Genomic DNA, 228,525 nt, shown 5'->3' on the forward strand with positions numbered 1-228,525 from the left:
CGCTTGGTGTGGTAACGTCGAACCGAACCGGCGCCAGGGTTGCGCAGCACGAGGGCAGTGAAACCGGCGAAGAGTAACCGCTACTGCACCCGAGGTGTCACGATTTGCCAGTTGCCATTGCTGCGCACCACGCAGGAGTTCTGCGAAAGGGCGGGCAGGCGCTGTGTCTGTCCTTCGGGAACCTGACGCGCGATGGCCGGATCACAGGCGGGCAGTTTGATGTGTTGATAGCCCTTACTGCGCATGCAGAGATCGACGGCCTTGGCACGTAACGACACATTCGCATCAACGCGCTCATAGCGCGGTGGGATAAAGACCGGAGGCTTCGTGTGACAGACGTTGGCACTGTTGCACACCTGACGTGGTGGTAGGTGACGCCCGGGGATAACATTGGTGATGATCCGCGGTGGCACGTCTCTCGCGGCCTGCACCTCGCAGCGTGTTTCTGCGTCTCTTGCGTTTTGCACCGGAACACCGGCTTTGTAGTAAAGGCTTAACGGCGTGCAGGCTGTGGCCAACAGAAGCAGGCTAAGAGCTATGGATTTATGGTTCATGATACCCTCAAAACTGATCATTTGATAAAAGTGGATGAAACGGCAAGGAAAGTCATCTACTTATAAACACACACGAGGCCGCTGGCCAGAATTTGCGTAGGCCTTCGCGACATTGCAATTGACGCTGGATTCTCCATCTGGCACCACAAGCGACCAGAACAACAGGGAAAACCCGATGAAAGTTATTATCTGTGGTGCAGGGCAGGTCGGTTGGCAGATCGCGCGGCATTTGTCGGGAGAGGCCAATGACGTAACAGTTATCGACAGCAACCCAGACCTTGTGCGCCGCGCTATGGACACGCTGGATGTGCAGGGAATTGCCGGTTTTGCCAGCTACCCTGATATCCTTGACCGAGCCGGCGCGCGTGACGCTGACATGGTGATCGCAGCGACATATTCTGACGAAGTGAACATGGTAATTTGTCAGATTGCTCACTCGATTTTTGCAGTGCCACGCAAGATCGCCCGTTTGCGCTCGCAAAGCTATTTGACAGCGATCTACTCTGACCTTTACCGGCGCGACCACCTGCCGATTGACGTTGTGATCAGCCCCGAGCGCGAAGTGGCAGAGGCGGCCTTGCGCCGTTTGTCAGCCCCTTCAGCATTTGACATCGAAACATTTATGGGCGGTAAAGTGCAAGCGCTCGGCATACGTATCGACGAAGACTGCCCGGTGATCAACACGCCCCTTAGGCAGCTCACCGACTTGTTCTCGACGCTCAAGGTTATCGTGATCGGCATCCGTCGCAAAGGGCGGTTGTTTGCGCCGGATGCTGGTGACCAGATTTTTGTTGATGATGATTGCTACCTCGCGATCGCCAGCGAAGATGTGCCGCGTACGCTTGAGGTGTTTGGCAAGAAGAGCCAAACGCAAGAACGCGTTGTTTTGATCGGTGGGGGGAATGTCGGACTTGCGGTTGCAAAAGCGATGGAAGCCAACGAGCGGCGGATTCGCGCCAAAGTGATCGAACGCGACCGCGTCACAGCCGAGATCGCTGCTGACGCGCTGGAGCGCACGATCGTGCTCAATGGTGACGGGCTGGACAGCGCTTTGTTGGCAGAGGCCAATATTGAACGCGCTGATGCGGTGCTGTGCGTCACCGATGATGACAAAACCAACCTGCTTGCAGCGGTGCGCGCGAAGTCGGAAGGGTGTCCGATGGCGATCGCTTTGATCAACGATCCGACATTGATACCGTTGATGGCACCGATGGGGATTGATGCCTACATCAACCCGCGAGCCACGACTGTCAGCTCGATTCTGCGGCATATCCGGCACGGGCGCGTCAAGGCCGTCTACTCGATCGGAGACGCAGAGGCCGAGATTATCGAAGCCGAAGTGCTGTCAACGTCGCCAATCGCTGGACAGGCGATCAGGGATATCGCCTTTCCCGAAGGTGTGCTGCTTGGTGCTATTCAGAAGGGCGACAAAGTGCTCAAGCCCACAGGCGGCACACGGGTAGAGGAGGGCGACGTGATTATGCTGTTTTGCATGACCGCCGATGTACCTGAAGTCGAGAGGCTTTTGCAGGTCTCGATCGACTTCTTTTAAGGCCGCGTGAATGCTGCGTTTTCATGAAATCCCACTGTTTTTGCAACTTACATTGTTGGCCTCGCTTTCGATGTTTGTTCCGGCGGTTCACGCCAGTATTTGGGACAACCACCATGAAGCGCGGGTTTTTCTATACGGGGGAACACTCGGGGTGTTTGTTAGCACGCTTGTTGCCATCACGATGCAGGGCAATGGCGCGCGTCGACGTGGTGGGCTGGGTAGCCTCGCGGCTGTAGTTGCGGCATATTTTGTGTTGCCTGTCTTGCTGGCGTTTCCGTTCTACGAAGCGGTGCAGACCACCAGTTTTCTCAATGCCTACTTCGAGATGGTTTCGGCTTTTACCACCACAGGCGCGCCGTTGTTTGAACCAGGACGCCTGTCAGGCACGATGCACCTATGGCGGGCGCAAGTGGCATGGCTGGGCGGGTTGTTTGTTTGGGTGAGCGCGGCGGCGGTGCTGGCGCCCTTGGCCCTTGGCGGCTTTGAAGTTACGGCCTCGGCCGAACCGGGCAGCAGTGACACGCCACTCGGCCGCTTTGAGCCGGCCCGCGATGCGCACCGTCTGGCACGGGTGGTCGTTCAGCTTGCGCCGCTTTACGTCGGGCTGACGTTTTTGCTCGGCTTTTGCCTTGTGGTCAGCGGGGATTCTCCACTGGTAGCGGCGGTTCATGCAATGTCGACGATGTCTACCAGCGGCATTTCGGCGACAGGCGGTTTGGAAGGCAGCTCATCGGGCGTGCGCGGCGAGTTTGTGGTGTTTCTCTTCTTGTTGTTTGCCTTGTCACGGCTCACCTTTTCGACAGATACGATCACCTCGCGCCGGCAGGGGTTGCACAATGATCCCGAGTTCCGGATGGCGGTGCTCATTCTTTTCGCGGTGACGCTGCTTCTGTTTATGAGGCACTGGTTCGCCGCGCGGGAAGTTAACGCCGATGAAAACGCTGTTCATGCGCTGCGCGCGCTTTGGGGCAGCATCTTTACCGTGCTGTCATTTCTTACGACAGCAGGTTTTGAAAGCGCCGATTGGGACGCCTCGCGCGGCTGGTCAGGTCTTGGTGCGCCGGGGCTGATACTGCTCGGGCTGGCGCTTACTGGCGGTGGTGTTGCGACGACGGCTGGCGGGGTGAAATTGCTACGGGTTTATGCGCTTTACCTCAACGGTGTGCGCGAAATGGAACGCTTGGTGCATCCGTCCTCTGTGGGGCGGTCCTCTAACCAGAGTCGCCGTATCCGGCGCAACGGGGCTTTCATTGCGTGGATCTTCTTCATGCTCTTTGCGCTCTCGTTGGCGTTTGTGACATTGGTGCTCGCGGCCAACGGCGTTAACCTTGAAGAGGCGCTAATCCTGTCGATCGCAGCGCTGTCAACCACTGGCCCGCTTGTTCATGTTGCTTCTGACTTGCCGATCACATTGGCCGATATCGACGGATTGGGTAAGTTGATCCTCTGTGCCGCGATGGTTGTCGGTCGGCTTGAAACTCTGGCGATTATTGCGTTGATGAACCCCGTGCTTTGGCGCGATTGACCAAAGCTGCGCTGACATGAAAAACGCCTAAGTGAAGCTGCTTTGCAACAGGCAAGGCCTAGCAGCACGTAAGAGGGCTAGAATATTGCAAACTCACAAGACATAATTGCTGGAACACGCGGCCGAACCACGGCCTGACACTTAAAAAGGCATTAGAACCATGGCTTCCGACCGTCAAAACCTTCAGGATGCATTCCTGAACCATGTCCGCAAAACCAAGACACCTGTCACGATCTTCCTGATAAACGGAGTGAAGTTGCAGGGCGTTATCACTTGGTTTGACAACTTTTGCGTGCTTTTGCGCCGCGATGGTCAGAGCCAGCTTGTTTACAAACATGCGATCTCGACAATCATGCCAGCGCAACCGATCAGCCTATATGAGGGTGAAGACGCGCAGTGACACTTGAGCCTGTGAGCTTGCTATGAGTGATGCACAGCACGAAACCGAAGACACGCTAACGCGGGCTTGGGTTCTGCACCCTGACATTCGCAAAGATGACACGACCCGCGCACCAGATAATGCGCTGGAAGAGGCTGTGGCCTTGGCCGAAGCCATGCCATACCTTGAGGTTTGCGGCGCGACTGTGGTGAAGCTTCAGCGCCCGCATCCTGGCATGTTGTTTGGCAAGGGTAAGCTCGACGAGCTAGAGGCTGAGTTCAAAGCTGCCGAGATTGAATTGGTGCTCATCGATGGCCCGGTGAGCCCTGTGCAGCAACGCAATCTTGAGAAAAAGTGGGGCGTGAAGATCCTTGATCGCACTGGTCTGATCCTGGAAATCTTCTCCGATCGTGCGCGCACGCGCGAGGGTGTGCTGCAAGTCGAGATGGCGGCCCTGAGCTACCAGCGCACGCGGCTTGTGCGGGCTTGGACACACCTTGAGCGCCAGCGTGGCGGGCTTGGCTTTGTTGGTGGCCCGGGTGAGACGCAGATCGAATCTGACAGACGGGCGATTGACGAACAACTTGTGCGCCTGCGTCGCCAGCTTTCAAAGGTGATCAAAACCCGTGAGCTTCACCGCTCGGCGCGCGCCAAAGTACCGTTTCCGATTGTGGCGCTTGTAGGTTACACCAATGCGGGGAAATCAACGCTTTTCAACCACCTGACAGGCGCCAATGTGATGGCCAAAGACATGCTCTTTGCCACGCTAGACCCGACAATGCGCCGTGTTGAACTGCCGCCAACTGGGCTTGAAGTGATCATGTCCGACACGGTTGGTTTTATCTCGAACCTGCCGACTGAACTTGTTGCCGCCTTCCGTGCGACGCTGGAAGAGGTGCTGAGTGCTGATCTGGTTTTGCATGTGCGAGACATTGCCCATTCCGAAACAGAAGCACAAGCTGAGGACGTTAAGACCATTCTGGAAGGCCTTGGAATTGATAATAAAACACCGAAAATTGAGGTTCTCAACAAGAGCGATTTGCTGGATGCCGAAGCTTTAGGTGCAATCCAGGCGATTGCTGATCGTTCCGAGAGTGTGTTCGCTGTTTCTGCGATCACCGGCGCAGGGCTCGACGAGTTGTTGCAGGCTGTCTGCGACGCTTTGGCCGGTGCGCGCAAACATGAAGCCTTGATGCTCAGTTTTGCCGAAGGACGGCAACGCGCCTGGCTATTTGAGCATGGCGTTGTCGAGGACGAGCGCCAGACGGACGAAGGCTATGCCCTCAAGGTGCATTGGACGCGCAAGCAGGCGGATCAGTTCAAGGCACTTTAAGATTTGCCGCGTGCAGTGAACCAAGCAATCACTCGCGGCTTCAACCAGTCCCATAGCCAAGGCGCGCCGTGATTGATTTTGCGGCCAACACGCTCTTCGAGTTGCTCAAAACGGGTGTCGTATTCGTCCCATGAGCCGCCTCCAGCTGCGAGGTTCTGGTTCGGCGGCTGAAAACGGTCAAGCGACTTGGCAAATCGTGCATCTGGGCTTTCGGCTGCTTCAAATTCATTCCAAAGTTCGTGGAACTCTTGTGCTTGGTCAGCAGGAAGTAAGCCGAAAATTCGGGCTGCAGCAGCTTGCTCTTTGGCTTCCATGTCTGCAACGTCGAAATCGCCAAAGATCGGGGCGTCACCGGCGTCGATTTCGACCAAATCATGCAGCAACAGCATTTTGATTACCCGCGATGTGTCGACTCCTTGAGGCGCGTCACCTCCGAGCACCATTGCATATAGAGCAATATGCCAGCTGTGTTCGCCAGAGTTCTCATAGCGGGAATTGTCGCCAAGTTTTGTTGCGCGGATGATCTGCTTGAGCTTGTCGGCCTCCCAGAGGAAGGCCATCTGCCGGTCAAGCCGATCTTGCGTCATGGTTTGGGAGTTTCGGTCTTGTTTGTGGCAACAAGTTCTTCAGCTTTGCCGCGCAGAAACTCTCTTGCAGCCTTACCCGCGAGGCGAACACGCACTTCTGTTAAGTAGGCTTCTTCAAGCGTCTGCGATGACTTTCCCAAAAGATCGGCCACAGCATAGTGCAGCCGGTCTTCGCCGGATTTTTCCATGATCAGGATGGTGTCATCGGCAAGGGCTGCGGCGGTATCAATAAGCGAGGACATTAGCGTGTGTTCTCCGTCAGGCGACGTTTGACATAGTCTTGCGTGTGACCAACCAGCGTTTCCATGTGATCGTTCTCAAAGAAGTGGCCAGCGCCTTCAACTTCGGTGTGCGTCACTGTGATGCCTTTTTGCTCATGCAGCTTTTCAACCAATCCATGTGTGTCAGCCGGAGGCGCGACGCGGTCGGCGGTGCCGTTGATGATCAGGCCAGATGCAGGGCAGGGCGCCAGGAAGGAAAAGTCATACATGTTGGCGGGCGGTGATACCGAGATAAAACCGGTGATCTCGGGACGGCGCATAAGAAGCTGCATGCCGATCCAAGCGCCAAAAGAGAAGCCCGCAACCCAGCAATGCTTGGAGTTGTTGTTCATCGACTGCAAGTAGTCGAGCGCCGAGGCGGCATCGGACAATTCACCAACGCCTTGGTCATATTCGCCCTGCGAGCGGCCAACCCCGCGGAAGTTAAACCGCAGAACTGTGAAACCCATTTTGTAGAAGGCATAATGTAGGTTGTAGACAACCTTGTTGTTCATTGTGCCGCCAAACTGCGGGTGCGGATGCAGCACAATCGCGATCGGCGCGTCGCGCTCTGGTTGCGGATGGTAGCGGCCTTCAAGACGGCCTTCTGGGCCAGGAAAAATAACCTCGGGCATGTGTCTGCAATATCTCCGTCGGGGGCGCCGCTAATTCTTGACAAAATCAGTCGTGCACATTAGAACAATTCTAAATCCAAGCGAGAGCTCGGAAGTCTTACGCGAGATAGTCTTTGTCTTGCCTAAGGTCAATCAATTCGCACTCGGAGGCGGTGATGAAGCTAAGCACTAAGGGGCGTTACGCCATGGTTGCCCTCGCCGATATTGCACTGCAAAGCGGTGAAACTTTGGTGACATTGGGTGACATTTCAAAGCGGCAGGATATCTCGCTGCCTTATCTTGAGCAGTTGTTTGTCAAATTGCGCCGTGCGGGGCTTGTTGAGTCGGTGCGCGGGCCAGGCGGCGGTTATAAGCTTGCGAAGTCCACGTCTGACATCCGAGTGGTTGATGTGCTTGAGGCCGTGGATGAAAGCGTTGATGCCTTGAAAAAGGGGGCTGGCGCCAGTGGTGCGGCGTCGGGTTCTAAAGCGCAGTCGGTGACCAACCGTCTTTGGGAGGGGCTCTCTGCGCATGTCTATGTTTACCTGCACACCGCAAGGTTGGCTGATGTTATCAGCAACGAACTTGCGCCCTGTCCGGCTGTGCCGACTTTGTTTGACGTTGTGGATGAAGAGTGATGCCGCGGGTCTTTCTAGATCATAATGCAACCGCGCCTTTGAGGGCTGAAGCCCGTGAGGCGATGTTGGCGGCTATGGAGGTTGTCGGCAACCCTTCCTCTGTTCACGCAGAGGGGCGCGCGGCCAAAGCACTGCTTGAGCGGTGCCGCGCTGATGTTGCCGAGGCTTTTGGAGCCGAGGGCGCCGAGATTGTGTTTACCGGCTCGGCAACCGAGGCCGCGGCGATGGCACTGGCAGGGCGTGGCATTGCCTGTTCCGCTGTCGAACATGACGCCGTAGCAGCTTGGTGTGAGCCTACGCTAGGAAGCGACAAGAACGGTTACGTGACTGTTACTGATGCAGGGTTTGCCACACTGCAACTGGCCAACTCGGAAACCGGCGTAATGCAAGACTTGCCTGAAGGCCTTTGGATGAGCGACTTCACACAGGCTTTCGGCAAGGCTGCGGTGAATTTCCTCAAATCCGGCCCGCTCATGGCGGCGATTTCGGCGCATAAGCTTGGTGGGCCAAAGGGCATCGGCGCTTTGGTCATGCGACGCGGGATTGATCTTACACCTGTGCTCAAAGGCGGTGGCCAAGAGATGGGCCGGCGTGCTGGCACCGAAAATATCATTGGTGCGGCAGGGTTTGCCGCCGCGGCGAAGGCCTCTGCGCAAGACGTAGCGTTAGGTCGATGGCAGGAAGTTGAAGAAATCCGCGATATGCTTGAAGAAGCCCTTGCGGCTGCGCTAAACGCGCCTATTTTCGTCGGCAAGCGCGCGACACGACTCCCCAATACCTCCTGTATCCTGTCATCCGGCTGGAAAGGCGAGACACAGGTGATGCAACTGGACTTGGCCGGCTTTGCTGTTTCGGCAGGCTCGGCCTGTTCGAGCGGCAAAGTCAAAACCAGCCCAGTGCTGCGCGCGATGGGATATGACGAACAAGCCGCAGGCTGCGCGATCCGCGTGTCTCTCGGGCTTGAAACAAAGAGAGACGATGTGCTGCGATTTGCTGACAAGTTCATAGCACTTGCCAAGAAACATGAAGCCCGCGCGGCTTAAGCGAACGAGACGAGAAGGAAACAATATGACTGAAGTGATTGTCAAAGATGGCGTTGAAGAAGAGACTGTCGAGGCCGTTCGCTCGCTTGGTGAGAAGTATAAGTACGGTTGGGAAACCGAGATCGAGATGGAATATGCTCCGCTCGGTCTGAATGAAGATATCGTCAAGCTGATCTCAGAAAAGAACGGCGAACCGCAGTGGATGCTTGACTGGCGTCTTGAGGCATTTGCGCGCTGGAAGACACTTGAAGAGCCTGACTGGGCGATGGTCGACTATCCCGAGATCGACTTTCAAGACCAGTACTATTATGCGCGGCCCAAGAGCATGGAGGAAAAGCCAAAGTCACTCGATGAGGTCGACCCGAAGCTACTGGCCACTTACGAAAAGCTCGGAATTCCGCTCAAGGAGCAGATGATCCTCGCAGGTGTCGAAGGCGCCGAGGACGCGCCTGCCGAAGGCCGTAAAGTTGCGGTTGATGCGGTGTTTGACAGCGTATCAGTCGGCACCACCTTCCAGAATGAACTCAAAGCAGCGGGGGTGATCTTCTGTTCAATCTCCGAAGCGATCCGCGATCATCCTGAATTGGTGAAGAAATACATCGGCTCGGTTGTGCCCGTGTCTGACAACTTCTACGCGACACTCAATAGCGCGGTTTTCTCTGACGGCTCATTTGTCTACATCCCGCCGGGTGTTCGCTGCCCGATGGAACTCAGCACCTATTTTCGCATCAACGCCGAGAACACGGGCCAGTTTGAACGCACGCTGATCATTGCCGATAAAGGCAGCTATGTGAGCTATCTTGAAGGCTGCACGGCGCCACAACGGGATATTGCCCAGCTGCACGCCGCTGTTGTTGAAATCGTCATCGAAGAAGATGCCGAAGTTAAGTACTCAACCGTTCAAAACTGGTATCCTGGTGACGAGAACGGCGTTGGCGGGATCTATAATTTTGTCACCAAACGCGCTGATTGCCGCGGTGACCGTGCCAAGGTGATGTGGACGCAGGTTGAAACCGGCTCGGCTGTAACTTGGAAGTATCCAAGCTGCATCCTGCGCGGCGATGACAGCCAAGGCGAGTTCTACTCGATCGCGATCACCAACAACCACCAGCAGGCTGACACCGGCACCAAGATGATCCACCTCGGCAAGAACACCAAGTCGCGGATTGTCAGCAAAGGTATCTCGGCTGGCGTGGCGCAGAACACCTATCGCGGGTTGGTGAGCATGCACCCGAAAGCCCAGAACTCGCGCAACTACACACAATGCGACAGCTTGCTGATCGGGGATAAATGTGGCGCGCATACAGTGCCTTACATTGAAGTAAAGAACAACTCGTCGCGGGTTGAACACGAAGCAACCACTTCTAAGGTTGATGATGAGCAGATGTTCTATTGCCGTCAGCGCGGCATGGACGAAGAGGCCGCCGTGGCATTGATCGTTAACGGCTTCGCCAAAGAAGTTCTGCAAGCTCTGCCAATGGAGTTTGCCATGGAAGCACAAGCACTGGTGGCGATCTCGCTGGAAGGGTCTGTGGGTTAATGCAGCCAGTAAGGCATCATAACCAAGTTTCAAATGGGTCAAAGGGGCGCGAAATCGCACCTCTTTCGCCACATTTGCGCCTGAGTGTTTTGCCAAGTTCTGAGCAATCTCAACTTATGAGGGTGCCAGATGCGAAACCAGAACCTAGATGCGTTCGAAAAGCGGATGAAGCGGATTGCCAAAAACGAGGGCGGTCAGCGCAACATGCTTGCGGGCGAGGGCGATGTGAAGTCAACGCGCTTCACAGCCGAGGATTTGCGCCGCGCAACCAAGCCCAAAAAGAGCGCGGGCCCGAAGACAACTTTCAAAGACCTGCCAAAAGCGGTTATCGGCTTTGGCATCGGGTTGTTGGCGATGTTGGTTGCGCGCCTCGCAGGCTTTCATGTGATCGCTTCTTACGTGTTCGGCGATGCGCTGACATCTTTGCTGATGCTGCGTGGGGCGGAGATAGCACTTGCGATCGTGGTGATGTTCATTCTGGGAATGATCCTCAAGATCAACTCCGGCTTGGGCAAAATGGCGATGACTGCTGGCATGGCGCTCATGCTGATCGGCGAGCCGGAAGTGGCGCGTTACGCGCCAAGCATTTGGCAAGAGATGTTCTCTCCACAATACGCGGCGGGCGTTCTGGCGCCGCAAGCCGGCATCGAAAACAACCTGCGCTCGATCGCCGACGTGGTTTTGGCACGCCTTTAACCGGCGCTAGCAACATTACAAATCTCAAAATGAACCGCGGTGCATCTAATGCGCCGCGCCAGTTTGCGTTCGTGACGTCAGATAATACATGAAGTTTAAGGGGTATTAATATGGAATTCATTGAAAAAAATAAAACCATTCTGGTGCAGGTCGTGGCCGGTGTTCTGCTTGCGACGGCCCTCAACTGGATTGATCTTCCAGTGTGGTTGATCGGCGGCATCATCGCGGCAGTTGTCTCGCTTTGGACTGGCAAGATGGTCGAAGTCTATGATCGCCAGATTGCGCCACGTCTTAAAGACATTAACGACAAAGACAACGACTGATGAACCAGACGCCGCTCAAACTTTACTGGTGGAACGCGAAACCGAATTTCGGCGATGCGCTGAGCCAGCTTGTAACGGCGCATGCGTCGGGGCGGGCGGTTGTGCACGCCGAACCGCGCGACGCAGAGGTGTTTGCGGTTGGTTCGATTCTGCAGTTTGCGCGCCGGGTTTGGGGCAAAGAAGGGCGGCCTTCGCACCGTCCGACCATTTGGGGAACCGGCATGCTTGGTGCCTTGCGCACCGATTTTGTCGAGCATGTTGACGTTGCAATGTTGCGTGGGCCTATCACGGCTTCGCTGCTTGGCCTGAAGGTTGAAAGCTACGGCGACCCTGGTGTTCTGACATCAGAGGCGCTTGGGAAAAAACCTGAACAGCACGACAGGATCGGGTTGGTTCTGCATCATGGTCAGCTAGGGCATCCGAGTGTCAAAGCGTTGCTTAAGTCCGAGCCGTCAGTTGAATACATTGACGTTCAAGGAACACCAGAAGAGGTTTGCCCTAAGATCGGCGCTTGCAAGCATGTTATTAGCTCGTCTTTGCACGGGTTGATCGTTGCTGACAGCTATGGCGTGCCAAACACCTGGCTCGACCCGCTCAAGCAACCACGAATGAAATACTACGATTATGCTGCCGGCATCGGGCGGGTTCTGCCTCTGCCGCTTAAGCATGACGACATCAAAGCGGCATTGCCAGCCATGCATGAGGGCGCTTTGCCCTATGCGGCGAGCCTTGCTGAAGCGAAACAGAGATTGATATCAGATTTCCCCGCTCACCTGCGAGCCGGGGCATAAAACACACCTAAGAAAGGCGCGAACATGTTGGAAATCAAAGGCTTGAAAGTCAAACTTGAAGAAGAGGACAAGCAAATCCTCAAAGGCGTTGACCTCAAGGTTGAAGCTGGAAAAGTGCACGCGATCATGGGGCCGAACGGCTCTGGAAAGTCGACGCTTTCTTATGTGCTTTCGGGCAAGGACGGCTATGAAGTGACTGGCGGCGAAGCCACACTTGAGGGCGCAAATTTGCTTGACATGGACCCAGAAGAGCGCGCGGCAGCTGGCTTGTTCCTTGCGTTTCAGTATCCTGTCGAGATCCCAGGTGTCGGCAACATGACATTCCTGCGCACCGCCGTAAACTCGCAACGCAAAGCGCGCGGTGAGGAGGAACTGTCTGCTGCCGACTTCCTCAAGGAAATTCGTGCCAAAGCCAAGGACTTGAAGATTGATGCCGAGATGCTCAAGCGTCCGGTCAATGTTGGCTTCTCGGGTGGCGAGAAAAAACGCAACGAAGTGCTGCAAATGGCGATGCTCACACCGAAGATGTGTATCTTGGACGAAACAGACTCAGGCCTTGATGTGGATGCGATGAAGCTGGTGGCTGAAGGTGTTAATGCTTTGCGCAGCGAGGGCCGTGGTTTTCTTGTGATCACGCACTACCAACGCCTGCTTGATCACATCAAACCAGATGTTGTGCATATCATGGCGGATGGTCGTATCGTGAAGACCGGCGGGCCGGAACTGGCGCTGGAAGTCGAGAACAACGGCTACGCTGGTATTTTGGAAGAGGTGGCGTAATGAACGCTATTCTCAAATCAAAACAAGATCTTGCGGCGTCTCGTCTTGATGCCTTTCAGGTTCCTGTTACGGCTGGATGGTCATCCTTGGCCCGCAAAGACGCTTTGGCGCGCGTGCAGGCAACCGGCCTGCCGTCGCGACGTGACGAATATTGGAAATATACCCGTCCCGAGCGCCTGACAGATGCCACCGCCGCATCTGCTGCGGTATTTCAACATGACGAAGCCCCGGTGTTTGACGGGCTTGAGCGCCTCAAGATCGTTTTCGTTGACGGTGTCTATGATGCCGCGGCTTCTGATGATCTATCGCTTGAAGGTGTCGAGATCAGCCGTTTGGCTGATAGCGGCGATATTTCTTGGGCTTCCGAGTTGTATGGCAAGCTTGAAACTGCCGGGCAAGACCCGGTCGAGCGCCCATTGGCAGCTCTGAATACCGCGGTCGCGACAGACGGTGTGCTCATCCGTGTGCTCAAAACGCCGTCAAAGCCGGTGAGCTTGATCTATCTTCATGACAGCGACAGTTCGGATGTTGTGATGCATCATGTGATCAAAGTTGAGAGCGGCGCAGCGCTGACCTTGCTTGAAAATGGCCCCGCTGCTGCGCGCTTTAACTGCGTGCTTGAGGCCGATATTGCAGACAAGGCAGAGTTGCACCATGTGCGGGCGCAAGGCCGCGACCACGAGCGCACCGCCGTGACACACATGTTTGCCCGTTTGGGCACCGAAAGCACCTTCAAGAGCTTCACACTTACGGTGAACGGCGTGCTAACGCGCAACGAGTGCATTATCGAGCTAACGGGCGATGATGCCTTTGCTCATGTTGCAGGTGCGGCTTTGGGCGACGGTGACTTCGTGCACGACGACACGGTTTTTGTCACCCATGATGCTGTCAATTGCGAGAGCCGTCAGGTGTTCAAGAAAGTGCTGCGTAACGGTGCGACTGGTGTGTTTCAGGGCAAAATTCTGGTGAAGGCCGGTGCTCAGAAAACCGATGGTTACCAGAAATCGCAGTCGCTTTTGCTAGATGGAGACAGCCAGTTTCTCGCCAAGCCAGAACTTGAGATATACGCTGATGATGTGGCGTGTTCGCATGGCTCAACCTCGGGCGCGATTGACGAAGAGGCGCTGTTCTACCTTCGCGCGCGCGGCATTCCAGCGCCGATCGCCACTGATTTTCTCACGCTGGCTTTCCTTGCGGAAGCTGTTGAAGAGATCGAAGATGAAGCGCTTGCAGATGAGATCAATAGTCGCCTTGAAGGCTGGCTGATCCGTCGTCGCAGCTGAGGTAAGGGCAGGCACATGTCAGTCGTGATGGACATATTGGCCACGTACAAAGGCCCGGCTAAAGTGATGCGCAAGCTTACCAGCATCGGCCAGCGTGATGACCGTGCCATTGCGTTGCTGTTGGCGGGGTGTGTGATCTTGTTTGTGTCGCAATGGCCGCCGATGGCACGGCAGGCACATGTCAACAACGAGGAACTCGAACCCTTGCTTGGCGCGGCTTTGTTCAACTCGATGATAATCATGCCGCTGGTGCTTTATGCGTTGGCTTTACTCGTGCATTTTGGTTTTCGAGTGTTCGGCAGTCAGGGCAAGGCCTGGGGGCAGCGGCTTGCGCTCTTTTGGGCCATGTTGGCAGCATCACCTCTGCTGCTGCTGTTTGGCCTGATGCGCGGGTTTCTCGGAGAGGGCTGGCCCAAAACGCTTATCGGCGCTCTGTGGCTTCTTGCATTTACATGCTTTTGGTTTGTCGGCAGCTACACCGCCGCAAAGGAGACTGCCGGCAATGCTCAATGAGTTGGTGAGAAATATGTTTTTGCGTCCGGTTTTGGCCGGTCAACAAATGATGGCGATGGGTCTTAAACGTGAAGTGCTCTGGATGGCGCTTGTGCTGGTCGCGTTGCTGAGCGCAATTCAGATGTCAGTGACGTTTCAGTTCGCAGAGTTTCATATTCCGCCGGACTTGTCGGCCGAAGAGCGCGCGCTGATGGAGTTTGTCATTTCGATCGCTAGCCGCCCGTTTATCCTGACGATGCTGATCGCCGGTTCACTGATCATCTCGGTGTTCTTCCTACATTGGGTCGGGCGGATGATCGGCGGTCAGGGCACGCTTTCGGAGGTGCTGGCCGTCGTCACACTCTGGCAGCTTGTCAGTTTCGTCGCCGGTCTGGGGATATTCTTGCTAAGCATATTCATGCTGCCCGTTGCCAGTCTGGTCAACATGGTGCTCAACATCTGGCTGCTTTACTCTCTCAGCGGGTTGCTGGCGGCGGCGCACCGGTTCAAAACTCCGCTGGCTGGGCTTGCGACTGTCGTGTTAACCATCTTTGCCGTGGCCTTCGGGCTGCTCGTAGCCTTCATCATCCTTGGCGTTGGCAGTGGAATTGGAGCCACAAATGTATGATCTCAATGCGATCCGCGCAGAATTTCCCATTCTTTCGCGCGAGGTGAACGGCAAGCCGCTGGTTTATCTCGACAACGGAGCCTCGGCGCAAAAACCGCAAGTGGTGATTGATGCGGTGACGCGTGGCTATGCCGAAGAATACGCTAACGTGCACCGTGGACTTCACTACTTGAGCAACCTTGCGACAGACAAGTACGAGGCTGTGCGCGGCATTGTTGCACGCTTCTTGGGTGCGCCAAGTGAGGACGAGATCATCTTTAACTCGGGAACAACCGAGGGTATCAACATGGTCGCCTATTCATGGGCCGGGCCGCGGATGCAGGCCGGTGACGAGATCATCCTTTCTGTTATGGAACACCACGCCAACATCGTGCCCTGGCACTTTCTGCGCGAGCGTCAGGGTGTTGTACTCAAGTGGGTTGATACAGATGCAACAGGGGCTTTGGATGCGGACAAGGTGATCGCTGCGATCGGGCCGAAAACCAAGCTGATTGCAATTACTCAACTTTCGAATGTGCTCGGCACGCAAGTTGATGTGAAACGCATTTGCGCAGCCGCGCGCGAGAAGGGTGTTGCAGTGTTGGTTGATGGCTCACAAGGAGCGGTGCATGCACCGGTGAATGTCAGTGACATAGGCTGTGATTTCTATGCTATCACCGGCCATAAGCTTTATGGCCCTTCAGGCTCGGGCGCGATCTATGTGACGCGTGAACGTATGGAAGAGATGCGCCCCTTTATGGGGGGGGGTGATATGATCCGCGAGGTCAGCAAAGACGCTGTCAGCTACAATGACCCGCCAATGAAGTTTGAAGCCGGCACGCCGGGGATTGTGCAAACCATCGGGCTTGGAGCGGCACTGGAATATCTCATGGAGCTGGGCATGGACAATGTCGCCGCACACGAAGCTGATCTGGCGAGTTACGCTAGCGCGCGGCTCACAGGCCTCAACTGGCTTGGGTTGCAGGGCACCACCGCTGACAAGGCGGCGATTTTCAGTTTCACGATGCAGGGTGCCGCGCATGCGCATGATATCTCGACTATTCTTGATAAGAAGGGCGTGGCCGTGAGGGCAGGGCACCACTGTGCGCAGCCGCTCATGCAGCATTTAGGTGTGAACGCCACCTGCCGTGCCAGCTTTGGGCTTTATAACACGCGTGAAGAAGTCGATAAACTGGTCGAGGCGTTGGAACTGGCGCATAACTTACTGGGTTGATTTCGCGATTGCGAGCCGCCGCGAGGGCGGCTATAGAAACCCAACGCACCCGTAGCTCAGCTGGATAGAGCGCTGCCCTCCGAAGGCAGAGGCCATAGGTTCGAATCCTATCGGGTGCACCATTTCCCTTGATTGAATGCCTACGGCATACAGGTTTTGCGCGGCCTACGGCCACGCCTGTTTTGGGGGACTAGTCCCCCAAACCCCCTAGGATACTTCCGCCAAGAATAAGGAGCCTCCGGAATGGAAGCCCCTTATTGGTCGTATGGTTTGGATTACGCTTTGGCGAGGTCGCGCAGCACGTAATGCAGCACGCCTCCGTGCTCGATGTATTCGATCTCAATTGCGGTATCGATGCGGCACTTGAGGGTGACCGGTTTCACCTTTCCGTCGGCCATAGTGATGGTGCAGTGCACTTCTTGCAGTGGTTGAATCGCATCGAGGCCTGAGATGCTAACGCTTTCTTCACCTGTGAGACCGAGTGATGACCGGCTGTCGCCGTTGGTAAACTCAAACGGAATAACCCCCATACCCACGAGGTTTGAGCGGTGAATGCGCTCAAAGCTTTCCGCGATCACGGCTTTGACGCCCAAGAGAGCGGTGCCTTTTGCTGCCCAGTCGCGCGATGAGCCTGCGCCATATTGCGCGCCTCCGAAAATGACCAGCGGGGTGCCCAGCTTTTGATAGGCCATAGCCGCATCATAGATCGACGCTTGCTTGCCGTCGGGGCCTTTGGTGTAGCCGCCTTCGACGCCATCAAGCATTTCATTTTTGATGCGGATATTGGCGAAGGTGCCGCGCATCATGACTTCGTGATTTCCGCGGCGGGAGCCGTACGAGTTGAACTCGCGCACCGGAACTTGGTGATCTTTCAAGTAGCGGCCCGCAGGCGTGTCTTCCTTGAAGGAGCCAGCGGGTGAAATGTGGTCGGTGGTTACAAAGTCACCCAAGACGGCCAAAACACCTGCGTTTTCAATATTGCTGATCTTGCCGGGGTTTTTGTCCATCCCCTGAAAATAGGGAGGGTTCTGAATGTAGGTCGAGGCCGGGGGCCAGTCGTAAGTTTCGGCAGCCGGAACTTCAACAGCCTGCCATTTGTCGTCGCCCTTAAATACGTCGGCATACTTTGATTGGAACGCCTCGCGGGTGACCGTTTTTTCAACCAGTTCTGCGATCTCTTGCGATGTTGGCCAAATGTCTTTGAGGTAAACGTCCTTTCCGGTTTTGTCTTGGCCGAGAGGGTCCTTGGCCAGGTCAATATTCATGTCGCCCGCAAGCGCATAGGCTACAACCAGCGGAGGTGAGGCCAGATAGTTGGCACGCACATCCGGTGAGATGCGCCCCTCGAAGTTGCGGTTGCCCGACAAAACCGAGGTTGCAATGATGTCATTGGTGTTGATGGCTTCGCTGAGTTCGGATTGAAGCGGGCCGGAGTTGCCGATGCATGTCGTGCAGCCGTAGCCGACAAGGTTAAAGCCGATGGCGTCGAGGTCATCCTGCAAGTCAGCCGCTTCAAGATAAGCCGTAACAACCTGCGAGCCAGGCGCGAGTGACGTTTTCACCCAAGGCTTGCGGTTGAGGCCAAGCTCGCGGGCTTTTCGGGCCACGAGGCCAGCGCCGATCATCACATAAGGGTTAGAGGTGTTGGTGCAGGAAGTGATCGAGGCGATGACAATCGTTCCGTCGTGGATGGTGTAGTCTTCGCCTTTCACACGGGCGCGTTTGTGCTTTCCAATGTCGCCAGGGATGCTGCGTGGTGCAATTGCGCCGCCTTCATCTGCCCACTCGGCTTTGTCTTCTTGTTCGGCCGACCACTCGAGCCGCTCGCCGCTGATGTATTTGCCAAATGTCTCGGCAGCGGCATCAAGTGGGACAAAGTCTTGCGGGCGCTTTGGCCCTGAGATCGCTGGGACGATGGTGTTCATATCCAAGCTCAGAGTGCTTGAGTAAATCGGCGCATAGTCGTCGCCGCGCCACAAGCCGTTCTCTTTGGCGTAGGCTTCAACCAGCGCTATGCGGTCTTCATCACGGCCGGTGGTGCGCATGTAGCGAAGAGTTTCGCCGTCGATCGGAAAGAAGCCGCAAGTTGCACCATACTCTGGCGCCATGTTGGCGATAGTGGCGCGGTCTGCCAGTGGAAGGCGGTTGAGCCCTTCGCCGAAGAACTCGACAAACTTGCCGACAACGCCGTGTGCGCGCAACATTTCTACGACTTTCAGAACCAAATCAGTGCCGGTGGTGCCTTCCATCATGTCACCGGTCAGCTCAAAACCGACGACTTCGGGTATCAGCATCGAAATTGGCTGACCAAGCATCGCTGCTTCGGCTTCGATGCCGCCAACACCCCAACCGAGCACAGCGACACCATTCACCATTGTTGTGTGGCTGTCGGTGCCGACAAGCGTGTCAGGGTAAGCGACATTCACGCCGTTCTGGTCTTCGTCCGTCCAGACGGTTTGCGCCAGATACTCAAGGTTCACTTGGTGGCAAATGCCGGTTCCCGGAGGCACGACGCGAAAGTTGTTAAACGCTGATTGCCCCCACTTGAGGAACTGGTAGCGCTCCATGTTGCGCTCGTATTCACGATCAACGTTCATCTGGAAAGCACGTGGGTTGCCGAACTCGTCGATCATTACCGAGTGATCGATCACAAGATCAACAGGGGCCAGCGGGTTGATTTTTTGAGCATCACCGCCGAGGGCTACAATCCCGTCACGCATGGCGGCCAAGTCAACCACAGCTGGAACGCCGGTGAAGTCTTGCATCAAAACGCGAGCAGGGCGGTAGGCTATCTCCCTCGGGTTTTTGCCGCCATTGGCCCCCCACTCGGCGAAAGCCTTGATGTCGTCAACCGTGACAGTCTTACCATCTTCATAGCGGAGCATGTTTTCCAGAACCACTTTAAGAGCTGCCGGCAGGCGCGAGAAATCACCTAGGCCAGCGGCCTCGGCGGCCTTGACTGAATAGTAGTCAATTGACTGCGTGCCGACCTTGAGTGTTCTGCGTGTTTTGGTGCTGTCTTGTCCTACGGCGATGGTCATGGATGGCCTCCAGTGTGTTGGGTTACACAAAAAATGTAGCGCGTATCTTGGGAAAGTGAAGGGGCAAGGGCGACAACTGCATTTTCCAGCGCATTTTTGTTTGTTTGTTTTAGCAAACCCGTCAAAACACCCTATAGGTTCGGTGGTCAGAGCCTTGCAGTTATAGCCTTATTGGTATACCGCTGCATACAAATCACATCGACATCTATTTACCCACGAGGTTAGCATGAGCTTGTATACAGATTATCTGAACGAAATCGAAGCCCGCAAAGAGCAGGGCCTACACCCAAAGCCTATAGATGATAGCGCGCTTGTGGAAGAGTTGATCGCTCAGATTAAAGATTCGGGAAATGAGAACCGCGAGGCCTCGCTGAACTTTCTGACATATAACACTTTGCCTGGCACCACGAGTGCGGCTGGTGTCAAAGCGCGCTTCCTCAAAGAGGTTATCCTTGGCCAAGCTGTCGTCCCCGAGATCACCCCTGAGTTTGCCTTCGAGCTGCTTTCGCACATGAAAGGCGGACCATCAGTTAAAGTGCTGCTCGACATCGCGCTTGGTGAGGACGCTGCGCTGGCCGCTCAGGCCGCTGAGGTTTTGAAAACGCAGGTCTTCCTCTATGAGGCCGATACAGACGCGATTGAAGCCGCTTTTAAAGCTGGCAACACGATTGCCAAAGACTTGCTTGAAAGCTACGCCAAAGCCGAATTTTTCACCAAGCTGCCGGATGTTGCCGAGAAAATCCAGGTCGTGACTTATGTCGCGGGAGAGGGAGATATCTCGACCGACTTACTCTCACCGGGCAACCAGGCGCACTCGCGCGCCGACCGTGAGCTGCACGGCCAGTGCTTTATCTCGCCAACCGCGCAACAAGAAATCGAAGCGCTCAAGGCGCAACACCCTGACAAACAGGTGATGATCATCGCCGAAAAAGGCACGATGGGTGTTGGCTCCTCGCGGATGTCTGGCATCAACAACGTCGCTCTTTGGGCGGGCAAGCAAGCCAGCCCCTATGTGCCCTTCGTTAACTACGCACCGATCGTCGCCGGAACCAACGGCATTTCGCCGATCTTCCTCACGACAGTTGGCGTGACAGGCGGCATCGGGCTTGACCTTAAGAACTGGGTCAAGAAGCTTGATGCGAACGGAGACCCCGTGCTGAACGATGCAGGCGATGCGGTGCTCGAGCAGGTCTACTCTGTCGATACCGGCACCGTGCTGACCATCAACAGCAAAACCAAAGCGCTCTACAATGAAGCGGGCGACAAAGAGCTTGTCTCGCTCGAAAAATCATTCACGCCGCAAAAAATGGAGTTCATGAAAGCTGGCAGTTCCTACGCCATCGTCTTTGGCAAAAAGCTGCAAACTTTCGCCGCTGAGGCCCTTGGTGTTAAGCTTGAGTCAGCATATGCTCCGGCAAAAGAGATCAACGTCGAAGGCCAGGGCTTCACCGCTGTTGAAAAGATCTTCAACCGCAATGCTGTCGGTGTTAAAACCGACAAGCCTCTGCACGCGGGCTCGGATGTGCGCGTTAAAGTCAACATTGTTGGCAGCCAGGACACCACCGGTCTGATGACCAGCCAAGAGCTTGAAGCTATGGCCGCAACCGTTCTGTCACCGTCAGTTGACGGCGCTTACCAGTCAGGTTGCCACACCGCCTCGGTATGGGACCTCAAAGCACAAGCCAACACGCCGCGGCTGATGAAATTCATGAATGATTTCGGCCTTGTCACCGCGCGTGATCCTAAAGGCGTCTACCACGCAATGACCGACGTTATTCACAAAGTCCTCAATGACATCACGGTTGACGACCGCGCGATCATCATCGGCGGCGATAGCCACACGCGCATGTCAAAAGGCGTGGCGTTTGGGGCTGACTCAGGCACTGTGGCTCTGGCTCTGGCAACGGGCGAGGCGACAATGCCAATTCCTGAATCTGTCAAAGTGACGTTCAAAGGCAAAATGCAACCTCACATGGATTTCCGTGATGTTGTGCATGCGACACAATCACAGATGCTCGCCCAACACGGCGACAACGTCTTCCAAGGCCGTATCATCGAGGTGCATATCGGCACATTGCTGGCCGACCAAGCCTTCACCTTCACCGACTGGACAGCCGAGATGAAGGCCAAAGCCTCGATCTGTATCTCAAACGACGAAACTCTGGTTGCCTCGCTAGAGATAGCCAAAAGCCGCATCAAGGTGATGATAGAGAAGGGCATGGAGCACGAAAGCGGCATGCTGCAAAACCTTGTTGATATCGCTGACAAGCGTATTGCCGAGATCAAATCAGGTGAGGTGCCGGCGCTTACGCCAGACGACAACGCCAAGTATTTTGCCGAAGTTGTGGTTGATCTGAGCGTGATCGACGAACCTATGATCGCGGATCCTGACGTCAACAACGCCGACGTTTCCAAGCGCTACACCCACGACACTATCCGGCCGATCTCTTTCTATAAGGCCGAGAAGAAGGTTGATCTTGGCTTCGTCGGATCTTGCATGGTTCACAAGGGTGATATCAAGATCGTCGCGCAAATGCTGCGTAACCTTGAGGCCCAGAGCGGTAAGGTCGAGTTCAAAGCGCCGCTGGTTGTTGCCGCGCCAACTTACAACATCATCGACGAACTCAAAGAAGAGGGCGACTGGGAAATTCTCCAGCGTTATTCGGATTTTGAGTTTGATGACTTTGCGCCCAAAGGCAAAGCGCGCACCGAGTATGAGAATGTTCTCTATCTCGAGCGCCCCGGTTGTAACCTCTGTATGGGCAACCAGGAGAAAGCCGCCAAGGGCGACACTGTTCTGGCAACATCAACCCGCCTGTTCCAAGGCCGCGTTGTTGAAGACAGCACCGAGAAGAAGGGCGAAAGCCTCCTGGCCTCGACACCTGTAGTGGTTCTCGCCGCTATCTTGGGGCGCACACCTACGGTTGAGGAATATAAAGCCGCAGTTGAGGGCATTGATTTGACCAAGTTTGCCCCGCCAAACCAAGTGCCTTTGGCGGCCAACTCGGCGCACTTCTAAACTCAACGACGACAAAACAATTTGCCCCTTCCTGTCACAACGTGGCGGGGAGGGGTTTTGCATTGGCGCACAAACCCTATATGAAGACGCAACGCAAGCGGACATGAACCATGACAAACGACACCACGATAACACCTGACATGCTGACAGTACCCCGCAAGGTTCCTGACTATGGCGGGAAAACCAACATCGTCGGGCTCACACGCGACGCGCTCAAAGCTGCGCTGGTCGAGATGGGCACGCCTGAAAAGCAAGTAAAGATGCGGTTAGGGCAAATCTGGCAGTGGGTCTATCAGTGGGGCGTGCGCGACTTTCACTTGATGACCAACCTCTCCAAAGCTTACCGCGCCGAGCTTGACGAAGCCTTCGTGATCGCTATTCCCGAGCTTGTCAGCAAGCAAGTCTCTGAGGACGGAACCCGCAAATACCTTGTGCGGATCGCGGGTGGCCATGAAGTCGAGATCGTTTATATCCCAGAAGAAACCCGTGGCACCCTGTGCATTTCCTCGCAGGTTGGTTGCACATTGACTTGCTCGTTCTGTCACACAGGCACGCAAAAGCTGGTGCGCAATCTGACCGCTGGCGAAATCATCGGCCAAGTCATGTTGGCGCGTGATGATCTCGACGAATGGCCAGCACCGGGCGTGAGCACGGCCGACAACGGCCCGCGCTTGCTGTCTAACGTCGTGCTGATGGGCATGGGCGAGCCACTATACAACTTCAACAATGTGCGTGATGCGATGAAGATCGCAATGGACGGGGAGGGAATCGCTCTCTCTCGCCGCCGCATCACATTGAGCACTTCTGGAATCGTGCCAGAGATCGCCAAAGCCGCTGACGAGATCGGCTGTTTGCTTGCGGTCAGCTTTCACGCCACGACCGATGAAGTGCGCAACACACTGGTGCCGATCAACAAGAAATACAACATCGAGACGCTGCTTGCCGCACTGCGCGAGTATCCGCGCCTCAGCAATTCCGAGCGCATAACCTTTGAATATGTGATGATCAAAGGCGTTAACGACTCAGAAGAAGACGCGCGCCGCCTTGTTTCGCTTATCAAAGGCATTCCCGCCAAGATCAACCTTATCCCCTTCAACGAGTGGCCCGGATCGGGGTATGAACGCTCGCATTGGAAGCAAATCAAAAAGTTCGCCGACATTGTGTTTGACGCAGGGTATGCCTCGCCAATCCGCAAACCCCGCGGCGAAGACATCATGGCTGCTTGTGGCCAACTCAAGTCTGCAACCGAGCGTGAGCGCAAGTCAAAGCGCCAGATAGAGGCAGAAGTGGGGCTGGGTAGTTAAGCTGCCTTAAAAAGACCTCAAGATTCACGAAGTTTCCATTTTTGCGCTAAATCATCGCCACAGGCATTAACCATCCTGAATTCGTAAACAGTTAATTCTTACGAATGAAACGATGGAGACGAAAATGAACATGGATATCGAAACAATCCGCGATGTAGTAATGCGTGAGCGCCGTTTGGCTGTCTCGGAGCGCGAATGGAAACACCGCCTGCGCGGCTATGGATATGCGATCCGTGATTCTGAGACAGGGTCATACGTGACCTCGGTTCTCAAAGGCGAAGATCTCTGCGCTTGCCCCGTTTGAGGCAAGTCATGATTCACAAATGCGACGCGGCCACTTTGGCCCAGATCAAAACACTGCTCGCGCCCATCTTGACGCTGCGCGGTCAGGCCCGACAAGACAAGCTTGCAAGCCTCGGCTTTGCAATACGCGATAGCGGCAACCGCAAAGTGCTGACAACATGGCCGCATGGTTTGCCGATATGTGAACTAGGTTAATACTTTAAGAGTGCCATTTATAGTATTGCTTTAACGTGTTAAAATGCCTCCGCAGCTTAACAGCTTTGCTTGCTGGTCTGCCCAGCCGTCTGCCTGTTCAAGTTGGCTTGAAAGGGCCATCAACTCGGCATCTTCCCCCATGGCCATTGCCAGATGCACGCCAATCGGTAACATTTCATCAGTCCAGAACAGTGGCAGCGAGATAGCAGGTTGCCCCGAAGCATTGAATGCTGCCGCGAAGGGCGAATACTCAAAGCAGCCGTTCGGCCCCGTCCGGTAAGCGACGAAATCTTCAATATCCGGTTTCAGGTGTGCGGTTTTACAGGGCGGCTCGGCTAATGTCGTGGTGAGCAACACGTCGTAGCCCATGAAAACAGCGGCCAAGCGTCGCCCGAATGCGTGAATTTCGTTGACGGCGTTCAGGTAATCCATCCCCCCGAGTGTGTCAGCGTAGACAAGTGCGCCGCGGGTAATGCCTTCGATCAGGCTCTCGTCAAGTTCGCCGCCAGCAACACGTTTGCGCACCGAAAGTGCTGTGCCGCAAGCTACAGTGATGGTCCAGGCCTCCATCATCGCCGTCACATCAAGGTTGGCATCCGGTGTATACTGTTCAACGTCATGGCCTAGTTCCTCCAGCAAGCGGGCCGTTTTCATAACCGCAGCATTGCAATCCGGATGGGTAGGCAATCCCTCTAGCGTTCCAATAACATAGCCGACTTTCAGCTTGCGCGGCGGGCGCGACATTGCGGCGCTGAAACTTTCGTTCATATACGGTGCCGCGTAGGGCGCGCCCAGGTCGGGTCCCGCACAGGCATCCATCAGCGTTGCCGTGTCACGCAGGCTGCGAGTGAGAAACCCGTCGACAGCCATTCCTGCCCAGCCTTCACCTGATGCGGGGCCAGCGGGCAGGCGCGCGCGGCTGGGCTTGAGGCCAACAAGCCCGCAGGATGCCGCAGGAATGCGCACCGATCCACCGCCATCAGAGCCATGTGCCGCCGGAACAATGCCCGCCGCGACAGCTGCGCCCGAACCACCTGATGAGCCGCCAGAGGTGCGTGTCAGATCCCAAGGGTTGCATGTCGGGCCACCATAAACCTGCGCGTTTGTGACCGGTCCAACGCCGAGCTCCGGCGATGTCGTGCGTGCAAAGGGCACAATACCTGTGCGACGCATGCGGGTGAACATCTCGCTGTCATAGGTCCAATCGTGGTTGGCAAACAGTTTCGAGCCGCTGTTTGTGGGAAACCCGCGAGCTTCGCACTTCAGGTCTTTCATCAAAAAAGGCACGCCTTTGAACGGCCCGTCAGGCAATCCGGCATCAATCATGGCGCGGGCAGTGTCTTCCCGTTGCATGACAACCGCATTGAGTGAGGGGTTCAGCTTGGCCGTTTGGGCCAGCGCACAGTCAAGCAACTCATGCGGACTCGCTTGGCCCGTCGCGACAAGCTCCGCCAACCCCGTGGCATCATAGTCTGTATAGTCATCATGCATGGCTGTCTCCTTTGATGAACAAAAAAGGTTAGACTGCTTTAGGCGTCAGACAAAGAAAAACCCGCCGAGGAGGGCGGGTTCTTAGAAGCGTAAGAAGCGTAATCGCTCTTACCTGCCCCAAGAGCGAACAGGGCCGCAATCCATATGCACAAAGTTTGAGCCCGAATAACGGCCAACGCCGCCACCGTGACATGAAACAGCGGCGCGTGACACCTGGCTTACCGAACGTGACGAAAGGCGCAAATCGGCGGCTTGGCCTTTCATGTGCAACGAGTTCTTGGCAACACCGCTTGAGCGGGCGCGCAGCATAGCGTTGGTCTTCGGGCTGCGATAGCCGGACAGCAACATATAAGGTTCGTTCACATCAAGAATGTTGTGAGAAGCGGCCATGATGTCGATGGTGCGCAGGTCGATGTATTTCACATCATTGGTGCGCCAGTCGCGCATGAAGTGGTGAACTTCTTTGACCGCATCTTTGATATAATCGCCCTCAACCCAGTAGATCATGTCGATCTTTTCACCGGTGCGAGCGGAATACATTTTGAGGCGGCGGATATCGCCGGAGCCTCGCAAATAACCTGCGGCTTTTGAATACGTGGGGGCTGCGACCAGTGCTGTTGAGGCAAATGCCCCAAGCAATGCACGCCTGGTCAGGCTCGAAGTGCTCGTTTTTTCAATCATCGTTAGCGTCGTCCCGTCGCTTTACCTGTTTGCACGAGGTCCCAGTTTGGCTCTCGTATGCTGCCTTCATCTCCCCAGATGTGCATCTTCTATGGCACATAACGATTCGGAGACCAAGACTTTGCTGCTCAAATTCATATCTCGCCCTCATTTTAGGCAGAAATTTGCTGAAAAAGTGCTAATTCCAGATCAAACCCTCAATATTGCGTCTTTTCACCCACGGATGGGCTACATCTTGCGATTTCGACGTGAAAGTGAGTGGACAGCGTAGTTTTCCTGACGCACTACCATTGTCGAACGTCTGTAAACAATATTCTTCGAGTGGGGGCTTCATGACCTTTTCCAATTTCCAACCGCGACGCCAGACGAGCCTGCGGGTAAAATCTTCATTACTTTGCATCGCCATGCTGATGGCAGCCTTCATGGTGTCATTTACACCTGCGCCTGCCAGCGCTCAGGTAACGGCCTTCAAACAAGCCGTGGCCGAAGCCGCATCGCGTGATAAAGATATCTCGGCATTTTATAAAGCCAACAACTTCAAAGCGATCTGGACAGGCTCCTTCGGAAAAGACGCCTCGCGCCGCAAAGCCCTGTTCAAAGCGATCGCTCAAGCTGATGCTCACGGCCTGCCGAGTGCGCGTTATGATGCTGCCGGCCTTATGGCCAAGCTCAAAGCCGCTAAAAATCCTCGGGCCCGTGGCCTCGTTGAAGTTGAGATGAGCAAAGCCTTTCTCGAATTGTCCCAGAACATGCAAACCGGCGCTTTGAAGCCGCGCAGCATTGACAGAAACATTGTGCGGGCGGTGCCTTACCGCGAGCGTTCAAGTTATCTGGTCAACTTTGCCAAGAGCAACCCGAACTCGTTCTTTAAGGCTCTTGCGCCCAAAACACCTGAATATGCGCGTCTGATGAAAGAGAAAATGCGCTTTGAAAAGATCGTCGCACGCGGCGGCTTTGGCGCAGTTGTACCTGCCAAATCTCTTAAGCCGGGCCAATCGGGCAACGCTGTTGTTGCTCTGCGGAACCGCCTTGGCGCTATGGGTTATATGGGGCGCTCATCTGCGCAAGCCTATGACGGAAATCTCCAAAAAGCCGTCCAGCAGTTTCAAATCGCTCATGGACTCGCCGCAGACGGTGTTGCCGGTGCCGGAACGATCAACGAAATCAACAAGCCAGCCACAGCGCGCTTGCAGTCCATCATCGTTGCACTTGAGCGCGAACGCTGGGTCAACCAACCACGTGGCAAGCGTCACGTTTTGGTTAACATCACCGACTATACAGCCAAAATCGTCGACAACGGCAAAGTTACTTTCAGTACCCGCTCGGTTGTTGGCGCTACGGCGTCTGACCGTGCCACACCCGAGTTCTCGGATGTGATGGAATTCATGGTGATCAACCCGACGTGGAACGTTCCGCGCTCGATAGCCACCAAAGAATATCTGCCAATGATGAAGCGCAACCCGAACGCAGCCGGCCACCTCAAGCTCTATGACAGCCGCGGTCGTCAGGTGTCACGCGGCAACATCAATTTTGCTAAGTATAACGCCAGCAACTTCCCTTACGCGATCAAGCAGCCGCCATCACGCCGCAACGCGCTTGGGCTGGTGAAGTTTATGTTCCCGAACAAATACAACATCTACCTGCATGACACGCCCTCTAAGAGCCTCTTCGCGCGCGAAACACGCGCGTTCAGCCACGGTTGCGTGCGGCTCGGTGATCCGTTTGACTTTGCCTACGCGCTTCTCGCCAAGCAGAGCAATGATCCTAAGGGGCTGTTCCACTCGCACCTCAAGACAAACCGCGAGTCTGTTGTGAAGCTTAAGGAAGAAGTGCCGGTGCACATCGTCTACCGCACGGCCTTCACGCAAGCCAAAGGCCCGATCAACTTCCGCCGTGACGTTTACGGCCGCGATGCGCGCATCTGGAATGCTCTTGCTAAGGCAGGGGTGGTGCTCCGCGCCGTTCAGGGCTAATCATTGGCCCAAATGTAAGGGCACTCTGATGAGCTACACAATTGAAGAGATCGCCAAGTCGCTCGGAGCACAAGCTCTGGGCGATTTGTCACTTGAGATAGACGCCGTGAGCGAGCCGCAAGACGCTGGCCCACGTGACCTCGCCTTGGCGATGAAGCCAGATTATGCCGAGGCCTTGCCAAAAGGTGGCGCACTGGCGGCGGTGCTTTGGGACGGTGCCGACTTTGAAAGTTTCGGCCTCAAAGCCGCGATCATTCCTGCACGCCCTCGCTACGCCATGTCCGGCCTGTCAAAACAGTTCGATCCGGGGGAAGGGTTTGCCGGCGGCGTTCATCCGTCAGCCGTGATCGACGAGGGTGCCAGCATCGGCAAGAACGTCAGCATCGGGCCACTCGCTATTGTCGCCAAAGGCGCACGCATCGGCGACAACACGGTGATCGGGCCACAGGCCTATGTCGGCACAAACGCGACACTGGGGCAGGGGTGCTTCATTCGGGAAGGTGTGCGCATATGCGCCCGCACAACCCTTGGCGATCGGGTCATTGTGCAGCCCGGTGCCGTCATCGGCGGTGACGGTTTCAGCTTTGTAACGCCACAAGAAAGCGCTGTTGAGCGCACGCGCTCAACGCTCGGTGATCAAGGCGAAAGCGAGAGCCAGCATTGGGAGCGCATTCACTCCATTGGTTCGGTTGTTATCGGTGACGATTGTGAGATCGGCTCAAACACGGCCATCGACCGTGGCACCATCCGCAACACCGAAATCGGCAACCGCACCAAGCTCGATAATCTCGTGCACATCGGCCACAATGTTCAGATCGGCGAAGATTGCCTGATATGTGGTCAAGTTGGCATGGCTGGCAGCACCCGCATAGGCAACAATTGCGTCTTTGCCGGACAAGTCGGCATCAACGACAACATCTTTATCGGCGACAACGTTATTGCTGGTGGCGCCACGAAAATCTTCACAAATGTGCCACAAGGGCGGGTTATCCTTGGGTATCCGGCGGTAAAAATGGAGCAACACGTCGAGGGCTACAAAGCCATCCGCCGTCTGCCCCGTTTGATGAAACAAGTCGCCGAGCTGCAAAAAGCTGTTTTCAAAGGCGGCGATACTGACTAGATCAATCACAGCGAGGCTTGGGGGGAGCAAATGGATATTCAAAACAAAGTGATCGAGATTGTCGCCGAACAGGCGGTGCTTGAGCCTTCGGATGTGACACTTGAAAGCACGCTGGAAAGCCTCGGAATTGACAGCCTCGGCCTTGTCGAGAGCATCTTCTCCATTGAAGAAGCCTTTGATATCTCTGTGCCGTTTAATGCCAACGAGCCCGATAAAAGCGAGTTTGACATCTCCACTGTTGCTTCGATCATCAAGGGTATCGAAGGACTGATTGCGGATCAGAAAGCCTAGATGAAACGCGTTGTCATCACCGGAGCTGGAACGATCAACGCGCTCGGACACGACGTTGACAGCACGCTTGAGGCCATGCGCGAAGGCCGGTGCGGAATAAGGCAACTGGAGTTTCGTGACGTCGAGCGCCTCGCCGTGCAGATCGGTGCTCAGGTCAAAGGTTTCTCCCCCGACACGCTGTTCAACCGCCAGCAAATGTCGCTCTATGACCGCTTCACCCAGTTCACACTTATCGCCGCGCGCGAAGCGATAGCGCAGTCTGGCCTGGAGTTCTCGGGCAATATGGCGGCACGCTCCGGTGTGATCCTTGGCAATTCCGGCGGTGGCATGACAACCCTCGATGAGAATTACCGCTCGGTCTATGAAGAGGGCAAAAACCGCGTGCATCCTTTCGTGGTGCCCAAACTGATGAACAATGCTGCCGCAAGCCACGTCAGCATGGAGTTTAACCTCAAAGGCCCGAGCTTCACTGTTGCTTCGGCCTGTGCAAGCTCAAATCACGCCATGGCGCAGGCGTTTCAGATGGTGCATGGCGGTGCATCTCCGGTGATGATCACAGGCGGCTCCGAAAGCATGCTCTGCTTTGGCGGGGTCAAAGCTTGGGAAGGGCTGCGCGTCATGTCTAAAGACGCTTGCCGCCCGTTCTCCGCCAACCGCAATGGCATGGTTCAAGGCGAGGGCGCAGGGATATTTGTGTTTGAGGAATATGAGCACGCCAAAGCCCGCGGTGCGACGATCCTCGCGGAAGTTGCAGGCTTTGCAATGTCTTCAGACGCCGCCGACATTGTTATGCCCTCCAAGCAAGGCGCTGCACGGGCAATCAAAGGCGCGTTGGATGACGCCAAGATCAACGCCGATCAAGTCGGCTATATCAACGCTCACGGAACCGGCACGGCAGCGAACGACAAAACAGAATGCGCGGCTGTTGCAGACGTTTTTGGCACTCACGCTGACAGGCTGATGATCTCGTCCACCAAATCAATGCATGGGCATTTGATCGGTGGCACCGGAGCTGTCGAACTTCTGGCTTGCATCATGGCATTGCGCGACGGCATCATCGCCCCGACGATCGGCTACCAAGAGCCCGACCCCGAATGCGCCCTCGATGTTGTGCCAAACGAAGCCCGCGAGGCGCGAGTTGATGTCGCGCTCAGCAATGCCTTCGCCTTTGGCGGGCTTAACGCTGTGCTGGCCCTCAAGCGCGCGCCCTAACCGTAAAAAGAAAAAGGCCGCCCCGAAAGGCGACCTTTGGAAATCAGCAGAAACTGTGTCTCTTACTGCGAAACTTCAGTTGCTTTGTCAAAACCCGACGTAAAACCAGAGAGTGACATCGTCAGGACAACCTTTTGATCAGGTGCAGGAGCTGGTACCAAAGTGATCTTGGCGTTTGCGCCCTTTTTGAAATTTGCAATGTCTTCAGCTGTGAAGCCGATCCGCGCAAAGCAACCGATCGGGCTGCAAAAGCTGTATGGGTAACGCTTGGCTTTGGCCCCGTCGACGCTCATTGAAAGCTGCGCTGAAAGCAAGGTTTCAAGAGGCACAAGAACGTTTGCTCCAGCAACTGCACGTCCGCCATTCTTGAGCTTGAAAATCGTAACTTCTGCAACATTGGTGCCTTGATCATCTTTGAGTTGCTGCAGCATCTGGCAAGGCTCTTCTTCGCCGTCAACACGCAGGCACTGGATTTGCCAATCGCCGGATGTCTCTCTGACGTAGGGCTCGGGAACAGCTTCCTCGCCAAGGCTCAACTGGCCTTCCTGCGAAGGCTCTGCTTCTGCTTCGGTCTCTGTCGCAGGCTCTGCATCAGTGGCTGCTGGCTGCGTTGCTGTTTGGGTTTCTTCGCTTGTTGTCGTGTCTTGTGCCAGAGCAGGTTGCCCGAGGGCAAAAAGAGCAAGAACAAGCGCTGTGCTGGTATTTTTAAGCATGGATATCCCGTTGCATTGATTACGTTACCAGCGCTTTAGCATGGGTGCACGGGCGTGTCAGGCGCAAAACGATGTCGGGTAAGCAGGTTTCTGCACAAAAAAAGAGAAGCTCGAAAGCTCCTCTCTTCAAAATCGTCTCCCTGCCGGACTGGGCCGGCTTATTATAGGATAAATTGTTAGGCCAGCTATTGGCCATCGTCAACAGCTAGTCTTTGTCGATACCGAAAAGTGAACGTCAAAGAAAAAAAGCCGCACCCGAAGGCGCGGCCAGTCTGACAGGGAGGAAGTCAGCTTCGCGCCAAGAGGACATGAGGCACGAAGCAGGTTTGATACTGGCAGATAAGTGTTAAAAGAGTATTTGCAGGGCGCAAGATTCTCGAAAAAAGGGGCAAAGGCTTGTCAGATACTAACATTACAGACATTTTTATGGGCGGTGGCGGTGAAGGCTACGGCGAGAAACAACATCTTGGCCTCAAATATGCCAACCGCCACGGGCTGATTGCGGGTGCAACAGGCACAGGTAAAACCGTGACACTGCAAATCATGGCCGAGAGCTTTTCAAACGCCGGTGTGCCGGTGTTCATGTCAGATGTGAAAGGTGATCTTTCCGGCCTCGCCAATGCGGGCTCAGAGGGGGCCAAACTGCATGAACCCTTCATGAGCCGCGCACATACCATCGGTTTTGACGACTATATCTACGAGAGCTTCCCTGTCACTTTCTGGGATCTGTTCGGTGAGCAGGGGCATCCGATCCGCACCACGCTCGCCGAAATGGGCCCGCTGCTGATCTCACGCTTGCTGGAACTCACCGAGGCACAAGAAGGCATCGTCAATATCGCCTTTCGGGTTGCCGACGAAGAAGGCATGCCGCTGCTTGATCTAAAAGATTTTCAAGCCTTGCTGGTGTGGCTTGGTGAGAACCGCGACAAATTGAGCCTGCGGTATGGCAACGTTTCTGTGTCCTCGATAGGCGCCATTCAGCGCCGCCTGTTGGTGCTTGAGAATCAAGGTGGCGACCAGATGTTTGGCGAGCCGGCCTTGTCACTGTCTGACATGATCTCGATTGACGAAACCGGTCGCGGGCGGGTGAATATCCTGGCGTCCGATACGCTGATGGGCGCGCCACGGCTTTACTCGACATTCCTGCTTTGGCTGCTCAGCGAGTTGTTTGAAGAGCTGCCCGAAGTTGGCAACCCAGACAAACCTGTCATGGTGTTTTTCTTTGATGAAGCGCACTTGTTGTTTGACGGAGCACCCAAAGTTCTGGTCGACAAAGTCGAGCAAGTTGCGCGACTTATCCGCTCCAAGGGCGTTGGTGTGTATTTCATCACCCAGAACCCTGACGACGTGCCAGAAGACATCCTCGGTCAACTTGGCAACCGCGTGCAACACGCGCTGCGGGCTTTCACCGCGCGTGACAAGAAGGCGCTCAAGTTGGCGGCTGAAACCTACCGCGAGAACCCGCGTTTTGATATCGAGGAAGCGATCCGTGAAGTCGGCGTTGGTGAGGCCGTAACCTCGTTTCTGGAAAAGAAAGGCGTGCCCGGTGTCGCCGAACGCACGCTCATTCGCCCACCAAGCTCACAGTTGGGGCCGATCACCAAAGCCGAGCGCGCCGCAGTGATTGCCGCTTCGCATATTGCTGGGAAATACGAGGCCAAGCTTGATCGCCACTCGGCGTTTGAGATCCTGACCGAACGCGCTGCAACTGCTGCCAAAGAGGCTGAAGACGCCGAGCGCCTTGAGGAGGAAGCCGAAGCTGCTGAAGCCGAATACAAAGCGGCACGACGCTATTCTGGCAAGCGTGTGTCCCGCTCGACCTCCCGCAGCAGCCGCAAGACAGAAAGCTTCGGCGATGCCTTGACCAAAAGCGTGATCAAAGAACTTAAAGGCACCACAGGCCGTCGTATCATCCGCGGCATTCTAGGCGGCTTCTTCAAGGGCCGTTGAAGATATTGTCGGGGCAGAGCTGTGCTATTTGCCCCGACACGACGTTTGTGCGGATCAGTTGCTAAGGGCCTGCACGAGAAGTGAAGTGGCAAGCACCAAGAACAGATCACCGTTTTGTTCGACATAAACATGTCCTTGAGCAGGGCGGCGCAATCCGCGCTTGTTCCAGTCTTTGACAACCGCAGCATTGTGCCTGTTAGCGTGGACATGGGTATGCTTCACAACCGTTCTTGTTGTGGTGCGCTGTGGGGTCTTTGTGACGGTTCGCTGGGTTGAGTGAACCTTTGTTCTTTGTTTTGTCGATGTCTTGCGAGTTTCCCGTTGGGCTTGCTCTGCAACTGCACTGTGCTTCAGTTGCTTGTCTGACTTTGCGAAAGCGGGCGCTGCGAAGCTTGTCATTGCAAGCGAGGCGATCAAGGCAATAGAAATGCGGTTCATTGTTTTTTCCTTTTGTCTGTTTCACTGGTTACTGGCGAGTGATACGCGGCATCCCCGGTTTTCCGTCGCCGTTAAGAAAACAGACAGGATGCGTTCGGAACCAATTTGAAGGCCCAAACAAAAATCGCGCCCCGAAAGGCGCGATCATTTGGGCAAACTATGAGGCTTGGCAAACCTATTTTTCAGGGATCAACCCGCGCGGACTGAACCTGAGCACCAGAAGCAAGATAAGCCCCATCGTCAGCAAACGCATATGCGCAACACTGCCCATAAGGTGTTCTTTCAACGCGCTGCCTTCAGCCATGCCCGAGGTAAGAACGCTGAGCAAACCGTGACCAAGTGGCTCGACCTGCACCCAGAAGAACCAGATCACAAATCCACCAAGCACGGCTCCAAGGTTGTTGCCCGACCCGCCGACAATCACCATCACCCAGACCAGGAACGTGAAGCGCAGCGGCTGGTAGCTTGTCGGCGTCAACTGCCCGTCAAGTGTGGTGATCATCGCGCCGGCAATGCCGCATATCGCCGAGCCAAGGATAAACACCTGCAAATGCCGCGCAGTGACATGCTTGCCCATAGCTTCTGATGAAACTTCATTGTCGCGAATGGCGCGCATCATCCGCCCCCAAGGACTTTTGAGCGCGGCTTGAACCATTAAGAACAGGATGATCAGCACGACTGCAAACAACCCCGCATAGAGCAGTTTCACCCAAAGCGTAGAGGCCGTCACAACGTCAAAGCCGAAGCCCTCGGCTTTCTCGATGAAGCTCGCAGAGTTTTGCAAGTCGATCTCATAGGGTACAGGGCGCGGCAGGCCGATCACGTTTTTAACACCACGCGCCATCCAGTCCTCGTTTTTCATCACTGCGATGATGATCTCGGCAATGCCCAGTGTCGCAATCGCAAGGTAATCAGAGCGCAAGCCCAGTGCTGTTTTACCGATGATCCAAGCTGCACCTGCCGCCAGGAGCCCGCCCACAGGCCAAGCCAGCAAGATAGGCAGGTTGAGCCCACCAATGTTGCCGGACGTGGCTGGGTTGATCGCCTCAACCGCGTCAACGCCGCCGTCAAAAACTGCGCGGAATGCAAAGAAACCAACCGCGAGCACGGCAAAGATAGCCACGCCGCGAAGCCGACTCGCGCTCATGCGACGGTAAATCATCACTGCCGACAGAATGCTCATGATCGCAAGCACAAGCCCTGCAAGGATACGCATCCCGCCTGCATCCCATGCACCGGGAACCGCAGGTGTGGCGACAAGCACAGTTGCCAAACCGCCAAGCGCCACAAAGCCCATGATACCGACGTTAAACAAGCCCGCAAAGCCCCACTGCAGGTTCACGCCCAATGCCATGATCGCCGAAACCAGCCCCATGTTGAGTATGAACAAAGCCGAGTTCCAGGATTGCACAAAACCGGTGCCGAGGATCAGCGCCGCAACAATGGCAAAGTAGAGAGTGTTTCTAGCTGTATCGCTCATACCGATTGCCCCTTGAACAGTCCTGTGGGTTTGAAAAGCAGCACGATCAGCAAGATCACAAAGCTCACCGCAAATTTGTAGTCTGTGCTCATAAGTTGCACGAGCCCACTTGGTTCAAGCCCCTCTGGCAGAGCGTAAACAAGCACCTTTTTCCACGCATAAGTGATCGTCACCTCCGAGAAGGCGATGACAAAACCACCGGCAATCGCCCCGACAGGGTTGCCAAGGCCGCCGACAATCGCCGAGGCAAAAATGGGCAGCAAGAGCTGGAAGTAGATGAAGGGCTTGAACGTTTTATCAAGCCCGTAAAGCACGCCCGCAATTGTGGCCAGTGTCGCGACAATAATCCATGTTACCAACACAACCCGCTCGGGGTTGATGCCCGACAAAAGCGCCAGATCTTCATTGTCGGAATAGGCGCGCATCGACTTGCCCGTGCGTGTGCGGTTGAGGAACCAAAACAGCAGCACAACAACAACAAATGCTGTCACCAGCGTTAGCCCCTGCGTGGTCTTGAACGCGAGCCCTTCCTTGAGGCCGGTCATATCCTTGAACTCGCGCACCGAGATGATGAAGCGCTCACCATCAGCAAAGCGCTGGTCATCAGGGCCAATGATAAACCGCACCAAGCCGTTGATGATGAACATCACCCCCATCGACACGATCACGAAGATCACCGGCTTGGCCTTTTGCTCGCGATAGAATTTGTAAACAACCTTATCGGTGAAAAGCACCAGCGCGACGCAGCCCAAAATGCCAAAGGGCAGGGCGAGCAGTGCCGTCGGCAAGGGGCCAAATCCGATGCCCGCGCTTTGCATCCACCACGTCACCAAAACAGTGACCATCGAGCCGAAGGCCATCGTGTCACCGTGGGCAAAGTTGGAAAACCGCAAGATGCCGTAAATCAACGTCACCCCGAGCGCACCAAGCGCAAGTTGTGCGCCGTAAGCCGCCGCGGGGATGAAGACAAAGTTCGCAAACGCGACCAGCGCATTGAGCAGGTCCATTAAAACGCTCCTTCACATGAGCCGAGGTAGGATATCACCAGCGGCCCTTCGTTAGCATGGGTTGTCAGACGCGCACCTTGTGGCGTGATCGACAGTAAATACTCCGCGCCGTCACCCGTCGCGAACATGGTTTTGAGGGCAGGGCGCTCCTTCACAGCAACAATGCTGAGGTCGCCAAACTCGGTCTCGAGCTTCTCGCCTTTGATATCGACTTCGGCTGTAAACGTGGTTTCGCCGCAGGCCTCGGCCTCGAAGCACTCGGTCACAAAGCTGCACCCAAACGCCTCTGCTGTTGTTGGTGAAGCAATGGCAAAGCTTATCAGCGGGATGAAAACCATAGGCAAAGTGGAGTTGCGCATCAATCTGCCTCCCGATGGCAAGTGCCCGTCAGATACGAGGTTTCTTCACCTTGTGAATTGAGCGCCGAGAGCCGCGAGACACCCGGCGTCGAGAGCATCAGACGCCTGCGTGTTCCATCATTGCTATAGTCAACGGTCAAAACATCGTCTTGTTGGCTAATCTGGGCTGGCCAAATGGCGGAGTGCTCAAGACCGTCAACACCGTTTTCACTCAGGCGCAGACTGTCTTGCTGAACATCAAAGGTAAGCCCGCCCGAAACGGCCTCACACGGCTGTTTGGCGCGGCATGATATGTCAAAGTCGCAGCCAAACACTCCAGTTGCCGCCAATGCCACTCCTACGGTCGAGATCCCTGTGATCATCTCATCCTCCCAAGAAGCTCTGGCGCACTTCGGGGTTGGCAAGCAGTTCCTTGCCGGTGCCCGTGTGGCCGTTTGCGCCTTGCACCAGGACATAGCCTTTGTCAGCGATTTCAAGAGCTTGCCGGGCGTTCTGTTCGACCATCAAGATAGGAATTCCCGTGCGTGCCACGTCGATGATGCGGTCAAACAACTCGTCCATAACGATAGGTGAAACTCCGGCAGTCGGCTCATCAAGCATCAGCACTTTCGGCTGGGTCATCAATGCACGGCCTACAGCAACCTGTTGGCGCTGACCACCTGACAACTCTCCCGCTGCCTGATAGCGCTTGTCCTTTAGAATCGGAAACAGATCATAAATCTGCGTCATCGTGTCTGCGAAATCATCGGTGCGAATGAAAGCACCCATTTCAAGGTTTTCTTCGACCGTCATCGAGGTGAATATGTTGTTGGTCTGCGGCACAAAGCCCATGCCCTTCACAACGCGGTCTTGGGGGCTGAGCGCAGTGATGTCTTCCCCGTCAAGCATCACCGAACCGCTGCGCATATCAAGCATGCCAAACAGCGCCTTCATTCCGGTTGATTTACCCGCGCCGTTCGGCCCGACGATCACCGCAATCTCGCCCTTCTCAGCGGCAATCGTGCAGTCGTGCAGGATGTCGGGGCCCTTGCCATAGCCCGCTGTCATGTTCTCACCGATCAGAAACGGCGTGCCATCGCGCCCGGGTTTTGCCGCGCCACCCTTGCGATAGGGTATCTCGCCAGCACCCTTCGGGTTTCCAATCGAGCGGTCTTTGTTGCCGCGATTATCTTGATAGGGGTTGGAAGTCATGCGCCCACCTTGTCTTTGTTCTTGAGCCCCGTGCCGAGGTAAGCTTCGATCACTTGCTCGTTGGCCTTAATCTCGGCCAAAGTGCCTTCCGCAAGCACGTGCCCCTCGGCCATGCAGATCACCGGATCACAAAGCCGTTCGATAAAGTCCATGTCGTGCTCGATGACAACGAAAGTATAGCCGCGCTCTTCATTGAGGCGTTTGATGGTGTCGGAAATCGTATAAAGCAGGGTGCGGTTCACACCAGCGCCGACTTCGTCCAGGAAAACGATCTTGGCATCCACCATCATCGTGCGACCAAGCTCCAGCAGCTTCTTTTGCCCGCCAGAAACCTGCCCGGCTTTGTGGTCGGCAAGGTGTTCAATGGTCAAAAACTCCAGCACTTCGTCGGCTTTGGCCTTCAACGCGCGCTCTTCATCGGCAATGCGCTTGCGGCCGAACCACGTGTTCCAAAGCACTTCGCCGGATTGCGCTGGCGGAACCATCATCAGGTTCTCACGGCACGACATGGAGCTAAACTCATGAGCAATCTGGAAGGTGCGTAGCAAGCCTTTGTGAAACAGCTCATGCGGCGGCAGTCCGGTGATATCTTCACCATCCATGATAACGCGGCCCGACGTGGGCGGCAGCACACCGGCAATGGCGTTAAACAGCGTGGTTTTGCCTGCACCATTGGGGCCAATCAGCCCCGTGATAGAGCCGGTCTCGATGCGCATTGTTGCCCCGTCAACAGCCCGAAAGCCGCCAAAGTGCTTATGCAGATCATGCACCTCAATCATGCATGTCTCCCCCAAATAACGTTTAGATAAGCAAAACAGCCCGAAGCGCGAACTTCGAGCTGTTTCTATCTTAAGTCAAAGACTTAGCGATAACCAATTGTCGAATACTTGCCATCGGCAAATTCGATTTCTTGGTAGTTGCCTGCTGACTCGCCTGCGCCGATCAGCTCAACCGCTGTCGCACCAACATAGTCAACGTCACCGCCAGCAGCGATGATATCAAGCGCTTTACCAAGTTCACCCGGGAAGATCTTTTCGCCCGGTGCGTTGGCAACATTCATGATCTGGTCTTTGTAGTCAGCTGAAGCTGTTGATTTGGCAGCCTGCATGGCCATCATCATCAAAGCAGCGGCGTCGTAGCTTTCTGAAGCAAACGCGCTTGTGCCGTCAAAGCCAGCGGCTTTTGCCATGTCTGCATACTTTGCAGCACCCGGGCTGTCTGTGCCAGGGTAAGCACCGAACGAGCCGTTCAGCTCTTCGCCGAAGTTCTCATTCAGCTTCGCGCCGACCATGCCGTCAGGGAAGTAGAAGGTTTCAAACGCACCCGAGTCGATAGACGCGCGCACGATGCCCGAGCCACCTTGGTCAACATAGCCTGCGACAACAAGAACATCGCCGCCTGCTGATGCAAGTGCACCAACTTCAGCCGAGTAGTCGGCTTTGCCGTCTTCGTGTGCTGATACGATGGTGACAGTGCCACCAGCCGCTTCAAATTCGGTTTTGATCGCGTCCGCCAAGCCCTTACCATAGTCGTTGTTGGTATAGGTGATGGCGATCGACTTGTGACCGCGGTCTTGCAGGATGTTGGTCACGATCACGCCTTGGCGCGCATCCGAAGGTGCCGTGCGGAAAAAGAGGCCATCGTCTTCAGCCGTTGAAAGGCCCGGTGATGTTGCCGATGGTGAAACCATCACAACGCCGTTCGGGCGGGCCACGTTTTGCAAGATCGCGCCAGTTACACCCGAGCAGTCAGCGCCCATGATGCCGACAACGCCGTCTGACGTTACCAGACGTTCTGCAGCAGCCGTCGCAGCCGCCGCATCGATGCATGTTGAGTCACCGCGCACAGAGACAACTGTTGAGCCGTCCATGAACTTGCCGCTGTCGGACACTTCTTTCATCGCCAACTCGGCACCAGCACCCATAGCAGGTGTGATTGATTCAAGCGGGCCGGTGAAACCGAGGATAACCCCGATTTTGACTTCATCAGCAGAAACTGTGCCGGCCATAAGCGCCGTGGCAGCTGTCGCCATAAGAAACTTTTTCATTTGTATTCTCCCATATTGGAACATTTGGTCCGCTGCGGAGCCTATTGTGAGGAAATTGAAAAGAAAAGCCTGAATTTCTCTTTACCAATGGGAAACTGAAGACCGCCGGCCTCGGCCATGAGTTTAGTCTGGCAAAATCTGATAGCTGCTGAAACTCACAATTGTTTCGCTCATAGGGCCCAGTCTTGCTTTGACACTGCGCAGATGAGCAAGGCTTAAGCTAACAACTTGCGGTAGCTCAACGATCTCTTTGGTCATCCGTTCAAATGAAAGATGGTTAACACCAGCCCCGTTGGGAATGCTTTTCGAAAGCTCCTCAGCGCTCAGATCCTCACAATAGGCTATCGCTTCAGGTGAACAGGAAAACACTACAGAGCTTTGCTGTATCTCTACGTTGTCCAGCTTGTAGGTAGAATTCCCATCTGTGAAAAAAACCGCATTACCCCCGTCCTTAGTGCGTATACTCAAGCTCCTTGACAAGTGATGCGTCGAAACTCCGTAAGGCAGGGGCAGCGCGTCCAGTTGCTTTTCCAGTTTCCGCGAGACGGCGTATATATCGGTCGTCGAGCGGTCAACTGGCGGCAAAAAAAGCTCACGTTTGTAAGGCTGCGGATCAACCGATTGGCCAATCGGGCCGACCAAATAGGACGCATCTTTCGCCGCCATTGCACGCTGCTCAAGATAGGTTGACTGCGCGACATCCCACCAGACCCGTCGCGCCACAGGCTGCGCTGCTTCGATGACACCGTTAATATCCATCTTGCCGCGCGAACAGGTCGAACGACCAACAAAATTGCTATTCTGGCGTTCCGGCTCATGCAATATTATTGCTTTGGCAGGCTGATTGGTCTGCCCACAGTTCTTCGGGCCTGTCTGAAAAATTTTAGGCACAACGACGTCAAGCTCGCCACGTAGCGCAAAGGGTAGTGGTTTCGCAGCGAGGGCTTTGGGGGTGAGCACAAACCAACCCGACTTCCCACGCCGTTGATACCAGACATCGCGCAACAAAATGTGCGGTTCGGCTTCTTTCCCGAGATCAAGGATATCTTGCGTCGTGTATTCAGTCAGACCGTCCCGAACAGCATGTGGCCGTAGACCCATCATTGTCGGGTCAAACGCAGCGACAATCATCATAAAGCAGGCCAGCAGAACGACAGCAAAAACACCAAATATGCTTAGCGCGACTTTCCAGCCCCGCGACATCAGATCGTGAGTCGTGTCGCCTGTGATCCGCGCTCGCGGTAAGGCGTTGTGTTATAGTGGCTGCGGTAGCACTTCGAGAAATGCGAAGGTGAGGCAAAGCCACAGGCCAGCGCTACGTTGATCACGCTCATATCGGTTTGCATCAATAAGTTACGGGCCTTTTGAAGCCGCAACTCCATATAATAGCGCTTCGGTGAGCGGTTCAGATAGCGCCTGAACAAACGCTCGAGCTGGCGCGTCGACATCCCGACATCTTTCGCCAGTATCGCCGGGCTGATCGGCTCTTCAATGTTGTTTTCCATCATCTGAATAACCAAACTTAGCTTCGGATGCCGCACGCCAATGCGCGTGGGAACAGACAAACGTTGCGTGTCTTGGTCGGTTCTGATCGACGAATAAATCAGCTGGTCCGCGACCGAATTGGCAAGCTCTTCATCGTGTTCATCAGCAATCAGTTTGAGCATCAGATCAATCGAGCTGGTGCCGCCAGCCGTCGTAAGCCGCGTCTTGTCGACCACAAAAACCGACTTTGTAAGGTCAACCTCATCGAACTCCTCGGAAAAGCTGTCTTGGTTCTCCCAATGGATTGTTGCGCGCTTGCCATCAAGCAAGCCAGCCAGCGCAAGCGAGTAGGCGGCTGTGCATAGCCCGCCGAACGTAGCGCCTTTGCGGGCTTCACGCCGCAGCCACGAGATAAGCTTCTTGCTGGTCGCGGCTTGAATATCAACACCGCCGCAAAGCAGTACTGTGTCGTCGCGTGTCACTTCGCCCAAGTCGCGGTTGAGCGCAAACTGCGTTCCCGCCGAGCAAGTGACGCTCTCGCCGCCTTCACCCATCAACTCCCACTCATACAGCGTTTTGTTCGACATCCGGTTGGCGATCCTGAGCGCTTCGATCGCCGAGGAAAAACTTAACAACGAGAAATCAGGCAGCAAAACAAAGATAAACCGACGTGGCTTATCTTGCGTGCTATCAACTCTAACAGTGGGACGTTGTTGGCTCATTGTGCGGGCTACTCGTTCAAGTTGCGACAGAATATGTCTCATTTGGCTTATCTCACTTGGCCCTAGCTTTTCGGTTAGGTCAAGTCACGAAGTTTTTGAACTGTCCGCGCCCGACGGGCAATCCGGCATATCCGGCAACAACGCAAAAGAGATATGGCCCTTCGCCATACGTCTCGTTATAAGGCGGTCTTGCACGTAAGATACCGGAGTAAATACAATGACGGAATGGCTCAAAACTGGCTGGCGCTCAAAACCCCGCGTCCAGATGCCCACATATACGGACACCGCGGCACTGGAGGCTGTTGAAGCCAAGCTTGCGAAGTATCCGCCGCTTGTTTTTGCTGGCGAGGCGCGCCGCTTGAAAGACGAGCTGGCCGCTGCCGCGCGTGGAGAAGCGTTTTTGTTGCAGGGTGGCGATTGCGCCGAGAGCTTTGATCAGTTCTCTGCCGACGGCATCCGCGATACCTTTAAAGTCATGCTGCAAATGGCGATGGTGCTGACTTACGGCGCCAAAGTGCCGGTTGTAAAACTTGGCCGTATGGCGGGCCAGTTTGCCAAGCCGCGTTCAGCTGACACCGAAACGGTTGATGGCGTTGAACTGCCGAGTTTCCGTGGCGATATTATCAACGAGCTTGATTTCACAGCTGACGCGCGCATTCCGAACCCGGAAAAGATGCTGCAAGCCTATATGCAATCGGCGGCAACGCTCAACTTGCTGCGCGCTTTCTCGACAGGCGGTTTCGCTGACATGCACCGCGTTCACTCTTGGACGCTGGGCTTCGCTGAAGGGCAGGGCACCGCTAAGTATCAGGACATTGCCACACGCATTCAGGACAGCATTGATTTCATGGCCGCGGCCGGCATCACTGGCGGCACCACGCATGAGTTCAGCACAGTTGATTTTTATACCAGCCACGAGTCGCTTTTGCTTGAATATGAAGAGGCGCTCACACGTCTCGACAGCACATCAGGCAACTGGCTCGCAGGGTCAGGACACATGGTCTGGATCGGTGACCGCACGCGTCAGCCTGACGGCGCGCATGTCGAGTTCGCAAGCGGTGTTCTCAACCCGATCGGCCTTAAGTGCGGCCCGACAACGACAGCGGAAGACCTCAAAGAGCTGATTGCCAAGCTCAACCCCGAGAACGAAGAAGGCCGTCTGACACTTATCGCCCGCTTCGGAGCCGGAAACGTCTCTGAGCACCTGCCGCGTCTGATCAAAGCCGTTAAGGAAGTTGGCGCCAATGTGCTTTGGGTCTGCGACCCGATGCATGGCAACACAATCAAGTCGGACTCGGGCTATAAGACCCGTCCGTTCGAGAAGGTTCTGGGCGAAGTGCGCGAGTTCTTTGCGGTTCATGCCGATGAGGGCACAGTGCCCGGCGGTGTGCATTTCGAAATGACAGGTCAGGATGTGACAGAATGCACAGGTGGTGTTCGTGCGGTCTCCGATGAAGACCTTTCAAGCCGGTATCACACGGCCTGCGATCCACGATTGAACGCATCACAGTCTCTTGAGTTGGCCTTCCTTGTGGCCGAAGAGTTGACTAAGTTGAGGTCTGAAAACCGTTCAAAAGCTGCGGGTTAAATCTCGTAAGTTGATGTGAAAAGGCGCGCCGGGTTCTCCTCGACGCGCCTTTTTCTAAAGCATCTGCCGTGTCAACAGAGGCTTCAGTCTTTTGACCGGATCAGTTTCAAATACGACGGGCGCGGTTTGCGTCTTAAAGCCGCGTTCCCAACCGGCGCGTTGTTCGTAAACGGCGCTAGATGTTCGGCAAAACCCGCTTCCCGAACAGGATCAACCACCGGCTCAGTTGGGCGCGCCGTATCAACACCTTCGCGTTGGGCCCGATGTTCAAGTTTGCGCGTTTCCATGTTCATCAACTCAAAACGCCGCGGGGCACGGCCTATGGTGCCCAGAGTTTCAAGACAGCCCAGAATGCGGTTCACTTGCCCTGCATCATCATGCAAAGGCAGCAGCAGCATCTTCGCATCAAGCACCGGTTGGCCCCATTTCCCTTCTCCACGCAGCGTCAAACGCAAGACGGCTGGGCTATGGAGCACGGTTGTCAGTGCTTTGGCAAATCCGTCGCGCGCTTTGGGCACAAACAAGCTGCTCGCAGGCATTCCGCGCACTTCCATGCCCATCACGTCACAGAGAAGGGTGCCTGCAATCCGAAAGCGCCCATGACCGGCACCGATCGCTTCCAGAATGAAGGCATTGCTTAACGCACCTTCAATGCCGCGGGGGTCAATCTGCGAGCGGCCTGGTAACGTCTGTCCAGACCTGAGGCTTTCCCAATAAGCTTCGACCTGATTACACGCCGTATAGCTTCCAGAGCCTTGTTTCTTATACATATCAATCACTTGCCCAAATGTGTTTATGTCGCTCATAGCACTCTCCATACTGTAATCGAGGCATAAGGCTCGTTTTTGCGACACGGCAATCTGTTAACATTTACCAACACAAACCTTATCGCTTCCTTAACATCGCATAAATTGTCTAAAATTCTGAACGAATTTGGTTAGATTGGTTAACGCAATAGTGCAAACCCTTGCGGGGCAGGCAGGTTCACGGGTAGGACGACTGATAAGACCACGCAAAGTATCAAGAGGGGATCAGCGGTGATTGCATCAATGACAGGGTTTGCTTCGGGCAAAGGCAGCCTCGCTCCACACAGTTGGAGTTGGGAGTTGCGCTCCGTCAACGGCAAAGGGCAGGACATCCGCGTGCGAGTTCCTGACTGGGTCACCGGATTGGAAGCCTCTCTGCGCAAGGATGTCGCCGCAGCAACCGCGCGGGGCAACATCACCATCGGCCTGCGTCTGATACGTGAAGACGCAACAGCAGCGTTGTGCCTCAATCAAGCCCAGCTTGAGGGCGTTCTCGCTGCCATGCACCAGATCGAAGAGCAAGCCATGAGCGAAGGGCTGTCACTTGCGCCCAGCACCGCCGCCGACATCGTCGCCCTGCGCGGCGTTATGGACAGCGCCCAAACCGAAGATGACCCAGCGCCACTGCTCAAGGCGCTGCAAGCTGATTTCAAGCCCGTGCTCAAGGCATACCTCGAGATGCGCAACAACGAGGGTGCGGCCCTGAACGCGCTGCTTCAAGAGCAACTCTCAACCATCGAGCGACTTACCGCCGAGGCCATGGCAGCGGCCAAAGCCCGCCAAGCCGAAAGCGATACGGCCTTTCGTGAGAACGTGAAGCGCATCACCGAAAACAGCGAGCTTGATGAGGCCCGTATCGCTCAGGAACTGGCAATGCTGGCAGTCAAAGCCGACATCACTGAAGAGATCGACCGTCTCGGCACGCATGCGCAAGCGGCGCGTGAATTGCTCGAAACCGGCGGGCCCGTGGGCCGCAAACTCGACTTTCTCAGCCAGGAGTTCAACCGCGAGGCCAACACGCTTTGCTCCAAGTCGCAAAACGCCGCGCTCACCCGTATTGGCCTTGACCTGAAAGCGACGATTGACCAGATGCGCGAGCAAATCCAGAACGTGGAGTAAGCCAATGCCAGAGCTACAAGACAGACGCGGCCTTCTGATCATCCTCAGCTCACCCTCGGGCGCGGGCAAATCAACGCTGTCAAAGCGGCTGATCGCTTGGGATCCGAGCATCACATTTTCCGTCTCGGCCACAACCCGCGCGCCACGCGACGGCGAAGTTGACGGCGCTGATTATCACTTCCTGTCCGAAGAGGTCTTCAAAAAGGCTGTGAGCGAGCGCGGTATGCTTGAGCACGCGCATGTGTTTGGCAACTTCTACGGCAGCCCGAGTGAGCCGGTTGAAGAGGCCATAGGGCAGGGCAAGGACGTGCTGTTTGATATCGACTGGCAAGGGGCGCAGCAGATCAGGCAGTCAGGCCTCGGGGCCCACACGCTCAGCATCTTTATCCTGCCGCCGTCCATTAAAGAACTGCACCGCCGTTTGGTGAGCCGTGGCCAAGACAGCCAAGAGACGATCGAAAAGCGCATGCGCAAAAGCTGGGATGAAATCTCGCGTTGGGATGCCTATGATTACGTGCTGATCAACGACGATCTCAACATCACGCTAGGCCGCTTGCAAACCATCATCACATCCCGCCGCCTGCGCCGGTTGCAGCAGCCACATCTGGTTGACCACGTGCGCAAGTTGCAGGCCGAATTCGAGGACATGTCATGACACTTTATGCATTGGGCGACAAAGCCCCGCAACTCGCTGACGACACATGGGTCGCCCCCGATGCCAACCTGATCGGTGACATCGTGCTAGAGGAGGGCGCCTCTGTCTGGTTTGGTAGCACATTGCGCGGCGACAACGAGCGCATCACCATAGGTGCTGGCTCAAACGTGCAGGAAAACTCTGTTATGCATACCGATGCAGGCTACCCGCTGACTGTCGGCGCGAACTGTACCATTGGCCATAAAGTCATGCTGCACGGTTGCACTGTTGGTAACAATACCCTCGTCGGCATGGGGGCAATTGTGCTCAACGGCGCAAAGATCGGCAATAATTGCCTGATCGGCGCTGGCGCGCTGATCACTGAAGGCAAAGTGATCCCCGATGGCAGCTTGGTCATGGGCAGTCCGGGCAAAGTCGTGAAAACACTTGATGTCTCGGCCCACGCGATGCTGACTGCGAGTGCATTGCACTACCAGCAAAACATGCGCCGCTTTCGTAACGAATTGCGGGCTCTCTAGCGCCAGCGTGCCAGACAGTTTGAAAACTGTCTGAGCCAGTGACGTCATCGAGGTTGCCGAGCGCCCATGTTAGCTGCGTCACGGCGCGTGTTTAAGGTAGGCCACGCGTGGCCATTTGCGGCGCGGTGCCTCTATGCAAGTTCGAGGGCGATAGTGTCGTGATAGGCCTTCGCCGTTTGCCCGATCGTGTTGTTGCAACAAATGTCAAAACGCAGCAATGGAAAGCGTTGTGCTACTTCGCGACAGATCATGGCTTTGTTCGGCAAAGGTTCGCTAAGCGCGATAAGTTGCCCGGCATAGTTTGCGTCAGTCAGTATTTGAGCAACATCGAAGATATCGTAATCCGGACAAAACAACCACGCCATGACAGCATCTGGGGCCAGCACGTTCACACGGGCGGCGTTCAGATCAGCAATGCTGGTCGGCGAGTATTGGTTTCGTGTACTCGTTTGTGGGCCACGATCAGTTGTCTCCTTTCGGCTGCAAACACTTAACACATGGCGTTTCTTTGGTGTCGAAATAAAGCTCATTAACCATCCCCCCCCGGTTTTGGGCAATAATACTGGGCCGGACTTTGTGCATGAAAGCACGAAAAACCGCACAGAATAGGGTTAGATTAGCGTAGGCCGAGGGCTTATCAATTGCTGATATTGCGGAGTTGCCAAGCCGAAATGTTTGGCTACAATGCACGCGCTTATTGCAGGCTGTTTCGCAACTGGCCTCAGGCTCTGCTGTGTGGTGGCAATCAACTGGTTGCGAAAAAGAAACGGACCAGATGCCCTTTAAAGTATATCAGCCTTTGCTAGATGCCATGTCGAACCCCGCTGTTCTGATCGGACAGGATGCTCGCATCTCCGCTGCGAATGCGCCTGCACAGACTTTGTTCGGCGCCCCCTTGGTGGGTGCACATTATGTTACCGTTATGCGTCAACCCGAGTTGGTTGAAGCCCTTGGAGCTTGCTTTGAAGGGAAGCCCGCGTGCTCGGTGCAGGTGCGTCAGAGCAGGGCGGAAGGCGACAGCATCTTCCAAGCCAACTGCGCTATCGTTGCCGGAGAAAACCCGCCTTTGGTGTTGCTCACCTTTGAAGACATTTCGCAACTTGAGAGCGCCGGAGCGCAGCGCCGTGACTTCGTCGCCAATGTCAGCCACGAGTTGCGCACGCCTCTGACAGCACTGATGGGGTTTATCGAAACTCTGCGCGGCCCCGCCCGTGACGATGCCGCTGCCAGAAAGCGCTTTCTGGACATCATGGCGGGGGAAGCTGCCCGCATGGAAGGGCTTGTTGCCGATCTTTTGTCTCTCAGCCGCGTTGAAGGCCAAGAACGCCAGCGTCCGCGTGATAAAGTTGATCTAGGTGCCGTGATCGCCGCCGCGGTGAGCACGCTTGCAGGCGCCACAAAGGCCGCGAATGTCACCGTTACCTGCAATCTACCGAGCACCGGCTTAACGCTCACGGGGGACGGCGAGCAATTGCGACAACTCGTTACAAACCTGATCGAGAACGCCATCAAATATGGCGGGCAGGGCAAGACCGTGACGATCAGTGCAAGCCAAAGCGAGCACATTGCTGCCTTACGTGGGCCAGCGATCACCCTTTCAGTGCAAGACCAAGGCACCGGCATCGACGCTCTGCATATCCCGCGGCTAACCGAGCGCTTCTACCGTGTCGATGATCACCGCTCGCGCGAAGTTGGCGGCACGGGCCTCGGCCTGGCGATTGTAAAACACATCGTCAACCGTCACCGTGGCCGCCTTGAGATCAGCTCAAAGGAAGGCCAGGGCAGCCTTTTCACAGTTACTTTGCCGCTCTGACTGCGCAAAATCGCCAACCTTCATAAAACTGTTACACAACTGTCACAAAAGCATAGCAAGCGGGGCCTAGACCCGCGCTTAAGGCCCTCATCTGCGAGGGTCAGACACATAAACAGGAATTTGCTATGTCTCTTATGAAGCTCACAGTCTCAGTCGCCGCATTGGCCGTCGCGACAAGCGCACAGGCCCGCGACAACGTTCAGGTTGCCGGTTCGTCAACCGTTCTGCCATATGCCTCAATCGTTGCTGAAGCCTTCGGTGAAAACACCGACTTTCCAACACCGGTTGTCGAATCAGGCGGCTCATCAGCAGGCCTCAAACGCTTCTGTGAGGGTCTCGGCGAAAACACAGTCGATATTGCCAACTCTTCGCGCAAGATCCGCGATAAAGAAGTTAAAGCCTGCGCCGAAGCTGGCGTGACCGACATCATCGAAGTGCGCTTTGGTTATGACGGCATCGTTTTTGCCAGCCAGAAAACCGGCCCAGATTACACCGCATTCGAGCCCGCCGACATCTTCAACGGCCTTGGCGCAAAAGTGATGGTCGACGGCAAGCTCGTTGACAACACCTACACCAAGTGGAGCGACTTCAACGCAGCCCTGCCTGCTGAAGAGATCGCAGGTTACATTCCGGGCACCAAGCACGGCACACGTGAAGTGTTCGAAATCAAGGTGCTCGAAGTGGGCTGCAAAGCCACAGGCGCATATGACGCCTACTTGGCCGAAAACGGCGGCGACAAGAAAGCTGCCTCAAAGTCATGCTACGGCGTGCGTTCAGATGGCCGCTCGGTTGACATCGACGGTGACTATACAGAAACCCTCGCGCGCATCGCTTCGAATGCCGCTGGTGTTGGCGTCTTTGGTCTGTCGTTCTACGAAAACAACACCGACAAGCTCAAAGTTGCGACGGTTTCAGGCGTTGAACCAACAACCGATACCATCGCAACAGGCGAATATCCTGTGTCGCGCCCGCTCTACTTCTACGTGAAGAAAGCCCATATCGGCGTGATCCCGGGCCTCAAGGAATACGCGCAGTTCTTCATCGCTGAAGAGATCGCTGGCGCAGAAGGCCCACTCGCTGAATACGGCCTCGTCGCCGACCCAGAGCTTGAAAAAACACAAGCTCTCGTTGCTGACGAAGCCACGCTCGGCTCAAACATGTAAATGATTGGGGGCGGCCGGCTGATCGGCCGCCTTCACTCTTTCGCTGGGGGCGATATGTCTGCATCTACGCTTATTCTCGTGCTTATTGCACTGGCCGCTTTAGGCTTTTTTCTGGGGCGCAGCCGTGCATTGGCCTCGGCGTCCGGAAACGCGCAAGCCTTGCACTCGCGCCCGCATTTTTACGGCGCGAATGCGGCACTCATGGTGCTCATACCATCACTGGCTTTGTTCGCGGTCTGGACAGTTGTTGCTCCGCTCTCAATCAAAGCCGACATCGCACAATCCGTGCCATCAGGATTGGTTGATGAGGGCAAATCGCTTGATCTGTTGATGACAGATGTGCGCAATGTCGCCGAAGGGCTTGACCGCGCCGTTGTCGCAGGGGCGCTGACATCAGACGCCGCTTTGAGCATCGACACCGAAACAACGGATGTCCGCGCGCTGCTCGGTGGTGTCGGGGTTGCTCTCGGAGCGAATGTCGGCCCCGAGGTTTTGAAGCTCGCCAAAACCTATCGCGCTAAAAGCGCCAGCTCGTCCAACATCATGACAGGTTTGGTGCTCGCCGCGGCAATGGCTGGGCTTGCTTTTGCCTTCCTGCGCACCAACAAAGATTTCCGCGCCCGAAACACCGTTGAGGCCACCGTGCGCGCCACTCTGATCTTTGCCGCGATGGTCGCCATTCTCACGACTGTCGGCATTTTCTTTGCGCTGATCTTCAACACGCTTGAGTTCTTTCAGCTCTACAACTGGAAAGACTATCTCTTTGGCACCACATGGCACCCGCATTCCGGTGGTGGCTCTGATCAGCCTTTGGGTCTCATCCCGCTCCTTTGGGGCACGATCTACATCTCGCTCATCGCCCTTGCAGTTGCGGTTCCAATCGGGCTCTTCGCGGCGATCTACCTCGCAGAATATGCCAGCCCGCGCGTGCGTGGCACGATAAAGCCGCTACTTGAGGTGCTCGCTGGCATTCCGTCCATCGTCTATGGCCTGTTTGCGCTGCTCACGGTCGGGCCGCTTCTTCTCAAGGTGTTTGGCAATGAAGGCCTCGGCTGGATGCAGGGCGCATCTTCGGTGATGACGGCGGGCTTGGTCATGGGCATCATGCTCATCCCTTTCGTGTCCTCGCTTTCCGATGACATCATTACCGCTGTGCCACAGGCGCTGCGCGACGGCTCACTCGGCCTGGGTGCCACACCCTCAGAAACCATCCGGCAGGTCGTGTTGCCCGCCGCCTTACCAGGCATCGTCGGCGCGATCATTCTCGCGACCTCACGCGCCATTGGCGAGACAATGTTGGTGGTGTTCGGGGCAGGGGCCGCAGGCAAGCTGTCGCTCAACCCCTTTGAAGCCATGACAACCGTGACGGCAAAGATTGTCTCGCAACTTACAGGCGATGCCGACTTTACCGCCCCGGAGGTGTTGGTCGCTTATGCGCTTGGCACGACATTGTTTGTGGTCACGCTTTGTCTGAACGTCATCGCCCAGATCATCGTCTCCAAATATCAGGAGCAGTATTCATGAGCCTCTACCTTGAGTCCCCGCGCACCAAGAAGCGCAATGCCGCCGAGCGCCGTTTTCAAAGCTACGGTTTGGCCGCGATCGCAGCCGCGTTGTTCTTTCTGGTTGTCCTTCTGGGCCAGATCATCGGCAACGGATCCGGCGCGTTCATTCAGACCCGCCTGACAGTTCCGGTCACGCTAGATGCCGCCGCGATAGAGAAGGCCGAAGGCTCGATGATGAAAACATCGGGCTACCGCAAGCTGATCGTCGCCTCTTTGAGCGCCGAAATGCAAGCCAAAGGCATCGAGGCCGAGCTTGACAGCAAAGCCGCCAAAGCGCTGCTCTCGTCGGGCGCGCCCAACACGCTGCGCCAGCATGTGCTCGCGAATCCAGCTGATATCGGCTCGACCGTCACTCTCAAACTCGCGGGCTCCTCGCGCCTAGACGGTTACATGAAGGGCCGCGTGACGCGCGAAAGTATCTCTGATGACAAGGCCATAACGCCTGCGCATCTTGACCTTGCCGACGAGTTGATCGGCGTAGGGTTACTCAGCAAAGGCTTCAACTGGGGATTTGTCACAGGCAATGACGCCTCTGACCTGCGCCCCGAGCAATCCGGCATGGGCCAGTCAGTGCTCGGCTCACTGGCGATGATGCTGGTGGTGCTCGCTGTTTGCCTGCCAATATCAGTCGCGGCCTCGATCTACCTTGAAGAGTTTGCCCCCAAGAACAAGCTCACCCAGTTCATCGAGGTCAATATCTCAAACCTCGCGGCCGTGCCGTCCATCGTCTTTGGTATCCTCGCGCTGGCCGCCTTTATCCAGTTCGGCGGCGGCACCATCGGTATCGAAGCCTTCCGCGCCTCGGCGCCGCTTGTGGGGGGGCTCGCTCTGTCGCTCATGACATTGCCGACAATCATCATCGCCACCCGCGCCGCACTCAAAGCCGTGCCGCAAAGCATGCGCGACGCAGCCCTCGGAGTAGGGGCCTCAAAAATGCAGGCGGTGTTCCACCACGTCCTGCCGCTCGCCATGCCCGGCATCATGACCGGAACAATCATCGGCCTCGCCGCTGCCCTCGGTGAAACCGCGCCACTGCTGCTGATCGGCATGGTCGCCTTCGTGCAAACCGACATCTCCGGCGCAACAAGCTTCTTCACCGATCCAAACGTCGGCATGCCCGCCCAGATCTACATCTGGGCCACCCGCGCTGACGGTGCTTGGTATGAGCGCGCATGGGGCGGCATCATCTTGCTGCTGATCTTTCTGGCCTGCATGAACATCGTCGCAATCCTTTTGCGCCGCAAATTCGAACGCCGCTGGTAGGAGCTTACCGATGTTTGACCAACCTTCCAATCTGGCCCCACAAGTGGAGACACCCGTGACCACAGACCATAAAATCACTGCTGAAAACGTCAACGTTCACTACGGCGATACCCATGCCATCAAAGACGTCAACGTGAAGATCGACGACAAAACCGTCACCGCTTTCATCGGCCCCTCGGGCTGTGGCAAGTCAACCTTCCTGCGCTGCCTCAACCGGATGAACGACACCATCGACATCTGCCGCGTTTCCGGCCTGATCGAGCTTGACGGCGAAGACATCAACCATGCCAAAGTTGACCCTGTTCAACTTCGCGCCAAAGTGGGGATGGTTTTTCAAAAGCCAAACCCATTCCCAAAGTCGATCTTTGATAACGTCGCCTATGGCCCGCGCATTCACGGCCAAGCGGCAAACAAAGCCGAACTTGACGAGATCGTCGAGAAATCCCTGCGCAGTGCCGCTCTCTGGAAAGAAGTGAAAGACCGCCTGCATGCGCCCGGAACCGGCCTCTCGGGCGGGCAACAGCAACGCCTATGTATTGCACGCGCTGTCGCCACAGCCCCCGAAGTGCTGCTGATGGATGAGCCATGCTCGGCGCTTGACCCGATTGCGACCGCCCAGGTTGAAGAGCTGATCGACGAGCTGCGTGAGAACTTCTCGGTTGTCATCGTCACCCACTCAATGCAGCAAGCCGCGCGCGTCAGCCAGAAAACCGCCTTCTTTCACCTCGGCGAGCTTGTAGAATTCGGCGAAACAGGCCAGATTTTCACCAATCCACACGACAGCCGCACCGAAAGCTACATCACAGGCCGGATCGGCTAAGGAGATAGACCATGCCAGAGAACCACATCGCCTCCGCATTTGACCGCGATCTTGAAGACATTCAGGCCCAGATCATGAAAATGGGCGGGCTTGTCGAGCGTGCAATCATCGACGCCGCCGACAGCCTCGCCGCTCGTGACGAGGAAAAAGCTGAAGAAATCAGGCTCAAAGACAAAGAGATCGACGCACTTGAAGAGAAGATCAACGAAGAGAGCGCAACCCTAATTGCCCTGCGCGCCCCCACGGCGATCGATCTGCGCCTCATCCTCTCGGTGCTCAAGATATCGGGCAACCTCGAGCGTATCGGCGACTACGCCAAGAACATGGCCAAGCGCACCTCAGTTCTGGTGCAGCTCACCGAAATCGACGAGGCACATGTCTCGCTCAAACGTATGGCGCGGGATGTCTCCTTGATGCTCAAAGACGCGCTCGACGCCTACATTCGCCGCGACGCCGAGCTCGCACACGACGTGATCCGCCGCGACCGCGAGATTGACCAGCTCTACAACGCACTGTTCCGTGAGTTTCTCACCTTCATGATGGAAGACCCGCGCAACATAACCGCGTGTATGCACTTGCATTTCATCGCCAAGAACACCGAGCGTATGGGCGATCATGTCACCTCGATTGCCGAGCAAACTGTCTATCTCGTGACCGGTGAAAGGCCTGACGAAGCGCGCCAGAAAGAAGACAGAACGTCAGTTGACGCCCGCGTGAGCGAGGTCTGAAACTATGGCGACACGTAGCTCTCAGCCAACGGTTCTTCTGGTCGAAGACGAGCCTGCCCAGCGTGAGGTTCTGGCCTATAATCTTGAGGCCGAGGGCTTTGCTGTCGCGCGCGCTTCGGATGGTGAAGAGGCGTTGCTCTCCGTTAAAGAAGCGCTGCCAGACGTCATCGTGCTCGACTGGATGATGCCCGGCGTTTCGGGAATCGAAGTCTGCCGACGTCTTAAGACTCGTGCTGAAACCCGCGATATTCCGATCATCATGCTCTCGGCACGTTCCGAGGAAGTCGACAAGGTCCGCGGGCTTGAAACCGGCGCAGATGATTACATCGTCAAGCCGTATTCTGTCGCCGAGTTTATGGCGCGGGTGCGCAAAGAGCTCCGCCGCACGCGGCCCTCAACCGTCGGTGAAGAGTTGCGCCATGAGGATATTATGCTCGACGCTCAAACGCACCGCGTTACCCGTGATGGCGCCGAGGTCAAACTCGGCCCAACGGAGTTCCGCCTGCTGGCAACCTTCCTTGAGCGCCCCGGTCGTGTTTACAGCCGCGAGCAACTGCTCGACCGTGTTTGGGGCCGCGACATCTATGTCGACACCCGCACAGTTGATGTTCACATCGGCCGTCTGCGCAAAGCCTTGACGCAATTCGGCGGCGATGATCCTTTGCGCACGGTGCGCGGGGCAGGGTACTCACTTGGCTGACGGCTTTAACGCTTCGGTAATCCGCGCGCGACGTTAACCTGCATTTTGGCCTCAAATTGTCTGCACGCATTATGCACTATGGTATGCACTGCTATATGCACAGCATAGGCCTAACAGTAGATTAACCTTAACATGCGAAACCCGCATCAAACCTATCTTGGCAGCATTTCGTCTTCGTTGATCTCCGTCATCAACCAGTTGCGAAACGCGGTCAGGGCAGGGGCTTTGTGCCGATCTTCCGGCCAGATCAGGTGATAGGCGCCACGGCTGGGGCAAGGCGGCCCAAAGGCCGGCGCCAGCCGCCCTTCAGCGATCTCTTCTCGCGCCAGATATTCGGGGATCAAAGCGATCCCAAGCCCGTGCCGCGCTGCTTGCAGGATGGTTGCGAACTGGTCATATCGCGTGCCCGGCAAGACCGACCGTTCTACACCATGCTGCTCAAACCAGTCATTCCAGGCCTCCGGTCGGGTCTGGATATGCAACAGCGGTTGCTTGCGTAGATCGTCCGGTTCTCGCAGTTGTGTCGCCGCCAGATATTGCGGCGCCGCGACGGGCAAAACTGTTTCGTCCTCAAGCAACATTGATCGAGTATTCGGCCAATCTGCATTGCCAAAAGATAAAGCAGCATCAAAGGGTTCCAAGCCAAAGTCAATGCGGTTGATGCGGGTTGTCATGTTCACTGTCACATCAGGATGCGCACGCGCAAAACGCGGCAGACGAGGCACCAACCAGCGCATGCCGAACGTCGGTAAGATCGCCAGGCTCAAAGCCCCGCCTTCGGGGTTGGTCTGCAACCTGAGAGCCGCGGTTGTCAGCCTATCAAGTGCTTGCCGGACTTCATCGGCGTAGCGCTGTCCTGCTGGTGTAAGCGCCACACGTTTTTTGGTTCGCACAAACAACTCGACACCAAGTTGCGCCTCAAGCGCCTGCAACTGTCGCGACACTGCACTTTGTGTCAGGTTCAGCTCTTCAGCGGCGGCGGTGACGCTCTCAAGCCTTGCAAGGGCTTCAAGGGCTGTAAGGCCGGAGGTCGAGGGCAGGTGGCGGCGTGAGAGGTTCATAGCATTCCGATTTTGCATGAAGTCAGGTGAATTTGTTGTTTTACCATGCGATTTATGAATGTTAAACCATAACCAACTCTTAACACAAAGGACGCCACCATGACCGCGCAACGCCCTGAACTCAAAGCAAAAGATGCTCCCGACCTGTCGAAATTCGACTGGGAAGACCCGCTTTATCTTGACGCCGAGCTTTCTGACGACGAGCGCATGATGGCGGAGGCGGCCAAATCCTATTCGCAGGACAAGCTCGCTCCAAGGGTTACCGAAGCCTATGCAAACGAGACTGTAGCCCCGGAAATCTTTAAGGAAATGGGCGGCATGGGTCTGCTTGGCGTCACAATTCCCGAACAATACGGCGGCCTTGGTGGAAGCTATGTGGCTTACGGCCTTGTCGCACGTGAAGTAGAGCGCGTAGACAGCGGATATCGCTCGATGATGTCGGTTCAGAGCTCGCTGGTGATGTATCCAATTTACGCTTACGGATCGGAAGAACAACGGCAGAAATACCTCCCGAAACTGTCGTCGGGAGAGTATATCGGCTGTTTTGGTCTCACCGAACCTGATGCTGGCTCGGACCCCGCCGGCATGAAAACCCGCGCCGAAAAAACAGCAACGGGCTATAAGCTCACCGGTGCCAAGATGTGGATCTCCAACGCGCCGATCGCTGACGTTTTCGTCGTCTGGGCCAAATCTGACGCGCACGACGGCAAAATCCGCGGCTTTGTGCTCGAGAAAGGGATGAAGGGCCTCAGCGCACCGAAGATCGAAAATAAGATGAGCCTTCGCGCTTCCGTAACCGGCGAAATCATCATGGATGGCGTTGAAGTCGGAGATGACGCAATTCTTCCACATGTTCAAGGCCTTAAAGGCCCCTTTGGATGTTTGAACCGAGCGCGCTACGGTATTGCGTGGGGGGCAATGGGCGCAGCCGAGTTCTGTTGGCATGCGGCGCGTGACTACGGGCTGAGCCGTCATCAGTTCAAACGGCCTCTGGCACAGACACAGCTGTTTCAAAAGAAACTTGCGGACATGCAAACCGAAATCACCTTGGGTCTTCATAGCGCACTGCGCCTTGGTCGGCTGATGGACGAGGCCAAAGCTGCACCGGAAATGATATCGCTTCTCAAGCGTAACAACTGCGGCAAAGCACTTGATATTGCTCGGCATTCTCGCGACATGCACGGTGGCAACGGCATCACGCTTGAATACAATGTTATCCGCCATGTGATGAACCTCGAGACTGTTAACACCTATGAAGGCACGCACGATGTTCATGCGCTTATCCTTGGCAGGGCTCAGACCGGATTGCAGGCGTTTTTCTAATAGAGTCTCATTCTAGAGTTCGCATAATATGTATTATGTTAAATATGTGTGTATTGCATTGGCAGACCCGTGCAATTGGTTAACAATGCCAAGATAAAACTAGGCAATACACATATATGACACTCGCTTCCTTTATTGACCGGCTGACGAACACGCAGAGCGTTGAAGAGCTCTGGAAGCTGCATTGTGAAAAGATGCAATCTTTCGGCTTTGACAAAATCTTCTATGGTTTCACAAACTATCGACTTGGAAGATCACTCGGAGACCCTGAAGATTTCGTTATCCTATCGAACCATGAAACCAGCTATCTCGATTGGTTCATCGGCGAAGCTATGTATTTTCATGCACCAATGGTGCGTTGGGCTCTGAAGAACGAAGGCGTGACCAGTTGGGCGATCGTGCGTTCCATGCTGGAAGCTGGTGAGCTGACGGACAAAGAACAGGATGTTGTGATGCGCAACCAAGCCGAGGGATTTATCAGCGGATATACGATCAGCTTCAAATCTGTGTCTCCGCGCTCCAAAGGCGCTATCGCGCTGACGGGCCCTCGCAATGTGCCTCAAGATGTGATCGATGATATCTGGAGGCGCCACGGAGCCGAGATCGTCGCGATCAATAATGTCGCACATCTCAAGATCTTGTCCCTACCCCACGTTAAACCAACACGTGAGTTAACCAAGCGCCAGCTTGAGGCCTTGCATTGGGTTGGCGACGGCAAAACGACAGCAGATGTTGCCTTGTTGATGGGCTTAACGTCAGCAACTGTGGAAAAGCACCTGCGGTTGGCAAGAGATGTGCTGAGTGTCGAAACAACAGCTCAGGCTGTGCTCAAGTCAGCTTTGCAAAACCAGATGTTTGTCGTCGAATATTGAAAAGGTATGGAATTCCTGACCCTTGGGTATGGAATTCCTGACTTCTCGAAACCGGTGAAAAGGAACATTCTAAACATGTTCCGTGAGTGGAGGCTTCAGCCTTGGAACTTGGATCGTTACCCCCCGAGATTGCGGGGCTCTGCCCTTCCCTGCCGGTATTGAGGTTATTCTTCGCCTAGATGCCGGCAACCCCAAACAAAAACGGCGCCTTCGGTTAAGAAGGCGCCGTTCCAATGTTTCAAGGAAAGAAAAACTAGCCTTTAGCGGCCTTTGCCACTTCCGCAGCAAAGTCTTCTTCTTTCTTCTCGATACCTTCGCCAACTTCCATGCGAACAAAGCCCGTGATCGTGGCGCCTGCGTCTTTTGCTGCTTGCTCGACTGTCAGGTCAGGGTTCACAACAAAGGCTTGGCCGAGAAGCGTGTTTTCCGCCATGAATTTCTTCATGCGGCCAACGATCATCTTCTCGATCACGGCTTCAGGCTTGCCTGATTCACGCGCGATTTCGATCTGGATCGACTTTTCTTTCTCAACCAGCGCCTGATCAAGCGAAGCTTCGTCGAGTGAGGCCGGGTTTGCCGCTGCGATGTGCATTGCGATCATTTTTCCGAAGCCCTCGTCGCCGCCTGTCATGCCAACAAGCACACCGATCTTGCCCATACCTGGCACAACGGCGTTGTGGATGTAGGAAACAACAATGTCGCCTTCAACGCTGGCCATCCGGCGCAATGACATGTTCTCGCCGATGGTGGCGATCTTGTCAGTGATAACTTCTGAAACGGGCTTGCCGTCGATCTTAGCCGCCGCCAGAGCGTCAACATCGGCAACGCCGGTTGCCGCATCGGCGATCTTGCCAACCATTTCCTGGAACTCGGCGTTCTTACCGACAAAGTCAGTTTCCGAGTTCACTTCAACGGCCACGCCCTTTTTGCCGTCAACACTGACAGCGACAAGGCCCTCTGCCGCGATACGGCCAGATTTCTTAGCCGCTTTCGCAAGGCCTTTGGTGCGCAGCCAGTCAACGGCAGCTTCCATGTCGCCGTTGGTTTCGGTCAGCGCTTTTTTCGCGTCCATCATGCCTGCGGCGGTGCTGTCACGCAGTTCTTTCACCATTGCTGCTGTAATAGCCATCTTGGTTCTCCTAGAATAAATCAGTGGGGTTGCAGGCGCGCCTCAAAGCACGCCTGCGCAAAGCTTAGGCTTTGGCTTCTTCTGCGGGAGCTTCAGCAACGGCTTCTGCTGGAGCCGCAACTTCTTCAACCGGAGCTTCTTCCATTGCGCCGATGTCGACACCTGCTGCGCCCATTTGGGCTGACATGCCGTCAAGCGCCGCACGTGCTACCAGATCTGTATAAAGAGCGATGGCGCGCGCTGCGTCATCGTTGCCCGGGATGATGTAGTCAACGCCGTCTGGTGAGCAGTTGGTGTCAACCACAGCCACAACAGGAATGCCGAGCTTGTTGGCTTCTGCAATCGCGAGGGATTCTTTCTTAACGTCGATGACGAAGAGAAGGTCGGGCACGCCGCCCATTTCGCGGATACCGCCAAGAGAGGCTTGCAGCTTCTGTTGGTCACGTTCCATGCCGAGGCGTTCTTTTTTGGTCAGCCCGTCAAAACCTGTTTCGAACTTCTCGTCGATTGATTTCAAGCGGTTGATCGACTTTGAAACTGTTTGCCAGTTTGTCAGTGTGCCGCCGAGCCAACGGTGGTTCATGTAATACTGAGCACATTTCTCTGCGGCTTCGGCAACAGGCGTAGCAGCCTGACGCTTGGTGCCAACGAAGAGAACGCGGCCGCCTTTGGCAACTGTGTCACGCACAGCTGTCAGAGCTTGGTCAAGCATTGGCAATGTTTGTGTGAGGTCCATAATATGGATGCCGTTACGCGCACCATAGATGAACGGACCCATACGTGGGTTCCAACGCTGTGTTTGGTGGCCGAAGTGTACGCCTGCTTCAAGCAGTTGGCGCATGGTGAACTCTGGAAGAGCCATGTCTTTTTCCTTTCCGGTTTAGCCTCGACACGGGGAGAGAAGCGGATGCTTCAACCGGTGGACTGTCAGGGATTTCTCCCCCGATAGCCCGCCCATGTCTGCGGTATGAATAGCGCGCATATAAGCGAGCCCCCTGCCCTTGGCAAGTCCTTTTGTGTCTTGGCATTGACCTCCGTTCGCGGCATCTAAGACTTATGAACAACACGCAACAAGAAATACTCTGCATCGGCTCAGTTCTTTGGGACATTATCGGCCGTTCTACCCGCCAGATGCGTCAGGGCTCGGATGTTCCGGGCCGTATCCGGCGTTTGCCCGGCGGTGTGGCAATGAATATTGCAATGACGCTTGCACGGCACGGCCTTAAGCCGTCATTGCTGAGCGCGCTCGGGCGTGACGCTGAGGGTGATGAGCTTGCCGTGTTCTGCGAAGGCCGCGGTATTGGCTTTGAGCATATCTACCGCTCCGACAGCTTACCAACCGACAGTTACATGGCCGTTGAAGGCAGCAACGGCTTGATTGCCGCAATCGCTGATGCGCATTCGTTAGAGGCCGCTGGCGAGGCCATTCTGGCGCCATTGTTTGATGGCACTTTGGGCAGCGATGATGCGCCTTACATCGGGCCAATCGCTCTTGATGGAAATTTGACGGCCGGTTTGCTGGCCAAAATCTGTGAGAGCGCTGCGTTTTCCAAGGCTGATTTGCGTATCGCCCCCGCGTCGCCGGGTAAAGCGGAACGTCTCAAAGCCGTTATGCAGCACCCCAATGCGACGCTTTATGTGAACTGCGAAGAAGCCGGGTATCTCTGTGACGCCGAGTTTACCGAGGCCAGAAACGCCGCTCTTGCGCTTGTCGCAACCGGTGCGCACCGCGCAATTGTAACCAACGGCTCGGAGGCGGCCTGTGATTGCTCGCCTGAAGGCACGTTTGAAGCCCAGCCACCCTCGGTTAAGGCGCTGCAAATCACGGGCGCGGGAGACACTTTTATGGCAGCGCATATCGCTGCAGAACTCGCCGGAGATGCCCCCGCAGCAGCGTTGCAGGCTGCACAAAACAAAGCCGCCGCCTATGTCGCAGGAGACGAAACCAATGTTTGAAATTTCCTTTAGTCCTGAAGTCGTTGAAGCGCGCAATGCCGGCACACCTGTCGTTGCGCTTGAAAGCACGATCATCACCCATGGCATGCCCTACCCTCAGAACCTTGAGACGGCTCGATTGGTTGAACAAACGGTGCGTGAGAGCGGTGCCGTTCCCGCGACAATCGCGGTTATGTCTGGTGTACTGAAAGTGGGCCTGACGGATGCAGAGCTTGAAACGCTGGCGCAACTGGAAAACGTCGCGAAGCTTAGCCGCGCCGATTTGCCTGCCTGCATCGCCACGCGCGGCAACGGCGCGACGACGGTTGCGGCCACAATGATCGCCGCTGCGCGCGCAGGCATCAGTGTTTTTGCCACAGGCGGTATCGGCGGTGTGCACCAAGGTGCGGAGCTTAGCTTCGATATCTCGGCAGACTTGCAAGAGCTCGCGCAAACTGCTGTCACGGTTGTCGCGGCGGGTGCGAAAGCGATCCTGGATATTCCCAAAACGCTTGAAGTGCTCGAAACGCTTGGTGTGCCTGTCATCGCCTATGGGCAAGACCAAATCCCTGCGTTCTGGTCTCGCGCATCGGGCCTGAAAGCCCCCATCCGGATGAACGAGGCCGAAGCGATTGCTGCGGCTCACCTCACGCGCGTGGCGATGGAGGTTCCTGGCGGCCAACTTGTCTGTAACCCCGTGCCCGAGGCCAGTGAGATATCACAGGCTGACATGCAGCCCGTTATTGCCCAAGCGCAGGCCGAGGCGGCAGCTCAAAATGTTGTTGGCAAAGCTGTTACACCCTTCCTGCTTCAACGCATTTTCGAGCTCACAGAGGGCCGGTCGCTTGAAACCAATATTGCTCTGGTGCTCAACAATGCGCAGCTGGCGTCTAAAATTGCGGCGCAAATAGCAATGATAGGCCCGAAAAGCAGCTAAACTGATTGTTTTGTAAGACTTTACCTCCTACATGGGATGAGAAGCATGGACGTTTGACCCTATGAACACCCCTTTTGACGAAGAGCCGACATCCTCCAAGAAACGCGGTGGTTTGTTTTCCAATTTACGCTCGTCATTTCTGACTGGTCTGATTGTGATTGCGCCGATCGCTTTCACGATCTGGCTCTTGTGGTCGTTTATCGGTTGGGTTGACGGGTTTGTGCTGCCGTTTGTGCCGCGCAGTTATCAGCCGGAAGAACTTCTGAACCGCTGGCTCGGGCGTGACCGCAATACCGAAGAGTGGATTGTGGTTAACATCCGCGGCGTTGGTGTCGTTGTCTTCCTGACGTTTACGATCTTCGTGGGCTATCTTGCCAAGGGCCTTATGGGCCGTTCACTGCTGGCCTATGCCGAGACACTGCTTGAGCGTGTGCCGGTTGTGCGCACTATCTATAATGCCGTAAAACAGATCGCCGAGACGGTGTTCACCCAGTCAGAGCGCTCGTTTGAGAAGGCCTGCCTCATTGAGTATCCGCGCAAAGGCATTTGGGCGATCGGCTTTATCTCGACCACGGCCAAAGGCGAGATAAAGGCCAAGGCGCACACGGGCGGTGAGCTGATGTCGATTTTCCTGCCGACAACGCCAAACCCGACTTCGGGCTTCTTGTTGTTCTTGCCAAAGTCAGATGTGATCGAGCTTGATATGACCGTTGAAGACGCCGCCAAACTGGTGATTTCCGCGGGTCTCGTCTACCCCAACGGTAAAGATCCGAGCAAGTCGGTTGAAGAAAAACTCAGCTAAACATAGCTCTGAGGTCAACTGACGAGCGCTTGCCGATATCGGCTTTGTGCTTGGCCAGAAAGGCGCCAGCTGCGTCCTGCCCCGCGATCTTCAACCGTGAGAGGACAGCAGGAATTGGCATCATTTTGGTGGCAACACTCAGGTCATTCATCAAGGCGTCATCAGCGATCATATGCACACGCAGACGTTTCATGCGCCCCTCGGTAAGTGTGCCTTCGTCGATCAACCGCGACACAAAGTCTATCGCCCGTAGCTCTCGCAATAGCGAGGTGTTAAAGCTGATCTCGTTGATCCGGTTGCGGATTTCCTGTGGTGTGCGCGGTATCGCGTCGCGTTCAAGCGGGTTGATGTTGATCACCAGAATGTCGTCAGGCAGCTCTGCGTCATAGAGCGGAAACAACGGCGGGTTGCCAGTATAGCCGCCGTCCCAATAGGCCTCGGTGCGGCCTGTGTTTGGGTCTTCAATTTCAACCGCGCGGTAGAGTGTCGGCAGGCACGCCGAGGCGAGGATGGCGTCGGCGCTTATCTCGTTACCTGCGAAAACTCGTGCCTTGCCACTGCGCACATTGGTTGCGCCAACATAAAACGCCGGCCCGACTGAGGCACAAATTCGCTTGAAATCAAGCTCTTCGACGAGTGCGCGCAACGGGTTGCTGATGACAGGCATGCTGTAGGGCGAGAACATGTTGTTCCACGCATCAGTCATTGCAAACATAGGAGAGTTTCCGAGCGCGGCTGAAATTGCCCGGGTTTGCGTCAGGCCGAACCAAGCCGGCAGGTTGCTGTCGTCAATCGCGCCGATCCGCTTCCAGAGCCACTCCAGGTTTTCACGCGCGCCCTCTGCCCCACCCGTGGCAAGACCGGCCTTAAGTGCCGCCCCGTTGAGTGCGCCAGCCGAGGTGCCGGAGATACCTGTGATCTCAATGTCGGGCTCTTGCAGGAGCCGATCAAGCACCCCCCAAGTGAAGGCGCCGTGTGCGCCTCCGCCTTGTAAGGCAAGGTTAAGCTTCAGGGTCAAAGCGCTGTCCAGCCGCCGTCAACGCTGATGGTTGTTCCGGTAATCTGCGCAGCAGCATCAGATGCGAGGAAAACCGCTGTGCCGCCGAGCTGTTCGACCGTGGCGAACTCTTTAGAGGGTTGGCGTGTGAGCATGACATTCTTGATCACGTCTTCGCGGCTCATGTCATATTCCTTCATCGTGTCGGGAATTTGCGCTTCAACAAGCGGCGTCAAAACATAACCCGGGCAAATCGCATTGGCGGTGATCGGTTCCTGTGCGGTTTCGAGTGCCGTTGTTTTGGTGAGGCCAACAACACCGTGTTTTGCCGCGACATAGGCTGACTTGAAGGGCGAGGCCGTGAGGCCATGCGCCGAAGCGATGTTGATCACCCTACCCCAACCTGCCTTGCGCATCATCGGCAATGCAGCAGCGGTGGTGTGGAAGTTCGAGCTCAGGTTGATGGCGATGATCGCGTCCCACTTGCCTTCGGGGAACTCGTCAACAGGCGCGACATGCTGGATACCGGCGTTGTTCACCAGAATATCACAGCGGCCAGCTTTCGTGATCAGCGCACGGCATTGATCACCTTTTGACATATCAGCCTGAATATAACGGGCTGTGGTGCCGGTTTCCTTGCTGATCGCATCTGCGATGGCGTGGTCTTCCGGCGTGTCGGTGAAAGAGTTGAGGACAACGTCAGCCCCTGCGCGGGCCATTTCCCAAGCGACGCCTAGGCCGATGCCCGAGTTTGATCCGGTGATGATTGCGGTTTTGCCTGCGAGTGTCACGACGCTCTCTCCTTTATGTTGCAACTGCAGCATAGAGCGTTGTAAAGGGGCGTGCCAGACCAAAGCCAGTGAGCAGCTCCTGAGCAGCCCCGCCTACCCTAAAGCCAAAAAAAACGCCAGCACAAGGCTGGCGTCAAGTTATTGAGGCAGGTTTCATACAGGCAAGAAACCTATCGAGCAGTGAGACCTTTATAAGCTTTCTAAGACGTTAGGCCAAGCTAAAAGTTTGTATTGGCTTTTACCGCCCGTTAGGGTTTGCGTTAACAAAACAAGGTTGCAGCGGGATTGTCGTCAAAATGAGATCAGTTTTTTTCCAAGTGCTGGCAGGGATTTGCGGCACAATCTTCAGCTTCTCTCATGCGATTCCCGCGCTCGCTGAGCAGCACGTCGGGCCGCAGCATGGCATAGCTATGTATGGCTCTCCCGCTCTACCACCAGATTTTGTAGCCCTGCCCTATGTGAACGCAGATGCGCCAAAAGGCGGTGTCTACAAAACCGGCAACACGGGAGGCTTTGACAGCCTCAATCCGTTCATCCGAAAAGGCACCACGCCATGGCAGCTTCGGTTTATGGCATACGAGTCGTTAATGGGCCGTAACTGGGACGAACCTTTCGCGCTTTACGGGCTTCTGGCCGAATCGGTCGAGACCGGAAACGACCGCAAATGGGTTGAGTTTACCCTGCGCGAGGAAGCCCGATTCTCTGATGGCAGCCCGGTGACTGTAGAAGATGTGATCTGGAGCTTCGAGACGCTCGGAACCAAGGGCCATGCGCGGTATCGAGGATTGCACAGCCAGATTGACAGCATCGAACAAACCGGCCCGCGCAAAGTGAAGTTCACGTTCAATGTGCAAAACCGAGAGTTGGCGCTGATCACCGGATTGCGTCCGATTTTGAAAAAGGCGCAATGGGAGGGTAAGGATTTCACCAAATCCGGCTTTGATGTCGCTCCGATCGGCTCGGCACCCTATGTGATCGGTGAATATCAACCCAACCGCTTTATGTCGCTCAAACGCAACCCCGACTACTGGGGCAAAGACCTGCCGCTCATGCAGGGTGTTGCCAACTTCGACGAGCTGCGCATCGAGTTTTTTGGCGACAGCTCGGTGCAGCTTGAAGCTTTCAAGGCCGGTGTCTTGAACGTGCAACGAGAGTATAATGCCAACAGATGGCGGGTTTCTTACGACTTCCCTGCCCGCACCCGCGGCGATGTTATCTTGTCAGAATTTCAAGACGGGAAGCCTTCGGGCATAACTGGGTTTGTGATCAATACACGTAAAGACAAGTTTAAGGACTGGCGGGTTCGGGAAGCTTTGATCCTCGCATTTAACTTCGAATTTATGAACGAAGTGGTAACGGGCGGTTCGCAACAACGGATCACCTCGTATTTTTCGGGCACCGAACTGGGCATGCAACACGGCCCGGCGGAGGGGCGGGTCAAGGCTCTGCTCGAGCCTTTCGCCGAAGATCTGATCCCCGGTGTTATGAGTGGTTATGCCCTGCCTGAAGGTGACGGCAACAAGCGCAACCGCAAGAACCTCAAGCTGGCGGCGGCGCTGCTAAAGGAGGCTGGCTGGACAGTCACTGATGGTATCCTGCGCAATGCCGACGGCGAGGCCTTCGAGTTCAGCATTCTACTGCCTTTGGGCGCCGGCGAACTCAAAGCTTTTGGCGAAATCTACGTGCAGGCTTTGGCGCGTTTGGGCATTACCGCGCGTATCGAAACTGTTGACAATGCTCAATTTTTTGCCCGTGAAGGCAGCTATGATTTTGACATGACGAGCATCAGACGCGGGTTTACTCTCAGCCCGGGGAACGAGCAGATGACATACTGGGGCCACCGCGGCGTTGAGGAGCAGGGTTCGCGCAACCTGATGGGCATGAACGTGCCAGCGGCTGAAGCGATGATCGAAACGATGGTCGCCACCGACGACAAAGAAGAGTTTGTAGCGGCTGTGCGGGCACTTGACCGTATCCTTACGGCGGGGCGATATGTGATCCCGACTTTTGCTTTTGGCACCACGCGGATTGCTCATGCTAAAGAGCTTAAACACCCTGAGTATGTGCCTGTGAACGGGGCCGGCTACTGGGTCGCGCCGCCTGTGTGGTGGTATGAAGAGTAAACACAGCGCACGCTGTGGTTAACGCCGAAATCTGCGAGTCACTCTCATGTGACTTGCGTGCATACTGCAGTACATACCACAGTGCATAATGCGTGCAGACAGTTTCGCTGGCAGTGTATGTCCTTAATTTCTTAAGGCTGCGCGCGCAGCATGTTTTTTACAAAACTATCACTGGCGCATCACATCTATTTCGGGTAATTCCGAAATATGAATTATGATCTCGCTTCTCAACTGTCGGCTTTAAGCCATCCGCAACGTCTTGACGTGTTCAAGTTGTTGCTACGGCGCTACCCTGATGAACTGCCTGCTGGCGAAATTGCTCAGGTGAGCGGCCTTAAAGCGAGCTCGCTGTCTGATCATCTGGCGGCCCTTCGCAAAGCCGCGCTGGCCAAGGTGCGGCGCGAGGGCACCAGCTTGCACTACAGTGTTGATCTGGACGGAACGCGCGCCCTCAACAAAGGCCTGTTCAGCGGCTGCTGCCGCAACCGTGCCGATTTGTGTGATTTCACCCAACCCCTGTCAGGCAACAAGGAGACCCCCATGCCGACACCACCATATAAGGTTTTGTTCATCTGCTCGGGAAACTCGGCACGTTCGATCATGGCTGAGACGATCCTGCGTGATCTGGGCGAAGGCCTGTTTGAGGCCTACTCCGCCGGCGCAAAACCAAGCTCGAAGCTCAATGATTTCACTGTCGAGATTTTGAGCGCCAAAGGCCATGATGTATCGCCGCTCTACGCCAAGAACCTTAGCGAGTTCCAAAAGACGGATGCGCCGAAGTTCGACTTTGTGTTTACCGTCTGTGACGATGCCGCAAACGAGGAGTGCCCCGCTTGGCCCGGCCAGCCGGTGACCGCGCATTGGGGCATGCCTGACCCTGTGAAAGCGACGGGAACCGAGGCTGAAAAGCGGCTGGCGTTTCAGCAAGCCTATGGCACCTTGCAAAACCGTCTGAAGGCCTTTGTGGTTTTGCCGATCGACACACTCAACGCGATTTCACTGCAACATGCGGCTGATGATATCGGCAAAGGCGCTCTTCTTTCCGAGGATAAAACCCAGTGAATATACTTGTTTTATGCACTGGCAATTCGGCGCGCTCAATTTTGCTTGAGGCGATACTCACCGCCCAAAGCGGCGGCGCGGTTACGGCCTATTCTGCGGGGTCACAGCCAGCGGGCAAAGTTCATCCTCAATCGCTCAAGCTGCTCGCACGCGAGGGCTATGATGTGTCGGGTGCGCGCTCCAAGAGCTGGGACGAGTTCGCCCTGCCCGACGCCCCCAAGATGGATGCCGTGATCACGGTGTGCGGTTCTGCCGCCGAAGAGACCTGCCCGATGTGGCCGGGCGTGCCCCTGCGCACGCATTGGGGTGTTGAAGACCCGGCCGCCGCGCTTGAGCCGGACTGGGAAGAGGCTTTTGCCAGCGCTTACGCGACACTCAAACGCCGCGCTGAGGCCTTTCTTGAAGGCCCGATCGAGACGATGAGTGCTGAACAACTGAAACGGCATCTTGATGCCTGCGCGACGATTAGCGCGTGAAGATAGGAAAGTAACATGGGAATTTTTGAACGCTACCTGACCGTCTGGGTCGGGCTTTGCATTGTCGCCGGGGTGATCCTTGGCAACCTCGTACCAGGTGTGTTTGCTGGCATTGCGGCGCTGGAAGTGGCGCATGTGAACCTTGTGATAGCGGTGCTGATCTGGGTGATGATCTTCCCGATGATGGTGCAGATAGATTTTGGCGCAATCAAGGATGTGGGCAAGTCACCCAAGGGGTTGATCCTGACTTTGATTGTGAACTGGCTGATCAAGCCTTTCACCATGGCCGCGCTTGGCTGGTTGTTCTTTCGGGTCTTTTTTGCGGGGTTTGTCGACTATGACACTGCGGGTGAATACATCGCCGGGATGATCTTGCTTGGTGTGGCGCCCTGCACGGCGATGGTTTTTGTCTGGAGTCAGCTCACCAAGGGTGATCCGAACTACACCTTGGTGCAAGTCTCGGTGAACGATGTGATCATGATCTTCGCCTTCGCCCCGTTGGCCGCGATTTTGCTCGGCATTTCCGATGTGACAGTGCCTTGGGAGACATTGTTTTTCTCGGTTGTGCTTTACGTGGTGTTGCCCCTGCTGGCCGGTGTGATCGCGCGCAAGATGCTGGAGCGTGGTGGTGAGCATCAAGTCGAGAGTTTTCTGGTGCGTATCAAGCCTTGGTCAGTGATCGGGCTGCTTTCAACAGTGTTGATCCTGTTTGGCTTTCAGGCCGAAACCATTCTGGCCAAGCCACAAGCGATTGTGCTGATCGCCATTCCGCTGATCATCCAGAGCTATGGCATATTTGCGGTGACATATGCTGTCGCGCTGAAGATGAAGCTGCCACACAACATTGCGGCGCCAGCTTGCATGATCGGCACTTCCAATTTCTTCGAGCTTGCGGTTGCTGTGGCGATTTCACTGTTTGGCCTGCACTCGGGTGCGGCATTGGCGACAGTCGTTGGTGTGTTGGTTGAGGTTCCGGTGATGCTGTCGCTGGTCGGTTTTGCCAATCGCACGCGGCATTGGTTCGGTTGAAACTCAGCTCAAAGACGTCACCCAAAGCACGGTGGCGTCTTCGGCACTGACCGACACGAGGTTGTGGCCCATCGAAGCGTCGTAATAGGCGCTGTCGCCGCGGCGCATTTCGACCGGTTCATAGAACTCGGTATAGAGCCGCGCGACGCCTGTCAGCACATAGAGAAACTCTTCGCCGTCATGGCGCACCCAGCCGTCAAACTCGCTCATGTCGCGGGCGTGAATGCGCGCACTATAGGGCAGCATCTTTTTGTTGCTGATCCCCTCGGCGAGCAGCCCGTGCTCATATGTTGTGGTCAGGTGGCGCGCGCCTTCGCCTGACTTTGTCACGCTCATGCGGCCTGTCACCTGGTTGTTTTCCGGCGGCGTAAACAGCTGCGGCACCGAGATTTCAAGGCCGGTTGCCAGCTTTTTGAGCGCTTCAAAAGTCGGAGACATCTGGCCATTCTCGATCTTGGAGAGGGTCGAGCGCGCAAGGCCGGCCTGTTTGCTGGCTTGCTCAAGCGTCAGACCAAGCGACTTGCGCAACTCGCGCACCCGCGCGCCAAGATCAAGCTCGGCTGTATGCGGGCTTTCGCCGTTTTCGCGGGCAATGCGGATGAGTGTCGTCGGGGCGTGTGTATCGGTCATGGCGCGTTCATAGGCGTGCAAGCAGGCACTTGCAACTCGCGCGCGTGCGGCCTAGCACATGAGCATGCTTTCTATATCTGATACCGGCGTGCAAGCGCCCTGCCCCAGCCCCTTCAACTTTGCTCGACATGTCTTGGCAGGCGCAAAAGGCCGCGAGGCAAAAACCGCCCTTGAAGTGATGTCACACGACCACGACGAGAGCTGGACTTTTGGCGCGCTCGAACAAGCGGTGCGCGGCATTGGCACAGGCTTGCTTGAAGCCGGATTACGCGAGGGCGACATCGTGTTGTTGCGGCTTGGCAATCATGTCAGCTTCCCTTTGGCGCATTTGGCTGCAATCGCCGTCGGGCTTGTGCCTGTGCCGACATCGGCGCAGCTTACCGAGGGCGAGGTCTCCAAGATGATCAACGAGTTGTCACCCGCTGCGGTGATCGTTGGCGAGGGTATCACCTGCCCTGAAGGTGACTTCTTGCGGCTCACAGAAACCCAGATGCAAGCGATGCATGTGCTTGCGCCTTGTGACTTCTCGATGGGTGATCCCGACAGGCTGGCCTACATCGTTTACACCTCTGGCACCTCGGGCAAACCGCGTGCTGTTATGCATGCACATCGCGCCGTTTGGGCGCGGCAAATGATGATCCGTGACTGGTATGAGCTTAGCGACAGTGACCGCCTCTGTCATGCGGGGGCGTTCAACTGGACATACACTCTTGGCACGGGGTTGATGGACCCTTGGAGCGTTGGTGCAACAGCTTTGATACCGGCTGAAGGCGTGATGCCCGAGCAGATTGCCGGCTTGATGAAAGCGCACAAGGCAACAATTTTTGCCGCTGCACCCGGGGTTTACCGGAAGATGTTAAAGTCGGGAAATGCGCTTGATCTGCCAGACTTGCGACACGGGCTATCGGCTGGCGAGAAGCTTAGCGAGACCATCAGGCAAGATTGGCGGGCCGCGACAGGCTGCGAGATCTATGAGGCGTTTGGCATGTCGGAATGCTCGACATTCCTTTCCAGTTCCCCCAGCCGGCCCGCGACGAATGCGAGCTTGGGGCATGCTCAGAACGGGCGGTGCGTCGCGATTGTTGGCGATGACGGCCCGCTGCCGCGCGGTGAAACAGGCCAGATCGCCATTCACCATCAAGACGCGGGTCTGATGCTTGGCTACTTTGGCGCCGAGGCCGAAACCCGCCAGCGCTTTCAAGGCGACTGGTTTTTGACCGGCGACTTGGGGGTGATGCATGAAGACGGGCAAATAGCTTACAAAGGCCGCGCAGATGACATGATGAATGCAGGTGGTTACCGCGTTTCGCCTGTTGAAGTTGAACAAGCGTTGCAGGGTTTTGCTGGCCTCACAGCACTGGCCGTGACCGATGTTGAAGTGAAAGCCGATGTGCGCGTTATCGGCTGCTTTTACACGAGTGAGAGTGACGTTGATGAGGCGGCGCTAAAGGCCTTCGCCCAAGCGACACTTGCAGCTTACAAGCAGCCCAAGCTTTACAGGCGACTCGATAGCCTGCCGACGGGGCCGAACAACAAGATCAGGCGCGCGGCGCTTAAGACACTCACGTTGAAGTGAGCCTGCCTGCTTTGGGGCTTTAGCTTCTCCAATGCTTGGAATAGACAGAATTCAAACAGCGAGGATGCTATGGTCAAACTTGATATTATCTCCGATCCGATTTGCCCTTGGTGCTACATTGGCAAGGCGCATCTTGATCGCGCTTTGATGCAGCGGCCCGAGCACCCTTTCAACATCGAGTGGCACCCGTTTCAGCTGAACCCCGATATGCCGGCCGAGGGCATGGACAGGCGCGCTTATCTGGAAGGCAAGTTTGGCGGTAAAGACGGCGCTTATGCGGCGTATCAGCCGATCGTTGAGCACGCCAAGGCGGCGGGTGTCGACATCGAGTTTGACCAGATCAAACGCACGCCCAACACGCTCAATGCCCATAGGCTCATTCACTGGGCCGGTATCGAAGGGCGGCAAACGCCTGTCGTTTCGGCGCTGTTCAAAGCCTACTTCAAGGAAGGCCGCGACATTGGCGACTTCGAAGTGCTGGCCGATGTCGCCGATGGGTTGGGCATGGACGCGGCACTGGTGTCCAAACTGTTGAACTCGGACGCTGACCGCGACGATATTATCGCACGCGACAAGCACAGCCGCGAGATGGGTGTGAACTCGGTTCCGACTTTTGTGGTTGCCAGCCAGCATGCCGTCCCGGGTGCTCAGGGGCCTGAGTTGTGGCTCAAGGTGATTGACGAGATTGTGGCAGGCCAGACGGAATGACACTGTCAACAAAATCTCTGTTCGCGTTGTTGTTGATGGTGGTTGGCGTTGGCACGGTGTTTTTTCGCCATGTCGAGGGCTGGAGCTGGATTGACGCCTATTTCTTTACGGTTGTGACGTTATCAACCGTTGGCTACGGTCAGCTGGTGCCCGCCACGGTGATTGGCAAGATCGGCACCACATTTTTCATTTTCTTCGGGCTCGGGATATTCGCCCTCGCCATTCAGCAATTTGGCCAGTTCGCCATGTTGCGCCGCCGACGTAAAGCGCTTGAGAAACATTTAGAGAAAACCAATGACTGAAAAAATTAAAATGTCCAAAGGTGAGTTCATCGCTTTGATGGCGATGATGATGGCGCTGACAGCTTTCTCGATTGACGCTATGCTGCCTGCCCTGCCGGAAATTGGCCAAGAACTGAGCCCCGAAGCGCCCAACGCCGCGCAGCTTATCCTCACGTCATTTGTGTTGGGTATGGGGCTCGGCACGTTTTTTACCGGCCCGCTGTCTGATAGCTTTGGCCGCAAGCCTGTGCTTTATGCGGGCATCCTGCTTTATATCGTTGGTGCGGCCTTGGCCTTTTTTGCCCAAACACTTGAGCTGGTTCTGGCGGCGCGGGTTGTGCAGGGGCTTGGCATTGCTGGCCCGAGGATCGTCAGCCTTGCGGTTATCCGTGATCTTTTTGAAGGCCGGTATATGGCGCGGTTGATGTCGATCGTGATGATGATCTTTACGCTCGTTCCCGCGATTGCACCGCTGATTGGCGATGGCATTATCGGCCTCACGGGGTGGCGCGGTATCTTTGCGGCTTTTGTGGTTTTTGCGCTGGTGGTGACAAGCTGGTTCGGGCTGCGCCTTGAGGAGACCCTGCCCAAAGAGCACCGCCGGGCCTTTAATGCTCGCAAGCTTTGGAGCGCACTTAAGGAGATGCTGACATATCCGGTCGTGCGGGTTGTTCTGATCGTTCAGACGCTTTGCCTTGCTGTGTTGTTCGGCGCGCTTTCCAGTATCCAGCCGATTTATGACATTACGTTTGATCGTGCCGAGAGCTTTCCTTACTGGTTCGGGCTGGTGGCTATCTGTGCGGGGAGCGCCAGTGTGTTGAACGCCACGCTTGTGGTGCGCATTGGCATGCGTGCGATGACAACAGCGACGATAGCGGTGCAGGTGGTGCTTTCGGGCGCGATGATCGTGTTGACGACCCTGCCCTTGCCTGATGTTGTCTACTTCGGCCTTGTGGTGTTCTGGCAGTTCTCGCTGTTCGCTATGGCCGGGCTGACACTGGGAAACCTCAACGCAATGGCGATGGAGCCTTTGGGCCATATAGCCGGTCTGGCGGCGTCAATTCTGAGCGGTGTTTCCACGGTGTTCGCGATGGTTTTCGCGGTGCCGATCGGCCTTGCCTTTGATGGAACGCCGCGGCCTGTTGCGATCGGGGTATTTGTGCTCTGCGCCTTCGCCCTGTTGTTTATGTTGCGCTTCAAGCGGATCGAAGCGTTGCAGGCCTAGGCGGAAATCGTCTCAAGTTTTTTTATGTATACCTTTGCATACCGTCTTTCCTTTTGCCCGTGTCTGGGCTATGAGGCAGGCAATTCCAGTTGAACAACAACAGCGATCGAGAGGGATCATAGATGGCTCAGTCAAACACACCCGACATTGTTTACACCAAAGTTGACGAAGCGCCCGAGCTTGCCAGCGCCTCGCTTTTGCCGATCATCCAGCGCTTTGCAAAGGCGGCTGGTATCACTGTCGGCACCAAGGATATCTCGCTCGCAGGACGTATCTTGGCGACATTTCCCGAGGCCCTGAGCGCTGATCAGCAGCAATCTGACGATCTGGCTGCACTTGGCGAGTTGGTGAAAACCGCTGAAGCCAATGTGATCAAACTTCCCAATATCTCGGCCTCTGTGCCACAGCTTGTTGCCGCGATCACCGAGCTTCAAGGCAAAGGCTACGCCCTGCCCGACTACCCTGAAACGCCCGAAACCGCCGAAGAAAAAGCCGTGCGCGCCAAGTATGACACGCTCAAAGGCTCGGCTGTGAACCCGGTGCTGCGTGAAGGCAACTCTGACCGCCGCGCCGCCGCCGCGGTTAAGAACTATGCGCAGAACAACCCGCACCGCATGGGCAAATGGACGGCCGACAGCAAGACGCGCGTCGCTTCGATGTCAGGCGGAGACTTTTTCTCAAACGAGACATCGGCCACACTCGCCAAAGCTGCCACAGCCAAGATCGTGCTGGAAGGCGCATCTGGCGAGACCGTCCTCAAGGACGCCGTGAGCTACCCCGCCGGCACAGTTGTTGACGCGACTTTCATGAGCGCCAAAGCGCTTGATGCCTTCCTGCTTTCAGAAATCGATAAGACCAAAACCGAAGGCACGCTGTTTTCGTTGCACATGAAGGCGACGATGATGAAAGTCTCTGACCCGATCATCTTTGGCCACGCGGTCAAAGCCTTCCTCGCACCGGTGTTTGAAAAACACGGCTCGGCGATCGAGGCGCTTGGTGTGAACCCGAACCAAGGCCTTGGCGCGCTGCTTGAGAAAGTCGCTGACAATGCCGAAATCATGGCTGATATCGACGCTTGCATGGCCGCCCGCCCGCCGATGTATATGGTCGACTCAGACAAAGGCATCACCAACCTGCATGTGCCGTCTGATGTGATCATCGACGCTTCAATGCCTGCGCTCATTCGCGCTGGCGGCAAAGGATGGGGCCCTGATGGCAACGAGTCAGACGCCAACTGTGTGATCCCTGATGACAGCTACGCACCTGTCTATGACGAGGCCGTGAAGTTCTTCAAAGCCAATGGCGCGCTTGATCCGGCCACTGCTGGCACCGTGCAAAACGTCGGTCTGATGGCGCAAAAAGCCGAGGAATACGGCAGCCACCCAACCACCTTTGAGATGCCGGAAGCTGGCGTGGTCAAAATGATCCTCGAAGACGGCACAGTGTTGCACGAACTCAAGGTTGAAGCTGGCGACATCTGGCGCTCGGCCAGCGCCAACAAGGCGCCGATTGAAGACTGGGTGAACCTTGCGATTGCCCGCCAAAAAGCCACCGGCTATCGCAGCATTTTCTGGCTCGACGCCAACCGCGCCCACGATGCCGAGTTGATCGCCTATGTGAAGCCGATCCTTGAGGCTCAAGGCGTTGCTGACAAGTTCGAGATCATGGCTCCGCGCGAAGCCACGAAGGCCTCGCTTGAGACCATCACCAAGGGCGAGAACAGCATCGCCATCACCGGCAACGTGCTGCGCGACTATCTGACCGATCTGTTCCCGATCCTTGAGCTGGCGACTTCGGCCAAGATGCTCTCGATCGTGAAGCTTATGAATGGTGGTGGCTTGTTTGAAACCGGTGCTGGCGGCTCGGCTCCCAAGCACGTGCAACAGCTTGATGCGGAAAACCACCTGCGTTGGGACAGCCTTGGTGAGTTCTGCGCGCTTGGTGAAAGTCTGCAGTTCCTTGCGGAAGCCAAAGGCAACGACAAGGCCCGCATTTTGGGCCAAGCGGTTGACGCAGCCACGCAGGGCATCCTTGACAACAACCGCTCGCCAAGCCGCAAAGTCGGTGAGCCTGACAACCGCGACAGCCACTACTGGTTTGCCCGTTACTGGGCCGAAGCCTTGGCGGCTCAGTCAGACGATGCCGCCCTTGCCGCCGAGTTTGCACCCGTCGCGAAAGCGCTGGCCGAAGGTGAAGCAGCCATCGTTGCCGAACTGGCCGCCGCTCAAGGCAAGCCTGCCGACACAGGCGGTTACTATACCGCCGACGCTGATAAACTTGCCTCAGTGATGCGCCCGAGCGCGACACTCAACAAGATTATCGGCTAAGCAACTTTCGGGCGCGTGGCTGACGCAATGCGCCCGAATTTCCGCAGCTCTTTGGCACCTTTGCGAAGCACCGCCACTGTGCCAGCGGTTTGGGCTTCCCAGCCCTCTTCCTGTTCAACCAATGGCTCTGACACGACGGCAAAGCCCTGTCGGCTCGCGCTCCAGCGATGGTAGAGCGTTGGCGCCCTGTCATCTGAGGCATAGCGAAAGGCATAAAGCGTTTCGCCATCTGTCAGCGCTGCTGCAAAACGCATATGCGGGGTTGCGCCCTTCTCGCTTGCCAGCGCTTCCATTTTGGCTACGGCCTGTTCCACTGCCCCAATCGGATCCTCTTCAAGCCCGAGGCCAGCCGCGATCAGAAACAGCGCTTCGCTGTCGGTCGCGCCTTTGCGGTGCATATACTGCTCCTCACCAATCAGCATATCAGCCGATTTGCGCCAATGCTCATAGCCCCCCGCCTGCCCGTTGTGGACAAAGCTCCACTTTCCGTAAGTGAAGGGGTGACAATTGTTGCGACTAATCGCTGTGCCCGTCGAAGCCCTGACATGGGCCAGAAAAGCCCCTGATCGCACCTGCTGACAGAGTGACCGCAGGTTGGGGTCTGACCAAGCCGGAAACACATCACGGTAGAGGCCCGGCTCGGGGCGGCTGTCATACCACGCGAGGCCAAAGCCGTCGGCGTTGATCGAAGTCTTGCACTCGTCTGCCGCCTTCGATTGCACGATCAGCGAGTGGTTGGGGTTGCTGACGAGGTCCTCAAGATAGACCGGCGCACCAAGGTAGGCCGCCCAACGACACATCAGCGCCCCCTGTTGTGCGTGCGCTCATAAAGACGCGCGATGATGGTGCTGGCGGTCTTTTCGCAGGCTGCTGGCACGAAGGCATGTAGCAAGGCTGCAAAGGCCGCAACAAACAACCAAAAGCTAAAGCGCAATGCAAAGAGCATATGCTCAAAGAAGCTCTCGTCAACGGCCTTCGGGTGATCTAGGAAAATCTTTGAAATCATGTCCTGCTCCATAACTTTCGGCGGGTTTGCCTTGGGGTGAAAGTTACAAAAGTTGCCCTTGGTATTTGTCCCAAAAATCAGCCTTTATGCTTTCACTTTGGGAAAACGTCCCGCATATATGGGGTATGATCGAAATTGATGACATAGACAGGCGCATTTTGCGAAATGTTCAAGCCAACAGTGACCTCTCGCTTGATGCGCTCAGCGCAGAGGTGGGCCTGTCGCGCAACGCCTGTTGGCGGCGACTCAAGCAGTTGCAGCAGGCCGGGGTGATCAAGCGCCGTGTAGCCCTGCTTGACGCTGGCAAGCTCGGCCTTGGCCTGACGGTGTTCATTCAGGTGCGCGCAGCCACCCACACCGCCGATTGGTCAACCGATTTCGCCCGCGCAGCCCGTGCCTTGCCCGAAATACAGGCTGTCTACCGCATGTCCGGCGATCTCGACTATTTGCTGCGCGCCCGTGTCAAAGATATGGTCGGTTACGATGCCCTCTACCAAAAGCTGATCAAGCGTGTTTCAATGGCTGACGTGTCGGCGAGTTTTGTGATGGAAGACATCAAAGACACCACCGAACTGCCAATCTGAGAGCTGTCAAATGCACTACATCTACCTGTTTTTCGCTATCCTCGCTGAAACGATCGGCACCACCGCGCTGCAAGCCAGTCAGCAGTTCACCCGCCTCTGGCCCTCGGTGCTGGTTGTGCTGGCTTATAGCTTCAGTTTCTACCTGCTTGCACTGGCTCTCAAAGTCATGCCCGTCGGAATCGTCTATGCGCTTTGGTCAGGCCTTGGCATCGTCTTCATCGCGATCATCGGTTACTTGGTTTTCGGACAGAAACTCGACACACCAGCGATTCTCGGTCTCGCTTTGATCATCCTCGGTATCGTCGTAATCCAGCTGTTTTCAAACACCACAACACACTGACCCTTAACGAACACCCGGCTTTTTCTTGGGTCAAATATCCCGGGGGAAGTCACAAACTTGTTTGTGACCTGGGGGCTGGCCCCCACCTACGGCGACGCGCGAAGCGCGGCGCAATCCCTTAGCCGATATTTTGCAAGCGCTTGAACAGGCTCGACGTGTCCCAACGCGCGCCGCCCATTTTTTGAACGTCCTTGTAAAACTGGTCCACGAGTGCCGTCACCGGCAAGCTCGCGCCGGTTTCGTCGGCTGTAGCAAGACAAATGCCCAGATCCTTACGCATCCAGTCAACCGCGAAGCCGTGCTCGAACTCATCCGCAAGCATCGTTTCAAACCGGTTCTGCATCTGCCAGCTTCCCGCCGCGCCCTGGCTGATCACTTCAACAACCGCGCGGCCGTCGAGTCCGGCTTTATCGGCAAAATGGAGAGCCTCCGAGAGGCCCTGAACGAGGCCCGCAATGGCAATCTGGTTGCACATCTTGGTCATTTGTCCGGCGCCGCTCTCCCCGATGCGGCGGCAAATGCGGGCGTAGCAGTCAATCACCGGTTCAGCGCGCGCGAAGTCTTTGGCATCGCCACCGCACATAACCGACAGCACGCCGTTCTCGGCCCCTGCTTGCCCGCCCGAGATCGGCGCATCGACAAAGCCAATGCCTTGCTTTTGTCCGGCGGTGTAGAGCTCGGTGGTTACTTTTGCCGAGACTGTGGTGTGATCAACAAACACCGCTTTCTCGTTCATGCCTGCAAAGGCTCCGTCATCGCCCAGACAAACCGAGCGCAAGTCATCGTCGTTGCCCACACAGGCCAGCACCATATCGGCACCGTGCACCGCTTCACGCGGGGTCACTGCAAAGCTGCCGCCGTGCTCGGCAACCCAGGCCTCGGCTTTGGCTGACGTGCGGTTATACACGCAAACCTCGTGTCCGGCGGCTTTCAGGTGGCCTGCCATCGGATAACCCATTACACCCAATCCCAGAAACGCGAGCTTTGTCATGATCTTTTCCCTTGCATTCGTTCTCGGTATCGTTTGTGTCGGGCAATACGCATGAAGGCAAGCACAAAGCCGATTTAAAGAGGGAGTGCAGCGATGATCACAATGTTCAGATGGCTTTTCAGGCTGGCAACTTTGCTCGTTGTGCTTGGTGTGCTGGCTGTTCTTGTTGTGTATTTTCTCGCCTCGCGCAGTTTGCCGGATTACGACAAAACTCTTGAAGTCAGCGGGCTGAGCGCTCCTGTGCGAATTCTGCGTGATCACTCCAATGTGCCGCATATTTTTTCAGACGACGAGAGTGCAGTGTTTTTCGGCCTTGGCTATGCCCATGCACAAGACCGCCTGTGGCAGATGACAACCTTGCGGCGCACGGCGCAGGGGCGGCTTTCCGAAGTGTTCGGAACCGCGACTGTTCCCATCGATAAACTCATGCGCCGGTTTGATTTATACAGCCTCGCCCGCTCATCGGTTGCGGCGCAAGACTCGCCGACCATGACTGCGCTTGAAGCTTACTCGGCTGGCGTCAATGCGCGGCTTGCGGAAGTGAACCAAAACGCTCTGGGCCGTGGTGCGCCAGAAATGTTCATGTTCAACGCCCCTTTCGCGCCTTGGCGGCCGGAAGATTCCATCGCCATCCAAAAGCTTATGGCTGTGCAGCTTTCGGGCCATGCCGAAGAAGAGATTTTGCGGGCGCGGGTGTCGTTTTTGCTCGACACACCCGAGCGGCTCAAAGACATCCTGCCTGACGCGCCTGGAACCGGTGTTGCTGCCCTGCCCTCTTATGCGGCGATGTTTCCGAACGCAAAACCGGCGCACAAATATGCTGGCGTAGACGTGACCAAGCTGCCGCTTTCACCGATCAAGGGCCGGGCCCATGCCGGGGCCTCAAATGCCTGGGCGGCTGACCCGACGCGCTCGGCGACGGGCGGCTCGCTTTTGGCCAACGACCCGCACCTGGGCCTCACAGCACCGGCGATCTGGTATCTGGCGCGCCTCGAGCTGTCATCGGGGGGGGTAATTGGCGCGACTATTCCGGGGATTCCTGTTGTGCTTATCGGGCGGTCAAAGTCGCTTGGCTGGGGGGTCACCTCGTCATACCTTGATGATCAGGATATTTTCATCGAAGAGCTCAACCCCGAGAACACCGAAGAATACCGCACGCCCGACGGCTTCAAGAAGTTTACCAGTCGCGGGTCTATCATCACCATCAAAGATGCTGATCCGGTGACACTGACGTTACGTTGGACGGAGAACGGCCCTGTGTTACCGCCCTCGTTTCATGACGTTGGTGAGGTGACACCGCCCGGCCATGTTGCGGCGCTGGCCTGGACTGCGCTTGATCCGGCGGACACGTCTCTTACAGCTGGCATGCGCCTGATGCGCGCCCATAGTATTGATGCAGCACTTGAGGCAAGCCAGCTCTACATTGCTCCCTCCCAAAACCTGACGCTGGCTGATGCGGGCAGTATCGCGATGAAAACCATCGGAGCGATGCCGCGGCGTGATGCGAACCATGCCAGCAAAGGCCGCATGCCCGCGCGTGGCAGTGAAGCTCGAAACCGTTGGCAAGGCGTTTTTCCGGCGTCGGCCAACCCCGAGTTTATCCGCCCGCAAGGCGGCATCGTCGGCAACACCAACAACAAACTGCTCGAGCGTCCCTTCCCGCTGCATGTGTCGTATGTCTGGGGCGACAGCCAGCGGATATTGCGATGGCAACGGTTGATGCAAGGGCGCAAGGCGCACACGCGTGACAGCTTTGTTGATGCACAGCTTGATACCGTCAGTTACACGGCGCGCGCGCTGCTGCCTTTGGTTGCTGCTGATCTCTGGTATACGGGTGAAGCCGCTGCGGAAGGCACCGTCGAGCGCCGCCGGCAGATCGCTTTGAACTTGTTGGCGGGTTGGAACGGCGAGATGAACGAGCACCTGCCCGAACCGCTGATCTACGCGGCATGGATGCGGTTTTTGCAGGAACGGCTGGTTCAGGATGAACTCGGGCCTCTTGCAGCAGAGTTTACCCACCCCAGTCCGCTGTTTCTGGAGCGGGTTTTCCGCAATGTCGAGGGCGCGGGTGTGTGGTGTGATGTGAAGCAATCAGCGGCTGTTGAAAGCTGCACCGATATTGCGCGCCTCTCGCTTGATGACGCGCTGGTCTGGCTTGATGAGGTCTATGGCACCTCGATCGAGGCGCTCAGATGGGGCGATGCCCACCAAGCCACCCACGATCACCCTGTTCTTGGCGAGGTGCCTTTGCTGCGGTATTTCGTCAATATCCGACAATCGACATCGGGCGGAGACAACACGCTCTTGCGCGGTCGTACCAGTGGCACGGGGCCGAACCCCTTTGAGAATGTGCATGCTGCAGGCTACCGCGGGGTCTATGATTTCACCGATCCTGACAGTTCGATCTTCGTGATTTCAACGGGGCAATCGGGGCATTTCCTGTCACGCCACTATGACGACCTTGCACAGCTCTGGCGCCGTGGTGAGTATATTCCGATGTCGCTGGATGAGGGGCTTGCGCGGGCGGCTTCGGTTGGGGAGACTTTGTTGAGGCCAGTGCAAGAGTAAGTCGAATTTACTTCGTAAATCCGACCATGTGGGGGCCAGCCCCCAAGTCACAAACAAGTTTGTGACATCCCCCGGGATATTTGAACCAAGAAAAAGTTACAGGATCGGGATCTGCGGAGCTGCGGTTTTTGGCAGCAGGCCAATGCTGCGCGGGTCTTGTTCGATTTCGATCTGGCGCTTGTAGGGTGTGAAGCCCGAGCGGATGTAAAATGCGAGTGCCTTGGGGTGATCGAGTGTGCAGGTATGAACGTGTAACCGCGTGATGTCTTCTGCCCAAGCGAGGGAGATCGCGCGGTTCATCAGCCATCGCCCTGCCCCTCCGCCAACCAGTGATCCTGTGAGGCCGAAATAGGCCAGCTCGCAAGTGTTCTGTTGGCGGAAGTCGAGCTCAAGCAGGCCGACCTCTTCTGAGCCATTCTTGAGCGCGTAGACGTGCACATCAGAATCGTTGATCTGAGCATGTAACTCGGCTTCGGGCTGTGTCAGGCGGCCGAACCAGAGGTAGTCGGCCCCCACGGAGCGAAACAGCGCACGATACCAGTTGACGGATGGCGCCGAGATGCGCTCAAGCGTGAGGGCAAGATCGGCCTCGGGGCGCGCGGCGGGGCGTGCGTGCATTTCCAGGTAGGTGACAACCGAGGCGGTGTGGCCTGCAGGAACGTCATGATAACCGCATTCAAGCATTTTTCGCTGCTGCCTTCCTTTGGGCTTTCTTTTCTTCAGAGACCTTAACAGCCAGATCACGGGCGATGGCGAAGGCGCCTCTGATTTTGTCATTGTCTTTTTTCCAGTCGCGCCTGACCACAATCTTGTTGTCTTTGACCTTGGCCAGCCCGCGCTGATCGCGGATGAACTCGACAAGCCCCGCAGGCGAAGCGAATTTGTTATTGTGGAACTGCACAGTTGCGCCTTTTGGCCCGCCATCGAGCTTGGCGATACCGGCTTTTTTGCACATGGCTTTGATGCGCACAACGAGCATCAGCGTGTTGACCTCGCGTGGCAAGCTGCCGAAGCGGTCGATCAGTTCGGCGGCGAAGCCTTCGAGCTCGACTTTGCTGTGCAAGCCACTGAGACGGCGATACAATCCGAGGCGAACGTCAAGGTCTGGCACGAAGCTGTCAGGGATAAGCACCGGCACACCGAGGTTGATTTGTGGTGACCATTCGCCCTCGTCTATGATGCCTTCGAGTTGCCCTGACCTGATCTTGGCGATCGCTTCTTCCAGCATGGATTGGTAAAGCTCGTAGCCGACATCACGCATCTGGCCGGATTGCTCCTCGCCGAGCAAATTACCCGCGCCGCGAATGTCGAGATCCTGGCTGGCGAGGGTGAAGCCGGCGCCGAGTGTGTCGAGCGATCCGAGCACCCGCAGGCGCTTTTCGGCTGTTGCGGTGAGCGGCTTGCGCGGCTTGGTTGTCAGGTAGGCATATGCGCGGGTTTTGGAGCGGCCAACGCGACCCCTAATCTGGTAGAGCTGTGCGAGGCCAAACATATCGGCGCGGTGCACGATCATAGTGTTGGCGGTCGGAATATCGAGGCCGCTTTCGACGATTGTTGTCGCCAAAAGCACGTCATATTTGCCATCGTAAAAGGCGTTCATGCGGTCATCAAGCTCGCCTGCTGCGAGTTGGCCGTGGGCAACCATATAGGAAATTTCCGGCACATGATCTTTGAGGAAAGCCTCGATTTCGTGCAGATCGGAGATGCGTGGAACAACATAAAAGCTCTGCCCGCCGCGGTAGTGTTCGCGCAGCAGAGCCTCGCGGATTGTCACGCCGTCAAACTCGCTGACGTAAGTTCTGATCGCGAGACGATCAACCGGCGGCGTGCCGATAATGCTGAGGTCACGCACACCCGAGAGGCTGAGTTGCAGCGTGCGGGGGATCGGCGTTGCGGTGAGTGTGAGCACGTGAACATCCGAGCGCAGCTGTTTGAGGCGCTCTTTGTGCGTCACGCCAAAGTGCTGTTCTTCATCAATCACCAGCAGGCCTAAGTCTTTGAAACGAATATCTTTTGCCAGCAGCGCATGCGTGCCAATAACGATATCAACGGTGCCGTTTTTCAGGCCTTCACGGGTGAGCTTGGCATCTTTCGCCGAGACAAACCGCGAGAGCTGCCGCACCTGCATCGGGAAGCCACGGAAGCGCTCGGAGAAGCTTTTGTAGTGCTGGCGGGCGAGCAGAGTTGTCGGAGCAATCACGGCCACCTGCGCGCCTTGCATTGCGGCGACAAAAGCGGCGCGCATCGCCACTTCGGTTTTGCCAAAGCCGACATCACCGCAGATGAGCCTGTCCATAGGCTGGCCTGAGCCGAGGTCGGTGATCACATCCTCGATGGCGCCGAGCTGGTCGTCGGTTTCTTGATAGGGAAAGCGCGCGGCGAACTCTTCCCAAGCATGGGCTTCGGCTTCCATGATCGGGGCACGGCGTAGGGCGCGCTCGGCGGCGACACGAATGAGCTTGTCGGCCATCTCGCGGATGCGCTGTTTGAGCTTGGCTTTCTTGGCCTGCCACGCGCCGCCCCCGAGACGGTCAAGCAGCCCCTCCTCATGCCCATACCTGCTGAGGAGCTCAATGTTTTCAACAGGTTGATAGAGCGTGCTGTTGTCAGCATACTCAAGCTTGAGGCACTCATGCGCGGCCCCTGCAGCAGTGACAACTTCAAGCCCCAGATAGCGGCCAATGCCGTGATCGACATGCACGATCAAGTCACCCGGTGTGAGGCTTTGGGCTTCGGTCAGGAAGTTCTCGGCACGGCGCTTCTTGCGTGGCTGGCGTATCAGCCTGTCGCCCAGCACATCCTGTTCGGCAATGACACTGAGGCCGGGTGAGTCAAAGCCCTGTTCAAGTGGCCATACAGCGAAATGCAATCCGCGCTTGCCGATGCGGTCGGCTGTTTTGACGGTCACCGCGCCTTTGAGGCCCTCGTCTTCAAGCAAGCCTTCTATGCGTTCGCGCGCGCCCTCGGAGTAAGAGGCGACAAGCACGGGGTTATCGGCAGATTTGGCCTGTATATGATCTTTCAAGACGCTGAAAAGGTTTACATTTTCTAGCTGACGTTCAGGCGCAAAATTGCGGCTGATACGCCCGCCTGCGTCGATCACGTTCGGCCCTGTCGGCAAGGGTAAGGTGTTGAATTGGAGCGCGCGCAAGGGCTTGATCGCTGTGTTCCACGCGGCATCATCCATGTAGAGCTGTGCTGCGGGCACGGGTTTGTAAACCGAGCTCATCTGTGCCTTTTGGGACATGGCCAAGCGTCGCGTTTCGTATTGGTCTTCGACACTGTCCCACCGCGCGAGGCGCTTGGCGGTGACGCCTTCATCAAAACTGAGCGATGCGCTGCCGAGATAGTCAAACAGCGTTTCGAGTTTGTCGTGAAAGAACGGCAACCAATGCTCAACGCCTTGATGCTTGCGGCCCGCTGACACGGCTTCATAAAGCGGATCATCACTGCCCGCAGCGCCGAACTCGAGGCGGTAGTTTTGCCGAAAACGGGTGATCGCGGCCTCATCAAGGATCACCTCGGACACAGGTGATAGCTCGACCAGATCAAGCTGCTTGGTGGTGCGTTGCGTTGCCGGATCAAAGTGACGCGCGCCGTCCAGGATATCACCGAAGAAATCAAGCCGCACAGGCCCGCCGTCACCCGACGAAAGACTGGGCGGGAAAATGTCGATGATACCGCCGCGCACGGCGTAGTCGCCCGGCTCGGTGACTGTCGGGCTTTGCACAAAGCCCATACGCACGAGAAATGCGCGCAACGCGGCCTCATCTACCCGCTCGCCAACCCGCGCGGTAAAAGCCGCCTCACGCAATACCGAACGCGCCGGCACATATTGCGTCGCGGCAGAGAGCGTCGTTAGCAGCACAAACTTGGTTGGCATATTCTGCGAGAGTGTCGCCAATGTCGCCATGCGCGCGGCAGAAATGTCAGCATTGGGCGAGACACGGTCATATGGCAAGCAGTCCCATCCGGGGAACTCGAACACCGGCACATCGGGCCTGAAAAACCGCAGGCAAGCCGCCATCGCCGCCATGCGCTTGTCGTCGCGCGCGATGTGACAGACTGCGCCCGCTTTGTCGGCCTCTTGCAAAACCAACTGTGCATCAAAGCCTTCGGGCGCGCCGCTGACGGTGATATGATCTGGCACAGTGCTCACGACCTAGCCAAGCGGGCCATAAGACAGGTTTTGATACATGCCCCAAAGAGCTGTAACGAAGATTGAGACCATGCCGATCACCTGTGTGATCAAACGCTGCCGCATGAGCAATTTGGCGAGGCGAGCGCCCGTGGCTTGTTCTTCATCGATCAACCGCGCGGTCGAGATCGAAAACATGCCGATGATCGCCATCGGGAAGGCCAGCAAGAACAACGCCTGCGCGAACTCGTATTGGTAAACAAAGCCGAGCAACAGCAGCATGGTGAGGAAAAAGCAGGAAAATCCGAGCACCCATAACCCCGAAACATTGGCGATATGCAAAAGCCGGTTGGTGTTGATACGGGTGATGGCGACAAGGTCATGCTCGAACTGCTCACCGTCGCGTTGCGCCCGCAAGACCATATCCCAAGGTACGCCGAGCACCCAATGCGATGTTGTTGACCACATCACCGCCAGCGCGATCCAGAACCAAAGGTTTGAAAAGCTGCGCATGTCGATGAGTTCAAAAACGGTGGTATACCAGTCCAAGATCGGCTTCCTTATACGTGTCGCTCCCTCTTAGAGGGTGCTTGCGGCAATTCCTACCCTTGAGGCGCAGGGATTTCCATGCAAGATTTTGGCTAAATAGCATTCGGAGCAAAACATGCGAGCGATTCAGGCCGCCTTCCCCAAAACACGCTTGCGCAGAACGCGCCAGAACGCCAGCATTCGTGGCCTTGTTGCCGAGAACACGCTGAGCGCCGCTGACCTGATTTGGCCGGTGTTTGTGCGCGACGGTGAAGGCGTGCGCGAGCCTGTCGCTTCAATGCCCGGCGTTGATCGGCTCTCGGTTGACAATGTGGTTGAGGCTGCGCGGGAGGCCTACGACCTTGGGATACCGGCGATCTGTCTGTTTCCCTACACCGGCGCTGACAAACGCACCGCCGACTGTGCCGAGGCCTGGAACCCTGACAATCTGAGCAACCGCGCGACACGCGCTATCAAAGCGGCAGTGCCAGACATCGCAATTATGACCGATGTTGCGCTTGACCCTTATAGTGACACTGGCCATGACGGTTTTGTTGTCGATGGCGAGATCGTGAATGACGAAACCGTTGAGGCCTTGATCAAGCAAGCGCTTTCACAGGCTGAAGCTGGCGTTGATATCATCGGCCCGAGCGATATGATGGATGGTCGCATTGGCGCATTGCGGGAGGCTTTGGAAGCCGCTGGCCACAAGAACACGCTGCTTTTGTCTTATGCCGCTAAGTATGCCAGCGCGTTTTACGGCCCCTTCCGCGACGCTGTTGGCGCGTCGGGTGCTCTCAAGGGCGACAAGAAGACCTACCAGATGAACCCTGCCAATTCAGACGAAGCCCTGCGCTGTGTCGAGCGTGACCTCTCTGAAGGCGCGGATATGGTGATGGTCAAACCCGGCATGCCTTACTTGGACATCTGCCGCCGCGTTAAAGACGCTTTTGGCGCGCCGACATACGCCTACCAAGTGTCGGGCGAATACGCGATGATCAAAGCCGCCGCCCAGAACGGCTGGATCGACGGCGACAAGGCGATGCTTGAAAGTCTCATGTGCTTCAAGCGCGCTGGCTGTGACGGGATACTGACGTATTTCGCACCGGAGGTGGCGCGGAGCCTGCGCTAAAATACTATCCTCAATGGGTGTTGGTGCATAGTTCGCTCAACTGTCGCGCAGGATTTGCAAGTTTTCGCCTAGGTTTAACTCGTAGGCGAACTCCCTGCGTGACAGCTTGCAAAAAATGTGCTTATACTGATTGAAAGTCGGGAAACACCGGCACAATCAGGCATATCGGCAGTGACATCATGAACAAACTTTCTCGCAGAACATTTGCGTTTGGCGCAATGGCATCAGGCGGCCTTCTTGCAGGCTGCGCAAACGGCGTTGGCTCGAACGGCGCAGCAAAGATCGACGCGCGCGTTGATCAAACTCTTAATCACCTTTACTCGACCTACCCCTCGACACGCGACCTGGCCGGCAAGTCTGTCGGCATGCTGGTCATGCCTTTGATCACCGAGGCCGGCTTTGGCTTTGGCGGCGGTTACGGGCGCGGCGCATTGCGGGTTGATGGCGCCTCGGTCGACTATTACTCGGCGACCAAGGGCAGCTTTGGTTTGCAGGTTGGCGCACAGCAATATGCGCATGTCTTGTTCTTTATGACCCAAGACGCCCTGCTCAACTACCGCCGCTCTTCCGGCTGGGCGGCAGGTGCCGACGTTGAGTATGTGTTCAAAGACAAAGGTGAAAACCTGCGCGCGGAAACAACGACTTCGGTCGCGCCGGTTCTGGCGGTTATTTTCGGACAAGCCGGCTTGCATGTCGGTGCGACACTTGAAGGCGTGAAATACTCGCGCATCATTCCTTAAGACGACAGCGAACACTCCGGCCTTTGGGCTCTCCCTCCTGAAGGCTTTCGTCTCCCTCCCCAGTTCATCGGGGGGGGCTTTTTCTGTGTCAAAAGGGAATGCGGCATTGCGCCTCTTCACCCCTCTCTGGTATAAGATTTACAACCAAATGTAGCCCTTCAGAGAGAGCGGTAATCAACGTGAGCGACACGCCAGAAACCCCTGAAAACGAAGACGAAAACCCGAGGCCTAAGGCTGTCTATGATGGCCCTGTGATCTCGATCGTTGACGAGATGAAAAGCTCGTATCTCGATTATGCGATGAGTGTGATCGTCAGCCGCGCGATTCCTGACCTCAGAGATGGGCTAAAACCGGTTCACAGGCGCATTCTTTATGCGATGCACGAGACCAACAACACCCACGACAAGAGCTATCGCAAATCGGCCCGTCCGGTTGGCGATGTGATGGGTAAATACCACCCGCATGGCGATAGCGCGATCTATGATGCGCTGGTGCGGATGGCGCAGGATTTCTCGATGTCGCTGCCGCTACTTGACGGGCAAGGCAACTTTGGCTCGATGGACGGCGATAACGCTGCTGCGATGCGCTATACCGAAGTGCGCATGGACAAGCCGGCCGCCTATGTTCTGGCCGATATCGACAAAGACACTGTTGATTTTCAGGACAACTACGACGGCAAAGACCGTGAGCCGTCTGTGCTCCCTTCCCGCTTTCCTAACATGCTGGTTAACGGCGCTGGCGGCATTGCTGTCGGTATGGCGACCAACATTCCGCCGCATAACCTAGGTGAAGTGATTGATGCTTGCCTTGCTTTGATCGACAGCCCGGATCTCAGTTCCGAAGAGCTGATCGAGTATGTCCCCGGCCCTGATTTCCCGACGGGCGGCATCATGCTTGGCCGCACGGGCGCGCGTAAGGCTTATCTTGAGGGGCGCGGCAGTGTCATCATCCGCTCTAAAACCCGCGTAGAAGAGATCAGAAAAGACCGCTTCGCTATTGTCATCGACGAGATCCCCTATCAGGTCAACAAGGCCAGCATGATCGAGAAGATCGCTGAAGCTGCGCGCGACAAGAAGATCGAAGGCATCAGCCACGTTCAAGATGAGTCTGATCGCAACGGTGTGCGCGTGGTTGTCGAACTCAAGCGTGACGCGACTGCCGAGGTTGTGCTCAACCAGCTGTTCCGCTTCACCCCGATGCAAACCTATTTTGGCTGCAACATGCTGGCGCTCAACGGTGGCCGCCCCGAAACCCTTACGTTGCGCCGCTTTTTGACCTCCTTCATTGATTTTCGCGAAGATGTTGTTGCCCGTCGCACGGCGTTTGAACTGCGCAAAGCGCGTGAACGCAGCCATATCTTGTGTGGCTTGGCCGTGGCTGTCAGCAATGTTGACGAAGTCGTTGCCACGATCCGCGCCTCGGCAGATGCCGCAGAAGCGCGGCTAAAACTTATGGAGCGCCGCTGGCCTGCGGGCGAGATCATCCCTTACCTCAAGTTGATTGATGATCCGCTGCACCCTGTGAACGACGACGGCACCTACAACCTGTCCGAAATTCAGGCCCGTGCCATTCTTGAGTTGCGCTTGCAGCGCCTCACACAGATTGGTGTGAAGGAAGTGACTGACGAACTCGAAGAGCTTGCTGGCAAGATCAAGGAATACCTCGAAATTCTCGGATCACGTGAGCGTATCATGGGCATTATCGCCGCCGAGTTGAGCGAAGTGCGTGAGCTCTTTGCTGTGCCACGTCGCACCGAGATCGTTGATTGGTCGGGCGACATGGACGACGAAGACCTGATCGAACGCGAGGACATGGTCGTGACCGTGACATCAGGCGGCTACATCAAGCGCACGCCTTTGGCTGATTTCCGCGCTCAAAAGCGTGGTGGCAAAGGTGTGTCTGGTATGCAGACCAAAGAGGAAGACGTGATCACCACGCTCTTTGTTGCCAACACTCACACACAGCTCTTGTTCTTCACCACCGAGGGCATGGTCTACAAGCTCAAGACATGGCGCTTGCCGCAGGGCTCTCGCACAAGCAAGGGTAAGGCGATCGTCAATATCCTGCCGATCCCGACAGGTGTTTCTGTTGCCGCGATCTTGCCGATTGACCGTGACGAAAAGGAATGGAGCGAGCTGCAAATCATGTTCGCCACTTCCGCTGGCGATGTGCGCCAGAACCGTTTGAGTGACTTCACCAACGTGATGCGCAACGGCAAAATCGCGATGAAACTGCCGGAAGACGGCTCTGTGAGCCTCGTGAATGCGCGTATCTGTTCTGATCAAGACGATGTGATGCTTGTCACCAACATGGGCCGCGCCATCCGCTTTTCTACAACGGACGTTCGCGTATTCAACTCGCGCAACTCGACAGGCGTGCGTGGTGTTCGGCTGAAAGACGGGCAATCTGTTGTCTCTATGTCAGTGATCCGCCACTTTGACGCCACTGCAGACGAACGCGCCGCTTACCTCAAGATGCGCCGTGCTATGGCCGGTTTGGCGGATGACGCCGAACTTGATACATCCGACGACGAAGGCGATGCAAACTTCAGCATCTCGCAAGAACGCTACGCAGAAATGTCGGCAGTCGAAAACCTCATCCTGACACTGACAGCTGGCGGCGCGGGCAAGCTTAGCTCAAGTCACGACTACCCCGTTCGCGGGCGTGGCGGTATGGGTGTCACCGCGATGGACAAAGCCATGCGCGGTGGTGACATCGTCGCCTGCTTCCCCGTCGAGATGGAAGATCAGATCATGCTGGCGACTTCCAAAGGCCAGAGCATCCGCGTTCCGGTTGAAGGGATATCCTTCCGCTCACGCAGCGCTGGCGGTGTGAAGGTGTTTGACACAGGCAAAAACGAGGAAGTTGTCTCGGTGGCCTGGATCGCAGATCAGGGCGAGGATGATGAAGAGGCCGAAGGCGAGAACGGCGAAGCATAATCAACAGCAAACTGGCGGCGGGGTTGCTCATTGCGCACCGCCGCCGCATAAACGCTTGAGTTGAGAGAAATACGCAAGTTTACAGTTGAAATGGTTTAATTCTCGCAAGTTTTTATCTATTCTTATCATAACAATAAGCCACAAATGTCTTGGGGGGATATCATGCGCTTACTTTTCATTGTTGTCATATTGGGTTGTCTGGGTGTCGGGGCGTTTTTTGCCAATATGCACTGGCAGGAAAACGAGAGTATCAATCGGCAGAACAAGCGCGTTGCGGTTATGAACCGGATGATCGACACGTTAAATGAAGCCACGGCGCACAGCGAAGGCTGTCTGGAGACATACAACAAGTGGCTTCAGTATTTGTCGGACAATGAGAGTGAGAGCAAAATCAAGGCCCTCGCCTTTTTCGGCAAAGCGTGCCCTGACGGCGCGCGCGGGTATTATGCCAAGGCTGAAGACGTTGTGAAACACTCGGAGTCAACGCCAGACACCGCTGCCAAAGCCGAGTTTTTTGCTGCGTCACTCGAGGTTATGCGTCTGCAAAGCAAACGCGGCGACGACTTTGACGCAATCAACACAGTGCTGGAAGCCGCCACGGAGCAGAATAACGCTGGTGTATTTTCCGGGGCTGTTGCAGCGCAAATTACCCGACATTACAACCGGCAAGCCGACGCCATCAGCGCTGCCGAAGCGGCATTGGAAACAGCGCGCGCGGCTTACTATTCCGACGACGGTTAAGCTTTAAGCGCTTCGAGATTAAGTTGAGTCACAACTTTGGTCTCAAGCGCTTTAGAACGCGCCGAACTTCCCTTCGAGGTAGCTGAGCAATGGGGCTTCACTTGGTGCTTGCCCTGTTGCTTTCTCTATCAGATCGCGTGGCTTCAAAAGGCCGCCGTATTGTTGCACATTCTCGCGTAGCCATGTCGTCGCTTCCTCGGTGTCACCCATCGCCAGATCAAGATCAAGATCAGGAAGCGCCGCGCGCATGGCGGTGTTCAGGCAGCCCGCGTAAACGTTTCCAAGACTATATGTCGGGAAGTAGCCCCAGAGCCCGCAAGACCAGTGAACATCTTGCAGCAATCCGTTTGAGGGCTTGTCAACGGCATAGCCGAAGTCGGCCTCAAAACGGGTGTTCCAAGCTTCCTCAAGGTCACGCGCCTCAAGTTTGCCCATGATCACGTCGCGCTCGAGATCAAAACGCAGCATGATGTGCAGGTTGTATTGCACCTCGTCGGCTTCGGTGCGGATGTAGCCTTTGTTCAGCCGGTTGACCGTGCGATAAAATGTGTCGGCGTCGGCAACGCCAAAATCGCCGAACACGTCGCTCATTTCGTCAAACAGATAGCCGGTGAAGGCGCGCGAGCGGCCGATCTGGTTTTCATAAATCCTGCTCTGGCTTTCGTGCACGCCAAGCGAGACACCCTGCCCCAGTGGCGTCAGCAAGTGCTGCTTATCAATGCCCTGCTCATAGCAGGCATGGCCGACCTCGTGGATGGTTGAGTAAATGCAGTTGAACGGATCGCGTGCGCTGGTTCGGGTGGTGATGCGCACATCAAGCCCGCTGCCAGACGAGAAAGGATGCACGGCCTTATCAAGCCGACCACAGCGCATGTCATAGCCAAAGCCCTTTGCGAGTTTGCGTGACAGGCGCATCTGCTTTTGCTCGTCAAACGCGTGATCAAGCGCGTCAGGCTGCGAGCCGCCCATAACCTTGTCGCGCAGCGCTACCAGCCTTGGGCGCATGGCGTCAAAAATCGCGGCAACTTCCTCGCCGCTGGTGTGTGGCTCATAGTCATCCAGCAAAGCATCATAGGGGTTTGCGCCGTTGGCCAGCGCCGCCGCCTCCTCGCGTTTGAGCGCTATGATTTCTTCAACGACGGGCACAAATGCTGCCACATCTTCGTCTTCACGCGCTGCCGCCCATTTGCGCTGCGCCGATGAGGCAGCCGAGGACAGCTTCTTTGCCAGATCGGCAGGCACCTTGGCATTGCGCTCAAACGAACGGCGTATCTTGCGCACATTGGCGGCAGCGACGTCATCAAGCTTGGCCTCATCAAGAGCGCCAAGCCAGTCACCGATCCGCGCATCTGTGCTGCGGGCATGCAAAACACTCGACATCGCTGCGAACTCTTCAGCGCGTTGTGGTGCTGCACCATCAGGCATCATGGTTTCCTGATCCCATCCCAAGCGGCCGGCCACCTGCGACAGAGCCTCGGTTTCGCGCTGAAACGCGAGCAGATCATCATATGCAGTCATTATGTGCGTCCTTGAATAGATTGAACTTTGGGATATTGCGCCAGAAACCGGGCCCGGATGATGGCCACCCAGAGCAGCACCGCCATCGCCTGGTGAATGATCGCAACCTGCCACGGCGCGCCGGTGAGCACGGTGTATATGCCAAGTGCTATCTGAAAGGTGACCGCCATTGTCGCGGCAGTAAAGGCAGCTTGCGTGGCTTTATGGGCGCTTCTGCGGCCGCGTAGAAAGGCAACAACAGTGAAGGCAAACAACAAGTAGCCAACACAGCGGTGTATAAACTGCACCAGTCCCGGGTTCTCAAAGAAGTTGCGCCATGCGGGTTCGATCATAAACGGATTGGGCGGGATCACCTGACCGCCCATCAAGGGCCAGTCGGTGTAGCTGCGCCCCGCGTCGATCCCTGCGACCAATGCGCCAAGCAGAATTTGCAGGAAGGCAAAGTGCATCCAGCCGGTGCCAAGCGAAAACAATTTTGCCTCGCGCAGGCGGCGCGCTTGCATGAGATCACGTTCAAGCCGTGACAGGCTGAGGATATACCATGTCAGAAAGCCGAGAATGATAAACGCAAGGCCGAGGTGCGTCGCCAGTCGGTAGCTCGCAACATCCGTCATGCTGCCTTTGAGGCCAGACGATACCATCCACCAGCCGATCGCGCCTTGCAAACCGCCGAGCGCACCGATCAGCAACAGGCGTTTGTTCCATCCTGTTGGCACTTGTTTGCGCAGTGCAAACCACGCAAACCCAAGCGCCCAGACAAGGCCGATGATGCGCCCGAGCTGTCTGTGCCCCCATTCCCACCAGTAAATTGCTTTGAAATCAGAGAGTTCCATCCAGCTGTTTTCGATCTGGAACTCGGGGATCTCTTGGTATTTCGCAAACTCCGACTGCCAGTCGGCGTCGTTCATTGGCGGCAAGGCACCGGTGATCGGCTTCCACTCGGTGATAGAGAGGCCAGAATCTGTCAGCCGTGTGAGGCCGCCAACGAGGATCATCGCCACCACAAGTGCTGCCAGCAACATCAACCAAACCCTGATCGCGCCGCGCGCACCGGTGTTTGATCCGCGGTCAATCATCCCGCCTTTCGGTGCCGGTTGGTTTGGTGCAACCTCGCCAACTTCCTCAAAAATCGCCGGTTTCTTGGCCATGCTCTTGCCTCTTCTTTTTTGCCTTGTATGCAAGCTATGCGCTGGCCTTCAAAGGCGCAAGCAGGCTTACAAAAGCGTCTCGCTTTTAACCTGATATAGGGGAAAGGCGAGGCGCTTTAGTCTTTGCCGCGCACCAACTGTCTGAGCAGCCCGTGCAACATCTGAACATCGGCACGGGTGAGCGGCATACGGCTCCACATATTACGCAGGTTGGTCTTCATGCCCTGGGCTTTTTCCGGTGGGTAAAAGAAGCCCGCGCTGTCCAGACGCTCTTCAAAATGTGCGCCGAGGCTTTCAACATCTTTGGCAGTCGCAATGTCTCCGCCACGGGCAACTTCCATACGTTCGTGCACGATATCGCCCTGCTGCCGCCGCCACTCATAGCCCAGCAAAAGCACACATTGCGCAAGGTTGAGCGAGGCAAACTCCGGATTTACCGGCACCGAAATCAGCGCATTGGCGCGGGCCACTTCGTCGTTCTCAAGCCCTGTGCGCTCGGGGCCAAACATGACAGCGACTTTCTCGCCGGCTGCCAGCTTCTCGCCAGCAAGCTTCATTGCGCCTTCGGGGCTGAACACCGGCTTGGTGAGCCCGCGCGCCCGCGCTGTCGTTGCAAATGTAAAGGTGCTTTCATCGAGTGCACCGGCCAGATCGTCACTTAGCAGTGCCTCGTCCAGCAGCCGCCCCGCACCCGATGCCATGGCCACAGCGCGCTCGCTTGGCCAGCCGTCACGCGGGGCAACAATGCGCATTCGGTCAAGCCCGAAGTTCCACATCGCCCGCGCTGCCGCGCCGATGTTCTCGCCCATCTGCGGGCGCACCAGAACGAAAGTTGGTTGTTGTCCGGGCGTTGGCATGTGCAGGTTCCCTTGAAGGCTCGCGCCCTCATAATGCATTGCCAAACCAGCGCCAAGCCCCCTTTCCCTAACGGTGAAAGCGCGCTAGAAGCCTGCAACCTCAAAAGGACAAACGACATGGCCGAGCAAGACCTCCCGCAGATCTACCTGATCACCCCGACCGAGTTTGAACTCAGCCGCTTTTCCGGCGAGCTTGCTGGCGTGTTGGATGCGCATGAGGTTGCCTGTGTGCGCCTTGCGATGAGCAGCGCCGATGAAGACGCGCTCAGCCGCGCTGCGGATGCGCTGCGCGAAATCACCGATGCGCGCGATGTGGCGCTTGTTGTTGAAAAGCACATACTTCTGGCCGAGCGGATGGGCCTTGACGGTGTTCACCTCACCGACGGCGCACGCTCGGTTTCCAAGGCGCGTAAATCGCTCGGAGATGATGCGATCGTTGGTGCATACTGCGAGGCCTCGCGCCACACCGGCATGAGCGCTGGCGAGGCTGGCGCTGATTACGTCAGCTTCGGCCCGCTTGGCGAAACCACATTGGGCGACGGCAGCACCGTTGATCTGGAGTTGTTTGAATGGTGGTCGCAGATGATCGAAGTGCCTGTCGTTGCGGAAGGTATGCTCAACAGCGATCTGGTTAAGCAAGTCGCTCCGTTCACCGATTTTTTCGGGTTTGGTAACGAGATATGGTCGCAGGACGAACCAAGCAAAGCGCTGGCTGGTTTTAAGGCGCTCATGGTTTAGCCCTCGTAGGCGTGCCCTGCCTCGATCAAGGCATCAGGCATGCCGCTGCGCACGGCATGCTCACAGGCCGCCGCAAGCGCCTTGCGATCAACAAACTCCGAGACTTTAAGCGGCGTGTGGTAAGTCACCATAACCGAGCCCTGTCTTGGCACAGCGAGGGTTTTGAGCAGGTGGCTGTCGAACTCCATATCACCCCACCATCCGTAAAATCGCGGGCTTTGCCCCTTGGGAGCCTGATATGCCACGGTCACCGGCTGCACCCACATGATGTCGCGCAGATGATCGGTGAAGAACGCTGCGAAGAGCGTTGACTTAAAGGGCAAAACCCTCAATCCGTCTGTTGAAGTGCCCTCCGGAAAAAACAAGAGTTTGTGCCCCGCTGTCAGCCGGGTTTCAAACAGGTCTTGTTGTAGCTTCGCATCGGCGCGCTCACGGCGAATGAACACCGTGCCCGTGGCTCGTGCAAGCCAGCCGATACCGGGCCAGTTGGCCACTTCGGCCTTTGACACGAAATACACGCGCTTGCTGGCGTTGAGGCTGAAAATATCAAGCCAGGAGCCGTGGTTGGCGACAACCGCGCCGGCCTGTTTCATCTGCCTGCCTTTGGTTGAAAACTTCATCCCCATGATCAAAAAGGCCGTGCGACAAACAAACTGGGTGATGTAGGGTGTCCACGGGCGGTTAACCCCAAAGAGCGGAGCCTCTATAAGGCGCATTAACAACAAGGCCGCGAGACCACAGAGCATCAAGACGATGAGCGCCAAAGCCCTGAACGCCACGCGCAGCCAACCCATCAGGCTGATAGCGTAGTCATCGCCCGTTTGCTCGGGGTTCCAAGTGCTCATACGCGGCGCTCGTAGAGCTTGCGGTGCTTGCTGTTCATAACCTCTGTATCCAACACCAGACAAACGTCAGTGGTGTTGAAGGCGTGATCTATGTAAGCGCCCTCGCCCACAACTCCGCCAAGCCGTAGGTAGGCCTTTATCAATGCGGGCATTTCAAGCATTGCTGCCTTGCGATCAAGCTTGAGTTCAGAGATCAGATCCATCGGCTGTTGAGGATCACCGAGCGCAGTGACGCGCAGGTTTTCTGGCGCGAGGTGACGATGATGCAGCAGAGACAAAGGTGCCGCGAGCTTTTTGATGTCGGCGCCATGAAAACTGGCGACGCCGAACAACAGCTCGACGCCCTGCTCGGCAACATAGGCTGCCAGCGCCGACCAAAGTGCAAACACCCCCGTGCCGCCGCGATAGTCAGGGTGTAAACACGAGCGCCCGAGCTCAAGCAGCTTTCGCTTTGACGCCTTAAGCAGGCTTAAGTCATACTCGCTCTCCGAGTAAAACTGCCCAGCCGCCTTTGCCCCTTCGGCGTCAAGCAGCCGATAAACCCCGACAACTTGCGCGCTTGTCTCGTCAATAAGCAGCAAATGTTTGCTGTGAACATCAAAGCTGTCGCGCTCCAGCTTGTTCTGGTGGTCGACAAGTGGCCCGTCAGCGCCGAGTTCGCTCACAAACACCTGATATCGCAGGCGTTGTGCAGCCAGAATATCGGCCTCACAATCAGCCAGCCGAACCGAAAACTGCGGTGTGCTCATGAGGTGTTTCGCCTGAAAATCTGCATGAAACCGCTTGTAGGCGGCACAAGCTGGCCGTGCAAGCACCATGGCAGATACGGGTCTGTTTTGACGGCGTTTACCTTTCAGTAACCATCTTTTGGCATCAAAGGTTAGACACCGTTAATCAAACACCAGTTGCAGCTCAATGCGGTTGCTATCAATCACCACTTTGCCAGCATCGGGGAAGTTTACCGTGACCTTACCAGCGATATTTGACTGCACCTGCCCCACACCCCAATCAGGCATATTGGGGTGGCGCACACGCATGCCGGGTGTCAGGATTGCATTTAAATCACTCATAGATCAAAGCCATACAGGAAAGCCCGCATGACACAAGACAGCCTGACGCTTGCAACCCTCATCGGGTCGCGTATCTGCCATGACATTATCAGCCCGATCGGCGCGATCAGCAACGGGCTTGAGCTTGTTGCCCTGACCGGACAGGCTGACACGCCCGAGATGAACCTGATCTCGCAGAGCGTCGAAGGTGCTAATGCGCGGGTGCGCTTCTACCGTGTGGCGCTTGGGCTGGCGTCAAGCGAGCAACGCCTCGGCGCTCCCGAAATCAAAAACATATTGGCAGGGTTCTATGCCGACACCCGCATGAGCTGTGACTGGGCTGTGCCCGAAGATGCCCGCCGCGACGAGGTTCAAGCCGTGCTGCTGGCGCTCTTGTGCCTTGGCAGCGCTCTGGCGTCTGGCGGTGTGTTCACAGTGACGAAAGACAACGGCGTCTGGGAGATTTCCGGTGTCGGAAAACCCCGCGCGCCAGAAGCCTTATGGAGCACGCTCAAATCGGTGAGTATTCCGGACGGATTGCAACCTTCGGAGGTGCAATTTGCCATGCTGCCACGCTGCACCAACGCGCTTGAACGGGTGCTGACCTATACGATCACCGACGAAAGCGTCAGCATCCGCTTCTAGCCACGAATGGTGCCGTCACCCTCGACGATATACTTGAAGCTGGTGAGTTGCTTGGCTCCTACGGGCCCGCGCGCATGCAGCTTGCCTGTGGCGATCCCGATCTCGGCGCCCATGCCAAACTCGCCGCCATCAGCGAATTGCGTCGAGGCGTTGCGCATCAGGATCGCACTGTCGAGCCTCGTAAAGAACCGCGCGGCTGTGGCGTCATCTTCCGTCAGGATACAGTCAGTGTGATTGGAGCCAAACTGGCGGATATGGGCAATGGCCTCATCCACATTGCTGACAGTTTTCGCCGCGATGATCATATCAAGAAACTCCTGCCCCCAGTCACTATCATGCGCGGGCGTAACCCCTTTGATGCTCTGCAAAGCGGCGTCACCACGCACTTCAACTCCGGCATCAAGCAACGCCCTAACAACGCCCTGCCCGATGGTGTCGACAAGGCTCTCGTGCACCAGCAAACACTCGGCCGCTCCGCAAATACCGGTGCGTCGTGTTTTGGCGTTAAGCACAACTTTCAGCGCTTTCTCGGGGTCGGCTGCAGCGTCGATGTAAATGTGAACAATGCCCTCAAGATGCGCGAAAACAGGCACCCGCGCTTCGCGTTGCACAAGGCCGACAAGCCCCTTGCCCCCGCGCGGCACAATGACATCGATGCTCTCGGTCATTGTCAGCATTTCACTCACGGCGGCGCGATCACGGGTTGGCACGAGCTGTATTGCCGCTTCGGGCAGGTTGGCAGATCGCAGGCCTTCAACGAGGCAAGCATGCAGCGCTTTTGACGAGTTAAACCCTTCCGAGCCTCCGCGCAGGATAACCGCGTTGCCCGACTTCAAGCACAATGCACCCGCGTCAGCCGTGACGTTGGGCCGGCTTTCGTAGATCACACCGATAACACCTAAAGGCGTGCGGACTTTCTTGATGTGAATGCCCGAGGCCTGATCCCATTCTTCGATGATTTCACCGACAGGATCAGGTTGTTCTGCCACCGCGCGCAGACCGTCAACAATGTTGCGAATGCGGGGCTCGTCAAGCATCAGCCGATCCATCATCGCAGGGCTGAGGCCCTTCTCACGGCCAAAAGCCAGGTCTTTCTGGTTGGCCTCCAGAATGCTCGCACGGGTTTTCCAGACAGCATCGGCGGCCCCGATCAAGGCCGCATGTTTGCGCTCGGCTGACGCATATGCAAGCTCTGCTGCGGCCGCGCGGGCCCTGGTGCCGATCTCGGCCATCATCTGCGGGATGTTCTGGTTTTCGGTCATATCAGGTCAGCCTTTGTGTGTGCTGCGGCGGCAGGAGCCTCCGGCGGGGATATTTTTACCAAGAAAAAGAGCCAAGAGCCATATCGTCGCGGTGAACGAGGGCCGCACGGGCAGGATACCCCAAGGCGGCTTCGATATCAGCGCTTTTGTGACCAACAATGGTTTCAGCTTCTTGAGAGGTGTAACGGGTGAGCCCTTGACCAAGGTTGGTGCCATCAGTGCTGACAATCTCGACCGGTTCACCGCGCCCGAAGTTGCCGCTGACCTGTGTAACACCGGCGGGCAGCAGGCTTTTGCCTTGTGAGAGCGCGCGGACTGCGCCGGCATCGACCATGATTTGGCCTTGCGGCTTCATTGAGGCGATCCAACGTTTACGGGCGGCTTGCGGATCACTTTCAGCAGTGAAGAGCGTTTTGCTTTCATTTTTATCTATTGATATCAGGGGATTATGACGCGACCCTAATGTGATGATCATGTCGCAACCAGCACTTGTCGCCGTCTTGGCTGCCATCACCTTGGTTTTCATGCCGCCCTTAGAGAGGCCAGTGCCGGCATCGCCGGCCATCGCTTCGATTTCCGGGGTGATGCGGGTGACGGTGTCGAGGCGCGTGGCGCTCGGCTCGTCATTGGGGTTGGCAGTGTATAGCCCGTCGACATCAGAAAGCAGCACCAGCAGATCAGCGCCGACAGTAACGGCGACTTGGGCTGCGAGGCGGTCATTGTCGCCATAGCGGATTTCGTCGGTTGCCACGGTGTCGTTTTCGTTAACGATTGGCACGACTCCAAGGCTGAGGAGCTGCTCTAGGGTGGCACGGCTGTTGAGGTAGCGGCGGCGATCTGCACTGTCTTCAAGTGTCACCAGCACCTGCGCTGTGGTGATATCATGTGGCGCAAGGGCTTCCTCATAGGCGCGCGCGAGGCGTATTTGCCCGACAGCGGCGGCGGCTTGGCTTTGCTCCAGCGCCAAGGCGGTTTGCGGCAGGCCAAGCACACCACGCCCCAAAGCTATCGAGCCAGACGAGACCAGCACCACGTCTTGCCCACGCGCCTTGAGCGTCGCGACATCAGCGGCGAGGCTCAGCAGCCAATCTTGCTTGAGCCCACGGCCGCGGGCATCGACCAACAGCGCAGATCCGATCTTGACAACAATGCGTTTGGCGTCGGCTAGGGCCGCCATGGCTCTTCCTCCTGCCCTAAGGCTGCCTCGGCGGCGCGGTGTTCCTGTATGGATTTGCGCAGTTTGCGCAACACGTCGGTCACGCCCTCACCCGTGGCACCGGCCATCAGCAACACCGGCGCGCCTGTCGCGGCTTCGAGCTCTTCTTTAAGAAAGATGCGCTCTTCTTCATCAAGCGTGTCTATCTTGTTGAGCACCGTGACACGGTTCTTGTTGGCCAGGTCGCCGCCGTAGGCTTCGAGTTCGCCGATGATGGTTTGGTAGTCCTTAACAGGGTCGCCGGAGGTGCCGTCAACCAAGTGCAATAGCACTGCCGAGCGCTCGACATGGCCCAAGAAGCGCACACCGAGGCCGACGCCTTCATGCGCGCCTTCTATCAACCCGGGGATATCGGCGATGACAAACTCGGCGCCGTCAACACCGACAACGCCAAGGTTAGGGTGCAAAGTGGTAAACGGGTAGTCGGCAATCTTGGGCCGCGCATTTGAAGTTGCCGCGAGAAACGTGCTTTTACCCGCGTTCGGTAGGCCGAGCAGGCCGACATCGGCGATCAGCTTGAGGCGCAGCCAGATCGTGCGCTCAACGCCCTCTTGGCCTGGGTTGGCGCGGCGCGGCGCTTGGTTGGTAGACGACTTGAAGTGCAAGTTGCCAAAGCCGCCATTGCCGCCCTTTGCTATGCGGATGCGCTGGCCGAGTTCGGTGATGTCGGCAATAACTGTCTCGCCGTCTTCTTCCATGATCTCGGTGCCAACGGGCACTTTGAGCACGACTGTTTCGCCGTCTTTACCGGTGCGCTGGTTGCCCATGCCGCCTTGGCCGTTCTTGGCAAAGAAGTGCTGCTGGTAGCGAAAGTCGATCAAGGTGTTGAGCCCGTCAACCGCTTCGATCCAGACATCCCCGCCGCGGCCACCGTCGCCGCCATCAGGGCCGCCGTATTCGATGTACTTTTCCCGCCGGAAGCTGATGCAACCGCCGCCGCCCGAGCCTGAGCGAATGTAGACCTTTGCGAGATCAAGAAATTTCATGTTGGCTCCTTAGGCAGCTCACTTGAGCTTGCAGATATAGGTCCACGTGGGCACTGTCACGCCCCGCGCGACAGAAAAGCTCTCGGCGTCACCGATATAAGCAAAGCCCTGATTTGTCAGCACCCGCGCCGAAGCCGGATTGTCTTGAAAAACGCTGGCAAAAATAGTGTCATCGGCATGCGGGTTTGCTTGCAACAAGGCCGCCACGCCTGCGCTTGCATGACCGGTGTTCCAGAACGCGGGCGCCACCCAATAGCCGATTTCGGATTGGTTGCGATCCATGCGTTTCAAGCTGATCAGACCAAGCAAGGTTGGCCCGCCGTCGGCACTGCCATCCATTGCCCATGTGTCTTCTTGCCGGTCAGCTGCCTGCACGCGGGCAATCAACGCCTCGGTTGCGCCGGGCGGCAGAGGGTGCGGAATGGTTGTGGTGTTCTTTGCCACGCGCGCGTCAGCGGCGTAAAGCTCGATCAACGCCGCATCCGACGCCTCAAGCGGACGCAAAACGAAACCGTCAGCGGCGATCACCATCTGCTTTGCATTTATCTCGACGTTCATCTGCTTTCCCTCCCAAGGCAGCAGTCACAAATAAAAAAAGGACCGGCTGTTATGCCGATCCCTTGTTTGTCTTAAAACCTTAAGGTCGGACTACTCAGCGGCCTCCGCTGCCGGGAGAACCGAAATAAAGGTGCGGCCTTTGAGGCCCTTGTGGAATTTGACGTTGCCGTTGGCTGTTGCGAAGATCGTGTGATCTTTGCCCATGCCCACGCCTTCACCCGGCCAAAACTTCGTGCCGCGCTGACGCACGATGATGTTTCCGCCGATGACAACTTCGCCACCATATTTTTTAACGCCAAGACGGCGACCCGCTGAGTCGCGACCGTTGCGGGACGAACCGCCTGCTTTTTTATGTGCCATGGGTGTCTCTCCTTAGCCTTTAGCGAGTTCTGCAGCTTGCTTAAGCCACTCATCGCGGTCAATGCGACCTTTGAAATTCAGTTTTTCGTCCATATCAGCAATGTCCTCTGGCGTCCATGCTGCGATTTGGGCGAATGTTGTAACGCCGAGGTCGTGGAGCTTGCCAACGATCACCGGACCTACACCGCTGATCTGTGACAGATCGTCAGCGCCCGTGTCAGCTTTTGCGGCTTTCTTGGGGGCGGCTTTCTTTTCGGCGGCAGGCTTTGCGGCTTTCGCTTTCTTTGGCGCTGAGGCGCGCTCGGCATTGGCAGCAGCTTTCTTAGACGTCGGTGCGCCTTTCGTAGCAGCCGCGGCAACAGCCGAGACAAAGCCCGCACCCGCGAGAGCGGCTTTAACACCAGACTTGTCACCACCAGTGGCGAGGATGTCTGTGATACGCAGGAGCGTCAGTTGCTGACGGTGGCCCTTGGTGCGCTTTGAAGAGTGCTTACGACGACGCTTTACAAAGTGAATAAGTTTTTCACCTTTGATCTGGTCCATCACTTCAGCTTGAACAGCAGCGCCGTCAACCAAAGGAGCACCCACAACGGGCTTGTCGCCGCCGAGCATCAGAATTTCGTTGAATTGGATTTTTTCACCAGCGTCAGCAGCAAGTTTCTCAACACGGAGCACGTCGCCCGATTGAACTTTATATTGCTTTCCGCCTGTCTTGATGACCGCGAACATGGGTCGTTCCTTCATTTTGTCGCGTCCTGTGGCCCCTGCTTTTGCAGGCGTTTGTGGCATAAGCCGCCGCGAACAGCGCGCCCGTTTGGGCGTCATTGCATAAACACTGCTCAAGGGAATCCCTGCGCAGATGGGCGCTTATCGGTAAATGCCTCTGTTAAGTCAAGCAGCAAAGCCCGATATTTCGCCGTATTTTCACTGAGCTTGCGCTATTGCCCCGCGCTTTTATGCTGAGGCTTATGAGTTACCGCATTTCTCTTGGTGTAACAGCCCTTCTTATGCTTGCATCTTGCGATGCGGGGCATTTGGGAAATCCGCTCTTACTGCCCGTTTCCGGCCTGACAACCGGCATCGAGAACGCCAGCTACAACACGCGCCGCAAGAAAGTGTCTGACTATGTGCTGATGCACCACGCGGCGCTCATGCAAGAAGCGCTCGCCAGCGGAGGCCCACACCTGACCGAAGCCTACGCCCTCGCCCGCGTCGCTCCTGCGCGCCACGCCGTGCTCACAAAACGCATTGCCACCGATCAAGCGCTCTACCGTCAGGATGCCGAGGCGCTGACAGTCGCGCTTATGGTACACGGCACCTAAACCTAGAGTTAAATCTAGAGTTAAACCTAGAGCTCTTGGGCCGGTTTGATCCCGGCCATCTTCAGCGCCAGTTGTTCGTAGCGGTCGGCCATGATCGCATATTGGATGCCGTTCATCAGCTCATAGACTTTCTGCATCACCGGATGCTCTAGCGCCAGCGCGTAGATCTCGAGCTCGTCGTCATCAAACGGCTCATAGACAGTTGCCGCCGACACCAGCGCCGCTTGCTCAAGCTCGTCTGCCATGTCTTCTGCCTGCTCGGCCATCAAGGCGCGCAGCGTGGCTTCGTCAAGGCGGTCGATCACCTCGGCGTCCGAGGCCGCAAGCAAAAACCTGATCTGCACTTCCTGTGAAGCGCGCGATCCGGTGTTTGACGGGTCAATCGCGTGGTTCATACGTTTGAGGATATCAAGCCGTTTGCCGCCGGATTGTTCTAGCTCGGCGACAATCGCCTCTCCGCGCGGGGCTTCGCCGCTGGTATCGACACTGGAATGGGCCGCATTTTCAACGGCAACAAGCCGCTGGCCAAGCTCTGTGGCATAAAAACCGGCGGCGTGAGCAAGCATCTCATCGTCCATAGCCGCCGCAAGGAAAGACAGCGCGTCAGCTTCGATCTGTTTGGCGTCAAACACGCGGTCGGCTGTCTGTGTCCACTGCAAGCCAAAGTCGCTGGCTTCAAGCCCGAGCATCTGCGGCGCATCTTGCGCCCCAAGGCGCAGACTTTCCAGCGCCACGTCAAAACCTGTGACTGTCAGAAAGGCTTTTATCGCGTCAGTGTTGGCACCCTGATCATCGTCAGCCTGAACCGCCCCCGAAAGCGCGGCAAACACCGCAAAAACCCACACTGCAATTACTCTCATCGAAAGCCTCATTTGTTTTGTTTCTGGCAACCTACGCCTTTTGGCGGCCAACTCAAGCCTGCTAAAAGCCGTCTAGCACAAATACGCGCATCCAGATATCATCTGGCCAAGCAACCAGAAGGACGTCGCATGGCAAACACCAAACCCGATAAAGTGCATGGCTTTGCGCATGTTTTGGCCGCAACGCGCTACTCACTTGCTGGCGCGCGCAGGCTTTGGGGTGAAACCGCCTTTCGCCATGAGGCGACACTTGGCGGACTCGCCTTGCTGCTCATGGCACTGGTCGGCGCGAGCCTGTCGCAACTGGCCGTCGGCCTCGTGCTGGTGTTGGTCACCTTCGCCATCGAAGCCCTCAACACTGCGCTGGAAGAGATCGTCGATCACATATCACCAGACTATTCAGACATGGCCAAACACGCAAAAGACCTCGGCTCATTTGCTGTCATGTGCATGTTGTTCGCCAACGCAGCTTACCTTGCTTGCGTGCTCATCGTTTGCTTCAACAGCTAAGCCGTCGCGCGCCTATGTGACGGGGCTTGACAGCTTCATCAGCACAATGCCCGCGACAATCAACAGTGCCGCCAAAAGCCGCAGCGGCGTGACCGCCTCTCCGAGCATTATCACGCCCAAGGCAAAGGCCCCGACCGCTCCGATACCTGTCCAGATCGTGTAGGCGGTGCCAAGCGGCAGCGAGCGCATCGCCAGCGACAGCAAAACAAAGCTCGCTATCATCGCAGCAAAGGTAATGCTGCTGGGCACAAGCAGCGTAAACCCTTCCGACTTTTTCATGAAGTAAGCCCAAACAATTTCGAGCAGGCCTGCGAGAACAAGATAAATCCAAGGCATCACCGCGCCCTTTTCTATTCGCACGGGCCGTCCCGCAAATTTCCAGAAAGCGCGGGTCGTCCCGCTTGAGTCTGCTTAGCGATACGCTGACCAGCGGTCAACACTCTGCCAGCGCACCTAAAACGCCCGCGCCGCCACAACCGCTTTTTGCCAGCGCGCATAGCTGGCCTCGCGGCTCTCTGCGTCCATCTTTGGCACAAAGGAGCGTTCAAGCTGCCACATCCTGGCAAAGCCCTCGTGGCCCTCATAAAGCCCTGCGCGCTGTCCGGCGAGCCATGCGGCGCCAAGCGCTGTTGTTTCCAAGATCACCGGCCTGTCCACCTGCGCGCCTGTGATGTCGGCCAGAAACTGCATCGTCCAGTCGGACGCCGTCATGCCGCCGTCAACGCGCAACGCCGCCTCCGCCGTGCTGCCCCAATCCGAGCGCATTGCCTCAAGTAAGTCTCGTGTCTGAAAGCCGACCGATTGTAACGCTGCGCGGGCCATTTCCTTTGGCCCTGTGTTACGTGTCAGCCCGAACACCGCACCACGTGCATTCGCGTCCCAGTAAGGCGCGCCAAGGCCGGTGAAGGCCGGCACAATGACGACCCCCTCCTCGGCCCCTTCAGCCAGTGCCTGTGTCTCAGAAGCTTCGTCAATCATTTGCAAGCCGTCGCGCAGCCATTGCACCACCGCCCCGGCAATAAAGATCGAGCCCTCCAGCGCATATGTCACCTCGCCGTTAAGCTGATAGGCGATCGTCGTCAGCAGGCGGTTCTCCGAGAGCACTGGCTCGCTCCCTGTGTTGAGCAAAGCAAAACACCCCGTGCCATAGGTCGCTTTCAGCATCCCCGGTTCAAAACACCCCTGCCCGATTGTGGCCGCTTGCTGGTCTCCGGCCATGCCGAGCACCGGAACCGCTCCGCCGAACAGCTCGCAGATGCCAAAGTCGGCCGCACAGTCTTTCACCTCGGGCAACAATGCCTGCGGGATGTTGAGCATGTCGCACATATCCTCAGACCACGCCCCCTCGCGAATGTCGTAAAGCATGGTGCGTGCCGCGTTGGTGGCGTCGGTTGCATGCACCTTCCCGCCTGTCAGCTTCCACAACAGCCAGCTATCGACAGTGCCAAAAGCCAGCTCACCCGCCTCGGCCCTGCTGCGTGCGCCCTCAATGTTGTCGAGCAACCACGCCAGCTTGGTGCCGCTAAAATACGGATCAAGCAGCAGGCCGGTTTGCCGCCGCACAGCCGCCTCATGCCCCGCATCTTTAAGGGCGTCACACATTTCAGCGGTGCGCCTGTCTTGCCAAACAATCGCATTGTGCAGCGCCTCGCCCGTGGCGCGATCCCACAGCAGCGTTGTTTCACGCTGGTTGGTGATGCCGATCGCCGCCAGATCACCCCCGGTCAGCCCTGCGTTCTTAAGGGCAACTTCACAAGTCTGCCTGACACTGCTCCAGATATCCTCGGCACGGTGCTCGACCCAACCGGAGGCGGGGAATATCTGCTCGAACTCCTCCTGAGCACTGGCAACGGGGCGCATATCGGCATCAAAGATGATCGCGCGCGAGCTTGTCGTCCCTTGATCAATCGCCAGAATGTAGCTCATGCTAAGCTCCCTTTTGCAGATAGGCCTCAAGCGCTTGGCGGCCTTTGGCATCAATCTTCAGCCCGAGTTTACTGCGCCGCCAGAGAATGTCATCAGCCTCGCGCGCAAACTCGTGCTCTACCAGCCAGTCAACCTCGCGCGCCGTTAGCCCTGCGCCAAAGGCCTCGCCAAGGTCTTCAAGCTTGTTTGCACCAGCCAAAAGCGCCTGCGCATCAAGCCCGTAAGCCCGCATCAACCGGCGGGTTTGATCAGCTTCCAGAAAGCCGAACATCGCTTGCAAACGCGCAACCTCTGCATCAAAGGCCTGCACATCAAAGTCACCGCCTGGCAAAGCCGCCTCTTGCGTCCAAGCGCCTGTGGCCTGTTCAAAGAAGCCTGAAAGCTTCTCACACCCCGCCTCGGCCAGCTTGCGATAGGTGGTGATCTTTCCGCCAAAGACCGTCAGCAATGGTGCGGTTTCGCCCTCAAGTCTGAGCTCATAGTCGCGTGTCGCGGCGGCGGCGTCCCCCGCGCCTTCGTCTTGCAGAGGGCGCACGCCGGAGTATGTCCAGACGATGTCTTGCTCGGTGATGCCTTGCTCGAAATACCGGTTGGCGAAATCGAGTAAATACTGTTGCTCCTCGGGCGTGCAAACAGCCCGCGCGTCAGGCCTGTCGTGCTCGGCGTCGGTGGTGCCAATCAGGGTGAAGTCTTGCTCATAGGGAATAGCAAAAATGATGCGCCCGTCAGAGCCTTGAAAGAAGTAGCATTTATTGTGATCATAGAGCTTGCGGGTGACGATATGCGAGCCGCGCACCAGCCGGATATCACCACGCATTGGGGTTTCAATCGTGCCATCAAGCACGTCGGAAACCCAAGGGCCGGCGGCGTTCACCAAGGCCCGCGCTTTGAGCACTCCTTGCTCGGTGTTCACATGCCACAGCGCGCCCTCACGCTTGGCCGAAAGCACCTTGCAGCGCGTGCGAATATCCGCGCCGAGCTTTGCAGCATCTCGCGCATTGAGTGCCACCAAACGCGCGTCATCAACCCAGCAATCGGAATATTCATAAGCCCGCCTGAACTTGGCCTTCAGCGGTTTGCCCTCGGGGCTATTTGCAAGGCTCAAACGCGTTGTCGCAGGCAAAATCTTGCGCCCGCCCATGCTGTCATACAGGAACAGGCCAAGCCTGATCAGCCAGTTTGGCCGCCGGCCCTTAAGCCACGGCATGAACAGCCCCAACAGCTTTGAACTCGGCGTGCCGCCCTCAAAACGCATGTCGTTTGACAGTGGCAAGACAAAGCGCATCGGCCATGAAATATGCGGCATATTCCGGAGCAGAACTTCGCGCTCTTTCAGGGCTTCTCGCACCAGCCGGAACTCGAAATACTCAAGATAGCGCAGCCCGCCGTGAAACAGCTTGGTTGACGCCGACGAGGTGCCAGAGGCCAAGTCGCCCTGCTCGGCCAAACACACGCTAAGCCCGCGCCCTGCGGCGTCACGCGCAATGCCGCAGCCATTGACACCACCACCAATGATAAACACGTCGTAAACTGTCTCGGGCTCGCGGCTCATAGCTGTCTCCATACGCCGCTTATGGCGCGCTTTGCAGATGAAGAAAAATCAAAGTTTTGCAACCTGAGCCTAACCAAACGTCACAAAACCCAGAAATTGCAGCTTTTGCGGGCAAGTTTTGCCGCATTTTGCAGTGATGTTTGCGGAGAACCAGCAGGAGGCCGCTATGCAGATCGTCAACAGCAAACCGACACAAGCCCGCCACGCGCGGCTGTTTGAGCTCATCCGCCAGCAAGACATTGCTGCGGCATGTTCTGCCAAATCAACACAACACACCGATGATCTGAACGATGCGCAGCGCTTCATTGAAGCCGCAAGCAATACGCTTAAAGTTGCAGTTTAAGATTAACCCCTAAAGCCAGTTGCTACAACGAATTTTTCAGAGCTATCACTGCGAGAACTCGGCGGTTTCACGTTCATAACCTTGGTGAACTTCTGCTTCAAAAGCTTTTGTAAATCGCCTTCGGCACCACCGGCCAAAACCTTGGCAACAAAGGTGCCACCGTCTTCCAGAACGTCAAATGCAAAGTATGCCGCAGCCTCGCAAAGCGAGATAATGCGCAAATGGTCGGTCTGTTTGTGGCCCGAGCTAGAGGCCGCCATGTCGCTCATCACCACATCGGCCTTACCACCAAGCCACTCTTTGACTTTGTCATCAGCGCCCTCATCCATGAAATCGAGAACATGGATCTCGGCACCTGTGAGCGAGTCGACCTCTTGCAGGTCAACACCCAGAATTGTGCCTTTCGGCCCCTTGCCCTCACCAAGCGCATTGATGCGTGGCACAGCGACTTGCAGCCAGCCACCAGGGGCACAGCCAAGGTCAACCACCCGCGCACCGGGAACCAGAAAGCCGATCTTGTCATCAAGCTCCATGATCTTGAAGGCCGCACGGCCACGATAGCCCTCGGCCTGCGCGCGTGCCACGTAAGGGTCGTTCAGCTGCCGTTGTAGCCAGCGCGTCGACGAGTTCGTTCGCCCCCGCGCTGTCTTTACCTTAACCTTCAGGTCGCGTTGCCCGCGCCCTGATGTGTTCTTACCGTCCGGTTTTTTTGCCATATCAACTCCGGCCTAATGCGGCTCGTCCTCCAAAACGCCATCGGCGCTCATTTGTGCGTATAACAGCCCCTCGCGCAAACCGCGATCAGCAACACTCAGCTTGTCTGTTGGCCAGCAGCGCATCAAGGCCTGCAAAATGGCACTACCCGACATGATCAGCGCTTGCCTGTCTTGGCCAATGCGCGGATCTTTGCGCCGTCCCTCTGGCCCAAGCACCAGATAATCCCGTATCACCTTGTCAATCTGTTCCGAACTCATGCGCAGACCATCAACTTTGGTGCGATCATAGCGCTTGAGGCCAAGGTGGCTCGCCGCAACGGTGGTCACTGTTCCCGATGTGCCCACGATCTGAAACCCCTCGCGGGATTGCTGATCTTGATAGGGCGAGAACTCCGACAGGTTTTCTTCGAAAAACCAGCTCATCAAGGCAAAGCGCGCTGCGTCATCCTCAACATCAACAAACTGGTCTTTGAGCGTCGCAACCCCAAGCGGAACCGAGATCCAGTCAACCACTTTTGCCTCGGGATACGCACTGCCTTCTCGGTTAAAGCCGCGTTTCATTTGCATGATCGAGCGCGCCCTGTCGCGCTTTGGCACGGCCGACAAGTCAATCCAAACAAGTTCGGTTGAACCTCCGCCAATGTCGACCACCAACAACTGCTCTGTCTTGCGGCTGACAAGTGGCGCACAGGATATCACCGCCAGCCTCGCCTCTTCCTCCGGCGCAATAATTTCAAGTTGCAGCCCCGTTTCGCGGCGCACTTTGGCCATGAACTCCTTGGAGTTCTCCGCACGCCGACAGGCTTCGGTTGCCACAAGCCGCATCCGTTTGACTTTGTGTCGCCGCAGCTTTTGCTGGCAGGTTTTCAGGGCTTGTATCGTGCGTTGCATCGAGCTGCGCGAGAGCTTCCCGGTGCTTTCCAGCCCGGCGCCAAGTTGCACAGATTTGGAATAGCTATCAACAACATGGAACTGACTGCCCTTGGGTTGGGCAATCAACATCCGACAGCTATTTGTGCCAAGGTCCAGCGCGGCATACAATTGCTCTGGGCTCGGCGTTTTCGGCGCGGGGCTCTCTACCGGTTTCGGGACTGCGCCCGCACCTTCGGGACGCTTGGGCGTCATCGTAACGCCCTCCATTTCAAGTTGTCTTCAACCTAGGTCGCGCTCGCCGGTTTCGCAAGAGCAAACGCGCAGCTAAGTGATTTCACTTGGTCGTTACAAGCCTGTCATCATAGAGTCATGCAACACCGCCAAAAGCCCCATACGGTTGCCGCAAGGGCAAGCAAATCTGACACTCTTCTGGAGCTTCACGAATGACTGACAAAATTGCAGATAGCCACAACCTAACCTTTGATGACTTTGACGAAGTCGTAAACCCGCGCCTGCTTGAGCCCGAGTTTGACAACATCGTTGAAGCTGCGCTTTCACGTCGCGGCTTCCTTGGTGGCGTCCTTGCGCTTGGCTCGGTTACGGCCCTTGGCGGCGGGCTTCTGCCCTCGAGCGCGCGCGCTCAAAACAGCCGTTTTGCCTTTGAAAACATTGAAATGAGCACCGCAGACACCGTTAAGCTGCCCGCTGGCTTCAAATCAGAAATCGTCGCGCGATGGGGCGATCCTATTTTCTCGGACACACCGGAGTTTGACCCCGCAACCCGTGGCACTGCCGAGACCCAAGCCCGCGCCTTTGGCGACAACACCGATGGTATGGATGTGTTCTTTCACCAAGGCCACACGCTGCTCGTGGTCAACAACGAATACACCAACCGCTCGGTGATCTGGGGCAATCAGCCCGAAAGCGGCCCCGATGAGGACGCTGTCACAAAAGGCATGATGGCGCATGGCGTCACCGTGGTCGAGATGGTTGATGGCGACGCCGGTTGGCAGATCCTCAAGGACAGCCCCTTCAACCGCCGCATCACACCGCAAACCGAGATGCTGATGACAGGCCCCGCCGCGGGCCATGAGCTGTTAAAAACCGAGGCCGACCCATCAGGCACAAAGCCGCTTGGCACATGGAACAACTGCGGCAACGGCCTCACGCCTTGGGGCACCTATCTTGCTTGTGAAGAGAACTTCAACGGTTACTTCTCGGCCGAAGACGAAGCCCACAAGGTAAATGCCGACCTCAAGCGCTACGGCATTTCGTCCAAAGACTGGGGCTACCGCTGGGCCAGCATTGATCCGCGCTTTGACGTGGCCAAAAACCCCAACGAACCAAACCGCGCTGGCTATGTCGTCGAGATCGACCCGACAGATGCCAGCTCAACCCCCAAAAAGCGCAGCGCCCTTGGCCGCTTCAAGCATGAAAATGCCGAATGCGTGGTCAACAATGACGGCAAGCTGGTGATCTACATGGGCGACGACGAGCGCGGTGAGTTCCTTTACCGCTATGTCTCGGACAACCCCTATGCACCGGGCGTCGACACCGATGATCTGATGGAAAACGGCACGCTTTACGCGGCCAAGTTCCACGACACCGGCGCTGGTGAATGGCTTGAACTGTCTGAAGACGCCACCGGAATGAGCAAAGCCGAAATTTGTGTTCATACCCGCCAAGCCGCATCAAAAGTTGGCGCAACCACGATGGACAGGCCAGAGTGGGTCGCCGCCAACCCCAACGCTGCCGAAGTTTACTGCGCGCTGACCAACAACAAAAACCGCGGTATCAAGCCCAACGCTGGCGGTGATTTCACTCCTGTAGGCGGCGTCAACCCGCGCGAGGCCAACAAATACGGCCAGATCGTGCGTTGGAAGCCAAACGGCGAAGACCACACAGCAGACGGTTTTGCATGGGATCTCTACGTAATGGCAGGCAACCCCGAGGTGCACGAAGACGCGCGCCGCGGCTCGGCCAATGTTCACGCAGGCAATATGTTCAACTCCCCCGACGGGCTGCGTTTTGACGAAAGCGGGCTGCTTTGGATCCAGACCGACGGCAAATACTCAAACGAAGGTGACTTTGCCGGACAAGGCAACAACCAGATGCTCGCGGGCGACCCCGTAACAGGAGAAATCCGCCGCTTTCTGGTTGGCCCGAATGAATGCGAAGTCACTGGGCTTTCGTGGTCACACGACCGCCGCACAATGTTTGTCGGCATCCAGCACCCCGGCGAAGACGGCAACAGCCAGTGGCCTGATGGCAACGATGTGCCGCGCTCGGCCATTATTGCTGTGCGCCGCGAAGACGGTGGCGTGGTCGGCTAATCTGTCGGCTAAACTGTCGGCTAAACCACCTCACCATTATCATGAGCAAAATGCAGGGGCGTCATTCTGGCGTCCCTGTTACTTTTCGTGGCACATTGTGGCGTCACGTCGCAGTCAAGCAACTCAGTGTCGAAAACGGGCCGCGTCAGCCTGCGTTGCTCGCGTAGACACGAGGGAAGAACAAGGTAGGGAATCAAGCTATGCCAGACGTTACAATCGTGTATTGGCGCGATATTCCGGCGCAGGTGATCGTCGGCAAAGGCCGCCGTGGCTCAAAGGCGCCGCTGCCCGAGCGCTTTGAACAAGCGATTGACCGCGCCGCCATGAAGATCGGTGCTCAGGATGGTGATGCCTATATGGCCGAGTGGCGCAAAGCTGCCCCCGTCAGCATGGAAGGCGAACCCGATGCGCTTGCCGCCTCGGAAGCCGCGCGCATCGACGCAGAGTATGACCAAGAGCGCATCAAAGCGCTAATCGCCAACGAAGGTTGGGCGTAAACGCCCATGAACATGAGGGAGGCCATCATGGCACTGCTTAATTTCCGCAAGAAAACCGTTGAGGCTCCGGCTGGCAACCCCGAGCAGCTTGAAGCCTTCCTGCAAGGTTACTCTATCGAGGTCATGCCGCGCACTGCGACAAAAGTAGAAGACTTCCGCGACATTCTCCCCGCTGGCACGCGCGTTTACATCGCCCATATCGAAGGCACGCCGATCGAGGAAATGGTCGCCACGGCCAAGCGCATCAATGCTGAAGGCTATGAGGTCATGCCGCATTTCCCGGCGCGGATCATCAAAGACGCGGCCACGCTGGAGAACTGGATCAACATGTATCAGGGCGAGGCAAATGTCTCGCAGGCGCTTTTGCTTGCAGGCGGAGTTGCCGAGCCGCACGGCGCTTTTGACAGCTCGATGCAGCTTCTGGAAACCGGCCTGTTTGGCAAGGCAGGTTTCAAGCACCTTCACGTCGCCGGACACCCAGAGGGCAACCGCGACATTGATCCAAAAGGTGGCATGAAGAACGTCGATGAAGCCCTTCAATGGAAACAGAAATTCTCTGAAACGTCTGATGCCAAGATGGCGCTGGCAACCCAGTTTGCGTTTGAGGCAGGCCCGATCATCAAATGGGTTGATAGCCTCGCTGAGGCCGGTATCGACATCCCTGTTCACATCGGCATTGCTGGCCCTGCCAAGCTGCAAACCCTGATAAAATTCGCCATCGCATGTGGCGTCGGGCCTTCGCTGAAAGTGCTGCAAAAACGCGCGCTGGATGTGACCAAGCTGTTGCTCCCTTACGAGCCTAACGAGGTGCTCGCCGAGCTGGCCGCTCACAAAGCCGCCAACCCTGAGTTCAACATCGAGAAGGTGCACTTCTTCCCGCTCGGTGGCATCAAAACCAACGCCAAATGGGCGACAGACAATGGCGGCGCTTCAGGCGTGCCTGCAAACCAAGCATAGAAAGCGCAGACATGACCAGAACAATCGTTGAATCCAAAACCAAGACCGCGATCATCGGCTTTGACCAGCCTTTCACAGTGATCGGCGAGCGCATCAACCCGACGGGCCGCAAGATCCTCAATGAGGAGCTTGAAAACGGCAACTTCAGCCGTGTCGAGGCTGACGCAATCGCCCAAGTCGCGGCCGGTGCAACCATTCTGGATATCAACTCGGGCGCAGTGTTTTCCGGCAAAATGGCCGAAGACCCGCGCTATGCTGACAACAACTTTGTTGAGCCGACACTGATGAAACAGCTGATCGAAGTCGTGCAAGGCGTGACAGACAGCCCGCTTTGCATCGACAGTTCAGTTCCCGGTGCGCTTGAGGCTGGCCTTGCCGCCGCCGAGGGCCGCCCGCTGCTCAACTCGGTGACTGGCGAGGAAGAGCGCCTTGAGCTCGTCCTGCCACTGGTGAAAAAATACAACGTGCCGGTTGTGGCAATCTCAAACGACGACACTGGCATCTCTGAAGATCCAGACGTGCGCTTTGCAGTCGCCAAAAAGATCGTGCAGCGCGCCGCTGATTTCGGCATTCCGGCGCATGACATTGTGGTTGACCCGCTGGTAATGCCGATCGGCGCGATGGGCACGGCTGGCTTGCAAGTCTTCACCCTTGTGCGCCGCCTGCGTGAAGAGCTCGGTGTAAACACCACCTGTGGCGCGTCCAACATCTCCTTTGGTCTGCCGAACCGTCACGGCATCAACAACGCCTTCCTGCCAATGGCGATCACCGCTGGCATGACCTCGGCGATCATGAACCCTGTCGCCCTCCCCATCGGCCCCAAGAAACTGGCCGAGAAGAAGGCCGAAGTCGAAGCTGCAGGCATTATCCTTCCCGAAGGCATGGATGACGAAGCCTTTGTGCAAATGTTCGGCATGGGCAGCACCAAAGCGCGCGCCGGTAAGGAAATGGAAGCCATCCGCGCTGCCAACTTCCTGACCAATAACGACGATGGCGGAGCCGACTGGATCCGCACCAACAAAGTCGCTCCGAAAGCCGGACAAGAAGGCCGCGGCCGCGCCGGACGCTCTGGCGGACGCCGCCGCAGCTAGACGCCTGCAAATCTGCTAAAACGCAACAAAAACGCCTCACCTTGTCGTGGGGCGTTTTCTTTTGTCCTGTGCTGTGTCAGCCTGAGCCAATGACAGATCTTCTAGCAGATATAGGCGGCAGCAATTGCCGCTTTGCCCTTGCCAAAGACGGAGAGCTTTTGGCCGACAGCCTCTGGCAATGCGCAACCCGCGACTATGACAGTTTCGACTTGGCCTTGGCGGCCTATCTTGCCGATCAAGCCCCTCCGAAGCGCGCCTGCATCGCCGCCGCCGGAGCCGTGCGCGACAACTGCGTTACTCTGACCAATCATGGCTGGACGATCTCTCAGAACGCCCTGCCCGACACCGAACTGACCCTGCTCAACGACCTGCAAGCAATGGGCCACGCCCTCGCCCCGCTAGGCCCGCCGAAGCAGCGCAAACTGGTGGTCAACCTCGGCACAGGCCTCAATGCTGCCGTGCTGCATATTGCCAATGGCCTGCCCTTTGTGCCCGAGAGCGAAGCGGGGCATATGCGCCTGCCGCGGCTGGCCGATCCCGCATTTCAAGCGGCGCTAGAGGCCTGCATAAGCCGCTTTGGATCCGACGCCGTTGAGGCAGCCGTTTCTGGCACTGCGCTTCCGCATCTTCACCATGCGTTGACAGGCAAGACACTGAAAGCACAGGATATTTCCGCCGATTGGTCTGCTCCCGAGTCTGAGCCAACCCGCACAATGTTGCTTAGCTTGCTTGGCCACTACATCGGCGATCTGGCTCTGGCTCACCTGCCCTATGGCGGTATCTGGCTTGCCGGAAGTCTGGGCCGCGCCATCGCGTCCGAGATCAACACCAGGGCCTTTCAAGAGAGCTTTAGCAGCCGGGGGCCCTATACCGACCTGATGCAAAACTTCGACTTTGATGTGCTCGGCGACGACAAAGCCGCCCTCAAAGGTGCGGCGCTTTACTTGCAGGCCCAAGCTGCGCGAGACTGATCAAAACCGGCAAAGCGCATCTCGCTGCCCGCGTCAATTCCGAGCGCCGCCGCCAAACCGCCGTTCACTTCCAACACCGCCAAAGCGGGCGCGCCGGAATGAACCAGAGTTTCATCATGCGGCTGCGCACGTTCATGCACGTTGATCACAATGCCCCGTGCGTCGACAAAGATCATATCAAGCTCGATCAGTGTGTTGCGCATCCAGAACGACAGCGGCACCGGCCTTTCGTAGACAAAAAGCATGCCCGCACTCTTGGGCAGGCTTTCTCGGTGCATCAAACCCTGTGCACGACTGCTGTTGTTATCAACGATCTCGACGTTAAACCGCGCTTGCCCCCAAGAGCCGCGCAGCTCGACTGTGCGTTCAGAGCACGCCGCAAACACCGGCCCACCGAGCAGCAGAAACAGCAAAACCCAAAGCAAACTGCACGGATGCCACCGTTCCAGCTGCCACTGTTTCAGTTGCCACTTGTTTAGTTGCTTGTAGCCGTTTCCCAAGAAAACACCTCTGTCGCCATGCGCCCACGCGTGCCATCAATCACCTTGATGGCAATTGCTTCACCGGGTTGCAAGTCGGCAAAGCCCGACTGGCGCAGAACTTCAATATGCACAAACACATCCGCAGGGTCGCCGTATACATTCGCAAAGCCAAAACCCTTGCCCTTGTCGAACCATTTGACGCGCGCCGGTTGCAGCACTGCATTGGCGATCAGCTCAGGGTCTATATGGGCAAAGTCTTCCAAGGCGGCAGTCGATCCGCCTGTTGACGGCTCGATAGAGAGCACCTCAACAGCCTGACGTCCGCGCTCGGTTGCCTGAGCACAAATGGTTATCTGGGTTCCATCAGCAATAGAACTCTGGCCGAAATTGCGCAGCACATTTGCATGCAACAAAATATCAGTTCCGCCGGCATCAGCGATCACAAAGCCGAACCCCTTAACGGGGTCAAACCACTTAACGCTGCCAACAACTACTTCGGTATCATCCACGATTAATGTTTACTTCCCTGTCCGTTTCTCTCCGTCCCCAAATCACTCATGGGCTGGAATGCAGATGGAATTCAAGCCAAAACTGGTAAATAATCGTATTGATATGTGTCAGATTCAGGTATTAAGGCGGCTTAAGGGTTCAGGCGGTCGACCTGCCAATGCGCATCTCTCCCTGTGCGTGTCCAGCGAAAGCGGTCATGCAGCCTAAAGGCGCCATCGGCCCAGAACTCTATCTCGACAGGCTCAAGACGGTATCCGCCCCAAAACGGCGGGCGCTTTGGCGCTGTGCCGTGCTTTGCTGTCACTTTCGCGACTTCAGTGACCAGTGCTGCACGCGATGACAAAGGCCGGGATTGCTGTGAAGCCCAAGCACCAAGACGGCTTTTAAGCGAGCGTGATGCATAGTAGGCATCCGCCTGCGGCCCGTCTTCACGGCTGATAACACCACGCACCCTGATCTGCCGTCGCAAACTCTTGTGGTGCATGACAAAGGCCGCCTTTTCAGCACTATCAAGCTCCTGCGCCTTGGCCGAGCCGTAGTTGGTGTAAAACACAAACGCCGCATCCTCGATCTCTTTGAGCAGCACCATACGCGCATTAGGCAGCCCGCTGGCATCAACCGTGCTCAGTGCAATCGCGTTGGCATCGTTGGGCTCGCTGGCTTCGGCCTCTTTCAGCCATGCCCGCGCGATATCAAAAGGATCATCACCGGCGAAGATACCGCTGCGGTCTGCATTGTTTTGGTCTGACATAGTTAATCCTTCTCTGAAGCACGCGAAGCTTGAAGCACAGTAGCCAATCGCCTAAAGACTTCACAACTAGTTATTAACGCGCGTGTGGGGAGAAGACATGTCAAATCAACTGATGGCAGGCAAGCGAGGCCTGATCATGGGGCTGGCCAACGATAAATCTATCGCTTGGGGCATTGCCAAGGCCTGCGCTGATGCCGGTGCAGAGCTGGCGTTTTCTTACCAAGGAGACGCCCTGCTCAAACGCGTGACGCCCCTTGCCGCGCAACTCGGCAGCAAACTTGTCGTGCCCTGTGATGTCGCCGACGAGGCCAGCATGGACGCGCTTTTCGCCAAGCTGAAGGACGAATGGGGCGAACTTGACTTTGTCGTGCATGCCATTGGTTTTTCTGACAAAAACGAACTCCGCGGCCGCTATGTCGAGACATCACGCGACAACTTCACCATGACAATGGACATCTCGGTGTATTCCTTTACCGCGATCATGGCGCGTGCCGAAAAGATGATGTCGGAAGGTGGCTCTGCCCTGACGCTCACCTATTACGGCGCCGAGCAGGTTATGCCGCATTACAACGTCATGGGCGTTGCCAAGGCCGCACTTGAGGCCTCGGTAAAATACCTCGCCGAAGACCTCGGCAAAGACGGCATCCGCGTTAACGCGATCTCGGCTGGCCCGATCAAAACACTGGCCGCGTCAGGCATTGGCGACTTCCGCTACATCCTCAAGTGGAACGAACTCAACTCGCCACTGCGCCGCAACGTGAACATCGACGACGTCGGCAAGTCAGCGCTTTATTTGCTCTCTGACCTTGGCTCTGGCGTCACAGGCGAAAACCTGCACGTTGACGCAGGCTACCACGTTGTCGGCATGAAGGCAGTCGATGCGCCTGATATCGACGTGGTCACAGGCCGCAAAGACTAAGCGGTGGAGCTGGCGCATCTCATAGCGTTCAACCTCGCGATACTGGCAGCACTCGCCAGTCCGGGGCCAGCTTTTCTGCTAATGCTGCGCTCGGCCATGTCCGATGGCTACAGCGGCGCGTGGCGCACAGGGCTTGGCCTCGCCACAGCCGCAACTCTCTGGACAATTCTGGCGCTCTTGGGCCTGACGGCCTTCTTTGCTGCCGTGCCTGTGGCCTATGTGACGGTCAAAGTCGCAGGCGCGCTCTATCTTTTCTGGCTGGCCATAAGCACATGGCGCAACGCCGGAGCGCCACCTGCTGTCGCCGGAGGCACGTTGCAGGGCTTTTCTCTCGGGATCATCGGCAACCTCTCCAACCCCAAAGCCGTTGTGTTTATCTCGGCGATCTTTGCAACAATCATGCCACAAGACCTAAGCCGCGATGCGCAGCTGGTGATCGTCGCAAACCACTTCCTGCTCGAAGTGGCTTTTTATAGCCTGCTGGCCTTCGGTCTCAGCAACCCGCGCATCACACGCACTTACCAAAGCGCCAAACACGCACTCGACAGGATATCTGCCGTGCTGCTCGGTGCGGTGGCCGCAAGGGTTGCCATATGACAGTCGCCGCGCTTATCGCCTTCAACCTGACGCTTCTGGCCTCAATGGCCAGCCCCGGCCCTGCCTTGCTCCTCGCTTTGAAAACAACTCTCACCTCAGGTCGTATGGCAGGCATCGTCACGGGCCTTGGCCTTGGCACAATGGCAGCAATCTGGACAGGCCTTGCCCTGCTGGGGCTTGAAGGCGTGTTCAAACTCTTCCCTTGGGCCTATATCGTGCTCAAAACCGGCGGCGCGCTCTACCTGCTCTACATCGCTTACGGCATGTGGAAAGACGCGGCCAAACCGCTGGCGCCCTCTTCTGCTGATGCGCCCAGCCTGCGGCGCGCTTTCTTTACCGGTTTTGCTGTCAATGTCGGCAACCCCAAGTCAGTGATCTTCGCCTCAGCCGTGCTCTTGGTGATCTTCCCCCAAGGCATGAGCCTAACCGAGAAAACCAGCATCGTGCTCAACCACCTGTTGGTTGAATGGTCGGTCTACACGCTCTTCGCCCTCGCCCTTTCAACTGGCCCTGCCCGCGCGGGCTACCTACGCCTTAAGCCGTGGTTTGACCGCACGGCAGCACTGGTGCTCACAGCTCTCGGCCTCCGCCTCATCTTCTCGAAATAAGGATCATTTCATGTCAGACCGCTTGCCCCACGAAAAAGGCTTCCACATCAGTTGGGATCAAATGCACCGCGACAGTCGCGCGCTGGCTTGGCGGCTTGACGGAAACGGCCCAGATAACGGCGCATGGAAAGCCGTTGTGGCAATCACCCGCGGTGGCATGGCCCCGGCTATGATCGTCGCACGTGAGCTTGATATACGCACAGTTGATACGATTTCGGTCAAATCCTATCACTCTGGCGGTGGCAAAGCCGACCAGCGCCGCGAGGCCGAAGTGCTCAAATCCCCCGACAAAGAGATGATGGGCGACGGCACAGGTATTCTGATTGTTGATGACCTTGTCGACAGCGGCAAAACCCTCGAACTGGTGCGTAATCTCTACCCGAATGCCCACTTCGCAACCGTCTACGCCAAACCGCAGGGAGAGCCGCAAGTCGACACCTTCATCACCGGTGTAAGCCAGGATACCTGGATTTTCTTCCCGTGGGATATGGCGCTGCAATATGTCGAGCCTTACCGGGGCACCGACTAAGACACACCCTCCGAACGCTCCGCGGGGGATATTTGGGCCAAGAAAAAGCGAATGAGCGCCGGGCTTCATTTTCTTGGTGAAAATATCCCCGCCGGAGGCTCCCCTTCTGTGAGTTTAGGAACAGGCCGATGAGTTTACCACGCACCTCAGCAACTTTCTTGCCGCCCGTTCAAGAGGCGCGCCGCTGGCTCGAAGGCGCCAGTTTTGCACCCGACATGCCGCTGCTCAATGTCAGCCAAGCCGCGCCAGTTGCCGCACCGCCCAAGCCAATGCGTGCCGCTATGGCCGAGGCCGTGCTCCATGACGCCGAAACCCATCTCTATGGCCCGACGCTTGGCCTGCCAGCATTGCGCGCCGAAGTTGCAAGCCAGTGGGCATTGGCCTACGCAGGCGAGATCACACCAGCGCAAGTCGCCATCACATCAGGGTGCAACCAAGCCTTCGCAGCGGCGATCAGCTCGCTGTGCGGCGAAGGAGATGAGGTTATCCTCCCAACCCCTTGGTATTTCAATCATAAAATGTGGTTGGACATGTCCGGAGTTCGAGCCGTTGCGCTGCCGACAGGCACAGGCTTGCTGCCTGATCCCGACGAAGCCAAGGCCCTGATCACACCGCGCACGCGCGCGATTGCACTGGTTAGCCCGAACAATCCGGGCGGCGTCGAGTATCCGGCATCGCTTTTGCGGGCCTTCTTTGTGCTTGCCCAAAAGCACGGCATCAAGCTGATCGTTGACGAAACCTACCGCGATTTTGACAGCAGATCAGGTGCTCCACATGACCTGTTTACCGACCCCGACTGGCCTGACACGCTCATACACCTTTACAGCTTTTCCAAGGCCTACCGCCTCACCGGACACCGCGTTGGAGCGATGATCACCTCACAAGCTCGGCTCCTGGAAGTTGAGAAGTTCCTCGACACTGTCACTATTTGCCCCAACCAACTCGGCCAGGTTGCCGCCCTTTGGGGGATGCAAAACCTCTCCCAGTGGCTTGCAGGCGAGCGCGCCGAAATTCTTGCCCGCCGCACTGCGATCGAGGCCAACTTTGCGCCGCTCAGGGCGCAGGGCTGGGAGTTGCTCGGCCTCGGGGCATACTTCGCCTATCTCAAACACCCGTTCGAGGTGCCTTCAGAGCAGTTCGCGCAGCAACTGGTGCGCTCGCAAGCGGTGCTTTGCTTGCCCGGTAGCATGTTCCGCCCGCAAGATAATGCGGCCCAAATCAACGCCGCCAACAGCGAATTGCGCATCGCCTTTGCCAATATCGACAGTGCCGAAATTGCGGTGCTGATGAAACGCTTGCAAAACGCGCATCCTTAGCCTTGCCCCTGCCCCTGCAAAGCCTTAGACAAACCCTCGCAATATAGCGATGAGGAACGAGCAATGGCGGCCAGCGGAAAAACGATGAAAGTCCTGATGTGGATCTTGATGGGCTTGCTCATCATCGGTCTTGGCGGCTTTGGTGTCGCCAACCTCGGCGGCTCTGTGCGCTCTGTCGGGCAAGTCGGTGACAAACCGATCACCACCGAAAGTTACAGCCGCGCCTTGCAGCAAACCCTCCGCACACAGCGGGCTGAAGACGGTCGCCCGCTCAGCTTTGCCGAGGCTCAGGCGCGTCAACTCGACAGACTCGCACTGGCGCAGCTCATCGCCACCCGCGCCCTTGACCACGAGACAAGCCAGCTTGGCCTTTCTGTCGGCGACGATATCCTTGCCCGCCAGATTGTTGAAACACCTGCTTTCGCGGGTATCGACGGCAAGTTTGACGCCGCGATCTACACCGATCAGCTCAACCGCCAGCGCTTGACCAAAAGGCAGTATGAGGTGTTGCTGCGCGAAGAAACCGCCCGCGGCATTCTGGAGCAAGCCGTGTTCAGCGACATTCCGGTGTCTGAAACCTACACGCAGGCGATTGTCGAGTTTATCGGCGCGCGGCGTAGTTTTACATGGGCTTTTGTTGACGAAACCATGCTCGACGAAGCACTGCCAGCGCTTGATGACGAAGCGCTCAAAGCCTTCCATGAAGCCAACCCGGGCCGCTACACCAACCCTGCGAGTAAAGAGATCAGCTACGTGCTGCTCACGCCCGAAATGCTGATCGACGAGATCGAAGTTGATGAAACCGCCCTGCGCACGCTGTATGACGAGCGCTCCGCCGAGTTCAACCAAGCCGAGCGCCGCCTTGTGGAGCGTCTGGTTTACAACGACGAGACAACCGCCCAGCAAGCCGCCGATGCGCTGAAGGCCGCAACAACCAGCTTTGAAAACCTCGTGCAAGAGCGCGGCCTTGAGCTGTCAGATGTCGATATGGGCGATGTAACAGCCGAAGCACTGGGCGCGTCCGGCGAGGCTGTTTTCGCCGCTGCGTCGGGCGACATTGTCGGCCCCTTGCCGACTGATCTCGGGCCGGCGCTGTTTCGTATCAACGGCGTGCTTGCTGCACAAACCACCAGCTTTGAAGAGGCCTCCGCCGAGCTGCGTGACGAACTCGCACAAGACCGCGTGCGCCGTGTTATCGACGGGCGCATCGACACCATCGAAGATCTGCTTGCAGGCGGTGCCACGCTTGAAGACATCGACGCCGAAACCGACATGCAGCTTGGCAAAATCAGCTGGCACGAGATGGCTATAGACGGGCCGACAGGCTACGCCGCCTTCCGCGCTGCGGCCGCGGCTGTCACGCTTGAGGACTTCCCCGAGTTGATCACCCTCGAAGACGGTGGCTTGCTGGCCTTGCGCCTTGACGGTGAAACCGACGCCGCCCTACGCCCGTTTGCTGAGGTGCGTGCCGATGTTGTTGAAGACGCAACATCTGATGCACTGACCAAAGCTTTGTCGGCAAAAGCCGGTGCGCTGCGTTTGCAAACACGTATCGACACCGACTTTGCCAGCCTTGGGCTCACACCACGCGTTGAAGAGCAACTGACACGCGCAACCATGATCCCAGATGCACCCGCGCCGCTGATCATCGAGGCATTCGCTATGGAAAAACCCGGTGATGTGGCGGTTGTCACCTCGCAAAACAAGGTCGCCCTGCTGCGCCTAGATGCCATCGACGCACCCGACGAAACCGACGAAAACCTCGCCACAACCCGCCTGCTGCTTGACCAGCAACTGCAAAGCGACTTGGGGCAGGATGTGTTTCAGATGTTTGTGACCGATATCCAGACCCGCACCCCGACAACCATTGATCAAAACGCGGTCAACGCCGTCAACTCGCAGTTTCAGTAAGCTGCACAGAATACGGAGCTTCTCATGGAGCTGATCCCAAATTTTGACGCATTTGAAGCCGGTTTTAACGCTGGCCAGAACCAGCTTGTATACACGCGTTTGGCGGCCGATCTGGACACACCTGTCTCCCTAATGCTCAAGCTTACAGGCGCCGCTAAAAACGCCTTCATGCTTGAGTCCGTTACAGGCGGTGAGGTGCGCGGGCGCTATTCGATCATCGGTATGAAACCTGATCTGGTCTGGGAATGTCACGGAACGGAAAGCCGCCTCAACCGTCAAGCCCGCTTTGATGAAAACGCCTTCGAGCCTCAGAAAGGTGACCCACTCACCAACCTGCGCGCTCTTCTCGCTGAAAGCCGTGTTGATATCCCTGATGACTTGCCGGCTGGCTCGGCGGGGCTGTTTGGCTACCTCGGATATGACATGATCCGCCTCGTTGAGCACCTTCCCGACACGCCGCCAGATGTGCTCGGCCTGCCTGATGCGGTGATGATGCGGCCAACAGTTGTGGCCGTGCTTGATGGTGTCAAAGGCGAAGTCACGGTTGTCTCTCCGGCCTGGGTTGGCAGCGGCCAAACAGCCCGTGCAGCCTATGCACAAGCCGCCGAGCGGGTGATGGACGCTGTGCGCGACCTTGAGCGCGCCCTGCCACATGAGGCTCTCAATCTTGGCGAGGCCGAAGAACATTCCGAACCCGTCAGCAACTTCACCCGCGAGGGCTACAAGGCCGCGGTGCAAACCGCCAAAGACTACATTCGCAAGGGCGACATCTTTCAGGTCGTGCCAAGCCAACGCTGGGCGCAACCCTTCCGGCAGCCGCCCTTTGCGCTCTACCGCAGCTTGCGCCGCACAAATCCCTCGCCCTTCATGTTCTTCTTCAACTTCGGCGGTTTTCAAGTGGTTGGCGCTTCCCCCGAAATTCTGGTGCGGGTGTTTGGCAACGAAGTCACCATTCGGCCGATCGCGGGCACGCGGCCGCGCGGCGCAACGCCGGAAGAAGACAAGGCGCTTGAGCTTGACTTGCTGGCCGACGAAAAAGAACTTGCCGAGCACCTGATGCTGCTCGATCTTGGGCGCAACGACACCGCCAAAGTCAGCAAGGTCGGCACCGTAAAGCCCACCGAAGAGTTTATCATCGAGCGCTACAGCCATGTGATGCACATCGTTTCTAACGTGGTTGGCGAGCTGTCCGACGATCAGGACGCCCTCTCGGCGCTGCTTTCCGGCCTACCAGCAGGCACTGTCTCCGGCGCGCCAAAAGTCCGCGCGATGGAGATCATCGACGAGCTTGAGCCAGAAAAACGCGGCGTCTACGGCGGCGGTGTTGGCTATTTCTCGGCCGGTGGTGACATGGATGTTTGCATCGCGCTACGCACCGCGGTGCTAAAAGACGAGACGCTCTACATCCAGGCCGGTGGCGGCGTTGTCTATGACAGCGATCCCGAAGCCGAGTATATGGAAACCGTCCACAAGTCAGGCGCCCTTAACCGCGCCGCCGCTGACGCGGCCCGCTTTACAGGCAACGGCAATGGCTAGGCACCAAGTTTCTTCAAAGGAATATGCCAGGAAGACGCGTGTTTTCTTGTCCGCCCGGTCGCCTGCGTGCTGCTCATGCAAAAGCTGATCCTCTTCAACAAGCCCTTCGGTGTGCTCTCGCAGTTCACCGATAAAGGCACTGAAGGCAGCGAGCGCGAAACCCTTTCAAGCTACATCACCGACAAGGGCTTCTACCCCGCCGGACGGCTTGACCGCGACAGCGAAGGGCTTTTGCTGCTCACGGACAACGGCAAACTGCAAGCCCAGATCAGCAATCCGAAGTTCAAAATGGCCAAAACCTACCTTGCGCAGGTTGAAGGCCGCCCGAGTTACCAAGCCATTGCCGAGCTCGCCCGCGGGGTGACGCTCAAAGACGGCCTCACCCGCCCTGCTCAAGCGCGCATCGTGCCGGAGCCAACATGGCTCTGGCCACGCAATCCGCCGATACGGGTGCGCAAAGATATCCCTGACACTTGGATCGAGTTGACAATCTCTGAAGGCAAGAACCGCCAAGTCCGCCGCATGACGGCCCACATCGGCCACCCGACCCTGCGCCTGATCCGCACCCAGATCGGCGACTGGCGGCTCGGCGAACTGGCCCAAGGCGCAAACCGCAAGATCAATGTCATGGCATTTCACAGCCGCAACGCACGTTAGTTAACGGCGAGCCTCAAGGTTTTTCACGGTGCGGCTCACGGCCTCTATGCTCCGGTCGAAGAAGCCATCAAGAAGTTTATCCAATTGGGCCTTCAAGCCCTCTCTATCGACTTTCGCCAATGTCCAGCGTTGATCCTTCTTTTCGTCAGTGAACTCCCCCCAATCTGAAAAGCCTTGAACATTCCAGCGCGAAAAATAGTGCATTTCAAGCAGGCCCGGCACGAAGCATAGCTCAAGTTCACACCGCCTCAAAATTTCAAACTTAGGGGTCAGATGAAAGACTTGATGCACCTTAGCGAGCGGTGTTCTGAGCTCAAATCTATAGACCTCTTCATAGTCGAGACCATACATCATGTCGTGGATAGCCGAGGCCGCAGCAATCATTCCTCTTCGTTTCTTCTGCTCAACGCGCTCGTGCGAGGCATCTACAAAGTCATCCCACTGTGGCAAGCGCTGATAGGTCTCAACCAGCTGCTTTTCATTGCTCAGGTGGTAGTAGCCATCATGTGATGTTGTCGAATACTCAAAATAGTCAGGCAAGTCTGCGTGTGCATTAAAGCGCGCTTCAATCAGAAGCGCTATCTGCTCAAGGGTGCTGGTTACGTCATCCTTGGAAAGTATGTTTTTGGTCGCGGCTTCCAGTATCGCTGTCGGGTTTGGCGCGGCAAGAGCAGGTTCTTGCGAAGTAACAGCCTCCCCCTCTGAGGGTTCAACAATTTCATACTTACTGCGGATCACATCCAACTTTGAAACGTCATCACAAAACTCAACGAACAGATCTCCCTGATGTTTGGAATGCGGCGCAAGGCGAGAGTTTGACACCAGATCTTTCAGCTTTCGTGAAATATCGCCGTAGTCAACTGCCCCCTCGCTTTTTGCGTAACAGGCCGCTTCGATGAAATGGTCGGTATATGGGCTTAGCTCAATCCCAGACGGAGTTGTCGAATCCTCCCAACTCGACGAAAACTCGATCAACTTTTCTAGCGGCCTTTGCGAAGGCCCGGCTTCGCCCTTTACCCAACCATAGCCGGAGAAGCAGGCATCTTGAATGACGATAGTTTGCTCTGCCCCGATATGCCGTAACACGTCATACAGATCACTGTTCGCGACACCTGTCGAGTTCGGGTTTTGCGTGTCAAAGCCTGATGCAACCCAGACCAATTCGTCCTCGCCACGAAACCCGTGTCCGGAAAAGTACACCAGCAGCTCTTCAAGTGGGTCTGACTTACTTTGAAGGGATTTGAGCTTGTCGAGAATATCTGTTGCGCTTGCGTCAACCAGCCTCTCGATCTCGCCAAAACGGTTAGCGGCTTTCAGCAAATCATACATCGCGTCAACATCATTGGCGCAGGCAGGCAATTGGTCAAAGCTCTTGGAACCTGCGTCTGTGATGCCAACAAGCAGTGCTTTTCTTACAATACTCATTGCTTGCCTCTTTCAATTTGCTGCAAATATTTAAAAACATACAGTTAACAACACAATACCACCGCACGCTGCGTTGATTAATTTCTGTTAACTAACCTCACGCAAAAACTGTGCATACGCATTATGCACTGCGGTATGCACTGAAATATGCACCCGTTGTGCAGGCGTTTTGGCGGAAAATGTTACAGCGTTAACCTTGGTTAATTCTGCGCCTTCATGATCTGGCTGATAGGTGCAAGTTGCAGCTGGTCAGAGCGGTCTTGCAGCCCCCAAAGCAGTAGCGCTGATATCGTATCGCCGCGCAGTCGCCCGACCATAACAACCCCGCCCTCGGAACCCGCTTTCAGTGCTGCGTGGCTGAGAAACCGCTTGATCGAACTGGCGTTCTGCCCCTTGCTGTCAAAGTCGCGAAACACGGTTGCCGTCGGCACGCCTTCTTTCGCGGCAAGCTTGCTGGCGGTGTTCAGCCCTTTGGGGAACAACAGCAGTCCGTGGCCGGAATTTGCAAGGTATTCAGACACTTGCCCTGAAACATCCCGGCTTTCTTGCAAGCCCGCATCCGGTGTTTCCATGACCCCAACAGCCTCTGGCACGGTGTCAAGCAGCACTGGCATCGCCACTTCAACATCGCTTGCGCGCGCGCCTCTGGGCAGGTCGATCATCGCCAGAACTTCAAAGCCCGCCGCGCGGTAAACTGCCATCGCATCCTTGGCCCCTTTCCACGACGTATCGACAGCAAAACTCAGCGGGTAGGGAAAGGTTGTAAGCGCCTCAACCCCGATATTGCTGGTGCCATCGTCGATCAGAACAATTGCCATCTTGGGCTTGCCCTCTGCGGGCTCAAAGTCAGCTGCGAAACGTTGTAGTGGCTTGGCACCATCATCTGTTTCAGCGGCAGAAACTTCAGCATTATCAGCCGGTTGCCCAGAAGAGCTTTGCACCGAAGGCAGACGGGTTGAAACACTTGACCCAAGCGTTTTCGCCGGTGTGCCTATGCTCGTTCCTGCCGGTTTCGGTGCCACGACCGAGGCAGTTTGTTCGCTCTGAGGTTCCTCGGGTTCAACGGCAAGCGTGATTTCTTCACGCGCCTCATCAGGCAGTGGTTCAGTTTGCGGTTCAGCTTGTGGTTCAGTTTGCGGTTCTACTTCCGCCTCAGCCGTCGCGACTGTCTCGGCTTCGGCTGGTTCCTCGCTGGGTGTTGCGGCTTCAGTTTCAACCGCAACAGCCTCTTCGCTGTCAGGCGCGTTCATGCCGTCAACCGCTGCCGTTACAGGCGCATCAGTGCTTTGTGATATCTCTGGTTGTGCTGTTTCTTCAGGGGCTTGCGCGGCTTCTTGCGCCTCGCCGGTGCTCACATCTGGCGCTGGCGCCGAGGCGGTTTCATCGGGGCTTACCGCAATAGCGCTGTCAGCATCTGGTGCTTCAACAACAGGGGCTTCAGTAATATCCGGGGCCGGTTCAGCACTGGTGACATCAGCGCTTTGCGTGGCGCTTTGCGGAGCGTCGGCGCTGCTTGGCGAGGCTTGCGATTCCACGACAGGCTGCGACGCATCAGCACCAACCTGCGGCGGCCCGACCGCGAGCGACAACGCGCCCACCCCGACTGTCGCCGTCACTGTTCCCAATATCACACCGCTCAGAATTCCGCGCGCCATGTTGCCACCTATCATTAATCTGCCCACTCAAGGCCCCTCGCCCCTTGACGGTGCGGGTGAACCCTGCCCATGTATACCGCGACCTTGGGCTAAGCCAACAGCCCTTTCCTAAAGAGAATGGCAAGATGCTGCTACTGATAGATAATTACGACAGTTTCACCTACAATCTGGTGCATTATCTGGGGGAACTCGGCGCTGACGTGCTGGTGAAACGCAACGACGCGTTAGATGTGCAGGAAGCGATGGCCCTCAACCCCTCGTCGATCCTGTTGTCTCCTGGCCCCTGTGACCCTGATCAAGCCGGTATTTGCCTTGCATTGGTCGAGGCCGCCGCCGAAACACGCACGCCGCTTATTGGCGTTTGCCTCGGTCACCAAGCCATCGGTCAGGCTTTTGGCGGACGTGTGGTGCAACATTCCGAGATCGTGCATGGCAAATTGGGCAACATGCAACACACCGGCAAGGGCCTGTTCGCAGGTCTGCCCTCGCCGCTCAAGGCGACGCGCTATCACTCGCTGGTGGTCGAACGCGACAGCCTGCCTGACTGCCTTGAGGTGACAGCCGAGCTCGATGATGGCACCATTATGGGCCTACAACACCGTGAACTGCCGATCCACGGAGTGCAGTTTCACCCCGAATCCATCCGCTCCGAACACGGCCACGCGATGCTGCAAAACTTTCTTAACACTATCCCTGATACCCTGAAGGAGCCCGCATGAGTGCCACGCTCAAACCGATCCTCGCCGCCGCTGCCGAGCGTGCATTAACACCTGAAGAAGCGACAAGTGCATTCACCATCCTGTTTGACGGGGAAGCAACACCCGCCCAGATCGGCGGCTTGTTGATGGCGCTGCGCACGCGCGGCGAAACGGTTGAAGAATACACCGCCGCCGCCGCGGTGATGCGCGCCAAATGCCATGCAGTAAAGGCACCATCGGGCGCGATGGATATCGTCGGCACGGGCGGTGACGGTAAAGGCACGCTCAACATTTCAACCGCAACTGCCTTTGTTGTCGCCGGAGCCGGCGTGCCCGTGGCCAAGCATGGCAACCGCAACCTAAGCTCTAAATCAGGCGCAGCTGATGCGTTGGCTGAACTGGGTATCAACGTGATGATCGACGCGCAAGCTGTTGAAAAGGCATTGGAAAAAACTGGGATATGCTTTATGATGGCCCCCATGCACCACCCGGCGATGGCGCATGTCGGCCCCGTGCGCAGCGAGCTTGGAACCCGCACAATCTTCAATATCCTCGGCCCGCTGACAAACCCCGCTGCTGTTAAACGCCAGCTCACAGGTGCTTTCAGCCGTGAGCTGATCCGCCCGATGGCCGAAACGCTGGGCAAACTAGGGTCCGAACGCGCATGGCTTGTGCATGGCTCGGACGGAACAGATGAACTGGCGATTTCCGGCATCAGCTGGGTCGCCGAACTCAACACCGATGGCTCAGTCTCAGAGCGCGAGGTGCACCCAGAAGAAGCCGGCCTGCCCGAGCATCCGTTTGCTGATATCGTCGGCGGAACCCCCTCTCAAAACGCGGCGGCGTTCCGGGCATTGCTAGGCGGCGAAAGCTCTGCCTACCGCGACGCAGTCTTGCTAAACTCCGCGGCAGCTCTTTACGTGGCTGACAAAACCGATACCTTAAAGGAAGGGGTCGAGATCGCTGCCGAAAGTATCGACAGCGGTGCGGCCAAAGCCAAAATCACTGCCCTGGCGGCAATCACACAAGAGGCCAGAACATGAGCCCAACCATTCTTGAGAAGATCAAAGCCTATAAACTTGACGAAATCGCCGCCGACAAGGCGGCCCGACCGCTTGAAAGCATCGAGGCAGATGCCCGCGCCGCTGGCCCTGTGCGGCCCTTTGCCGACGCGCTTCATGACGCCTCCCGCGAGGGCTACGGCTTGATCGCAGAGATCAAAAAAGCAAGCCCTTCCAAAGGTTTGATTCGTGAGGACTTTGACCCGGCTGTGCTTGCCAAAGCATATGAAGACGGCGGCGCCACCTGCCTTTCGGTGCTGACAGACACGCCGAGTTTTCAGGGCGCAAACGAGTTTTTGGTTGAAGCCCGTGCCGCCTGTGAGTTGCCGGTTTTGCGCAAGGATTTCATGTATGACACCTATCAGGTCGCTCAGGCACGTGCTTTGGGCGCTGACTGTATCCTGATCATCATGGCTTCGGTCTCTGACGCGCAGGCAAAAGAGCTGGAAGATGCGGCATCAAGCTTTGGCATGGATGCTCTGATCGAAGTTCACAACACCGAGGAACTTGAGCGCACCGATCACCTCACCTCACGCCTTCTGGGGATCAACAACCGTGATCTCAACACGTTCGAAACCTCGCTCGACACCACGCGAACCCTGTCAAAGCTGGTGCCTGTTGACAAAATGCTGGTGTCAGAAAGCGGATTGAACAGCCCCGAAGATCTGGCAGATATCGCGCGCTATGGAGCGCGCTGCTTTTTGATTGGTGAGAGCCTGATGCGGCAAGATGATGTTACAGCCGCAACACGAACTTTGCTCGCTAACCCGATGAATGCAGGCGGATTTTAGCATGCCCGAACTGACGCACTTTGACGCGGCAGGCAATGCGCAAATGGTTGACGTATCCGAGAAACCGAGCACTGCGCGTATCGCTATGGCGCATGGCTTTGTGCGTATGAACGCCGAAACACTGGCGATGATCACCGAGAACCGCGCGAAAAAGGGCGATGTCTTGGCCGTTGCTCAACTTGCAGGGATCATGGGGGCAAAAGAAACGTCCAGCCTCATTCCTTTGTGTCATCCTCTGGCGATCAGCAAAGTAACAGTTGATCTTTCCCCCGACGTAAACTTGCCCGGAGTTCGTATTGAAGCCACCGTCAAAACCACGGGTCAGACCGGAGTCGAAATGGAGGCGCTTACAGCCGCTTCCATTGCCGGATTGACGGTGTATGATATGGTGAAAGCCGTTGATAAGACGATGGAAATCGGCGGTGTTAAGGTTACGCTCAAAGACGGCGGCAAGTCAGGTCGCTTTGAAGCCGAATGATCACAGTTAACGACGCACTCACCGAGCTTTTTGCCCTCGCTCCTGCGCCGGAGGTCGAGTATGTGCCGCTCGCGCTTGCCGCGGGACGCAGCTTGCTAAAACCGGTGTATGCAAGGTTAACGCAGCCCCCGTTTGATGCCTCCTCGATGGATGGCTACGCGATCAAGCGCATTGAGGCAGACTTGCATGCGCAGTTCAAAGTGGTCGGAGAATCTGCTGCCGGCCACGGCTTTGAAGGCGTGCTCGGCGCCGGACAAGCGGTGCGGATTTTCACCGGCGCACCCTTGCCCCAAGGCGCCGATCTTGTTGTTATTCAAGAAGAAGTCGAGCTCCGGGGTAAAGTCATCACCTTGCTTGAAGAGCAATCGGGCAAATCAAACATTCGCCCTGCCGGGCAGGACTTTGCTAAAGGAGACGAGATCTCTGCGCCGCGCAGGCTCGGCCCCAATGACATTGCGCTGTTGGCCTCGATGAACATTGCCGAGGTGCCTGTTGCGCGCAAACCAGTGGTGGCGCTCATCTCGACGGGTGATGAGCTGGTGATGCCCGGAGAAACACCTAAAGCAGGGCAAATCATCGCCTCAAACACCTACGGGCTGAAGGCCTTGCTTGAAGCAAACGGCGCGCAGGTGCGGGTTCTGCCAATCGCGCGCGACACGCCTTCAAGCCTGCAAACAGTGTTCGGGCTGGCGCAAGACGCCGACATTATCGTGACCATCGGCGGAGCGTCTGTGGGCGATCATGACTTGGTCGGCGCAGTTGCGGCCGAGCTTGGGCTCGAGCGAAGCTTCTACAAAGTCGCCATGCGGCCTGGCAAACCGCTTATGGCTGGAAAACTTGGGAACTCCGTGATGATCGGGCTGCCAGGAAACCCCGTCTCAGCAATGGTTTGCGGGCATGTCTTCTTGCTGCCGATGCTGCGTGCCAGCCTTGGGTTTGCGCCACAAGCCGCTGTCCTGCACAGCGCAGCACTTGCAGGCCCGCTGCAAGCCAACGGCCCACGCGAACACTACATGCGAGCGCAAGTGTCTGAGGGCACCATTGCCCCGCATCCCCGTCAGGATAGCGCGCTTTTAAGCGTGTTAAACCAGACCAACGCCCTACTCGTGCGCCCGCCAAACGCCTCCGCACTAAAGGCCGGCGACATGGTTAATTACATTCTACTTTAAGCATTCCTTCATTTATCTGCTGTTTGGTAAACCGCCTCTGCACCTGCGTCGTCAGAATGCTCGCAAGTGGTGAAGATAAAGTTGACACAAAAAGTGAACATGTGTAGAACGGACGCAAGAACAAAACCAGAGAGGACAGTGCGGATGCTCACCAGAAAACAGCTTGATCTGCTCCAATTCATCAACAAACGTCTTCAAAAAGACGGGGTTCCGCCCAGCTTTGACGAGATGAAAGAAGCGCTCGATCTGCGCTCCAAATCGGGCATTCACCGCTTGATCACCGCACTCGAAGAACGCGGGTTTATCCGCCGGCTTGCGCACCGCGCACGGGCTATCGAGATCGTAAAGCTACCTGAGAGCCTCGGCGGAGCGCCATCGGGTTTCACCCCCAAAGTGATAGAGGGCGACAGGCCCGACAGCCGCCCTGATGGCGCACAGAACTTAAGTCATGTCGCTGCGGTTGAACTGCCTGTTATGGGCCGTATCGCCGCTGGCGTACCGATTGCCGCGATCAGCGAAGTTTCACACAATGTTGCCGTCCCAACCAGCATGATGCGCAACGGCGGTGAGCACTATGCACTTGAAGTAAAAGGCGATTCGATGATCGACGCCGGGATTAACAATGGTGATGTCGTTGTGATCCGTGAGACGAGCACCGCCGAAAGCGGCGATATCGTCGTGGCGCTGATTGAAGATCAGGAAGCCACGCTCAAACGCTTTTTCAGGCGCGGCAATGCCATCGCTTTGGAGGCGGCTAACCCGGCCTACGAAACCCGCGTCTTCCCGGAAGATAAGGTTAAAGTGCAAGGCCGCCTCGTCGGCTTGATCCGCAGTTACTAAGGCGCTGTTAGGTTCCACAAGCGGCGGCCCGTCACCGTGCGGGCCGTGGTTTCTGTTAGCTTGTCGCCATGCAACCGCAACGCCACAGCACCAGACACTGCAAGGCTGTTCAAGTCATAGACTTTGCAAGGCAAATTGCCGGTTATCTCCGCGGTCTTGGCCGCGACGACAAGTATCTCGCCGCGCGCACAGTTCAAATCGGCCATGTCACGCTTGCGCCAGACGTGCCGGAATACCACCGGCCCCAGAACCGCCCCGCCTTCCCAGCCATTCGCAGCAGTTTGCTGGTCACGCGCGTCGCCGTCGTTTTCAAGCCAGTTCGACGCCGCAAAACCGCTGCCTTTGAACTTGCTCAAGACCCGCCCGTCAGCTGCCATGACCCCCACGAGCTTTGCGTCAGCAGAGATGAGAACTTCCGGCCGCGTGGTCTGGTTCCAGAGACCGAAACCCGCGAGCACGGGCACCAGACCGACAAGCCGCAACCTCCCTTGCCAAAGCGCAAAAAGCAAAGCCCCGAGGGCCAGAATGACCAGCACCAACGGCTCGGGGCTGACAACAGTGCCGCGTGCGCCCTCAAGCCCTGAGATCAGGCTCGCAACCCCCAGGATCCAGACAATCCCCTGTTCCATGATCCAGAACCCGATGGCCGAAAGCCCGAGCGGCCAGAGGAGCAACGCCAGCACCGCCGAGGGAATGACAACAACTCCCATAAGCGGCACTGCAAGCAGGTTGGCCAGCAACCCGTAGTGTGCGAACTGGTTGAAATGCGCAGCGGCAACCGGCGCTGTTGCAAGCCCCGCCACAAGCGAAGAGACAAACACAGTCGATACCGGCCTCAGCCAGCGTGGGCCAAGCAACTGCCGGTGATCGCGAAAGGCGGCAAAGACACAGACCAGTGCCGTTGTCGCGGCAAATGACATCTGAAACCCGGGGCCAAGCAAGGCCTCGGGGCGCAATGCCAGCACGAGAAGCGCCGCTGTCGCCACGGCGCGCAAACTGAACACCCGCCGCTCGAACATCACGGCTCCGAGCGCAACTGTGGCCATGATAAAGGCGCGCTCGGTCGCCACGTTGCCGCCCGACAACAGCAGGTAGAAAAAAGACGCAACAAGCGCGACTGCCGCGGCAAGTTTGCGCGTTGGCAGGCGGTTTCGTGTGATGGGCACAAGCAGCAACACATAGCGCATTGCCGCAAAGACAACCCCTGTGAGCAACCCCATGTGCAAACCGGAAATCGCCAGTAAATGCGCAAGATTTGTGCGTCTAAGAGACGTTACAGTCTCTTGCGACATCGCAGAACGGTCGCCCGTCATGATTGCTGCGGCAAATGCTCCGTTTTCGCCTGCAATCTGGGCGCGGACAAAATCCGCAAACCGGTGCCTGATCTGCAAGATCGGCTTGTTCTGTCCGGCCGGTTCAAGCAACATAAGTGGCGTGCGCGTATATCCGACAGCGCCGAGGCCGAGAAACCAGGCATGGCGCTGAAAGTCGAAGCCATGCGGCTCAACCGGGCCAGACGGCGCCGAAAGCAAGGCTGTGAGCATCACTGTGCTTCCAGGACGCACCCAGGCTTCCTCTTCCGCACGGCTGAGCGACACGCGCACTCTCTTTGGGGTTTTGTCAGGCGCCATTCGCTCGAGCACGGTTTGATCAAGCATCAACCGAAGCGAGCCCCGCGAAGAGCGATCAACCTTGATGATACGCCCCTGCACTGCTCCGTAGTAGCGAAACTCCAACACCGGCCCTGCAACACGGTGCGCATGCAAGCCCGCAACGAGGAAGCCTCCGGTCACCAGAACCAGCAACCAGACAAGCGGCGCATAGACAGAACGCCAGAGCAGCAGCAACAGAGCAGACACCGCACAGACTGCGCCCATAAAGGCAAAAACTTGCAACTGAGGCTCAAACTTGAGCGAAAAATATGTGCCGATGCCCAAAGCAAAACACACCGGAGCCCACGGATAAAGGTGTCCGCGCTGGCCAAGCAAGATGTGCTCAAGAGCACGAGCTGGTTGCATGCCTTGTCCTTATGGCCCGAGAAAGTTAGACAGACCCAAATCCTAACCAATCTTTGGTTACTGAAAGGTTAACTCTCCTATGTCCCAGCAAGTTGTCACCCGTATCGCGCCTTCTCCGACGGGGTATATGCACATCGGAACCGCCCGCACGGCGTTGTTCAACTGGCTTTATGCCCGGGGTCGCGGCGGCAAGTTTCTGCTGCGCATTGAAGACACCGACCGCGAGCGCTCGTCACCCGAAGCTAAAGATGCGATCTTGAAGGGCATGGATTGGCTCGGGCTTGATTTTGACGGTGAGGCCGTAAGCCAGTTTGCCCGCGCCGACCGCCACGCCGAAATCGCGTTGCAACTGCTGGCTGAGGGCAAGGCCTACAAATGTTTTGCCACGCAAGACGAGATCGCAGCTTTTCGTGACGCCGCCAAGGCCGAGGGCAAAAGCACGCTCTATCACTCGCCGTGGCGCGATGCCGACGAGAGCACCTACCCTGACGCGCCCTATGTCGTGCGCATTAAAGCGCCGCGCGAAGGCACGACAGTTATCGCTGACGAAGTGCAGGGCGATGTCAAAATCAAAAACAACACCCTTGATGACATGATTCTGCTGCGCTCTGACGGCACGCCTGTCTATATGCTGGCCGTGGTGGTTGATGATCACGACATGGGCATCACCCACGTCATCCGCGGCGATGACCACCTCAACAATGCCGCACGTCAGATGTTGATCTATCAAGGTATGGGCTGGCCCCTGCCCGTCTACGCGCATATCCCGCTGATCTTCGGCCCGGATGGCAAGAAACTGTCTAAGCGTCACGGCGCGACAGGCGTTGAGGAATACCAGCTTATGGGCTATCCGGCCTCGGGCATGCGCAACTACCTTGCCCGCCTTGGCTGGAGTCACGGTGATGACGAGTTCTTCAGCGATGCCCAAGCGCAGGAGTGGTTTGATCTCAGCGGCATCGGCAAGTCACCGTCGCGGTTTGACTTCAAGAAACTCGCCAACATATGCGGCCAGCAAATCGCCGCAACGCCTGACGCTGCGTTGCAGCAGGAACTGAGCATCTATCTGGAGGCCAGTAAACAACCGGCCCTAACTGACGCGAGGTCACAACTGTTTGAGAAGGCCATGCCTGTGCTCAAGGAACGCGCCAAAACCTATCAAGAACTCTTAGAGAAAGCGCAATTTATCATCGCCGAACGGCCAATCATCTGCGATGAAAAGGCCGAGGCTGCGCTCGATATTGTATCCCGTGGTATGCTGAAAGAATTGACGCCGCACCTGCAAACTGTTAGCTGGGTGCGAGCAGAACTTGAGCAGTGTCTCAACGCCTTTGCAGAGGCGCAAGATACCAAGTTTGGAAAACTAGCAGCGCCCCTCAGAGCAGCACTTGCCGGACGCGCAGCAACCCCCAGTGTCTTTGATATGATGCTGGTGCTTGGGCGAGATGAGAGCATTGCCCGACTGAAAGACGTAGCGGCGTGAGGGCATTAACCACTCCTCAAGGCTGATCAAATAGGACTGCATAGAAACAGCGCAAGGCGATCCGCGCCAAGGGCTTTGGAGGAAGTGAAACCATGACCAAATCTACCAAAAACGCGACACTGACGATTGACGGCGAAACCTACGAGTTGCCAATGTTCTCGCCCTCGACGGGCCCGGATGTGATCGATATTCGCAAGCTCTACTCGCAAGCGGGCGTGTTCACCTATGATCCCGGCTTCACCTCGACTGCCAGCTGCGACAGCACCATCACCTTTATCGACGGTGGTAAAGGCGAGCTTTTGCATCGCGGCTACCCGATCGACCAGCTGGCAAGCAAGTCTCACTACCTCGAAGTCTGCTATTTGCTGCTTTACGGTGAGCTGCCGACATCGGCTGATCTCGAAGACTTCGAGAACACCATCACGCATCACACGATGATCCACGAGCAAATGCACAACTTCTTCCGGGGCTTCCGCCGTGACGCGCACCCTATGGCAACCATGGTTGGTGTCGTCGGCGCGATGTCGGCTTTCTACCAGGACAGCTCCGACATCGGTGATCCACGCCAACGCGAGATCGCGTCTCACCGGATGATCGCCAAAATGCCGACAATCGCGGCGATGGCCTATAAATACTCGGTCGGCCAGCCGTTCGTATATCCGCGCAATGATCTGGACCATGCCTCGAACTTCCTCAACATGTGCTTCTCTGTGCCTGCCGAGGAATATGTGGTGAACCCGATCCTGTCGCGCGCCATGGACCGCATCTTTACGCTTCACGCCGACCACGAGCAAAACGCCTCAACCTCGACAGTGCGCCTTGCGTCTTCGTCCGGTGCAAACCCGTTTGCTTGTATTGCCGCTGGCATTGCTTGTCTCTGGGGCCCGGCCCACGGCGGCGCAAACCAAGCCTGCCTTGAGATGCTCAAAGAAATCGGCACGCCTGATCGCATCCCCGAGTTCATCGCCCGTGCCAAAGACAAGGACGATCCTTTCCGTCTCATGGGCTTCGGTCACCGCGTTTACAAAAACTTTGACCCGCGCGCCACAGTGATGAAGCAGTCAGCCGACGAAGTGCTGGACTTGCTCGGTGTCGAAAACAACCCGATCCTGCAAGTCGCCAAGGAACTGGAAGCCGCCGCCCTCGCCGATCCTTACTTCGCCGAGAAAAAGCTGTTCCCGAACGTTGATTTCTACTCGGGAATCATCCTCGAAGCGATGGGCTTCCCAACATCGATGTTCACACCGATCTTCGCGGTTTCACGCACCGTTGGCTGGATTTCGCAGTGGAAAGAACAGTTTGAAGATCCGCAACAAAAAATCGGTCGTCCGCGCCAACTCTACCTTGGTGAAACCGAGCGCGACTATGTGGATGTTGAAAACCGCTAAGCCGGATTTCACTCTAAGTCTCAAACACGACAAGGGCCTGCCATGCGCGGGCCCTTTTTGCGTTTGCCTTTGCTAGAGCGACATTTTTAGACAGTTAGTGAGCGATATTTACACAATCACAATCAAGTTTTGCAAAGCTCTGCCAAACCTATTCCCGAAAGGAAACAAGATGGCGGTATTTGCAATTGCGATGCTTATGGGCGTGGCGCTGGTCAGCTTAATCCCTGATTTTGATTATGATGGCACCGACGCCTCCGAAAAGTATACCGGAACACCCGAAGATGACAGTTTTGACGGCGGCGGCGGCAACGACCTTATCATCGGTTACGAGGGCGACGACACATTGTCAGGCAGTCAGGGCGATGATTGGCTCATCGGGCACGATGGCAATGACGATCTGTCTGGAGGCGATGGTGACGACGTGATCATCGGAGGCGCAGGCGTAGACAATATTCACGCAGGCAGCGGCAATGACTTTGTGGAAGCCGCGAACATTGCCGACCAAGATGCACTGCAATCCTCGATCGACGAGGCCAGCGGTTTTGCGGATATCAACTTTGACTACGATTTGCCCGGACAATCTGATGAGGGTGACACAATCACGCTCGGTGAAGGTGACGATACCGCCGTGATCGGCAGCAACGACACCCTGACAAGCGGCGCGGGGGCTGATGAAATCACACTCGGCGATTGGATCACCGTGGGCTCACCGGCCAGCATCACCGACTTTGATCCGCAGGAAGATATGTTGTTGTTTTCACACGACAGCAACACACCTGAGCCGGAGATCAGCCTGCACCATGACGAGACCACCAACACGACCGAGGTGCGCGCCGACAACGCGGTTATTGCTACACTCGACAACCCGATCAGCGAGGTTTCCCTCAGCAATATCCGTGTGAACTCTTACGCGTGAAGCTGAGAAGAAAGGTTGGGAAAACGCACTAGCGGCCCTCAAACTTGGGTTTTCGCTTATCCAGAAACGCCAGAACACCTTCCTTGAAGTCCCGTGTTTTACCCGCCTTGCCCTGCTCACGCGCTTCCATAGTCAATTGCTCGGACAAGTTGTTATCCAGGCTCGCGCGTAGCGCCTTTGCGGTGCGGCGGTAGGCTTCGGTTGGCCCGTCGGCAAGGTGCGCCGCCCGCCCCCGCCAATGCGCTTCAAACGCCTCGTCTGCGACATGTTCCCAGATCAACCCCCAGTCATCGGCCTGCTCGGCACTGATCTTTTCGGCGAAATAGGCAGCGCCCATAGCCTTGGCCGTGCCGGCAAGCCGTGGCAGCCAGTAAGTGCCGCCGGCATCCGGAATAAGGCCAATGCGGGTAAAGGCCTGCATGAAATAGGCACTCTTGGCTGCGATCACCACGTCAGATGCCAAGGCAAGGTTGGCACCAGCCCCCGCCGCCGCACCGTTCACAGCGGTGATCGTCGGCACAGGGCAATCAACGATGGTCTGGATCATCGGGTTGTATTCATCGCGCAACAGGCGCTCAAGGTCCATGCTTGCAGCGGTTGCTCCATCGCCCAGATCCTGCCCCGAGCAAAAAGCCTTGCCAGTTCCCGTCAGCACGATTGCCCGAGCACCCACAGCGAGAGCCTCGCGATAAGCCTCCGGTATCTCGGCCCGCATCTGTGACGACAGTGCATTCATTTTCTCTGGGTTGTTCAGTACGACAGCGGCGTAACCGGAGTCGTTCATCTCGAGCTTGATCGATTGATAGTGCATTGTGCCCTCACGCTTCTTTTTGCCAGCAAACCGCAAAATCACCGGCGATGAAAGGGAAACGAGACGTCATTCACGCATAATCTCGGCGAGCCGCTTAGCTTCCTGCTCACTGAGCTTGGTTTCTCCATCCGGATTGGCGCGGGAGCGCGTGCGCAGGTAAAACCCTGCCGCAAGCAAGGCAAACACAAGCATCCCGGGCCCAGCCCAGTAAAGGATCAGGTTGCTGCCAGCCGCCCGCGGGTTAAGCAGCACATATTCACCGTAACGCTCAACGATAAAGTCGATCGTCTCGGCATCGCTGTCACCCGCAACAAGCCGCTCGCGGACCAGCAGGCGCAAATCACGAGCCAGTTCAGCGTTGCTGTCATCTATGTTCTCGTTGCGACACACAAGGCAGCGCAGCCCTTTGGAAATCTCGCGCGCCCGTTGTTCCAGCGCCGGATCCGACAGGATCTCGTCAGGTTGAACCGCAAAGGCCGGCGTGCCAAAGAGCACTAGAGCAAGGCAAAGCACACGGATCATTCGGCGGCCACTCCGCTCACAGGCGCTTTACGTGCGCCCGCTGCAACGCGGTAGCGCCGGTCTGACAGGCTCAATACACCGCCAAGCGCCATGAGCAACGCCCCGCCCCAGATCCAGTTTGCCAGGGGTTTGTAATAGCTGCGCATCGCCCATCCGCCGCCGTCTTGTGCGTCGCCGATCACCACGTAAATGTCGCGCCAAAGCCCACCGTCAATAGCGGCCTCGGTCGTTGGCATCCCCGCGACAGGATAAACCCGCTTTTCAGGGTGCAGCGTTGATATCACCCTCGCGCCCTTGCTCAGCGTTACATCAGCCATGGTCGAAATGTAGTTTGGCCCCTGCGCGCGGCTTACATCGTTGAGCGTGATTGTGTAGCCAGACAGAACAACACTGTCGCCCTCTTGCACGACCCGAATGTCTTCTTGCTGCCACGCCAGCACACCCGAAACACCCGCAATTGTCACACCAAGCCCTGCGTGGGCAACGGCTTTGCCCCAGTCTGCGCGCGGCAAACGCATAAGCCTTGCAAGCCGCTCGCCCTTGCGCCCCCGGCTCAGCAAGTCGGTGACCGAACCAGCCACAATCCACGCCGCCAGCAGCAGCCCGACTGGGCCCAGTGCACTGCGTTCTGTTTGTATCGCCCAGATCAAAGCCCCAAGTGCAACAGCCAGCGCAAAAGCTCCGCTCAGTCGTTTGGCGACGCGGCCAAGCTGCCCGCGCTTCCAAGGCAGCATCGCCCCGAGCGGCAGAGCCAGCCCGAGCAAGATCATTAGGGGTGTGAACGAGGCGTTGAACCAAGGCTCCCCAACCGAGAGCTTACGATCAAACAACAGCTCGCTAATCAGCGGCCAGATTGTGCCGACAAAAACCACAAAAGCCGCGACAGCCAGCAAAATATTGTTGAGCACCAAAGCCGCCTCACGGCTGACCATACCGAACACGCCTTTGGCCTCAAGCGCACCAGCGCGCAGGGCAAACAGCGTCAACGCGCCGCCAACAAAGAACGCAAGAATAAGCAGCAGAAACACGCCGCGCTCTGGATCGGTTGCAAAGGCATGCACCGAAGTGATGATGCCGGAGCGCGTAATAAACGCGCCCACTAGCGAGAAGCCGAACGCGATGATCGACAACAGGATTGTCCAGCTCTTCAGGCTTTCCCGCTTTTCAACAACCACAGCCGAATGCAACAAAGCAACAGCGATTAGCCAAGGCATAAAGCTGGCATTTTCAACCGGATCCCAGAACCAGAAACCGCCCCAGCCGAGCTCGTAATAAGCCCACCACGAGCCAAGCGCGATGCCAATCGTCAGGAATATCCAGGCGGCCAGCGTCCACGGGCGCACCCAACGGGCCCATGCTGCATCAACGCGGCCCTCGATCAGCGCAGCGACAGCAAAGCTGAAGGCCATCGAAAGCCCGACATAGCCGAGGTAAAGAAACGGCGGATGAAACGCGAGCCCCGGGTCTTGCAACAACGGGTTGAGATCTTTGCCGTTCAAAGCCGCCGGTTCAAGCCGCAAAAAGGGGTTTGAGGTGAACAAAACAAAGGCCATAAATGCCGCCGTTATGCTGCCCTGCACAGCCAGAATGCGCGCCTTGAGCGTTGGTGGCAGGCCCCCGCCAAACCATGCAGCAAGCGCGCCAAACAGCGTCAGGATGAGCACCCAGAGCAACATAGAGCCTTCATGGTTGCCCCAAACTCCGCTGAACTTGTAAAGCAGCGGCTTGGCTGTGTGGCTGTTCATCCACACCAGTTTGACGGAAAAATCAGAGACAACAAAAGAGTATGTCAAAGCCGCAAAAGCAAAGCCCGTCAGCAGGAACAAAAGCCCCGCAGCAGGCTCCGAAAAGCGCATCCAGCCAGGCCAGCGTTTGGCCGCACCCACAAGCGGCACCACCGTCTGCAAAAGCGCGACGGTAAATCCGAGAATTAGGGCGAAATGTCCGAGTTCAGCAACCATAGGCTTGTGTAACCTGTTGCCTGCGCCGCGCCAATGACAAAGCGATAGTTTCGGTGTTCACATTGTCGCGCCCCTGCGCGCATCAACACTGTCGCGCCCCTGCGCGCATCAACACTGTCGCGCCCCTGCGCGCATCAAACCTTTGAAACCAGATCTGCTTAGCGGCCTGCCATCGGATTGCGCCAGTCGTTGAGCGCAAGGTTGTCTTCACGCGCGCTGGTTTGTTGTGTCAACGTTGCATCATGCGCTGTGTCAGCTTTTCCAGGTGTAAGAGCGCCGCCGCTCAACCCGTTGATGGCCGTCGCGTTACGTCGGGCTTGTGGCAAACGCCCGAGGCTCTGCCCGATTAGGGTTTGAAACTCCTGCCCCTTCAACTGATGCCGTGCGCCAAAGTAAAACGAGATCACCGCGCCAAGGATCCACCACAGCGGTTCCGGCACCAACGCGATCCCCTGCATCCGTTCGCCGAACCACACAGGATCAGTCATTGCCGAGACAAACAAGCCGATAGTGCCAAGCGCCATAAGCGGGCGCGGCAGGCGGTTGATCGCATCCATCAGTGCATCAAACACCCCGCGTTTGGGCTGCGCAAACTCACGGCTATACTGTGCCAGAGCATCAGAGCGCAGCATCGCCTCGCGCACGGCACCGGCTTCAGCATTTTCGCGGAAAACTTCGGCAGTGTCTTTGACGACATTACTCCCGCTGCCGAACATTATGCTAAACAGTTGGCCTATTAACCCCATGCTGCTGTCCTTTCTACGAATTCTGCCTCGGTCATATGAAATTTCGGGCTGATAAACTCCTCCGCGCGCCGTATCCAGCCCCCCTTGCCACCAGCCCTCGTGCGCGCGTATTTACGGCTGGCGCGGCGCTTGTCGGCCAGGTTCAGGTAGTAGTTCCGCCGTGCGATACCATAGGCATCGGCAATGTGTTCTGGCGCTGAACGGTAAGCCTTGTTTGCCGCCCGCGCGGTTTGAGGGCCAATAACGCCGTCAAGGCTTACAGGTTGATCCATTTGTAACAACAACCGCTGCAAAATGCGCACCGCATTGCCGCCCGCGTTGACATACATATCAAAAACCGAGGCCTGCAAAACCTGCGGCAATAGGTTGATTTTAGGCCCGTTGAAGTAATGCTGGATGAAAATCCCGACAGCCTGCTCGCGGCTCAGCAGCGCGACATCGGCAGCATCAACATCACCATCTCGGTCAAGATCAAGCCCGAGCCTGCGCATAGTATGTATGGTCACACCATGGTTTGTCGCACCGCCCGGGTCGTCCGGATCATTCACGTAACCGCCCTCGCGGGCCACAATCTCATTTGCGATTTCACGCACATCACGCATCACAAAGCTCTCCACATTACCTGCGGAAAGATTGCTTAGATTTGGTTAACGCGTGCTTTAACTACCGTTCGGCTCTTGGTAGACGCCCTGTTCTTTGAGCGCATCAACAACCTCGCGCGGCATGTAGCTTTCGTCGTGTTTGGCAAGAATTTCAGTCGCGACAAAAACGCCATCGACAAGCTTGCCAGTGCCGATCATGCCTTGGTTTTCTTCAAACAGGTCAGGCAAAATACCTGTGTAGCTCACCTTCACGCTCGCAGCGGTATCGGTAACAGAAAAGGTGATCGCCTCACCCTGCCCGCGCACCAAGCTGCCCTCTTCAACCAAACCGCCAATGCGGAATGTCTCGTTCGGGCTTGGCGGCGCTTCAGCAACTTGTGAAGGCGAGCGGAAATAGTTGATGCCGTCTTTCATCGCGTAGCCGATCAGCCCCGTGGATAAAGCAAGCGCTACCACGGCCAAGACCAAAACTTGTATCCGACGTTTCTTTTTCAGCCCGTGCATGTCGCGCTCCCTATGGGTAAAGCGGAGCGCCCATCAGCCCCGATGTCTCGTCTTCACCTAACATCAAATTGGCGTTCTGCAAGGCCTGTCCGCTGCTACCTTTTGTCAGGTTGTCCAAAGCCGCGGTGATGATCGTGCGCCCCGATAACCGATCAGCCGACACCCCGATATGACAGAAGTTCGACCCGCGCACATGGTGCGTGCTCGGTGTTTGCCCAAAGGGCAGCAGTTGCAAAAACGGCTCGTCTGTGTAGGCCTGAACAAAGGCGTCAAACACGTCCTCGGCCATGCCCTTAACATAGCATGTCGCCAGGATACCGCGGTTCGCAGGGATAAGATGCGGCGTAAACTGTATCTTCACGTCACGGCCTGCGAGCTGTGAAAACTCCTGATCAAACTCGCCAAGGTGCCTGTGCGTGCCGCCAACGGCATAAGCGTTTGTGCCCTCGGAAAGCTCGGCATGCAGCAGGTTTTCTTTTAGGCTACGCCCCGCACCAGAGACACCACATTTGAGATCAAGGATGATATCATCCAGATCAATCACACCCGCCGCGATCAATGGCCGCAAAGCAAACTGCCCGGTTGCCGCGTTACAGCCTGTGCCCGCCACAAGCCGCGCTTTGGCAATGTCATCACGGTAAAACTCGGTCAGCCCGTAAACGGCTTCGCCCTGCATCTCGACGGCAGAATGCGCGTTGCCATACCATGTCTCGTAGGCTTCAGGATCACGCAGCCGGAAATCAGCGCTCAGATCAACGATCTTCAAATGCTTGGGCAGCTTGGAAATCACTTCCTGACTGGTTTTATGCGGCAGCGCGCAAAAGCACAGATCAATGGTGTCAAAGTCGATGGCATCAAAGCTCACCAGCTTTGGAAGCTTGAGATGCCGCAGATGCGGGAAGACATCGGCCATCTCCTGCCCCGCTTTAGAGAAGGCTCCAAGGGCCGTAATCTCGTAAGCAGGATGCCCCGCCAAAAGCCGGATCAGCTCGGCGCCAGTATAGCCAGACGCGCCCAAAATTGCGATTTTATGGGTCATGCAAGACCTCACTTTCATGTTTTTACCAAGGGTAGACAGAGTTCAGGTGCAGCTCAAGCCGCTTCAAACGTTATCTGTCGTCGCAAAAACTGCGTGGCGCGGTCAGAGACACGCTTCGGATCACCCGTGGTCAAAAAGATATGTGTCTCGCCTGCACCGCGCATGTGAGGGCGGCGCTCAAGATAGTCGGCAAGGCTTTCAGCAACCAACAACGGCTGGCTGAACACCTTCACATCAGCGCCCAACGCGTCTTGGAAGATATCCTGCATCAGCGGGTAATGCGTGCAGCCCAATACGGCAGCTTGCGGCTCGGGCATCTTGCGTTTGAGCGCCTCTACGTGGCCGCGCACAAGGGCTTCGGCAAGGATCATATCGCCGTCTTCGATCGCATCAACAACACCGCCGCAGGCCTGCGCCTCAACATCAACACCAATCGCCCGAAAGGCTAGCTCGCGCTGAAAAGCGCGGCTCGACACTGTCGCAGGCGTGGCAAACAGCGCCACATTCTTGACCTCAACCTCGCGCGGTGGCGAGTTATCGCCCCAGTCGCGTTCGCTCATCGCTTCGATCAGCGGCACGAAAACACCGAGCACCCGCTTGCCCTCAGGCACGCCCGCCTCTTGCATCCGCCGCAAAGCAGCAGCACTCGCGGTGTTGCAGGCCAGCACGACAAGGTCGCAGCCCGAGTCCCATAGCCGCTCAACAGCGGCCTTGGTCAGGTTGTAAATATTGTCTGCGTCGCGCACGCCGTAAGGCGTGTGGGCACTGTCAGCCAGATAGTGAATAGGCACATCGGGCAAGCGCTCGCGCACTGCCTCCCAAACGGTTAGCCCGCCAAGCCCAGAGTCAAATATTCCAACCGCCATCTTTGCTGCCTCAAACCCGATGTTTGCGTTCAAATTCATGGCCATACTCGCGCGCAGCGAGCGGCCTTGGTGACAGCTCATACGTTGATTGCCGCAGGAAATCCATCATTGCTTTGCTGTCACTCGCATAGGCCTTGAGCTTACGCCCATCAATAGGCTCGCCGATGACCACGTCAACTGGGTTGTCTACTCGCTTTTTGAACTCTTTTATCAACAGTCCCATGCGCAAAGTCGCGTGCAAATGCGAGGCGATCTGGAACATTCGACTCGTGCAACCGTCAAAGAACAGCGGCACAACTGTCGCGTCCGATTTAGCCACCAGCCGCGCGGTAAAGCTGCGCCAGCCCGGATCAAGCGCCTGCTTGAACGGCCCCGCCGCCGTGCTCACCGTCCCACCGGGAAAGATGCCAATAGCGCCGCCTTCGCTCAGATACTTCAGAGCCTCGCGCCGCGTCTCAAGGTTTGTCGCCAAGGCCTCGCGGCTTTCTTCGAATGATATCGGCAGAATAGTGCGGCGCAGGTCTTCGGCGGTGCTGAACACACTGTTGGCCAAAATACGAAAGTCACCGCGTCTTTCCTTAAGAATATGCCCCATCATCATACCATCCAGAATTCCGAACGGATGATTGGCGACCAATATCAGAGGGCCATCCCGCGGGATATTTTCCAACGAACCAGCCACAACATTCAGCGAAAGCCCATAGCGCTCAAGCATCACCTGCCAGAAGTCGCGCCCCCCGGCGATCTCGTCTTCGTAGCCGCGCGCGCGCTTGATCAAACCGATTCGCCCAGTGGCGTTTTCCATGGTGCGGATCATCACCCGCCCGCCGCGTGTTGTGGCGGAATAGGAATAGGAAATGTCGCGCGCGCTTTTAGGCGCTTTAGAAAGCACGTTACGGGCCACGTTACGGAGCTTTCTGCGCGGCACTTTCCGGCGTTTGGGCACCCTAAGGTTCATGGGCCTGCCTTTCATTTGTCACCCAAGCTATAGCAAGCTTATGTCACCTATGTGAACCGCCCTATTCCGCCGCGTCAACCAAGGGTGCACCACCAGCACGCAACTCGCTTAACAATGCTTCGCGCGTTTTAGCAGCCTTGGCTTCATTCTCGGCTTTCACCGGTCCAAACCCGCGGATGCTCAACGGCAGTTCCGCCAGTTCAAGCGCCGTCGCCATTGTTTGTGGCGTGAGCAACCTCAGAACTTCGCGCATGTCCTGCTCGTATTGCACAATCAACGCCCGTTCCATCTTGCGTTCAGCCGTGCGGCCAAACAGATCAAACGCCGTACCGCGCAGGCCTTTCATCTTGGCCAGCAACTTTAGCCAGCGCTTCATACCGGGGCCAAACTGTCGCTTCATTGGCCGGCCGTTTGCGCCCATCTTGGCAATCAGCGGTGGCGACATGTGGTATGACATCTTGAAATCACCGTCAAAAACCGCTTCGGCCTTTTCCTGTGTGCTCAACAACAGCCGCGCAACCTCATACTCATCCTTGTATGCCAGCAACTTGTGGTAGCTCTTGGCAACGGCCTCACGCAGGGTCTCGTCTTCAAAACCGTTTACAAAGGCACGGTATTTGTCAGCCAGCGCCGCGTTTTGATAGTCAATCAGACCTGCAGCCCTGTACTCGATTTTTTCTTGCAAAGACATTGGCTTGTCTTCAACTGTTGATGTGATGTAGCCTTCAATGCTCTCAGGGTACAACACGGCCCAACGGCCGATCTCGAAAGCCCGCAAGTTGCGTTCAACCGCCGCACCGTTGAGTGTGATCGCCGAGGTGATCGCCTCATAGCTCACAGGAATAAATCCGCGTTGCCAGGCCGCACCAAACACCATCATGTTTGAGAAGATACTATCCCCCATCAGCGCTTTTGACAGGTCAGAGGCATCAAACAGGCTTAGCCCGTCTTTGAGCCGCGCCTCCAGTTGAAGCTCAAGGCGGTCCATCGGAATTTTGAACTCCGTGTCGCGGGTGAAATCTCCGGTCACGATCTCATGAGAGTTCACCACAGCACCGGTGCTGCCCGTGCGCGTCAACCCAAGCGTCTTGGCCCCCGCGCTGACAACCAGATCACCGCCGATCAAAGCATGCGCTTCGCCCGTGGCAACACGTATGGCCGAAATGTCGTCGGGCCGCTTGGCAATCCGGCAGTGGATATGCACCGCACCGCCCTTTTGCGCGAGGCCAGCCATCTCCATCATGCCCGCACCAAGCCCGTCAATCTGCGCAGCTTGTGCCAAAATCGCACCAATGGTCACAACGCCGGTGCCGCCAACACCCGTTATCACCACATTATGCGTGCCGTTGATCTCGGGCAGCTTGGGCAGCGGCATGTCCGGCAGTTCAAGCGTCGCCGTCGCCGACTTTTTCGGCACCGCGCCCTCAAGCGTCACAAAACTCGGGCAGAAGCCGTTCACACAGCTGAAGTCTTTGTTGCAAGCCGATTGGTCAATCGCGCGTTTGCGGCCCAATTCTGTTTCAACAGGTGTGATCGCCACACAGTTTGACTGCACGCCGCAATCGCCGCAGCCTTCGCAAACGTCGGTGTTGATAAACACCCGCTTGTCGATATCAGGGAAAGTGCCGCGTTTACGCCGACGGCGCTTCTCGGCCGCACAGGTCTGAATGTAGACAATTGCAGAAACACCCTCAACTTCCGACAGCCGCTTCTGCACGGTCATCAGCTCATCTCTGCTCTTTATTTCAACACCTTGCGGGAACCTCTTAAAGTCGACATCTTCCTTGTCGTCATAAACAACAGACAACTCCTTAACACCCATCGCCTTAAGTTCGGCAACGATCTTGGGCGCATCCAGATCGCCCTCATTGTCTTGCCCGCCGGTCATCGCGACGGCATCGTTGTAGAGCACTTTGTAGGTGATGTTGGTCTTGGCTGCGAGCGCTGCACGAATGGCCAGAACACCTGAGTGGTTGTAAGTTCCGTCGCCAAGGTTCTGAAACACATGGTCGCGCTTGGAGAACGGCGCCTCGCCGATCCAGTTTGCACCTTCACCGCCCATCTGTGTTGAGCCAAGCGTCTCGCGGTCCATCCACTGCACCATATAGTGACAGCCAATGCCCGCATAAGCGCGGCTGCCCTCAGGCACCTTGGTTGACGAGTTGTGCGGGCAACCTGCACAGAAATACGGCAGGCGCGCAGCGATATCTTCAGCGTTATCAGCGCGTTTGGCCTCGTTGATGTGGCTCAGCCCGGCCTTAACACCATCGGTCGCACGGCCTTCTTCAATCAGGATCTCACCAAGTTTTTCAGCAATCCAAACTGGGTTAAGCGCATCGCGCGTCGGGAACAGCTCTTCGCGGTGCATGCCGCCCGCGCCGCCTTTATACCAGCCGTAAACGCGGCGGCCCTGACGGTCATCAAACAACGCTTCCTTAATCTGCACCTCAATAAGCTTGCGCTTTTCTTCAATGACAACAACAAGATCAAGCCCCTCGGCCCAATCATTAAAGCCGCGCATATCAAGCGGAAAGGTCTGCCCGACTTTATAAGTGGTCACACCAAGGCGCTCGGCCTCGGCCTCGTCAATGCCAAGCAAAGCCAGCGAATGCTCCAGATCAAGCCAGTTCTTGCCAGCCGCCACAAAGCCGATCTTCGCACCCGGCTTGCCCCAAACACGTTTGTCCATCTTGTTGGCATGGCTAAAGGCTTCGGCGGCAAAGCGTTTGTAGTCGATCATCCGCGCTTCTTGCGCATGTGGTGTGTCAACCAGCCGTATGTTCAAGCCGCCCTCCGGCATCTCGAAGTCGGGTTCGACAAGCTGCATGCGGTTCGGGTCACCATCAACAACCGCCGTGGCCTCGATCGTGTCTTTCATCGTCTTGAGGCCAACCCAAACACCGGCAAATCGGCTCAGCGCCCAAGCGTAAACGCCGTAATCAATGATTTCCTGCACGCCCGCAGGCGAGACAATCGGCATATAGGCGTCAATCAGCGCCCATTCGCTCTGGTGCAACACGGTCGAGCTTTCACCAGTGTGGTCATCGCCCATAGCCACGACAACGCCGCCGTGTTTTGAAGACCCGGCCATGTTTGCATGCCGGAAAACATCGCCCGAGCGATCAACCCCCGGCCCCTTGCCATACCAAAGGCCAAAAACCCCGTCGAACTTGCCCTCGCCGCGTATCTCGGCCTGTTGCGCGCCCCAGATAGCGGTTGCCGCGAGGTCTTCGTTGAGGCCGGGTTGGAAAGTCACATCATGTTCGGTCAGCACCTTCTCGGCGCGCGCCATTTGCAGATCAACGGCACCAAGCGGTGAGCCACGATACCCGGTGCATAGCCCTGCGGTTTTCAGCCCGTTGGCGCGGTCCCGCTCCTTTTGGGTTAGCATCAAGCGCACCAACGCCTGCGTTCCGTTCAGCAAAACCGGTGACTTCTCCAAGTCAAATTTGTCGTTCAGTGATACCTTTTGATCGCTCATCTCGCGCCTCCCAACGTCAATGCTATGTCAAACTACGCCTTTTTCGCGTGTTTGTCTGAAACTCACGCCCATAATAGGTCAAAATTACTGACTTACTAAGCGAAATGTTGTCATCGTTCACAAATATTTCAAAATCAACTGTCCACATTCAAATAGTTTCGTGCGACAACGCTCCACTAAACAGAAAGTATCGGTATGGATTGGGACAAACTCAGAATATTTCACGCGGTCGCGGACGCTGGTAGCCTTACGCATGCCGGTGACACGCTCAATCTGTCTCAATCGGCGGTGTCGCGGCAGATCCGTGCGCTCGAAGAATCACTCAACGCCACGCTCTTTCACCGTCACGCGCGCGGGCTGATTCTCACCGAGCAAGGCGAGCTGATGTTTGACGCCACCCGCTCGATGATGAAACGCCTTGATACCGCAACAGCGCGCATCCGCGACAGTGAAGAAGAAGCCTTCGGCGAGTTGCGCGTTACAACAACCATGGGCTTTGGCACTCTCTGGCTGGCCCCTCGTTTGCCGGCGCTTTATGAAAAATACCCTGATCTCAAAATCGACCTGATGCTTGAAGAGCGGGTGCTTGATCTCCCTATGCGCGAAGCTGATGTGGCGATCCGCATGCGCGAACCAAGCCAAGCCGATCTCATTCGCAAGCGCTTGATGAGTGTCAAAATGCGCCTCATCGCCTCGGAAGACTACATCGCCAAATACGGTAAGCCCGAAAAACTGACAGACCTGGTAGATCACCGTTTGATCAGCCAGAGCGCGGGTTCAACGCAAGTTGGTCAGGCGTCGAGCATGGTTAATATGCTCATAAGTCATGACATCTCACCGCGCTTGACCGTCAACAACTATTTCGGCGTGCTGCAAGGTGTGCTCAACAACCTCGGCATTGGCTTGCTGCCCGATTATGTCAAGCATGCTTATCCGAATCTTGTGAGCGTTCTACCTGAAGCAGATTCGAGCGATATTCCGGTGTTTCTCGCCTATCCGGAAGAGATCCGGCACTCCAAGCGCATTCATGCCTTCCGTGATTTCGTGCAAGATCAGATCGTCGAGTATCGTAAACAAGTTAAAAATCAAATGCTTGACTAGCGCGACAACCAGCTATGCAAAGAGCGCATAACGGCCATGCCTCGTATGCGGCATTATGGCTCTTGATAGGTGCACAACAAATGCATAATTCAAATCGTGACAGTGATGGTTTCATCACTTTCATACCTCCCTGTTGGACTACGGCCGAGCCTTGAGCTCGGCCTTTTTTTTGCCCAACGACGGTTTGCACACTCTCGGTCTCCCCGCCCCCTACAGAACCGGCAAAGCCCCGCTCGCCCAAGGCGAGAGTATTTGAGCACCACCATCGCGAATGACGATGTTCTCTTCATGCACCATCATCAACCCCTCTGACGTTTCAATGCCCGGCTCAAGGGTGATAACCATCCCCGCTTCCAACACCGTGTGGTCGCGTTTGGTCAGTGACAAGCCTTCCGTCAGCTGCATGCCAAGCCCGTGGCCAAGCCGTCCGCCGTCTTCCCCGACAATCGCCGCCATCGCGCGCCAGACCTCCGAGGCTTCGACTCCCGGTTTGGCGGCTTCAAAACCGGCAATCGCCGCGGCCTGAAGTTTTTCCCAGGCGCCTTGGGTTTGTCGGCTGGGCACGCCAATCGCAAAGTTGCGGTCAAAATCGCAAAAGTAGCCGTCCCAGACAGCGCCGGTGTCCAGCATCAGCACATCTCCGGTTTGCAGCCTTTGCGCGCCCGCTGGCGAGATCACATCAGTGTAGCCCTTCGGCCCTGCGCCACCTGCAAGATAGGGCACATAGTCAGCGCCCTCCTCAAGCAGCAGACCTTGAAACCCACGAAACACATCTTCAAGCTTGCGGCCGTGGCGTGCAACTTCTCCGGCCCGCCCGAATGCGCGGCCAGCGATTTTGCAGGCATGTGCAATCTTGTCGATCTCGGCCTCTGTCTTCACCGCCCGAAGCGTTGCGACAATTCCCGCATCATCGCCAAACTCGAGCCCCTGCCCCTGCAAGCGCCCGAAGTCGGCCAGAGGCATGCGCAAGTGGCTTTCCATCCCCGATGGCACACCGATCTTGCCGGTTCCTGCGGCTTCGCGCAGCGCATCGCCCAAAAGTGTCACCCCGTCGTCAATCGGGTCAGGTGCGTTCCAGGTTCTGATGTCTTCAATCCAGGTGGCTCGCATCAAAGCTTCGCCAATCGTCGGGATCACTGCAATCGGCGCACCGCTGGCAGGCAGGATCAAAAACCATGGCCTGCTCGGGCTTTCCCAAAACCGGGTTTGAAAGCCGCTGAAATAGCGCACTTCGGGTTCGGTCGTCAGCAAAATGGCACTCAGCTCGTGGCGTTGCATTGCCATTTGCGCAGCCTTAAGACGCGCTCGGTATTCTGCCGTTTCAAAGCCACGCGCAATCATGCCGCCCCCTCACTCAGTATCGTTAGCACTCTGGCGTCCGGCCCGAGCGGGGGCAGCTTCATCAGCCCTGCCAATCCGGCGCCGCCGGAAGTCGAAGTGGCCAGCCCGAGCTGTGCCAATGCAGGCATCGCAGCCTCGGCCTCAGTGTCAGAGAGTAGCATAAAGCCGTCAGCATCGCGCGAAAGCCCTTTAAGCGCAATCAGAGAGGCTTCCTTACAGTCAAGCCTGCCCATGTTCGAAACAGGCCCCTCGGTGCTCACGAATTGCCCCGCCTTGATGCTTTCATAAAGCGCCGGCGCATGTTCCGGCTCAACCACGATGATCTCGGGCGCGTCCCCCCAGACTTGCCGGAAGTAAGCCGCACAAGACGCTGCCAACCCGCCAACACCGGCCTGCAAGAAAATATGTGTGGGCGCATGTTCCATTTGCTCGAAGGCCTCGGCAGCAAGCGTAAGGTATCCCTCCATCAGCCGGTGCGGAACCTCGGTGTAACCCGCCCACGAGCTGTCAGACAAAAGCTGCCAGCCGTTCGTTGCTGCCGCCTGTGCCGCTGCCTCCATGCTGTCCTCATAGCTGCCAGACACCCGGACGACTTCGGCTCCTCGCGCTCTGAGCCGCTCGGCAAAGCCCTCGGGCACGGCGTCACTCAAGTAGATCACCGCCAACGCCCCGAAGGCCTCGGCCCCCGCCGCCACAGACAGTCCGTGGTTGCCCGCACTCGCACAGACAAATGTTTGGCCCTTGGCGCGGCCCTGCTCGGCCTCGCAGGCGATCACATACGCCGCCCCGAGCGCCTTGAAACTTCCAAGCCCCATACGTGCGCGTTCGTCTTTAACAAAAACCTGCCCCGCACCAGCCAGTGCTTCCAGCAGCAAAAGCGGCGTCACAGCGGCCTTTGGGCAGCGCTCAAGCAAGGCCCGTGGCGCGCCTGCATTGGTGCTCGGAACAGGAACACCCGCCAGCACACCATCGCTAAGCCCTTTACCCGCATAGGGATTTTCCAGCAATCTCACACCCTCACATTCTCAACCCTTAACCAAAGCCAATTCCGCTCCAAGGTCAAGCACCGCCCTTGGCTGAAAAATCGCAAAGCACCCTTTCAGTTTTTCCCCCTTTGGCATATGAGATGGCCAAGCATTAAAGCACGAGGGACCGCTGCCACATGACCGAGCCTGCTATCAGCCAAGATATCATTTCTGCGCATGGGCTCTCGCCCGACGAATACGAGCGCATCCTCGAAATCATGGGCCGCGAACCGACGTTCACCGAACTGGGCATTTTCTCGGCAATGTGGAATGAACACTGCTCTTATAAATCCTCCAAGAAATGGCTGCGCACCCTGCCCACGGAAGGCCCGCAAGTGATCTGCGGCCCCGGCGAAAACGCTGGCGTGGTTGATATCGGCGATGGTCAAGCCGTGATCTTCAAGATGGAAAGCCACAATCACCCAAGCTACATCGAGCCCTACCAAGGCGCGGCCACAGGCGTTGGCGGCATCCTGCGTGACGTCTTCACAATGGGCGCACGGCCTATTGCAGCGATGAACTCGCTGAGCTTCGGCGAGAAGGATCACCCCAAAACCCGTCAGCTTGTGCATGGCGTCGTTGAAGGCGTTGGCGGCTACGGCAACTGCTTTGGCGTTCCCACAGTCGGTGGTGAAGTGCGCTTTGATCCGGCCTATAACGGCAACTGCCTTGTCAACGCCTTCGCCGCTGGCTTGGCGGACACCGACAAGATCTTCTACTCGGCAGCTTCCGGCGTCGGCATGCCCGTCGTCTACCTCGGGGCCAAAACCGGCCGTGACGGTGTCGGCGGGGCGACAATGGCCTCAGCCGAGTTTGACGACAGCATCGAAGAAAAGCGCCCGACAGTGCAAGTCGGTGATCCCTTCACCGAAAAGCGCCTGATGGAAGCCACGCTTGAGCTCATGGGCACCGGTGCTGTGATCTCGATTCAAGACATGGGCGCTGCGGGCCTTACCTGCTCCGCCGTCGAGATGGGCGACAAAGGCGGCCTCGGTGTGAAGCTCCAGCTTGACGATGTGCCGCAACGCGAGCCGAACATGACAGCCTATGAGATGATGCTCTCTGAATCTCAGGAACGCATGCTCATGGTGCTAAAGCCCGAGCTCGAAGCCGAAGCCCGCGCCGTGTTCGAGAAATGGGACCTCGACTTTGCCATCGTCGGTGAAACCATCGCCGAAGACCGTTTCATCATCATGCACGGCGACGAGCTTAAAGCCGACCTGCCGCTGGCAACGCTTTCTGGCTCTGCTCCCGAGTATGACCGCCCGTGGGTTGCGACACCTCCCGCCGAGCCGCTCACAGATGAAGACGTGCCGCAGATCGACGGCATCGACGGCCTCAAAGCCCTGCTGGCGACACCAAACTACGCCGCCAAGCAATGGGTCTACGAGCAATACGACAGCATGGTCATGGGCGACACCGTCCGCAACCCGGGCTTTGGCGCAGGCGTCACCCGCGTTCACGGCACGCCCAAGCTGCTGGCTTTCACCTCTGACGTGACCCCGCGCTACGTCATGGCCAACCCCGAGATGGGCGGCAAACAAGCCGTCGCAGAAGCCTACCGCAACCTCACAGCTGTCGGTGCAACACCGCTGGCCAGCACCGACAACCTCAATTTCGGCAACCCCGAAAAGCCCGAGATCATGGGGCAATTTGTCGGCGCGATCAAAGGCATCGGCGAGGCCGTTGCCGCGCTTGATATGCCCATCGTCTCTGGCAATGTCTCGCTCTACAACGAGACCGACGGCACAGGCATCTTGCCCACGCCAACAATCGCCGCTGTCGGGCTGATAAGCGACGAGAGCCGCGCCATCCTCGGCACCGCCCGCGAGGGCCATGTTGCATTGCTGATCGGCACAACCGAAGGCCACCTCGGCCAATCCGCCCTGCTCGCCGAAGTTTTCAACCGCGTTGAAGGCGACGCGCCTGCGGTTGATCTCGCGGCCGAGAAACTGCACGGCGACTTCATCCGCGACAACTTTGAATGGATCACCGCCTGCCTTGACCTCTCCGATGGAGGCCTCGCGCTCGCAGCCTTTGAAATGGCAGAGGCGTCCGGCGTCGGCGTGCAACTCGACAGTGACGACACCAAAACGCTGTTTGGCGAAGACCAGGCCCGCTACCTGATTGCCTGCAATTTCGATCAGGCAGAAGCGCTGATGCTCAAAGCTGGTCAAGCAGGTGTGCCCATCGCTTCTGTCGGCAAGTTTACCGGCACAGATGTCTGGTTCGGCAACAGCTCCGCCTCTCTGGAAGAGCTGCAAACGCTCTATCGCAGCAGCTTTGCCGACACCTTCGCCTAGCCTTGTAAGCGGCGCACAAGCCGCCTACATTTCAAGCAACCCAGTATTACTTTACCCAACCGGAGAGCAAAATGGCCATTCACGCCGACCAACTCGAAGCCATCCTGCGCGACAGCTTCCCTGACGCCGAGATCAAAGTCGCCGGCGACGACGGCGTGCATATGTCAGCGATGATCATCGACGAAAGCTTCCGCGGCAAAAACCGTGTGCAACAACAACGCGCTGTCTATGCAGCCCTCAAAGGCAAAATGGACGGCCCCAGCGGCGAGCTTCACGCGCTCGCCCTGACCACGAAAGCGCCTGAGTAATGTGGTGGGTTTGGGCCCTCGGCGCTTTGGCTGCGATCATCGCAATCGCTGCTTGCGTTGAGGCCTTTGTTAAACGCAACCGCCCCAAACGCCCGCTTGTTGACACTCAACCAACAATGCCCCACGCCCGCTACAACCTCGGCGCCGGATTTGAAAAAGAATGGCGGCCAAAGCTGCCAAAAGACACCGAAAAAGGAACCTCAAAATGACTGACGCAAACACCCAGATCGACGAAACCGTCAAAGCCAACGACGTGGTGCTGTTCATGAAAGGCACCAAAGAGATGCCCCAATGCGGCTTCTCCTCGCGTGTTGCAGGCGTGCTCAACTTTATGGATGTCGACTACCAAGACATCAACGTGCTGGCCGATGAAGGCATCCGCCAAGGCATCAAAGACTACTCGGATTGGCCAACAATCCCGCAGCTCTACGTCAAAGGCGAGTTCGTCGGCGGCTGTGACATCATCACCGAAATGATGCTTTCAGGCGAGATCGACACGCTCTTCACCGACAACGGCGTCACCTTCAACAAAGAAGCGGCAGACAAAATCCGTGAAGCCAACGCTTAAACGCTTTGCTTTAAGTAATTGACGACTAACAAAAAAGGGCTGCCCAATGAGGCAGCCCTTTCTCTTTGTATGTATCTGAATCTTAGCGCTTAGAGAACTGGAAGCTACGACGCGCTTTGCGGCGGCCAAACTTCTTACGTTCAACAACGCGGCTGTCGCGTGTCAGGAAGCCAGCGGCTTTCAGTGGTGCACGCAGGGTCGGGTCATAAAGCTGAAGTGCTTTTGAAACACCGTGCTTAACCGCGCCAGCTTGGCCCGACAGGCCTCCGCCTTTGACAGTCGCAACAACGTCAAACTGGTCTTCAACACCGGCAACCTCGAAAGGCTGACGCAGGATCATTTGCAGAACCGGACGTGCGAAATATTTGTTGATCTCTTTGCCGTTCACAACAACCTTGCCTGAACCTGGTTTGATCCAGACACGGGCAACCGCGTCTTTACGCTTGCCTGTCGCATAAGAGCGGCCGAGTTCGTCGCGCACGGGCTCGCGTGGCTCAGCCACAACTTCCGCAACAACAGCATTGCCTTCGGCAACGGCGCCGAGGTCTTCGAGTGAGTTCACTTGATCAGTCATTGTGCTCAGCTCCGTGTGTTTTTCTTGTTCATCGCCTTAACGTCGAGAACAGTTGGGTTTTGGGCTTCATGGCCGTGCTCTGTGCCGGCATGAACGCGTAGGTTGGTCATTTGCTTACGGCTCAACGGGCCGCCTGGAAGCATACGCTGAACAGCTTTGATCACAACGCGCTCGGGGTGCTTGCCCTCAAGGATCTGTTGCTTGGTGCGCTCTTTGATGCCGCCCGGGTGACCAGTGTGCCAGTAGAAGTTTTCTTCACGCTTCTTGCCGGTCAGCTGGATTTTGTCGGCATTGATGACAATAACATTGTCGCCCATGTCCATGTGTGGTGTGAACGTGGCTTTGTGCTTGCCACGCAGACGCATCGCGATGATCGAAGCCAAACGGCCCAGCACGACGCCTTCAGCGTCAATGATGATCCATTTTTTCTCGATATCAGCGGGTGTCGCTGTAAAGGTCTTCATGTGAGAAACCCCTGAGATAATAGGTTACGCGCTCGGATACCGTCCGACGCTTACGGAATGTGGGGGTTATATAGGCTTTGTAAGGTTAATCAACAGCAATAAGCTCCAATTTATTTAGCTAAATCAGACACTTATAAAATAGGTATTATTTTACCCCAACTTCGCGGCGCTACTTCGGCGGAATAGAATAGGTCATCGTCGAACGTGCCACAGGCTTGTCTTCGCCGATCGAGTAAATAAGCACATCGCCAACAGCCAGCATTTTGCCGAGCTTGAGCAATGTGCACTTTGCCAGCAAATCCTTGCCAGCCGCGGGTTTGCGCATGAAATCAAGGCTACAACTCGTGGTCACGGCAAGGGCCTTCTTGCCGATCATCGACAAAACCCCTGCGTAAACGGCGACATCCGCGAGCATAAACATCGTCGGCCCCGACACCGTCCCACCTGGGCGCAGGTGTTTCTCGGCAACCGGCAGACGAATCTCCGTATACATTTCTTCAACGTGCTCGACGACAAACTCGCCAACCAACTGGGGAAAGACCTCATCCAGAAAGTCCTGTAGCTCTGTCTTGTCTAATACCACTGGCATGTCTTTACCTCATCCGATCCGCAAGCGTAGACTGCCCCTCAGCGAAAAGGAGAGCAAGATGGCAATTTTGGAACGTAGCGACACAGGTGCCGTTGCACATCTGAAGTTAAACGCCCCCGAGCGTATGAACGCCCTCTCAAATGAGATGATCGCCGCTCTGCAAAGCCAGTTTGACAGCCTTAAAGACGACAACAGCATTCGGGTCGTTGTGCTGTCGGCAAACGGCAAGGCCTTTTGCGCGGGGCATGATCTCAAACAAATGACAGCCGCCCGCCAGAACCAAGACGCAGGAAAAGCCGCCTTCGCCGATCTTTTCGCGCGCTGCTCGCAGATGATGCTCAGCATCCGCGCCCTGCCCCAGCCTGTCATAGCTGTACCGCATGGCATTGCCACGGCCGCGGGGTGTCAGCTTGTTGCCTCCTGCGACTTGGCCGTGGCCGAAGCCGGAACGCGCTTTGGCGTCAACGGCGTCAATATCGGGCTGTTTTGCTCGACACCGATGGTCGCGCTCAGCCGCAACATCCCGCGCAAACATGCGTTTGAAATGCTCACCACCGGAGCGTTCATATCTGCCGAGCGCGCAGCGGAGCTCGGCCTCGTGAACCGCGTGGCTGTCGGGGCAGAAGCCAAAGCTCTGAAAATGGCCGAGTTGATCGCCAGCAAGCTTGGCGCGGCGGTGAAAATTGGCAAACAGGCCTTCTACCAGCAAGGCGAAATGTCTCTTGAAGACGCCTACGCCTTCACCGGTGATGTCATTGTCGAAAACATGCTTTATCGTGACACCGAAGAAGGCATCGCTGCGTTCCTTGAAAAACGTGATCCGGACTGGAACCAGTAAGCTGATTTGCGCCTGTTGTGAACTTTTTGAGGCATATCCCCATGCTCCGCCCTTTTTTTTACGCAATTGCCTTAATGTTGCCACATTTGGGCTTCAAGCAGACTAAACACAGGCACAGATACGTGTCTCCTGTGACACAGATGATGATCAAGTGGGTCACCGTCGGCATTATGTCTCTCCAGGCCACGCTCTCTCTGGCCGCCGAAACGCTAAAGCCGGTGACCCACTCGGATTTCCCCACTTTTTCTGAAGAGCTTGTGATGCTAGGCCGCGATCTGTTTCATGATCCGATCTTGTCAGGCAACCGCAACATTTCCTGTGCCTCGTGTCATCACGCATGGCTCGGCTCCGCCGATGCTGTCGCCCTCTCGGTTGGTGAAGGCGGCGCAGGGCTTGGCACAAGGCGTCATGGCACGCCTGCCTCCCCCGCCGAGAAGCACGTCCCGCGCAATGCACCGGCGATCTTCAATCTAGGCGCATCCGAGTTTACCACGCTGTTTCACGACGGGCGGGTGATGGTTGATGATACGGCCCCATACGGCATTTCGATGCCAAAGGGGTTTGAGCTTGAACGCGAAGTCACAAACCTTTTGGCCGCGCAGGCGTTGCTGCCCGTCACCTCCTTTGAGGAAATGGCCGGCCAACACGGCGAGAACGACGTCGCAGACGCATTGAGCAAAGGCAAAGTGCACGGGCCGGAGGGCGCTTGGGCGATTCTGACAGCGCGGGTTGAGGGCATCCCCGCCTACCGCGCACAGTTTGACACGCAAATAGGCGCTGACAAACCGCTGCACATCACCGACATCGGCAATGCCATCGGCGCATTTCTGGCGTTTGAGTTCCGCGCTGATAACAGCCCGTTTGATGCCTACCTGCGCGGCGACACACAGGCCCTCACCCCCGCGCAGACACGCGGCATGGAGCTGTTCTACGGCAAGGCCGAATGCTCAACATGCCACGCGGGCCGCTTTCAAACCGATCACGACTTCCACGCCATCGGCATCCCCCAAATCGGCCCCGGCAAAGGCCATGACAGCAGCAGCACCGCCTTCGCCGATCACGGCCGCGCCGCCATCACCGGCAAGCCCGAAGACAAATATTGCTTTCGCACACCAAGCCTGCGCAACGTCGCGCTCACAGGGCCATATGGCCACTCCGGCGCCTATGCCACGCTTGAGGAAGTGCTCGGGCATCACCTTGATCCACACGCCTCACTGATAGGCTTTGACCCCGCCAAAGCCCCTCTCCCTGCGCTTGGGGGCTACGGTCAGGTCACACCGCAACTCCCCGAACACGCCGAGATCGAGCGCATATTTGCTGCGATCACACTCGACCTACCGCCGCTCACAGAGGGCGAGCAAGCCGATATCATCGCCTTCCTGCACAGCCTCACCGACAGCAGTTCTGTCAATGGACGCCTCGGCGCGCCGCTTGGCGTGCCTTCAAAACTACGCGTTGATACGATCGCCGACTAAGTGCTCTTTCAAATGCCGCCGACATGCCCTACATCGCCCCTATGACAGACAGATTACACATCATCGGCGGCGGGCTTGCGGGCTCCGAAGCAGCATGGCAAGCGGCGAACCTCGGCGTGCCCGTGACCATTCATGAAATGCGGCCCAAGGTCGGCACCTTCGCGCACCACACCGGCAACCTGGCCGAAATGGTCTGCTCGAACTCCTTTCGCTCTGACGACAGCGAGCAAAACGCTGTTGGCCTGCTGCATTGGGAGATGCGCCAAGCGGGCGGCATCATCATGGCCACCGCCGACAAACACCGCCTCCCCGCTGGCGGCGCGCTGGCGGTTGACCGCGAGCCATTTGCCGAGTCGGTGACTGAAGCCATCAAAGCCCACCCGCTGATAGATGTCTCCTATGAGGAGATCACCGAACTGCCGACATCCGGCCAATGGATCATCGCCACAGGCCCGCTCACCTCAGACGCGCTCTCCAGCGCAATCGCCAAGGCCACAGGCGCCGAAGCGCTGGCCTTTTTTGACGCCATCGCCCCCATCGTCTACGCTGACAGCATCAACATGGATGTCGCATGGATGCAGTCGCGCTATGACAAGGGCGACAGCGAGGAAGAGCAAAAAGCCTACCTCAACTGCCCGATGGACGAAGCCCAGTATAATGCCTTCATCGACGCGCTGCTCGCCGCCGACAAGGCCGAGTTCCGTGAAGGCGAAACCGCCAAGTATTTTGACGGTTGCCTGCCGATTGAAGTCATGGCCGAGCGTGGCCGCGAAACGCTCCGCTTCGGCCCGATGAAACCCGTCGGCCTCACCAACCCGCACCAGCCAGACGTGAAGGCCCACGCCGTTGTGCAACTGCGCTTTGACAACGCCCTCGGCACCCTGATGAACATCGTCGGTTTCCAAACCAAAATGAAGCACGGCGCGCAGGTTGAAGTGTTCAAAACCATCCCCGGCCTAGAGGACGCCAGCTTTGCCCGCCTCGGCGGCATTCACCGCAACAGCTTCATCAACTCGCCAACTCTGCTTGATGACCAGATGCGCCTCAAATCACAGCCGAATATCCGCTTTGCAGGCCAGATCACCGGCGTTGAAGGCTATGTTGAAAGCGCTGGTATGGGCTTGCTCGCAGGTCGCCTCGCCGCCGCCGAGTTGCAGGGACGCTCGCTTACAGGCCCCGCGCCGGAAACCGCAACAGGCGCACTTGTTACCCACATCACCGGCGGCGCCGAGGCTAAATATTTTCAGCCGATGAACGTCAACTTCGGCCTGTTCCCGCCTGTCGAAGGTATCAAAGGCGGGCGCAAACGCCGCGTCGAGCGTTACAAAGCCTATACCGACCGCGCCAAAACCCTCTGGACAGATTGGCTGGACGCACAGGTCTAAGCACGGTTACACTGGCCAAATGACAGATAAATTTCTCGAACAGGCCTACGATACTCCGGGCGACACCCGTGATCTCTACAATGCTTGGGCCAAAAGCTATGACGCCGAACTCAGCGAAAACGGCTACGTCACACCCGAGCGCTGCGCCGCTGCCCTGCGCGCCTATAGTGCCGGCCTCGACCTGCCCGTGCTCGACTTTGGCTGCGGCACAGGCCTCTCCGGCCTCGCCCTCAAACTGCAAGGCTTTGAGCTGATAGACGGCGTCGATGTCTCCTCCGACATGCTCGAGGGCGCGCGCGAAAAACAGATCTACCGGAAGCTCACCTTGCTTGAGCCCGGCTCCGATCTGCCTCACAAAGCCGGTGCCTACGCCGCCATCACCTGTATCGGCGTGATCGGCGTCGGCGCGGCCCCCATCTCGGTGTTTGATCAGGTGATGAATGGCCTCGCCAAAGGTGGGCTCACCGTGCTCAGCTTCAATGACCACGCGCTTGAAGATCCCGCCTATGAGGCCAAACTCGACAGCTACACAGGCAGCGGCCAAGCACGACTTCTGTTCAAAGAACACGGCCCGCATATCCCCGGTATCGGCCTTGGCTCAAACGTCTATGTGCTTGAAAAACTGTGACATTCATCACCCGTTTTGCCCCTAGCCCAACAGGCCCATTGCACCTCGGGCATGCCTACTCGGCCCTGCTCGCCCACGACATGGCGCTCGCAAAGGGCGGCGTGTTCCTCCTGCGCATCGAAGACATTGACCAATCCCGCGCGCGACCCGAATGGGAGAGGCAGATCTACGATGATCTCGCATGGCTCGGCCTGCGCTGGCCGACACCTGTTCTGCGTCAATCCGAACGCCTGCCCACCTACCGCGCAGCACTCGGAACCCTTTGGCAAAGCGGGTTGCTTTACCCCTGCACATGCTCTCGCCGCGACATTGCTCAAGCCGTTGAGGCCCCACAGGAAGGTGGTCCGCCGCCCTTTGGCCCCGATGGGCTGATCTACCCGGGCACCTGCCGCAGTAAGCTTGACAGCACACAGCCGCTCCCCGACACGGTTTTGCGGCTTAACATGGCGCGCGCCCTTGAAAGCCTGCCTGACGTGCTCGGCTTTGAAGAGGCCGCGCATGGTGCCGGCACAATCACCCTGCCCCACGACATGCTCTTGGCCGAGGTCGGTGATGTCGTTCTTGCCCGTCAAGATATGGGCGCTTCCTATCATCTTTCCGTTGTGCTTGATGATGCTGATCAACACATCACCGATGTTGTGCGCGGTGAGGATCTCTTCACCGCGACCTATATTCATGTCGTTCTTCAGCGCCTCCTTGGCCTGCCGACCCCTCGCTATCACCATCACAAGCTCATCCGCGACGCAGCAGGCAAACGCCTCGCCAAACGCGACGACGCCCGCGCGATTGCCACCTACCGCGCCGAGGGCAAAACCCCCGATGACATCCGCTCGCTTGTCGGTTTGTAACGCACGCAGGTTTAAGACGGGTTAACGGCTTTTCGCCATCCAAAACTGTGCATACGCGTTATGCACTGGTATATGCACGGGTTGTGCAGGCTGATTAGCCGTTAACTAAGTGGTTAATCGACCATTGGCTTCATTAACTCTGTCTCAACACCGTCAGTCACCGAGGTGTAAAAACACGAGCGCCTGTTGGTGTGACAGGCCGCGCCAACTTGCTTGATAATGACCAAGATACAGTCGCGATCACAGTCAATGCGCATGTCAATGAGCTCCTGAGTGTGGCCGCTGGTCTCGCCTTTTACCCAAAACGATTTACGTGAACGTGACCAATAGGTTACGCGACGGGTTTCAAGTGTTTGCTTAACTGCCTCGGCATTCATCCATGCCATCATAAGCACCTCACCGCTCACCTCATCCTGCGCAATCGCCGGAATAAGCCCCTTGTCATCAAATTTCAGTGTCTCAACATCAAAGCTCATGGCTAACTCTTTTCATTGCTGCGGCTCGGGCTTAAGTATGCTTAACCACACAGGAAAACACCATGTCAACCGACGCTGACTTGCTCAAACTCTACTCCGCCCGCATCCTCGCTCTGGCGGCCGATATTCCAAACCTTGAGCGGCTGGCGGATCCAGGCGGAACAGCCCACAGGCGCGCGCCTTTATGTGGCTCGACCGTGACAGTGGATGTGGCCTGTGAGGGCGGCAAAATTACTGAGTTCGGACAGGATGTTAAGGCCTGCGCGCTTGGTCAGGCCGCGGCCTCTGTTGTGGGTGCGAATGTGATCGGCCTCACGCCAGAAGATGTCAGAAAAGGCAGGGCCGAAATGTTGGCAATGCTCAAAGATGATGCCCCGCCTCCGCAAGCACCGTTCGATGGGTTAGAGGTTCTGATACCGGCCCGCGATTATAAAAACCGCCATGCTTCGATCATGCTCGCCTTTGACGCAACGCTTGATGCGCTCGCCGCAGCCGGTTGCGCATAAAAAAACCGCCGCGCTCTTTCGAGGCGGCGGCAAGGTGCGCGTAATGCGGCTAACCTGCATTCAAAATCAGGGAATAAGAGGCAGACCCAGTAAGATTGGACAGGCAGTTTTGTCATCAAGGCGCGTTAGTTTGGGACAGGTCGCGCCGGAATGCAGGTAACATCACACGTGGCAGAAAAGGGGTTAAGTCAGGTTGGGCAAGTGCAGGCCAACAATCAGAATGGCCATCAGAGCAACGGCACCAAGCGCATCCGCAAGCAGCGTTGCCTGTGATCGGGCGATAACGGCTTTAACTTCTTGGATCATTTCCTAGCACCTGCTCTTGTTATGTTCTATCTGTTGCCCCTTTGTTCTCATATAGTGAACAGAGAGTAAAGAACTTTTTGCGAACATTTGCGGAAAATTTTAAGGTAAAATTGCTAACCCACTGATATCAAACGAATAGCTTGATCTTGTTCCATCAACCAAAGAAGAACACGCGCGGCTTCTCCGCGTTCGGTTTCGAGTTTCGGGTCATCATGCAGTAGTTTTCGCGCGTCGCTTTGCGCCACAGCCATCAGCGCGCCTTGGCTTTCCATGTCAGCAACCCGAAACCGTGGAACCCCCGACTGCGCTGTTCCGATCAGATCACCGGCACCGCGCATTTCAAGATCGACCTCGGCGATCTTGAAGCCATCCTCAGTGTCGCGCAACGTGGTGAGCCTGCGTTCGCCTCCCTCACTCAGCGGAGCCTGATACATCAGCAAACAGGTCGAAGCCGCTGAGCCCCGCCCGACACGACCGCGCAGTTGGTGGAGTTGCGCCAGTCCAAACGTCTCGGCGCGCTCGATCACCATGATGGTTGCATTGGGTACATCAACGCCAACTTCGATCACCGTTGTCGCAACCAGAACACTGGTCTCCCCGGCTTGAAAAGCTCGCATCGCAGCGTCTTTCTCATCCGGTGGCATCTGCCCGTGAACAAGCCCGACAACGCCCTCGCCCAGAGCCGCGCGCAACTGCTTGAAACGCTCTTCAGCGGCGGCCAGATCAACGCTCTCGCTCTCGTCAACCAGGGGACAAACCCAATAGGCCTGTTTGCCATCACGCACCGCCCCGCGCAGGTGATCAACCACCTCATCAGCCCGCCCCGTTGACACGAGCGCCGTCTTGATCGGCAGCCGCCCTGCCGGCTTTTCATCCAACACAGAGATATCCATATCGCCATATTGCGCAAGCGACAGGCTGCGCGGAATGGGCGTCGCTGTCATCACCAACACATCAGCAAACACGCCCTTTTTGCCAAGCTCCAGCCGTTGCCGAACGCCAAACCTGTGCTGCTCGTCGATGATAGCAAGACGCAAGTCAGCAAAGCTCACATCCTTTTGGAACACCGCATGGGTGCCCACAAGAATGTCGATCTCGCCAGCCGCCAGCGCCGCAAGCTTTTCAACCCGCAGCTTGCCTTTGTCACGACCGGTTAACAGGTCCAGTCGCACGCCAGCGGCTTTGGCCAACGGCGCAAGCCCTGAATAGTGTTGGCGCGCCAGTATTTCGGTCGGGGCCATCATCACCCCCTGCCCGCCAGACTCGACTGCAACCAAAAGCGCCATAAGGCCAACCAGCGTTTTGCCCGCGCCGACATCCCCTTGTAGCAAGCGGTTCATCCGCACAGGCTTTGCCATATCTGCAGCGATTTCTTCAATGGCGCGCAGCTGTGCTCCGGTCGGCTTAAACGGCAGGCTCGCCAACACTTTGTTGTGCAAAGCGCCACTGCTCTGGCTGCTTCGGCCCTTGCCCGCTTGACGATGCGCGCGCGCCAAAGCCAGCGTCATTTGATGGGCAAAGAACTCGTCATATGCCAGCCGCTCGCGCGCAGGGTCGGCAGCATTCAACTCCGCAAGGTTCTGCGGGTTATGCGCCTGCTGCAACGCCTCGGCCCAGTCGCTCCACCCGGCTTTGTTTTTTTGGCTCGTATCTATCCACTCAACCAACTCGGGCGCACGGGCAAGCGCCGCACGCGTGGCCTTGAACATCACCTTTTGCGTGACGCCAGCGGTCAGCGGATAGACAGGCTCAAACGCCGGCAATTCACTGGCATCCTCAGGAGCAAGCACATGGTCAGGGTGGGTCATCTGGATGATGCCGTCAAACATCTCAAGCTTACCAGACACGACCCGCCGTGCGCCTTCGGGCAGGATCTTTTGCAAATAGTCTCCGCGCGCATGAAAGAACACCAGTTCGAATGTGGTCTCACTGTCTTCAACCTGCACACGCGTCGGCCTACCGCGCCCGCGCGCCGGATGATGCTTGAGCACCGTCACCTCAACAGTCGCGACGCAGGGGTAATCCAGCCCTTCGACGCTCGGCTTGATCGCTCGGTCAATGCCCGAATACGGCAGTGTAAACAACAGATCCCGCGGTTTGGTGGCGTGTAGTTGCTCAAGGCTCTTGGCTATCTTAGGGCCAACGCCATCAAGCGTTTCCAATCCTGCAAACAGCGGAAACAAGCTGGCAGGCCGCGTGCTCATAGGCCGCTCACAAGGTTAATCCAGCCGTCTTCGTCGATGGTCTCAACGCCCAGATCAGCCGCCTTCTTCGCTTTTGATCCAGCCCCGGGGCCTGCAATGAGCAAGTCGGTTTTGGCCGACACACTGCCCGCAACCTTGGCGCCAAGGCTTTCAGCGCGGGCTTTGGCCTCGGCCCGCGTCATCTTTTCAAGCGTGCCGGTAAACACCAGGGTTTTGCCAGCAACCGGACTGTCAGAACTGGCCTGTTCGGCGTCTTGAACCTCCAGTTCGACAACCAGCCGCTCGATGCTCTCACGCTCATGCTCTTGCTTGAAAGCCAATACCAACGAGCGCGCCATAACCTCACCAACACCGTCAATGTTGAGCAATTCGGCCCAAGCTTCGCTTGTCTCATCGCAGGCTTGCTCCATCGCGGCAACAAAGCGTGTCCAGGTCACAAAGTGCCCGGCTATCAGCTTGGATGCCTGCTCGCCAACATGACGAATACCAAGCGCAAACAGCAACCGTGCAAAGCCGATACGACGCTTGTCGTCGATCGCATCAAACAGCTTGTCAGCCGAGCGCGCGCCCCAGCCTTCACGGTTCTTGAGCTTGGTCATCTGAGCACTGTCACGCGTCTTGAGCGTAAAAATGTCGGCTGGTTCGCGAATGCCAAGCCCTTCGTCGGTGAAAAACATTTCGATCTGTTTGGCCCCCAGACCGTCAATGTCAAACGCCTTGCGCGACACAAAGTGCTTTAGCTTTTCAACCGCTTGCGCAGGGCAGATCAACCCGCCTGTGCAGCGGTGCACGGCATCACCAACCTCTCGCACGGCCGCCGAGCCGCACTCCGGACAAACATCGGGGAACTCATACTTCGACGCCTCGGCAGGCCGCTTGGTCACATCCACATCGGCAATCTTGGGGATCACATCACCAGCGCGGTAAACCTGCACCCAGTCACCAACGCGAATGTCCTTCCCACCACGGATTTCAGCTCCCTTGTTGTCAAATCCGGAAATGTAATTCTCGTTGTGTAGCGTCGCATTCGACACCACGACGCCGCCAACCGTAACAGGCGTAAGCCTTGCCACAGGACTTAACGCGCCAGTGCGGCCAACCTGAATGTCGATCGCCTCCAGCCAGGTCCATGCGAGCTCGGCTGGGAATTTATGCGCTGTCGCCCACCGCGGTGTTGTCGCCCGAAAGCCGAGACGTTCTTGCAGCGCGAGGTCGTTCACTTTGTAAACCACGCCATCAATGTCATAGGCCAGTGTTGCACGCTGCGCCTCGATCAGACGGTACTGCGCGATCAAGGCTTCAGCCCCCGCGCAAAGCCGCGTCAAAGGGTTGGTCACAAAGCCGAGCGACTTGAGCCTCTTGATCGCCTCATCCTGAGTGCCAGCCAAAGGCTCCGACAGTTCGCCCCAGGCATAGGCGAAAAACTCAAGCGGGCGTTTGGCCGTTATGCTGGCGTCAAGCTGGCGCAACGAGCCAGCAGCCGCATTGCGCGGGTTGGCAAAAGGCTTGTCGCCGTTGGCCTCCTGAAGCTCATTGAGGGCGGCAAAATCAGCATGGCTCATGTAGACTTCGCCACGCACTTCAAGCACCTCCGGTGCTCCAACAAGCTGTTGCGGGACGCTCGCGATATTGCGCGCGTTGGCGGTTACATTCTCGCCAACCGCTCCGTCGCCACGCGTTGCTGCCTGCACAAGTTTACCTTGCTCATAACGCAACGACAGGCTCAATCCGTCAATCTTCGGTTCGGCGGTAAAGCTGATATCGGCTTCACTCAGGCCAAGAAACTTGGCAACGCGTTCGGTAAACTCATGCACTTCCGCGTCTTCAAATGCGTTGCCCAGCGACAGCATAGGCTGCGCATGTTTGACTTTGGAGAAGCCCTCTGAAGGCGCCGCACCAACTTGGTCACTTGCGCTGTCGGCACGTTTCAGCTCCGGAAACCGGATCTCGATTTCGCGGTTGCGCCGCTTGAGCGCGTCATACTCTGAATCACTCAGCTTTGGCGCATCAAGCCTGTGATAGTCTTGGTTGGCCTTGTTCAGCACATCGGCTAAACGCGCCAACTCTTTCACAGCTTCCTCAGGCGACAGCGCCTCAATGTCACTACTTGTCACGTCACACCCCCGCTTTGCGCGCTAAACCCTTACAGTCACTAGCACGTGGTGATTTTGCCTGCTTGTGCGGGGGCGAGCAACCACCGATCTGCACCACATTGCACAAAACAACAACGCACCGGAAAAACCGGTGCGTTGAAGCGAAAGCTGCGGTACGGGGCCTGACAATCTTTGCCTACCCACTAAAAATGTTGGCGTTCAGGCGCCGATCGCGATCGGCTCATCCAGCGTGTTCGGCTGCGGGTCTCGCAATACATACCCACGGCCCCAGACTGTTTCGATGTAATTGTCGCCCTCAGTCGCATTCGCCAGTTTCTTACGTAGTTTGCAAATGAACACATCAATGATCTTCAGTTCAGGTTCATCCATGCCGCCGTAAAGGTGGTTCAAGAACATCTCTTTCGTCAACGTTGTGCCTTTGCGCAAGCTCAACAGCTCGAGCATCTGGTATTCTTTGCCAGTCAGGTGCACAGGACGGCCGCCAACATCAACTGTCTTTGCGTCAAGGTTCACATTGATTTTCCCGGTTTTGATAACCGATTGCGAGTGCCCTTTGGAGCGGCGGATGATAGCATGAATCCGCGCCACAAGCTCCTCACGATGAAACGGCTTGGTCAGATAGTCATCCGCCCCGAACCCAAAACCCTTAATCTTGTTCTCGGTATCGTCAGAGCCCGAAAGAATCAGGATAGGTGTTTCAACCTTAGCCAAACGCAGCTGACGCAGCACTTCATGCCCGTTCATATCTGGCAGCCCAAGATCAAGCAGGATGAGATCATAATCATAGAGCTTCGCCAGATCGATGCCCTCTTCCCCCATATCGGTGGTGTAAACATTCAGGTTGGCATGGGTCAGCATCATTTCGATGCTCTTGGATGTGGTCGGGTCGTCTTCGACTAGAAGCACACGCATGTTTTGGTTCTCCGCTAAATTGTCTCGCATTGGAATTAAACGTGAACAAAATTAGTTAACTACACGTTACCATAATCTAAAAAGTTTAGCATACAACCTATGATTGTTTTATTTTCTGTAAAAGCGTTGTTTTTAGCCCTTCGTCACCGTGGTTGCGCACCGCACTCACCCACTCAAAAAACTCTTCGTCGCTCAACCCGTAGGTTTTCAAAGCCTCATTCTGGCTGATAAGCCCATATAGCACGGCCCGTACAACAAGCGCCTTGCGGCTGGCAACCCAGCGTTTGGTATCAGGTTCAGGCAGGTCTGCACGTGTCACAACCCTGCCATCAGGCAGGCGAACAGCCCTTGGACCATCGACTTTCTTAAGATACATCACAATTATCCTTTCCGGCTTCTTGTGAGTTTGGCGCAGCAACTTTAACGCGGAGTGAAGCCAAGCCTTGAGAATAGCTAAAACTTTCCTATGTTCCTTAAGACCTCGCGGAGCCGAACATGACCAGCACGACCAAAACCAAGCTCAATTCACTCGGCTTTGCAAAGGCCCCTGCCGACACCCGTGTTGTGGTGGCGATGTCGGGCGGCGTTGACTCATCTGTGGTTGCGGCAATGCTCGCCGAAGAAGGCTACGATGTGATCGGCGTCACGCTTCAGCTTTATGACCACGGCGCAGCGCTTGCAAAGTCCGGCGCCTGCTGTGCAGGGATCGACATTCACGATGCCCGCCGCGTCGCTGAAGAGATGGGCTTCCCGCACTATGTGCTTGATTATGAAAACATATTCAAAGACGCCGTGATCGACGAATTCGCCGACAGCTATCTCGGCGGCGCAACACCTGTGCCCTGTATCCGCTGTAACGAGCGGGTCAAGTTCAAGGATTTGCTCAGCACCGCGCGAGACTTGGAAGCCGACTGTATGGCCACGGGTCACTACATCCAACGCAAGCTTGGAGAGAGCAAAGCCGAATTGCACTCTGCAACCGATGCTCGCCGCGATCAGAGCTACTTTTTGTTCTCGACCACACAAGAACAGCTCGACTACCTGCGCTTCCCGCTCGGGCATCTTCCCTCAAAAGACGCAACCCGTGAATTGGCCGAAAAATATGGCCTCAAGGTTGCCAACAAGCCCGACAGTCAGGACATCTGCTTTGTGCCCAACGGTGACTATGCCGCCGTGATCGAAAAGCTGCGCCCGGGTGCCGCCGAAGCCGGTGATATCGTTGATATGCAAGGAAATATCCTTGGCCAACATGAGGGCGTCATCCACTACACCATCGGCCAGCGCCGTGGTCTTGGCATCGGTGGCATGGCTGATCCTTTGTTCGTGGTCAAACTCGATGTCGACAAAAAACATGTTGTTGTTGGGCCAAAAGAGGCGCTGGCAACGCGCATTATCCCTGTGAACGAGATCAACTGGCTTGGTGACGAGCCATTCGAGAGCATCAGCGAGCGCCGAATCGGTGTGAAAGTGCGTTCGACCCGCCCACCGCGAGAAGCGATCCTGCGCGCCACCGGCCCTGTTACCGCCGAAATCGAGCTGCTTTCACCCGAAGAAGGTGTCAGCCCCGGCCAAGCCTGTGTCTTCTACGCTCTTGAAGGCTCGCGCATTTTCGGCGGCGGCTGGATCACCAAGTCCTAATCAAGCAGCGCTTTCGCAGCGCGCAGGCCCGGATCCTCGCCGCCCTGTCCAAGCCGTTGCATGGTCAACTCCATCGCATCCAGCTGCTCGGCGGGTTTCCCCATCACTTTCAGCAAGGCCTCAGCCATAGGCCCCGCCTGACATTCTTTGCCGATAAACTCGGGCACAACACGGGTTTCACTGACGAGGTTCACCAATGTCACAGTGTCGATCAGCATCAAACGCGGCATGATGATACGGCTCAGCCACGCCATGTCATAGCCGATCACCATCGGTGTTCTGGCAGCAGCGAGCTCAAGCGACACCGTGCCAGACGCGGCCAGCGCAACCTCTGCCGCTGCAAAAGCAGCACGTTTTTCGGTTACGTCTTTGGGGGCCAAGAAAACTGTGCCCTCAGGCCAGAGCTCTTTGGTGTCAGCAAAATAGCTTTGCACCCCGTCGCCCATCACAACCAACGGCACCATATCAGGCTTGGCCCTCAACACTGCCTTCGCCGCTTGCCCGAAACGCTCTGACAGCCGCGAGACTTCGCCCATGCGCGAGCCGGGCAGCAAAAGCAGAACAGGCCGGGCACCGAGGCTATGATCACGCCGAAACTGCGCAATATCGGCGGCACTGGCCTTTGGTTCGGCGACCACAGGATGCCCAACAAAGTCTGCCTGCATACCCGCAGCACGCATAAGCGAAGGCTCAAACGGCAGCAATGTCAGAACCTTGTCGATATATGCAGCCATTTTTACCGCGCGCTTGGGCCGCCACGCCCAGACAGAAGGCGCAACATAGTGCACTGTTCGCACATCCGAGCGCGCCTTCACGCCCTTGGCCACGCGCTTGCAAAAATCAGGACTGTCGATGGTCAAAAGCACATCAGGCCTTGCCGCAAGCACCGCTTCGATCATTTCGTTCTTGCGCCGCAGCAATGCACGATACTTGGGCAACACCTCAGCCAGGCCCATAACGCTAAGCTCCTGCATCGGAAACAGGCTCGCGAGCCCCTCAGCCTGCATGAGCGGCCCGCCAACACCGATGAACTCGACATCACCTCGCAGGTTCTTGAGCCCCGCCATCATGGCTGCACCAAGCTTGTCACCCGAAGCTTCACCGGCAATGACAAACACCCGCGTCACGCGGTTCTCACCCAAAGGAACATGCCCATCGCATCAAGAATTCTGAGCACATGCACCTGATCAACCACAATGACCTTACCCGCCTCAATAACAATGCCATCAAGCCCCGCCTCTGCGGCCTTCATCGCCGTGGCCGGGCCGATGGTAGGCATATCAGCCCGTAAGTCTTGCTCGGGCTTAGGGGCTTTGAACAAGATAGCGCCGTCAGCCGCTTTTGGTTTTTCAGGATCAATATCAGGCTCGGTTTCAAACCAGTCCCAGACCATATCTACCAGTTGATCAGTCGGGTTGGCGATCCAATCAAGCGCACCCAAGGCCCAGTCGATCGCCGGAATCCCCTGCGTGTGAGGCACGTATTCTTCAGCAAACTTCGCCAACATCGCATCGGTTCCGGCATCATTTTCGCGTGCCAGAACTTCCCCCCTGCGCAGCACACAGGCCTGCCCCAAATCGGCATTGCCCATTTGCACAAGCACAGTTTCACCAAGCAATGCATCCGCCTCATGGCGCGGTTCGGGCTTGGCCTTTGTCGGAATGCTCTCGGCAAGCGTCAGATCAGGCAAAAGCTCGTTTGCAGCGCGTATCTTAAACCCCGTTTGCTCAAAAATCTGCATCGCCGCACGCAGCGCGCCATCGTCGCCTTTTTGCAGCGCTTGCATAAAGATCGGCACCAGCGGCAGCGTTTCGGCGTCAAGCTTGCTAGGGTCAACAGCAGGCCTGTCAATTGCGCCGCAAAAGCACACGTCCGTGACACCGCGCTTGCCAAGCTCAAGCAACAGCGTACCGAGGGTTTCAAGCCGAAAGGTGATATCAGGCACGACCTGCGGGTTGTTGCCTTCAAGGGCGCAGATAAGCGGAGGTTCAGCCTGCGCCTCGGCGATCAACTTCGGCAAAGCCCCGCGTCCGGCTATCAGCGCCAACATTTGCTAGCTCCCGGGGGTGAGGAACGAGCGGTCACTGGCCCCCGTCACAAAGGCAACGATCTGCTGCACATAGGCGCTCTCGCTGTCTTCGCCCAAACGCCGCGCGCGCTCCTGAAAAGCACCTTCGCCCTGTGCCAGCATCTGAAACGCCGCCCTGAGCGCCGTAATGTCAGCCCGCGCAACGCCACGGCGTTTGAGGCCGACAAGGTTGAGCCCGTCAAGCTCTCCGCGTGGGCCTTGCACAAGCCCGTGCGGGATCACATCATTGGTGACCATGCTCAGCGCACCGATGATGGCGCCCTGCCCGATGCGCACCCATTGGTGAATGCCGCACAAGCCGCCGATGATCACGTCATCTTCGATCACACAATGCCCTGCAACCGCCGAGTTGTTGACCACGATCACCCGATCTCCGACCTGCGCGTCATGGGCAATATGACAGCCAGCCATGTAAAGCCCGTCGTCGCCAACAACCGTAACACCGCCGCCGCCCTCAGTGCCTGTGTTCATCGTCACATGCTCACGAATGCGGTTGCGTTTGCCGATCTTGAGCGCGGTCTTCTCACCCTTGAACTTGAGGTCCTGTGGCACTTCTCCAATCACCGAAAACGGCCAGATTACAGTTTCGTCACCGATCTCAGTCTGCCCAGTGACAACAACGTGGCTCTTAAGCTCGACATTGTCGTGCAAGACCACATCAGCACCAATCACACAGAACGGCCCAACGGTGCAGCCCTTGCCGATCACTGCCCCGTCTTCAACAACGGCGCTCGGGTGTATGCCTGCCGCTCGGCTCACTTGGGCAGATCCATCATCGCAGTGAACTCGACTTCACATGCCATCTCGCCATCAACCGTGGCAACCCCGCCGAACTTCCAGACTTTCGCACCGGGTTTCCCACGAAGGGTCGTCAGCTGCATTTCAAGCACATCTCCGGGGATGACCATACGGCGGAATTTGCACTTCTCGATGGCCATGAAATACACCAGCATTTCCTTGTCAGCCATATCAAGCGCAACACCGACCATAACAGCCGCTGTCTGCGCCATAGCCTCAACAATTGTCACCCCTGGCATGATCGGCTTACCAGGGAAATGCCCCTGAAAATGCGGCTCGTTCATGGTCACATTCTTGATACCAAGAGCCGAAGATGTGCCGTCGATCTTCTCAACGCGGTCCACAAGTAAAAACGGATAACGATGCGGAATGATACGCTGGATGAGGCCGATATCGGCGCGTTGAAGCTGCTCAGTCATGGGGGAAACCCTTTTGTTGCTCGTTATTATGTTTGTCTAAATCTTAGCAAGCCAATACAGGCAGAACAAGCATGGCTTGGCCTAGTCTTGTGGCTCAGTCTGTGGCTCAGGTTCTGGCTCAGGTTGCGGCTCTTGTTGCAACTCGGGTTGCGGGGCTTGCAGAGGCGCTTCGTCGAAGTCGATATTCTCGCCCGTGCCGATCGCTTCGTCGATCTTTGCAACCGCGTCGACGGTTATGTCGATCGCCCCGTCGCGCAAAATAACGGTGCGCAAGTCTAGCAAAACAGTGGCACCACGCTCGCGCATCAAGGTGACCAGAACCCCTTGCGCTGTCGCCAGAAACCGTTGCAAGGCGTTGGCGCGTTTTTCATCAAGCGCGCGCAACTTTTCAACACGCTCGCGACGGATGCCTTGCACTTTGATATCAAACGCATCTGCAGAATCCCGAAAGTCTTCGGCCGTCATCGTTTTACGGGCTTCGGTCAGGGTTTTCTCTTCGCTGCGCAGTTCTTCTTCAATACGCCGGTTTTCAAGCGCCAAAGCATTGCTCTCTGCTTCGAGCTCGTCGTTGATGCGCTTGCCAAACAGGGTTTCTGCAAACAGCCTGTTGGGATCAACAATCACCACTTCGGCCTGCTCGGTTCCCAAGGATTGCGCCGCCACTACAGCGGCCCAAACTGTGAACACCAGCGTTGCCACCGCGCCGAGATATCTGCGCAGCTCGAACAAATCAGAACTCGGTCTTGATCGTGAACTCGAAGCTCTGTTCCTTATCACGGTCTTCTTTCTTCAACGCTTTACTAAAGTTCATGCGAAGTGGGCCGATCGGCGTTGTCCAGAAAACCGAGATACCCGCAACATGACGCAGTGAGCCGCTTTCATACAGAACATTGGCGTTGGTGTTGTCGAGCCCCCAAACGTTGCCCACGTCATAGAACAAACCGCCTGTGATGCCGTATTCCTCCGGCAGTCCGAGCGGGAACTGTGCCTCGAACTTCGCGGTGGCAAAGAAGTTCCCGCCGAGCGCGTTGTCGACACCTGTGCCTGCGTTGTATTCACGCGGGCCGATACCGTCAGCAGTAAAACCGCGCACGATATCGTCGCCAAACAGCCAGCGGTCGGTCGCACGGCTGCCAGCGCTTGAACTGCTAAAGGCGACAGCACCGCCTGCAAGCGTGGCGCGCAGCGTGACTTCGTCGTTCAAAATTTTGGTTTGAGCAACCAGCTTGGCGCGCGACTTGATAAAGGTATCGTCACCACCCAGCCCGCCAAAGTCCTGGCTGAACTCAAAACGCAGGCCGCGTGACGGATCAAGGCTCTCTTTGCGGCTGTCAAAGTTGTAAGTGTAGCCAAGCGAGCTTTGTGAACGCCTGCCCTGCCCGATTTCGCCAAGGAAAATGCCGCCAAGGCAACTCGTGCTTGACTGTTCACAATCCGGCGTGCCGTCCATGTCTTCGTCAATGGGAACCCCCATTTCGTCAAGGTCTGAGCCGGTCATCTTGGTCGCATTATACTTGTAGTTCAGCCCCAGACGCGCTCGCGACCCAAGTGGAAACTCGATACCTGTCGAGAACTTGGCGACGCTGGTGTCGTAGCTGGTGTTAAACCCTTCTGTCTCCTGAAACCCGATGTCAAAGAAGAACAAAAGATCTCGATCAAGGAAAGCTGGCTCGGCGAAATAGAGGCCGTAGTTTGTGTTGGTCGTTGCGCCCGAAGCCGAGAAACGCACTGTCTGACCGCGGCCCAGAAAGTTGGTTTCTGCATATTGCACAACGAGCCCGGGGCCATTGTCGGTTGAATAGGTGCCGCCGAACGACAGTGAGCCGGTCGGTTTTTCTTCAACGTCAACATCAACCACAACATGGTTGGGCGATGAGCCTTCGCGCGCGTTCACATCGGCCTTGGTGAAAAAGCCAAGCGCGCGGATGCGTTCGGCGCTTTCACGCACTTCACGCGGGTTAAACGGGTCACCCTCTGCAATCCGGAACTGGCTCCGCACAACACGGTCAAGCGTGGTGGCATTGCCTTCAATGTCGATACGCTCGACAAAAATGCGCGGGCCCTTGCTGAGCACGAACTCGACATCAAGCTCAAGTGTGCGCTCGTTGCGGGTGATGCGTGGCTCGACACGCAAGAAAGGCTGGCCTTCCTTGATCGCCAAACGCTCCATCCGCGCAATAGAGTTTTCAACCTGCTGCGGCGAGTAAGTCTGGCCGCGTTTAAGCTTGAGGATCGAGTGGTAGGTATCACTGTCAACTTCGGGAATATCGCTGATGGTGGTGATTTCGCCAAAGCTGAACTGCTGGCCCTCTTGCACATTGAAGGTCACAAAGTAGCCGTCACGCTCACGTGCAAGCTCAGCATTCACCGAGGTTGTGCGGAAGTCCACATACCCGCGAGACAGGTAGAAATCCCGCAGCACTTGTTGGTCAAACTGCAACCGGTCTTCAACGAATGTATCTTTGCGGATCAAGGAACGGAAAATACCGGCTTGCTTGCTTTCAAGAACCCGACGCAAACGTCTGTCCGAATACACTTGGTTGCCAACAAAACTCAGGCGCGACACCTCGGTGTTGCCGCCTTCGAAGATTTCAAAGACCAGGTCAACACGGTTGTCAGAGCGGCGGATAACCTTCGGGCTGATCCGCGCCCCCAAGCGACCGTTCTCGGCATAAGCCTCGGTGAGCGTTGCAGCGTCACGTTCGGCCTGCGTCGGCGTATACACTTGCCGCGACTTGGATTTGATAAAACCGGCCAGATCATCATCTTTCAGGCGCTTGTTGCCCTCAAAGTTGATCCGGTTGATCGTCGGGAACTCGACCACAACAATCTTCAGTGTACCGCCCTGCGGGATGATCTCGACACTCTCAAACAACCCGCTTGAAAGAATATTCTGATAGGCTTGGTTCAATTGCCCCGCCGAGACAGTTTCGCCACGGGCGATTCCCGCGTAGGTCAGGATCGTGCCCGCCTCGATGCGCCTGTTACCTTCAATGGAAACATTGCCAAACCGGTAGTTTTGCGCCTCAGCAACTGTGCTGAAGGCCATCAAAGCCATTGAAAACAAAGCGAAAAATAACGCTCTAGTCTGGTTGGTGAATTTGTTTTGCTCGATCACGCCCGTTGTCGGGCTTGTTGTTTTGCTCGTCATGCCGCTCTTCCTGTCAGACACCCCTACCCCGACTGACTAATCGCAACGCAAGCGGATGTCAAAAACAGATAAAGCGCGCCCCTACGGAACGCGCCTTCAAGTTGACTTTATGTGTTGCGTATTAGAGCAATACCGACCCGAGCCAGCCGCCGGCAAAAAGCGCGACAGTGATCGTTGCAAGATAGAGCACGCGGTCCCAGTTCAGGTCCCACAACAGATGCAATCCTTGATAGCCGCGCACAATCGTATCCATATCACCCTCTCACATATGGTTTCCTCATAGCTATCCGGCAACTGTGGCAAAAACCGGGACGCAAATGTGGCGATAATGTGTTCAGGTTATTAGATTGATATTTAACAGAAAATGTCGTTGGAAAGACCAAAGAGCATAAAGCTCAGCACCACAGTCAGCCCCATGATCATCATCACGTTCATCGCCTTGTCCGAGGGCTTGCGCCGCGTGACAGCTTCAAAGGCATGAAACATCAGGTGCCCCCCGTCAAGCATCGGAACCGGCAGCAGGTTGATAAACCCGACAGCCGTCGACAAAAGCGCCAGAAAGGCGATGAAGTCAGCCAGCCCGCGCTCGGCCTGATGGCCTGAGGCCCTTGCAATGCCGATCGCCCCTGACAAGTTGCAACGGCCGATCTGCCCGGTCGCAAGATGATACAGCGCCGAGATGCTGCCGGTGACAACACCAAAGGTTTTGTCAACGCCTGCCCCGAGCGCATCCTTCACGCTTGGTGTTTCAAGCGTCGGCTCAAAGAATGTCGATGAGGAAATGCCGATCAACCAGCGCTTCTCAAAGCCGTTGTCTTCGGTTGGCAAGTCAGACAAGCGCGGCACAATCGCAAACTCAAGATCTTCCCCCGCACCCTTGCGCCATACCGTCAGCTTTACAGGCGCACCGTCAGCCGCGCCGACAATGCCGATAAGCTCCTGAAACCGCTCGACCTTCTGCCCATTGGCTGTCAGGATAACATCGCCTTCAAGCAAACCGGCGGCCTCTCCTGCCGAACGCGGCTGCACCATGCCAATACGTGCTGGTGCATATTGTGGCCCCATCACGTCAAGCTCGTCAGCACCGCGCTGCACACGGTAACTCAGCATTTGCTTGGCTGGCAGCGCCGCAAAATACTCGCGGGTTTCTTCCTGTGGGAAGGGCTTGCCTTCAATACCCAAAATCACATCACCCTCGGCAATGGTGTATCGTGCAGGTGGCAAATCATATAGCGCGCTCACCTGTGGCGGAGTCGCCCGAACCCCGATCACCAGCAACAACAGCGTGAACACCGCGATTGAAAAGATGAAGTTGAAAGCTGGCCCCGCCAGAACCGTCGCCGCACGCGCCCAGATCGGCGCTCCGTGCATGGTGTGGCGTAGCTCCGCTTCAGGCGTCGCCTCCATCACCTCGGTATCCACACCGCTGGCGGCATTGGCGTCACCGGCAAACTTTACGTAGCCACCAAAGGGGATCGCCGCGATCTGCCACTTGGTGCCGTGCTTATCAAAGCGCGACCACAGTACAGGCCCGAAGCCGATCGAAAACGCATCCGCCTTAATCCCTGACCAACGGCCAACAATATAATGCCCGTATTCGTGCACTCCGACAATGATCGACAAGGCAACGATAAACGAAACAAGAGTAAAGATCAGATCACCGATCTGCGGCAAGAGTGTCGAAAAGTCCAAAAGAATGTCCTGCTCTGGTTGGGTCGGGTTAAACTCTGTCAATCCACGATTGCGCGTGTTCAGCGCCTATCTGGGTGGTTTGGCGCAAGTTATCAAGGCTCATCGTGGCGTCAATGAGGCCGCTGTCTGGCAACAACGCGTCCAGCACGTCAGCCACCAGCTCGGCCATTTGAACAAACCCGATGCGCCCGTCAATAAACGCATCAAGCGCTGCATCTTTTGCCGCAATAAACACAGCCCCGCTGAGGCCGCCGCGCTGCATCACCTCATGGGCCAAGCCTATGGCCGGATAGCGTGCCAGATCAACCTCGCGAAACTCAAGCTGGCTGATTTTCGCCAAGTCAAGCCGCTCGACAGGCAAGTGCTGCCGTTCGGGCCAATGCAGCGCATATCCTATCGCGTGCCGCATGTCGTGCGGGCCGACATGGGCCATAATCGCCCCGTCATTATACCCCACCAAGGCATGCACGAGCGACTGCGGATGCATGATGGTTTCAATCTTCTCGGGTGCCACGTCAAAAAACTCGCGCGTCTCGATAAGCTCTAGCGCTTTGTTGAACATCGACGCGCTGTCGATGGTGATGCGTTGGCCCATATTCCAGTTCGGATGCGTGCTCGCAGAGGCCACGGTTGCGTCTTTTAGCGTTTCCAAAGGCCAATCGCGAAACGCGCCGCCACTCGCAGTGATGATCACCCGCTCAACCGTGCTCATGTCTTCGCCAACAAGCGCTTGGAAGACGGCCGAATGCTCGCTGTCGACCGGCAACACCCGCGCTCCGTGCGCCTTTGCCGTGCTCATCAACAGCTTGCCCGCCGTTACAAGGCTTTCTTTGTTGGCCAAGGCCAGCGTGCCGCCGTGCTTCAGCGCTTCCAGCCCCGGTTCCAGCCCTGCGGCGCCAACAATCGCGCTCATGGTCCAGTCAACTGGCCGCGCCGCCGCTTCTATCAAGGCCGCCTGCCCCGCCGCAACGTCAACGCCACTGCCCGCAAGTGCAGCGCGCAAGGCTGCGAGCTTGCTCTCATCCGCCGTCACCGCGACATCTGCTCTCAAAGCAATCGCATCCTTGGCAAGCTGCGCAATGTTCTGTCCGCCGCTCACTGCGACAACATCATAGGCGTCAAAGTCGCGCTTTATCAGATCAATCGTTGATTGCCCGATAGAGCCTGTCGCGCCAAAAATGGAGATCCGCCGCTTGCTCAAACCAGATACCAGACCACAAAGAACATCAGCGCCGCGCCGATCATCCCGTCGAGACGATCCAGCAAACCGCCATGCCCGGGGATCAGGTTCGAGCTGTCCTTTATGCCAGCACGCCGCTTGATAAAGCTCTCGGCGATGTCACCCATCTGCGCCGCAAAGGCGAGCAGAACCGAAAAGATAACCGGCGAAAGCGGCCATTCTGGCTTGACGCTGTTCATCAGAACATCGCTCGCCAACCAACCGACCAGCGCCGCACCGATCCAGCCCGCAACAGTGCCGGACCATGTTTTCTTAGGGCTTATCGCTGGCCAGAACTTCGGCCCGCCGAGAATACGACCAGCAAAATAGCCCATCACGTCGGAGGCGATCACAACAATGATCAGCCACAACAGCACTTCGATCCCAAAACTGGCGCGCATAACCATAAGCAACAGCGCCGCCAGCACAGATGCCGCCGCATAAACGCCGACAACAAGCCGCAGCCTCGTGGCGCTGACAAGCACTGACCAGCCCGCGACAACAGGCAGCGCGAAGATCAGCCCCGAGCCGCCTAGGGCCACAAGCACAAACAATGTGATCGTCAGCAATGGCATCAAAACATCCCGTGTGCGCCCCGCCTCTGCTCCGCCTAGACGCGCGCACTCCCAAACCATGCCGCCCGCCGCAAGGCCGAGCACGATCAACAACCAAATGCCGCCAAACCACACCGCCGAACCTGCAACCACAGCCATAACCAGCGCCGAAGCAACCCGCGGCGCAAGATCGCCCCATTTGTCTGCTGAACTCACGCTTTTACCCCGCCAAGGCGACGGTCACGCTTGCCAAAACCCTCAACAAGCCCGGCGTATATCTCGGGGCTGAAATCCGGCCAAAGCGTGTCGATGAACTCGTATTCCGCATAGGCCGACTGCCAGAGCAGAAAGTTTGAAATCCGCGCCTCACCGCTGGTTCTGATCACCAAGTCCGGATCAGGCAAAACGTAAGTATCCAAGTATCTTGGAAGCGTTTCTTCATCTACTTCTCCGGGGTCGAGCTTGCCTGCGGCCACGTCCTGCGCCAGCCGCTTTGTGGCGCGGGCAACTTCATCGCGCCCACCGTAGTTCAAAGCAATCGTCAGATGCACGCGCTCGTTTTCGGATGTTTCGACTTCCAACTCGTCCATCAAGGCCACAAGCTTCTTATCAAGCCGCACCCTGTCGCCAATAAAACGCACGCGCACGCCCTCGGCCTTCAATGCGCGTGCTTCCTTGGCAATGTAGCGGCGAAACAGGCTCATCAAGCCAGCAACCTCAACCTGCGTTCGCTTCCAGTTTTCTGTCGAGAAAGCAAAGATCGTCAGGTATTTCACCCCCAGATCAGGGCAAGCCTCGACGATCTGGCGCACACGCTTGGCACCGGCATGATGCCCGAACAGCCGTGGACGCCCGCGCGACTGCGCCCAACGTCCGTTGCCATCCATAATAATCGCGACGTGCTTTGGCCCGTTTTCAGGAGCAGCCGAACTCTCAGAATCTGATGTCGTCATCGCCGCACCTCGTAAAACTTAAACTTGCATGATCTCGGCTTGCTTGGCCTCCAAAGCGTCATCAACGGCCTTAATATACTTGTCGGTGGTGGTCTGGACTTCGGTCTCCCAGAACTTCTGGTCATCTTCCGACAACCCGTCTGCCTTTGCTTTCTTCACTTGGTCCATGCCGTCGCGACGGGCATTGCGCACCGACACACGCGCGCTCTCGGCGTATTGCGCAGCAACCTTGCCAAGCTCGCGGCGGCGCTCTTCGTTGAGCTCCGGAATGGGTAGCATAACAATCGTGCCATTGGTCTGCGGGTTTATCCCCAAGCCGCTGTTCATAATGGCTTTTTCAACAGCCTGAACCATGCTCTTGTCCCAGACATTCACCGTCACCATGCGCGGCTCTGGCACGTTCACCGTGCCAACCTGGTTCAGCGGCGTCTGCTGGCCGTAGGCCTCAACCATCACCGGCTCAAGCATACTCGCTGAAGCACGGCCTGTGCGCAGCGAAGCAAACTCGGTGCGCAGCGCGTTCATTGCACCATCCATGCGCTTTTCCAGAGCATCGGTATCAAGCATAAAATCATCTGACATGGGGTCTCATCCTGTTGTATCGCCGGCTCATACGGCTGTTAGGGCCCGTTTTACTTGCCCTGCGCTCAAAATACCAGATGCGAAAAACAGCCTAGTCGCCGACCTGCGTATAGGTGCCCTCGCCGGCTAATATCCCCTTGAAACCGCCCGGCTCGTCTAGTGAGAACACGATAATCGGCAGATCATTGTCCCTAGCCAAAGCAATCGCGCTGGCGTCCATCACCCCGAGGCGCTTTTGCAGCACGTCGTCATAGCTCACCTTGTCATAGCGCACCGCGTCGTCAAACTTGGCAGGGTCTTTGTCATAGACGCCGTCAACTTTGGTGCCCTTAAAGATCGCTTCACAGGCCATCTCGTTGGCGCGCAAGGTCGCCGCTGTGTCGGTGGTAAAGTAAGGGTTGCCGGTTCCCGCCGCAAAGATGCAAACCCGCTTTTTCTCAAGGTGGCGCACGGCGCGGCGACGGATGTAGGGCTCGGCAACTTCGTTCATGGTGATCGCGCTGATAACCCGTGTGAACACGCCGAGGTCTTCCAAAGCGCTTTGCATTGCCAGTGCGTTCATAACGGTGGCGAGCATGCCCATATAGTCGGCCGTGGTGCGTTCCATGCCCTGCGCGCTGCCTTGAAGGCCGCGAAAGATATTGCCGCCGCCGATAACCATGCAGATCTCGACGCCCATTTCCTGCACCGACTTCACTTCTTGAGCAATGCGCTGAACTGTCGGGGGATGCAGCCCGAAACCCTGATCCCCCATCAGTGCCTCACCCGAAATTTTGAGCATCACACGCTTGAAGGTTGTCTTCTTCTCATCTGAGTTTGACATTTGAGGGCTCCCGACCATTTTGATTTGCGCCAAAATGTCTGAAATCCGCAGGAGTCGCAACGCCCAAGCGCCGCCAAACGGAAGCTATCTCAAAGAAAGTGCCCGACATCACTTACGCCCCCTGCCCGATTAGTTCGGTCAAGCCTTACCGCAACGGTGCGCGTTCTGCGGAGCTGTTTGTCAAACTGTAGGGGTTGAAACGTCAGACAGATTCAGCGAATGGCGGGTTTGAGCCCAATTTGCATGATGCTGCTGACTGCATGAATGGCCATTTTCCTGTAATTGCCGTGACTTGATTGCGCGTGATTATCGCGCAAAGATGCAGAATGACCAAAATCAGACCAGCTCAGCATGCGTGCGTTTCACCAGAAGAGCGCCTTCATGCTGTTCCCGTTGAGTGCGCCCAGCAATCATCAGCTTTTGGGTGGCAGGGATTTCGAGTTGAGGACTATCCGAACCTACCACCAAGCGACTTTTCATGTTCAGCAATGAACCACCATCTTCTGGTTTATCACTACAAGGCGCTGGACGGTGAATTCCGTCATAGATGTGCGGGGCGATCCACGGTGACACACCTGCAAAATGGGCAATTCAGCTTTATTCCGGCCGGAGCGGACAATCATTGGACATTTGGGGAGGGAAGCCCTTCTGCTCTGCACATCCTCATAGATGCAGAGCTTTTTGATACGACAGCGGCCAAAGATAAGGTGGATTTACGGGATAGCTTTCAGGTCGATGCGCCGGCAATGCAACTGATGGCTGAACGTCTTCGACAAGAGCTGCGGCTGAATGGGGCAACGGGCCCATTGTTTGCCGACACGATGTTACAGATGTTCAGCGATGAAATGCTGCACAATTTCAGCACTCATGTGCCCGAGACAGGGTTGGTGGACAGCAATGTGATGCCCGCACTGGAGCTGATCCAGGATGAATTTCACAGCGGCGTCTCTCTGGCAGAACTTGCTGCCCTGTGCGATCTTAGCCAAAGCCAACTGCTGCGTGCATTTCGGGGCCAGTTTGGCACGACTCCACACAAGTTTTTGCTAACACGTCGTATTTCAAGGGCCAAACATCTTCTATTGGCTGATGTCGATACACCACTAGCCCAAATCGCGCTGGATCTTGGGTATGCAGATCAAAGCCACTTTAGCCGTGAGTTTGTACGCTATACTGGCGTCACCCCGAGCAAATTTCGAGCGTGCCGATAGATGCGGATTTTATTCAAGACGCCATAGTTGGCTAGCAGATAACCTTCATTCAAAATGGAGGAAACACAATGAAAATAGGCCCAAACGAAATCTATCTCACAGACACTGGCGGAGACAAACCTGCGTTGCTGTTTGTTCATGGCATAATGATGGATCACTCGGTCTGGAGCCATCAGGTAGCAGAGTTTTCTGCAACGCATCGTGTGATCTGCGTTGATCTGCGCGGCTTTGGCGCATCAACGACCACAAGTCCGGAAATATCGTTCGAAGATCATCGAGACGATCTTTTGACGATTGTGGATGGTCTAAATTTACGGGATGTGACCCTTGTTGGTTGGTCTATGGGCGGCGCAATCGCTCAAGTCATGGCGGCAGAGAACGACGGCCGTATCAAACAGTTCGTATTGGTCGATACCACACCACAATTGGTTGCAAGCAATGAATTCCCGCATGCCCTTCCCGGAGAAGCAGCACAACAGCTTGGTGGGCTCTTGGTCGAGGACTTCGCTCAAGGCTGCGGTGCGTTTTGCGGAATGATCGCGCCTGAAGATGAAACAGTCGCTGCAAAGCTGACAGCTATTGCCGCAGCGACAGATGTGGGCGTGGCCATGTCGGCGTTTGGGTCATCTGGTGCGCGCAATCAACTGGCAGAATTGCCTCTTATCACCACCCCAACAACCGTCGTTTGCGGGCGCAACGATGCCATTTGCTTACCCGCAGCCAGTGAAGTGTTGGCAACCACGATACCGGGTTGCAGTAACGCTGTTCTTTGGATCGAAGACGCAGGTCATGCGCCATTTTTGACCAAACCTGCCGAGTTCAACGCAGTCCTCCGAGCGGTTTTGTAAGATATGTAGTCGCAAACTTCGTCATACTTTTACGTCAAGACCGGACATTAACCATCGGTAAGGGAGTGTCCGCTCTGTCCGCAGAGCGGACATTCAATAATGGTTGTCGCCCTGCTGGTTATGCCCGTTGGTTTGCAAGCAACAACTCTCCGCCATACAAGTTACGAACTGTGTTGTGGCCGCTCGCTGCGTTCCGGCGGCATCGTGCGGAAAAGGACATGCCTGCCCTCTTTTGCCTTCCTGCTGCATAGGCTATTGCCAAGTTCATGTTGCAGATCACTAAGATACCCCCCCAGCAACCCGTGCTGATCGCCGGCCCGACAGCTTCGGGCAAGTCCGGCTTGGCGCTTGACTTGGCCGAGCGTGACGGCGGGCTGATCATCAATGCCGACGCCTTGCAGGTTTATGCCAACTGGCGGGTGCTGACTGCGCGCCCCTCCGAGGAAGAAGAAGCCCGCGCGCCGCATGCTTTATACGGGCATGTTGACGGTCAGCAGCCTTATTCCGTCGGCGAATGGCTGCGCGAAGTGAAGTCTCTGTTGGAGAAGTCTGCCTTACGTCCGATCATTATCGGTGGCACGGGGCTGTATTTCAGAGCGCTTACAGAAGGTCTGGCCGACATACCGCCAACCCCTGCCGAAGTGCGCGCCGAGGCCGATGCTCTTGCTGTGTCAGATACCGGTCTGGCCGAAATGCTAAGCGCGCTTGATGCCGCGACGCTGGCCAGGATCGACCAGCAAAACCCGATGCGTGTGCAGCGCGCCTTTGAGGTGTGGTGCGCCACGGGACGTAGCCTCGCCGACTGGCACGCAAGCACACCTCCGCCGCTTTTGCCGCTCTCGCAGACAAGCGCATATGTGCTTAACGCCCCGCGCGGCTGGTTAACCCCGCGCATAGAATCACGCTTTGACATCATGCTCGAAAGCGGCGCATTGGAGGAAGCGAAACGCAATCTCGCAGCATGGTCACCGACGGCCCCCTCCTCAAAAGCCATCGGTGCTCCCGAGCTTATCGCCCACCTCAAAGGTGAGATCACTCTCAAGGAAGCGCGTGCCCGGGCTATCATCGCTTCGCGCCAGTATGCAAAGCGCCAACGCACCTGGTTCAAGGCGCGCATGAAGGGCTGGAACCAAGTGAATATGGATATTTAACCGCCGCACCGCTTCCCCTCAAGGCCGCCAGTCAAGAAGTTTTTTTTGCGTCCAGCCATTGACGGATAGCGCCTAAATATGTCCGACTGCTTCCAATATGGGGAAAAGACCGGTTTAATCCGGCACGCCCCACAACGGGAGTGAACAATGTCGCAAGACTGCCACAGCGCAAAAACTGCGCTCAGCCAAACCTCTACTGTTCGCAGTTATCTTGCCGACACTCACCTGCCTTCAAACCACTCCGGCTCTCACCACCTGACCAACAGGGGCACCTAATGGGACTATTCATCTTACGACGCTTGGGGGTGATGCTGTTAACAGCTCTCTGCCTGACATTCGTGGTCTTCTTTCTGACCAATCTCTACCCCAACCTCGAGAAACTTGCCAAAACACAAGGCAACTTCCGCATGAGCGACGAGCAGGTCGAAAGCTACCTGACAAGCCGTGGATATCTCCAGCCCTTGCCACGCAAATACGCCGAGTGGCTCGGCATCGCGCCGGGCTATCTGTCGTCTGACACCGAGGGAAAGCCTGTCGGGCGCTGTATCCGCCCCGGTATTGAAGCCGACAAGGTGCCAACCCGCTGTGGTATCCTGCAAGGCGACTGGGGCTTCTCAACGGTTTTCAAAGAGCCCGTCTCGGTGATCATCGGCACAAGGCTGGCGCTCACCGCCAAACTGATGCTTTGGGTGATGCTGCTGATGGTGCCTTCCGCACTTATTGTCGGAGTGCTCGCGGGTATGCGTGAAGGCTCGCGCACTGATCGCACGCTTTCAACAGCCTCGATCGCCTCGACGGCGACACCCGAATATGTCTCCGGTGTTATCTTCATCGCCCTGCTCGCCTCCTCGCGCTACGGTGTTTCGCCGATGCTCGCTGAAGCGGGCCTGATCGAGGGCAAAACGCTCTTTAAGGGCACGGCGACAACGGCAATGGAAGCGGCCAACTTTCAGAACTTCTTCCTGCCGGTGCTAACCATCTCCCTCTACGGCATGGGCTATATTGCGCGGATGACACGCGCCTCTATGGCGGAGGTGATGACTGCGCAGTATATCCGCACCGCCCGCCTCAAGGGTGTGAGCTTTCGCAACATCGTGATGAAACACGCACTCAGAAACGCTCTGATCGCACCTTTCACCGTCATCATGCTGCAAATACCCTGGCTGCTCAACGGCGTCGTCATTGTCGAGACTTTGTTTAACTACAAGGGCTTTGGCTGGACGCTGGTGCAGGCCGCCGGCAACAACGATATCGAGCTGCTGCTTGGTGTCTCCGTCGTATCCGTCTTCGTGGTTTTGATCACCCAGCTGTTGTCTGACATCGGCTATGTGTTCCTGAACCCACGCATCAGAATTTCGTAAGGGAGAACAGGATTATGGAACCTCTTACATGGTTTGGTGCATTCACTTGGTTCGGAAGTTTCCTCGGCGTCGCTATCACTGTTGCGATCGTCTCGGGCCTCGCAGCGATGCTTCTATCGCTCACAAACTCATCCACCAAAGGCGCCTTCTCGCTGTTTAACGGCATCGCAGTTGTGCTGCTGCTCGTGGTCGGCTTCGGCTATGTCTACGGGATGATGTCTGGCGGTGGCGGCATTCAGATGTCCACCCTCGCCAGAATGCTTGGGGTGCTTGTCCTGCTGGGCCTCTTCGCAGCGATGCTCGGTTACTTCATGAACACCTTCTTTGATGACCCGGCAGCAACGATGGGTGCGCTGTTCAGCAAAGCCTTGCTGGCAATCGCCATCATCTGTGGTGTTTGGTTGCTTTGGACATTGCTCTTTGCCGGCTCGGGCCACCGCGCCTATGTTGACGGGCTCGCCCCCGACGCGATGCCCGATGCGGAAACGCTCGCCGCTGAAAAGCGCATCGCGATCATGCAAGGCCGCGGTATCATCGCATCTATCTTCATGCGCTTCATGCCGGTGTGGATATCACTCACGGTGATCATCGTTGTATCGATGATCTATAAACGCAAACTCGGCCTCTACGGCAAGCTCTATGACAATGTCATCGGCATGGTCGGCTTTAGCCTCGTGATGTTCTGGGTGCTCACTGCCTTTTACACCGGTGTGTTTGACCTCATCTCAACCCACGGCCCGCTTGAGCAAGCCTCGGGAATGAAAAACAAACTGCCCGGCACCCCCCTGCGCGGCGCCGAAAGCGGCGAGTATGCCTTCTATCTGCTCGGCGGTGACAACCTCGCGCGTGACGTCTTCTCGCGCATGGTTAAAGGCAGCGTCACGGTTATCATCATCGCACCACTGGCGACGCTGTTCGCCTTCATGGTTGGCATCACACTCGGCCTGCCAGCGGGTTACTTTTCGGGCCCGGCGCTCAATCGTGAGAGCATCGGCACCAAGATCGTCGGCGCACTCTTTGCGATCATTGCCTTGGCGATCCTGTTCACCAGCGGCATCAGCAATTTCCTGATCGTGCTGGTGGTGCTCGCGGTCCTGTTTGCGCTGATGTTCAAAGGCTCGCTCGACACGGTGCTCAGCTTTCTGGCGAACCTCATTCTCGCCTTTCCGGTGATCCTGTTGTTCTATCTCTTGGTCACACCAGAGATCGTGCAAACCGGCTTGCCACAGTATATGGCGATCGTGTTGTTCTTCTTCCCGATTATCTTCGTTGCAGTCTTGATCAACTCACGGTTCAAAACCCAGCCAGCCAAGAACTCCAAGTATTTGATGCTGACGCTGATCCCGATGGCGATCATCTACGCGGTGACGATCAACGCACCAGAGAGCAAAATCAACATCCTCGGCGCGCTGGATTTCTTTAATCCTGATCCCGGCGTTCTGGTTGTCTTCGTCTCGGTGGTGTTTGTGAACTCGCCTACGGTTTTCCGTATCGTTCGCGGCCTCGCGCTTGATATCAACTCGCGAGACTACGTTGCCGCCGCTCAAACGCGCGGTGAAGGCCCGTGGTATATCATGCTCTGGGAGATACTGCCAAACGCCCGTGGGCCGCTGATCGTCGATTTCTGCCTGCGCATCGGCTACACCACGATCCTGCTCGGAACCCTCGGCTTCTTCGGCCTTGGCCTCTCGCCAGAGAGCCCTGACTGGGGTTCAACGATCAACGACGGGCGCAAGCTGTTGATGATCTACGCGCACCCAGCTCTGCCGCCTGCCTTCGCTCTGTTGTCGCTCGTTCTCGGCCTCAACCTGCTGGCTGATGGTCTGCGCGAAGAGAGCCTGAAAGATTAACGCTACATTGCGCGGCTGGGGGTAAACCTGCCGCGCAGAGATGAACGAAACACTAAGGAGGCGCACAGGATGGTTAACGCGATTAACAGCTCAAATCTGTCAGCACGCATTATGCACTGCGGTATGCACTGTGGTATGCACGCAAGTCACAGCGCCCTCCGCGTCTCGACGGGAGAAAGTTAATGTCGAAAATTCATGACTATACCGGGCCTATTTTGGAGATCGACAAACTGTCTATTTCCTTCTTCACACGCCTCCGTGAAATCCCTGCGGTGATGGACTTCTCTGTGAAAGTTGCCCCCGGCGAAGCCGTTGGTTTGGTTGGTGAATCCGGCTGCGGTAAGAGCACCGTGGCGCTGGGCGTCATGCGTGATTTGGGCAAGAACGGACGCATTGTTGGCGGCAGTATCAAGTTCAAGGGCCGCGACATGGAGAAGATGACGCCTGACGAGCTCAGAGATGTGCGTGGCAATGAAATTGCTATGATATATCAAGAGCCTATGGCCTCTCTCAACCCCGCCATGAAGATCGGCCGTCAGCTCATGGAAGTGCCGATGATCCATGAAGGCGTGTCCGAAACCGAGGCCTACAACCGCGCTCTTGAAGTCGTCACCGACGTGAAGCTGCCCGACCCGAAGAGGATGCTTTCGAGCTACCCTCACCAGCTCTCTGGTGGTCAACAACAGCGCATCGTTATCGCTATGGCCTTGATGTCAAAGCCTTCTTTGCTGATCCTCGATGAGCCAACCACAGCGCTTGATGTGACAGTTGAGGCGGCGGTTGTCGAGCTGGTCAAAGACCTTGGCAAGAAATACGGCACGTCGATGCTGTTCATCTCGCACAACCTCGGATTGGTTCTAGAAACCTGCGACAAGATCTGTGTGATGTATTCCGGCGAAGCGGTCGAGCGCGGCGAGATCGAAACCGTGTTCAACAACATGCAACACCCTTATACACAAGCCCTTTTCCGCTCTATCCCCCTGCCCGGCGCCGACAAAAACTCGCGCCCGCTTGTGGCCATTCCGGGCAACTTTCCGCTGCCGCATGAGCGCCCGAAAGGCTGCAACTTCGGCCCTCGCTGCGACTATTACGAGGAAGGTTTGTGTGACGAAGGCTTCGTGCCGATGTTTCCTGCCGACAAAGCCGGAGACCACGAAACACGCTGTTTGAAGTTCAAAAGCATCGACTGGAATGCGCCGCTAGAAGTCGGAGAACAAAAGGAAAAAGGTGAGATCGGCGAAGTTGTTCTTAAGATGGAAAACCTTAAGAAATACTACGAAGTTGCTGCCAATGCTCTGTTCGGTGGCGGCGAGACACGGGTCGTTAAGGCAAATGAAACACTTTCGTTCGAAGCTCGGGAAAGTGAAACCCTCGCGATCGTAGGTGAGTCGGGCTGCGGCAAGTCAACATTTGCCAAGGTTTTGATGGGGTTGGAAACAGCCACCGACGGCAAGATAGAACTGGATGGGAAGAGTATCGAACACGTTGCGATCGAGGATCGTGACACAAAAACAGTCGCAGATGTGCAAATGGTGTTTCAAAACCCGTTTGATACACTCAACCCTTCAATGACGGTGGGTCGGCAGATCATTCGCGCTTTGGAAATCTTCGGAATCGGTGATTCTGACGAAGCTCGTCGTGAACGGATGCTCAACCTGCTTGATCTGGTCAAACTGCCGCGTGCATTCGCAGACCGCATGCCAAGGCAGCTTTCTGGCGGGCAAAAGCAACGCGTCGGCATCGCCCGTGCCTTCGCTGGCGACGCACGCATTGTTGTCGCCGACGAGCCTGTCTCGGCCCTTGATGTGTCTGTTCAGGCCGCTGTCACAGATTTGTTGATGGAAATTCAACGGGAGCACAAAACCACGCTCTTGTTCATCAGTCACGATCTGTCGATTGTCCGCTATCTGAGTGATCGGGTGATGGTGATGTATCTGGGCCATGTTGTTGAACTTGGCACCACCGATGACATCTTCTCACCGCCCTATCACCCTTATACAGAAGCTCTGTTGTCTGCGGTGCCAATCGCCGACACCAAGATCAAGAAGACACATATCGTGCTTGAGGGTGACATCCCTTCCGCGATGAACCCGCCCTCCGGATGTCCCTTCCAGACGCGTTGTCGCTGGAAAGAACAAGTGCCCGGCGAGCTGTGTGACCGTGAGGTGCCTCCGGTGAAAGACCTAGGCAATGGGCATCAGATCAAGTGTCACCTTGATGACGCCACGCTCAAAAAGATGGAGCCGGTTATCAAACTTGCTGACGCGGCAGAGTGAAACAAGAGTAGAGCAGTCAGAAACCGGGCATGCGTCCGGTTTCTTTTTGGCTTGATAGTTACATATGTAACCATATTGTAAACACAGAAACCAAGGAGATTGTCATGAAGATCGAAAAAATTCACCACGTCGCCTACCGATGCAAGGACGCAAAAGAAACCGTTGAATGGTATGGGAAAATCCTCAACATGGATTTCGTCCTCGCCATAGCAGAAGATCACGTGCCTTCAACTCACGAACCGGACCCATACATGCACGTCTTTCTCGATGCCGGGAACGGCAACGTTCTGGCCTTTTTTGAACTGCCGACCAAACCGGAAATGGGCCGCGATCCGAATACACCGATCTGGGTTCAACATATCGCGTTTCGCGTGAAAGACCGTGCCGAACTTATTGAATATAAAGAGCATCTTGAGAATGAAGGTGTTGAAGTTCTGGGCGTCACAGATCACTCGATCTTCCACTCGATCTACTTCTTTGACCCCAATGGCCACCGTGTGGAACTCGCTTGTCCTGATCCCGAAGAAGATGCGATGCTGGCAAAGCTTAACGACGTTAAATGGGAAATGCTCGACGAATGGAGCCGTACCAAGAAGGCGCCGAAACACGCTGAGTGGATGCACAAGAAGGAACTTTCTGGCGCATGACACAACCTGGGGGAGCCATCAGCTTCCCCAGATAATTTTCACGTAATTGCGCGTCTCTTTATAGGGTGGCACTCCACCGTATTTCTTCACAGCACCCGGACCCGCGTTGTAAGCCGCAAGCGCTAGACGCCACGAACCAAACTCGCGGTATTGTTGCTTCAAATAGCGCGCGCCGCCTTCCAGGTTTTCGTAAGGATCATGGGGGTTTACACGCAATTTCCGGGCCGTTCCGGGCATCAGTTGTGCAAGGCCAAGCGCTCCTGCATGTGACTTGGCTTTAACATTCCAGCCGCTTTCCTGCTGCACGAGACGCAGGAAAAGATCTTCGGGAACGCCATGCCTGCGAGCCGCGTCTTTGGCCATCGTAAGATACGGGCCGCGGTATCGACCACGGTAGCTTTTGCTCTCTGCTCCCCACTTCGTCGGGGTCACGACACGGGCCGGTTGCAGACGAACCGAAGACGAATACTGACTCTTGGCCCGAGTGTCCAAAATGCGGGTTTGTGTGCTGTAATGGGATTTTTTCTTGTCGGATTTGAACAAATCGGCTTCTGCCGACATCGGTAAAATCGTGGCAATCAAAATCGCGCTGAACTTTGCTTTACGCATACTGCTCTTTCCGTTCCCCCAAACGATAGTTGAAGGCAATGTAAGCATCAGAGCAGAAATTGCCAGCCATTCCACGCTATGGGCGAAAAATTGCATGTTATTGCTCATCTAGTTCAAGTTTTCATCTTCCATTAAACTCTTTAGGGTGATGTAAGAAGGCTCACATTCGCATAGATTCTGAAAGAGGCGCATCATGGCAGGTTCCGTTAACAAAGTTATCCTCATTGGCAACTTGGGTGCAGACCCTGAAGTGCGCACATTCCAGAACGGTGGCAAGGTGTGTAACCTTCGCATAGCAACCTCTGACACATGGAAAGATAAGAACACTGGCGAGCGCCGTGAGCGCACCGAGTGGCACACCGTTGCTGTCTTTTCAGAAGGCCTTGTGAATATTGCGGAACGTTTCCTGCGCAAAGGCTCGAAGGTCTACATCGAAGGCAAGCTGCAAACCCGCAAGTGGCAAGACCAGTCTGGCAATGACCGCTACTCAACCGAAGTTGTACTGCAAGGCTTTGACGGCACGCTGACGATGCTAGACGGGCGCAGTGAAGGCGGCGGAAACCGTGGCGACCAAGGCGGCTATGGTGGCGGCAACCAAAACAACAACAACCAGAACTCGCAGCCTGCCCCGCAGAACACCGATTTTGACGACGAAATCCCTTTCTAAAGTGTTTCTAGATTAAGTTGAGGCACAAGTTGCTTTCGCAAGCGCGCACAGCATCAATAGTTTGCACGCGCTTCGCTTTCTCGCCCTGCCTCAACAATAAGTCGAAGCGCTTTAGGCTAAATGTTCAAATCAACCGACGTACCAAACAGCTGTTTTGCAGTTTGCACGGCATATCGGTCTGTCATCCCGCTCAGGTAGTCTGAAACCACTCCAGCTATGGCGGAGGTGTCGTGGTTGCTTTTTCGAACGGCCTCTTGCCACTCGGTTGGCAAGCGGGTCGGTTCATCCATATAGGCGTTAAACAGTTGCTCAACAATTAACGTCGCGCGCTCTCGCATCTCAACCACGCTGGGCGCGCGATACATGTGCTCAAACAAGAACCGCCGGATAACTTGCAAATCAGACCATAACCCGGGAGAAAACCGCACCAGCGGGCAGCCGGCATGACGCACGTCGGCAGCGCTCTTGGGTGCTCGTTCTTTGATCAAGGACTGGCTGGTGTTGATGACATCCTCAACCAGCACACCAAAAAAGCGGCGCAGGGCTTCATGTTGGCGACGGTAGGCAGAGAGCGCCGGATAGGTCTTGTCAACTTCGGCAAAGCATCCCTTCAAAAGAGGAAGTTGCGTGATATCCTCAACGCCGAACAAACCGGCGCGCAACCCATCATGGATGTCGTGATTGTTGTATGCGATGTCGTCTGACAAAGCAGCAACCTGTGCTTCAGCACTGGCATGTGTGCTCAATTCAAGATCATGCTGGGCGTTGTACTCAAGCAAGGCACGGGGGATGTCACCCACGACCGGACCGTTGTGTTTGGCAATGCCTTCAAGGCATTCCCATGTCAGGTTAAGCCCGTCCCACTCGGCGTAGTGTTTCTCTAGCGATGTAACAATCTTGATCGCCTGCGCGTTGTGGTCAAAGCCGCCGTAGGGCTTCATCAAGGCATCAAGCGCATCTTCCCCCGTGTGCCCGAAAGGCGTATGCCCCAAGTCGTGCGCGAGGGCGACTGCCTCTGTCAGTTCGGGGTTTAGCCCTAAAGCACCACAGATCGTGCGAGCAACTTGCGCAACTTCTATAGAATGCGTCAGGCGCGTGCGGTAGTAGTCTCCCTCGTGCTCGATAAACACCTGTGTTTTGTGTTTGAGTCTGCGAAAGGCGCTGGCATGGATGATACGATCACGGTCACGCTGAAAGCAGGTGCGAAAGGCGCTTTCCGCCTCGGGATAAAGACGCCCCCGACTGTCTTCGGGACGCGATGCAAATACCGCTCTGTCCAAATCCATCTGCACTGCTCCTTGCCGCCTGCCCTATTGCATCCTATATATTGGCCACGGCCAGAACGTAACCCTTGGAGCCTGATATGATCCTGCCCCCCCTCGTGACAGAACGCGCATTTGAACAACTTGCAGCAATTGGCGCTGGCTCGGAAGGCAAGGCGTTGCGTGTCGCGGTTGAAGGCGGCGGGTGCTCGGGGTTTCAATACGAGATCAAGCTCGATGCCCCGTCAGCTGACGATCTGGTGCTTGAAGGCAAAGGTGAGAAAGTGGTCATCGACGAGGTTAGCCAGCCGTTTCTAGCTGGTGCCAAGATCGACTACACGGAAGAGCTGATCGGCGCGCGATTCACCATCGAGAACCCGAATGCCTCAAGCTCATGTGGCTGCGGCACGTCGTTTTCTATGTAGGTCTTCCGCTGCTCGAACGCGAGAAGCCTGCAAAAAACTCTTCGAACTCCGGCAACGCTTTTTCTGCATCCTGGATGTGCTCAAAGGCCATGGTGTCAAGCGTCGCCGCAATGTCGGAACGCAGATTTGGCCACTTTAGAACAGTGTCCACTGGCCCCGTGCTTTCGTGTCGTTCATAGAGAAACTCCGACAGGTCACGCAGAACCCCCAGCCGCCCCTGCGGGCGGAAAAAGCTCATCTCACCAGCTTCTAAATGATGTTCAAAACCCGGCTTTCCGGAGTTCATCAAAAACCAGTTACACATCAGATATTCATGGTAATCATCTTGCGTTGTGGCGGACTTGGTGACCACAAATCTGCCCGCGTGCAGAGACAACCAAGACTGCCAAACCTCAGGAACCGATTGCTCTGCATAGGCAAGCGCGATGCAAACTTCGGCCAAAAGATCTGCGTTTTCATCAATGAAAGCCAGAGTGCCTGTGAACATCAGGCTTTGGACTGCTTCGGCGGGAAGCGATAGGCTTTCTTGCCCATAAGCGCTAAGATAGAAAATGATATGGGTCAGCTCATATGCCGCCTTTTTGTTCGGCAAGCTGAAGGTTTCCTTGCGGCAGATAAACTTGTTAAGTCTTCCCAATAACTCGTTGTTATTGCATATCTTATCTGGAATACGACGCAGCAACAACCGCTGTGCTTCAGCTCGCTGCAGATCAGACAGCTCCGCCTCAACCAACCCTTGATTGTGCACCCACTCGCAGAGTTCTGCACCCCTGTTCCCAGGCATACCAATATCCTCAAGATCAAGGGTTATGGAGAGTAAGAAGCGGTAATACTGCGGGAAAAATTTGAGCTGGTTTTCGACGGTTTCATAAAAGCTATCGTATTGGGCCAGCGCCTCGGCAGACAGGCTTGCACCTGTGCTTTGATGAATGTTGAGAAACTCGGCGTTTTCTTTGAGCCAGAAGACGTCATTCTTTCCGCGCCTATGTGCGGCAAAGCTGGCCGCGAGTGCCTCGGATGAGGACACCGGTTTCGGGCGAAACTGTAGTTGAACAACATTTGTCATCACGGCTCCTTTCAGAGAGAGAACGGGCGGAGCAAAGCCCGCCCGTGATCTGAGTTACGAGCCTGAAATAAAGGCTTCTACCGCATCGCCATCTTCTGAGGCGCTGGCGTTGGATGGTGCTGAACCAGAGATAAACAGCTCGGCTCCCGAGCCTGTTTGCATGTCCGAGCCAGAGGGGGCCGAGCCGGAAATGAACAGGTCGGTGCCGGAGCCTGTGCTCATTTCGGCATCGCTGGGAGACGATCCCGAAATGAACAGATCAGTGCCTGCACCCGCTGTCATGTCACTGTCTGAAGGGGCTGAACCGGAGATGAAAAGCTCTGTTCCCGCGCCGTCAAAAAGCGTTGTTTCGTGAGTTTCGGTGGTTTGGATTTGGGTTTTACGAAGTGCAGACATTGTTACCTCCTAAGTTGTCTGCCTCTTATCGTTATCTACTTGAAGTTGAATGGCAAGAATTATCACACACCTTTAGGTTGTATTGCCGGGTTCAAAAACTTTGAACTGGTCCTAACTGTTTGAAATTATGAAACTTCGAAAGATCAGAAAATCTAAAACTTTGTTAACAATAAAGGCAAATAATGAAGATAAATGCAGTGGAGCGCGCGGGCTGGGCTGGCGACAAGCTCTTCTGGAATTGTGCTGATTCTTACGCTAGAGCTTAGAGGTCTCAACAAAGGTAGGCCCGCTCATGAAGATCGCGACATTTAACATTAACGGAGTTAAGGCGCGGTTCGAAACCCTTGTGCAATGGCTCCAAGACAGCGCGCCGGACGTGGCACTTTTGCAAGAGATCAAATCAGTCGATGAGGCCTTTCCGCGAGACGAAATCGAGGCGCTTGGTTATCAGGTTGAAACCCACGGGCAAAAGTCGTTCAACGGGGTTGCTATCCTTTCCAAACTGCCGCTCGAAGACGTGGTTCGGGGCCTGCCGGGCGATGACGACGACGAGCAAGCGCGCTGGATTGAGGCGACCGTTATCGGCAAGACGGCTCTGCGGATATGTGGGTTATACTTGCCCAACGGCAACCCTGCTCCGGGGCCGAAATACCTTTATAAACTTGCTTGGATGGAACGTTTGCACGCGCGCGCTATCGAGCTGCTGGCAGCGGAAGAACCCTTTCTCATGGCGGGAGATTACAACGTGATCCCGCAAGACGAAGACGCCGCAACGCCGGAAGTTTGGCACAGCGATGCGTTGGCGATGCCGCAAACACGGCAGGCATTCCGTCAGTTGCTCAACCTTGGTTTTACCGAGGCATTTCGGGCGCAAACCCAAGGGCCGGAGCACTATAGTTTCTGGGACTATCAAGCAGGTGCTTGGCAACGCAACAACGGCATCCGGATCGACCACTTTTTGCTGAGTCCCGAATGCGCAGACCTAATGACCAAATGCGAAATTCAGGCCGAGATGCGCGGGCGCGAAAAGCCCTCTGATCATGTGCCTGTCTGGCTTGAGCTTGACAACTGAACCGCGCTTCACAGCATAAATAGGTTAAGAATGCCTTACCCCTTCGCACAGATCAGTTAACTTAACCACGTTGCGAGGCGCTCGCATGTGACTTGCGTGCATACTGCAGTGCATACCACAGTGCATAATGCGTGCCGACAGTTTTGGGCTTTGCTAAGGTTAACAAAGCCGCTGCTGGCTTACTGCATGTCAGGCTTTGTTAACTTTACGAAAGCGAGCGGCGAGCGTGGCGGTTGAGCTATCAAGCCCACCATCTGATGCGCCTTCAAGCACGGGGAGCAGCGCTGTGGCTTTCTCTTTGCCAAGTTCGACACCGAACTGGTCAAAGGAGTTGATGCCAAGGATCACCCCCTCAACAAACACCCGATGCTCATAGAGCGCGATGATCTTGCCGAGCATCGCGGGTGTGAGCTGCTCATAGGCCAGCGTTGTTGACGGGCGATTGCCTGCAAAGGTGCGTTGCGCGGCCTGGGCTTCAAGTTCGGCGCCTTCAAACCCCAGCTTAGCGGCAATCTCGCGGGCATCATCAAGGCTGCGGCCAAGCATCAGTGCCTGACTCTGGGCCAGACAATTTGCGACCAGAAGCGCGTGGTGATGCGTGAGATCGGGCTCATGGCCGCGCATGGCGACGAGGAACTCAGCCGGCACGATTTCGGTGCCTTGGTGCAGGAGTTGAAAATAGGCGTGCTGGCCGTTCGTGCCTGGCGTGCCCCAGACAACAGGGCCGGACCCAAGCGGCAAAGGCGATCCGTCTTTTGCGACAGGCTTGCCGTTGCTCTCCATTTCAAGTTGTTGGAGATATGCTGGCAACTTTTCCAAGCGCTGATCATAGGGCAACACGGCGCGGCTGGCATAGCCACAGGCTTTCTGGTTCCAGAGACCGACGAGTGCGAGCAAGATCGGCAGGTTCTGCGCTGGTTTGGCTGTCTGGAAGTGTTCATCGAGCTCGGCGGCACCCGCGAGGAACGCATCAAAATTGTCAGGGCCGATTGCCAGCATCAGCGAGAGGCCGATCGGCCCCCAGACGGAATACCGCCCACCGACCCAGTCTTCAAATCCGAACACCCGCTCGGAGGCGATGCCCATAGCAGCGGCTTTTTCCTCGGAGGTCGAGATTGCTGCAAATTGCGCGCCAGTGTCTGTGACGGTTTTGGCCATCCAAGCCCGCGCGGTTTCGGCGTTGGTCATTGTCTCGATGGTGGTGAAGGTTTTGGAGGCTACGAGCACCAGAGTTGTTGTCGCGTCGAGGGTTTTTAAGGTGTCAGCGATATGCGCGCCATCGACGTTTGAGACAAAATGCGTGCGCGGGCCGTCGTGAAAGGGCGCCAGCGCGGCACTGGCCATAGCCGGGCCAAGATCAGACCCGCCGATGCCGATGTTAACCACATCGGTGATCGGGCCGCCCTGCCCTTTGATCCGCCCTGTGCGGATGTCATTGGCGAAGGTTTGCATGCGGGCGCGTGTGGCGCGCAGCTCGGGCATGACGTCGGCCCCGTCGCTCATGATGACGGCATTATCAGGGGCGCGCAGAGCCGTGTGCAGAACGGCGCGGCCTTCGGTTGTGTTGATTTTTTCGCCTGCGAACATGGCTTTGCGCGCGGCCGGCACATTAACAGCCAAGGCGAGCAACCCGTTCAGGGTTTCGCTGGTGATCGCTGTTTTGGAATAGTCGAAATACAAACCACAGGCCTCGGCAGAGAAATCTCTGACGCGCGTGCTATTCTGATCAAACAGTTCAGAGATTTGCGGCCGCGTTTCGGCTTGCTTTAGCAGCGTATTCCAGACGGGTAACATTGCAGATCCTTCATTTGATATTATGACCTGTGGCGACCTGTGGCTGCCCTATGGCGCCCAATGCACTGTCATGCCCTCAAGCACGGCATTTACGGGGGCCTTTTCCTTGGGCAAGGTGGCGGCACGCTCAAGTGCGGTGAGCTTGGCTTGACCGATGATCACCAAGTGTTTTGACAGCGCACCGTTCAGGGTATTTGCTGTCATGCTGACACGAGCCTCGCGCTGATCGGGGGCGCTTATCGGCGCGAGAATTGCCGATGTTTCGCTGTTAAGCGCAGCCTCTAGCCCTCCGGCACGCGGAAACAGCGAGGCCGTGTGCATGTCCTCGCCCATCCCGAGCAGGAGAACCGAGATCGGCAGGCTGGGAAGGATGTTTGCCTCAATGTCTGCCAAGGCGCCGTCAGGGGTTGCAGCGCCTGTGTAATAAGGATGAAACACAGCGTTTGTGGCGCGGCTTTGCAGCAGGCGCTCGCGGATGAGCCGTGCGTTCGAGCGCACATGCGCCTCGGGCAACCAGCGTTCGTCAGAGAGCATCACATCGACACGAGACCAGTCAAGATCGGCGGCGCAAAGGCTGTCAAAGATCGGCCCTGGAGTGGTTCCGCCCGGAACAACGAGGCTGGCGCGTTCTTCATGAACAAGCACGTTTTTGAGCTCGCCTGCCAACATGTTTGCAAGGTCCATCGCGAGGATCTCGTCATCGGCGTATTTGATTAGTTTCATTTGCGTATCTCCCGCCAGCGGCGTCCGTCTTGGTGCATAAGCATGAGGGCGTCAGACGGCCCTGCACTGCCGCTATCATAGGGCAAAGGGGTGTCGCCTGCATCAACGAAAGCATTGATAATCGGATCGGCCCAGGCCCATGCGGCCTCGACTTCATCATCGCGCATAAACAGGGTTTGGTTGCCGCGGATCACGTCCATGATCAGGCGCTCGTAAGCGTCGACAACGTCAGTTGCTCCGTCGCCGAGGGCGTCTGCAAAACTCATGTCGAGCGGCACGTCGATGAGGCGCATACCGCCCGGCCCCGGCTCTTTGATGGTCACGCCAAGTTCGATGCCTTCGTTGGGCTGAAGGCGGATTGTCAGGATATTGCGGTGACGGCCTGCTTCCTCGCCGAAGATCGAGTGTGGAGTGTCTTTGAACACCACGGCAATTTCAGAGGCACGATGCTTGAGGCGTTTGCCGGTGCGCAGATAAAACGGAGTACCCGCCCAACGCCAGTTGCTGATATGGGCTTTGATGGCCACGAAGCTCTCGGTTTTGGAGGATTTGTCGCCGGCGTGCTCTACATAACTTGGTTGCGTGTCGGTGCCTTCATATTGTCCACGCACGATCTCGTCGGGGGCAACAGGCTCGAGCGCGCGGATGACTTTGAGCTTCTCGTCGCGCACCGCGTCGGGCTCGAATTTGGCGGGCGGTTCCATCGCGATCAGACAGAGGAGCTGCATAAGATGGTTTTGCACCATGTCGCGCATGGCTCCGGCGCGGTCATAGTATTCGCCCCGCCCTGCGACACCGACGGTTTCGGCAACGGTGATTTGAATGTGATCAATGTATTGGCTGTTCCAAAGCGGCTCAAACAGCATGTTACCAAAGCGCACAGCCATAAGGTTTTGCACGGTTTCTTTGCCGAGGTAGTGATCAATCCGGTAGATCTGCTTTTCGTCAAAATGCAACGCCAGCGCGCGGTTTAGTTCACGCGCTGAGGCGAGGTCACGGCCAAAGGGCTTTTCAACCACAATGCGGGTTTGTTCCCCTGCCATGCCATATTTGTGCAGACGCTCGGCGAGGCCTTCAAACAGGCTCGGGCCGACGGAAAAGTAGAAGGCTTGTATAACGCCACGCCCAAGCTTGCTGGCAAGTGTTTCCCAGCCGTCTTCGCCGAGCGCGTCGATTTTGACGTAGTCCAACTGATCGAGAAACGCTTTGAGATCGGCCTTGTCTGCTTTCTCGGCGTCGCCAAACTCGTGCAGGGCTTCGCTGATGTTTTTGCGGTAGTCATCGGCATCAAAATCGGAGCGGGCCGCGCCGATGATGCGCGCGCCTTCCGGCATTTGGCCAGCGCAGAAACGGTGAAACAGGCTCGGCAGGATCTTGCGGCGTGCCAGATCACCTGTGCCACCAAAAATGACCAGATCAAATGCGTCAACGGGGATGGTGCGAGAGACCATGAGCTAACTCTTCCTCTGTTTGTTGCCGCATTGATAGCAGCCTTGGGAAACTTCACAAAGGCGTCAACACAAACCTCGCCTCTTTTTGCCCGCTACTTTTTCGGGTAGCGCTAGAGCACCGACAGCAAGAGGCCCGCATGGACGACTACATCAACAACCTTCCTGTTACCGCTAACATAGGCAAGTTTCAAGACCCATTGACCACTGCTACCGGCGAATTGCGCGCGCATGTGCCTCTGAGCAATCCGGAGACGATCTGGTTTAACACGGGAACGCTGTGTAACATTACCTGTGCCAATTGTTACATCGAAAGCTCGCCCACAAACGATGCGCTGGTTTACATGAGCCGTGCAGAAGTAGAACCCTACCTGGATGAAATTTCCGAGCTTGGCTGGGCTGTTCGCGAGATCGCTTTTACTGGCGGTGAGCCGTTTATGAACCCCGAGATGATCGGGATGATGGAAGCCGCCCTTGAACGCGGCTTTGAGGTGTTGGTGCTCACCAACGCGATGCGCCCGATGATGCGCAAGTCAATGCAGGCGGGCTTGCTCGACTTGCATGAGCGCTTTGGCGACAAAATCACCCTGCGCATTTCTGTTGATCACTACTCCGAAGAGCTGCACGACGCCGAGCGCGGTAAAGGCAGCCTTGCGCGCACGCTGGAAGGCATGGGCTGGCTGCGTGACAACGGCTTTAACATGGCCGTCGCAGGGCGGATCGCCTTTCATGAAAACGAAGCCCAAGCGCGGGCAGGCTATGCTCATCTTTATGCCGAAAACAACTTTAAGATTGATGCGCAAAATGCTGGTATAACTGTTCTTTTCCCCGAGATGGACATGAGTGCCGAAGTGCCCGAGATAACGACAGAGTGCTGGGGGATTTTGAACAAATCACCAGATGATGTGATGTGCTCTTCCTCGCGCATGGTGGTCAAACGCAAGGGCGCCGAGCGCCCTGCCGTGCTGGCTTGCACCCTGCTGGCCTACGAGCCGGAGTTCGAGCTTGGGGCGACGCTGCGCGAGGCCAGCAAACTTGTGCAACTGAACCACCCCCATTGCGCCAAGTTCTGCGTTTTGGGCGGGGCGAGCTGCTCTGCCTAAGGCTTACTGAGTGTGCCTCCGCCAACGGAGGCGCGCACGCCTGTTGTGCTGGGGCAGGACGTTGGCAGCCCGCGCGCAACCCTTACGGCGAGATAGGCAAAGGCCTGCGCTTCCAGCATATCTCCGTTGAGGCCGGTGTCGTCGATATTGCGAACTGGCACATCAAGTGCCGCTTGCAGCATTTGCATCATCACAGGGTTGAGCCGCCCGCCGCCTGTGACCAGCACTTCTTTTGGCGGCACGGGGGCGTGGTCCATTGCCTGTAAAACAGAGGCCGCGGCCATGCCTGTGAGCGTTGCGGCAGCGTCGGCATCAGAGAGCTCGAACACCAGTTCGCGCATTTCGCAAAAAGCGTCTCTGTCCAATGACTTGGGCGGAATTTTGTAAAAATACGGATCAGCAAGGAAGAGTTCGAGTGCGCCGGTTTCGACCGTGCCTTTGCGGGCCAATGCGCCGTCTTTGTCATAGGGCTGGCCGAGACGCTCTTGCAGCAAATCGTTGATTGGCGCATTCGCCGGGCCTGTGTCAAAGGCCAGCACTGCGCCCTCGGTTTCGGGGGCCTCGATGCGTGGATCGGTGAAGGTTATGTTGCCAACCCCGCCGAGATTGAGGAAGGCGACAGGCTCTTTGTAACCCAGATAGCGCGCGCAGGCATGGTGAAAGAACGGCGCTAAAGGTGCGCCCTCGCCACCCATTTCAATGTCGGCTGTGCGAAAATCCCACACAACTGGCGTGTTGAGTTCCCTGGCCAGCACCGCCCCGTCACCCATTTGATGCGTTCCGCGATTGTGCGGGTCGTGCGCGAGGGTTTGACCGTGAAAACCGATGAGCTCGGCAGCGTAAGGTTTAAGCGCTTCAATATGCGTTTGTTGAGTGATTTCAAAGGCCTGCTCCAAGCTTTCGTCGCCCTGCCACTTGCCCAATGCGGCGCGTAAAACCTGTTGCTCGGCAGACGTGTAGCCACGATAGCCTGTGTCGCCAAAGCTGAAGATATCGCGACCATCGGTGACCACGACGGCCACGTCGACGCCATCAAGCGAGGTGCCGCTCATCGCGCCCAAGGCCGTGACTTTCGCGCTCTTCAACATGGCTTCAACATGGCCTTTTCCTTATCTGTTTGTCGATCTATACAAGCGCGGCAAGTAGCAAGGAATATTAAAATGACATACACACCCAAATCGGAGTTCATGCGCGTCATGATGGAGCGCGGCTTTCTCGCCGACTGCACCGATTATCAGGCGCTTGACGATGCACTGATCGAGGGGGTTGTTCCTGCTTATATCGGCTATGACGCGACGGCGAAGTCGCTTCACGTGGGCCACCTGATGAACATTATGGTGCTTAGATGGCTGCAAAAATGCGGCCATAAGCCGATCACATTGATGGGCGGCGGCACGACAAAAGTGGGCGATCCTTCGTTCCGCTCCGATGAGCGCCCCCTGCTCGACAATGCGGCGATCGACGCCAACATCGACGGGATGAAGCAAGTATTCGCCAAGTACCTCTCTTATGGTGAGGGCAAGTCAGATGCGATTATGCTCAACAATGCCGAGTGGCTTGATGAGCTGAACTACCTTTCGTTCCTGCGCGACATTGGCCGCCACTTCTCGGTGAACCGGATGCTGAGCTTTGAGAGCGTCAAATCGCGGTTGGACCGCGAGCAGAGCCTGAGCTTTCTTGAGTTCAACTACATGATCTTGCAGGCTTATGACTTCCTTGAGATCAACCGCCGCTATGGCTGCCTGCTTCAGATGGGCGGCTCGGACCAGTGGGGCAACATTGTGAACGGGATCGACCTGACGCGCCGTGTGCTCGACAACCAGATCTTTGGCCTGACCACGCCGCTGCTGACCACATCAGACGGGCGCAAGATGGGCAAGTCACAGGGCGGCGCGATCTGGCTGAACGCGGATATGCTGAGCCCTTATGAGTTCTGGCAGTTCTGGCGCAACACGACAGATGCGGACACGGGCAAGTTTCTCAAAATCTTCACCGAGCTTTCTGTTGAAGAATGCGACAGGCTCGGTTCGCTTGAAGGACAAGCGATCAACGACGCCAAGATCATCCTCGCCAATGAAGTCACCACACTTTGCCACGGGGCTGAGGCGGCTGCGGCGGCTGAGGCGACGGCGCGTGAAGTGTTTGAGAAGGGCGGCGTTGGGGAAGATTTGCCGACAGTCACCCTGCCCGCTTCTGAGGTTGGCGAGGCGATTTCGGCGGCGCAACTGTTTGTCAAATCCGGCCTTGTTGGCTCTGGCAAGGAAGCCAAGCGGCTGATTTCCGAAGGCGGCGCGAAGGTGAACGACGAAGCCGTCACCGACGCGGGCCAGATGTTTGGCGCAGAAGCGCTCAAAGCCACGGTGAAGCTGTCAGCGGGCAAGAAACGTCACGCCCTGGTGAACCTCGCATAACCTTAGCTGAGAGGACGTATCTTGAGGCGTGTGAGGCGGTTGTCTTCGCGCGCCTCAACGGTAAAGCGGAAGCCGTGGAACGAGAACACCTGCCCTGCTTGCGGGATCATTTGCGCTTCGTGGATCACCAGACCGGCAACCGTATTGGCGTGCTCGTCGGGCAAGTTCCAGTCGGTTTCGCGGTTGAGGTCACGAATGGTCATTGCACCTTCGACAATCACATGTCCGTCAGCGCCGCGCTCGACAGCCTGCTCAAGTGCAGGATCGTGCTCATCGGTGATCTCGCCGACGATCTCTTCCAAGATGTCCTCAAGCGTGATCAGCCCTTGCAGCACGCCGTATTCATCAACCACCAGAGCAAAGTGTGTGCGGCGGCGCAAGAACTCGCGCATCTGGTCGTCAAGCGTTGTGGTTTCGGGCACGAAGTATGGCTCCATCGCCACGCTGCGGATTTCAAAACTCTCGAACGCTGCAGCAAAAGTGCCGCCGTTGACCATGTGCTTGTGCATAGAGCGCAGCAAGTCTTTGGCATGCACGACGCCGATGATGTTGTCGGGGTCATCTTTATAAACAGGCAGACGCGTGTGATTTGACTGCAAGCATTGCTCAAGAATTGCGTCTGGTTCTAGGTCAGCGTCGATCATCTCGATGCCGGAACGGTGAAGCATGATCTCTTCAACTGTGCGCTCTGACAGGTCTAGTGCGCCAAGAATACGGTCGCGATCTTCCTTTTCGACGATGCCCTCGGAGTGACCAAGCGAAATGGCGCCGGCGATCTCTTCACGCACAGCCAGGATGTGGCTGTCGGGATCGGTTTGCACACCAAACAGGCGCAGGATCAGGCGCACGAGCCAACGCACAGCGCTGACCATCGGCGCAAACACCAGCACAACGATTCGAATGGGCGCCGAGACTTTGGCAGCGGCAGATTCAGCGTTGGTTATGGCATATGTTTTGGGCAGAACCTCTGCGAAGACCAGCACAAGGACCGTCATCACCAATGTTGCCAGAGCCACACCGCTTTCGCCAAATATCTGCGTGAACAGAGATGTCGCCAAAGCCGCGGCAAGAATGTTGACGAGGTTGTTGCCAAGCAGCACCGAACCAATGAGGCGTTCGTTGTCTTCAGTGATATCGAGCGCACGTTGCGCCCCACGCGAGCCTTTGTCGGCCTGCGTGCGCAGCTTGCCGCGCGAGGCAGCGGTCAGCGCAGTTTCACTGCCCGAGAAAAAGCCGGACAAAACCAGCAGAAAGAAGATCGCCCCCGCGACAAGCCAATAGGCGTTGTCGGGCTGCGCTATGTCATTGCTCATTGAAGGCTCCAAAACTCATACTGGCTTATGAAGGGGTTGGAGGGCTGTTTTCAAGCCCTCCTGCTCTATTTTGCAAGCGGGTGATGCTTATGAACCAACTCTGACAGCCGCTCTTCCAGCACATGTGTGTATATCTCGGTTGTTGAGAGATCAGCATGGCCGAGCAGCACTTGGATAGCCCGCAGGTCGGCTCCGTTGGCCAGCAAGTGTGTCGCGAAGGCATGGCGCAGCTTATGCGGGCTGACTTTGGCCGGAGAAACACCGGCCGTAACGGCGATCTCTTTGATCAGCAGATAAAAGCGGTGCCGCGTCATGTGGCCTTCGGCACTGCGGGAAGCAAAAAGGAACTTTGACGGTGGCTTGCCTTTCTTGCGGCCCTGCTCTTCGAGCGCGTCGCGCAGCTTGAGCCAGCCTTGCAGCAGAGCACGTGCATCCGGCGACAACGGCACGATGCGTTCTTTGCCGCCTTTGCCCATGATCATCAGCATCTTGGGGTTGCCGCGTGCCGCAGCGACGGGCAGCGAGACAAGCTCGGTAACGCGCATGCCTGTGGCGTAGAGCAACTCCATGAGGGTTGCGTTGCGCAAGCGGTCGGCCTCGGTGCGGCCCGTTATTCTGGCGGCTTCAAGCAAACGCGACACTTCCTCCTGACCGAGCACTTGTGGCAGGGCTTTGCTGCGGCCCGGGCCAGAAATGTCGATAGCCGGATTGTCGCTGCGCAGGCGCTCCTCATAGGCGAAGCGGTAGAACTGTTTGACCGCAGAGAGGCGCCGTGCGCGCGTTGATTTTGCAAGCCCCTGCGCGTCGCATGACACAAGGTAAGCCTCGATGTCGGGCTTCATCAGCTTCGACGGGTCGTATTTGCGAGAGCTGCAAAAACTCAAGAAGTCATTGAGATCACGCGCGTAGGCCAAGAGCGTATTTTTGGCGGCACCATCTTCGGCGGCCTTGGCTTCAAGAAACATGCCGAGCCAGTTTGACATGCTAAGTGCCCCGCTTAAGCAACAACATTTGCAAGGCCGCGCGGCGGGAAACATCTTCAAGCCCCATCTGGCGCAGGCTGGCAAAGGCCCGTGTAAGAGCTGTATAGTCGCCGGATTGACCGTGAACGAGGCCGCTCATTGCGATCAGGATCGCCTCTCCAAGCTGACCATCGGCGAGCATCGCCGTTAGCCGATTGGTGCTTTCCGGTGTCTGGGGCTGTGGCGTCAGTGGTGCCGAGAAGCCGGCTTCTATTGCGAGGGCCATAGCCGAGTTGAGCGCCGCTGCACCTTTCGGCTCGCCTTTGGCCAAACTAACCAGAAAGGCGTTGCGTGGCGTGTTTTGCGGCGCCTTGGCCTCTTCATAGGCCGGTGTCAGAAGTTTCAGTTCAAAACCGGCTTGAGCGGCGGCACCGGTGAGCGGCATGCCTTCAAGCTCTGGAACGTAAAGCTCGGCCAGCACAGTCTCAAGCCCGACTTCGGACAGCGCCTTGCGAGCCGCAAGCAATGCGTCATTCAACGACGGGTTGCCGTTGCCTGCGAGGGCTGCATCAAGTTTTTGCACCGCGCGGGCACGCTCCCAGACGCCACCGGAGGCCGAGGGCTTACGGCTTGTATAAAGCCCGAGCAACACATTCGGCGAGACAGCTTCAACCCGCGCGAGGCGTTCGGCGGCTTCAAGCTGTGATTTCCAACCCGAAAGCTCGCGCAAGTCGGAGACAGCGAAGGCTAGCGAAAGGCCAGCTGTCGGCAGCGCATGCCCCGTGGCCTCGTATAGGCGGAACTCAAGCGGGGTGATATTGCGTGGCGGCGCAAGGTTCGGGGCTTGTTCGGCAAACTCCGGGTCAAGAAACGCTTTGAGCAGGCGTTTCTCGGTGGGCTCCAGAAGATTGAGCGCCGTCGCCGTTTCAAAGAGCAGGCTTGCCTGTTCCCAGTCGCCTCCGCGCATGGCGCAGAAGGTGTAAGCGCCGTAGTCATTTGTAAGCGAGCGTGACGCATTGAGCGTTTCACAGGCTTTGTCCTCAAGCCCGGCATAGAGTGTCAGATCAAAGTAGAGATCAAACTGGCGGGCGCTGGAAAGTGGCAGTTGAGACAGCAACTCCGCGGCAGGCTCTATCACTCCGAAGGAGGCGAGCCGTTCAGCACGCAGGGACAAAAACGCTTCCGGATCAGTGCCATTCGGCGGCTCGCTTTCAGCCAGCAAGAGCGTGTAGAGCAGCTCCTGCACGACAGGGATGTCATGCGCATCAAGTTGCTCGAACTGATGTTTGATACGAGAAACTTCGCTTTTTTCCCAGAGCGTTTCTGGCAGGCCTGTCACCCGTGAGGGCAACAATCCGATAGAACTCGGGCCTTGCTCGGTGCCGATCGGCTGAACGGCGACTTGCGGCGCTGTCGCGTTTTGTGACACCGGCGCTTCCGCAGTTCCAGGCACAACAGCCTGAACTGCGGGGGCAATTACGGGGCTCGGATCATCCAACCAGTCGATAGCGGATAACGGCGATTGAGCGACAGCTGGCGCGGCAAGTGCGCTTGCGATCAGAAGCGCCCTAATTCGCATCAAGCTCCACCGGGATACGAATCTCTTCAGATTTTGGCGCGAAGGACGGATCAAACAACGGGCCGACATAGGCATAGCCCACAAGCCCAATAGCCCCAAGTATAACGAGGTAGAACAGCCATTTGATCAGTCGTCCCATTTGCTCTGCCCTATGCTTTTCTTGCAGATGTTCTGCGTGTTTTTTGCACTTATAACTGGCCTTTTTCAAAATATCACGCCATTCAGGCATAGGACACAGAAAACTGCAAAGAAATGCCGATAGCGCGGGGTTGCATGGCACATAAGCTCAAGAAAACGATTGTTCTTGTTGGCATGATGGGCGCTGGCAAAACGGCTGTGGGCAAGGCTCTGGCCTTAAAAATAGGTGTTCCGTTTCGTGATTCTGATGCGGAGATAGAGCAAGCCGCGAACATGAGCATACCCGAGATTTTCGAGCGTGATGGCGAGGCGTTCTTTCGAGCCCGCGAGAGCGAAGTGTTGCAAAGACTGCTGGCTGAAAAGCAAAAATGCGTGCTGTCGACAGGTGGCGGCGCGTTTTTGGCTGAACCCAATCGTGAGGTGATCAGTGCCAAGGGCGTTGCTGTTATGCTTGACGCCGACCTTCCGTTGCTTTGGAACCGCGTGCGCCACAAAGACAGCCGCCCCTTGCTACGCACCCGAGACCCGCGCAAAACCCTGGCGGAACTCTACGCCAAACGTGCACCCATCTACGCCCTCGCAGATTTGTCGGTGCGTGGATGCGCTGAATATTCCATCGAAGAAATGGCGAATAAAGTGCTCGAAGTGCTGGCCACACGACACGATGTCTTGGAGGTACTCTGATGCAGGAACTTGTTCGGGTCGAGCTTGGAGAACGGGCTTATGACATATGCATTGGCGGTGGGGTGCTAAACAAGGCCGGCGCGCTGATAGCCCCTCTTCTCAAGCGTCCGCGTGTCGCGATTGTAAGTGATTCACATGTTGCCAGCTTGCATCTGAAAACCCTCACCAGCGCCCTGGACGCGGAGGGGATCACACATTCAAACCTCTCACTGCCACAAGGCGAGGCCACCAAAAGCTGGCCCTTTGTGCAACAGGTCACGGAGTGGTTGCTCGCGGAGAAGATCGAACGCAACGACATTGTCGTCGCTTTTGGCGGTGGCGTAATCGGCGATCTGGTCGGATTTGCCAGTTCCATCCTGCGGCGCGGCGTACGCTTTGTGCAAATACCAACATCCCTGCTTGCGCAGGTCGACAGCTCGGTTGGTGGCAAAACCGGCATCAACACCCCGTTTGGCAAAAACCTCATTGGCGCATTTCACCAGCCGAGTCTGGTTCTGGCTGATATCAATGTTCTAGGAACACTCACGGAGCGTGATTTTCTTGCCGGCTACGGCGAAGTGGCAAAGTACGGCCTCCTTGGTGATCTAGGCTTTTTCGAGTGGCTCGAAGAAAACGGCCCCAAGTTGGCAGCTGGCGACGCAGCCGCGCGCCTTGAAGCCGTGCGCCGCTCAGTGCAGATGAAAGCCGATATCGTCGCGCGCGACGAAACCGAGAAAGGCGAACGCGCACTCCTCAACCTCGGACATACCTTCTGCCATGCACTGGAAGCCGCGACGGGCTACTCCGACAGGTTGCTGCACGGTGAGGGCGTCGCCATAGGCTGCGCGCTGGCATTCGAAACATCCGCCCGCCTAGGCCTTTGCTCTCAAGAAGCGCCCAGTCGCGTGCGCGCGCACCTCAAAGACATGAAGATGAAATCGGATATATCTGATATTTCAGGCGAACTTCCAGATGCCGCCGAGCTGATGAAGCTCATGATGCAAGACAAGAAAGTCAGTGCAGGAACGCTTAACTTCATCATGGCTCGCGACATTGGTCAGGCCTTTGTGACCTCGGACATCGATCATTTCACGGTAAAATCAGTCCTCACCGACGCCCTAACCAAGCACCCCTAGCTTTTTCTTGGAGAAAGTATCCTAGGGGGTTTGGGGGACTAGTCCCCCATCTGGACTGCGGTATGGGGGACTAGTCCCCCATTTACTCTTCCTGCGCACCGAAGGTGCTCTATTTGGTCAAGCCCGCAGTCTTTCGCCCTTCGGGTCAAACGGAGGCTCAAAAAGTATTCGTGCTTTATGGGCACGTCCAAGCACCATCACGTCAACTTCGTCACCAGCGGCGGCTCCCTTCACATAACCAAGTGCAAGGCTCATGCCGACGGTGTAGCCATAAGCCCCCGAGGTCACGCGCCCGATGCCGATGCCGTCTTTGAAGATCGGCTCACCTCCGGTTGCATCTGCGTTGGATGCCGTGACAGCGGCTTCATCCAGAGCCAACAGCACCAGTGTTTCACGCGCAGGTTTGGCCATCACTTCGGCGCAGGCGGCTTTGTTCAAAAACGCCTTGTCCATTTTGCAAAGCCGTTCCAGCCCGACCTCCTGTGGCCAGTATTCAGGGCTGTATTCGCGGCTCCATGAGCCATACCCTTTCTCGACCCGCAGGCTCATGAGAGCGCGCCCCCCAACAGGGCCTGCGCCAAATTCGCGGCCAGCGTCTAGCAAGGCTTCAAACATGCGTTTCTGGTCTTTCGTCTTGCAGTGCAACTCCCAGCCCAAATCACCCGTGAAGCTCACGCGCAGTGCAATGCACTCAACACCGGCGATCTCGACACGTTTGGAGCGCATGAAGGCGAAGTCTTCGGTTTCAAAGCTGGTGTTTGACATCCGCTGCAACAACGCGCGCGACTTTGGCCCCGCGACGTTAAAGCCGCACATCTCTTCGGTCATGCTTTCAAATGTGGTGCCTTCGGGCAGCTCAACCGCGTCGTAAAAGCGCTTTTGGTAGCGCTCGGCCATGCCGGAGGAGATGATCCAGAACTCGTCATCGGCCAGTTTGGTAACGGTTGCATCTCCCGCAATTCCGCCACGCACACCGATCAGAGGCGTGAGGCAAGAGCGGCCCACGACCGAAGGCATTTTATTGGCGAACACAGAGTTCAGCCAGTCTTCAGCCCCTGCCCCTTTGCAGCGGTATTTTGCGAAGTTTGAAATATCGATGATGCCTGCCTTTTCGCGCAGCATTTTACATTCTTCGCCGACAGGCCCCCACCAGTTTTGCCGCGTGAAGCCGTCGGTATCGGAAGCGCCCTTGTCACCGTACCATAGCGGGTGTTCCCAGCCGTAGTTAAGGCCAAAGACTGCCCCCAGGTCTTTTTGCACCTCATAAGCAGGTCGCGTGCGGGCCGGTCTACCTGCCGAGCGTTCTTCATTGGGGAAGTGGATTTTGAAGCGGTTGGCGTAGCTGTCTTGCACCCGCGCTTTGGTAAACGCCTTGGTCGCCCAGCTTCCAAACCGCGCCATGTCCCATGCGAACATGTCATATTCCATCTCGCCCGTTGTGAGCCACTGCGCAACCATAAGGCCCATGCCAGCAGACTGCGAAAAGCCCGGGATGATGCCGTTACAGCAGAAATAGCCTTTGAGTTCCGGCACAGGGCCAAGGATCACATTGCTGTCGGGCGACCAGATCATCGGGCCGTTGATGACCCGTTTGATGCCTGCGGTGCCGACAACTGGCACGCGGTCAATCGCACGCATCATGTTGTCTTCAATGCGCTCAAGATCGTCAGGGAAAAGGTCATGCGCGAAATCAAGCGGCGTGCCTTCTTCGGCCCAAAAGCGCATGTCTTTTTCGTAGGCGCCGATCAGCAGGCCCTGCCCTTCCTGGCGCAGATAATACTCGCCGTCACGGTCGGCGACCGAGGGCAAGCGTTTGCTCATGCCTTCAATTTCGGCAATGCTCTCGGTGACAAAATACTGGTGTTCGGTTGGTTGCAGTGGCAACTCGATGCCCGCCAGCGCCGCAACTTCACGGCCCCAGAGGCCAGCCGCGTTGATCACCCAAGGTGTTGCAATGTCGCCCTTGGGCGTGCGCACGATCCATGAGCCGTCGGGCTGCGGCTCGGTCCCTGTGACGGGCGTAAAGCGCATGATCTCGGCGCCGTTCTGGCGCGCGCCAGCGGCGTAGGCGTTGGTGACACCGGAGGGGTCAACATTGCCGCCGTCTGGCTCCCACATGATACAACGGATGCCATCAAAGTTGACCAGCGGGTGCAGCTTTTCGGCCTCGGCGCGCGTGACCTCGTGAAAGTTCATTCCGTAGAGCTTGGCTTTCGCTGCTTGCAGGCGCAGTTGGTGCTCGCGCTCTTCGGTTTGTGCCAAGTAAAGCGATCCGGGCTGGAAGACGCCGCAACTTTGGCCTGTTTCTTCTTCCAGCGCATTGTAGAGGTTCATCGTGTAGTGTTGAAGGCGGCTGATATTGGCGCTGTCGTGCAGCCCGTGGATATTGGCCGCTGCGTGCCATGTGCTGCCGGACGTCAGCTCGTCACGTTCAAGGAGCACAACGTCTGTCCACCCCAGTTTGGTCAGGTGATACAGAATGGAGCAGCCGATTACACCGCCTCCGATAACGACGGCTTGAGCCTGTGTGCGCATGGGTTGTGCCTTTGCATTTGCGAGATGTTGTCTCCAGCATGGCGCAGGCGGAGGCGATTCTTTTGTCTCAAGGCGACATGTTTTGTCGCCCTTGGCATAGTGAGTGTGCCCGCGCTAAGACTAGCTTAGGCCAACACAAAAAGGAGAGAGTAATGAAAACCACCACAAGAGTGGCCGTCATTGGCGGCGGAGTTGTTGGCGTGAGTGTTCTGTATCACCTGACCAAACTGGGCTGGTCAGATGTAATGTTGATCGAGCGCTCCGAGTTGACGTCTGGCTCGACATGGCATGCGGCTGGTGGGTTTCATACACTGAATGGCGACACCAACATGGCGGCACTTCAGGGCTATACCATCAAGCTTTACAAGGAGTTGGAAGAACTCACCGGCATGTCGTGTGGCTTGCACCATGTTGGCGGTGTGACGCTGGCCGACAACCAGGAGCGCTTTGACATGCTGCTGGCGGAGCGCGCCAAGCACCGGTTTATGGGGCTTGAGACAGAAATAGTCTCGCCCGAGGAGATCAAAAAGATCGCGCCGGTGACCAATGTTGAGGGCATCCTTGGCGGGTTGTATGATCCGCTCGACGGGCACCTTGACCCCTCCGGCACCACACATGCCTACGCCAAGGCGGCGCGCATGGGCGGGGCCACCATTGAAACGCATTGCAAGGTGATCGAGACCAACCAGCGCGCTGATGGCACTTGGGATGTTGTGACCGAGAAAGGCACTGTGCACGCCGAGCATGTGGTTAACGCAGGCGGGCTTTGGGCGCGGGAAGTTGGCGCAATGGCGGGTGCTTACCTGCCGCTGCACCCGATGGAGCACCAGTATATCGTTACCGACGAAGTGCCGTTGATCAAAGAGATGATGGCCAGCGGAACCGAGCACCCGCACGTTATGGACCCTGCTGGCGAGAGCTACTTGCGCCAAGAAGGTATGGGGCTTTGCATCGGGTTTTATGAGCAGCCTTGCCGTGCCTGGGCGATTGACGGCACCAAGTGGGACTTTGGCCATGAGCTGCTGCCTGATGACTTTGACAAGATCGAAGACAGCATCGAGTTCGCATACAAGCGCTTTCCTGATCTGGAAAAATCCGGTGTGAAGTCGGTCATTCACGGGCCGTTCACCTTTGCGCCTGATGGCAACCCGCTGGTTGGCCCCGTGCCGGGGCTGCGCAATTACTGGAGCGCCTGCGGTGTTATGGCAGGCTTTAGCCAAGGCGGCGGTGTTGGGCTGATGCTAGCGCAGTGGATGGTTGAGGGCGAGTGCGAGCGTGACACCATGGCGATGGATGTGGCGCGATTTGGCGACTGGATTACACCGGGATACACACTGCCGAAGGTGATCGAGAACTACCAAAAGCGCTTTAGTGTCGCCTACCCTAACGAGGAACTGCCAGCGGCGCGGCCTTTCCGCCAAACACCGATGTATGATGTGTTCGACGGGCTTGGCGCTGTTTGGGGTGCACAGTTCGGACTTGAAGTGCCGAACTACTTCGCGACGGGCGATGAGCCGCGCTATGAAACGCCGTCATTCAGGCGTAGCAATGCGTTCGAGGCGACAGCACGGGAAGTGAAAGCCGTGCGCGAGGCCGTTGGCATCAACGAAACCCACAACTTTGGTAAATACCTTGTCACGGGGCCAAATGCGCGTGCCTGGCTTGACCGCATTATGGCAGGGCGTGTGCCTAAGGCGGGGCGCTTGTCGCTGACTCCTATGCTCTCGCCAAAAGGACGCCTGATTGGTGATTTCACCATTTCCTGCCTCTCGGAGGGCGCGTTTCAGCTGACGGCGAGTTATGGCTCTCAGGCCTATCACATGCGCTGGTTCGAGCAAAACGAGATGGACGGTGTGCGGGTTGAAAACGTCTCTGACAAGCTCAACGGTTTTCAGATCGCGGGGCCGAACGCGCTTAAGGTGCTGACGGCTTGCACACGCGCCGATGCGGCGGCGATGAAGTTCATGGACGTGCGGCACATGACAGTCGGCATGGTTGATTGCGTTGTGCAGCGAGTGAGCTATTCGGGCGATCTGGGCTATGAGATCTACTGTGACCCGATGGCACAGCGGGCTTTGTGGGATGTGCTTTGGAGCGCTGGCAAAGAGCACGGTATGCGCCCCTTCGGGATGCGCGCGATGATGTCGCTCAGGCTCGACAAGTTCTTTGGCTCGTGGCTCTCTGAGTTCTCGCCGGATTATACTGCGGCCGAGACAGGGCTTGACCGGTTTATCAGCTTCAAGAAAGAGGTTGATTTCATTGGTCGCGCGGCGGCAGAGGCGGAACGTGAAAAAGGCCCTGCCCGCAAGCTATGTGCTTTTGTTGTGGAGGCTGACGATGCCGATGTGAACGCCTATGAGCCGATCTGGCTTGACGGTAAGGTCGTCGGGTTCTGCACTTCGGGCGGCTATTCGCATCATGCAGGCAAGTCTGTGGCGCTCGGGTTTGTGCCGGTGGAGCGCGCCGAGGCTGGCTTGAAAGTCGAGATCGAGATCTTGGGGCAAATGCGCAGCGCAACCCTGATCACCGAACCACTGTTTGATGCCGATGGAGCAAGGATGCGCGGGTGAAACAACGCGCGATATTACTTCCGGCGGCTGGCGCGTCCTCGCGAATGCGCGGGCGCGACAAGCTGCTGGAGGACGTATTTGGCGCGCCTTGTTTGCGGGTTATGGCCGAGCGATCTTTGGAGAGTGGTGCCGAGGTGATCGTCACTGTTCCGAGTTTGGAGCATGCGCGGGTCACGGTTCTGGACGGGCTTGATGTGACGCTTGTTGCTGTGCCTGACGCCAGCGAAGGCATGGCCGCGTCTTTACGCAGGGGTGCTAAAGCAGCAGAAGGATGTTCTGCGCTGATGGTGCTACCACCCGACATGCCCAGTCTTTTGGTTAGCGATATCAAAGAGATGTGGCGCATATTTGATGTGATAAAAGGACCCATCATATTAAGGGCGACCACAGGGTGCGGCGAGCATGGGCACCCTGTGATCTTCGATGCGGCATTTCTGCCAGCATTTCAGGCCTTAAGCGGAGACAGCGGTGCGGCCCCTATTCTGCGGGCACAGCCGGATGCTGTAAGATTGCACCCTCTGCCAGACGAACGCGCACGGGCTGACCTTGACCGTCCGGAGGACTGGGCAGCGTGGCACCGTGCGCAGGACGCGGAAGAATGATTTCGTCGATGTCCTGAAAGATGATGCTGTCAATGCCGTCAGTGATACTGCCTGCGTTCGGTGAAACGAACTCTACTGAAAGCGCGAGTTCGATGGCCGACAGGTCAATTATGCGAATGCCGTGCCCGCCGCCTGTGCCGCCAATCAACGCATCGGCTCCGAGGCCGCCTTGCCGCGGCAAAGGCTTGAAAACCCTGGTAGAATTTGGTTCTTTCTCCGTTTTTCCCGCACCCCTTGCATAAGTGGGATAATGACTCTCAAAGTATCCTGATGAAACTGCCACGATGTCGCTCATTTTTCTCGTTTTGTTGACATCTAATTTGCTGAAGTTTGATGGCGTTAATTGGGCGCGGCGGTGTTGAATCGCTCCTTTTGCTCTTGGAAATTGCCTCATTACCGTGCGGAGGGTTAGCCGCCATTTTGGCGTTCTCCCTAAACGTGCAAAGGGGAAGGCACGCGAACGCGCCTTCCCCACACGTTCACCATAAGGCAAACGTCGCTGCATATTCCGAAATGTGTGGAAGTTCGGGCCTCGCCATAGTGGCGAAGCCCGAGAGTTGATTTGGTCGATCTAGCCGATCAGAAGCTTGGCTTCGTGCTTCTTGAGCGAGCGGCGCGCGGCGGTGTAATCGTCGACACCTTCCTTGCTTGTCAGCTCAGGGAAGAGCTGCAAGATTTCGTCGCGTTGCTCGGTGCCGAGACCGTCGAGAACCGACTGACCAGGCTGGAAGCTTTCAGTCCAAGCACCGTTCGACAGCACAACCTCGTGGTTGTCGAACATGAAGTGAACATATGTCACCCCGAGTGTGCCCACTTCATCAATCCCTTTGAGGCCGGTGAGGTGTTTGGCGGCTGCGAGCACTTCTGTCTCTTCAAAGTAGAGAGAGGTGCGCTCGTTGTTCAGCAGAACCCGGTGTTGCGGGCTGACGAGGATGTCATGCTCTGGCAGGTTGTTGCCAAGCGAGCCCTTCTGGATGAGGATCGGGCGCAGGTTTGGTGATCTTGCAAGATCGAAGCCTGAGAGTGCCTTCGTGCCCATCCAGCGGATTTCCTGAATGCCGTTGTCGCGGGTGATGATCTTGTCACCGACTTTGAGCTCTTCAACGAGACGCTCTCCACGCGGTGTGGCGATCGCTGTGCCCGGCGTAAAGCACGGCACGACGTTTTCGATCTCTTCGAATTCCATCGTTGAGGTGATGTTTCCATCCTCATCGCGGAACTCGACATAGCCGTCTTCACGGTCATCCGATGTGTAGACCACGTTGAGCGAGCCACCCGGGTTAACCGCTTCTGCGGCGCCTGTGAGGTCGAGCGTGTCGTAGTCGTTTGGCGAGCCGTCAGGGCGTACACCGTCCGGGCCCGAACCACCGTCAACAACGTCACCGGCTGTGATGTCGATGAACAGGTCTTGACCCTGCCCGCCGCTCATGGTGTCGGCACCGCCGCCACCTGAGAGCACATCATCACCAACCACACCGTCGAGGACATCGTCGCCTTCGCCGCCTTCCAGCGTATCATTGCCCAGTGCGCCGACCATTGTGTCGTCGCCTTGACCACCGATCAGGCTGTCGTTGCCTGTGCCGCCTTCAACGCTATCGTCGTCAATGCCTGCGTCGATTGTGTCGTCGCCTGCGCCGCCGAAGATGGTGTCGTCGTCGTCGCCTGTGGTGATGAAGTCGTCACCAGCGCCGCCTGTGACAAGGTCACGGTCGTCTTCAGGATCAGGATCAACATCGTCGGTCAGCGGTGTGCCGCCTGAAGTGTCGATCACGTCATCGCCTGTGCCGCCGTCAACTGTGTCGGCACCGTCGCCGCCTGTGACAGTGTCGTTGCCGTCGCCAGCAAGGATGCTGTCGTCGCCTGCGCCACCATCAACCAAGTCATTGTCGATACCGGCGTCGATCACATCGTTGCCTGCGCCGCCGTCGATCGTGTCGCGGTCGTCGCCTGTGGTGATGGTGTCGTCGCCTGCACCAGCAACCACGCTGTCGCGGTCATTGTCAGGGTCTAGGTCTTCGCTGTCAGGTGCGTCGTCGTAGTCATAGCCTTCGGTGTTGATAACATCGTTGCCCTGACCGCCGATGACAGTGTCTGAACCTGTGCCGGTTGTGACCACATCGTCGTCGATGCCAGCGTCGACATAGTCGTCGCCTTGGCCCGAAGTGATGGTGTCATCGTCGTCGCCGGTAAAGATCGTGTCGTTACCTGCGCCGCCAATCACGCTGTCGCGATCATCTTCCGGGTCTGGGTCAACATCATCAGTCAGTGGTGTGCCGCCTGAGGCGTCGATGAAGTCATCGCCTTCGCCGCCGTCGATGGTATCTGAACCGTCGCCACCGAACACACTGTCTTCGTCGATGCCAGCGTCGATGCTGTCATTGCCTGCGCCGCCGAAGATTGTGTCGTCGTCGTCGCCTGTGATGATCGTATCGTCGCCTGCGCCGCCTTCAGCGTAGTCGAGGTCATTGGTTGGGTCGAAGTCTGTATCGTCTGGCTCAGGCAGGAAGCCTGAAAGGTCGATATAGTCGTCGCCCTGACCGCCGAGGCCGGTGTCGGAACCGTTGCCACCGATGAGGCTGTCTTCGTCGATGCCGCCGTCGAGAACGTCGTCGCCGTCGCCGCCGATGAGTGTGTCATCGTCGTCTTCGCCAAGGATCGTGTCGTTGCCAGCGCCGCCGTCTACATAGTCGGTGTCGTTGTTTGGCAGTATGTCGGTCGCATCAACTTCATTGCCGCCGTAGGTGCTGCCACCTGCGTTGATGAAGTCATCGCCTTCGTTGCCGAAGATGCTGTCTGCACCGTGGAAACCGATGATGCTGTCGTCGCCTTCGCCGCCGTAGACAGTGTCGTCGTCGATACCGGCATCGATCGTGTCGTTACCAGTGCCGCCGTCGATCTCGTCAGCGTCGTCACCTGTAAAGATGATATCGTTGCCAGCGCCGCCAAAGACAGTGTCGAGACCGTCAGTGGTGTTCGGGTCTGTAACGATGCCCGGGTAGCCAGCGATTGGAAGGTTGGGATCGTCGCCGATATAGTCGGAGAAGGTGTTTGTGCCGGCGTAGATCGTATCGTCGCCGTCGCCAGCGATAATGTAGTCGGAGCCTTGCAGATCTTCGACGATATCGTTGCCTGCACCTGCGTCGACCACGTCGTCGTCGATGCCGCTGTCGATGCTATCGTCGCCGTCGCCGCCTGTGATGGTATCAGCGTCATCGCCTGTAATGATCGTGTCGTTACCTGCGCCGCCATCGACAGTGTCGTGGTCATTGTCTGGCTCTGCATCAACGGGCAGACCTGGGAAGACTTCGACGTCGATCAGCGGATCAGAACCCGATACGTCGATAAAGTCGTCGCCATCGTCACCGCCAGCTGCATCGTTGCCGTCGCCGCCAATGATGCTGTCGTTGCCGTCTCCACCTGCGATGATGTCGTTACCGTCGCCGCCGTCGAGCGTGTCGTCGCCCTCTTCGCCGCTCAGGTCGTCATCGCCGGTGCTGCCGTCAACATCGTCATTGCCGAGACCCGCGAGAACCGTATCGTCACCGTCGCCGGCTTCTACGATATCATCCTGGATGGTGTCGTTGGGCAGAATGGCGTCGTTGTGGTCGATCAGGTCGCCATCAGGGTCACCAACATAGTCGAAGTCGATAAGATCGTCATTATCCGTGCCAGAAACGATGCCATCCGGCTCGACCGGATCTTGCACAGTTACCGTCACGGTCGCTGTCGTCGCGTTGCCGGCTGGATCGGTGACTGTGTAGTCAAACGTGTCGGTGCCGGTGAAACCGTCGGCTGGCGTGTAAGTGATTGTGCCATTGGCGTTTACAACTGCCGAGCCGTTGGCCGGTTCGGTTGTGCCTGTGACGGTCAGTGCTTCACCCTCAGGGTCACTGTCGTTGCCAAGAACGTCGATCACAACAGGCATTTCAAGATCGGTTGTGTCGCTGTCGTCGCCCGCTATTGGCGCTTGGTTTGGATCGCTCACCACAACAGTTACAGTCGCCGTGCTTTCGTTGCCTGACGGATCGGTGATTGTATAGTCAAACGTATCAGTGCCGGTGAAGCCGGTGTTTGGCGTGTAAGTCACGGTGCCGTCGCCGTTTGCGACTGCTGTGCCGTTGGCCGGTGTGGTTGTGCCGATAACGGTGAGGTCTTCGCCTTCAGGGTCACTGTCGTTGCCGAGAACCGAGATCACAACGGCTTCGTCGAGATCAGTTGTCTCGTTGTCGTCGGTCGCAGTTGGAGCTTCGTTGCCCGGGTTAACCGTGACCACGATGTCAGCAGTGTCGTAGCCGCCCTGCCCGTCTTCAATCACATAAGTGATTGTTTCGGTGCCGGTGAAGCCCGCGTCAGGCGTGTAAGTGATTGTTCCATCTGCATTAGCAACGGCTGTGCCATTGTCAGGTTCGCCGACTTGAGTGATTGTCAGCGGGTCGCCGTCCGGGTCACTGTCGTTCTCGAGAACGGTGACAATAACCGCTTCGCCCTCGTCGGTGACGGCTGTATCATCGCCTGCAACGGGGAAGGTGTTTGGATCAGAGGCTTCTGTGACGTTGACTGTAACAGTCGCAGTGCTTTCATTGCCTGACGGATCAGTGACTGTGTAGTCAAATGTGTCTGTTCCAACAAAGCCAGCATTCGGCGTGTAAGTCACTGTGCCGTCGCCGTTTTCGACTGCTGTGCCGTTGGCCGGTTCGGTTGTGCCGGTCACTGTGAGGTCGTCGCCGTCAGGGTCACTGTCGTTGTCGAGAACGTCAACCACTACAGCGGTGTCTTCACTTGTTTCATCTGTGTCGTCACGGGCGTCTGGTGCTGTGTTCGGGTCGGCGTCCATTGTAGAGAAGTGAACGTCTGAAACCATCACGGCTTGCTCGCCCGTGCCGGCATTGTCATATTCGATTTCGATGTAGGAGACTGGGCCGTCGATGCAAACGAGAGTCGAGGCGTCGCCATCGGTGTAGCCATAGTTAACCGAACCGCCAGTGAGGACGTTTCCGTCTTCATCTACTGCTGAACCGCTTGAGAAGGTTACAGGAACTTCTTCACCATCGGGGCCGTAGGCGCGGATGGTAACGATGTCTTGGTGGTTGGGTGTGCCCGGGTCAACGTCGCCGCCGCCGCCGTCAATATCGTTGAGGCGGAACTTAACGTTCTGAACGTCGTTCGAGTAAAGAGGGTTTGTCGAGGAAAAGTCGATCGTGGTGATCGAAGTATCGTCAATGCCGCCTTCGCCGCCCTGGCCGTCGAGCTTCAAGAAGGACTGTGAATTGATGCCTTCGTCAGCATCGACATATCCCGGAGCGTTAAAGGTTACCGCATTGGCTTCCTCGTCTTGCACTTGAAATCCTAGTGAAACTTCAACACCGCCAGTGTCTACAGTTTCGCCGCCTTCAACCGAGGTGCCATATGCACCAAGATCGCCCCAGTTTAAAAACAGATCAGCCATTTTCGACCCTTCTCTCTACATCACGTCGGGGAAACCCCGGCCGCCGATTGAGAGCCCCTGCTTACGCTTGAGCTCTCGTTTCATCTTTACGAGAACGTCTGATAAGAACGAAAAGGATTGCAGCATATGTAAGCCGTGCTTGTGCACAGACTTCCTCGGCAGCAAATGCCACGACCCGAGCAAAAGGTATCGCAGCGCTTTTCGCATCATGCAGATGCTTCGCAGTTTAGCGGTCGCCCCCGTGACCTACTTACTACGCCCCCCAGATGGGCATCCTCATTCATAGGAGGTTTGCTTGCGCCTCAAAAGATAAATTTGTCGGGAAAATGGCGGTATTTCTCCCCGTCACCACATTCTCGCCTCAAAGTTGCATGCCTTATTTGAAGGCTTGGCCAGGTGGGGTCTGCTACAATTTGTGAATGAAAGGTTAACAATAACCTTATTTAATTGAATTTTACCGAAGTTTGACCGGTGTCCAATCCTGCAAGCAAATGCTCATTGTTGAGCAACTGGAAACAACAGATTGTCGCTTGCGATTGTCGAAAGTCATTCACATCCACCAGAGGTAGTAGATTCAATTGATCACAAAAGCGTAATAAAACTACTCAGTCGCCGTTGATTGGACACGAATCTCAAGAATTGCCACATTTCAACTGCCGAATCGCGGCTGGAACATGCGCACAAAAAGTCTGGTCATGACCATTTGCGGAGAATCACCGAATATTTAGACGATTTGGTGCCCAAGGTGGGACTTGAACCCACACTCCCGTTAAGGAATCGGATTTTGAATCCGACGCGTCTACCATTCCACCACTTGGGCCTTATCAGCCGTTTAGCGTTTTGAAGCGCGCTCGAAAAGCCCAAAATCACACTTCAATGATAGAACTGCGTGTATTGAGGGTTTCAACATCCATTCCGGCGAGTTTTTTATAGCCAGCGGCCGCCCCTTCCAGCTCGCTGAGGCTCATAACCTCGGAAATGTCGGCAAACCCCTCTGGTGCACGTTCGGCGACGACATCAAGCACTTTGTCGGGCCCATCACCACGGTTTGCCAGCACCAGAGCGTTTACCTTTTCGCGGCGCTCGGCCTCGTAGGCCTCAAGTGCATCTGCGGTTTGCCCCTTGTCGCGCAGCTCGCGGGCGAGCACACGGGCATCGAGAATGGCTTGGCTCGCGCCGTTGGAGCCGATTGGATACATTGCATGTGCGGCATCCCCCAGTAGGGTCATGCGCGAATGGCTCCAGCGGGGCAACGGGTTTCTGTCAACCATCGGGTACTCAAAGATATCGCCCGAAGCACGGATGGTCGCGGGCACATCCAACCAGTCGAATGACCAGTCCTTGAAGGCTGGCAGAAAGTCGTCAAGCACGCCCTCGCGGTTCCAGTCTTGCTCGCGCCAGCTGTAGTCTTCGGGCATTGAACGGTCGGCGATCCAGTTGATCAGGCAGGTTCCATCCCCGTAGTCGTGGATCGGGTAGCAGACGAACTTACAGTCTTTGCGCCCTGCCATGGCCATGCTGCGTCCGGTGAGAAACTTGGGGCCACGCGTCGTGCCGCGCCACATCATGATGCCGCCCCAGTGGGCTGCGCCTTCGTCAGGGTAAAGACCTGCTCGCGAGATAGAGTTGATCCCGTCGGCTGCAACAAAGACCGAACCTTCTGCCTCGCCAATCTTGTCACCGGTTGCGCGGTTGGTCAGCGTCGCGGTGATCCCCGCTTCGGTTTCGTTTGCAACGCTGGCGGCGGCGCCCATAGTGATGCACGCCTCACCTGCCCGCTCTGTGAGTGCGCGCAGCAACAACATTTGCATCTCGCCACGGTGAATAGAGTATTGGGGCCAGTTGTATCCTGCCAACGCGCCACGCGGCTCGCGCCAGATCTCTCCGCCTTGAGCCGAGAAGTAGCCGACTTCTTCAGTGCGCAGACCGACGGCGTCAAGTTCCGCTTCCAAGCCCAACTCAAAAAGTTCGCGGATCGCATGTGGTTGCACATTGATGCCAACCCCCAATGGACGCATCTCGGATACCGCTTCAAATATCTGGAACTTGATACCAAGTTGATGCAGTGAAAGACCAAGGCTGAGCCCACCGATCCCTGCCCCTGCGATTAACACTGTCATATCAGCCTCCCAAGCCTAGTTTACTGGAGTTTAGGTCGCAGCAAGCCTTGACGCCAGCGCAAAACCACTGCCCTATATGGAAAACAAAAAGAGCAGTTTATGTTACGCAGACTATACGGCTGGACGATGGGCCTTGCCGAGCACCCGAGAGCAATGTGGTGGCTCGCGTTGGTGGCTTTTGCAGAATCTTCGTTCTTTCCCATCCCGCCTGACATCCTGATGATCCCGATGATCCTTGCGCGACCTTCCAAGGCATTTGTAATTGCCGGAGTGGCTTTGCTGGCTTCGGTTATCGGCGGTTTGGCGGGCTATGCTATCGGCGCTTTGGCGTTTGAGCAGCTCGGGCAACCGATACTGGAAAGCCTGGGCAAGAGTGACGCCGCCGCCGCATTCAGCACACGCTTTAATGATATGGGCTTTTGGGCCGTGCTTGCTGCGGGGATAACCCCCTTCCCTTTCAAGGTTATCACCATCATGTCGGGCTGGACCGGCATGCCGCTCTATACATTCATTGTCACCTCGATCCTTGCACGCGGTTTGCGCTTTTTCGTTGTCGCAACGCTGTTATGGAAGTTTGGCGCACCAATTCGTGATTTCATTGAAAAGCGACTCGGGCTTATGTTCACACTGTTTCTAGCGCTGCTCGCGGGCGGCTTTTATGTAGTGAAATTCCTATGAGACTATCACGTCCTCACTTAATACTCCTTGCGGCTGGCGGCTCAGCCGCGACGTTGCTTGGAGCTTTGGCCTTTCAGTATGTTGGCGGAATGCCGCCCTGCAAGATGTGCTACTGGCAACGCTACCCGCACCTTGCCGCCGTTGCGATCGGACTGATCGCGCTGATGGTTCCCGGGCGATTCTGGCCAATGTTGGGCGCTTTGGCTGCGTTGGTCACGGCAGGGATTGGTGTGTTTCACGCCG

Annotated in this window: 219 protein-coding genes and 2 tRNA genes (2 of these 221 only partly in view); 115 read left to right on the forward strand and 106 right to left on the reverse strand. The window is 56.7% G+C overall.

The genetic code is table 11. The annotated features are described in order from the left end of the window. On the forward strand, positions 1–77 hold the end of the coding sequence (gene ntrX, locus KO498_RS10845; RefSeq protein ID WP_215959911.1) for a nitrogen assimilation response regulator NtrX. Its footprint begins 1,336 nt before the window's first position; only the last 77 of its 1,413 coding nucleotides appear in the window; its start codon lies beyond the left edge, outside the window; it ends in the stop codon at positions 75–77. A gap of 3 nt (positions 78–80) precedes the next feature. Here the strand turns inward: ntrX and KO498_RS10850 are convergent, their stop codons facing one another. Next, positions 81–554, reverse strand: a complete 474-nt coding sequence (locus KO498_RS10850) for a hypothetical protein (protein WP_215959912.1) — start codon at positions 552–554, stop codon at positions 81–83. 175 nt (positions 555–729) lie between these two features. Between KO498_RS10850 and trkA the strand changes: the two genes are divergently transcribed. From trkA to hflX, 4 genes are all read left to right on the forward strand, one after another. Then, positions 730–2,106, forward strand: a complete 1,377-nt coding sequence (gene trkA / locus KO498_RS10855) for a Trk system potassium transporter TrkA (protein ID WP_215959913.1) — start codon at positions 730–732, stop codon at positions 2,104–2,106. A gap of 10 nt (positions 2,107–2,116) precedes the next feature. Then, the gene (locus tag KO498_RS10860; protein WP_215959914.1) at positions 2,117–3,631 is read left to right on the forward strand and encodes a TrkH family potassium uptake protein; all 1,515 of its coding nucleotides are present in this window, start codon (positions 2,117–2,119) and stop codon (positions 3,629–3,631) included. A 160-nt stretch (positions 3,632–3,791) separates the two neighbouring features. Then, the gene (gene hfq / locus KO498_RS10865) at positions 3,792–4,031 is read left to right on the forward strand and encodes an RNA chaperone Hfq (protein WP_215959915.1); all 240 of its coding nucleotides are present in this window, start codon (positions 3,792–3,794) and stop codon (positions 4,029–4,031) included. Between the two features lie 22 nt (positions 4,032–4,053). Beyond that, complete coding sequence (gene hflX, locus KO498_RS10870; protein ID WP_215959916.1) at positions 4,054–5,343, forward strand: GTPase HflX; 1,290 nt, start codon at positions 4,054–4,056, stop codon at positions 5,341–5,343. On the opposite strand, the gene KO498_RS10875 is transcribed toward hflX, so the two are convergent. The 3 genes from KO498_RS10875 to KO498_RS10885 are packed head-to-tail and all read right to left on the reverse strand — an operon-like array spanning position 5,340 to position 6,825. Further along, a complete protein-coding gene (locus KO498_RS10875) occupies positions 5,340–5,930 on the reverse strand; it encodes an HD domain-containing protein (RefSeq protein ID WP_215959917.1) in 591 nt (196 codons plus the stop codon). The genes hflX and KO498_RS10875 overlap by 4 nt on opposite strands. Next, positions 5,927–6,172, reverse strand: a complete 246-nt coding sequence (locus tag KO498_RS10880; protein ID WP_215959918.1) for a hypothetical protein — start codon at positions 6,170–6,172, stop codon at positions 5,927–5,929. The genes KO498_RS10875 and KO498_RS10880 overlap by 4 nt, the downstream gene beginning before the upstream one ends. Next, positions 6,172–6,825 carry an alpha/beta hydrolase gene (locus KO498_RS10885; RefSeq protein WP_215959919.1) on the reverse strand — a complete coding sequence of 218 codons (654 nt, stop codon included), beginning with the start codon at positions 6,823–6,825 and terminating at the stop codon, positions 6,172–6,174. Before KO498_RS10885 ends, KO498_RS10880 begins: the two co-directional genes overlap by 1 nt. 155 nt (positions 6,826–6,980) lie before the next feature. Here KO498_RS10885 and KO498_RS10890 point away from each other — a divergent pair, with 155 nt between their 5' ends. The 12 genes from KO498_RS10890 (at position 6,981) to KO498_RS10945 (ending at position 16,353) form a co-directional block, all read left to right on the forward strand. Then, a complete protein-coding gene (locus KO498_RS10890) occupies positions 6,981–7,442 on the forward strand; it encodes an Rrf2 family transcriptional regulator (protein ID WP_215959920.1) in 462 nt (153 codons plus the stop codon). Next, complete coding sequence (locus KO498_RS10895) at positions 7,442–8,485, forward strand: cysteine desulfurase family protein (RefSeq protein WP_215959921.1); 1,044 nt, start codon at positions 7,442–7,444, stop codon at positions 8,483–8,485. The genes KO498_RS10890 and KO498_RS10895 overlap by 1 nt, the downstream gene beginning before the upstream one ends. Positions 8,486–8,510: 25 nt before the next feature. Further along, complete coding sequence (gene sufB, locus KO498_RS10900) at positions 8,511–10,025, forward strand: Fe-S cluster assembly protein SufB (RefSeq protein ID WP_215959922.1); 1,515 nt, start codon at positions 8,511–8,513, stop codon at positions 10,023–10,025. A gap of 129 nt (positions 10,026–10,154) precedes the next feature. Continuing rightward, entirely contained in the window at positions 10,155–10,721 is a 567-nt protein-coding gene (locus tag KO498_RS10905; RefSeq protein WP_215959923.1) for a hypothetical protein, read from the forward strand. A gap of 110 nt (positions 10,722–10,831) precedes the next feature. After that, positions 10,832–11,044, forward strand: a complete 213-nt coding sequence (locus KO498_RS10910; RefSeq protein ID WP_215959924.1) for a hypothetical protein — start codon at positions 10,832–10,834, stop codon at positions 11,042–11,044. Continuing rightward, positions 11,044–11,835 carry a polysaccharide pyruvyl transferase family protein gene (locus KO498_RS10915; protein WP_215959925.1) on the forward strand — a complete coding sequence of 264 codons (792 nt, stop codon included), beginning with the start codon at positions 11,044–11,046 and terminating at the stop codon, positions 11,833–11,835. The genes KO498_RS10910 and KO498_RS10915 overlap by 1 nt, the downstream gene beginning before the upstream one ends. Before the next feature lie 24 nt (positions 11,836–11,859). After that, on the forward strand, positions 11,860–12,615 hold the full coding sequence (sufC, locus tag KO498_RS10920; protein WP_215959926.1) for a Fe-S cluster assembly ATPase SufC: 756 nt from the start codon (positions 11,860–11,862) through the stop codon (positions 12,613–12,615). Continuing rightward, positions 12,615–13,898 (forward strand): SufB/SufD family protein, encoded by a 1,284-nt coding sequence (locus tag KO498_RS10925; RefSeq protein ID WP_215959927.1) that lies wholly within the window; start codon positions 12,615–12,617, stop codon positions 13,896–13,898. The genes sufC and KO498_RS10925 overlap by 1 nt, the downstream gene beginning before the upstream one ends. Before the next feature lie 15 nt (positions 13,899–13,913). Beyond that, a complete protein-coding gene (locus KO498_RS10930) occupies positions 13,914–14,411 on the forward strand; it encodes a YIP1 family protein (protein ID WP_215959928.1) in 498 nt (165 codons plus the stop codon). Between the two features lie 13 nt (positions 14,412–14,424). Further along, the gene (locus KO498_RS10935; protein WP_215959929.1) at positions 14,425–15,018 is read left to right on the forward strand and encodes a Yip1 family protein; all 594 of its coding nucleotides are present in this window, start codon (positions 14,425–14,427) and stop codon (positions 15,016–15,018) included. Further along, entirely contained in the window at positions 15,011–16,231 is a 1,221-nt protein-coding gene (locus KO498_RS10940; RefSeq protein WP_215959930.1) for a cysteine desulfurase, read from the forward strand. Before KO498_RS10935 ends, KO498_RS10940 begins: the two co-directional genes overlap by 8 nt. A gap of 45 nt (positions 16,232–16,276) precedes the next feature. After that, positions 16,277–16,353: transfer RNA gene (locus KO498_RS10945), tRNA-Arg, on the forward strand. 153 nt (positions 16,354–16,506) lie between these two features. On the opposite strand, the gene acnA is transcribed toward KO498_RS10945, so the two are convergent. Then, a complete protein-coding gene (acnA, locus tag KO498_RS10950) occupies positions 16,507–19,272 on the reverse strand; it encodes an aconitate hydratase AcnA (protein ID WP_215959931.1) in 2,766 nt (921 codons plus the stop codon). Positions 19,273–19,498: 226 nt separating this feature from the next. On the opposite strand from acnA, the gene KO498_RS10955 reads away from it, so the two are divergent. The 4 genes from KO498_RS10955 to KO498_RS10970 all read left to right on the forward strand — a co-directional run bounded on the left by KO498_RS10955 (position 19,499) and on the right by KO498_RS10970 (position 24,093). Next, positions 19,499–22,291: a bifunctional aconitate hydratase 2/2-methylisocitrate dehydratase gene (locus KO498_RS10955; protein ID WP_215959932.1), complete on the forward strand. Its 2,793-nt coding sequence runs from the start codon at positions 19,499–19,501 to the stop codon at positions 22,289–22,291. A gap of 110 nt (positions 22,292–22,401) precedes the next feature. Further along, a complete protein-coding gene (gene rlmN / locus KO498_RS10960) occupies positions 22,402–23,595 on the forward strand; it encodes a 23S rRNA (adenine(2503)-C(2))-methyltransferase RlmN (protein ID WP_215959933.1) in 1,194 nt (397 codons plus the stop codon). Positions 23,596–23,719: 124 nt separating this feature from the next. Beyond that, positions 23,720–23,899, forward strand: coding sequence for a hypothetical protein (locus KO498_RS10965; RefSeq protein WP_252731387.1), 180 nt, complete (start codon positions 23,720–23,722; stop codon positions 23,897–23,899). An 8-nt stretch (positions 23,900–23,907) separates the two neighbouring features. Then, positions 23,908–24,093: a hypothetical protein gene (locus KO498_RS10970; protein ID WP_215959935.1), complete on the forward strand. Its 186-nt coding sequence runs from the start codon at positions 23,908–23,910 to the stop codon at positions 24,091–24,093. Between the two features lie 30 nt (positions 24,094–24,123). Here the strand turns inward: KO498_RS10970 and KO498_RS10975 are convergent, their stop codons facing one another. After that, positions 24,124–25,584: an amidase gene (locus KO498_RS10975; protein WP_215959936.1), complete on the reverse strand. Its 1,461-nt coding sequence runs from the start codon at positions 25,582–25,584 to the stop codon at positions 24,124–24,126. A 108-nt stretch (positions 25,585–25,692) separates the two neighbouring features. Continuing rightward, positions 25,693–26,265: a YcbK family protein gene (locus tag KO498_RS10980; protein ID WP_215959937.1), complete on the reverse strand. Its 573-nt coding sequence runs from the start codon at positions 26,263–26,265 to the stop codon at positions 25,693–25,695. Positions 26,266–26,687: 422 nt separating this feature from the next. Here KO498_RS10980 and KO498_RS10985 point away from each other — a divergent pair, with 422 nt between their 5' ends. The 4 genes from KO498_RS10985 to KO498_RS11000 are packed head-to-tail and all read left to right on the forward strand — an operon-like array spanning position 26,688 to position 30,861. Next, complete coding sequence (locus KO498_RS10985; protein ID WP_252731388.1) at positions 26,688–28,238, forward strand: L,D-transpeptidase family protein; 1,551 nt, start codon at positions 26,688–26,690, stop codon at positions 28,236–28,238. Positions 28,239–28,266: 28 nt separating this feature from the next. Continuing rightward, positions 28,267–29,358 (forward strand): UDP-3-O-(3-hydroxymyristoyl)glucosamine N-acyltransferase, encoded by a 1,092-nt coding sequence (lpxD, locus tag KO498_RS10990; RefSeq protein ID WP_215959938.1) that lies wholly within the window; start codon positions 28,267–28,269, stop codon positions 29,356–29,358. Positions 29,359–29,388: 30 nt separating this feature from the next. Further along, complete coding sequence (locus KO498_RS10995; protein WP_215959939.1) at positions 29,389–29,649, forward strand: acyl carrier protein; 261 nt, start codon at positions 29,389–29,391, stop codon at positions 29,647–29,649. After that, positions 29,650–30,861 (forward strand): beta-ketoacyl-[acyl-carrier-protein] synthase family protein, encoded by a 1,212-nt coding sequence (locus tag KO498_RS11000; protein ID WP_215959940.1) that lies wholly within the window; start codon positions 29,650–29,652, stop codon positions 30,859–30,861. It begins immediately after the preceding gene. Between the two features lie 62 nt (positions 30,862–30,923). Here the strand turns inward: KO498_RS11000 and KO498_RS11005 are convergent, their stop codons facing one another. After that, positions 30,924–31,574 carry an invasion associated locus B family protein gene (locus tag KO498_RS11005; protein ID WP_215959941.1) on the reverse strand — a complete coding sequence of 217 codons (651 nt, stop codon included), beginning with the start codon at positions 31,572–31,574 and terminating at the stop codon, positions 30,924–30,926. Between the two features lie 426 nt (positions 31,575–32,000). Here KO498_RS11005 and KO498_RS11010 point away from each other — a divergent pair, with 426 nt between their 5' ends. Then, entirely contained in the window at positions 32,001–33,524 is a 1,524-nt protein-coding gene (locus tag KO498_RS11010) for a helicase HerA-like domain-containing protein (protein ID WP_215960488.1), read from the forward strand. A gap of 54 nt (positions 33,525–33,578) precedes the next feature. Here the strand turns inward: KO498_RS11010 and KO498_RS11015 are convergent, their stop codons facing one another. The 10 genes from KO498_RS11015 to KO498_RS11060 form a co-directional block, all read right to left on the reverse strand. After that, a complete protein-coding gene (locus KO498_RS11015; RefSeq protein WP_215959942.1) occupies positions 33,579–33,962 on the reverse strand; it encodes an RcnB family protein in 384 nt (127 codons plus the stop codon). Positions 33,963–34,137: 175 nt separating this feature from the next. Further along, a complete protein-coding gene (locus tag KO498_RS11020) occupies positions 34,138–35,442 on the reverse strand; it encodes a branched-chain amino acid ABC transporter permease (protein ID WP_215959943.1) in 1,305 nt (434 codons plus the stop codon). Beyond that, positions 35,439–36,449 carry a branched-chain amino acid ABC transporter permease gene (locus KO498_RS11025; RefSeq protein WP_215959944.1) on the reverse strand — a complete coding sequence of 337 codons (1,011 nt, stop codon included), beginning with the start codon at positions 36,447–36,449 and terminating at the stop codon, positions 35,439–35,441. Before KO498_RS11025 ends, KO498_RS11020 begins: the two co-directional genes overlap by 4 nt. Beyond that, positions 36,449–36,808 (reverse strand): hypothetical protein, encoded by a 360-nt coding sequence (locus tag KO498_RS11030; protein ID WP_215959945.1) that lies wholly within the window; start codon positions 36,806–36,808, stop codon positions 36,449–36,451. Before KO498_RS11030 ends, KO498_RS11025 begins: the two co-directional genes overlap by 1 nt. Further along, positions 36,808–37,170 carry a hypothetical protein gene (locus tag KO498_RS11035; protein ID WP_215959946.1) on the reverse strand — a complete coding sequence of 121 codons (363 nt, stop codon included), beginning with the start codon at positions 37,168–37,170 and terminating at the stop codon, positions 36,808–36,810. Before KO498_RS11035 ends, KO498_RS11030 begins: the two co-directional genes overlap by 1 nt. Before the next feature lies 1 nt (position 37,171). After that, positions 37,172–37,999, reverse strand: a complete 828-nt coding sequence (locus KO498_RS11040) for an ABC transporter ATP-binding protein (RefSeq protein ID WP_215959947.1) — start codon at positions 37,997–37,999, stop codon at positions 37,172–37,174. Continuing rightward, complete coding sequence (locus KO498_RS11045) at positions 37,996–38,778, reverse strand: ABC transporter ATP-binding protein (protein WP_215959948.1); 783 nt, start codon at positions 38,776–38,778, stop codon at positions 37,996–37,998. Before KO498_RS11045 ends, KO498_RS11040 begins: the two co-directional genes overlap by 4 nt. An 83-nt stretch (positions 38,779–38,861) precedes the next feature. Then, on the reverse strand, positions 38,862–40,046 hold the full coding sequence (locus tag KO498_RS11050; RefSeq protein ID WP_215959949.1) for an ABC transporter substrate-binding protein: 1,185 nt from the start codon (positions 40,044–40,046) through the stop codon (positions 38,862–38,864). Between the two features lie 123 nt (positions 40,047–40,169). Continuing rightward, positions 40,170–41,249: a hypothetical protein gene (locus tag KO498_RS11055; protein WP_215959950.1), complete on the reverse strand. Its 1,080-nt coding sequence runs from the start codon at positions 41,247–41,249 to the stop codon at positions 40,170–40,172. Next, positions 41,249–42,253 (reverse strand): GlxA family transcriptional regulator, encoded by a 1,005-nt coding sequence (locus KO498_RS11060; RefSeq protein ID WP_215959951.1) that lies wholly within the window; start codon positions 42,251–42,253, stop codon positions 41,249–41,251. Before KO498_RS11060 ends, KO498_RS11055 begins: the two co-directional genes overlap by 1 nt. A gap of 217 nt (positions 42,254–42,470) precedes the next feature. On the opposite strand from KO498_RS11060, the gene KO498_RS11065 reads away from it, so the two are divergent. Next, entirely contained in the window at positions 42,471–43,841 is a 1,371-nt protein-coding gene (locus KO498_RS11065) for a class II 3-deoxy-7-phosphoheptulonate synthase (protein ID WP_215959952.1), read from the forward strand. 83 nt (positions 43,842–43,924) lie between these two features. Here KO498_RS11065 and KO498_RS11070 read toward each other — a convergent pair whose 3' ends face one another. Further along, positions 43,925–44,647 carry a PAS domain-containing protein gene (locus tag KO498_RS11070; RefSeq protein ID WP_215959953.1) on the reverse strand — a complete coding sequence of 241 codons (723 nt, stop codon included), beginning with the start codon at positions 44,645–44,647 and terminating at the stop codon, positions 43,925–43,927. A 243-nt stretch (positions 44,648–44,890) separates the two neighbouring features. On the opposite strand from KO498_RS11070, the gene KO498_RS11075 reads away from it, so the two are divergent. Genes KO498_RS11075 through KO498_RS11085 form a run of 3 tightly spaced genes read left to right on the forward strand, consistent with a single transcriptional unit; the run spans position 44,891 to position 46,939 of the window. Next, positions 44,891–45,766 (forward strand): YicC/YloC family endoribonuclease, encoded by an 876-nt coding sequence (locus tag KO498_RS11075; protein WP_215959954.1) that lies wholly within the window; start codon positions 44,891–44,893, stop codon positions 45,764–45,766. 4 nt (positions 45,767–45,770) lie between these two features. Beyond that, positions 45,771–46,421, forward strand: coding sequence for a guanylate kinase (gmk, locus tag KO498_RS11080; protein WP_215959955.1), 651 nt, complete (start codon positions 45,771–45,773; stop codon positions 46,419–46,421). Continuing rightward, a complete protein-coding gene (locus KO498_RS11085) occupies positions 46,418–46,939 on the forward strand; it encodes a gamma carbonic anhydrase family protein (RefSeq protein ID WP_215959956.1) in 522 nt (173 codons plus the stop codon). Before gmk ends, KO498_RS11085 begins: the two co-directional genes overlap by 4 nt. 131 nt (positions 46,940–47,070) lie before the next feature. Here the strand turns inward: KO498_RS11085 and KO498_RS11090 are convergent, their stop codons facing one another. Further along, positions 47,071–47,469: a hypothetical protein gene (locus KO498_RS11090; protein WP_215959957.1), complete on the reverse strand. Its 399-nt coding sequence runs from the start codon at positions 47,467–47,469 to the stop codon at positions 47,071–47,073. A 245-nt stretch (positions 47,470–47,714) separates the two neighbouring features. Here KO498_RS11090 and KO498_RS11095 point away from each other — a divergent pair, with 245 nt between their 5' ends. The 7 genes from KO498_RS11095 to phoB all read left to right on the forward strand — a co-directional run bounded on the left by KO498_RS11095 (position 47,715) and on the right by phoB (position 54,991). Then, positions 47,715–48,752 (forward strand): ATP-binding protein, encoded by a 1,038-nt coding sequence (locus KO498_RS11095; protein ID WP_215959958.1) that lies wholly within the window; start codon positions 47,715–47,717, stop codon positions 48,750–48,752. Between the two features lie 125 nt (positions 48,753–48,877). Further along, positions 48,878–49,915 (forward strand): substrate-binding domain-containing protein, encoded by a 1,038-nt coding sequence (locus tag KO498_RS11100; RefSeq protein ID WP_215959959.1) that lies wholly within the window; start codon positions 48,878–48,880, stop codon positions 49,913–49,915. A 54-nt stretch (positions 49,916–49,969) separates the two neighbouring features. Further along, positions 49,970–51,439, forward strand: coding sequence for a phosphate ABC transporter permease subunit PstC (pstC, locus tag KO498_RS11105; protein WP_215959960.1), 1,470 nt, complete (start codon positions 49,970–49,972; stop codon positions 51,437–51,439). Next, on the forward strand, positions 51,436–52,743 hold the full coding sequence (gene pstA / locus KO498_RS11110) for a phosphate ABC transporter permease PstA (RefSeq protein ID WP_215959961.1): 1,308 nt from the start codon (positions 51,436–51,438) through the stop codon (positions 52,741–52,743). Before pstC ends, pstA begins: the two co-directional genes overlap by 4 nt. Before the next feature lie 10 nt (positions 52,744–52,753). Then, positions 52,754–53,563: a phosphate ABC transporter ATP-binding protein PstB gene (gene pstB / locus KO498_RS11115; protein WP_215959962.1), complete on the forward strand. Its 810-nt coding sequence runs from the start codon at positions 52,754–52,756 to the stop codon at positions 53,561–53,563. 11 nt (positions 53,564–53,574) lie between these two features. Continuing rightward, positions 53,575–54,291 carry a phosphate signaling complex protein PhoU gene (gene phoU / locus KO498_RS11120; RefSeq protein WP_215959963.1) on the forward strand — a complete coding sequence of 239 codons (717 nt, stop codon included), beginning with the start codon at positions 53,575–53,577 and terminating at the stop codon, positions 54,289–54,291. Between the two features lie 4 nt (positions 54,292–54,295). Next, positions 54,296–54,991 (forward strand): phosphate regulon transcriptional regulator PhoB, encoded by a 696-nt coding sequence (phoB, locus tag KO498_RS11125; protein WP_215959964.1) that lies wholly within the window; start codon positions 54,296–54,298, stop codon positions 54,989–54,991. Positions 54,992–55,143: 152 nt separating this feature from the next. Here the strand turns inward: phoB and gcvA are convergent, their stop codons facing one another. Next, entirely contained in the window at positions 55,144–56,052 is a 909-nt protein-coding gene (gcvA, locus tag KO498_RS11130) for a transcriptional regulator GcvA (protein WP_215959965.1), read from the reverse strand. 99 nt (positions 56,053–56,151) lie between these two features. On the opposite strand from gcvA, the gene KO498_RS11135 reads away from it, so the two are divergent. Both KO498_RS11135 and KO498_RS11140 read left to right on the forward strand, forming a co-directional pair. Beyond that, positions 56,152–57,375: an acyl-CoA dehydrogenase gene (locus KO498_RS11135; protein ID WP_215959966.1), complete on the forward strand. Its 1,224-nt coding sequence runs from the start codon at positions 56,152–56,154 to the stop codon at positions 57,373–57,375. 116 nt (positions 57,376–57,491) lie between these two features. After that, entirely contained in the window at positions 57,492–58,247 is a 756-nt protein-coding gene (locus KO498_RS11140; RefSeq protein ID WP_215959967.1) for a helix-turn-helix transcriptional regulator, read from the forward strand. Positions 58,248–58,500: 253 nt separating this feature from the next. Here the strand turns inward: KO498_RS11140 and tsf are convergent, their stop codons facing one another. Both tsf and rpsB read right to left on the reverse strand, forming a co-directional pair. After that, positions 58,501–59,376: a translation elongation factor Ts gene (gene tsf, locus KO498_RS11145; protein WP_215959968.1), complete on the reverse strand. Its 876-nt coding sequence runs from the start codon at positions 59,374–59,376 to the stop codon at positions 58,501–58,503. Positions 59,377–59,440: 64 nt separating this feature from the next. After that, the gene (gene rpsB / locus KO498_RS11150) at positions 59,441–60,238 is read right to left on the reverse strand and encodes a 30S ribosomal protein S2 (RefSeq protein WP_215959969.1); all 798 of its coding nucleotides are present in this window, start codon (positions 60,236–60,238) and stop codon (positions 59,441–59,443) included. Positions 60,239–60,432: 194 nt separating this feature from the next. Between rpsB and KO498_RS11155 the strand changes: the two genes are divergently transcribed. The 3 genes from KO498_RS11155 to KO498_RS11165 all read left to right on the forward strand — a co-directional run bounded on the left by KO498_RS11155 (position 60,433) and on the right by KO498_RS11165 (position 63,050). Further along, positions 60,433–61,332, forward strand: coding sequence for a PfkB family carbohydrate kinase (locus KO498_RS11155; RefSeq protein ID WP_215959970.1), 900 nt, complete (start codon positions 60,433–60,435; stop codon positions 61,330–61,332). Continuing rightward, positions 61,325–62,248 carry a pseudouridine-5'-phosphate glycosidase gene (locus KO498_RS11160; protein WP_215959971.1) on the forward strand — a complete coding sequence of 308 codons (924 nt, stop codon included), beginning with the start codon at positions 61,325–61,327 and terminating at the stop codon, positions 62,246–62,248. The genes KO498_RS11155 and KO498_RS11160 overlap by 8 nt, the downstream gene beginning before the upstream one ends. A 61-nt stretch (positions 62,249–62,309) precedes the next feature. Continuing rightward, positions 62,310–63,050, forward strand: coding sequence for a DUF502 domain-containing protein (locus KO498_RS11165; RefSeq protein ID WP_215959972.1), 741 nt, complete (start codon positions 62,310–62,312; stop codon positions 63,048–63,050). Here KO498_RS11165 and KO498_RS11170 read toward each other — a convergent pair. Next, a complete protein-coding gene (locus KO498_RS11170) occupies positions 63,043–64,068 on the reverse strand; it encodes a patatin-like phospholipase family protein (RefSeq protein ID WP_215959973.1) in 1,026 nt (341 codons plus the stop codon). The two genes, KO498_RS11165 and KO498_RS11170, sit on opposite strands and share 8 nt — an antisense overlap. Further along, positions 64,065–64,838 (reverse strand): 3-hydroxybutyrate dehydrogenase, encoded by a 774-nt coding sequence (locus tag KO498_RS11175; RefSeq protein ID WP_215959974.1) that lies wholly within the window; start codon positions 64,836–64,838, stop codon positions 64,065–64,067. Before KO498_RS11175 ends, KO498_RS11170 begins: the two co-directional genes overlap by 4 nt. A 296-nt stretch (positions 64,839–65,134) precedes the next feature. On the opposite strand from KO498_RS11175, the gene KO498_RS11180 reads away from it, so the two are divergent. The 4 genes from KO498_RS11180 to arsB all read left to right on the forward strand — a co-directional run bounded on the left by KO498_RS11180 (position 65,135) and on the right by arsB (position 69,528). Next, positions 65,135–66,961 carry an extracellular solute-binding protein gene (locus tag KO498_RS11180; protein ID WP_215959975.1) on the forward strand — a complete coding sequence of 609 codons (1,827 nt, stop codon included), beginning with the start codon at positions 65,135–65,137 and terminating at the stop codon, positions 66,959–66,961. Between the two features lie 207 nt (positions 66,962–67,168). Continuing rightward, positions 67,169–68,023: a metalloregulator ArsR/SmtB family transcription factor gene (locus tag KO498_RS11185; protein ID WP_215959976.1), complete on the forward strand. Its 855-nt coding sequence runs from the start codon at positions 67,169–67,171 to the stop codon at positions 68,021–68,023. Then, positions 68,020–68,499 carry an arsenate reductase ArsC gene (locus tag KO498_RS11190; protein ID WP_215959977.1) on the forward strand — a complete coding sequence of 160 codons (480 nt, stop codon included), beginning with the start codon at positions 68,020–68,022 and terminating at the stop codon, positions 68,497–68,499. Before KO498_RS11185 ends, KO498_RS11190 begins: the two co-directional genes overlap by 4 nt. A 15-nt stretch (positions 68,500–68,514) precedes the next feature. Further along, complete coding sequence (arsB, locus tag KO498_RS11195) at positions 68,515–69,528, forward strand: ACR3 family arsenite efflux transporter (protein WP_215959978.1); 1,014 nt, start codon at positions 68,515–68,517, stop codon at positions 69,526–69,528. Between the two features lie 3 nt (positions 69,529–69,531). On the opposite strand, the gene KO498_RS11200 is transcribed toward arsB, so the two are convergent. After that, the gene (locus KO498_RS11200) at positions 69,532–70,158 is read right to left on the reverse strand and encodes a helix-turn-helix domain-containing protein (RefSeq protein ID WP_215959979.1); all 627 of its coding nucleotides are present in this window, start codon (positions 70,156–70,158) and stop codon (positions 69,532–69,534) included. A 64-nt stretch (positions 70,159–70,222) separates the two neighbouring features. Between KO498_RS11200 and KO498_RS11205 the strand changes: the two genes are divergently transcribed. The 5 genes from KO498_RS11205 to KO498_RS11225 all read left to right on the forward strand — a co-directional run bounded on the left by KO498_RS11205 (position 70,223) and on the right by KO498_RS11225 (position 76,275). Then, positions 70,223–71,734, forward strand: coding sequence for a class I adenylate-forming enzyme family protein (locus KO498_RS11205; protein ID WP_215959980.1), 1,512 nt, complete (start codon positions 70,223–70,225; stop codon positions 71,732–71,734). Positions 71,735–71,803: 69 nt separating this feature from the next. Continuing rightward, entirely contained in the window at positions 71,804–72,442 is a 639-nt protein-coding gene (locus tag KO498_RS11210) for a DsbA family oxidoreductase (RefSeq protein ID WP_215959981.1), read from the forward strand. Beyond that, entirely contained in the window at positions 72,439–72,744 is a 306-nt protein-coding gene (locus KO498_RS11215) for a potassium channel family protein (RefSeq protein ID WP_215959982.1), read from the forward strand. The genes KO498_RS11210 and KO498_RS11215 overlap by 4 nt, the downstream gene beginning before the upstream one ends. Then, a complete protein-coding gene (locus tag KO498_RS11220; RefSeq protein WP_215959983.1) occupies positions 72,737–73,948 on the forward strand; it encodes a multidrug effflux MFS transporter in 1,212 nt (403 codons plus the stop codon). Before KO498_RS11215 ends, KO498_RS11220 begins: the two co-directional genes overlap by 8 nt. Positions 73,949–74,070: 122 nt before the next feature. Continuing rightward, the gene (locus tag KO498_RS11225; protein WP_215959984.1) at positions 74,071–76,275 is read left to right on the forward strand and encodes an NADP-dependent isocitrate dehydrogenase; all 2,205 of its coding nucleotides are present in this window, start codon (positions 74,071–74,073) and stop codon (positions 76,273–76,275) included. Here the strand turns inward: KO498_RS11225 and KO498_RS11230 are convergent. Further along, positions 76,272–77,075, reverse strand: a complete 804-nt coding sequence (locus KO498_RS11230; RefSeq protein WP_215959985.1) for a class II glutamine amidotransferase — start codon at positions 77,073–77,075, stop codon at positions 76,272–76,274. The two genes, KO498_RS11225 and KO498_RS11230, sit on opposite strands and share 4 nt — an antisense overlap. Beyond that, positions 77,075–77,281 (reverse strand): DUF6356 family protein, encoded by a 207-nt coding sequence (locus tag KO498_RS11235; protein ID WP_215959986.1) that lies wholly within the window; start codon positions 77,279–77,281, stop codon positions 77,075–77,077. The genes KO498_RS11230 and KO498_RS11235 overlap by 1 nt, the downstream gene beginning before the upstream one ends. An 86-nt stretch (positions 77,282–77,367) precedes the next feature. Here KO498_RS11235 and KO498_RS11240 point away from each other — a divergent pair, with 86 nt between their 5' ends. Further along, on the forward strand, positions 77,368–77,865 hold the full coding sequence (locus tag KO498_RS11240) for an Lrp/AsnC family transcriptional regulator (RefSeq protein ID WP_252731390.1): 498 nt from the start codon (positions 77,368–77,370) through the stop codon (positions 77,863–77,865). Positions 77,866–77,875: 10 nt separating this feature from the next. After that, a complete protein-coding gene (locus tag KO498_RS11245) occupies positions 77,876–78,205 on the forward strand; it encodes a DMT family transporter (RefSeq protein ID WP_215959987.1) in 330 nt (109 codons plus the stop codon). A gap of 118 nt (positions 78,206–78,323) precedes the next feature. Here KO498_RS11245 and KO498_RS11250 read toward each other — a convergent pair whose 3' ends face one another. Next, complete coding sequence (locus tag KO498_RS11250) at positions 78,324–79,196, reverse strand: NAD(P)-dependent oxidoreductase (RefSeq protein ID WP_215959988.1); 873 nt, start codon at positions 79,194–79,196, stop codon at positions 78,324–78,326. Between the two features lie 93 nt (positions 79,197–79,289). Between KO498_RS11250 and KO498_RS11255 the strand changes: the two genes are divergently transcribed. Then, positions 79,290–81,764, forward strand: a complete 2,475-nt coding sequence (locus KO498_RS11255; protein ID WP_215959989.1) for a penicillin acylase family protein — start codon at positions 79,290–79,292, stop codon at positions 81,762–81,764. Positions 81,765–81,860: 96 nt separating this feature from the next. Here the strand turns inward: KO498_RS11255 and KO498_RS11260 are convergent, their stop codons facing one another. The 3 genes from KO498_RS11260 to KO498_RS11270 are packed head-to-tail and all read right to left on the reverse strand — an operon-like array spanning position 81,861 to position 86,451. After that, positions 81,861–82,448 (reverse strand): GNAT family N-acetyltransferase, encoded by a 588-nt coding sequence (locus KO498_RS11260; RefSeq protein WP_215959990.1) that lies wholly within the window; start codon positions 82,446–82,448, stop codon positions 81,861–81,863. Beyond that, the gene (mfd, locus tag KO498_RS11265; protein WP_354667656.1) at positions 82,441–85,923 is read right to left on the reverse strand and encodes a transcription-repair coupling factor; all 3,483 of its coding nucleotides are present in this window, start codon (positions 85,921–85,923) and stop codon (positions 82,441–82,443) included. The genes KO498_RS11260 and mfd overlap by 8 nt, the downstream gene beginning before the upstream one ends. 3 nt (positions 85,924–85,926) lie before the next feature. Next, complete coding sequence (locus KO498_RS11270; protein ID WP_215959991.1) at positions 85,927–86,451, reverse strand: component of SufBCD complex; 525 nt, start codon at positions 86,449–86,451, stop codon at positions 85,927–85,929. A 115-nt stretch (positions 86,452–86,566) separates the two neighbouring features. On the opposite strand from KO498_RS11270, the gene hemB reads away from it, so the two are divergent. The 4 genes from hemB (at position 86,567) to KO498_RS11290 (ending at position 91,982) form a co-directional block, all read left to right on the forward strand. Further along, a complete protein-coding gene (hemB, locus tag KO498_RS11275; protein WP_215959992.1) occupies positions 86,567–87,562 on the forward strand; it encodes a porphobilinogen synthase in 996 nt (331 codons plus the stop codon). A gap of 179 nt (positions 87,563–87,741) precedes the next feature. After that, positions 87,742–88,302, forward strand: a complete 561-nt coding sequence (locus KO498_RS11280; protein ID WP_215959993.1) for a YSC84-related protein — start codon at positions 87,742–87,744, stop codon at positions 88,300–88,302. A 179-nt stretch (positions 88,303–88,481) separates the two neighbouring features. Beyond that, positions 88,482–91,241 carry a DNA gyrase subunit A gene (gyrA, locus tag KO498_RS11285; protein WP_215959994.1) on the forward strand — a complete coding sequence of 920 codons (2,760 nt, stop codon included), beginning with the start codon at positions 88,482–88,484 and terminating at the stop codon, positions 91,239–91,241. Between the two features lie 162 nt (positions 91,242–91,403). Then, the gene (locus KO498_RS11290) at positions 91,404–91,982 is read left to right on the forward strand and encodes a hypothetical protein (RefSeq protein WP_215959995.1); all 579 of its coding nucleotides are present in this window, start codon (positions 91,404–91,406) and stop codon (positions 91,980–91,982) included. 51 nt (positions 91,983–92,033) lie between these two features. Here the strand turns inward: KO498_RS11290 and KO498_RS11295 are convergent, their stop codons facing one another. The 3 genes from KO498_RS11295 to KO498_RS11305 all read right to left on the reverse strand — a co-directional run bounded on the left by KO498_RS11295 (position 92,034) and on the right by KO498_RS11305 (position 95,505). Further along, on the reverse strand, positions 92,034–93,500 hold the full coding sequence (locus KO498_RS11295; protein WP_215959996.1) for a carboxypeptidase M32: 1,467 nt from the start codon (positions 93,498–93,500) through the stop codon (positions 92,034–92,036). Continuing rightward, positions 93,500–94,648: a heme A synthase gene (gene ctaA / locus KO498_RS11300; protein ID WP_215959997.1), complete on the reverse strand. Its 1,149-nt coding sequence runs from the start codon at positions 94,646–94,648 to the stop codon at positions 93,500–93,502. The genes KO498_RS11295 and ctaA overlap by 1 nt, the downstream gene beginning before the upstream one ends. 116 nt (positions 94,649–94,764) lie before the next feature. Beyond that, the gene (locus KO498_RS11305; protein ID WP_215959998.1) at positions 94,765–95,505 is read right to left on the reverse strand and encodes an RNA methyltransferase; all 741 of its coding nucleotides are present in this window, start codon (positions 95,503–95,505) and stop codon (positions 94,765–94,767) included. Between the two features lie 117 nt (positions 95,506–95,622). Between KO498_RS11305 and KO498_RS11310 the strand changes: the two genes are divergently transcribed. Beyond that, positions 95,623–96,243, forward strand: coding sequence for a thiamine phosphate synthase (locus KO498_RS11310; RefSeq protein ID WP_215959999.1), 621 nt, complete (start codon positions 95,623–95,625; stop codon positions 96,241–96,243). Here KO498_RS11310 and KO498_RS11315 read toward each other — a convergent pair. From KO498_RS11315 to KO498_RS11325, 3 genes are all read right to left on the reverse strand, one after another. Beyond that, positions 96,240–97,088, reverse strand: a complete 849-nt coding sequence (locus KO498_RS11315) for a lysophospholipid acyltransferase family protein (protein WP_215960000.1) — start codon at positions 97,086–97,088, stop codon at positions 96,240–96,242. The genes KO498_RS11310 and KO498_RS11315 overlap by 4 nt on opposite strands. Continuing rightward, complete coding sequence (locus KO498_RS11320) at positions 97,085–97,837, reverse strand: GNAT family N-acetyltransferase (RefSeq protein WP_215960001.1); 753 nt, start codon at positions 97,835–97,837, stop codon at positions 97,085–97,087. The genes KO498_RS11315 and KO498_RS11320 overlap by 4 nt, the downstream gene beginning before the upstream one ends. A gap of 141 nt (positions 97,838–97,978) precedes the next feature. Then, entirely contained in the window at positions 97,979–98,158 is a 180-nt protein-coding gene (locus KO498_RS11325; RefSeq protein ID WP_215960002.1) for a DUF3553 domain-containing protein, read from the reverse strand. A 27-nt stretch (positions 98,159–98,185) separates the two neighbouring features. Between KO498_RS11325 and KO498_RS11330 the strand changes: the two genes are divergently transcribed. Beyond that, positions 98,186–98,782 (forward strand): histidine phosphotransferase family protein, encoded by a 597-nt coding sequence (locus KO498_RS11330; RefSeq protein ID WP_215960003.1) that lies wholly within the window; start codon positions 98,186–98,188, stop codon positions 98,780–98,782. Here the strand turns inward: KO498_RS11330 and KO498_RS11335 are convergent. From KO498_RS11335 to KO498_RS11360, 6 genes are all read right to left on the reverse strand, one after another. After that, positions 98,779–100,044 (reverse strand): glutamate-5-semialdehyde dehydrogenase, encoded by a 1,266-nt coding sequence (locus KO498_RS11335; protein ID WP_215960004.1) that lies wholly within the window; start codon positions 100,042–100,044, stop codon positions 98,779–98,781. The genes KO498_RS11330 and KO498_RS11335 overlap by 4 nt on opposite strands. Positions 100,045–100,099: 55 nt before the next feature. Then, positions 100,100–101,221, reverse strand: a complete 1,122-nt coding sequence (gene proB, locus KO498_RS11340) for a glutamate 5-kinase (RefSeq protein WP_215960005.1) — start codon at positions 101,219–101,221, stop codon at positions 100,100–100,102. Further along, positions 101,209–102,246 (reverse strand): GTPase ObgE, encoded by a 1,038-nt coding sequence (obgE, locus tag KO498_RS11345; RefSeq protein ID WP_215960006.1) that lies wholly within the window; start codon positions 102,244–102,246, stop codon positions 101,209–101,211. The genes proB and obgE overlap by 13 nt, the downstream gene beginning before the upstream one ends. A gap of 18 nt (positions 102,247–102,264) precedes the next feature. Further along, positions 102,265–102,804, reverse strand: a complete 540-nt coding sequence (locus KO498_RS11350; RefSeq protein ID WP_215960007.1) for a GNAT family N-acetyltransferase — start codon at positions 102,802–102,804, stop codon at positions 102,265–102,267. Positions 102,805–102,894: 90 nt separating this feature from the next. Then, positions 102,895–103,164, reverse strand: a complete 270-nt coding sequence (gene rpmA, locus KO498_RS11355; RefSeq protein ID WP_215960008.1) for a 50S ribosomal protein L27 — start codon at positions 103,162–103,164, stop codon at positions 102,895–102,897. A gap of 12 nt (positions 103,165–103,176) precedes the next feature. Beyond that, on the reverse strand, positions 103,177–103,893 hold the full coding sequence (locus KO498_RS11360) for a 50S ribosomal protein L21 (RefSeq protein WP_215960009.1): 717 nt from the start codon (positions 103,891–103,893) through the stop codon (positions 103,177–103,179). A 239-nt stretch (positions 103,894–104,132) separates the two neighbouring features. Between KO498_RS11360 and KO498_RS11365 the strand changes: the two genes are divergently transcribed. Then, positions 104,133–104,486, forward strand: a complete 354-nt coding sequence (locus tag KO498_RS11365; RefSeq protein WP_215960010.1) for a hypothetical protein — start codon at positions 104,133–104,135, stop codon at positions 104,484–104,486. A 26-nt stretch (positions 104,487–104,512) separates the two neighbouring features. Here the strand turns inward: KO498_RS11365 and KO498_RS11370 are convergent, their stop codons facing one another. Further along, complete coding sequence (locus KO498_RS11370; RefSeq protein WP_215960011.1) at positions 104,513–105,346, reverse strand: DUF2059 domain-containing protein; 834 nt, start codon at positions 105,344–105,346, stop codon at positions 104,513–104,515. Positions 105,347–105,475: 129 nt separating this feature from the next. Here KO498_RS11370 and KO498_RS11375 point away from each other — a divergent pair, with 129 nt between their 5' ends. Then, positions 105,476–105,856, forward strand: coding sequence for a diacylglycerol kinase (locus KO498_RS11375; protein ID WP_215960012.1), 381 nt, complete (start codon positions 105,476–105,478; stop codon positions 105,854–105,856). A gap of 12 nt (positions 105,857–105,868) precedes the next feature. On the opposite strand, the gene KO498_RS11380 is transcribed toward KO498_RS11375, so the two are convergent. The 3 genes from KO498_RS11380 to glpD all read right to left on the reverse strand — a co-directional run bounded on the left by KO498_RS11380 (position 105,869) and on the right by glpD (position 109,334). Then, the gene (locus tag KO498_RS11380; RefSeq protein WP_215960013.1) at positions 105,869–106,192 is read right to left on the reverse strand and encodes a DMT family transporter; all 324 of its coding nucleotides are present in this window, start codon (positions 106,190–106,192) and stop codon (positions 105,869–105,871) included. Positions 106,193–106,309: 117 nt separating this feature from the next. Then, positions 106,310–107,782 carry a glycerol kinase GlpK gene (glpK, locus tag KO498_RS11385; protein ID WP_215960014.1) on the reverse strand — a complete coding sequence of 491 codons (1,473 nt, stop codon included), beginning with the start codon at positions 107,780–107,782 and terminating at the stop codon, positions 106,310–106,312. A 1-nt stretch (position 107,783) separates the two neighbouring features. Next, the gene (gene glpD / locus KO498_RS11390) at positions 107,784–109,334 is read right to left on the reverse strand and encodes a glycerol-3-phosphate dehydrogenase (RefSeq protein WP_215960015.1); all 1,551 of its coding nucleotides are present in this window, start codon (positions 109,332–109,334) and stop codon (positions 107,784–107,786) included. A 166-nt stretch (positions 109,335–109,500) separates the two neighbouring features. Here glpD and KO498_RS11395 point away from each other — a divergent pair, with 166 nt between their 5' ends. Then, entirely contained in the window at positions 109,501–109,677 is a 177-nt protein-coding gene (locus KO498_RS11395; protein ID WP_215960016.1) for a hypothetical protein, read from the forward strand. A gap of 2 nt (positions 109,678–109,679) precedes the next feature. On the opposite strand, the gene KO498_RS11400 is transcribed toward KO498_RS11395, so the two are convergent. Beyond that, entirely contained in the window at positions 109,680–110,393 is a 714-nt protein-coding gene (locus KO498_RS11400) for an RlmE family RNA methyltransferase (RefSeq protein WP_215960017.1), read from the reverse strand. A 12-nt stretch (positions 110,394–110,405) separates the two neighbouring features. Beyond that, positions 110,406–111,518 (reverse strand): Ppx/GppA phosphatase family protein, encoded by a 1,113-nt coding sequence (locus tag KO498_RS11405; RefSeq protein ID WP_215960018.1) that lies wholly within the window; start codon positions 111,516–111,518, stop codon positions 110,406–110,408. A gap of 191 nt (positions 111,519–111,709) precedes the next feature. Between KO498_RS11405 and KO498_RS11410 the strand changes: the two genes are divergently transcribed. From KO498_RS11410 to KO498_RS11430, 5 genes are all read left to right on the forward strand, one after another. Continuing rightward, positions 111,710–113,599 (forward strand): PhoX family protein, encoded by a 1,890-nt coding sequence (locus KO498_RS11410; RefSeq protein ID WP_215960019.1) that lies wholly within the window; start codon positions 111,710–111,712, stop codon positions 113,597–113,599. A gap of 200 nt (positions 113,600–113,799) precedes the next feature. Beyond that, entirely contained in the window at positions 113,800–114,096 is a 297-nt protein-coding gene (locus KO498_RS11415; RefSeq protein ID WP_215960020.1) for a virulence factor, read from the forward strand. Between the two features lie 27 nt (positions 114,097–114,123). After that, a complete protein-coding gene (locus KO498_RS11420) occupies positions 114,124–115,053 on the forward strand; it encodes a methylenetetrahydrofolate reductase (protein WP_215960021.1) in 930 nt (309 codons plus the stop codon). Positions 115,054–115,064: 11 nt separating this feature from the next. Continuing rightward, positions 115,065–116,144 carry a dihydropteroate synthase gene (locus tag KO498_RS11425; RefSeq protein ID WP_215960022.1) on the forward strand — a complete coding sequence of 360 codons (1,080 nt, stop codon included), beginning with the start codon at positions 115,065–115,067 and terminating at the stop codon, positions 116,142–116,144. Positions 116,145–116,233: 89 nt separating this feature from the next. Next, complete coding sequence (locus KO498_RS11430) at positions 116,234–117,115, forward strand: glucokinase (RefSeq protein ID WP_215960023.1); 882 nt, start codon at positions 116,234–116,236, stop codon at positions 117,113–117,115. Here KO498_RS11430 and KO498_RS11435 read toward each other — a convergent pair. The 3 genes from KO498_RS11435 to pdxH form a co-directional block, all read right to left on the reverse strand. Further along, on the reverse strand, positions 117,085–117,540 hold the full coding sequence (locus tag KO498_RS11435) for a DUF192 domain-containing protein (protein ID WP_252731391.1): 456 nt from the start codon (positions 117,538–117,540) through the stop codon (positions 117,085–117,087). The genes KO498_RS11430 and KO498_RS11435 overlap by 31 nt on opposite strands. A 50-nt stretch (positions 117,541–117,590) precedes the next feature. Next, complete coding sequence (locus KO498_RS11440; RefSeq protein WP_436835930.1) at positions 117,591–118,106, reverse strand: cold-shock protein; 516 nt, start codon at positions 118,104–118,106, stop codon at positions 117,591–117,593. A gap of 131 nt (positions 118,107–118,237) precedes the next feature. Continuing rightward, complete coding sequence (pdxH, locus tag KO498_RS11445) at positions 118,238–118,858, reverse strand: pyridoxamine 5'-phosphate oxidase (RefSeq protein ID WP_215960024.1); 621 nt, start codon at positions 118,856–118,858, stop codon at positions 118,238–118,240. Positions 118,859–118,955: 97 nt separating this feature from the next. On the opposite strand from pdxH, the gene fabI reads away from it, so the two are divergent. The 8 genes from fabI (at position 118,956) to KO498_RS11485 (ending at position 126,931) form a co-directional block, all read left to right on the forward strand. Next, entirely contained in the window at positions 118,956–119,777 is an 822-nt protein-coding gene (gene fabI, locus KO498_RS11450) for an enoyl-ACP reductase FabI (protein WP_215960025.1), read from the forward strand. Positions 119,778–119,780: 3 nt separating this feature from the next. Next, on the forward strand, positions 119,781–120,374 hold the full coding sequence (locus KO498_RS11455) for a LysE family translocator (protein WP_215960026.1): 594 nt from the start codon (positions 119,781–119,783) through the stop codon (positions 120,372–120,374). Then, positions 120,371–120,982 carry a LysE family translocator gene (locus KO498_RS11460; RefSeq protein WP_215960027.1) on the forward strand — a complete coding sequence of 204 codons (612 nt, stop codon included), beginning with the start codon at positions 120,371–120,373 and terminating at the stop codon, positions 120,980–120,982. Before KO498_RS11455 ends, KO498_RS11460 begins: the two co-directional genes overlap by 4 nt. A 10-nt stretch (positions 120,983–120,992) precedes the next feature. Continuing rightward, entirely contained in the window at positions 120,993–121,511 is a 519-nt protein-coding gene (gene gpt, locus KO498_RS11465; RefSeq protein WP_215960028.1) for a xanthine phosphoribosyltransferase, read from the forward strand. 128 nt (positions 121,512–121,639) lie between these two features. Continuing rightward, the gene (locus KO498_RS11470; RefSeq protein WP_215960029.1) at positions 121,640–122,827 is read left to right on the forward strand and encodes an aminotransferase; all 1,188 of its coding nucleotides are present in this window, start codon (positions 121,640–121,642) and stop codon (positions 122,825–122,827) included. A gap of 63 nt (positions 122,828–122,890) precedes the next feature. After that, positions 122,891–124,738, forward strand: coding sequence for a SurA N-terminal domain-containing protein (locus KO498_RS11475; protein WP_215960030.1), 1,848 nt, complete (start codon positions 122,891–122,893; stop codon positions 124,736–124,738). Between the two features lie 24 nt (positions 124,739–124,762). Further along, complete coding sequence (trpE, locus tag KO498_RS11480) at positions 124,763–126,274, forward strand: anthranilate synthase component I (RefSeq protein WP_215960031.1); 1,512 nt, start codon at positions 124,763–124,765, stop codon at positions 126,272–126,274. Positions 126,275–126,349: 75 nt separating this feature from the next. Then, the gene (locus KO498_RS11485; protein WP_215960032.1) at positions 126,350–126,931 is read left to right on the forward strand and encodes a pseudouridine synthase; all 582 of its coding nucleotides are present in this window, start codon (positions 126,350–126,352) and stop codon (positions 126,929–126,931) included. Here KO498_RS11485 and KO498_RS11490 read toward each other — a convergent pair whose 3' ends face one another. Both KO498_RS11490 and KO498_RS11495 read right to left on the reverse strand, forming a co-directional pair. Further along, entirely contained in the window at positions 126,932–128,356 is a 1,425-nt protein-coding gene (locus tag KO498_RS11490; RefSeq protein WP_215960033.1) for a caspase family protein, read from the reverse strand. It lies immediately after the preceding gene. Between the two features lie 200 nt (positions 128,357–128,556). Beyond that, positions 128,557–130,011 carry a divergent polysaccharide deacetylase family protein gene (locus tag KO498_RS11495; RefSeq protein ID WP_215960034.1) on the reverse strand — a complete coding sequence of 485 codons (1,455 nt, stop codon included), beginning with the start codon at positions 130,009–130,011 and terminating at the stop codon, positions 128,557–128,559. Between the two features lie 125 nt (positions 130,012–130,136). Between KO498_RS11495 and KO498_RS11500 the strand changes: the two genes are divergently transcribed. From KO498_RS11500 to lexA, 6 genes are all read left to right on the forward strand, one after another. Next, complete coding sequence (locus KO498_RS11500; RefSeq protein ID WP_215960035.1) at positions 130,137–130,730, forward strand: anthranilate synthase component II; 594 nt, start codon at positions 130,137–130,139, stop codon at positions 130,728–130,730. Further along, positions 130,727–131,752 carry an anthranilate phosphoribosyltransferase gene (gene trpD, locus KO498_RS11505; protein WP_215960036.1) on the forward strand — a complete coding sequence of 342 codons (1,026 nt, stop codon included), beginning with the start codon at positions 130,727–130,729 and terminating at the stop codon, positions 131,750–131,752. Before KO498_RS11500 ends, trpD begins: the two co-directional genes overlap by 4 nt. Beyond that, entirely contained in the window at positions 131,749–132,561 is an 813-nt protein-coding gene (gene trpC / locus KO498_RS11510; RefSeq protein ID WP_215960037.1) for an indole-3-glycerol phosphate synthase TrpC, read from the forward strand. Before trpD ends, trpC begins: the two co-directional genes overlap by 4 nt. 1 nt (position 132,562) lies before the next feature. Beyond that, positions 132,563–133,039, forward strand: coding sequence for a cyclic pyranopterin monophosphate synthase MoaC (gene moaC / locus KO498_RS11515; RefSeq protein WP_215960038.1), 477 nt, complete (start codon positions 132,563–132,565; stop codon positions 133,037–133,039). Further along, a complete protein-coding gene (locus KO498_RS11520) occupies positions 133,036–134,208 on the forward strand; it encodes a molybdopterin molybdotransferase MoeA (RefSeq protein WP_215960039.1) in 1,173 nt (390 codons plus the stop codon). Before moaC ends, KO498_RS11520 begins: the two co-directional genes overlap by 4 nt. A gap of 144 nt (positions 134,209–134,352) precedes the next feature. Further along, positions 134,353–135,048: a transcriptional repressor LexA gene (gene lexA, locus KO498_RS11525; RefSeq protein WP_215960040.1), complete on the forward strand. Its 696-nt coding sequence runs from the start codon at positions 134,353–134,355 to the stop codon at positions 135,046–135,048. Here the strand turns inward: lexA and KO498_RS11530 are convergent. Continuing rightward, positions 135,045–137,066: a ComEC/Rec2 family competence protein gene (locus KO498_RS11530; RefSeq protein ID WP_215960041.1), complete on the reverse strand. Its 2,022-nt coding sequence runs from the start codon at positions 137,064–137,066 to the stop codon at positions 135,045–135,047. The genes lexA and KO498_RS11530 overlap by 4 nt on opposite strands. A 79-nt stretch (positions 137,067–137,145) precedes the next feature. Between KO498_RS11530 and gltX the strand changes: the two genes are divergently transcribed. The 3 genes from gltX (at position 137,146) to KO498_RS11545 (ending at position 140,850) form a co-directional block, all read left to right on the forward strand. Then, a complete protein-coding gene (gltX, locus tag KO498_RS11535) occupies positions 137,146–138,546 on the forward strand; it encodes a glutamate--tRNA ligase (RefSeq protein WP_215960042.1) in 1,401 nt (466 codons plus the stop codon). A gap of 92 nt (positions 138,547–138,638) precedes the next feature. After that, the gene (locus KO498_RS11540; RefSeq protein ID WP_215960043.1) at positions 138,639–139,934 is read left to right on the forward strand and encodes a citrate synthase; all 1,296 of its coding nucleotides are present in this window, start codon (positions 138,639–138,641) and stop codon (positions 139,932–139,934) included. 169 nt (positions 139,935–140,103) lie between these two features. Then, a complete protein-coding gene (locus KO498_RS11545; RefSeq protein WP_215960044.1) occupies positions 140,104–140,850 on the forward strand; it encodes a calcium-binding protein in 747 nt (248 codons plus the stop codon). Positions 140,851–140,878: 28 nt separating this feature from the next. On the opposite strand, the gene KO498_RS11550 is transcribed toward KO498_RS11545, so the two are convergent. The 10 genes from KO498_RS11550 to KO498_RS11595 all read right to left on the reverse strand — a co-directional run bounded on the left by KO498_RS11550 (position 140,879) and on the right by KO498_RS11595 (position 152,340). Then, positions 140,879–141,661 carry an enoyl-CoA hydratase-related protein gene (locus tag KO498_RS11550; RefSeq protein ID WP_215960045.1) on the reverse strand — a complete coding sequence of 261 codons (783 nt, stop codon included), beginning with the start codon at positions 141,659–141,661 and terminating at the stop codon, positions 140,879–140,881. Between the two features lie 66 nt (positions 141,662–141,727). Next, complete coding sequence (locus tag KO498_RS11555; protein WP_436835939.1) at positions 141,728–142,180, reverse strand: cytochrome c-type biogenesis protein; 453 nt, start codon at positions 142,178–142,180, stop codon at positions 141,728–141,730. After that, entirely contained in the window at positions 142,180–144,144 is a 1,965-nt protein-coding gene (locus tag KO498_RS11560; protein ID WP_215960047.1) for a heme lyase CcmF/NrfE family subunit, read from the reverse strand. The genes KO498_RS11555 and KO498_RS11560 overlap by 1 nt, the downstream gene beginning before the upstream one ends. Before the next feature lie 158 nt (positions 144,145–144,302). Beyond that, positions 144,303–144,890 carry a holin family protein gene (locus KO498_RS11565; RefSeq protein ID WP_215960048.1) on the reverse strand — a complete coding sequence of 196 codons (588 nt, stop codon included), beginning with the start codon at positions 144,888–144,890 and terminating at the stop codon, positions 144,303–144,305. Next, the gene (locus KO498_RS11570) at positions 144,881–145,492 is read right to left on the reverse strand and encodes a holin-associated N-acetylmuramidase (RefSeq protein ID WP_215960049.1); all 612 of its coding nucleotides are present in this window, start codon (positions 145,490–145,492) and stop codon (positions 144,881–144,883) included. The genes KO498_RS11565 and KO498_RS11570 overlap by 10 nt, the downstream gene beginning before the upstream one ends. A gap of 57 nt (positions 145,493–145,549) precedes the next feature. Further along, entirely contained in the window at positions 145,550–145,996 is a 447-nt protein-coding gene (gene ccmE, locus KO498_RS11575) for a cytochrome c maturation protein CcmE (protein ID WP_215960050.1), read from the reverse strand. Between the two features lie 10 nt (positions 145,997–146,006). Further along, positions 146,007–147,035 carry an N-acetyl-gamma-glutamyl-phosphate reductase gene (gene argC / locus KO498_RS11580; RefSeq protein ID WP_215960051.1) on the reverse strand — a complete coding sequence of 343 codons (1,029 nt, stop codon included), beginning with the start codon at positions 147,033–147,035 and terminating at the stop codon, positions 146,007–146,009. A gap of 53 nt (positions 147,036–147,088) precedes the next feature. Then, positions 147,089–147,901: a glutamate racemase gene (locus KO498_RS11585; RefSeq protein ID WP_215960493.1), complete on the reverse strand. Its 813-nt coding sequence runs from the start codon at positions 147,899–147,901 to the stop codon at positions 147,089–147,091. Between the two features lie 10 nt (positions 147,902–147,911). Then, positions 147,912–148,859 carry a lysophospholipid acyltransferase family protein gene (locus KO498_RS11590; RefSeq protein ID WP_215960052.1) on the reverse strand — a complete coding sequence of 316 codons (948 nt, stop codon included), beginning with the start codon at positions 148,857–148,859 and terminating at the stop codon, positions 147,912–147,914. 61 nt (positions 148,860–148,920) lie between these two features. Then, positions 148,921–152,340 (reverse strand): indolepyruvate ferredoxin oxidoreductase family protein, encoded by a 3,420-nt coding sequence (locus KO498_RS11595; protein ID WP_215960053.1) that lies wholly within the window; start codon positions 152,338–152,340, stop codon positions 148,921–148,923. 195 nt (positions 152,341–152,535) lie between these two features. On the opposite strand from KO498_RS11595, the gene KO498_RS11600 reads away from it, so the two are divergent. Further along, on the forward strand, positions 152,536–153,441 hold the full coding sequence (locus tag KO498_RS11600; protein WP_215960054.1) for a LysR family transcriptional regulator: 906 nt from the start codon (positions 152,536–152,538) through the stop codon (positions 153,439–153,441). Positions 153,442–153,651: 210 nt separating this feature from the next. Here the strand turns inward: KO498_RS11600 and KO498_RS11605 are convergent, their stop codons facing one another. After that, a complete protein-coding gene (locus KO498_RS11605) occupies positions 153,652–154,782 on the reverse strand; it encodes a M24 family metallopeptidase (RefSeq protein WP_215960055.1) in 1,131 nt (376 codons plus the stop codon). Next, entirely contained in the window at positions 154,779–155,795 is a 1,017-nt protein-coding gene (locus tag KO498_RS11610; protein WP_215960056.1) for a pyridoxal-phosphate dependent enzyme, read from the reverse strand. The genes KO498_RS11605 and KO498_RS11610 overlap by 4 nt, the downstream gene beginning before the upstream one ends. Positions 155,796–155,944: 149 nt before the next feature. Between KO498_RS11610 and purL the strand changes: the two genes are divergently transcribed. From purL to grxD, 4 genes are all read left to right on the forward strand, one after another. Further along, positions 155,945–158,110 carry a phosphoribosylformylglycinamidine synthase subunit PurL gene (gene purL / locus KO498_RS11615; RefSeq protein ID WP_215960057.1) on the forward strand — a complete coding sequence of 722 codons (2,166 nt, stop codon included), beginning with the start codon at positions 155,945–155,947 and terminating at the stop codon, positions 158,108–158,110. Between the two features lie 71 nt (positions 158,111–158,181). Beyond that, a complete protein-coding gene (locus tag KO498_RS11620; protein ID WP_215960058.1) occupies positions 158,182–158,418 on the forward strand; it encodes a BolA/IbaG family iron-sulfur metabolism protein in 237 nt (78 codons plus the stop codon). Continuing rightward, complete coding sequence (locus tag KO498_RS11625) at positions 158,418–158,627, forward strand: hypothetical protein (RefSeq protein ID WP_215960059.1); 210 nt, start codon at positions 158,418–158,420, stop codon at positions 158,625–158,627. The genes KO498_RS11620 and KO498_RS11625 overlap by 1 nt, the downstream gene beginning before the upstream one ends. Next, entirely contained in the window at positions 158,624–158,986 is a 363-nt protein-coding gene (gene grxD / locus KO498_RS11630) for a Grx4 family monothiol glutaredoxin (RefSeq protein WP_215960060.1), read from the forward strand. Before KO498_RS11625 ends, grxD begins: the two co-directional genes overlap by 4 nt. 82 nt (positions 158,987–159,068) lie before the next feature. Here grxD and rpsI read toward each other — a convergent pair whose 3' ends face one another. From rpsI to KO498_RS11645, 3 genes are all read right to left on the reverse strand, one after another. Further along, positions 159,069–159,560 carry a 30S ribosomal protein S9 gene (gene rpsI, locus KO498_RS11635; RefSeq protein WP_215960061.1) on the reverse strand — a complete coding sequence of 164 codons (492 nt, stop codon included), beginning with the start codon at positions 159,558–159,560 and terminating at the stop codon, positions 159,069–159,071. A 5-nt stretch (positions 159,561–159,565) separates the two neighbouring features. Then, positions 159,566–160,024 (reverse strand): 50S ribosomal protein L13, encoded by a 459-nt coding sequence (rplM, locus tag KO498_RS11640; RefSeq protein ID WP_215960062.1) that lies wholly within the window; start codon positions 160,022–160,024, stop codon positions 159,566–159,568. Positions 160,025–160,193: 169 nt separating this feature from the next. Next, positions 160,194–160,613, reverse strand: coding sequence for a PaaI family thioesterase (locus tag KO498_RS11645; protein ID WP_215960063.1), 420 nt, complete (start codon positions 160,611–160,613; stop codon positions 160,194–160,196). Between KO498_RS11645 and KO498_RS11650 the strand changes: the two genes are divergently transcribed. The 5 genes from KO498_RS11650 (at position 160,612) to gluQRS (ending at position 165,787) form a co-directional block, all read left to right on the forward strand. Beyond that, on the forward strand, positions 160,612–161,451 hold the full coding sequence (locus KO498_RS11650) for an enoyl-CoA hydratase (RefSeq protein WP_289847836.1): 840 nt from the start codon (positions 160,612–160,614) through the stop codon (positions 161,449–161,451). The two genes, KO498_RS11645 and KO498_RS11650, sit on opposite strands and share 2 nt — an antisense overlap. A 122-nt stretch (positions 161,452–161,573) precedes the next feature. Continuing rightward, positions 161,574–162,926 (forward strand): cytochrome-c peroxidase, encoded by a 1,353-nt coding sequence (locus KO498_RS11655; RefSeq protein ID WP_354667657.1) that lies wholly within the window; start codon positions 161,574–161,576, stop codon positions 162,924–162,926. Between the two features lie 41 nt (positions 162,927–162,967). Beyond that, positions 162,968–164,311, forward strand: coding sequence for a methylenetetrahydrofolate--tRNA-(uracil(54)-C(5))-methyltransferase (FADH(2)-oxidizing) TrmFO (gene trmFO, locus KO498_RS11660; RefSeq protein ID WP_215960495.1), 1,344 nt, complete (start codon positions 162,968–162,970; stop codon positions 164,309–164,311). Between the two features lie 19 nt (positions 164,312–164,330). Next, a complete protein-coding gene (locus KO498_RS11665) occupies positions 164,331–164,939 on the forward strand; it encodes a class I SAM-dependent DNA methyltransferase (RefSeq protein WP_215960065.1) in 609 nt (202 codons plus the stop codon). After that, a complete protein-coding gene (gene gluQRS / locus KO498_RS11670) occupies positions 164,936–165,787 on the forward strand; it encodes a tRNA glutamyl-Q(34) synthetase GluQRS (protein WP_215960066.1) in 852 nt (283 codons plus the stop codon). The genes KO498_RS11665 and gluQRS overlap by 4 nt, the downstream gene beginning before the upstream one ends. A gap of 113 nt (positions 165,788–165,900) precedes the next feature. Here the strand turns inward: gluQRS and hisI are convergent, their stop codons facing one another. Next, positions 165,901–166,263 (reverse strand): phosphoribosyl-AMP cyclohydrolase, encoded by a 363-nt coding sequence (gene hisI / locus KO498_RS11675; protein ID WP_215960067.1) that lies wholly within the window; start codon positions 166,261–166,263, stop codon positions 165,901–165,903. A gap of 62 nt (positions 166,264–166,325) precedes the next feature. Between hisI and KO498_RS11680 the strand changes: the two genes are divergently transcribed. Further along, entirely contained in the window at positions 166,326–166,769 is a 444-nt protein-coding gene (locus KO498_RS11680) for an iron-sulfur cluster assembly scaffold protein (protein ID WP_215960068.1), read from the forward strand. 183 nt (positions 166,770–166,952) lie between these two features. Here KO498_RS11680 and KO498_RS18345 read toward each other — a convergent pair whose 3' ends face one another. The 5 genes from KO498_RS18345 to sciP form a co-directional block, all read right to left on the reverse strand. Continuing rightward, a complete protein-coding gene (locus tag KO498_RS18345; RefSeq protein ID WP_289847837.1) occupies positions 166,953–167,075 on the reverse strand; it encodes a hypothetical protein in 123 nt (40 codons plus the stop codon). 113 nt (positions 167,076–167,188) lie between these two features. Next, a complete protein-coding gene (recG, locus tag KO498_RS11685) occupies positions 167,189–169,279 on the reverse strand; it encodes an ATP-dependent DNA helicase RecG (protein WP_215960069.1) in 2,091 nt (696 codons plus the stop codon). Next, complete coding sequence (ligA, locus tag KO498_RS11690) at positions 169,276–171,393, reverse strand: NAD-dependent DNA ligase LigA (RefSeq protein WP_354667658.1); 2,118 nt, start codon at positions 171,391–171,393, stop codon at positions 169,276–169,278. Before ligA ends, recG begins: the two co-directional genes overlap by 4 nt. A gap of 198 nt (positions 171,394–171,591) precedes the next feature. Beyond that, positions 171,592–172,305: a response regulator transcription factor CtrA gene (gene ctrA / locus KO498_RS11695; RefSeq protein ID WP_215960070.1), complete on the reverse strand. Its 714-nt coding sequence runs from the start codon at positions 172,303–172,305 to the stop codon at positions 171,592–171,594. A gap of 97 nt (positions 172,306–172,402) precedes the next feature. After that, positions 172,403–172,681, reverse strand: coding sequence for a CtrA inhibitor SciP (gene sciP / locus KO498_RS11700; protein ID WP_215960071.1), 279 nt, complete (start codon positions 172,679–172,681; stop codon positions 172,403–172,405). 119 nt (positions 172,682–172,800) lie between these two features. Here sciP and mnmA point away from each other — a divergent pair, with 119 nt between their 5' ends. Beyond that, a complete protein-coding gene (gene mnmA / locus KO498_RS11705; protein WP_215960072.1) occupies positions 172,801–173,943 on the forward strand; it encodes a tRNA 2-thiouridine(34) synthase MnmA in 1,143 nt (380 codons plus the stop codon). On the opposite strand, the gene lpxB is transcribed toward mnmA, so the two are convergent. From lpxB to pyrH, 13 genes are all read right to left on the reverse strand, one after another. Further along, entirely contained in the window at positions 173,940–175,013 is a 1,074-nt protein-coding gene (gene lpxB / locus KO498_RS11710) for a lipid-A-disaccharide synthase (RefSeq protein ID WP_252731434.1), read from the reverse strand. The two genes, mnmA and lpxB, sit on opposite strands and share 4 nt — an antisense overlap. A gap of 53 nt (positions 175,014–175,066) precedes the next feature. Further along, positions 175,067–175,993 (reverse strand): LpxI family protein, encoded by a 927-nt coding sequence (locus KO498_RS11715; protein WP_215960073.1) that lies wholly within the window; start codon positions 175,991–175,993, stop codon positions 175,067–175,069. Between the two features lie 3 nt (positions 175,994–175,996). Continuing rightward, complete coding sequence (gene lpxA, locus KO498_RS11720; protein WP_215960074.1) at positions 175,997–176,791, reverse strand: acyl-ACP--UDP-N-acetylglucosamine O-acyltransferase; 795 nt, start codon at positions 176,789–176,791, stop codon at positions 175,997–175,999. After that, on the reverse strand, positions 176,788–177,249 hold the full coding sequence (gene fabZ / locus KO498_RS11725) for a 3-hydroxyacyl-ACP dehydratase FabZ (protein WP_215960075.1): 462 nt from the start codon (positions 177,247–177,249) through the stop codon (positions 176,788–176,790). Before fabZ ends, lpxA begins: the two co-directional genes overlap by 4 nt. An 81-nt stretch (positions 177,250–177,330) precedes the next feature. After that, positions 177,331–177,978: an OmpH family outer membrane protein gene (locus KO498_RS11730; protein ID WP_215960076.1), complete on the reverse strand. Its 648-nt coding sequence runs from the start codon at positions 177,976–177,978 to the stop codon at positions 177,331–177,333. A gap of 1 nt (position 177,979) precedes the next feature. Next, positions 177,980–180,400: an outer membrane protein assembly factor BamA gene (gene bamA, locus KO498_RS11735; protein ID WP_215960077.1), complete on the reverse strand. Its 2,421-nt coding sequence runs from the start codon at positions 180,398–180,400 to the stop codon at positions 177,980–177,982. Positions 180,401–180,521: 121 nt separating this feature from the next. Then, a complete protein-coding gene (locus KO498_RS18350; protein WP_289847839.1) occupies positions 180,522–180,653 on the reverse strand; it encodes a hypothetical protein in 132 nt (43 codons plus the stop codon). A gap of 101 nt (positions 180,654–180,754) precedes the next feature. After that, positions 180,755–182,092: an RIP metalloprotease RseP gene (gene rseP, locus KO498_RS11740; protein WP_215960078.1), complete on the reverse strand. Its 1,338-nt coding sequence runs from the start codon at positions 182,090–182,092 to the stop codon at positions 180,755–180,757. A 28-nt stretch (positions 182,093–182,120) separates the two neighbouring features. Then, positions 182,121–183,293 carry a 1-deoxy-D-xylulose-5-phosphate reductoisomerase gene (gene dxr / locus KO498_RS11745; protein WP_252731393.1) on the reverse strand — a complete coding sequence of 391 codons (1,173 nt, stop codon included), beginning with the start codon at positions 183,291–183,293 and terminating at the stop codon, positions 182,121–182,123. Further along, complete coding sequence (locus KO498_RS11750; RefSeq protein WP_215960079.1) at positions 183,290–184,081, reverse strand: phosphatidate cytidylyltransferase; 792 nt, start codon at positions 184,079–184,081, stop codon at positions 183,290–183,292. The genes dxr and KO498_RS11750 overlap by 4 nt, the downstream gene beginning before the upstream one ends. Continuing rightward, positions 184,078–184,818 (reverse strand): polyprenyl diphosphate synthase, encoded by a 741-nt coding sequence (gene uppS, locus KO498_RS11755; RefSeq protein WP_215960080.1) that lies wholly within the window; start codon positions 184,816–184,818, stop codon positions 184,078–184,080. Before uppS ends, KO498_RS11750 begins: the two co-directional genes overlap by 4 nt. 18 nt (positions 184,819–184,836) lie before the next feature. Then, the gene (frr, locus tag KO498_RS11760; RefSeq protein ID WP_215960081.1) at positions 184,837–185,400 is read right to left on the reverse strand and encodes a ribosome recycling factor; all 564 of its coding nucleotides are present in this window, start codon (positions 185,398–185,400) and stop codon (positions 184,837–184,839) included. A gap of 91 nt (positions 185,401–185,491) precedes the next feature. Continuing rightward, positions 185,492–186,223: a UMP kinase gene (gene pyrH / locus KO498_RS11765; protein ID WP_215960082.1), complete on the reverse strand. Its 732-nt coding sequence runs from the start codon at positions 186,221–186,223 to the stop codon at positions 185,492–185,494. 326 nt (positions 186,224–186,549) lie between these two features. Here pyrH and KO498_RS11770 point away from each other — a divergent pair, with 326 nt between their 5' ends. The 7 genes from KO498_RS11770 (at position 186,550) to KO498_RS11800 (ending at position 195,564) form a co-directional block, all read left to right on the forward strand. Continuing rightward, complete coding sequence (locus tag KO498_RS11770) at positions 186,550–187,431, forward strand: helix-turn-helix domain-containing protein (RefSeq protein WP_215960083.1); 882 nt, start codon at positions 186,550–186,552, stop codon at positions 187,429–187,431. Positions 187,432–187,499: 68 nt separating this feature from the next. Next, positions 187,500–188,279 carry an alpha/beta fold hydrolase gene (locus tag KO498_RS11775; RefSeq protein WP_215960084.1) on the forward strand — a complete coding sequence of 260 codons (780 nt, stop codon included), beginning with the start codon at positions 187,500–187,502 and terminating at the stop codon, positions 188,277–188,279. 266 nt (positions 188,280–188,545) lie between these two features. Next, positions 188,546–189,430: a tRNA (adenosine(37)-N6)-dimethylallyltransferase MiaA gene (gene miaA / locus KO498_RS11780; RefSeq protein WP_215960085.1), complete on the forward strand. Its 885-nt coding sequence runs from the start codon at positions 188,546–188,548 to the stop codon at positions 189,428–189,430. Positions 189,431–189,705: 275 nt separating this feature from the next. Beyond that, positions 189,706–190,791 carry an ABC transporter permease gene (locus tag KO498_RS11785; RefSeq protein WP_215960086.1) on the forward strand — a complete coding sequence of 362 codons (1,086 nt, stop codon included), beginning with the start codon at positions 189,706–189,708 and terminating at the stop codon, positions 190,789–190,791. 14 nt (positions 190,792–190,805) lie between these two features. Continuing rightward, positions 190,806–192,641 carry an ABC transporter permease gene (locus tag KO498_RS11790; RefSeq protein WP_436835931.1) on the forward strand — a complete coding sequence of 612 codons (1,836 nt, stop codon included), beginning with the start codon at positions 190,806–190,808 and terminating at the stop codon, positions 192,639–192,641. Between the two features lie 182 nt (positions 192,642–192,823). Next, a complete protein-coding gene (locus tag KO498_RS11795) occupies positions 192,824–194,917 on the forward strand; it encodes a dipeptide ABC transporter ATP-binding protein (RefSeq protein WP_215960087.1) in 2,094 nt (697 codons plus the stop codon). A 104-nt stretch (positions 194,918–195,021) separates the two neighbouring features. Then, on the forward strand, positions 195,022–195,564 hold the full coding sequence (locus tag KO498_RS11800; protein ID WP_215960088.1) for a VOC family protein: 543 nt from the start codon (positions 195,022–195,024) through the stop codon (positions 195,562–195,564). A gap of 18 nt (positions 195,565–195,582) precedes the next feature. Here KO498_RS11800 and KO498_RS11805 read toward each other — a convergent pair whose 3' ends face one another. Then, positions 195,583–196,125 (reverse strand): lytic transglycosylase domain-containing protein, encoded by a 543-nt coding sequence (locus KO498_RS11805; RefSeq protein WP_215960500.1) that lies wholly within the window; start codon positions 196,123–196,125, stop codon positions 195,583–195,585. 241 nt (positions 196,126–196,366) lie between these two features. Between KO498_RS11805 and ssb the strand changes: the two genes are divergently transcribed. Beyond that, positions 196,367–196,840 carry a single-stranded DNA-binding protein gene (ssb, locus tag KO498_RS11810; RefSeq protein ID WP_215960089.1) on the forward strand — a complete coding sequence of 158 codons (474 nt, stop codon included), beginning with the start codon at positions 196,367–196,369 and terminating at the stop codon, positions 196,838–196,840. Between the two features lie 116 nt (positions 196,841–196,956). Here the strand turns inward: ssb and KO498_RS11815 are convergent, their stop codons facing one another. Then, on the reverse strand, positions 196,957–198,126 hold the full coding sequence (locus tag KO498_RS11815; RefSeq protein WP_215960090.1) for a deoxyguanosinetriphosphate triphosphohydrolase: 1,170 nt from the start codon (positions 198,124–198,126) through the stop codon (positions 196,957–196,959). Between the two features lie 77 nt (positions 198,127–198,203). Here KO498_RS11815 and KO498_RS11820 point away from each other — a divergent pair, with 77 nt between their 5' ends. Beyond that, entirely contained in the window at positions 198,204–198,527 is a 324-nt protein-coding gene (locus KO498_RS11820; RefSeq protein ID WP_215960091.1) for a HesB/IscA family protein, read from the forward strand. On the opposite strand, the gene KO498_RS11825 is transcribed toward KO498_RS11820, so the two are convergent. Beyond that, positions 198,520–199,593 (reverse strand): DUF6902 family protein, encoded by a 1,074-nt coding sequence (locus KO498_RS11825; protein WP_215960092.1) that lies wholly within the window; start codon positions 199,591–199,593, stop codon positions 198,520–198,522. The two genes, KO498_RS11820 and KO498_RS11825, sit on opposite strands and share 8 nt — an antisense overlap. Before the next feature lie 54 nt (positions 199,594–199,647). Then, positions 199,648–199,989: a DUF6749 family protein gene (locus KO498_RS11830; RefSeq protein ID WP_215960093.1), complete on the reverse strand. Its 342-nt coding sequence runs from the start codon at positions 199,987–199,989 to the stop codon at positions 199,648–199,650. A 292-nt stretch (positions 199,990–200,281) separates the two neighbouring features. On the opposite strand from KO498_RS11830, the gene xth reads away from it, so the two are divergent. Continuing rightward, entirely contained in the window at positions 200,282–201,061 is a 780-nt protein-coding gene (xth, locus tag KO498_RS11835; RefSeq protein WP_215960094.1) for an exodeoxyribonuclease III, read from the forward strand. Between the two features lie 189 nt (positions 201,062–201,250). Here the strand turns inward: xth and pgi are convergent, their stop codons facing one another. Genes pgi through zwf form a run of 3 tightly spaced genes read right to left on the reverse strand, consistent with a single transcriptional unit; the run spans position 201,251 to position 205,029 of the window. After that, complete coding sequence (pgi, locus tag KO498_RS11840) at positions 201,251–202,855, reverse strand: glucose-6-phosphate isomerase (protein WP_215960095.1); 1,605 nt, start codon at positions 202,853–202,855, stop codon at positions 201,251–201,253. A 48-nt stretch (positions 202,856–202,903) separates the two neighbouring features. After that, a complete protein-coding gene (pgl, locus tag KO498_RS11845) occupies positions 202,904–203,578 on the reverse strand; it encodes a 6-phosphogluconolactonase (RefSeq protein ID WP_215960096.1) in 675 nt (224 codons plus the stop codon). Then, complete coding sequence (gene zwf / locus KO498_RS11850; RefSeq protein ID WP_215960097.1) at positions 203,575–205,029, reverse strand: glucose-6-phosphate dehydrogenase; 1,455 nt, start codon at positions 205,027–205,029, stop codon at positions 203,575–203,577. Before zwf ends, pgl begins: the two co-directional genes overlap by 4 nt. 137 nt (positions 205,030–205,166) lie before the next feature. Here zwf and KO498_RS11855 point away from each other — a divergent pair, with 137 nt between their 5' ends. Further along, positions 205,167–206,129 (forward strand): radical SAM protein, encoded by a 963-nt coding sequence (locus tag KO498_RS11855; protein ID WP_215960098.1) that lies wholly within the window; start codon positions 205,167–205,169, stop codon positions 206,127–206,129. Here KO498_RS11855 and KO498_RS11860 read toward each other — a convergent pair. Then, the gene (locus tag KO498_RS11860; protein ID WP_215960099.1) at positions 206,126–207,217 is read right to left on the reverse strand and encodes an anhydro-N-acetylmuramic acid kinase; all 1,092 of its coding nucleotides are present in this window, start codon (positions 207,215–207,217) and stop codon (positions 206,126–206,128) included. The genes KO498_RS11855 and KO498_RS11860 overlap by 4 nt on opposite strands. Before the next feature lie 72 nt (positions 207,218–207,289). Here KO498_RS11860 and tyrS point away from each other — a divergent pair, with 72 nt between their 5' ends. Continuing rightward, positions 207,290–208,540: a tyrosine--tRNA ligase gene (gene tyrS / locus KO498_RS11865; RefSeq protein ID WP_215960100.1), complete on the forward strand. Its 1,251-nt coding sequence runs from the start codon at positions 207,290–207,292 to the stop codon at positions 208,538–208,540. A gap of 2 nt (positions 208,541–208,542) precedes the next feature. Here tyrS and KO498_RS11870 read toward each other — a convergent pair whose 3' ends face one another. From KO498_RS11870 to KO498_RS11885, 4 genes are all read right to left on the reverse strand, one after another. Continuing rightward, positions 208,543–209,853 (reverse strand): HlyC/CorC family transporter, encoded by a 1,311-nt coding sequence (locus KO498_RS11870; RefSeq protein WP_215960101.1) that lies wholly within the window; start codon positions 209,851–209,853, stop codon positions 208,543–208,545. Between the two features lie 65 nt (positions 209,854–209,918). Beyond that, positions 209,919–210,836, reverse strand: coding sequence for a site-specific tyrosine recombinase XerD (locus KO498_RS11875; RefSeq protein WP_215960102.1), 918 nt, complete (start codon positions 210,834–210,836; stop codon positions 209,919–209,921). A 1-nt stretch (position 210,837) separates the two neighbouring features. Then, complete coding sequence (locus KO498_RS11880) at positions 210,838–212,394, reverse strand: hypothetical protein (protein ID WP_215960103.1); 1,557 nt, start codon at positions 212,392–212,394, stop codon at positions 210,838–210,840. Next, the gene (locus KO498_RS11885) at positions 212,384–212,533 is read right to left on the reverse strand and encodes a hypothetical protein (RefSeq protein WP_215960104.1); all 150 of its coding nucleotides are present in this window, start codon (positions 212,531–212,533) and stop codon (positions 212,384–212,386) included. Before KO498_RS11885 ends, KO498_RS11880 begins: the two co-directional genes overlap by 11 nt. Positions 212,534–212,667: 134 nt before the next feature. On the opposite strand from KO498_RS11885, the gene KO498_RS11890 reads away from it, so the two are divergent. Then, positions 212,668–213,216, forward strand: coding sequence for a shikimate kinase (locus KO498_RS11890; RefSeq protein ID WP_252731394.1), 549 nt, complete (start codon positions 212,668–212,670; stop codon positions 213,214–213,216). Then, complete coding sequence (gene aroB / locus KO498_RS11895; protein WP_215960106.1) at positions 213,216–214,331, forward strand: 3-dehydroquinate synthase; 1,116 nt, start codon at positions 213,216–213,218, stop codon at positions 214,329–214,331. Before KO498_RS11890 ends, aroB begins: the two co-directional genes overlap by 1 nt. Positions 214,332–214,448: 117 nt before the next feature. Here the strand turns inward: aroB and KO498_RS11900 are convergent, their stop codons facing one another. Then, entirely contained in the window at positions 214,449–216,866 is a 2,418-nt protein-coding gene (locus tag KO498_RS11900) for a GcvT family protein (RefSeq protein ID WP_215960107.1), read from the reverse strand. A 152-nt stretch (positions 216,867–217,018) separates the two neighbouring features. Between KO498_RS11900 and KO498_RS11905 the strand changes: the two genes are divergently transcribed. Both KO498_RS11905 and KO498_RS11910 read left to right on the forward strand, forming a co-directional pair. Further along, positions 217,019–219,436, forward strand: coding sequence for a GcvT family protein (locus KO498_RS11905; RefSeq protein ID WP_215960108.1), 2,418 nt, complete (start codon positions 217,019–217,021; stop codon positions 219,434–219,436). Further along, the gene (locus KO498_RS11910) at positions 219,433–220,038 is read left to right on the forward strand and encodes a nucleotidyltransferase family protein (RefSeq protein WP_215960109.1); all 606 of its coding nucleotides are present in this window, start codon (positions 219,433–219,435) and stop codon (positions 220,036–220,038) included. Before KO498_RS11905 ends, KO498_RS11910 begins: the two co-directional genes overlap by 4 nt. A gap of 571 nt (positions 220,039–220,609) precedes the next feature. Here the strand turns inward: KO498_RS11910 and KO498_RS11915 are convergent. The 3 genes from KO498_RS11915 to KO498_RS11925 all read right to left on the reverse strand — a co-directional run bounded on the left by KO498_RS11915 (position 220,610) and on the right by KO498_RS11925 (position 227,604). Continuing rightward, on the reverse strand, positions 220,610–225,484 hold the full coding sequence (locus KO498_RS11915; protein WP_215960110.1) for an Ig-like domain-containing protein: 4,875 nt from the start codon (positions 225,482–225,484) through the stop codon (positions 220,610–220,612). A gap of 734 nt (positions 225,485–226,218) precedes the next feature. Next, positions 226,219–226,304 (reverse strand) — tRNA-Leu (locus KO498_RS11920). Between the two features lie 46 nt (positions 226,305–226,350). Then, positions 226,351–227,604, reverse strand: coding sequence for a flavin-dependent oxidoreductase (locus KO498_RS11925; RefSeq protein WP_215960111.1), 1,254 nt, complete (start codon positions 227,602–227,604; stop codon positions 226,351–226,353). 99 nt (positions 227,605–227,703) lie between these two features. Here KO498_RS11925 and KO498_RS11930 point away from each other — a divergent pair, with 99 nt between their 5' ends. Continuing rightward, the gene (locus KO498_RS11930) at positions 227,704–228,282 is read left to right on the forward strand and encodes a YqaA family protein (protein WP_215960112.1); all 579 of its coding nucleotides are present in this window, start codon (positions 227,704–227,706) and stop codon (positions 228,280–228,282) included. Further along, positions 228,279–228,525, forward strand: partial view of a disulfide bond formation protein B gene (locus KO498_RS11935; protein ID WP_215960113.1) — the 5' portion only. Its footprint extends 221 nt past the window's final position; the window shows 247 of its 468 coding nt (coding positions 1–247); the start codon lies at positions 228,279–228,281; its stop codon lies off the right edge, out of view. The genes KO498_RS11930 and KO498_RS11935 overlap by 4 nt, the downstream gene beginning before the upstream one ends.

Source organism: Lentibacter algarum (assembly GCF_018860975.1).
GTDB lineage: Bacteria > Pseudomonadota > Alphaproteobacteria > Rhodobacterales > Rhodobacteraceae > Lentibacter > Lentibacter algarum_A.

Bases quoted from the DNA above. Each gene is read 5' to 3' on its own strand.
- KO498_RS10850 (WP_215959912.1), bottom strand. From the start codon at position 554: ATGAACCATAAATCCATAGCTCTTAGCCTGCTTCTGTTGGCCACAGCC.
- trkA (WP_215959913.1), top strand. From the start codon at position 730: ATGAAAGTTATTATCTGTGGTGCAGGGCAGGTCGGTTGGCAGATCGCG.
- KO498_RS10860 (WP_215959914.1), top strand. From the start codon at position 2,117: ATGCTGCGTTTTCATGAAATCCCACTGTTTTTGCAACTTACATTGTTG.
- hfq (WP_215959915.1), top strand. From the start codon at position 3,792: ATGGCTTCCGACCGTCAAAACCTTCAGGATGCATTCCTGAACCATGTC.
- hflX (WP_215959916.1), top strand. From the start codon at position 4,054: ATGAGTGATGCACAGCACGAAACCGAAGACACGCTAACGCGGGCTTGG.
- KO498_RS10875 (WP_215959917.1), bottom strand. From the start codon at position 5,930: ATGACGCAAGATCGGCTTGACCGGCAGATGGCCTTCCTCTGGGAGGCC.
- KO498_RS10880 (WP_215959918.1), bottom strand. From the start codon at position 6,172: ATGTCCTCGCTTATTGATACCGCCGCAGCCCTTGCCGATGACACCATC.
- KO498_RS10885 (WP_215959919.1), bottom strand. From the start codon at position 6,825: ATGCCCGAGGTTATTTTTCCTGGCCCAGAAGGCCGTCTTGAAGGCCGC.
- KO498_RS10890 (WP_215959920.1), top strand. From the start codon at position 6,981: ATGAAGCTAAGCACTAAGGGGCGTTACGCCATGGTTGCCCTCGCCGAT.
- KO498_RS10895 (WP_215959921.1), top strand. From the start codon at position 7,442: ATGCCGCGGGTCTTTCTAGATCATAATGCAACCGCGCCTTTGAGGGCT.
- sufB (WP_215959922.1), top strand. From the start codon at position 8,511: ATGACTGAAGTGATTGTCAAAGATGGCGTTGAAGAAGAGACTGTCGAG.
- KO498_RS10905 (WP_215959923.1), top strand. From the start codon at position 10,155: ATGCGAAACCAGAACCTAGATGCGTTCGAAAAGCGGATGAAGCGGATT.
- KO498_RS10910 (WP_215959924.1), top strand. From the start codon at position 10,832: ATGGAATTCATTGAAAAAAATAAAACCATTCTGGTGCAGGTCGTGGCC.
- KO498_RS10915 (WP_215959925.1), top strand. From the start codon at position 11,044: ATGAACCAGACGCCGCTCAAACTTTACTGGTGGAACGCGAAACCGAAT.
- sufC (WP_215959926.1), top strand. From the start codon at position 11,860: ATGTTGGAAATCAAAGGCTTGAAAGTCAAACTTGAAGAAGAGGACAAG.
- KO498_RS10925 (WP_215959927.1), top strand. From the start codon at position 12,615: ATGAACGCTATTCTCAAATCAAAACAAGATCTTGCGGCGTCTCGTCTT.
- KO498_RS10930 (WP_215959928.1), top strand. From the start codon at position 13,914: ATGTCAGTCGTGATGGACATATTGGCCACGTACAAAGGCCCGGCTAAA.
- KO498_RS10935 (WP_215959929.1), top strand. From the start codon at position 14,425: ATGTTTTTGCGTCCGGTTTTGGCCGGTCAACAAATGATGGCGATGGGT.
- KO498_RS10940 (WP_215959930.1), top strand. From the start codon at position 15,011: ATGTATGATCTCAATGCGATCCGCGCAGAATTTCCCATTCTTTCGCGC.
- acnA (WP_215959931.1), bottom strand. From the start codon at position 19,272: ATGACCATCGCCGTAGGACAAGACAGCACCAAAACACGCAGAACACTC.
- KO498_RS10955 (WP_215959932.1), top strand. From the start codon at position 19,499: ATGAGCTTGTATACAGATTATCTGAACGAAATCGAAGCCCGCAAAGAG.
- rlmN (WP_215959933.1), top strand. From the start codon at position 22,402: ATGACAAACGACACCACGATAACACCTGACATGCTGACAGTACCCCGC.
- KO498_RS10965 (WP_252731387.1), top strand. From the start codon at position 23,720: ATGAACATGGATATCGAAACAATCCGCGATGTAGTAATGCGTGAGCGC.
- KO498_RS10970 (WP_215959935.1), top strand. From the start codon at position 23,908: ATGATTCACAAATGCGACGCGGCCACTTTGGCCCAGATCAAAACACTG.
- KO498_RS10975 (WP_215959936.1), bottom strand. From the start codon at position 25,584: ATGCATGATGACTATACAGACTATGATGCCACGGGGTTGGCGGAGCTT.
- KO498_RS10980 (WP_215959937.1), bottom strand. From the start codon at position 26,265: ATGATTGAAAAAACGAGCACTTCGAGCCTGACCAGGCGTGCATTGCTT.
- KO498_RS10985 (WP_252731388.1), top strand. From the start codon at position 26,688: ATGGTGTCATTTACACCTGCGCCTGCCAGCGCTCAGGTAACGGCCTTC.
- lpxD (WP_215959938.1), top strand. From the start codon at position 28,267: ATGAGCTACACAATTGAAGAGATCGCCAAGTCGCTCGGAGCACAAGCT.
- KO498_RS10995 (WP_215959939.1), top strand. From the start codon at position 29,389: ATGGATATTCAAAACAAAGTGATCGAGATTGTCGCCGAACAGGCGGTG.
- KO498_RS11000 (WP_215959940.1), top strand. From the start codon at position 29,650: ATGAAACGCGTTGTCATCACCGGAGCTGGAACGATCAACGCGCTCGGA.
- KO498_RS11005 (WP_215959941.1), bottom strand. From the start codon at position 31,574: ATGCTTAAAAATACCAGCACAGCGCTTGTTCTTGCTCTTTTTGCCCTC.
- KO498_RS11010 (WP_215960488.1), top strand. From the start codon at position 32,001: ATGGGCGGTGGCGGTGAAGGCTACGGCGAGAAACAACATCTTGGCCTC.
- KO498_RS11015 (WP_215959942.1), bottom strand. From the start codon at position 33,962: ATGAACCGCATTTCTATTGCCTTGATCGCCTCGCTTGCAATGACAAGC.
- KO498_RS11020 (WP_215959943.1), bottom strand. From the start codon at position 35,442: ATGAGCGATACAGCTAGAAACACTCTCTACTTTGCCATTGTTGCGGCG.
- KO498_RS11025 (WP_215959944.1), bottom strand. From the start codon at position 36,449: ATGGACCTGCTCAATGCGCTGGTCGCGTTTGCGAACTTTGTCTTCATC.
- KO498_RS11030 (WP_215959945.1), bottom strand. From the start codon at position 36,808: ATGCGCAACTCCACTTTGCCTATGGTTTTCATCCCGCTGATAAGCTTT.
- KO498_RS11035 (WP_215959946.1), bottom strand. From the start codon at position 37,170: ATGATCACAGGGATCTCGACCGTAGGAGTGGCATTGGCGGCAACTGGA.
- KO498_RS11040 (WP_215959947.1), bottom strand. From the start codon at position 37,999: ATGACTTCCAACCCCTATCAAGATAATCGCGGCAACAAAGACCGCTCG.
- KO498_RS11045 (WP_215959948.1), bottom strand. From the start codon at position 38,778: ATGATTGAGGTGCATGATCTGCATAAGCACTTTGGCGGCTTTCGGGCT.
- KO498_RS11050 (WP_215959949.1), bottom strand. From the start codon at position 40,046: ATGAAAAAGTTTCTTATGGCGACAGCTGCCACGGCGCTTATGGCCGGC.
- KO498_RS11055 (WP_215959950.1), bottom strand. From the start codon at position 41,249: ATGTCGCGGGGCTGGAAAGTCGCGCTAAGCATATTTGGTGTTTTTGCT.
- KO498_RS11060 (WP_215959951.1), bottom strand. From the start codon at position 42,253: ATGAGCCAACAACGTCCCACTGTTAGAGTTGATAGCACGCAAGATAAG.
- KO498_RS11065 (WP_215959952.1), top strand. From the start codon at position 42,471: ATGACGGAATGGCTCAAAACTGGCTGGCGCTCAAAACCCCGCGTCCAG.
- KO498_RS11070 (WP_215959953.1), bottom strand. From the start codon at position 44,647: ATGAGCGACATAAACACATTTGGGCAAGTGATTGATATGTATAAGAAA.
- KO498_RS11075 (WP_215959954.1), top strand. From the start codon at position 44,891: ATGACAGGGTTTGCTTCGGGCAAAGGCAGCCTCGCTCCACACAGTTGG.
- gmk (WP_215959955.1), top strand. From the start codon at position 45,771: ATGCCAGAGCTACAAGACAGACGCGGCCTTCTGATCATCCTCAGCTCA.
- KO498_RS11085 (WP_215959956.1), top strand. From the start codon at position 46,418: ATGACACTTTATGCATTGGGCGACAAAGCCCCGCAACTCGCTGACGAC.
- KO498_RS11090 (WP_215959957.1), bottom strand. From the start codon at position 47,469: ATGAGCTTTATTTCGACACCAAAGAAACGCCATGTGTTAAGTGTTTGC.
- KO498_RS11095 (WP_215959958.1), top strand. From the start codon at position 47,715: ATGCCCTTTAAAGTATATCAGCCTTTGCTAGATGCCATGTCGAACCCC.
- KO498_RS11100 (WP_215959959.1), top strand. From the start codon at position 48,878: ATGTCTCTTATGAAGCTCACAGTCTCAGTCGCCGCATTGGCCGTCGCG.
- pstC (WP_215959960.1), top strand. From the start codon at position 49,970: ATGTCTGCATCTACGCTTATTCTCGTGCTTATTGCACTGGCCGCTTTA.
- pstA (WP_215959961.1), top strand. From the start codon at position 51,436: ATGAGCCTCTACCTTGAGTCCCCGCGCACCAAGAAGCGCAATGCCGCC.
- pstB (WP_215959962.1), top strand. From the start codon at position 52,754: ATGTTTGACCAACCTTCCAATCTGGCCCCACAAGTGGAGACACCCGTG.
- phoU (WP_215959963.1), top strand. From the start codon at position 53,575: ATGCCAGAGAACCACATCGCCTCCGCATTTGACCGCGATCTTGAAGAC.
- phoB (WP_215959964.1), top strand. From the start codon at position 54,296: ATGGCGACACGTAGCTCTCAGCCAACGGTTCTTCTGGTCGAAGACGAG.
- gcvA (WP_215959965.1), bottom strand. From the start codon at position 56,052: ATGAACCTCTCACGCCGCCACCTGCCCTCGACCTCCGGCCTTACAGCC.
- KO498_RS11135 (WP_215959966.1), top strand. From the start codon at position 56,152: ATGACCGCGCAACGCCCTGAACTCAAAGCAAAAGATGCTCCCGACCTG.
- KO498_RS11140 (WP_215959967.1), top strand. From the start codon at position 57,492: ATGACACTCGCTTCCTTTATTGACCGGCTGACGAACACGCAGAGCGTT.
- tsf (WP_215959968.1), bottom strand. From the start codon at position 59,376: ATGGCTATTACAGCAGCAATGGTGAAAGAACTGCGTGACAGCACCGCC.
- rpsB (WP_215959969.1), bottom strand. From the start codon at position 60,238: ATGGCTCTTCCAGAGTTCACCATGCGCCAACTGCTTGAAGCAGGCGTA.
- KO498_RS11155 (WP_215959970.1), top strand. From the start codon at position 60,433: ATGAACAACACGCAACAAGAAATACTCTGCATCGGCTCAGTTCTTTGG.
- KO498_RS11160 (WP_215959971.1), top strand. From the start codon at position 61,325: ATGTTTGAAATTTCCTTTAGTCCTGAAGTCGTTGAAGCGCGCAATGCC.
- KO498_RS11165 (WP_215959972.1), top strand. From the start codon at position 62,310: ATGAACACCCCTTTTGACGAAGAGCCGACATCCTCCAAGAAACGCGGT.
- KO498_RS11180 (WP_215959975.1), top strand. From the start codon at position 65,135: ATGAGATCAGTTTTTTTCCAAGTGCTGGCAGGGATTTGCGGCACAATC.
- KO498_RS11185 (WP_215959976.1), top strand. From the start codon at position 67,169: ATGAATTATGATCTCGCTTCTCAACTGTCGGCTTTAAGCCATCCGCAA.
- arsB (WP_215959978.1), top strand. From the start codon at position 68,515: ATGGGAATTTTTGAACGCTACCTGACCGTCTGGGTCGGGCTTTGCATT.
- KO498_RS11200 (WP_215959979.1), bottom strand. From the start codon at position 70,158: ATGACCGATACACACGCCCCGACGACACTCATCCGCATTGCCCGCGAA.
- KO498_RS11205 (WP_215959980.1), top strand. From the start codon at position 70,223: ATGCTTTCTATATCTGATACCGGCGTGCAAGCGCCCTGCCCCAGCCCC.
- KO498_RS11210 (WP_215959981.1), top strand. From the start codon at position 71,804: ATGGTCAAACTTGATATTATCTCCGATCCGATTTGCCCTTGGTGCTAC.
- KO498_RS11215 (WP_215959982.1), top strand. From the start codon at position 72,439: ATGACACTGTCAACAAAATCTCTGTTCGCGTTGTTGTTGATGGTGGTT.
- KO498_RS11220 (WP_215959983.1), top strand. From the start codon at position 72,737: ATGACTGAAAAAATTAAAATGTCCAAAGGTGAGTTCATCGCTTTGATG.
- KO498_RS11225 (WP_215959984.1), top strand. From the start codon at position 74,071: ATGGCTCAGTCAAACACACCCGACATTGTTTACACCAAAGTTGACGAA.
- KO498_RS11230 (WP_215959985.1), bottom strand. From the start codon at position 77,075: ATGTGTCGTTGGGCGGCCTACCTTGGTGCGCCGGTCTATCTTGAGGAC.
- KO498_RS11235 (WP_215959986.1), bottom strand. From the start codon at position 77,281: ATGATTTCAAAGATTTTCCTAGATCACCCGAAGGCCGTTGACGAGAGC.
- KO498_RS11240 (WP_252731390.1), top strand. From the start codon at position 77,368: ATGCTTTCACTTTGGGAAAACGTCCCGCATATATGGGGTATGATCGAA.
- KO498_RS11245 (WP_215959987.1), top strand. From the start codon at position 77,876: ATGCACTACATCTACCTGTTTTTCGCTATCCTCGCTGAAACGATCGGC.
- KO498_RS11250 (WP_215959988.1), bottom strand. From the start codon at position 79,196: ATGACAAAGCTCGCGTTTCTGGGATTGGGTGTAATGGGTTATCCGATG.
- KO498_RS11255 (WP_215959989.1), top strand. From the start codon at position 79,290: ATGATCACAATGTTCAGATGGCTTTTCAGGCTGGCAACTTTGCTCGTT.
- KO498_RS11260 (WP_215959990.1), bottom strand. From the start codon at position 82,448: ATGCTTGAATGCGGTTATCATGACGTTCCTGCAGGCCACACCGCCTCG.
- hemB (WP_215959992.1), top strand. From the start codon at position 86,567: ATGCGAGCGATTCAGGCCGCCTTCCCCAAAACACGCTTGCGCAGAACG.
- KO498_RS11280 (WP_215959993.1), top strand. From the start codon at position 87,742: ATGAACAAACTTTCTCGCAGAACATTTGCGTTTGGCGCAATGGCATCA.
- KO498_RS11290 (WP_215959995.1), top strand. From the start codon at position 91,404: ATGCGCTTACTTTTCATTGTTGTCATATTGGGTTGTCTGGGTGTCGGG.
- KO498_RS11295 (WP_215959996.1), bottom strand. From the start codon at position 93,500: ATGACTGCATATGATGATCTGCTCGCGTTTCAGCGCGAAACCGAGGCT.
- ctaA (WP_215959997.1), bottom strand. From the start codon at position 94,648: ATGGCCAAGAAACCGGCGATTTTTGAGGAAGTTGGCGAGGTTGCACCA.
- KO498_RS11305 (WP_215959998.1), bottom strand. From the start codon at position 95,505: ATGCCAACGCCCGGACAACAACCAACTTTCGTTCTGGTGCGCCCGCAG.
- KO498_RS11310 (WP_215959999.1), top strand. From the start codon at position 95,623: ATGGCCGAGCAAGACCTCCCGCAGATCTACCTGATCACCCCGACCGAG.
- KO498_RS11315 (WP_215960000.1), bottom strand. From the start codon at position 97,088: ATGAGCACTTGGAACCCCGAGCAAACGGGCGATGACTACGCTATCAGC.
- KO498_RS11320 (WP_215960001.1), bottom strand. From the start codon at position 97,837: ATGAGCACACCGCAGTTTTCGGTTCGGCTGGCTGATTGTGAGGCCGAT.
- KO498_RS11325 (WP_215960002.1), bottom strand. From the start codon at position 98,158: ATGAGTGATTTAAATGCAATCCTGACACCCGGCATGCGTGTGCGCCAC.
- KO498_RS11330 (WP_215960003.1), top strand. From the start codon at position 98,186: ATGACACAAGACAGCCTGACGCTTGCAACCCTCATCGGGTCGCGTATC.
- KO498_RS11335 (WP_215960004.1), bottom strand. From the start codon at position 100,044: ATGACCGAAAACCAGAACATCCCGCAGATGATGGCCGAGATCGGCACC.
- proB (WP_215960005.1), bottom strand. From the start codon at position 101,221: ATGGCGGCCCTAGCCGACGCCAAACGCATTGTTGTCAAGATCGGATCT.
- obgE (WP_215960006.1), bottom strand. From the start codon at position 102,246: ATGAAATTTCTTGATCTCGCAAAGGTCTACATTCGCTCAGGCTCGGGC.
- KO498_RS11350 (WP_215960007.1), bottom strand. From the start codon at position 102,804: ATGAACGTCGAGATAAATGCAAAGCAGATGGTGATCGCCGCTGACGGT.
- rpmA (WP_215960008.1), bottom strand. From the start codon at position 103,164: ATGGCACATAAAAAAGCAGGCGGTTCGTCCCGCAACGGTCGCGACTCA.
- KO498_RS11360 (WP_215960009.1), bottom strand. From the start codon at position 103,893: ATGTTCGCGGTCATCAAGACAGGCGGAAAGCAATATAAAGTTCAATCG.
- KO498_RS11365 (WP_215960010.1), top strand. From the start codon at position 104,133: ATGAGTTACCGCATTTCTCTTGGTGTAACAGCCCTTCTTATGCTTGCA.
- KO498_RS11370 (WP_215960011.1), bottom strand. From the start codon at position 105,346: ATGAGAGTAATTGCAGTGTGGGTTTTTGCGGTGTTTGCCGCGCTTTCG.
- KO498_RS11375 (WP_215960012.1), top strand. From the start codon at position 105,476: ATGGCAAACACCAAACCCGATAAAGTGCATGGCTTTGCGCATGTTTTG.
- KO498_RS11380 (WP_215960013.1), bottom strand. From the start codon at position 106,192: ATGCCTTGGATTTATCTTGTTCTCGCAGGCCTGCTCGAAATTGTTTGG.
- glpK (WP_215960014.1), bottom strand. From the start codon at position 107,782: ATGAGCTACATTCTGGCGATTGATCAAGGGACGACAAGCTCGCGCGCG.
- glpD (WP_215960015.1), bottom strand. From the start codon at position 109,334: ATGAGCCGCGAGCCCGAGACAGTTTACGACGTGTTTATCATTGGTGGT.
- KO498_RS11395 (WP_215960016.1), top strand. From the start codon at position 109,501: ATGCAGATCGTCAACAGCAAACCGACACAAGCCCGCCACGCGCGGCTG.
- KO498_RS11400 (WP_215960017.1), bottom strand. From the start codon at position 110,393: ATGGCAAAAAAACCGGACGGTAAGAACACATCAGGGCGCGGGCAACGC.
- KO498_RS11405 (WP_215960018.1), bottom strand. From the start codon at position 111,518: ATGACGCCCAAGCGTCCCGAAGGTGCGGGCGCAGTCCCGAAACCGGTA.
- KO498_RS11410 (WP_215960019.1), top strand. From the start codon at position 111,710: ATGACTGACAAAATTGCAGATAGCCACAACCTAACCTTTGATGACTTT.
- KO498_RS11415 (WP_215960020.1), top strand. From the start codon at position 113,800: ATGCCAGACGTTACAATCGTGTATTGGCGCGATATTCCGGCGCAGGTG.
- KO498_RS11420 (WP_215960021.1), top strand. From the start codon at position 114,124: ATGGCACTGCTTAATTTCCGCAAGAAAACCGTTGAGGCTCCGGCTGGC.
- KO498_RS11425 (WP_215960022.1), top strand. From the start codon at position 115,065: ATGACCAGAACAATCGTTGAATCCAAAACCAAGACCGCGATCATCGGC.
- KO498_RS11430 (WP_215960023.1), top strand. From the start codon at position 116,234: ATGACAGATCTTCTAGCAGATATAGGCGGCAGCAATTGCCGCTTTGCC.
- pdxH (WP_215960024.1), bottom strand. From the start codon at position 118,858: ATGTCAGACCAAAACAATGCAGACCGCAGCGGTATCTTCGCCGGTGAT.
- fabI (WP_215960025.1), top strand. From the start codon at position 118,956: ATGTCAAATCAACTGATGGCAGGCAAGCGAGGCCTGATCATGGGGCTG.
- KO498_RS11460 (WP_215960027.1), top strand. From the start codon at position 120,371: ATGACAGTCGCCGCGCTTATCGCCTTCAACCTGACGCTTCTGGCCTCA.
- gpt (WP_215960028.1), top strand. From the start codon at position 120,993: ATGTCAGACCGCTTGCCCCACGAAAAAGGCTTCCACATCAGTTGGGAT.
- KO498_RS11470 (WP_215960029.1), top strand. From the start codon at position 121,640: ATGAGTTTACCACGCACCTCAGCAACTTTCTTGCCGCCCGTTCAAGAG.
- KO498_RS11475 (WP_215960030.1), top strand. From the start codon at position 122,891: ATGGCGGCCAGCGGAAAAACGATGAAAGTCCTGATGTGGATCTTGATG.
- trpE (WP_215960031.1), top strand. From the start codon at position 124,763: ATGGAGCTGATCCCAAATTTTGACGCATTTGAAGCCGGTTTTAACGCT.
- KO498_RS11485 (WP_215960032.1), top strand. From the start codon at position 126,350: ATGCAAAAGCTGATCCTCTTCAACAAGCCCTTCGGTGTGCTCTCGCAG.
- KO498_RS11490 (WP_215960033.1), bottom strand. From the start codon at position 128,356: ATGAGTATTGTAAGAAAAGCACTGCTTGTTGGCATCACAGACGCAGGT.
- KO498_RS11495 (WP_215960034.1), bottom strand. From the start codon at position 130,011: ATGGCGCGCGGAATTCTGAGCGGTGTGATATTGGGAACAGTGACGGCG.
- KO498_RS11500 (WP_215960035.1), top strand. From the start codon at position 130,137: ATGCTGCTACTGATAGATAATTACGACAGTTTCACCTACAATCTGGTG.
- trpD (WP_215960036.1), top strand. From the start codon at position 130,727: ATGAGTGCCACGCTCAAACCGATCCTCGCCGCCGCTGCCGAGCGTGCA.
- trpC (WP_215960037.1), top strand. From the start codon at position 131,749: ATGAGCCCAACCATTCTTGAGAAGATCAAAGCCTATAAACTTGACGAA.
- moaC (WP_215960038.1), top strand. From the start codon at position 132,563: ATGCCCGAACTGACGCACTTTGACGCGGCAGGCAATGCGCAAATGGTT.
- KO498_RS11520 (WP_215960039.1), top strand. From the start codon at position 133,036: ATGATCACAGTTAACGACGCACTCACCGAGCTTTTTGCCCTCGCTCCT.
- lexA (WP_215960040.1), top strand. From the start codon at position 134,353: ATGCTCACCAGAAAACAGCTTGATCTGCTCCAATTCATCAACAAACGT.
- KO498_RS11530 (WP_215960041.1), bottom strand. From the start codon at position 137,066: ATGCAACCAGCTCGTGCTCTTGAGCACATCTTGCTTGGCCAGCGCGGA.
- gltX (WP_215960042.1), top strand. From the start codon at position 137,146: ATGTCCCAGCAAGTTGTCACCCGTATCGCGCCTTCTCCGACGGGGTAT.
- KO498_RS11540 (WP_215960043.1), top strand. From the start codon at position 138,639: ATGACCAAATCTACCAAAAACGCGACACTGACGATTGACGGCGAAACC.
- KO498_RS11545 (WP_215960044.1), top strand. From the start codon at position 140,104: ATGGCGGTATTTGCAATTGCGATGCTTATGGGCGTGGCGCTGGTCAGC.
- KO498_RS11550 (WP_215960045.1), bottom strand. From the start codon at position 141,661: ATGCACTATCAATCGATCAAGCTCGAGATGAACGACTCCGGTTACGCC.
- KO498_RS11560 (WP_215960047.1), bottom strand. From the start codon at position 144,144: ATGGTTGCTGAACTCGGACATTTCGCCCTAATTCTCGGATTTACCGTC.
- KO498_RS11565 (WP_215960048.1), bottom strand. From the start codon at position 144,890: ATGGGGTTAATAGGCCAACTGTTTAGCATAATGTTCGGCAGCGGGAGT.
- KO498_RS11570 (WP_215960049.1), bottom strand. From the start codon at position 145,492: ATGCGTGATGTGCGTGAAATCGCAAATGAGATTGTGGCCCGCGAGGGC.
- ccmE (WP_215960050.1), bottom strand. From the start codon at position 145,996: ATGCACGGGCTGAAAAAGAAACGTCGGATACAAGTTTTGGTCTTGGCC.
- argC (WP_215960051.1), bottom strand. From the start codon at position 147,035: ATGACCCATAAAATCGCAATTTTGGGCGCGTCTGGCTATACTGGCGCC.
- KO498_RS11585 (WP_215960493.1), bottom strand. From the start codon at position 147,901: ATGGCGGTTGGAATATTTGACTCTGGGCTTGGCGGGCTAACCGTTTGG.
- KO498_RS11590 (WP_215960052.1), bottom strand. From the start codon at position 148,859: ATGAACCTTAGGGTGCCCAAACGCCGGAAAGTGCCGCGCAGAAAGCTC.
- KO498_RS11595 (WP_215960053.1), bottom strand. From the start codon at position 152,340: ATGAGCGATCAAAAGGTATCACTGAACGACAAATTTGACTTGGAGAAG.
- KO498_RS11600 (WP_215960054.1), top strand. From the start codon at position 152,536: ATGGATTGGGACAAACTCAGAATATTTCACGCGGTCGCGGACGCTGGT.
- KO498_RS11605 (WP_215960055.1), bottom strand. From the start codon at position 154,782: ATGATTGCGCGTGGCTTTGAAACGGCAGAATACCGAGCGCGTCTTAAG.
- purL (WP_215960057.1), top strand. From the start codon at position 155,945: ATGACCGAGCCTGCTATCAGCCAAGATATCATTTCTGCGCATGGGCTC.
- KO498_RS11620 (WP_215960058.1), top strand. From the start codon at position 158,182: ATGGCCATTCACGCCGACCAACTCGAAGCCATCCTGCGCGACAGCTTC.
- KO498_RS11625 (WP_215960059.1), top strand. From the start codon at position 158,418: ATGTGGTGGGTTTGGGCCCTCGGCGCTTTGGCTGCGATCATCGCAATC.
- grxD (WP_215960060.1), top strand. From the start codon at position 158,624: ATGACTGACGCAAACACCCAGATCGACGAAACCGTCAAAGCCAACGAC.
- rpsI (WP_215960061.1), bottom strand. From the start codon at position 159,560: ATGACTGATCAAGTGAACTCACTCGAAGACCTCGGCGCCGTTGCCGAA.
- rplM (WP_215960062.1), bottom strand. From the start codon at position 160,024: ATGAAGACCTTTACAGCGACACCCGCTGATATCGAGAAAAAATGGATC.
- KO498_RS11650 (WP_289847836.1), top strand. From the start codon at position 160,612: ATGTCTTTACCTCATCCGATCCGCAAGCGTAGACTGCCCCTCAGCGAA.
- KO498_RS11645 (WP_215960063.1), bottom strand. From the start codon at position 160,613: ATGCCAGTGGTATTAGACAAGACAGAGCTACAGGACTTTCTGGATGAG.
- trmFO (WP_215960495.1), top strand. From the start codon at position 162,968: ATGACAGACAGATTACACATCATCGGCGGCGGGCTTGCGGGCTCCGAA.
- KO498_RS11665 (WP_215960065.1), top strand. From the start codon at position 164,331: ATGACAGATAAATTTCTCGAACAGGCCTACGATACTCCGGGCGACACC.
- hisI (WP_215960067.1), bottom strand. From the start codon at position 166,263: ATGAGCTTTGATGTTGAGACACTGAAATTTGATGACAAGGGGCTTATT.
- KO498_RS11680 (WP_215960068.1), top strand. From the start codon at position 166,326: ATGTCAACCGACGCTGACTTGCTCAAACTCTACTCCGCCCGCATCCTC.
- KO498_RS18345 (WP_289847837.1), bottom strand. From the start codon at position 167,075: ATGATCCAAGAAGTTAAAGCCGTTATCGCCCGATCACAGGCAACGCTG.
- recG (WP_215960069.1), bottom strand. From the start codon at position 169,279: ATGAGCACGCGGCCTGCCAGCTTGTTTCCGCTGTTTGCAGGATTGGAA.
- ctrA (WP_215960070.1), bottom strand. From the start codon at position 172,305: ATGCGTGTGCTTCTAGTCGAAGACGACCCGACCACATCCAAGAGCATC.
- sciP (WP_215960071.1), bottom strand. From the start codon at position 172,681: ATGTATCTTAAGAAAGTCGATGGTCCAAGGGCTGTTCGCCTGCCTGAT.
- mnmA (WP_215960072.1), top strand. From the start codon at position 172,801: ATGACCAGCACGACCAAAACCAAGCTCAATTCACTCGGCTTTGCAAAG.
- lpxB (WP_252731434.1), bottom strand. From the start codon at position 175,013: ATGATGGCGGGGCTCAAGAACCTGCGAGGTGATGTCGAGTTCATCGGT.
- KO498_RS11715 (WP_215960073.1), bottom strand. From the start codon at position 175,993: ATGTTGGCGCTGATAGCCGGACGCGGGGCTTTGCCGAAGTTGATCGCC.
- fabZ (WP_215960075.1), bottom strand. From the start codon at position 177,249: ATGACTGAGCAGCTTCAACGCGCCGATATCGGCCTCATCCAGCGTATC.
- bamA (WP_215960077.1), bottom strand. From the start codon at position 180,400: ATGACGAGCAAAACAACAAGCCCGACAACGGGCGTGATCGAGCAAAAC.
- KO498_RS18350 (WP_289847839.1), bottom strand. From the start codon at position 180,653: ATGGATACGATTGTGCGCGGCTATCAAGGATTGCATCTGTTGTGGGAC.
- uppS (WP_215960080.1), bottom strand. From the start codon at position 184,818: ATGACGACATCAGATTCTGAGAGTTCGGCTGCTCCTGAAAACGGGCCA.
- frr (WP_215960081.1), bottom strand. From the start codon at position 185,400: ATGTCAGATGATTTTATGCTTGATACCGATGCTCTGGAAAAGCGCATG.
- pyrH (WP_215960082.1), bottom strand. From the start codon at position 186,223: ATGTCAAACTCAGATGAGAAGAAGACAACCTTCAAGCGTGTGATGCTC.
- KO498_RS11770 (WP_215960083.1), top strand. From the start codon at position 186,550: ATGACCAAAATCAGACCAGCTCAGCATGCGTGCGTTTCACCAGAAGAG.
- KO498_RS11775 (WP_215960084.1), top strand. From the start codon at position 187,500: ATGAAAATAGGCCCAAACGAAATCTATCTCACAGACACTGGCGGAGAC.
- miaA (WP_215960085.1), top strand. From the start codon at position 188,546: ATGTTGCAGATCACTAAGATACCCCCCCAGCAACCCGTGCTGATCGCC.
- KO498_RS11785 (WP_215960086.1), top strand. From the start codon at position 189,706: ATGGGACTATTCATCTTACGACGCTTGGGGGTGATGCTGTTAACAGCT.
- KO498_RS11790 (WP_436835931.1), top strand. From the start codon at position 190,806: ATGGAACCTCTTACATGGTTTGGTGCATTCACTTGGTTCGGAAGTTTC.
- KO498_RS11795 (WP_215960087.1), top strand. From the start codon at position 192,824: ATGTCGAAAATTCATGACTATACCGGGCCTATTTTGGAGATCGACAAA.
- KO498_RS11800 (WP_215960088.1), top strand. From the start codon at position 195,022: ATGAAGATCGAAAAAATTCACCACGTCGCCTACCGATGCAAGGACGCA.
- KO498_RS11805 (WP_215960500.1), bottom strand. From the start codon at position 196,125: ATGTCGGCAGAAGCCGATTTGTTCAAATCCGACAAGAAAAAATCCCAT.
- ssb (WP_215960089.1), top strand. From the start codon at position 196,367: ATGGCAGGTTCCGTTAACAAAGTTATCCTCATTGGCAACTTGGGTGCA.
- KO498_RS11815 (WP_215960090.1), bottom strand. From the start codon at position 198,126: ATGGATTTGGACAGAGCGGTATTTGCATCGCGTCCCGAAGACAGTCGG.
- KO498_RS11820 (WP_215960091.1), top strand. From the start codon at position 198,204: ATGATCCTGCCCCCCCTCGTGACAGAACGCGCATTTGAACAACTTGCA.
- KO498_RS11825 (WP_215960092.1), bottom strand. From the start codon at position 199,593: ATGACAAATGTTGTTCAACTACAGTTTCGCCCGAAACCGGTGTCCTCA.
- KO498_RS11830 (WP_215960093.1), bottom strand. From the start codon at position 199,989: ATGTCTGCACTTCGTAAAACCCAAATCCAAACCACCGAAACTCACGAA.
- xth (WP_215960094.1), top strand. From the start codon at position 200,282: ATGAAGATCGCGACATTTAACATTAACGGAGTTAAGGCGCGGTTCGAA.
- pgi (WP_215960095.1), bottom strand. From the start codon at position 202,855: ATGTTACCCGTCTGGAATACGCTGCTAAAGCAAGCCGAAACGCGGCCG.
- pgl (WP_215960096.1), bottom strand. From the start codon at position 203,578: ATGAAACTAATCAAATACGCCGATGACGAGATCCTCGCGATGGACCTT.
- zwf (WP_215960097.1), bottom strand. From the start codon at position 205,029: ATGGTCTCTCGCACCATCCCCGTTGACGCATTTGATCTGGTCATTTTT.
- KO498_RS11855 (WP_215960098.1), top strand. From the start codon at position 205,167: ATGGACGACTACATCAACAACCTTCCTGTTACCGCTAACATAGGCAAG.
- KO498_RS11860 (WP_215960099.1), bottom strand. From the start codon at position 207,217: ATGTTGAAGAGCGCGAAAGTCACGGCCTTGGGCGCGATGAGCGGCACC.
- tyrS (WP_215960100.1), top strand. From the start codon at position 207,290: ATGACATACACACCCAAATCGGAGTTCATGCGCGTCATGATGGAGCGC.
- KO498_RS11870 (WP_215960101.1), bottom strand. From the start codon at position 209,853: ATGAGCAATGACATAGCGCAGCCCGACAACGCCTATTGGCTTGTCGCG.
- KO498_RS11875 (WP_215960102.1), bottom strand. From the start codon at position 210,836: ATGTCAAACTGGCTCGGCATGTTTCTTGAAGCCAAGGCCGCCGAAGAT.
- KO498_RS11880 (WP_215960103.1), bottom strand. From the start codon at position 212,394: ATGCGAATTAGGGCGCTTCTGATCGCAAGCGCACTTGCCGCGCCAGCT.
- KO498_RS11885 (WP_215960104.1), bottom strand. From the start codon at position 212,533: ATGGGACGACTGATCAAATGGCTGTTCTACCTCGTTATACTTGGGGCT.
- KO498_RS11890 (WP_252731394.1), top strand. From the start codon at position 212,668: ATGGCACATAAGCTCAAGAAAACGATTGTTCTTGTTGGCATGATGGGC.
- aroB (WP_215960106.1), top strand. From the start codon at position 213,216: ATGCAGGAACTTGTTCGGGTCGAGCTTGGAGAACGGGCTTATGACATA.
- KO498_RS11900 (WP_215960107.1), bottom strand. From the start codon at position 216,866: ATGCGCACACAGGCTCAAGCCGTCGTTATCGGAGGCGGTGTAATCGGC.
- KO498_RS11905 (WP_215960108.1), top strand. From the start codon at position 217,019: ATGAAAACCACCACAAGAGTGGCCGTCATTGGCGGCGGAGTTGTTGGC.
- KO498_RS11915 (WP_215960110.1), bottom strand. From the start codon at position 225,484: ATGGCTGATCTGTTTTTAAACTGGGGCGATCTTGGTGCATATGGCACC.
- KO498_RS11925 (WP_215960111.1), bottom strand. From the start codon at position 227,604: ATGACAGTGTTAATCGCAGGGGCAGGGATCGGTGGGCTCAGCCTTGGT.
- KO498_RS11930 (WP_215960112.1), top strand. From the start codon at position 227,704: ATGTTACGCAGACTATACGGCTGGACGATGGGCCTTGCCGAGCACCCG.